Genomic DNA, 230,686 nt, shown 5'->3' on the forward strand with positions numbered 1-230,686 from the left:
TTAAGTTCAAATTTCCGCTCCTTTATATTATAAATTCCTATTTGAACCTCTTCAACATTACATTTATAGAAATACTCTGCTAAAAAAATTTGTAGAATAGGATACTTCAATTCCGTTCTCCAGTTACCTCCTGTTTCAGAGAAATAATACGCAATCGGTTTGTCTTTTATTGAACATAAAAAAGGAGAGTGACCAGTGATTTTTGCTTGAGGTATGATCTGCCAATTCAAGTTCAATTGAAATTTGTCTATTGTTAATCCGAGATCTTTAAATTCCTTAACATAGTCCTTAAAACTGTCACAAAAAAGCTTTCGCCTTGATGTATTAACAGACGTTTCCTTAAAGGATTGCCACAATGTATCGTCCATCTTTTTCAATGAAAAGTCGAATTCGCGATCTTCTTCATGATAATCTCGAACAACTGTCTTCCATTTTGCTGTAAAACCTTGACTACCGCCTGGACCTGTATCGTGAAGCATTCCTTGAACAACCGCTGATAAGTTCACTCGGGCTAGTTCCAATTTACTTAAAGCTAACTTAATCATCACCTACTCTCCTTCCTTACTCCCTTAAAAAGAGCACCATCTTGTTTAACATCCATAAATTTGCCTGTAGAAGCATCTCTTTTTACCCACTGTTCCGTTCTGGGGTTGAACGCTTGAGAGCGGTCCTTGACTGCTCCATGCCGACGATTATCGCCTGGTTTTCCATTTGTTGCCATCTTATATAGCGATTTATTATTGCCATGTCTAAGACATGTGCGCCAGAAACAGCTTGGCGCTAAAGGCACTGGAAAGAGAAGGAGAGAATGTGAGATTTTTGCTTGCGCCGGCAGCAACAATTGCTAACTTTGCGCGTTATAAAAATAGAGTTTCATCTCTTTCGTTCTGCACTTCTACCCTCTGTGCGAATGATATATTTACTAAGGCTCAGGAAGGTGAGAGCTCCTGAGCTTTAACTCATATATCAGACCTGTACTTTTTTGTTTTTATCATCTAACTTTTATTTATTAGAAAAAATATACAATTTTATGTTGATTATTCGAAAGGTTACAAGCACTAACTGCCTAATGATTGTGTATCACGGCATCAATACACGACCGATATTACGCGTTAAAAATAGCTCGGAAACCGCAGATTTCACTAGGTTCTAACCACTTACAAAACAAAGGTGTAAATTAAATTTCAATTCTACATAAATAATTTTCAACAGAGGTGGATTAATCCACTTTTCTTTCCTTTTAACAATTCGGTATGATTTTTCAGCACCAAATTGCCTGGTTAAGACCTATATTAGTCTATCCATAAATGTAAAATCATTTTCCTTTATATTTTTAAGGTTTCCCGTAGTGGATGTGAGCTAGAAGCCAATCAAGTAAACTCAGTTTGGTTATTGAAATAACGGAAAAATTCTTAACTTGCTATTGGCATTCCATAATAAATCGCTTATGAAAACTTCGAATTTAAAAGTACCTGTTTTTATCGCTTCATTCATTTTCGGGCTTTCGCTTATCTACCTGAATTTTGTACCTTTTCCAGTCAACTATTTGATAGCAATCCTTGGGCTATTTACTCTTGCAAGCATAATGGTGTCTTCAATGAAATCATTATGGCCTCGTTTATCCCATATTGAAAGTAAGGTGCAATATCCACTCAAAAAGGCCAATTTCGCACTTGGATTCGTCTTACTTCTAATTCCCGATCTTCTTCTCCTTTCTATATGGCTTGGTATAGCCTTATTATTTCTTAAAACCTCCTTAGCTTCCGAACTATTTAACCTTTTTCATTTCAACCTATATTATCTCTTGTTTATCATTGTCCCAATCTCGAAAAAAACTACTGATATCTTTGGTATTTATATGCATAGACTTCTGTCTGCTGGCTATTATAGCACTTTTGCGGCCGACCCATTTGCAGACCACATTTATGGAAAAAAGTTTGAGAATGTCAGAGAGTTTATTGACACACGAAATGAGGTATTCACAAAAATTTCACCGTACTTCGGCTTTCTTACCATCATACTTAATAATGCTTTGTTTGTAGTCTTAGACAAATTTTTGGCTTGGATAAAAAGTAGAACTAGGAAGTAATTAATCTAGCAATTTTCTTTTCGAAACTGGGCACCTTGATGGATTCTTCACCTATGGGAGGATTTGTTATAATACAAAAGTAGCAGCAAAAATCCGTAATTGACTTCCCTATGGACTGTTATCTAAAGCTAATGAATCCGGACTCCGTTTTTTATTATTCCTATTTTTGTTTAAATGACACATACGTTTCCAATAAGCAACACTGTTCCTGTTCATCGTTTGGCAGCATGTTTTAACAATACATCCGCCACATACAAATTCTATTGGCTTTTAGCTATATTGGATGGAGTTCAGGATGAACAGAAAGAGCTAGACAAGCACCAGCTCTTTGCTAGCATGATTGCAAACATGTGGTATACCGTGAACTACTTCAATGTGTCATTTGGTCAACAAGACTTAATTCAAGATGCGGTAAGGCAAATTAAAGAGATCGAGGGGATTACCATAGACGCACCAAAGCCATTGATTAAAAGCATGCTTGTGGAAACAGACAATCCGCTTACGCATAAACTATTGTTCCATTTTGATAAGCAGGTTCCGCATTGGTTCCTTAGCCCTTGGTATCCTAAAAGCGAGAGGAATGCCATCTATCAATATTCGCAAGAAGGTCTTAACAAACCCATGTACCATCTACACAGAGACCGCATTGTGATACAGGACGAATGGTTTGAATACCTTAGTCAACATCTCCGTATTGCAACGGATTACGTATATTGGAACCTGACACTTTTTCTACAGGCACGTAATCCAAACGTGCCTGATATCCCGGGTAAATTGATTAAGCCTGCTCCTCGCACGAAATATTGATTTTCCAGCTATTTTTTCAACATTGTTCCAATGTTTCCACAATGACCCTATCACAGAGAGAATCTTTTTACTTTTATCCTGAGGAAAAGCGTTTTCTTTTCAAATAAACTAATTTTTTTAGCATATTTGTACTTTTAATATTTTCACCTTTTTGAACGGTTATCATCGAAATACTTATGAAAGTCAATTATTCGGACTTTAGGAAACATCTTAATATCGAAAAGATGAACGGATCTGCGGAAAATGTAGCTATCCTAACCCATTATTTGCAGAACTTCACGTTGGAGGATACAATCGATTATGCGGAACGGGCCATTTCATACTATCAAGAAATCCAACAGGGAAACGAAAAGATCCAAGCTGTACCGTTAAAGAAATTAGTTCCGATAAAATGGGACATACCTTTCCCTGCCCCTGACAAACCGAAATTTACCTTTATAGACCTCTTCGCAGGTATTGGTGGGTTTCGGTTGGCATTTCAAAATCTGGGGGGTAAATGCGTCTTTACTAGCGAGTGGGACGAAAGCGCAAAGAGGACTTATGAATTTAATTTTGGAGAAGTGCCTTTTGGTGATATCACGAAAGAGTCAACCAAAGGCTTCATTCCAAAACGTTTCGATGTTCTTTGTGCGGGGTTCCCTTGTCAGGCATTTTCCATTGCCGGAAAAAGAGGTGGATTTGAAGATACGCGTGGAACACTTTTTTTTGATGTCGCTGAAATTATTAGGCGTCATCAGCCTAAAGCCTTTTTCTTGGAAAATGTAAAGGGACTCAGAAACCATGACAAAGGAAGAACCTTAAATACGATATTAAACGTATTGAGAGACGATCTAAACTATTTTGTGCCAGACCCACAGATTATCAACGCAAAAGATTTCGGAGTGCCTCAGAACAGAGAACGTATTTTCATTATTGGCTATCATAAAGATTTGGGAATTGATCAGTTTGAATATCCTGAACCGTTGGATCAACCGGTCGCTATAGAAGACATCCTTGAAAAGGAGGAGGTCTCAGTAAAATACTACTTATCAACTCAATACCTAAAAACCTTAAAAGAGCATAAAGCGAGACACGAAAGCAAAGGCAATGGATTCGGATTTGAGATAATACCAAATGATAGTATTGCTAATGCCGTTGTATGTGGCGGTATGGGCAGAGAGCGAAATCTGATAATTGATGAACGGCTTAGCAACTTTACCCCTGTTACCAAAATAAAAGGAGAAGTAAACCGTGAAGGAATAAGGAAAATGACTCCCCGTGAGTGGGCCCGTCTGCAAGGTTTTCCAGACACGTACAGGATTTGTGTATCGGACGTCCAAGCCTATAAACAATTCGGAAACTCGGTTGCCGTACCAGCCATTCAAGCTACGGCCGAAAAATTGTTAGCAAAGTTGAATCTGCAACAACCTAATTAAAAGTGTACTTATGCCATTAGTTGGAAATAAAGGAGAATGGAGCGAATTGTATGTATTGATAAAGGTTATTGCTGATGGAAAGCTTTTTCAATCCGATTTTTCCCTTAACAAAGATCCTGACAATGTCTATGAAATAGTCACCGCGTATAAAGACGAACGGAATTATCGCCTCGATTTCCGTAGGGCCGATGACATTACGATTTATAAAGTAATCAATTCAACCGCCGAGCATGTTGCCACTGTATCAATAGACGAGTTTACAACTATTTCGAAAGAGATATTAAAAGGCATAAAAGCTGGAAAAGGGAAAACCTTTCCTATAAATCCAATCGGTGAATCATTGGAAAGAGATCTTCTGATCACCAAACTTAAAGCAGATTCATCCACCAAAGCTGATATAAAATTAAGAATTTATGATCACCGTCTTGCTAAAGAAACTGACCTTGGATTTAGTATAAAATCTCTGCTCGGAAATGACTCCACGTTGTTCAATACAGGATTAGGTAATAATTTCATATATGAGGTTGAAAACAAATCAAATTGCGACCTTACTGATTTTAACAAAAACACCTATAAATCACCAAACAAAACATCTAGGTTGACTTATCGGCTTAATGAGCTCCATAGAATGGGATGTCGTTTAAAATTCAAAGATATTCAGTCCCGTAAACTTTGGAAAAATCTAAAAATAGTTGATGGAGATCTTCCAGAAGTAATGGCTTGGGCCTTGTACTATCGATGGTTTTTTAGGGAACCATCGATAAAAAAGTCACAGAACTCTTAGAGGCCAACGATCCCATGGAATTTTATGGAGGTGAAACCTCAGGCCAAAAATTTTACGAAAGTAAAATAAAACGATTCTTAATCGAATCTGCTATGGGTATGACGGCAGAAACTCCCTGGATAGGCGAATATGATTCATTTGGCGGTGTCATAATTGCAAAAAATGATGGCGACATAGTTTGTTTCCATGTTTACGACTTCAATCTTTTTAGTAATTATCTTCTTAACAACACAATGTTTGAACAGGCCTCTACCGGAGAAGATGAATTAAATCCCGGATTTCCAAAAAGCAATGGAAAGAAATATTACTATGGTTGGCTTTATGAGGAGCAAAATAAACTGTATTATAAGATTAATCTTCAAGTAAGGTTCACTTAAAAGGGGAATCAATTGTAAAAGGTATTCGGTTTCTTTTTGCTTCTTTGCATACAACATTACCTGATTGACCAACTTCGATAAGTTCTTTTTCAACTCCTTCATTCCGTGTAACCCATGGCATGTAGTCGTTCTTTTTTAATATGGTTTAGCTACATATTGTGATCTATCTTGGTTATCCAGAGAACTTTATTGCTTTTTATCGGATGTTTTTTTTCACCCAGTTGTAACCGTGCTAAAACTTACCATCAATGAAAATAGCCAATCTGAATTTTTTGATCACAATATTCAGCTTACCTGGCAATTCACACACCTATTATGTGTTACAGAGAATTGGACCCAAATACCTATATTCCTATTTCCGCCATTCTTAAAATATACCATTTCAGACGGGGCATAGAAGAAAAATCGTCAAACTATATGGGAGGTAAGGACAAACCAAACAACGGAACGCCGTTATGTAATTAAGTGGCCGTTTTATTTTTCTGCCTCTCGCAGCACTTGACATTATGGAAAAATGTTTAGTAATTCATCATTAGTTAAAAGACCATGCAAATTTTACATATACTGATATTAACCCTTTCGTTACCATTAACAACGTTGGCCACTAAACATCGCGTAGATGAGTTTGAAGAAGTATTTACTCGTTATGCGGATAGCACCTTGATCTTCAGCGGATCCGTTCCGTTTTCAGCAGAGCCAAAAAATGTATTTATTGTAAGCAAAAAGGGGGATACGGTAAGCTTTTTCACTTATCATTACGATCACAATGATATTCCTAGATATGAAGCCCTACCTGATTCGCTTGGTGACTTTATTCGTGACAAGCAATTTCCCCGAAACGTCTCTAAATTCGGGCCTTTTTTTTCTGTACATGAAATGCCTCTTAAGGATGGACTAAAGATCTGGAGACAGTTAATGGAGCTGAATCCGTGGAAAATGGCTGATGATAATTCCTATGGCTCTGGCTGCCCACCTATAAAGAAGGTAACAACAGACGAAAAGGGAAATACGGTAACGGAAGAGCGATTAGGCCAGCATGATTTACACACCTATTTCTTCGATCTGTTAACAAAAAATGGCACCAAACGCTTACGGTATTACGCTCCCGAAGTGCTGGAAAAAGCATGCCCCGGAAAAGATGGACGTAAACAAGCCATTAAGGTTAAGGAATTACTCCTAAAGGCTTTTGGAAAAAAATCGGTATTCTGGACAAATACCGATCGTCGCTCCTACCGTGAATATCCCGTGGTTGATTATTTTAAATAGGGTATTAAAAGCTATGGCTAAGTTTTCATATTTTTCGGTAATTGTTATCTACATGTTTAGCACTATTCACAAGGCTATCCTTTTAAGGAATGCGATAGCCTTGTGTTTAATTAAATGGACAGATCAAGTAGTATGGCATTCTTTACAGCAGGTGTAGCAGCCATTAATCCGATATCTATTTGGATATCTATTTTTAGCCTCTTGGACAGCTCCATTACATGAATAGAATTCACCGAGATAGGTATAATCCTGAGTTGGAAAGTAAAGACAACCTTGTCTGTGCACCTCATAATCACCGTTTGCCTGCTGATTGTTATTAATATAGTAACTAGCCATTTTTATTTCTCCTTTCTTTTTAATTTTTAGAAATGTTATTGTTTAGTCTTTATCTATTGATTGTTTTTATACACCAAAACTAAGGAGAGAAATACTGACGGTTTTACGGTTTCCCGTAAGCTTGGGAAAAATTGAGCTTACGACATAATCAAAAACAGTATAAAAGTAAATTTTCGAAAAATGAATATGATTTTTATTTTAGGGAATGGGAAATCTCTTATTAGAACGTATAGCAGCATACTTCGAACAAAAAAAGCTTGTTGAATACCAACGAAAAGAACTTGAAACGAGCAAGGTAAAATTAATTGACGCAAAAAAGAAGGTTAAAGACGAATATCGAAAAGCAAACATTGTCAGTGCAAGCAAAGCGGATAAATACATCAGCGCACTTGAAAAGATTGAAGCACTTAACGAAAGGATACCGACTGCAGTACAAGAATTAGATAAACGACTTGCTAGAGTTGCCGAAATATACAAAGCCTTGGAAATAGAGCACATCAGTGCTTACTATAAAAATAAAAAACACAAAATAACATACGACCGCAAAACGAACACCCTGATTGAAGAGGTACTCTAGCTAATGGTTGCGAGGAGATTCGATATTACTGAAAATCTCCCTTGCATTCTACTCATAGTACCAATGGGCTATAAATTAACCTTTTTCTTTATTTGACTCCTAATCCAGAGAGAATAAACTATTATGGGCACCACATAAGAGGCATGTAACAGGTTGATCGTTCATGACATATAATTCGTCGATATCATTCATAAAACAATATTCGTTCACCTTGATAGATATTCATCAGTTTTTAAGCAAGCTTTCGCAATTATTTAGAAAATCGCTTATGCTCCATTCTACTGTTGGCGGTTCTTGGGTTTCTTCTAAAGCTACAAACTCATGCCAACTATGGTCATACAGATCATTCCAATGAGGAAAATGTAAGTCGGGCACACCTAACGTATGTGCGTAAAAGTACATCTCATCGATTAAACACAATTGTAGCCTTTCCAAGGCCTCTACTAAACTTACGTTATCGGGATTGCTGATAATGACTTCACCGTGGTTTTTGTAGTTAGCTCCATCACGGTACATGTAACTAAATTTAAATTGCATTGGATAATAGGTTTTAGATTGAGTGCAAAGATAAGAATTCTGCAATTTTTAAGATAGCGCATTGTTTGTATCGAAAAAAAACTTGAGAAAGAACGCTAGAAGCCTTATCGTAAAAAAACTCTCCAGATTCATGCTTCCATCCTAAACGCTCAATCTACTCTTTTTTAAATTCTTAACGGAACCACTTTCGCACGTCTCGGTCCTCCAAGTCTTTCTGAGAAGAAACTGATGATAATCAGCAAAGCGCTTATACAGCTGATAGATATAGGTAGTATTTGCCTAAACCTAAGCCAGTAGTTTCTTTTTCTAAAAGGAATCAAAGCTATTAAAACCGTAGGTAGACTTTAACAGCGTACTTCTCTTATATCCTAATCAGTCTGATATTTTGAGCGAACCGGATATCTTTCATATTTCGATTGCTCATCAATCCGAAGTTATTAAAGTCACAGCAGCAGAAATTCCGTTTCGGTTTCTTTTCGGCCATCAAAATATATAGATCAGCGAACTTTATACCTCATTGTTGGCTTTATTAGCTAACCTATCGACTTCACAAACTCCAAATACCTATTTCCAGCGTCAGTAATCTTATACCGCTGATTAGGGTGGGCTTGATTTTCAGGATATTCCAGTTGAAGCCAGCCTATTTTAAGCAGTGGAGTTAGGTAACGGTTTTTATTCTTGGATTGTACACTAAGACCTATTTGAGTAAGCAAATCTCTGCTAGAAATCCACTGCATAGCAGTTCCTAAAATAGGGACAACTTTATCATGTACCGTTCTATTGATTATCTCTTGAACTTGGTTACTAGCTTGGTTACTCGGTAATTTGAAAAAAGCTACAACATCACCTAATTCTTTAAATACCAAACCTTTAACTCCGACACCAGCTTGGTTACTAGCTTGGTCATTTTTTTCTTGACGAGCTGGTAGAATAGTCAGGAAATGGGTGCTCTGGCCGTCGGTTTCAAAAATAGGATCAGGAGAACCATTTTTATTCATAGTGCGGTATATGGTCGGAAAACCCGTACCTCGTCCTTCAGTAAGGTCCAATTCTTTTAAAAAATCACCGATACGGCGATTTCGGTAATCCCGGGCAACTATCCGCCTTTGGTGATTTAGTATTTGAACATCCACGGGTGGAATTGGCCCCGGAAAACTTAATATTTCGATTTTATCTGGCCATACCTGTACTTCGATCGGATTCCCGATTTCGTAGCTTTTGTGATATACGGTAACCGAAATGAATTGATAAAAAACTAAACGACGCTTTTCCACAAATGGAGGGGGGGAATGGGGCCCATAAAAGTAGCATTGATTATATTTGTCTATCGAATCACAAAGAATTATTAAATGAAATCATTTAAACTCGTAGGGCTCCGATTACCAGGAAAGACTAAAAATGAAAACGAACAATCGGGAAAAGATTGCGGCGAGCTATGGCAGAAATTTGAAGTTAAAAAAATTGCAGATCAGATTCCTGGCAAAGTTTCAGATGCTGTTTATGCAGTTTACTTTGACTATGAAAGTGATGAAAAAGGACTGTTTTCCTATTTTATAGGCTGCAAAGTAGCAAATGACACTCAAGTTCCGGAAAATCTGGACGAATTGATCATTCCAGAACAGACCTATCACAAGGAAATGGCCAAAGGCCAAATGACAGGCTGCATTACCGAGGCTTGGAAAAAGATTTGGAATTCAGATACCAACCGGAAATTCGGCTTTGATTTTGAAGTTTACGATGAAAGAAGCCATAACTGGGAAAATGCTGAGATTGATATTTATCTTTCAGTAAAGGAGTAGAATCGGTCATGGAATTAAGGCTGTTTACGCTAAACAGCTGAATGCATGAATAACATATTTCTTCGTTAATTTTCCAGCCACTTTAATGCGGCAATAACTTTTTGATCTGCATGTAAATTTTCAAAATTATCACCATCCATAATAAGCTCGTCGGGCTGAATTGGTTTTGTATATTCTTTTCCATTCCGATCGGCCTCGGTTGAAACAGATAGGTAGTAATAAACATCTGCCGCTAAGGCCATCATTTGATTGGCGGTAATCAAGCCGGAAGTTGGCTCTCCAAACGACTTTACATTCTTCTTTCCGATGAATGAAATAGCGGTTGCTTCACCGGCGCTACTTGTAACGGGTCCTATCAAAACAGCGATCTTCAACTTCCTATTTGGCTTGCAATTGTTATTTATCGTAGTGAAAGCTCTCCGTCCTAAGTAAACGTTACTCCGCTTAATACCCCAGGTACTTAAAATTTTCCCATCACGTATAAAGGATCCTGCATTTCCATCCCCTAATAGGGGGCCCAAGCCGCCTATCATCGGGTACATATTTCCGCCGGTATTAAGACGTAAATCAACAATGATACCCTTTAAACGCGAGAGATCCAAGGAACAAAGCGAATCGCGCAGCTTTTGCCCTAAGATGTGTGCTTTGTCGGGACCATCCTTCGGACCGGCAGGCATACCAGGGACGCTAATATATGCGATACCGTTGGCTAGTTTTGCTATATGCACCGGGCTACCTAGCTGCTTTTTCAGTGCGTTTTTGGTTTGCTGGTTAAGCCGATCCATTGTGTTGCGTCGTCCCGCCCGGCCAATATACTTTCCTTTATAAAGTATAAAGGAATGATTATCATCAAGTTTATCGAGCATTAAACCTACTGCAGCGCGTAACGCAACTAATGTATCCGTTCCGGCCGTATTATAGGCAGCATATATCTGAGGTTTCAGGGTATCCCATAATAGTCGTTTGCGATATACCGAGCCTTCTTGGGTTTGCCGTATAATACGATCTAGCAACGTATGTTGCTGTGCCTGTGAATATAAACCACTCAGCAAACTAACGATAAGGAGTAGATATTTTGCTAACGAAAATACTTGCATAGATAATTGTATTGGCGATTAATTAGTTTCTTTTCTAACAGTGACTTATGATCCGGAAAACAAGGTCAAAGCGAGCCGCCAATTTTCCAATTGTTTTTTTCTTGCATGGAAAGTAGTGTCAACACCGGATTTTGTGCATGATCATTGATTTTGTAAAACGCATTTAAAGAACTAGGAAGGAATCGATACCAACTTGGTTCATTATCCATATATGACTTTATTTGAAATAGTGTTTTAGCGTTTATGGAAGATATAAATCGCCCCTCTGAATCAACAGCATGGATTCCCTGTTCGATAACCGGGAGCAGGTGGGTAGCATTATCTGAAGTGTAATCCGACAAAGAGAATAGGCTTTTCGACGTACTATAATAGACAAACAAAGGACTGTCTGAATGGCTTATCAATCGAAAAACAACCGTTTTTCCCGATTTAAAGAAATCGGCACCTGAATAAATCACTTTACTATTTGTGTTTGTATAGGCCATCCTTTTTCCGCGATAAGCAACGTTCGACATGAAATCTGCCGGAATAGCCTTACTGGGCAGCAGATCGATCCGATAGGTCTTACTAAGTTTGCCAGTTGTATCTATCGAATACACATTGTAATCATATGCTTTTATAAAATTCACTGTACCATCCTGATTGTTATAGAAATTAGTTGAAATGGTATATACATCGGTATAATCCACCAGGGTGCTGTCAAAGGGGAAAAAGGTGTTTGGTTTCTTATCTCCATTGAACACAAATAGATTCATTGCAGGTATCCCAGCCGCACTGAACCCATTTCCATTGTAGCCCAGGAAATACAGCCTTATATTGTGCAGCTGATAATAACTCATGCCGAGGTAGGCAGGCTTTTTTACATGCTTTTTATATGTGCCATCCAGCGTGTAGACATACATATAAGAAGAATGGGCGTCGTTAAAAATCAGTTCATTTCTTTTGGTATTTATCGAAAAATGATCAATCTTTTTGAAAGGGACAGCTAGGTCTGGATCGGTATTCGCTATTTTTTTCAAATAATGTCCTTCTTTATCAAAATACAATATAGTATTATTTGCTTTATCCCAAATGATATAGTACTTAGGTGTGATTTCGAGTTGAGTTATCTCGGAAAACTTTGATTCCGGAGTGGTCTCAAGCATGACAAAGGTAACCGAATCCAGAAAATCGGAAGTGTTACCCACTCCCTTTACCGCATCCGGATCAAAGACGGGGATATGATTTACTTTTGTATTACCTATTGAATCGTTTATAGGATTTATGTTTGAAGGGTTTGCTGATATCCCCTTATTGCCATACAGGGTTAAAAGCACAAATAAAATACTGATCAAAAGCAGTGGTCTTTCCATAATTGATTTAGGTCTTCTTTTATAAAAATATACATTCCGCCATTTTACCCGAAATAAAATAGAGCCTTTAACACTTCATTAACAACACCTTGATTCTTATTTTTGAGTTGATTTTTTGGGAATTTACCAGTCATTTGTTTATTAAAAAACATATTCAAACAGGGAAAATGTTCTGCGCAACAATAGCCTTCATAAGAGTGTTATATCCCGAAAGCCATATTCTGACAGGGCTCCTTGCAGCCTACGCAATGTTGAATCTTTTAAAAATTACTTGGCAAAAGCAGCTCTTGGTTAGCCGCTGCTCCAAAAGTTAATGCCTTTTAGTGAGCGGTCTACAATGCGTCTTTTTATGGAATTTGTTTTCTATATACATCCAACAGGAAACGATTAAGAATATGATACGGATATTACTTTTTTCGATATTTGCTACACTTATATGCCAAACGCATATTGCTAAAGCCAATGACCGGATAAACGAATTGGATAGCATCTTTAGGCTACATGCCGACAGTACAATAATCTTTACCGGTTCGATTCCGTTTAACACTGCACCGGAAAACATATTGATCATCAGCAAGAAGGGCGATACAATAAGCCTATTCTCCTATCGCTACGCCATGCGCGAAATCCCTAGCTACGAGGGTGTGTCAAGGTCATTAGCCGATTATATTTCCAGAACGAAATACAGTCGTCGCGGCAGTGTAGTCGGCCCCTTCTTTGAAGTGCATCCAATAAGTGAAAAGAAAGGTAAAAGGCTATGGAGTGCATTGATGCAACACCACCCGTGGCAATTAAAAGATAATGCAATATTGGGCACGGGATGTCCCATTAAACCAAAAGTAACGAAAGATAAGGATGGCAACACGATTGAAGAGTACAAGGGTCGGAATATGGAATCCCACAGCTATAATGTCAGGCTGGTAACTAAAACGGACAGCAAGAAGCTAAGCTATTTTGCACCGGAAGACCTACAAAAGGAGTGCCCTCCCGAGGAAGACCGCCAACATATTATATCGATAAAACGACTTCTACTGAGGTCTTTCGGAAAAAATTCCATATTTGAATAAACCCATCTTTAAGAAAACAAACGTAGTTCATTGCAATTAAGAATATACCTGCAGTATGAGAAGTTAAAAATCGCCGTATTTTAAACTTTCAACAAATTTAATTATATTGGCATTGGCTGACCACTGGGTGCAATTGCACTCTAAAAATTTATCGATTTTTATAAACCAACTATAGAAGTCATCACGGGATCTATTCTCCAACTGGATGCGCTAAAAAAACGATACATGAAACATTGTCTTTTGATTCTATTAACTTTCGCTGTGTTCGTTAACGTCGGAACTATCAGTGCACAGGATGCCAAACCATTTAAAGTTATCGGCTCGATCGATACAGTTCCACATGCGTCTTATTATGTGAGTTACTATTCCGCCGATGGTCTCCGCTACGACACCATTGAGCTGGATAAAAAAGGACATTTCATTTTAAGCGGCCATATAAGTGAACCAACATCTGTATCGCTTTCTGTAGATAACGTTTATGATAAGGATGTGCTGGGTAATTGGTTGTGCTATTCTTTCTGGGTGGAACCGGATAAAGAAACTTATTTTAAAGGGCTTCGAGGCTTCCGTAAACAAATTGTCCGAAACTCAGAAACGCAACGCTTAGAGGATGAGCTAGATCATGAACAAAAACCGCTCAATAAACAAATAGCTTCCTTGCGAAAAAAAATCAGATCGGATAATTATACTGCAGAAGATAAACGTGCTTTCGATTCATTGACCAGAGAACGTGATGCGCTAAATTTCCAATTTATTGAAGACCATCCCAATACACATTATGCAGCCAGTTTGCTAGCCGGCTATGTACATCATGAACCTTCTTTTTATGCTCGTAGCCAACGGTTATTCGATCAACTAACTCCCGAGATCAGATCGACAAAAAGAGGTAAACGTATACAAGAGCTTCTTAGCAAACAACGATCGGTGCAATTGGGTGAACAGTTAACCGACTTTACTTTGGCGGATACCGCAGGTAACACAATCAGTCTTTCCGACTATAAGGGTAAATATGTACTTGTCGAATTTTGGGCCAGTTGGTGCGTGCCGTGCAGGCGCGAAAACCCTAATTTGGTTAAAAGTTACAATACCTATAAACCGAGCGGATTCGAGATTTTGGCCGTTTCGTTTGATGATAAACGCGACAATTGGGTAAAGGCAATCAACGATGATGGATTGCCATGGACGCATGTTTCGGAACTAACGGGTTTATTTAATAGCCCTCTTGCAAAAAAACTGCTGGTAAGGTCGGTACCTGATAACTTTTTGCTTGATCCTGAAGGAAAAATTATCGGCAGGAATTTACGCGGTGATGAGCTGAACCGAAAACTGAGTACCCTCACGCTATCGGATTAGCAAATAAACGACAATTAGGGCTTTAGGTGTTGATAAACATGATGCACGATTGTTAAAACACAAAAGAATTTACTGATAAATACGCATGCTTTGTATGTCGCAAGTACACCGCTGAATTGACAGATTTACACTTATAAGAACTTCTGGGTACTACTTATTTTTGCAATCAGTAAGCACGATATTTTAAATTCATAACTATGCGAAAAATCATTTTACAGGAGTGGATTTCTCTTGAAGGCTATGTTGCTGATAAGGACGGCCAGCTCACTTTCTTCACGGATATCAATAACGAAGCAAACAAATACTCCGACCTTGACCAGGTGAAATTTATGGACAATATTGACACGATACTGCTTGGTAGGATAACTTATGAAATGTTTGTTGATTTCTGGCCTACCGCTGATTCGGAAAAAGAGCCAATTGCGCAAAGTTTAAATAGGACGCCGAAACTCGTATTTTCTAACACACTTAATGAAGCTAACTGGGGTAAATGGGAAAATGCAAAAGTTGTTAATGGTGATGCTGTTGAGGAAATCGCAAAACTAAAGGCTTTACCGGGAAAAAATATGGTCATTTGGGGCAGTATAACCCTTGCACAGTCTTTAATGAAGTGTGGGCTTATCGATGAGTATCATCTACAACTTTGTCCAGTTGCTTTAGGTGGTGGTAGGCCTTTATTCCCTACCGGTGATGGATACATCAACCTGGAGTTGATCGACCTTAAGAAATATGACACGGGTATTGTTCTACTAAAATATAGACCTAGGTCACTTAGCTAGCGTTTCTATTATCGAGAAAGTAGTGGGCATTTACTATCAACATCCTTAAGTTTGCAAAAGAACTTTGAAAGCATATCAACTGGTTCTTGAAAATATTGTTGATGCATATGGAAAAGTTCATTCTTTTTCATCCTTCTATAAAATGTTATTAATGTTAGTTCATATTCTATCCATTTTGATGTTTACCCTAGTTGCCTGCGGCGGTCTGCAAAAGAAGCTGGATTCGGAACTCGTGGTGGATGTGGGCCTTCTTGACAGTGCCTACGGCAGTCCATATCTTTCTCTTGACTCGGTGGCGATCTTCAGAAACGATTCGCTGTTAACCATATGGCTCCCTCAGAACAATCAGCGTGACACCTTACTGGTGTATCCAAACGCGGCTCAATATAATTTTAAGTTTAAAAATGTACTGGGCAAGTCAGTAGAGAAATCGGTATCGGTGGAAAATTCACAAAGAAAGAACACAACGCTTTTTCTTGACTCGACCGATTACCTGAAACATCTTGAAGAAAGTTGGATCGTTAGACTAAAAGATACTGAAACTATAAAACTTGTCTTCAACCTACAAGGATGTTTTAATGGGGGTAAAGATTCGGTACTGCTACGCCGGAATGGGGGGGTATACTTCTTACAATATGGCAAGGAAGAACGCAAGCTCAACAAGGAAGATATCGAGTACTTAACCAAGTTTGAATGTGAACTTCCGCTGCTTCCTGACCAAGGTTTCTGCACTTCTACGGAAACGTATACCATGACATACGGCTCCTTAAAAAAGGAATATGTAGATAGCGATTGCTGCTGGAACGGGACTCAACGTTTCTTCACATACTTTGGTTTTAAGCGACAAAACTGATAAGCGTGACACGGTAAGATTTGCAACCAATAACCTTGACAAAATAAACCTCCAAAATTTATCCTGGTGTTAGATAAGGTACATATGCTTATATGTTCATTCTTTTAAAATCTCCCAATACCCTCCAAAAGTTGCTCTTCCTCCTCTTTGAATATATCCTTTGCTTTTTAAAACATTTAATATTTTCTGTACGGCGGATTCGTTTATGTTCAAAATTGCACCTAACTCTTTTCGGCCGATTGATCTTTTTGCCTTTATTAAAGTCAAAGCTTCTCTTTGCCTATCAGTTAATACATCAAAATTACCACCAGTTTGACCACCAGTTTGACCACCAGTTTGACCACCAGTTTGACCACCTTGAATCTCTTTTGCAGACAACCAAAATTCCACTTTTGTAAAATTGGTACCTTGTTCAAAAATTGGAGCGGTATCGGTATAATGTTTCCAGCCTTCTTCCATTTTATCAAATCCGTATCCGGCATTCTCAGCTAGATTGACTATTCGAAACAGTTTCGCCAAAATAGGGTTTCTTGGCAATGACATATCTCCACTACGGATCATCTCCAAGTCTTGGGGTAATGCCCCTGCGTTAAGAAATTCTATACGGTTCTTGAAAACCCTAATTCTGGATTTCATCGGACTGAAATAATCGGCGTGCATCAGCATATTAACCAACGCCTCTCTTAAGGCACTTAACTGTGGCTGATCTTCTCTACCAAACCCTTCACTATCCATCTGAAATGGCAGATCAATAGCGTTGTGCAAACGCCGCATAATAACAAAAAAATATTGCCACAAGTTCTCTTGCTCATCTAATCTATAGGAATATCGCACCGATGAATCACTATAACTGGTACCGGGAATTTCCAATTAATCGATCCGAAAATCTGGAACGGCTTTTTGTATAGCATCATTACTCCCTAAAAAGAATAACCCCGAATAGGTAAGATTTCCGTTATCTGTAATTCTCACTTTCTGCAGGAAAATATCATCACTCAATTTATTATATGGATGGGTGGGGTCAATTCTACTTAAGCAGGACCTGAACTCTTTAACCGATGTCATATCTAAATCAGCGAGAGTAAATTCCTTTGCGCTTTCAGATGATCGGGTTCCGAAAGCTTGATCGCGATACATCGCATCTATCTCTTCTTTACTCGCACGTTGATCACCACTTGCTGTCCGTAAAAATGTGTTGGCAGGGTTATTATAATAAATTGGTTTTTTGCTGGAAACGGGAATAAAAAATGCTAAAACCACTTTTTCATCGAACTGATATTTTTTGCAAAGAGGTAATAGCTTGGCATTAAACTTTTCTCCGCGAAGTGTGTTGGTGAAATCCTGTTCTATCTTATCGGGACTGCCAACGCCAACAATCTCATAGGTCTTCCCTTTTTGCTTTACGCCCAAAACAATCCACCCGCCGGCCGTGTTAGAAAACGCACTGACGGTTTCCCATATATTTTTAGGTAATTCACTTTTTGATTCTTTGACTTCAAAGTCTTCCCATTCGATATCACTTAGCTTTTTTATTAGTTCGGTTTTGGTCATTATTGAATTTTGGTGGTTCGTCACAAAGTTAAAGTTTATTGCTTTATGGCGCAGAAAACTTGTCCACTTTTCTTTGTTTTAATTTACAGAGTTTACATTTTTATTTACAATATTGATTCCTGTGGATGAAAGCTGTCAGGGTATTTTCACTAAATCGATTAGGTAGGATATAATATTAAGTAAAATGATGAAACACATACAGCTATATGCACTATTCTTGATGCTTGTTCTTTGCACTTCCTGTACGGGACAAAACCGAACTGAGCAGCCAGCGGGTAATTCCAGATTGGAGGCCAAAAATGTTATCACTTCCCGCGGTCCCAACCAGATCACGCGTAATATCATACAAGATAGAAAGGGAAACATTTGGATTGCTGCATTTGATGGTATTTTTCGATATGACGGAAAATCGTTTACTAATATCACCAGTAAAGTAAGTTCGGCACGTTTCTTTTCTGTTTTAGAAGATAGAAAAGGCAACCTGTGGTTCGGCTCGATTGGATCAGGTGTTTATTGTTATGATGGAAAATCCCTAACTACAGGACAGGTAAGCTTCCGAAATTTTACAACCCGGGACGGACTTCTTAATAATGAAGTTGGAACTATCTACGAAGATAAAAAAGGTAACATCTGGTTTGGTGTTAATGGAGGAGCAAGCCGTTATGACGGAAAATCATTTCGAAATTACAGGATAATCGGAGATGTTATGCGTGAAGACGGAACCGGAAAAAATGTTACGGTTTTTGAACGCCGCCAAAATGAAGTCAGCTCGATTATTGAAGACAAAGCGGGAAGGTTCTGGTTTGCTACGAGAGGCAATACCTTCATTTATGATGGAAAAACGTTTACTGTTTTGACCCACAGGGGCAAACCTTTTAAAAATGTCCGTTCGATTATTGAAAATAAAAAGGGCAGTATTTGGCTAGGTGGAATGGACGGCCTTTGGCGTTATAATGGCCGTACATTTACCAACTTTACAAAGCAGTTTGTTGGCTACGTTTATGAAGATAGAAAAGGCAATATATGGACGAGTTCAGCAAGCGACAAAGCGCAAAGTTCCAAACCCGGCTTACAAAGTATTAACAATCAAAAAGGTTGGACGCTTTCCCGTTATAATGTAGAGTCATTAGCTGACCATACAACCTTACCCGAAATAATAAGAGCAAATGATGGGATGATTTTTGGCATTCTGGAAGCGAACGATGGAAGTATTTGGTTTGGTACATTAAACGGGGTGTATCGTTATGATGGTTAAAACTGTAGATGAGCAGATCGAACTTTTGCAAGATAGGACATCGAATAGTTCTGATTTAATTCACTTGTCGTTTAAAGCTGCAGAACAAAAAATTCTGCTTGGTATTGAATGGCGTAGTATGATCTTCCGTAATGCACTTTAATTTATCAAAACCATTTTCGAGTTCTGCTGTCAAAGTTTGCTCGTCGTACTGCTGTATATCCAGTCCACTACACTTTGTTGGTCCGTTTGTTGAAAACGTACCAATGGTCATATAGCCGCTTACGCGCTGCCTTGCAATATCGAGGTACTTTGCTACCTGTTCTTTGGTTGTCAGAAAATGAAATGTTGCCCTGTCGTGCCAAATATCAAAAGCCGTTTCCGGCTCAAACTCGGTAATGTCGCTGACTATCCAATTTACTTTTTCGGCTTTGTTGCCTAAGCGGGCTTTGGCTCTGTCCAATGCTTTGGCTGAAATATCTAAAACGGTTATATTTTCACAACCGTTGTCCAGCAGGTGATCCACCAATTTGCTGTCGCCACCACCAATATCAATAATGCGAGCCGTTTTATCTACGCCGAACGAATGAATAAAATCCAGTGAAGTTTTCGGTACTTCCTGTGTCCAGCTTACCTGTTCGGGGCTTTTTGTTTCATAAATCGTTTCCCAATGCTGTTTTTTATGTAATTCTTCCATATTGCTCATTATATGTTACCGGAATATCCTGTTTGCCCAACTTTAGTATATTGCCAAATGCCAGTGCGGCTTTGTGTACCTGTACTGTCCAGTCTTCTGCCGCATTGCCGTCTGCTCCGTCCGATATGTATTTGAGGCTGAGGAAAGGGATATTTTCTTTCATTGCCACAAGAGCCAATGCGTAGGCTTCCATATCCACCACATTATAAATAGTAGTGGAATGTGCCATTTCAAAATTATCTCCCGTTCCGCAAACGGCTTCGGGTAGTCCGTCCATCTGCAAACCGTATTCAAGGATTGGAGGCAATCCCGATAAGGGCGTTTCGTACTGCTCATAGCCCAATCCTCTAACGTCCATATCCCGTTGTATGAATTTGGTGCAGCAGACGATGTCGCCTTTTTTGTAATGGTTGCTTCCGGCAGAACCTAAATTGACAATCAATTTCGGTTTTTCCTGCTGTATGGCTTTCATCAGGTTATAGGCTGCATTTACTTTGCCAATTCCGCATATCAGGTGCTTGTAATCCGTAAATACATCGGCTGCTTCAGATGCCAGTGCAAACGTAAACAGTACATCCTCAACAGGAAAAGCATATTTGGGGTTAATGGTAATCATCAATTCTTTTTAATGGATTAATATCCTACAAAGTTAAACTTTTAGTGCTAACTGTTCGGTCAACAATGTTACCAAAGCACCTGCGGGGAAAACACCTGACTGTCAATTCCGTTCTTTAATATTCCAATTTGTGCTCTATCTTTTCTCAACTACTTACGATAGGTCGACTGATCTATTTCAGTATTCCAGTAAGTAAATCTTGGAATTGGCGTAATCCCATACCGTTTTAAATTGCGATAAGAAGCGATACCCTAAATTCATCAGGTTCGGTTCCGTTATTGCCAGCTCTCTTCTGATAACCTGCGTGCCTTTCAGAGAAGAGAGTTCTACACCTTTTAATGTGAATTTATATTTTCCGTCGATGATCACATTCTTTATGGTCAATAATGTATCACCGACACTGTCAGTACCGGAAATTTGAACCGAACGGCGGCCTTTCAATATCTTACCGGATGGTTCATCCAATTGCAACAAGCCGTTCTGGCCTGTGTCAAATGCCCCTAAAACATTGATCCCGTCTATCGATAATCTGACCATCGGGTGATTCGGCAACTTTCTGTTCTCAAAGTTGATAACAGCCAATACTTGTTCGCCCTTCAGAAAATCCTTGCATTGGTTACGTTCAGCAGAGCTTTTATAGAAGGTGACCTTTCTGTGGATATAGTCTAGCTTAAACAGATAGCCGGTAAAGAAATCATGGCCTATGTAGCCCAGGCAATCAGGTGTGATATAATTCTGTAGGAAATCATAGTTTCCGCTGCTGATATTCTCAAGATTTCGATAGATAACACCGTTCGTGAATCTGATTTCCCTAACGGTGTCGTTCGTATTGATCTTGAAATCATGCCCGCTGCCGGTGATGCCGGTGCTCTTCGTTTTTTTGTTGGGAAGATCGATAAGGTTATCATTTAACGATATGGACGTTCTGTAGCCTGTATCGAACATAAACTTGCCACTTACACCGTTTACCGCTCCTGAAATGAACGGATAGCCGTTTATAAGCGTGATGGGAAAAACGACCGAGTCGCCATGCAACACAGGTGTTTTTTCAAAGACCTGCGCGCTCGCCCGTGTCCCGAAATATGTTATCGATAGTATGATCGACAAATAGCTTAGTTGAATGCGTGTCATTACTGTATGTTAATAATTGATCAATGGGCAAGTCCTTTAAAAATCCGGAAAGAACGTTCATAGCTAAAGATGATACAACAGTATCCGGCTTAAGGGGTTGGGTCTGTTTTAGATGCCAGCCGTCTTCTGATGATACTGATAAACTCAGGAGAGACACCTATGTAGGATGCAATGTGATATTGCGGAACTCGCGACGGAACAGTCGGATGCAGGGTAACGAATTCAACATATCGTTCCATCGCTGACTTACCGATTGCACTTACCAGCCTGTTCTGGATCGTACATAGATTTCGCTGAACAAGCATCCGGAAAACATGCTCAAATTTCGGTATCTCATGAAGGAGCCTTTCCTTGCTCCGGCGACTAAGCATCAGAAGCTCTGTCTTTTCAAGCGCTTCGATGAAAAACGTTGACGGCTTTCGCTCATGAAACGAAGCGATGTCACTTATCCACCAATCCTCAACCGCAAAAGAGAGAATGATTTCACAGCCATTAAAATCTACGTGGTAGATTCTTGCACATCCTTTAACGATGTAACCCTCGAATTGACATATATCGCCGGCTCGCAACAGAACGGTCTTGCGCGGAACCATTTTTCGCTCTAATAAGCTGGTGAAAGTTTCTTTTTCATCATCCGTCAATGTGATGTACCTGCTGACATTAAGAAGTATATTTTCGAACATCGCGATCGGATTGAATATGTTAAGTCTTACAATTTTTACCCATTGTTCAGAAATCGGGTATGGCCCTACAAATCTTGTAAACTATTATTTTAATCTGCTTACCATATGGTAAAAAATGAAATTGACCGGCTTTTTTTTCGGGAAACACTGCCGTTGCAGGATAGAGGCAGTTAATATGGCCAGTCGCTCTTCCAGGATAGATAGCTGATCAAGGTCCTTCACGTTTGCCCGTGCAAAAACAAATTCGGTGTTAAATTTAAGTTCCTTCGGAATTCTAATGGTGATGTGCTGGTTTTCCTCTTGAATAACTTATTGAGCGACTGCGGGTGTTTGAACCCTAGCTGGTAAGCGATCTCCGAGACCGTCAGATCCGTGACGGACAGATACTCTTTGGCTCTGTCAATCAGCTTCTCCTGAATATGATACTGTGCGCCTTGACCGGTTATCGACCGGAGCAGATCGCTGAAATAATGCGGCGAAAGGTTAAGGCAGGCAGCTATATACTCGACTGTGGGTATACCGGATTTTAAGGCGAGCTTTTTGTCGAAGTAATTATTCATGATTAGGTCTAACTTAGTGATCACGGCATGATTGACCGTTTTACGTGTGACGAACTGTCGCTCATAAAACCGGTTGCTGTAACTCAGCAGCAATTCTATTTGTGCGATGATGACCTCCTGTGAGTGTTCATCCAGATGCTGATACTCCTCTTCGATCTTTAAAAAAATCTCTGCGATGTACTTCTCTTCCTTTTCCGAAAGGTGAAGCGCTTCACTGGATACGTAGGAGAAGAATCCGTAGTTTTTGATCTTGGTAGCCAACGGGAAGCTATATAGGAAATCCTGGTGAAAAAATAGCGCGTAACCAGCATCTTCACCAACCTCGTAAACCGGCGGACCGTCCAGCGAAAGGATTTTTTTGGGCGCCAGAAAGGTCAGTATCCCTTTATCGTGATCGTATTGCTGCTGACCATACCGCATTTTACTTTTAACATTCCTTTTCAAAGCGATGCAGTAAAAATTCAAGGAAAAACGTTCCAAGACTGAATCGGCCGCCGCACGGACATCCGCTATCCGAACGACGCTGATCAAAGGGTGAAGCGGATCAGGTAAGGACAGCAGGCGATGTTTGTCGGATATGGTACTGATGATTTTCATTTAGGCCCCCCTATCATTTGTCGTCTGATCAGACGTGCATATCAAAAGCAGACCAGGCCCGCGGACCTGGTCTGAAAGGTTTTTGTCGCAGGTTCTACCAGCGAAGTGTTTCCACAAAAAAGGAGCCGTTCTCCATTAAATTATCGAAAAATACCTGCTTGGTCTCTAGGCGGTTCCAGTCTCTTTGCAGTTCACAGCCAAACTGGGTAACGGAAGATAATTGAACGCCCGCCTGCTCCATCCGGCGCAGGGCAACCTCGTGCGCAATAGTCGACGTTCCGCCTATCGCATCGACAATGGTGTACACTTCATAACCTTCTTTAAGAAGATCCAGCGCCGGAAAGCACAGACAAACCTCGGTCCATAATGCGCAAATGACGAGCTTCTTTCTGCCGAGGGATTTTACAGCTTCCTGAAATTCCTTGTCCTCCCAGGAATTGACCGTCGTGCGGTCGATCTCCTGCACGTCGGGTAAGATCTCTTTAAGGTGCTTCACCGTCGGTTTGTTAATGCCGCTTTCCACATTAACTGTGGTCAGGATAATCGGCAGATTGAATCCTTTTGCAAGTTTCGTCACGGTGACGATGTTTTTGACCAATTGTTCATGGTCCATCGACCTTACAGAATTGACCTGAAGGGGTTGGTAGTCGATCAGGATCAATGCTGAATTTTCAGGTGTAATCAGATGATCGTTCTTCGGATCGCGGATGGGTGTAATACTGCTCATGGTATGAATAATTAAATGGTTAATAAATATTTGTTCAGTTCTGTGATCGCTGCGGTTTTTCCGCTGTTTGCATTGTTAAAGAAAGCCGGCCCGGCCAGATCGTTCTTCATATTTTTCATATTTCTTAAAACTTGAATTGTGCCTGATAACTCATAAAAAAACCGTCCCGGTGTGCATCGATGATATCATTGATGAAGGGCGACCATTCCGGTATGACCGGCAAGGCTGCGGGCGCGATGCTCCGGTAGCTTTGAGCGCCATAGACGATCGATCCTCCATATCTTCCGATCGACGCCGGGTCTGACACAAAATTGGCGATCTGAAAATTCCTGTCCATTTAACTACTTCAAGAAATCACCTGGATGAAAGGACTTTTGATGTAAACGATATGGCCTTCGATAAGGTCAAACCTGGTTATCCCAGATTCTGATCTGATCTTCCTTAAAATACAACTGTTGCTTCTCGCCGTGGCGGACGAGATACCGGTTCTCCGTTCTATTGATTAATGTTAGTGTCTGCGATGGCTGTCCAATGCTATTTTATTTCGGACCGCTGTCCAGCAACACGTAAAGTGCCGCGATCTTGCTATCATGGAATTGAACAGTGCCACGATCTTGCCATCATGGAATTGAACAATGTCCATCCCCGTGGCGACGGGCTGCTGCCCCGCCGGGCCCACGCCCCAAACCAGCCTGCCGATCCCGCTATTGATGATAACGGGGCTCTGTTTAGTGAACACGAAATTGGAAGGCAGTACCTTTTGTGTTGTGGAAACGCTTTCATTGATGGCGTCAAAGCCGGTCACCTGGTCCTCTACGTGATGTAGTATCGCTGACTCGCTGTATATCTTTTCAATGGCTTTCAACCTGGCTGCCGGGTCCTTTTGGTTCCAGACCTGATCGAGGTTTTCTTCCATGATCCGGGATAGTTCATAGCGCATGATCAGTAAGTGTTGAAGGTTAAACGAGTTAGAAGCAAGCGGCATGCCGTTCGGTCCGGCATGCCGCTGCACGGCGGCTATTTCTCTGCCGGCACCGGTGTAGCCAGTAACTGCAGCTCCCACGCTAATGCCACTCCGCTGGCACCGCCATTCTCGAACAGCACACTGGCCAGTTGTCCTGCGGTCTCTGTACGTGCCCAGTCACGTTGCCATTCTGAAGCGACCGCCATCCAGTTAATTGGCGTGATGCCATGCTGCACCATACGGCGTATCGCCATATCATGCGCTTCCTTTGAAACAGCGCCGCAGGCATCGGTAACGACGAAAACATCATAGCCTTCGGCCACCGCCTGGATCGCCGGCATCGCCACGCAGACCTCCGTCCAAAGACCTGCGATGATCAGCTGTTTACGGCCGCTTGCGGCAACGATATCGGTAACAGCGGGATCCTGCCAGGTATTGATGAAGGTACGGTTGATCGGTTTCTGATCAGGAAAAAGCTCCTGCAGCTGTTTGATGATCAATCCTCCGCGCTCCTCGATCACGGTGGTCAGGATGGTAGGTACCTTGAACACTTTAGCCGCTTTGGAAAGGCCGGTCACATTGTTGATGATGACCGCAGGGTCGTGGCTGTTCAGGTTGGTGAACTGAAAAGGCTGGTGATCGATCAGTACAAGGATACTGTCTTCCGGCCGTAACAGGGCGTCAAGGCCCTTTTTTTGAATGTTTGACATGATCTGATAGTATATGGTTATTTATCAATAGCTATTCTCATTGATTGCATAGACCTGGGTGTTTCCGGCCTGTAATGGCCAGTCAGTGAACTACGGGCGATGGTCCGCTGCCGGATAGTAAATTTGTTCGTTTTCACGTATGTCGCTTTTCCTGGTCGTTGCCACAAATCTACTTGTTTCGGCTAGCGTGAAAAGATGACATAGGCCTTTAAAAGTCGTAGATTTATGTCGACGTTTCACCGATTCTGTCAGCCGGGCTGCGCTCATCGAACCGTTATGCTCCGTTTTTGGTTCTGCAATGCTGCGGGTCTTTTAGGGTGATGAGCGACTGCGTGACTGCATATCAACACCCGCGGTTTCCCTTCGCCGAGGTCTGTCACGTGGAGACGCACATTTGGCGCCACTTTGATAAATTCTTTTCTGTTTCCCGGTTTTTCCTTAGCAGGCGTGTTTTTCATGATCTTATTTAATTTTGATGTTTAATAATAATGTCTGGTATATTCTGCCCCGTACCACGCAAATTTAAATGCGTCGTATTTGGAACGGAATAACCAGATCGCTGTTTTGTGTATCCCTATTGGGTGTCTGAATGGTTCTGCGAGTGAAGGCCCCGGTTCCTGCAGAATGAACGACGGATTATCCGGCTGGCCGGGCAAGGTAATACTCGCCTGAGCCCCTTAGCGTCGTCATTTTTTTACCATATGGTAAATACTTCCTGTGAAATTATTATGATCTTTAGTACATGAAAGAACTCCTTGATTATTTACAGCAATTCGATACCCTGAATGAACAGCAGGCGGAAATGGTCACCAGCAAAGCCAAACTCGTCGAATTTCCCAAAGAGACCTACTTTTCCGAAGCCGGTAAAGTGCCGAAGCAGATTGGCTACATTTTGGAAGGCGTCCTGCGGTTCTGCTACTACGATAACAAAGGTCAGGAGGTCACCCACTATTTTGTCGGCGAGGGCCAGTTCATTACCGATTTTCCGAGGTTCGAGGCGCAGATCATTTCGGCTGAATATATACAGACCGTCACCGATTGCAAACTGCTCGTGTTCACGAAGGAGGACTGGGATTATCTGCTGGCGACGATCATAACCTGGAGCAACATAGAGACCAAAATGGTCAAAAAATGCTTGAACGAATCGCTGTCGAGACGCAGTCCGATGGTCTCCAACGACGCTACGGAGCGTTATCTGTCATTCCTGGAAAGCTTTCCCGCTCTGGTCACCCGCATACCGCTGGCCTACGTTGCTTCCTATGTCGGCGTCACGCAGCAATCGCTTAGCAGGATCAGAAAAAATCTGCGTTAGCTCATTTTTTACCATATGATAAACAGTTTTGAACGCCAGATCCCAATATTTGTATCGATATCTAAGCGTTAATAAAAATGAGTAAAAAAGTCGTACTGATCACAGGGACCAACAGCGGGTTCGGCTGGCTGACCGCTCAAAGTGTCGCAGCTCTGGGGCATAAGGTCTATGCCACCATGAGAGATACAGCAAGCAAAAATGCAGCACAGGCACAGGCCCTGTCCCAGGTGGAGAACATTACCGTGGTAGACCTGGAGGTAACCGATGAAGCGAGTGTCAAAAAAGCTTTCGACAGCATCATTGCCATAGAAGGAAAGGTTGATGTTCTGGTGAACAATGCAGGTGCAAGCATGTTCGGCGTGGGTGAAACCTCCACAGCTGCCGATCTACAGCGTATGCTGGACATTAACGTTATCGGTCCATGGCGACTGATGAAGCTCGCTCTGCCCGGAATGCGTGAGCGTTCAGAGGGTCTGATCATCAACGTGACTAGCGGTTTTGGCCGGGTCAGCTTCCCGTTCTTCACCATGTACTGCGCCTCGAAGTTCGGTCTGGAAGGGCTGTGCGAGGGTCTTTATTATGAGCTCAGGCCGTTAGGCGTTGATGCGGTCATTCTAGAACCGGGTGGCTTTCCCACTGAAATGGGTTCAAAAGTGCAGACAGGTGCCGATACCGCTGTCGCCGAAGGGTATAGAGCGCTTGAAGAATATCCAGGAAAGATCTTCGCAGCTATCGGCCAGCTTTTTGAGACGCATAAGCCGGATCCGCAGTACATCGCCGACGCCGTAGTTAAACTGATCGGCATGCCGAAAGGTGAACGACCGGTAAGGACAGTGGCCGACCCAACCACAGGACAGTTCATCAGTGCCATCAATGAAGGCACGCAGATCGAATTTAATAAGACCATGGAAGCCTATGGTCTTAGGGAGCTTTTAGCTTAAACGTCTTACCCTCCTCAGGCTTTATGCCGCCCTGATCCCCCGGTGTCCCTCTGATTGAAGGACATCGGTTGATTTCATAATTCTCCAAACCAACTGAATTACTTCAGATCCTTAACCGGATCACTCAACAATAATGCTTTGTGCTTTGAACCGAATCACCAAATAATTGGGTTGTTTCGCAAAATGCATCTCTTTTTTGTAATGCAATTTTACCTTGTCAATAATGACTAGGTCTGCTTGGATACTGCAATTTAACTACGAGGCCAGCCAAGCGAGTAGATCTGAGGCTTTTACCTTGCTTACAACTATCCGTTCAGGAGTTTCGACACTCAACTTGACGATGAGCCTTCGATTAAAGAAGTGCTCGGCCATCTGGACGGCGGCACGGTTGATGATAAATTGCCGATTGGCACGAAAAAACAGAGACGGGTCCAGTATAGACTCCAGCTCGTCAACACTTCTTGGATCAGGTACGTTTCGCCTCTTTGGGTATAGGCATGTACAATGCCTCCAACCGAGTAGACAAATGCGATGTCTTTGGTGGATATGGGAATGATTTTCTCGTTTTTGAAGACCAGTAGACTAGACTTGTAGGCAGGATGCACCAGTTGTTTAAGGAGGGTTTCCAATCCGGGCGGGATAGTCTGCACTCGGCCCCCCATCAACTGCCGCATCTGCTCATATTTGCGTAGGCCCCTGGCTAGTTTATCTTCATCGATGGGCTTTAGCAAATAGTCGATACCATTGGCCTCGAAGGCCTGTATGGCGTATTGATCGTAGGCGGTACAGAAAATAACCGGACAGGGAGGCTGGACGGTGCGGAAGATCTCGAAGCTCAATCCATCGGAAAGTTGGATATCCGAAAGGATGAGTTCCGGTGTGGACTGATTACCCAGCCATTGGATAGCAGCTTTTACGGATGGGACGATGCCTGTGACATGCAAATCGTCACCGAGTCGCTCTATCATTGCTTTCAAGGCCTTGGCCGTTTTAGTTTCGTCTTCGATGATCAGGATGTTCATAGCGGGTCATTTAACAGAGGAACGGATACGGTGAATGCGTGAGCGGTTTTCAACACCTCGATTTCTTGACCAGCTAGCAGGCGGTAGCGCTCGCGGATGTTGTCCAATCCGGTGCCCAGGCTGTCTCCCTGTGTAGGTTTCGGTTGCAGGGAGTTGCTGACGGTAAGCCGGTTGGTATCCGTGGCGTTGATTTGCAGGTGCAGGGGTACTTCGACATCGGCGACATTGTGCTTGACAGCGTTTTCGATGAGCACTTGCAAGGTCATGGGCGGTAGTTTCATGCCGAGGAATTGCTCAGTGATGTCGATATCTACGAACAAAGCGTGCTCAAACCGTTCCTGAAGGATATATAGGTAGGACCGGGCGAAATCAAGCTCTGCACGGAGGTATACAAGATCGGCCATGCGGTTATTCAGCAGGTAGCGGTATACGTCAGCGAGGCGTTGGATAAATTGGCGCGGTGCGCGTTCATTGATCATACTTTGAAGTGTGCCCAACGAGTTGAACAGGAAATGTGGACTCACCTGTTCCTGCAAGAGACTGAGCCGCGCCTGCAGGTTTTCTTTTTTCAGCCGTTCGTTTTCTAACCTAGACCGTTGGGTCACTTCCGCCATTCGTAACAAGTAGACGATATAATACAGGAACCCGCCTAATACCATCCCCCGCATCAGGAGTAAAAAATATACGACGCGCATGCCTCGTGGTAGTGCTGCTACCCGTCCGCGGATTTCACCGATATCCTGAATGCTATAAAAAACAACTAACGAAATACACATGCATGCTGCAATGGCAATAGCGGCTTTCCACCCGTGCCACCGTGGCTTATCTAGCTGTATGACACTTTGTATCACTAGCCAACTCAGGAATACGTTAACAAAAGAACCGGCAAAAGTGAGCAATGAGGAAGCTGTTTCTTCCCGGTAGCTGCGCAGCACGTAGCCTAGGAGTGCAATAAACAGAGAAATAATAGACCCGGTGAGGGGGTATAGTCGCTTCATGGTACAAAGGTACTGTTTTGGCAGACAGGAAGGTTTACCCGTGATAATCAAACGGACAAAAAGGCCGATGAACGGAAAGCTGTGAGGCTAATCCTATGTTCGGTAATGACCTGTTCATCTCGATATGTGGCCGTTTCATACCAAAGTGGTCTACTTCCTCAGGTCCGCAATGTCGAAACAACCATAACAGAAATATGAATATCATGAAGAAACTAATTATCCCCTTGACACTGGTACTGGGTACCATCGTCTCCGAAGTAAATGCACAGGTTGTTGTAGTAAGACGGCCGGTGCGCCGGGTGGTTGTAGCTCCGCTTCCGCCGGCAAGAATGACCGTGGTAAGGCCGTTGCCCCGTGTGATCGTAACCCCAAGGCCGGTAGTGGTAGCGCCGGCTCCGGTGATTATAACGCCAAAGCCGGTAATAGTAGCTCCCTTCCCTGTTCAGCCGCTGTCGTCAACAACGGTCGTCCGAAGGAAGACTGTCATTTACAAACCTTAATCATAGCATGCAAGAGTCATCTTACAGGATAGAAGCGGCCGGTGATTTGCTACGGATACAGTTCCCTCTCATCGGGCAATCTGTCCGTTTCATCATCATTTTATATTAAACATGTTTCGATTCCTTCGAGCTTTGCATCAATAAATAGTAATATCATATGAAAAAGAACGTCTTAAAATGGGTGTTAATATTGGTCGTCAGTGGCCTTACCACCGGTGCATTCGCACAATCGAAGCTCACCAATGAGCAGAAGGAAGAACTGTTGGCGAAGATGGAGCAATACCGGGCCGAATTGAATCTATCGGACCAACAGCAGGAGCAAGTGAAATCAATCAATGCCACATACTTCGAAGGACTGGCCGGGCTCAAGGCATCGAACGGTTCCAAATTGTCGAAGTTCAAAATGTATCGAACGCTTAGCGAAACGCGCGATGAGCAAATGAAGCAGGTGCTCGACGGGAATCAGTACAAACGCTACAAGGCGATGCAGAAAGAGATGAGGAGTGAATTAAAAAGTCGCAAAAAATCATGAACGCGAAGAGATATATCCGTTTAGCGCTACTGATAGTGCTGCCATTTTTTTTGTTTGGTGGATGTGCTGACGAAGCGCCCGATCCAGCTCCCCGTTACCCATGGAGAGATTGGATGGATTGGGAGCGCCTTGTCGACTGGGATACCCTGACAGTGGGCGGCCGTGCACGCACGTTCAATGTGCACCTGCCGCCCCAATATGAAGAAGGCGATACCCTGTTTCCACTGGTCATCGGGCTGCATGGCACGGGAGGCAGTGCAGTACAGTTTGACCGTCACTACCATCTCTCTGAGAAAGCCGACGAAGCGGGATTCGTAGCCGTTTATCCCAACGGCCTCAGGAGCGATGGCCGTCTCGGCATACGTACGTGGAATGCCGGATCGTGCTGCGATTTTGCGATGCGCGAGCATGTGGACGACGTGGAGTTCATCAGCGAGCTCATCGACAGATTGATCGAGACATACCGCATCGATGCCAAACGCATCTATGTGACCGGCATGTCCAACGGCGGAATGCTCGCCTACCGGCTGGCTGCGGAGATTCCTGAAAAGATTGCCGCCATAGCGCCCGTGAGCTGCACGATGGTGTTCGACCCTCCGGCCGAACAATCGCGTCCGCTGCCTATCATCCACCTGCACTCCGTGCTGGATGAGATTGTCCCCTATGAAGGCGGCACAAACTCGCTGGGGTACCATTTCGCACCGGTTGATTCGGTACTGAACGTATGGGCGAAACGGAACGGTTGCCTGCCGAACGCCCAGGTGGTTGTTGATAACGACCGATACACACAGATGCAGTGGGTGGATGAAACCGGCTCGCCGCTTATCATGCACTATGTCACCGCGGACGGCGGCCACTCATGGCCGGGAGGCGAGCAGGTACGGCCCGGTGCTGCACCGCCATCCGCTGCGATAGATGCAAACGATTTGCTATGGAATTTTTTTGAGCGCTTACGCATCCCATAATGTGCGATTTTGGTCTGAATCGCACGGGATACCAGAAGCGGAACAAAACTGCTTAATTTCAAAAGTTTTGATAGTACCTATAACTTCAGAAGCACTACTGGTTTCATAGTAATCGGGTAAAACCAATAGGTTTTTACATACTAGCAAGCAATGTCCCGTTCAACATTTTTATCTATCTTTGATTTGGTGTTGAATGGGCATGCTTTGTTTAATCTCATAGGCTATCGAAGTCATATTAGTTAAGTTACCTGATATTTAAAGAATTATCTAAGAGTGGTTACTGATTACAAAAAATTCGACTTATTCGGGAAGACATTTATCCAAAAAGTGGACTTAAAGCCACCTTTTGAGTTTGCCTTCCCCGTGGCCGAGCAGGCTTGCTTCTTATATATGCTGAAAGGTGAGATGGAATACCAATCAGCAGGCGATCAGTTGAAGATACCTACCCATCACTCCTTGTTGCTTAACTGCATCAACTCGGGCAAACAGATACATGATACCGGTTCGGATAGCGAAGGTGAGATCGTTATTGTCACTTTCCATCCGGATATACTGAAAAAAGTTTACGATAAAGAAATCCCACTAATCTTTAAGCCAGCTAATCGGGTAACTAATCAGTCCAGAAAGGCAATCAACAACGACTTTTTGATTCATAAATATATTGAAGGATTGCTCTTTTATTTTGAAAATCCATCGTTGGTCAATGATGAAATTTTGGTTTTGAAGCTAAAGGAAATCATACTTTTATTATCGCAAACGCAAGATGCGGAAACGATACAAGTCATCCTATCGCAACTTTTCTCGCCGGCAACCTATACCTTCAAGCAGATTATAGAAGCCCATCTATTTGAACAAGTCGGTGTAGAGGATCTGGCGCAAAAAGCCAATTTGAGCGTTTCTTCGTTTAAAAGGGAATTTAAAAAATTATACGACGATTCGCCTGCCAATTATATCCGAACGAAACGATTGGAAAGAGCCGCCGAGTTGCTTTTAGTTTCTAATGAACGGATTACAGACATTGCGTTCGCTTGTGGATTCAATGACTTGGCAAACTTCACGAAAAGTTTTCACGACAGATATAACGTTTCCCCCTCAAATTTCCGCCTAAAAATAAAAGAAGGCTGAGAAAAGGTATAGGTCTTAACATCCCATTTCAGCATTTTTATTATGCGGTTTTCTATCAATGCCTTTGCGCAAAATGCATGGCAAACGAAGCTTACCTCGATTTTTGAACCAAATTGTCAAATAATTGGCCTAATCTACAAATTCATCCGGTTTCGGACGGTTTAATTTTGCACTATTAATAATTGTTAAATTTTAAAATTAAACTCATGGGACTATCACATTTAGGTATTTTTCATACGGTTATAGGTGTAGCAGCTATTATTGCCGCCATTGTATCTTTAATAAGAAGAGGTAAGATAGATCTCAGCCAATTGAGTGGCAAGATCTATTTTTATTTCACCTTAGTTACATCGTTAACAGCTCTAGGGCTATCCAGTGTTAAAGGCGTCAATCCGGGGCATATTCTTGCACTGTTAATTGTTATATTGATTTCGGTGGCGTACTATCTTTACGCAAAAAGATCGGGAAACAATCGATCGCGTTTTATTGAGAATTTTTTTCTTACGTTCAGCTTTTTCCTGTCCCTGATTCCAACGGTTAATGAAACTTTTAACCGTATCCCGATAGGTCATCCGTTGGCCAATGGACCGCAAGACCCATTAATCGGAAAAACCCTGCTCATCCTTTTTGTGCTGTTTGTGATCGGTTCTGTTTTGCAATTCAGGAAGCAAAAGAGCATAAATAAAGTGGTGTAAGCTTGAATTTTTTATTGACAAAAGTTTAAAACAAGTGCTTTATTTAGTAGCACGATTAGATGAATTTATAGTCTATTCTTGTCGACCGAAAATTGAGAAACATCAAGCGAAGGGGAATTTCATCGGTCTTCGCTTGATCGACTCATACAAGTTTGAGTTAACTTTGCAAAGTAAGTATATTTGTCTTCGCCCATTCTCGGATACCAATTGTGGGTATCCTCCATTGATAATTAAATGTCTTTTCCATCGGCCAGGTTACTCCAGGATGCGTGAATACCATACGATATTTATTAAAAACATCATCTGGTCTTTGTTCTAAAGCTGAGGACAGGTGCGCCTTGCTCCAAAGAATACGCTCAAAAGTGGTATTGAAGACGGCTTCTACCTCTTCGGCAATTTGTGTAAAGGTTGCCGTTTCACCCGAAACAAATACAACTTCATTTACAATTTCCGGTTGATGAAATAGTACCTCAATGGTTAGTTTTCCAATATCCTCGCAACAGGTTAGGGTCAATGAATGGTTCCAATCTCCCAGTGCGTGGACGACCTTGTTTTCAAGGCTGATGACCCCGAAATCTTCGCGAAACAAGAAACTAGTGATCATGCCGGTAGATACAATTACCCATTGTGTTCGGTCTTGGGCTCGCAGAAGGTCCCTGACGTCAAGCTGCTCGTCAAAAACCGGCTGTGCGCTTCCTCTCCCGATCTGATCATAATCCGCTCCAAATTGCCAGGGCACGTAACGCCTGACACCGGCTTGTAGCACAGCTTCGGTAATTTTTATCTGCATACCTTTTCCGATTGAAAAACCACTGCAGCAGATTATGGTATCATAACGACCAAAAACCTCTGCCAATTCCGTCACCTCACTCGTAAGGAGGTCTACGGCCTCCAATTTTACATTTCGGAATTGTGTATGTTGTTTGAAATCTTGAATGACCGCTCCAGAGGGCCGTACCAATGCGGCAACGGTCAGATCCAGTTGGTATACATCTTGATAATCATGTAAGGCCTGCAACATGGATAGGCCAACTTCGCCCGTTCCGATTACTAAGAATGAATTTTTCATCTTTGATCTATTTACGTATTGAGAATTATTTCTGACGCAAAGTTATCCCGATAAAAAAGGTATTAAGGTGCAAGAAAACTGTTAATAACTGCAAAAATCCTAGGTCGTTCGATAAACAAGTGGAGTCGTTTTGGTAAGTTTCTTATAAAAGTTCACAAAATGGGGTGTTTCCTGAAAATTTAAACACCAAGCAATCTCTTTTACAGAGTAGTTTGTATGCTTTAAAAGTATATTGGCTTCTTCAATAATACGTTCATGAAGGATGTCACGAGTTGTTTTCCCCGTTATCTTTTTAAGCGTTTGATTCAGGTGATCGACAGTTGTGTTGAGCAAACCAGCAAAATAGGCTGGTGTCTTACCCATTAATGGCTTTTGCAGGCTGATGTCTAAAAAGGTGTTTTCGACCAGTTTGAGGAAGCGTTCGTCAAGCGTATCCTCCATATAAAGAGAAGGAAAATTATTGCTTTTAATTGATTTCTGTATGTAATGGATGATATCAAACACACGGTTGCGGATCAGTTGTTCTTTAAAGAAATAATCTGAATCTTTCTCCTGTTCTATCTCCAACATTATTTGGGACAAAAACAGGTATTGCTCTTTGCTTAATGGTTGGGTGTAAATCTCTCGATCTTTAAAGACAGGCCAATTAGAGAGGTTCAGCTTGGCTGTTCCCCTGAGAAAGCTTCCGCTGCACACACAATAGTCACCAACGAAGTTTTCATCATCGGTCGAAAAGCTAGATCGTGTCATAGGCTCCGTAAAAACGATTGTATAACCAGAGATAGGAACTTCTACATTATTAGAATGGTATTTGGCCGTACCATTGAGCAGGGCAATCTTATAAAACGGCTTGCGCTGCAATCGTTCGCAGGCAGATAAATCTTTTTAAGATCTTCCCAATGAAGAACATCGAAATGCCCTAAAAAGAATTGCTCATCGGGATAAGATCTATGAACATATTGATCATAAAAAATTTCAATCTCTCTATGCATCGTTTAAATATAAGAAATAACCGGTAGGTGCACAATAACTCAATTGCTTCGTACTTCTCCGGTGATAACTGTAACGAAATAGCTATGAGAGCCAATGTTCCTAATAATATAGACAAATGGCTTAAAGAAAAATTGGAATAAGGCCTTATTGATAGCTCTATGAAACGCCTTTCTTAACGGCCTGAATATTTCCAAAACCTTTACCACCAAGGCCTGTATAATTAGTATCCTTTTCCCGGTCTCCTTTGCCATTCACTTGAATAGCACTGCTAATATCCTCATTCCTACCACTCTGACCATATGTGATACTTACAACGGCGTATTTTTCGATAACTTAATCAGCTGTCTCATTTTCATACGTGAATGTAATCTGGTCGTCTGAATTTTTCAAGGCCTTACCTTCAATAGTTTTTCCATTATGTAATCTAATTGTGTCAACTTGGGCCAAAACGCCTAACGGTAAACCAAATAGAAAAAATAGTAAATGTGTTTTTTTTCAAGCTAAACTAAATTATTCCTTCTGCAATTCAAAATCTTAAAATGATCAACATGCAATAAGATAACAGAAAACCTACATCCAAGACCAAACCATCAAATGAAAGCTTAATCATCCCTAAAGAGGTAGTGATGAATCAGATATATTGAAACATGTCAACTAGGCAGAAGCTTACAATACGGCAAGCCGCAGTCTGTTTTAGAGGCAAACTTATGCTAGTTATCACCGTGAATTTGTTCATCTGTATCCAGCCGAACGACCTTTACCAATCTTATACTGATTATTGCATCATTAAAACAAAAAAATGATATGAATGTAAAAACAGTAAAGTATCGATCGCTAAAGGCCTGCACACTTGTAGCCGCGGGACTAGTTATGCTTAGCAGCTACACCGTGAATCCGCAAAAAGGAAGTGTATTCCATGAAATAAGGCCACTTCAAACCGATAGCGTATCCTTAGATGACTTATCCGGTTATTTCCGCTTTCCAAACCGAGTTGCGTATATCCGGTTTTTTGATCAGGACGGCCAATTTATAGCGCAGCAGGCATGGGATGGACGGACTTATCCCTTACAGCGTACGGGATCACTCACCTTCCAGTCGCGTGATGAAGCGTACCAAGTTGCATTTATCGGAGGCACTGACGGAAAAATTGATAAGGCCAAGATTCTTAACCGGGTAATGCTGGAAAAAGTTTTCTTCAACCCTACGCAATATGTTTCGCTTACCGCGGACCAACTTACGCCGCTCTTGGGGCGATATCGACTTCAGACTGACAACAATATGGAAATCAATGTAACAAGGCAGGGCAATAAACTTGCTGTAGAGCAACTATGGGATAACAAAACCATCGTGTTTGAAGCTTTCTCCCCTACGGATTTCCTTAATGAGGAGCTGTCCTTTCCACTGACATTCATCCTCGCAAATGGTACTGTTAAAGAACTTATCTGTTTTGAATCAGATCGTTGGGAAAGGATAGATCATGAATAAGCGGATGTTTAAATCGATGCTCTTGATTTGGCTGCTCATGCCAGTTACCTACCTGTTTGCCCAAAGTGTTGCTGACCCGAATTTTCGGTTTGAAACGGAGCACGCTCGATATAAAAATGGGAAAGGCCCCCTTGTTCGCTATGATGAGGGGCACAATAACCCTTTCACGCTGAAGGGGCAGTATGCTGCATTTGCCAAGGTACTGGAAGCGGATGGTTACCAATTGGAGACCAACCGACAAGCCATTACTGCAGAAACCTTGACGGATGCCCGTGTGTTTGTGACTGTCAATGCATTGCACGACCTGGACAATTGGGGTGCCCAGACAGGTAGCGCTTATACCGACGAAGAAGTGGAAACTTTATACGATTGGGTGCAGCGCGGCGGCTCGCTTTTCCTTATCACCGACCAGATGCCTGCTGCCGGGTCCGCCGGTAAGCTGGCTGCCCGCTTTGGCTTTGCCCTCATCAATGGTTTTGCACAGCGTAAGGATGGCCAGCCTGAAATCTTCTCTCGTAACAGAGGCAATCTCACGGGCAATCCGGTCACCGATGCAGCCGGTTTTGCAATAGACAGCATCCGCTTTTGGGTAGGAACGGGATTTGTTCCGCCACCGGACGCCATTATTGTTTCGTCGTTGGGCGAAGACTACGAAGTATCGCTTGCGTCTGATGGGTCCAAAATATCAGGTAAAGGTTTAGTAAACAGTGCTATTCTACAATGTGGGCGTGGGCGGGTATGTCTAATTGCCGATGCCGGTCCGTTTTACGCAATCTTAAGAGGGATCAAAAGTGAAAAACGAGGTATGAATCACCCTGATGCAATGCAGAACGCTCGGTTTCTTTTAAACATCCTTCATTGGCTGGATACACCATAAAGAGGCGATATCCCTGAAATCTGCTATATGATCTTTGTGCTGATGAAACTATTTTTGTACTTCAAGCGCCATCATTCTTCAAAATCCGGGAGAATAGCAATGGAGATTATTGAAAATAACTATGGGAACTGAAATGTCCTTTTATAAATTTATCATCTTGCTTTCGCTAATGTTTATCAATCTTTCTAGTGCTTATACCCAATCTCTCCGATTAGACACCACCCTTTCAGACGTATATCAGTTCCATATCAGGAAAGAAGATGAAGAGGGCTTTTTAACCACTTATTACGATGCCATAGACACCAAAGACAAGTCTAATCCCTTCGAAATCATCATTACCCAAACGAGTAGTAAATTAATGAACATGAACGGCGTAGCTGATGGCATTGAGAAAAACCTTAAGAATTATAATCCGGATAGCCGATTGATGCTCATCAAACAGGAAGAAAAGGGAGGTAAAAATCGTCGGCTTTATCAGTTCGCTGGCAAGAATACCACGATACTGATGCTGATGCAGGAAAGCAATGACTGGTTCGCTATGATAGAAGCTGAATTTCCGGATAATGAACTTAAAAAGATGTCTATCCAAAAATGGCAGGACATCTTTTGGAAAGCTGAATAGTGAATTTTTGAAGTGTTAATCCTTAAATTTATTTAAATAAAAGAAGTAGGCCTCGAACATCATAAAACAAGAAATTTAGTACTCCAATTATGAAATTTGACTAAAAATTGCATCTTTAAGGAAATACTCCAAAATGACTTATAACCCTAATACTTATGGTTCAAAAAAGACGAATATCGGATCTCATTATCTTATCGATCCGTATTTTACTTGCGCTTATTTTTATTTCATACGGAACGGGAAAATTGTCTGGCGGACAGTTTGGTAATTTGACCGAAAAAGAACTGGCTACACCTATCAAGGATCTGAGCCTGTTTAAAATTGCCTGGTACTTGTTTGATCATCAGCCTTTCAAAATATTTATAGGCGTCTCTCAAATTATTGCCTCTCTGATGTTATTGTATAACAGAACGATGATCATAGGGGCACTGATGCTCGCCCCTATTGTTCTGAACATTTTGATTATTGATCTGACGATTATGCCTTACGGTCTCAAACTTGCATTTGCCTTCAGATTAACTGGCTATTTGTGTTATATCGGCCTTTTATTGTTTTATTATAAAAATCAACTAACGCCGGTCTGGAAAACTGTATCAAACATAAAACCCATGCGTTCTGAGAATCAAAAAGCGATTTCTTATTTACTTGTTATTTTATTTATTCCAGCCTTGGAACTTGCGCCAGGAGTATTGAAAATAATATACTTTGCTGTAACTCATCCTCAATCTTTTTGGAATGGTATTAAAGCACTCTTTTGAAATATACGTTGCACTTTAAATTGGGTAGGCCTCATATTGGTCAATTGCCGAAAATTATTGCTGAATGCGGCTATATTTGAATACCCAACTTCATAAGCAATCTCCGTCATATTCAGGTCGGAGTCTTTGATCAATTCCATAGCTCGAATAATCCGCAACATTTTCACATGCTGAACAAAGGTAGTGCGGAGTTTTGTCTGAAATAATCTTGTCAAACTTCTCACGCTCATCCCCGATAGCTTTGCCGTCTCTTCTAAACTAAGGTTTTCATTTAACCGATTTCTCAAATTATCAATAATTGCATTGAGCCGCTGATCGTCAGTAGTGGGAAGCTGAATCGAAAATTTTTTAAGATTCTCTTTGGACAGCAGCTTCTTTAATGTTGTCATAAATTCAAACTCCCAAGAACCTTGATAATAATCGCCCTGCCATGTTTCGCTGAAAGCAAGCATTTCTGATAGTAGCTTACTCACCGGATAGATGCCCAACTCATCGTAAAAACCACTGGATCTTCCATCAGGAAAATAGATATTGATAATATATAGATCCTGTGTATTAAACATCAGGTTGTGGGGATAATTTTTCGGTATCCAGATGTAATGATTGGACGGAATATAGAAGTCCCTTTCGTTTGTTTGCAAGTAAGCAATTCCCCCATAAACCAATAACAACTGAGCCTTATCATGTTGATGTGAAGGCAAACGCTGCTCGGTTTGCTGTCGCATCACCAGAATAGACTCAGGATTTTGGTCAACAGCATTTATCAGTTGGTTCAGAACCTCCATATGGCCAAATATAACAAATATTAGGCTAATTATATAAAACGATACTTTGCCGGCATGAATAGTTTTGCCTAGTAAATAAAGCAGCATCATTATGAAACAGAAAATCAAAAGTCCTGATCAAAACATTGAGCTTGCGGCACAAGATAAAATCGCTGATAATATAGAATCTCATTCGGCAGAAGAAATGGACGCGCTTTATCGCTACTGGCTGGCTTATTCTTATCCTTTGTGCCTATGATCGATTTAACCATTATCTATGATGAAATAAGAAAAATGGTAAAGCATTGGCTCGTAAAGAAAAGAGAACATAAAAACAGTTACAAAAATAAAATTCATGAAAACATATAGGTCGATCGCGATACTGGGAGTCGTACTAGGGCTGTCGGCATCATCGCTCCGTGCCCAAGATGCAGTAACTACTCAAGTAATGAGTTTGGAAGAAATATGGAAGCTTTCTGAAACAAATAACCGACAACTTAAACTATCAGCCTTAAATCTTCAGCAAAGCAAATTGGAAGAACTTGAGGCCAAAGACCACCTGCTACCGGAGCTTTCGGTAGGGGGAGATGTAAAACTCAATTCCAAATTCCTTATTTATGATGGTGGATTTTTCTCCTCCCCGAGGGATGTGCCTGTAAAAGGCTATGGCTACGGAGTGGGTTATAATTTGAACGTTAACATCTTTAATGGTGGTAAAGACAGAAGAAATATCAAGATAAAGCAAGAAGAAGAGGCGCGTCGGCAATATGAAGTTGACTTGCAAAAGTACAACGTAAAATACAATGTTGCCGTGGCCTATTTCGATCTGTATAAATTGTTACACTTTCGGGATTTTATGGCTGCTGAAATTATTGCGGAGCAAAAACAATTATCACTGATCGAAAGCTTGCACAAAAACGGCATTGTGCTAAAGAGTGATGTGCTGAGAACCTCGGTAAAATTGTCGCAACTTGAATTAAATCTATCGGATATTGAAAAGAAGATCGATATCGCAAAACAACGTCTGAACATTTTTATGGGACGTGATAACGAAGAGGAATTGCAAATCTCCTATCAAAACAATGCTGAAATGGATAGCATCACAGATTTCGGTTTCGGGGCTTATATTGACATTGCACTCAACCAATCGCCGGACTACCGAATTGTCAAAAGCGACATCAACCAGAGCGAGTTAAATATCAAACAGGTAAAAGCTACCCTCTTGCCAAAAGTTTCCTTGTATTCTTATTACAATTATACCTATCCGCAGATTTCTTTTTACCCTTACTCGAATGATCTATGGGGATTTGGCCAAACAGGGATCAAAGTGCAATTTTCCATCGATAATTTATATAAAAGCAAACATTCCGTTGCTCGTGCCGGGATTGTAAATAATCAGGCAAAAGAAAAAGCCAAGATTAAAAAAGATGAAATTTCCCTTCAAGTAAAAGAAGCTTATCTGCAACGGCAACAGGCTTTGGAGAGCGTAGAAACCGCAGCGAAAAACATCATCGAAACAACCGAAACGGTTCGGGTCATACGGAACAGTTATCTCCATCAAGAATCACTCCTGACCGATCTTTTAGAGGCTGAAAACACCTTACTGGAAGCAAAATTTAGTTTAACAACCGCACAAACAAACGTAAAACTTAGCCGCATCCGACTACAGGCAATCGTAGGGATTCTTTAATATAAATATCATGAACAAAAATAAAACCGATAAACTGATCGTCCACCTAACGAAATGGTTTGGCATCGTCTTATTCATCGCGATCGTCATTTGGGGAGCCGTCTATTTCTTTAAGGGATACCGCTACGAACAGACGAATGATGCACAGGTGGATGCGTATCTGTCACCCATTAATGCAAAAGTAGGTGGCTATATCAGCAAGATTTATTATAAAGACAATCAGCAGGTTCAAAAAGGAGATACACTTGTGGTTATTGAACTTGATGAATATGGCCTAAAAAGAGATGCCGCATTGGCCGAACTAATGAGTTCGCATGCCAAATTACCTATTTTGACGGCGAATGAAGAAACACAAATCAAGAGCATTGAGGTTATAAGGGCACAATTGGCAGGAGCAAAAGCGAGGCTGAACCAGCAGCAAAGAGAATTTGACCGTTATAAAAATCTACTGGCGGATGAATCTACCACACAACAAAAATTCGATAATGTCAGCGCCTCTTTGGCGATCACACAAGCTGATTATAAGCAGACAAAGGCGTCCTTGCAGGTAGCCGAATCCAAGTTAGATGATCTCGGCGCGCAGCGTAAAGCGATAGAGGCAGAGATAAAAATCAAGGAAGCGCTACTTGAAAGACAGGAACTGGACATTAGATATACGGTAATCACGGCCCCTTTTGACGGACAAATCGGTAAAAAGACCATTCAGGAAGGGCAACTGATACAACCTGGTCAAACACTGGCATTCTTGGTCAACAGCGCAGAAGAAAAATGGGTGATCGCTAATTTCAAGGAAACGCAAGTGGGCAGCTTCAAGGTGGGACAAACCGTAACGGTAGAAGTGGATGCTTTTCCGAATGATAAGTTCAGTGGTCTTATCGAATCACTTTCGCCTACCACTGGTTCGCGTTATTCATTACTGCCACCGGACAATGCCACCGGCAATTTTGTCAAAATCATTCAACGCATCCCGGTACGTATCAAACTTACCGATACAGCTGAAAAATTAGCAAAACTCTCTGCCGGAATGAATGCCAATGTTTACGTTTTAAAAGATTAAGTATGCAAGCACATAAAATTCCGATTTTCAAACCTTGGGTTTCTGAATGGATGGCAAGATCCGTAATATTTGCCATTTTAATGACCTGCCTGTTCAGTTTCGCCTACTATAGTAGTCCCGTTTCGGCAATGGGTTTTTATGGTGTACAAGCTACAGATGTCCAATATGCCATGGTGCTTCTCTATGGTTCAACCGTAGCCTTTTTGGCGTTGGATTTTCGCATTGTGAAGTATTTTGCGCCGAGGAAATACTTGTTAATAGCGCTTGCTATCAATGCCCTCTGTTCCGTCATCTGTTTTCATTCCAAAGACTGGACACTGTTTGTGATCTGTCAGTTTGTACAAGGTATTACCTGCGCATTGATGTCCGGAATCGTCCTACAGCTCACCTTTCCAAGATTGCAGTCGACACGTGCACGGGTAATTGCCTATAGTCTGCTCTACGGAAGTATACAGATCGCTATCCCGTTTTATTCCATCTATTCCAGTATAGTGCTTCATTTTTATAATTTCAACTGGCTATTTTATGGTCTCATTATCATACTCATCGTACTCACGCTGCTTGTATTGTTGACCATGGATAGCAAAGCGCGGTTTACCAAAAAGATACCACTTTATCAGGTGGATTGGGTCGGTTATCTATTTTATGTTTCGTTTATTTTAATACTTGGCTATATCCTTGTTTACGGTCGGCAATTGGGCTGGTATGATAGCTGCTTAATTGTTCTGCTTAGTCTGGGTAATTTAGCCATTCTTACGCTGTTTATCGTCAGAGAATCAAAGCTTAAACGTCCATTGATCGACCTGCAAATTTTTAAGGCCAAGAATTTTGTAATTGGGTTACTGTTGCTTTTTGCGTTTTATATTTTCAAAGGAAGTACCGGGCTTGCTTATGGTTATCTTGAAGTTATTTTAGGCAATGATCCGCTCAATACGATCCCTATTTGGATAGCCGTCATTTCAGGAACTGTACTGAGTATGTTTATCACCTCCCGGTTTATACTAATGGGGTTTAACCTGATAAGAATCATCATCGTAGGTTTTGGTTTTATGGCCTTGTATTATGCGTATATGCTTCTTTTTGTTTCTGTACAGGGTGAAACAATGGATTTAATGCTGCCTATGTTTATTTATGGTGTAGCCACAGGCGTTTTATTTGTCCCAATTGTTTCATTTACTGCATCTACAGCACCGCCAAAGATTGCGATCAGTGCATCACTTGTAGGAATATTGGCGAGATTCACCGGGTTTACAATGAGCTTGGCGCTCAATAATGAACTTCAATTGTTTGCCAAATCGGCCGTTAGGGAAAAGATTCGGGAAACATTGACTGAAACGAATCCTCAATTACCTGTTACTTTACTGGATATTCAAAACCAATATATGAATGCGGGGAATGACGGGTATATCGCAAAAGGCGTTTCGGGCGGATATTTTAATCAATTTGTAGGACAACAAATATTGGCTCGTGCTACCCGGGATTATTATGATTTGATGCTGCTGGGTGTAGTATGCATTATTGTGATCCTCTTATTGTTTCCACAGATTCAACAGGTAATACTTAGATTAATGAAAGGAAATATACCGTATTAGCATGTTTAGAAAAAGATTGGAAGTTAGATCTTAATCGGAAATTCTGTTTTGATTTCGAGGTCTATGGTGAAAGAAGCCATACTGGTAAAGTGCTGAGATTGATATTTATCTTTCAGTTGAGGAGTAGAATCGGTCATGCATTCAGCGGTTTATTACACTAAACCGCTGAATGCATGAATAACACATTACTTCGGTACCATAAATGTGAATCTTCTGCCGCTGCCCAAAATCCTTCAAAGTTGGCTTCAATTTCATTTGGATTTATCTTGCAGCTATCGATCGCTATAAAAAAGAAAAAATAATCCCAACTGATGGTGAATAGAATCGTTTTGTTTTGCGGATAAAGATAATAGTGTTTAAACCCGATTTGATTGATAAAGGATGTTTCATCCAAAGCAACTATGTCCAGCTCTTTGGTTTCATCATAAAATTCGTCTGTCACCACAATTTGGGAGCAATCATACTTTTTTAAAAGCTTATAAATTTGCTGCTTCGTAAATACATCAAACGCCCCTTCGGTAGGATGAAAGATCCCTTCACCTTCAGTATAGTCTTTCAGTATTTGAAGTGCCTTTGGTGTTTGAAACTCTTGCCTCAAGGCACCAACCGAAGTCATCAATGCTCTATTAAGCTCTTTATAGTCAGCTAGGCTTGTTTTATTCAAGATTTGTTTCCATGTCACGGGCTTGCCTCCATGGCATATTTCTTTGTCGGATGGATAACTTTCGTCATTGGCATAAATGACGCGTGTTTTGCTTGGACGAAGGCGATTTAGAATTGGATTTTGCTGTTGTGCTTCTTCTAAAGAAAGAACCTTTTTAGATGCTTTACTACGGCTGGACACCTCCGCATTATTCAGCTTAAAGAAAGGTATTAAACCGATATAGACCGCATCAAAATAGGAGGAGAAATGCTGCAACAATGGCTTGTTCTCCTCGGGGTATAAAAAATTTTCTGTAAAAATATCCATGATTATCAGTCATCTAATTTATTAATTTTTTAGCCTTTTTCGCGGAGATGAGTTGAACTGCAAGCTCAGTACCACCTTATCGGATTAAAACCGGTTTCTCGCTAATTCCCAGCCGCTTAAACACGGCAATACCTGTGAATATCAACCTTCTTCTTCTTCTGTATTCTTGATTTTCATAAGTAATGTATATGCGTTTTTGAGCACCACCTTAGATGCCGACGTAATCTCATTACTCTCTATTTGCCGGTGTTTATCATTCAGCATTCCTGGCTTTACCTCCACCATCCGGAATTCTCCGGTGTTTTGGGCCACAAATACATAATGTTTGTTCTCCCACCTGACAACCGCATCCTCCGGTACGGTAAGTGCCGGCATATCCTTGATTGAAACTTCGGCATTCATGAACATGCCGGGCACAAGCGAGGTGTCATATTTTTTGAAATGGCAGTGTACCTCTGCCATGCGATTGGCATCAAGTGTTTTATTGATCAGGATGACTTCGGCATCAAATCTTCGATCCGGTTCACTATTGGAATAGGCGGCTACTTGCTCGCCAACAGCCACGCTCGCCAAATCTTTCTCAAATACGTTTAATACCAAATGGATATCACGCGGATCTACCAGCTCAAATAGTACATCGGTTGGAGCAGTATATTTGCCAACCGTTACGTTTACTTTGGACACAAAACCATTGATGGGCGATAATACCGCTACACTTTTAGATATATTGGATGCGTTCAGGTTATTGATATTGATACCGATCAGCTTTAGTTTTTCACCCAACGCATTCATTAAAATTCTTTGGCGCTCCATTTGGGCATTTGCCTGCTGGAAGACTTTATCGCTGCTTGCTTTACTGCTATTAAGTTCACGTTGACGAATAAACTCCTTTTCTGCCAACTCAAAGTCGGTCTTCGCCGTTAGGTAATCTTGCTGTAATTGAATAAACTGCATATCTTCCATGATGGCCAACACTTGTCCCTTGCTCACATGTGTTCCGGGTAACATCGCTGTGGATTTCAGATACCCTCCCATAGGAAAGCTCAGGCTAATAATATTCTGGGGCGGCACCTCTACTGCCTCTTGCAGTGTAAGCTTGCCACTTACGCTGCCCGACTCAGGGTTGCCGACTTCGATGCCGACGCTTTTTAGCTGCTGCGAAGTGAGTCGTACAGTTTCAGTAATAGGACTGATCGTACTGTCTTTTTGGCTAGTCGATTCCGTCTCTTGCTTATTTTGATTGCTGCATGCCGCCAGAAACCAAAGGCAGATGCAACTGTATATAAATGCTTTCATTTTAAATTATTGATCGTTTAATTTTTGTAATTGGATAACGGCCTGGTTATAACTGCCGAGCATATTGATGTATTCGTTTCTGATGGTGATGGCTTGATCTACCAAGATAACCCATTGTAGATAGTCGATTTCTCCACCCTGAAACTGTTGGTCTGCCGTAGCAATGATCAAATCTGCATTGTTAGGTCCTTGATTTTCGTAATATGCGAGACTCTCCTCAAATTTCTGCACCTGAGCGCGGGCGTTCATAATTTCAGCATGTAATTGTAATTGAACTTGATCAGCTTTTTTTATTTGACTCTGCCATTGCAGCTTCGCTGCCGCTACTTTAGACGATTGCGCTTTGAAGAACAATGGAATGCTCACTCCCGCGCTGAAATAACTGAAGCGATCCCTACCGCTGAAAAAAACATCCTGCCCGTTCACATTCTGAACTCCTTGCAGACTCTGGTTGTTGTAACCTATTGTGAGATCTGGAAGAAGGCGGGCACGCTCTACCCGCCACCGGCTGCGGGCAGCTTCTTCCGCATGTCTGGCCAGCGCGGCCGCCGGAAGCTCATCGGTCACAACGGAATCATCTATTAATGATTGAGCAACAGCAACTTTCGACTGCGCGAGATCGGGAACGTACATCATACTATCCTGTAAATACAGATTAAACTGTTTGTTCACAATAGCAAGGTCTTTTTCAAGCATATTCAGCTGATTGGTAATTTGCTGCCTGTGGGATTGCGCTGCCGTTTTTTCCAGGATATTGGCCTCGCCGCTCTCAAAACGCTTCAGTGATTTGGCCTCGAATAATCGGTAGATACTATCTGCATAGAGCAGCAGCTGTTTCCGCTTATTCATTACAGCGTAATCGAAAAATGCAAACCTGACACTGGCTTTAAGCTCCTGCTCGCTCAACCTAGTCTGTGCACGTGAGGCTTCGAAGTTTGCCTGCAGCATCTTTTTCTGATTAGTATATACGGTGGGAAAGTTGAAAGATTGGCTCACGCCGATCCTATTGTCATTGTGTATGCTGTTAAATTTCCCGTAATCGCCGGACAATTGCGTCTTAGGCAGATCGAACCCGCTGTGCTGCAGTTCTTCAACGGCTTGTTGTTCCATGCGTGTACTCTGCAATTGCCTATTATTCCGTATTGCCATCTTCAACGCGCTGTCAAGGCTTATTTTTACCGGCTGCTCCTGTGCGGTAGCCGGATAAGCAAGGAACATAAATACAATGATCGCACTTAAACTTTTATTCATATTGAGCTTAGCGGTTCTGTTAAAGAGCAGGTACAGTGAAGGCAGGACAAATAATGTTAACAGGGTGGCTGTTATAAGCCCTCCGATCACCACCGTGGCCAAAGGCCGCTGTACTTCCGCCCCGGCGCCATTGCTGAGTGCCATGGGTAGGAAACCGAGCGAAGCTACCGCCGCTGTCATCAGTACCGGACGTAACCTGTTACGGGTTCCGGTCATCACGAGCTGCTTCGGATCGCTTATTACGCCTTCTTTTTTTATTCGGTTAAATTCGGAAATCAGCACGATCCCATTCAGCACCGCTACGCCGAAGAGGGCAATAAATCCGACACCGGCAGAAATGCTGAAGGGCATGCCTCTTAAGGTTAGGGCAAATACTCCGCCGATGGCTGACAATGGTATGGCAGTATAGATCAGTGCGCCCTCTTTAAAGGATGAAAACGCAAAATATAGCATTACAAAAATGAGTAAAAGCGCAACCGGGACAGCGATGCTCAACCTGCTCTTAGCCTGTTGCAAATTTTCAAAAGCCCCCCCGTAGGTTATACTATAACCTGCATCTAACTTCATTTTAGCGCCAATCTTCTGCTGGAGTTCTTCAACAATGGTTTGTACGTCACGTCCCCGTACATTGAAGCCCACAATAATCCGCCTGCGCGCATTTTCGCGTTGTATCTGATTTGGCCCTTCGATCTCCTGTATATCGGCCACCTGATAGAGCGGTACCTGAACCCCCATAGGGGTAGATACGGGCAGGTTACGGACATCTTCTATGCTTTTTCTCCCCTCGCTGCTAACTCTTACCACCAGATCAAAGCTTTTTTCACCTTCGTAAACCTTTCCAGCCTCGGCACCGGCAAAGGCTGCGTTGATGGTACGGTTTAGGCTTTCGATATCCATGCCGTATTTAGCGATCTCACTACGGTTGAAATCAATGACGATCTGAGGCATACCGGTCACTTTTTCAACATAAAGATCGGCTGTTCCATCCACCGTTCTTGCAATGGCGCCCAGCTGATCGGCATAGGTCGCTAGTTTCTCGAGGTCCTCACCGAAGATTTTACAAACAACGTCTTGTTTTGCGCCGGTCATGAGCTCATTGAACCGCATCTGAACGGGATACTGGAAGCCGGTGGTTACACCAGGCATAACTTCCTGTGCAGTCGCAGCCATTTTACCGGCAAGCTCCGGAAAAGTTTCCGCGCTGGTCCATTCTGATTTCGGCTTCAGCACAACAATCATGTCTCCCCCCTCAATAGGCATAGGATCGGTCGGGATTTCGGCGCTGCCGATTCTCGACACCACTTTCTCAACTTCGGGGTATTGCGCTTGCAACGTTTCGGCGATACGGTCAATGGCATTAATGGTGGTACTGAGGTTGGTGCCCACCAATAACCTGGTTTCGACGGCAAAATCGCCCTCTTCCAGTTGGGGTATAAACTCGCCGCCCATGCGCATGAACATAAGCACAGACACACCGAACAATATAAACGCGAACATGACCAGCGACTGACGGATCGATAAAGCCTTCTCCAACATTTGCCGGTACCCATTTTCTATCCGTGTCATGATACGGTCGGACAGATTCGGCTTATGCGTTATCTTTTTACTGATGAACAGCGAACTTACCATCGGCACGTAGGTGAGCGAAAGGATAAAGGCTCCCAGAATGGCAAATGCCACGGTCTGAGCCATTGGCTTGAACATTTTTCCCTCTATCCCCGTAAGGGAAAGAATTGGTAAATATACAATCAGGATAATGATCTGACCGAAGACGGCCGCATTCATCATGCGTGATGCGGACTTGGTTACTTCGCGGTTCATCTCCTCCTGCGAAATACTAGTGACATCGTTATATTTTTTAGAAAAATGAAGATGGTGCAGAATTGCCTCAACGATAATGACGGCACCGTCTACAATGAGTCCAAAATCCAAGGCCCCCAAGCTCATCAAATTGCCACTTACACCGAAGGTATTCATCATGGTTATGGCAAAGAGCATGGATAAGGGAATAACAGAAGCTACAATTAATCCCGCCCGTAGATTCCCTAAAAAGAGTACCAGCACGAGCACGACGATCAATGCACCCTCAAGCAAGTTGTGCTCTACGGTGCCGATAGCGTTGTTAACCATCTTGGTGCGGTCAAGGAAAGGTTCGATCGCTAATCCCTCAGGAAGGGTTTTCTGTATCTCAGCGATCCGTTGCTTAACGTTGTTGATAATTTCGGAAGAGTTTCCGCCTTTGAGCATCATCACAATGCCGCCGGTTACTTCCCCCAAACCAGCCATGGTTAATGCTCCATAACGTATAGCTGAACCCAAACGGACTTCGGCTACATGGCTGATGAGTATGGGCTGCCCGCCATTACTCTTTACTACGATTTTATTGATGTCTTCAATTGATTTGGTAAGGCCAATGCTTCGAATATATAGAACGGAGGGGCCCTTTTCAATATAGGCACCCCCGGTATTTTGGTTGTTTCTGCTCAGAGCGGTAAAGATATCGCTTATAGTTAGGTTGAGTGCCTTGAGCCTTGCCGGGTTTACCGAAACTTCATATTGCTTAAGTTCACCTCCGAAGGTAGAGACATCAGCTACGCCGGGTGTACCCAATAGCTGCCTTCTTACGAGCCAATCCTGTGTAGAGCGGAGGTCAGCCAAGGTGAATTTATCTTCATACCCTTTTTTGGGTTTTAACACATACTGATATATTTCGCCCAAACCGGTAGTTACCGGCGCAAGGGACGGAACATTGGCATTTTCGTTGATTTCTACCTGCGAAAGCCTTTCAGTAACCTGCTGGCGCGCCCAGTAAACATCGGTACCTTCGTCAAACACAATCGTGATAAGGGAAAGTCCGAATCGGGACATACTCCTGCTCTCCTGTATGCCCGGAACGTTACTGATTGCTAGTTCTATCGGAAATGTAATTAATCGTTCTACGTCCTCTGCACCAAGGGACGGGGCTGTGGTAATAATCTGGACCTGGTTGTTGGTTATATCCGGAACGGCATCGATGGGTAGTTGGGTGATCTGGTAGCCGCCATAAACTACCCACAGCAACATGAATATACCAATTGCCAGTTTATTTTTAACTGAAAACTGAATGATTTTATTTAACATGGAATTTGAAGTAAATACATGAAAACACATACCGGCCCCCTTACGGCGGACAGCGCTTTTGCAGGGAACATTCCTTGCATGTCATGATTAAATGTATTTACACTCTGGGAGGGCGAAAGAGCGAGTTCTGTTCGGGGCTGAAGTATACAACAAGCCGATCCCGTGCAAAGTCGAGATTAATCGGCCAGTATTCGGGCTTGATAGCAAATGATTTATCGAATGCTACGAAAAGGAAAACGGGAGTATGGATATCGAACTTTTTAAACGGCAGTTGCATATCCTTTTCGTCATCATCGTCGTTAAGGTCTTGCCCCCAATAGTGCATTGAAAGGTACTCGGTAAAACTAACCGTTGGTGAAAGCGTTTTATGTTCTATAAAATGCCTGTATAAACTTGGCAGCTTTGCCAGTTGATAGAGTGAGGTTGCCTCGCTTATCAATAGTATAAGCATTATATAGAGAAAAAACCTTTTCACGCAGCAAAAGTAAAGCTAAGTAATAAACTAAGCAACCCGATCTGAAATTAAAAAGGTAATTTTTTTATTATTGTCATCTATTTAATGGTTATTAATTGATTGCAAACTTTTCAACGGCTTTCGGATCGAAATTGTTAGTGTAACGAATTTTATGGATATTAGCCATACTTAGCCTACAAATCGTTCAATGAAATGGATTACAAGAGAACGGCCCAAGATCGATAGAATAGCCTGCCCTTGGCTGATAAAGCGGTTTATCGACCCCGGTGCGGAGATTGTTTTTGTCCCGGCCGAAGATGTGATCCGGGTGGCGGAACAGATAGGTGCCACACCCTTTGATATACCTGGTGTTGAATATAGCCATTATGAGGATAAATGCACTTTCGATTATTTCATCAAAAAATATGAGCTGAAAAATCCTGCGCTCGACAGGATCGCCAAAATAGTCCGTGGTGCAGATACTGACCGGCATGATTTTGCGCCACAGGCTGCAGGCCTGGAAGCGATTTTTGCCGGATTGGTTTATAATATAAAGGACGACCGTGAACTGTTAGAGCTGGGAATGATTATCTACGATGGTCTTTACAGCTGGGCACAGCATCTTTTCAGGCAACGGCATGGAGGTGATAGTCCGGTGGAACAACTACTTCTGCAAATCTACCAACGGTACCTGAAACAACGACGCAAAGAGCAGATGCCGGAATGGGTGGTTACTCTCAGGGAGCTGATCCAGGATCAGGTGGACACCAACATGAACCTGACCCTTCATCAGCTTTCCGATGAACTTGAACTCAGTCCTACTTACCTCTCCAGAGAGTTTTCAAAATATTTTGATAACGTTAATTTCGGTGAATATATCCGTAAAAAGCGTATCGAGAAAGCAATCGAATTGATGGCCGATCCGTCACTTAATCTTACGGAGATTGCTTACTTGACCGGCTTTTCGGACCAGAGCCATTTTACCCGGATTTTTAATAAACACATGGGCTCCAATCCCTCGGTGTATCGAAAAAAATAATCAAAGGTAAAGGATATACAAAAGGGTAGATAATGTTCTATTTTTCGATGGCCCTGTTCATTATTCTTGCATAAATGTTAGCAAGATCGATGAAGTACCTAAAAGAAAAATCTTATACCCTCTTCTATAAGACCACTGTATCGGTTACACTGCTTCTGGCATATTCAGTCGGCGCAGCATCACAGGAGATTGATGCACCGGTAAAGGTGACTGCCTATGTCGGCGTTGTGCATCCGATTGTCACTTATGCATCGGGCGATTTCACACCAAATTTTAAAGATCGATATGTAGTAGGCATGCCAACCGGCATAAACATCCGCAGGGATGGGCATCTAGGCTTTTCCTTGGAGATGGTGCCTTATATCAGCGTACAGCACGGAAAGAGCAGGATGAGTAATTTCCTGTTTCATCCCGGCGCGCTTTTTCCGCTGGGCAAGGGCTTTACCTTTATCGGAAGGGCCGCCTTTGAGACTTCGGGCAGGTTCGGCTTCACACCGGTTCTGAGCAAGGTCATCACCAAGGGGCATTCGGGAAATCTATTTCTGGCAGTTCCGGTCCCGATCCGTTTCGGCAATGAACATACCGCCTCCGTGACTGCCGCTTTTCAGTTCGGGTTCATCTTTTAAACAGCAACTGCTATATGCCTTCTAGAATTTTTAGAAATAGTAATTTTGATCTTTTTAACTTTATTAAGCTAACTTCTCTTTGTCTATCGGCTAATACATTAATTTGACTACCAGTTTGACCACCTTGAGTTTCTCACCACCGCAACTTTACATCCAATACGAATGAAATGAAATTTCAGTTGCCTTATAGCGTATATTTATTCCATACATTTTATTGCCCTTTACCACACAAGCGGTTATCTGAATTGTTTATTCAGAAAACATCGATTATGAAAACATTCACTTTAACAATACCGGGTTTAGGCGACTTTAATGTTAAGCCGTCCGGCGAAGAGAATACATTCATCTTAACGGAAGACATTGGCGATAGGTCATATGTAATAAACAAAGATACTGACGGTAATTGGTTCATGAAAACTTCAGAAGGCGCGACGACTACAGAAACTATGCTGAATCAAGATACCATTGGAAAGCTAATTGAAGATCGTATAGGCTAAACGGTCAGGTTCAATCACATTACGAGTAAAGCCGGAGTGGAAAATAAAGCAGCGATATCTGTTGCAATTTTTTATTCACCGTTTTCGGGTTCTGTATTCTTTTTTGTCATCTTATACTGGTGCAGCCGTTGCGCAGATTCGATTGAATGGGACTTATGGATATCTTTTTCATTTTCGGCTCTATCGGAAATGATCTGGTAATACTTATGCAATGTATCAAGTTCTTCCTCGCTCAGATCCTCAATATCTACAAGCCGGTTACTTGCTTTGCGACTAGCCGCTACCAGCTCGTTCAGTTTTAATTGAGTAGCTTTTGAATCTTTATTCTGGGTTTTCTGTATAAGAAAAACCATTAAAAAAGTAATGATGGTGGTGCTGGTGTTTATGACTAGCTGCCAGGTATCTGAAAATCCAAAAACAGGACCCGACGCAGCCCACCCAACAATAAATCCTAAAGCGATCCCGAATGCCCAGGAAGATCCCGTCCACTGGGTAATTTTATTTGCCGCCGCTTCAAACTTTTCACTAAACTTACTCATATTCTTCTATGTTGTTCCTATCCCTTGCATTCTTGATGTTCTTGACATCTACTATATCTAGTTGTTTTCTACTGGAACAATCAAATGCATCGTTTAGTTGAAGCTTTTTTTATTTCATAAACCTAATGCCACGCAGTTTATTGATTTTCTCGAAGTTATCTTTGTGTTGGCAACGACAAATTGTTAGCTATTAGCTGTACAATAATTATTGCCCACGGTTTTCCATTTCAATCCCCAATGATGTAAATCCAAAATGATGGCTAAGAGTTCTCTCCCCTTTTCAGTCGTTGTGTAGCGAATCTGTGGCGGTGTGGTATCCGGAATATCGCTAGCAGTGATGAGTGATTCTTCTTTTAATTCTTTAAGCCTTTTGCCTAAGATCTGATCGGAAAGCGTGGGGAAGTTTTTTTTCAACGCGGTGAACTGAGCGATACCTTCATTGATACAATATAATAATTGCATTTTCCATCGCAGTGAAATACTGGCCAATACGTCATTTACGTCGCAGGCTTCTGCTAATGTCTGCCGATTTTCGCTGTTGGTCGATAGTTCTTTCCGGGGGGTTGCCATAGTGTAATCTTGATAATCTTTACTCACTTTGGGATGAGTTATTGTGTTGCCTAACACCTCACCATACTTTTGTAGTCTTCGTTTAATCATACAAATTTATTAAAAATGAAACCTCCGCGATAGTACCGCTAACACAAAAGGTAAAAAAAAGGAGGTTTCATAAGGCAGTTAAGAAACAAAATATTTTAGAATGAAACAGTTTAAAAGCGTAGTATTACTACTATTATTGGTAAGCGTCCAGATCTTTGCGACGGCAAAAGCTCCCAAAAATAATCCGGTATTTGTACTCGTTCATGGCGCTTGGCATGGCGGATGGTGTTGGTCGGACGTAAAGCAAAACCTTATCGACAAGGGCTACAAAGTTTTTACACCAACACTTACCGGACTTGGTGAACGTAAACATTTGGTTAGCGAAAAGGTAAACCTGGATACACATATTGACGATATTGTCCATCTGATAGAAATGGAAGATTTGCACGATGTTTACCTGGTTGGACATAGTTATGCCGGTGCTGTTATTGCGGGTGTTGCCGACCGTATTCCGGAACGATTATCGAAATTGATTTTTCTTGATGCGATGATTGTTGAGAATGGACAAAGCGCTATTTCTCTACAGCCCGACGGTGTGCAGCAACTGCAATTAAAAAACATCAAGAGGAAGGAGAACTTCGAACCTTTTGATGTGGCCTTATTTGGTGTTACCGATGCTGTTGTGGCTACTTCGGTTAAGAAAAGATTGACGCCTCAACCTTTTAATACGTTTGCTCAACCACTGAAACTAAAGCATAAATATGGGAATGGCCTACCGCTAGTCTATATCGCATGTACCCGCCCACAACTGCCTATAATGAAAGAAATGAGCGATAAGGTTCAGGCAGACAAAAACCTGAGTTGGCAACATATTGAACTTCGCACCGGCCATGACGCGATGATTACCGCTCCAAACGAATTGGCCGACGTTTTTGAGGGATTGATCAATTAGCTAACGTTGACGACAAGGGTGTAGGGGTACCAATCCAAAGGACGGCCAGTTGACTGAAAGGCAACAGTGAAAGCTTGACGTTGTATAAGGTTTGATGAAAGATTTTTAGCCGGAGAAGGGAGCTTGTAAATAGGTAAAGTCATCAAGATATCAATATATTTGATCGCAGAAAGAAGCTTACATTTTAATTCGGGAGAATAGCGATGAAACAAGGTAGAATGATCATAATTACCGGTTCGCCGGGGACAGGTAAAAGTACAACGGCATCCATAGTGGCTAAGGAATCTACTTTATCAAAGTCGGTACACCTGCACACCGATGACTTCTATCACTATATCTGCAAGGGGGCAATACCGCCATTTCTACCGGAATCACAGGAACAGAACTTAATTGTTATTGAAGCCTTTTTGGAAGCTGCAAAACGTTTTGCACGTGGTGGATTTGATGTAGTTATTGATGGGATTGTTGGCCCGTGGTTCTTAGGCCCGTGGTTACAAGCGGTACAGGATAATTATGAAGTACATTACATTATTCTAAGAGCGACAAAAGAAGAAACGATGAAACGGGCAATCAATCGTTCCAAATTCGACGAGGAGACGAACACGGAGTTGGTGGAAAAGATGTGGGAGCAATTTAACAACTTAGAGCACTATGAATCAAATGTCATTGATACAACAGATCTATCCATCGAACAAAGTGTTGCGAGAATAAAAGCTGAGATTGAAGAAAAATCTTCTTTACTTATCCACTTGATGTAACCGTCCATGTACGAACAGCGTTTCAAATACGCTTATCGATAGTTTGTTACATTTGGAATCATTGCCGCACGATACATTCTCTTACATATCTTTTCCACAAGGAGAGGTCTTTCAACAAAGAAATTTGTAAACTTGTGCTCACGTAAATTTTATGAAACTACGCTATTCTGATATAAGGAAACATTTGCGTGTTAACAGATTAAATGGCTCCGCAGACAATGTTGCCACCCTAACCCACTATTTGCAAAATCAGGATCTAGAATCGAGCGCGACATATGAGCAATATGCGCACAGTTTTTACGAAGAACTTCAACGGAATGTCCCCGAATTCGGAGATATATCCATGCAGCACCTTAAGTCGATCAAGTGGGATATTCCTTTCCCCTCTCCTGACAGGCCAAAATTCACATTTATAGATCTTTTTGCGGGGATTGGAGGATTTCGATTGGCTTGTCAGAATCTTGGAGGAAAATGCGTGTTCACCAGCGAGTGGAACGAGAGTGCCAAAAGTACCTATGAAGCTAACTTTGCGGAAGTGCCTTTTGGAGATATCACCAAAGAATCAACAAAAGCCTTTATCCCAAAGCAATTTGATGTTTTATGTGCAGGATTTCCTTGCCAGGCTTTCTCCATTGCCGGAAAAAGAGGTGGTTTTGAAGATACGCGTGGAACACTTTTTTTTGATGTTGCGGAGATTATCAAGCGACATCAGCCGAAGGCCTTCTTTTTGGAAAATGTAAAAGGGCTTAGAAATCACGATAAGGGGCGCACTTTAACCACGATATTGAACGTGTTGCGGAATGACCTAAACTATTTTGTTCCGGATCCGGAGATCGTCAATGCCAAAAATTTCGGAGTGCCACAGAACAGGGAACGCATTTTTATTGTGGGTTACCGCAAAGATTTGGGGATAGATCGCTTTGAATATCCTGAACCCTTGGATGAACCGGTAGCCATCGAGGATATTTTTGAAGAAGAGGAAGTCTCCGTGAAATATTACTTGTCAACGCAATACTTAAAGACGTTAAAAGAACATAAAGCCAGGCATGAAAGTAAGGGTAATGGCTTCGGATTTGAAATCATACCAAATGACGGCATTGCCAATGCGGTTGTTTGTGGAGGCATGGGAAGGGAACGAAATTTAATAATCGATAACAGACTAACGAATTTCACACCGGTTACAAAAATAAAAGGAGAAGTGAACCGAGAGGGAATCCGGAAAATGACTCCTCGCGAGTGGGCTCGTTTGCAAGGTTTTCCGGACACGTACAGAATCTGCGTATCCGATGTGCAGGCTTATAGGCAATTCGGAAACTCAGTTGCCGTGCCCGCAATTCAGGCCACAGCTGAGAAATTGCTGGAACAATTAAATTTGCAATAAAATGTGAATTTTAACCTCCTTTCAACTATTAATAATCATCAGAATTAGGAAAGTGCATTGGGTGGAGGGCCTCCTGCGGGTTTACCTTTACTTTCAGGTAGGGGCACATACTCTTCATTATCCATGGGTGGCAAATCGATACGCCCTTGTTTCCAGTCTTCTTTGGCCTGTTCAATCCTTTCTTTTCTACTGGAAACAAAATTCCACCAGATATACCGATCACCTAAGTGTTCACCGCCAAGCATCATCAACGTAGTATGTTCTTTGGCAATAATCACCGGATCAACACCCTTAGTAAATACCATGAGTTTTCCGGCGGTATAGATTACTCCATTTACTTCGACACTGCCCCTAACAATGTAAGCGCCTCTTTCGCTATGCCCGGTAGGCAGGCCAAAACGGACGCCCTGATCCAGTATAACGTGCACATAGAACAAGGGTGAGTGCGTTTTGACATTACTTTTCAATCCGTATGCATCGCCTGCAATCAAACGCATCCAAATACCTGTATCAGTAAATACGGGCAATTGTTCGGGCTTATAGTTGTCAAAGGTAGGATTGCTTTCTTCATCCTTCTCGGGAAGTGCTACCCATGTCTGTATCATTTCCAGTTCGCCTCCGTTCAGCATTGCGGGATCTTCGAAACGTTCGCTATGGGCAATGCCTTTTCCGGCAGTCATCCAATTTACTTCGCCCGGTTTTATCACTTGTTCTACGCCAAGACTATCTCGGTGGGTTACATTGCCGCTGAACAAATAACTTACCGTAGATAGACCAATATGCGGATGCGGCAACACATCCAGTTTATTGACCGTCGCTGCCGGAATATTTACCGGTCCGCCATGATCCATAAAAATAAAGGGCCCAACCATTCTGCGAAGTTGATAGGGAAGAATACGTTTAACGGCAAAACCGGGAGCAATTTCGGCCTGTCTGGATTCTATAATGATATCAAGCATATGACATTACAACTAGTGAGACGTAAAGTTAAGGACATTAACGAAAGCACAAAATAACATAGGATAAGAAAATGCTATTAAAGGAGGTAAAATCCATTAGTAGCCATGTGATGGCTTTTAGGGGTCAGAACTTTCCTCCTGACCCTTAAAGTTATGGGGTTAATCCGCTAGCTTTTTCTTAGTAAATCAAGCAGCTTTTTAGCTGCTTCTTCTGAAGACGCCGGGTTTTGTCCGGTAATTAGATTCCCATCCTGCACAGAGTAGCTCTTCCAGTCCTCCGTTTTACTATAGTTTCCACCAAGTTTTTTTAACTCATCTTCCACCAAATAGGGAACAACATCTGTTAATTGAACCGCTTCTTCTTCAGTGTTGGAAAAACCGGTAACTTTTTTTCCTTTTACCAGGGGATTTCCCTCTGCATCTTTCACAAACCGTAATACGCCAGGCGCATGACAAACGGCAGCAACCGGCTTACCTTCTTTCCAAAACGCTTCGATCAGTTTAATGGAACGCGCATCGTTGGTTAAATCCCAAAGCGGTCCGTGGCCTCCCGGATAGAATACCGCATCGTAATCTTTTTCATTCACATCACTTAACGGAATGCTATGTGCCAATTTTTCCTGCAGAGCCTTGTCTGCATCAAAACGTTTGGTGGCTTCCGTTTGGAAATCAGGAAGTGCACTTTTAGGATCTATCGGAGGTTGTCCGCCTTCGGGTGATGCGATCGTGACCTCTACGCCTGCATCGGCCAAAACGTAATAAGGAGCGGCAAACTCTTCCACCCAAAAACCTGTTTTTTCACCGGTATCTCCCAGTTGATCGTGAGAGGTAAGTACAATTAGTACTTTAAAAATTACTTTATCCATTTCTTTTAATTTTTATTGTCATAAAATGATAGTACAAAGTAGCGGATAAAAAACAGCATCATTAGGTGATATAGATCACATTTTAGAAAGCCGCTATTTTTAGTGAGCTAGGTCACATCATTTACTATGGTAAAGTCTGCTGAGCGTTTCTCTTGAAACTCCCAAATATGCTGCGATCAAATGTTTCGGAACAAGATTGTACAATTCAGGATATTGGTGCATTAGTTCCTCGTACCGACTACGGGCATCGTTATTTAATAGCGATAAAATTCTTTTTTGCAAACTGATATAACCTTTATTGGAACGCCATCTTAGAAAAGTTTCAATTTCGCGAATTTCTTTACAAGCCTTTTCCCTCTCTTCACTGTGGAGACAAAGCGTTTCTGCATCCGCAACGCAGTCAACGTTTACAGTAGCTCTTTCATTATTGTACAAAGCTTTATAGTCGGATGCCCACCAAGTTCGCATGGCAAATTGCAAAATGTGCATTTTTTGTTCGTCATTTACGAAAAACGTCTTCAAGCAGCCACTTAACACGAAATATTCGCAATCAACCTCGTCTCCTACATGAATGAGCTGTTCTCCTTTTTTGAAAGAAACTGGCTGGAAGAAAGAAAAAAAATAATCAAACTGTTCGTCACTCAACTGAATAGTTTTATGGATATGTTGCCGGAGCATTTCGTATGGCGTCATGCAAATGTATTTGTCTTATTAACAGGTAAGTCTTGATGATGCTATTGCCTACAGCACTATGTTACCTAACAACAAGCAATGGTAAGTATAAACAGTTATACAGCAATCTCCGAATTTATTAATTTTTTACAAAAGTTTTGGATATATGCGAATTGTTCGTAGCAATCCTGAGAAGAACTTCTGAAACTCAAACAGCAACCAGGTAAAAAAATCCTTGTTGACTCCGTTAGCCTACTTCCGGAGTTGATAACTGCAGGCTTATTGATGAATTAATTTGGTTGTCCGCCCGGTCATTGTAGGAAGAGGGCGCTCATTGCTAAATGCCGGCAGCCTCCAGGAAAACCTCAATTTAAAGCTGGTTGCTAAAAATTTTTTAAATCCGGATATGTGACACTTCATTATTTGAAAAGTGACACTTAACTTTGGAGGCTGGCCACACAAACCCAGTTAAGTATTATAAACACTGAAACCTGAGGCAAACGACAAAAGAATTCTTATTTTCACCTATTATCAATATATTAGTTAAACCCTTTATGGAAGCTAAAGAAATTTTAAAAGCTCATGTCTCTAAGTTAGCTGCGTTATCAGATGAGCAGTTCGAATATTTCTTCTCGCATTTTAAAAAACTAATCTTTAAAAAAGGACAGGCTATTATTACTCAAGGCGATGTTGTTGACTGTGAATATTTTGTGGTTTCGGGTTGCTTAAAATCGTTCTATGTAAACGATGATCTGAAAATGTTCATTCTTCAGTTTGCCATGCCTACCTGGTGGACTTCGGATTACAATGCACTATATAACCAAACTAGCGCTACCATTAACGTAGATTGCATTACTGATGCAGAAGTGCTTTGTCTTAGCGATGAAGACCGGGAGAAATTATGTGCTGAGCTACATCAAGTAGGACATTTTTTTAGGTGGAGAACGAATAGAGGTTATGTTGCCACCCAGAATAGGCTGCTCTCTTTTATGAATAATAACGTAAAGTATAGGTATGAAGAGCTTTTAAAATTATATCCTGAGCTGTATAATACCGTTCCAAAAAACCTGATTGCAGCTTACTTGGGAGTCTCAAGAGAAACGCTTAGCCGACTATACCATACCTAAAGTGCTGTTGTCTAATTTCTCTATACTTTGTGAAGAATTAGACCATAGCTACCTACCAGCAATCATCAAACAAACCCGCGTACGACTTGTGGGCAATTACTTAACACGCTATCCTCCTAATTGGCGAGCCTGATATTCATTATAGATGTCCACCTCGGACACGAAATACATTCGATAGCAACGATTACTTACGATGGAGGAAGTTCGGAAGTGATCTAGATCACATAAAACTGAGGCTTATTTAAATGTGATGTAGATCACCTCTCCGACTCTAAAATACTAGCGTAATTTGTTCTGTATTTAAAACATAAACAATATGAAAACTCAGAAATTCAAAGTTATAACACCACAAAGCAACATAGACTGGGTGGGGAAAAAAGTAACGGGCGCACATAATGGAACCATTTCTATTAAAGAGGGCGAAATTATATTGAATGAGGGTAAACTTACTGGCGGTAAATTTATCATTGATACCAATTCTATAAAAATTCTGGATGTAACCGACCCTACACTTAACGCCCAATTCTTCGGTCACCTAGCTTCTGATGATTTTTTCTCATCCGAAAAATATCCTGAGGCGATTTTAGACATAACATCGGTTACGGACAGTCATGTTGAGGGAAACCTAACTATTAAAGGTATTACCCATCCCATTAGCTTTAATACGGTTGTTAATGTAAATGGCGATACATTAACCGCAACCGGCTTGATTATAGTGGACCGCACCAAATACGGAATGAAATTTCGTTCGGGAAATTTCTTTCAGAATCTAGGCGATACGCTTATCTACAACGAGTTTGAACTGAATATAAAGGTTACTGCAAAAGTTGCCTAAAGTTAAAATTACAATTATGCCGTACGTAAAAATCGAAGTTACTCGCGAAGGAGTTACAAGAGAACAAAAACAAAAGTTAATTAGTGGAATTACCTCCTTAATAACAGATATATTGAATAAAGATCCGCAATTAACTCATGTTGTGATACAGGAAATTGACCTGGATGACTGGGGATTTGCCGGAGAGCAGGTATCAATTTTAAGAGAAAAAGGTATTACTGCCGATAGAAAATAATAAAATGAAAAAGCAAACAATAATAGTAACTGGTGCTTCTTCAGGCATTGGTAAAGAAGTAGCTCGCCACTTTTTGGAAAAAGGCGATCATGTAGTGATCAATTCATCAACCGCTGAAAAACTCAGGGAAATTTATCACGAATTAGGTGCAGGTGAAAATCTTGCAATGATGGCAGGTAATGTAAGTGATCGAAAAACAGGGAAAAAACTCGCTGCTATAGCCCTCGACAGATTTGGTTCAGTGGATGTATTGATAAACAATGCTGGTATCTTCGAAACTAAACCCTTCCTACAAGTAGACGAGGCGTACTTGGATCGCTTTTTAAACACAAATTTAAAAGGGACTTTCTTTACAACCCAAGCGGTTATTCCGCAAATGCTTAAACAACGCAACGGCGTTGTGATCAACATTGGTACACCATTAGTAAATCATGCACTTGGCGGGCTGCCCATCTCTGCACAAATGGCATCCAAAGGAGCAATACATGCCCTTACAATACAGCTTGCAGCTGAGTTTGGGAAAAACAACATTAGGGTGAATACCATAGCACCCGGTACTATCCGCACACCGATGCACGGAAACAAAGCAGATGAAAGTGCGACCTTACACCTGCTAAATCGTGTAGGCGAGGTAGAAGATGTCGCTGAGATGGTTTATACAGTTGCTAAGAGCAATTTCATTAGCGGTGCTATCATTAATGTAGATGGCGGTATGGCCGCTGGCCATCACTTGAATTAAGTGGAAATATATTTTTATTATCTTTTGGTCTTATTTCTTTCAAGTACCCGAAGTACAAAATCAAAACACAATGGATAACAACAGGGACGAATTAGCGGCAATTACCTATGCGCTAGAAGATTTTTACCTTAAAGGTATTTACAAGGGTGATGTTGACAGGTTGCGTAAGGTATATCATCCTAACGCACTTGTATTAGGCGATGTAAATGGTGTACCTTATGCCAAAACGCTTGAACAATACCTAGATGGTGTCAAAAACCGCCAAAGCGTTAAAAACTCTGGGAAACCTTTTAAAGGAACCCTTATATCAATCGATATAATTAACTCTATTGCTGTCGTCAAGCTACACGTTAAGATGTATGATTTTAATTATGATGAATTTCTGTCCTTTCATCGAGTTAACGGGCAGTGGCTTATCGTGAATAAAATGTTAACCAATGTAATCAAATAATAATTATGGTGTTATGTGGTATAAAACAAAAGTATCTAAAATTATGGGTATACAATACCCAATACTACAAGGGCCGTTTGGCGGCAAGCTGTCATCTGTAGAACTGGTATCAACAGTATCCAATGCAGGAGGCCTCGGCGGTTATGGAGCGTACACGTTAAGTCCACAGGAGATAAACGAATTGATCCGCCAGATAAAGGCGGCTACTAATAAGCCATACAATATCAACCTGTGGGTATCTGATACAGACGCAGTAGATGATACGGTGTCAGATGAGCAATTTAAGCAATCGCAGCAAGTATTCAAACCTTATTTTGATGAGTTAGGGATAGACCTGCCAGAGAAACCAGCGCCCTTCAAAACTCGTTTTGAAAACCAGGTGGAAATAATTTTGCAACAACGTCCGCCTGTATTTAGCTTTATATTCGGTATCCCCTCTGCTACTGTTTTGGAACAATGCCATAAATTAAATATTGTGACAATTGGAACTGCAACCACACTGGATGAAGCTATCGCTTTAGAAACCGCCGGTGTCGATATGATCGTCGCGTCAGGATTCGAAGCTGGAGGGCATCGGCCTTCGTTTCTAGCATCAGCCGAGCAATCCACCGTTGGAACATTTGTATTGCTTCAGCTTATTAAAGAGAAGGTAAAAACACCAGTTATAGCCGCTGGTGGTATAGCTAACGCAAAAGGCGTTGCAGCAGCGTTGACGCTCGGTGCGGATGCGGTGCAAATTGGAACAGCTTTCTTGGCTACAGACGAATCGAATGCTACTACCTTTCACAAACAGATGTTGTTTTCTGATGCAGCCCGATATACCATGCTATCGAAAGCTTTTACCGGAAGATTAGGCCGAGGATTAATTAATCGTATCGCTCAGGACTTAATCCCTCAAGAAATGAATTTTTTGCCCTTTCCGTTGCAAACGCAATTTATGTCGCATATCCGGAAAGCCGCAATTGAACAAGAAAAGTGGGACATGATATTCTTTTGGGGCGGCCAGATAGCTCCTATCTTAAAACACACCAAAGCAAATGAGCTAATGCAAACAATAGTTAAAGAAACAACAGCATATCTTAAACAGCTAAAAGCTTAACATCATTAAAATGCAATCAAAATAATTAATTAAACGCGATTAGTATGCAAAATGAACAAGTTATTGTTGATTCAAGCTTTACAGCTATGATCAACGCACCGATTGAAAAAATTAACATTCCGGAATGGTGCTTTACGCTTCCTGAACATGAATATCAAGCGTGTTCGCCTGCCCACGTTACTTCGGGTGTTACCACGTCGCCAGACGGTAAAAGGATGTCTGTAAATGTTGAAGTTCTTGGAGGAAGCCTAATGGTTCAGCATTATATTGAAAAGGTATCAAAGCCATCGCATCTTATATTGGAATCCGTCTCTGACATATTTACACCTAGCGGACACATTAACATTCTTGTTCATTGGGAGATGAGCGTAAAAAAGATTGACGATAACACCTGCGAATTCACGAACCGAGTTATTTCAAAACCCACTGAGGAATTTATAAAAAGTATTGAAAAACAAGGGATTCCATTTGAATTATTCAAAAGCCAACGGCAGCCGGTATCGATTTATCACAATCAAAGCGAGACTCCTCTGTTCGCAAAAAGTATTGAACGATATGCTTTCAGAAATAATTAATATGGTTTGCAAAATTTGAAAGAAAATGAGAATTCAAACATACGAAGGCGACAATACCGCATTATTGTTTATTGATCCTTACAATGATTTTTTGTCAGAAGGGGGAAAAATTTGGCCGAGGGTTAAAGATGTCGCTGAAGATAACAACCTGTTAAATAATCTTCGTACTATTGTAAAAGCGGTCCGACAAGCTGATATCCCTGTGTTTATCGTGCCCCATAAACGGTGGGAATCCACTGACTATCAATACTGGAGGTACCCTAACCCGACGCAGCTGGCTATTATGGACCGTCATTCATTCGCAAAGGGTACTTGGGGAGGTGACTGGCACCCAGATTTTGCTCCCCAAGATGGAGATATTGTTGTTAAGGAGCATTGGGCGCAAAGTGGTTTTGCCAATACAGACTTAGACATGTTGCTAAAACAGCGAGGTATTAGTCACGTGATAGCTATTGGTTTGCTAGCCAATACCTGTGTCGAAGGCACCTGTCGATTTGCGATGGAATTAGGTTATCATGTAACCTTAGTAAAGGACGCCACCGCTGCCTTTACTAAGGAAATGATGCATGCAGCACATGTACTTAATGGGCCTACGTATGCCCATCTCATATTGACAACCGAAGAACTGGTAAAAGCACTGCCGAGAAAGCAATTATAGGCTGGCTACTTTACAGCCGCTGGCTTCCTTTGAACAACGGACGGGTCTTATTTAAAGGTAATACCAATACAATAATGAAACATGAAATAAGTTGTTGACTAAATTGGATTAAAGCGGATGACGGTTAGTAGGGAGCTGTTAGGACAAAAATTTTACAAAATTCCTTATTAACGTTAGCACCTCATCAAAATGGGTATCCAGCACATCGTGCCCTCCATCTAAAATATGAATTTGCGCGTTGGGCAGATCCTGCTTATAACAAGGCACTTCTTTCACAGAAAAGAAAATTTCATATTTTCCCCAAATGACAAGGGCCGGTGGTTGGTGTTCGCGAAAATAGGCCTGGTAAACAGGAAACATTTCTAGGTGGGTTTTGAAATCACAGTTTAACTCAAACTGCTTTTCAATATTACCCGGCCTCTTCAAAAACTCCCAGTCAAGCATCCAAAATTCCGGACTGACCCTCGATAATGTTTCTTTGGGAAGCCCACCGAAGTATTGGTTTTTTATACCTTCTACGCTTAAAAACTTAATGAGCTTTTTTTTCTTTTCAGCCGTTGGGTTGTACCAGTAGTCGATATACTCGTCCCATTCAGGTCCCATACCTTCTCGGTGCGCATTACCGCTCTGAACAATAATACCTGCAATCTTCTCCGGGTGATTGATGCATAGTTGAAGTCCAATCGGTGCACCATAGTCATGGAGATAAATAAAGTATTTGTTTAAATCTATCGCCTCAGTCAGTTTGTTTATCAAAACAGATAGATTCCCGAACGTATAGTCAAAAGTATCCGGCACGGGAAATTCACTGAAGCCAAATCCGGGATAATCCGGAGCGACAAGATGATACTGATCAGACATGGCAATCATTAAATTTTTGAAAGCTACGGATGACGTCGGGAATCCATGTAATAGCAATAGGGATGGATATTTTCTATCGCCAGCCTCCCGGTAGAAAATATCAATTCCATCGATTTTGATGGTTCTGTTGTAGATTTGCCTCGACATGCCATTGTATTTAACTGAAATATACAGGCTTAACCCAAAGAGTTATACCGCAATCGTTTAGAAATAACATATGCATGTTATATTTGTTCTGAACGATTGGAAAGAAAGTCTGTATTGCATTTCTTAAACCAACTTAAGTTTCATGTGCTTTTCTGTTAGTAATTTTGTACTGTTAATTTAAAAATTTAGCTATGGCCATGAAATTAGTACAATTTCCGCAACTGTTTTTAAGGTTTGCTCTTGCTATGACGATGCTCTCAGCAGTTGCAGACAGACTAGGTTTTTGGGGAGATAATTCAGCCTGGGGAAACTGGCAGCGTTTTGAAGAATATACGGCAACGCTCACATTTTTTCTTCCTCCAACTTTAAGCAGATTTTCCGCTTATGCAGCCACTTTTTTGGAAATTGTGTTATCGCTATTACTGATTTTGGGCTTTAAATTAAAATGGACCGCTATTGCTACGGGAATTCTACTGTTGCTATTTGCGCTTTCAATGTCCGTTTCTTTGGGAATAAAAGCACCGCTCGATTATTCGGTATGGGTGGGTAGTGCAGCTGCTTTTCTATTAGCAGTTCAACAAAAACCCAACAATACCGGTAGCTCGTTATGATATGGATGTGACCACTATTGAATATCGCAATTAGTTTATTTCATCAAATAGGGGTACTTATCAAAGCCTGATATGTTGATTAAATTTCAATTGCTTAATTACCGGTCTGGCTGTTTTCCCGTTGATGTTTCCACAGCTCATCAAATAGCACACTACGTGCCTTCAAATCGACAAAATTACCTTCATCAACTATTCTTCCATTTTGCAGAATGTAAATATAATCGAAATATGGAAGTAAGTATAAGCGATGCAAACTGGAGATAAGTGCTTTTTCTTTAAATTCTTCAAAAAGATGTTGATAGATTTTAACCTCTGTTTTAGGGTCTATGCTGCTGGTGGGCTCGTCTAGCAAGACAATACTGCTTGATCGCGCCGCTAGTATACCTCGCGCAAGGGCCAGTCGTTGTTTTTGTCCTCCGCTAAGATTTACACCCTTTTCTTGAATGTGCGACTCCAAACCTTTGGGAAGGGTTTGTACGACTTCTGCAAAATGAGCAATTCGACAGACTTCCATCACTTCCTCATCAGAAAAGGGAAGCCCTAGGGTGATATTGTGCTTGATCGTGTTTTCAAATATTTCCGGCTCTTGCGGGAAGAGGGTGACAGCATCGGCCAAGCTAGCAGCATCAATTTGCTTACTTCCATCTAATCTAATACGTGTATCGGACTGATAGGTATATAAGCCCCTTAGTATGGCCATAAGCGTGCTTTTACCACTGCCGCTTTCTCCAATCAACGCAATCTTCTGCCCCCTTTGAATGGTAAGATGAATATCATGCAGGCTGTGCGCATTTTGACCGGAAGAATAGGTTTCGGTATGCGAGAAATTCAAACCCTGTACCTCAACCTGCTGCCATTCATTTGGTAGTGCTACCGTAGCCTCGGCCTGATGCTGTTGTTGATAAGCATCGCTAATATGACGGGAGGTTTCCACATCGGTATTAAATTGAACGATCTGCGTATATTGCCAAGCTACGTCATGAAAAACGCTCGTGAACTGGTTGACAAATCCCAGCAGGGCAACTAGATTACCGATTAAAAAGAGTTGACCGGGCTGCCCGTGCTGATAAATATATCCCAATACGGTAACTACATAAATAAGCGCTACAAGCATATCGGCGATGAACCATTTGAATTCATTTACATGTACGGACGTTTTATAAGGAGGATAAACATCAGCTACTTTCCCCATTAAACTCTTTTCCATTCTATTCTGTAGCCGCAAAGTAATCACGGTGATGATATTAGAAAGGCTGTCAAACAGTGTTCCGGATACGATATGATCTTTTTCGTTTGTTTCGTCCAGTGCCTTGATATAGGGCTTATCAAACCTGAAAATGACGTAAACCGTCAGCATGCCGATACCTACACCGATCAGCCCAAACAACGGCGAAAAAGCAATCATAGCAATGAGAGAGAACACAAACTTCATCAATGCATAGGTATACATAAATCCGTTTTCAAAAAAGGATTTCAAGGCTGTATAGGCTTTCCGGATTCTATTGATGGTAATTCCGGAGTGATTATCCTGATGCCACTTCACCGGAAGATGTAAGGTTTGATGATAACGATCTTGCAAAAAATTTCGGCTAAGGGCGAATGCCAACTTCTGTTCAAGTATTCTCGCCGGTCCATGGAAACTCCATTCCACCAACTTGAGAAGCATATACGCCCCTACATAGAGCCAAGCATAATGTAGGTACGCAGCTCCTTCCTGCTGTATACCGTTGATGAACCAGCCATACAGTAGCGGATAAGTGGCAAAGGCTGCACTGGCAAGAATAAACAGCCCATATATGAAAACATAGCGTTTCTTCTCACCTCGGGCATAAGTCCAGGCGGTGCGTAATAGGGAGATGTAAGGGTTAGCCATAATTCAATGTAAAGGTAACTGATTATGTGCAATACCCTTAATTTTTTTACGCTAGACAATTTAAATGAATTGGCGACAACACCCTAACGGCGGTTAAAAATGATGAATTAGCTAATTTATATTTAATTAAAGGAGTTCCGGAACGCTTGCGGTGATAGCTTCGTTTTGATTTTAAAAAGCTTGCTGAATGACTGTGAATGTTCAAAACCTAGTGCATAAGCTACTTCACTCACGGATAAGTTGGTGGTAGAAAGCTTCTCTTTAGCCTTTTCAATTACTTTTGCATGAATATGCTGTTGCGCGTTCTGCCCTGTTAGAGAACGCAACATATCACTCAGATAGCTGGGCGAAAGATGTAGCTTTTCAGCAAGGTAGCTCACAGTTGGCGTGCCCTGGCTTGACGGCATTTCTTGATCAAAATATTGGTTTAACAACTCTTCTAGTCTCTGCAACAGCTCATTGCTAACGACCTTACGCGTAATGAATTGTCTCTTGTAAAAGCGATTGGCATAATTAAGCAACAACTCGATCTGGGAGATCATTACGTCCTGACTGAAGTCGTCAATCCGGTTATTGAGTTCTGTTTCGATATTACGGAAAATGGACATGATGATTGCTTTCTCCTCTTCCGACAAATGGAGTGTTTCGTTGGCGGCATAAGAGAAAAAACCATACTGCCTAATCTTTTTTGTCAAGGGATATCCTAAAAAGAAATCGGGATGAATCAACAGGGTGTATTCTGAACATACAGCGCCCTCATCATCATTACCGCCTATTATCTGACCGGGGGAAGCGAATAACAGGCCTCCCTCATCAAAATCATAGTAACCTTGGCCATACTTCAGCTTTCCGCTCAGCTTTGGCTTGTACGAGATTTTGTAAAATCCCAAAACGTGACGTTGCGGAATTTTAAAAAGTTCGATCTGAGTGTGTGCTCCATTGATAAGGCTAATAAGCGGATGCCGGGGCTGAGGCAAACCAAAAACCCGATGTGCATCTGAAAGCGATTCAAATTTATGCAAGCTTTTTTCTTCCTTTTTCATGCCAACAGCTAATATAGTCATAACCGGCTAGTTATGATAACCGGTTATGGTTGTTTTTTATTTCGGTTCACCTTGAGCGGCGCGGGATACCTCATCCCAAGCCTCCCAAATAGCCAATCGTTGCGCGTAAGCCGCTCGGGTACCTGATAGGTTATGGCTACCCAAGTTGAAACGCAGCGGTGGCTGTTCCGCGTCTATCATTTTAAACAAGGCCTGTGGCGTTGCTGCCGGATCGCCTCTTTCCATGGTTTTTAAACTGTCTACAAATTTAGCTTTGAAATCAGTATATACCTCCATACCCTGCGCAAACTTTAAGGATTCCTGACTACCGAATTCGGTAGCATAGGCCCCCGGTTCAATAATCGTTACCTGAATACCGAAAGGGGCTACCTCCGCCGCTAAGCTTTCATGAATAGCCTCAAATGCCCATTTAGAAGAACAGTAATAGCCTATTACCGGCATGGTAACATGGCCAAGGTTGCTGGAAGTACCGAGGATATGGCCATACCCCTGCTCTCGAAGCAAGGGCAAGGCGGCTTGTATCACGGCAACCGGCCCTAAAATATTGGTCTCGTAAAGTGCTCGGATATCTGCCGGGCTTGCTTCTTCGATAGTTCCTACCAAGGAGTAGCCGGCATTATTGAGCACGATATCCAACCTACCAAAATGCGCATGTGCGGCTGTGACTGCTTCTTTCACCTGATCGGGTTTCGTTACGTCAAGTGCTACCGTCAATACTTGCTCGCCATACTTATCTTTCAGATCGGCAATGCTTTCCAACTTACGTGCCGTTGCTGCTACTTTATCGCCTCGTGCTAAGGCGGCCTCCGCCCATACACGACCAAAACCACGCGATGTGCCGGTAATGAACCAAACTTTATCTTTTTGTTGTGTCATGATTGTTTATCGTTTTTGTTCCCAACAAAAGTAGTTTATGCACATTTTTTACTTGTGTGCTAAGTGCGGATATTTGTAGTCATAATGAGGATAGGTTATCTTATATCTCAAATAGTCGATTAACTTTTCATCAGCAATTTCTTGCTCAACCATTTTCTAAAGGGTTCATCATAAAGCTTTAAGAAGAGATAAGCTACTAATATAGTACCCAAAAAGAGAAGCAACGTTATCGGCCATATTTGGGTGAAGGTAAGATTTTCTTGCCATACCCATGCATAAAACAGGTACATGAAAGGATAATGTACCATATATAGTGGATACGATATATCGCCTAAGAATTTACAGATTTTAATAGAGCTTTTGCCGGTTGTAGTTCCGGAGGCACCCAAATAGACCAATATGGGAAAAATAACAAGTGTACATAGTGCATCATAGATCCCGTTCATCCAAAGAGCTTCTGCTTCCCCAATATGGGGTATGGAAAGTAAAATAATAATCGCCAAACTGCAGATCCAAAATGCGCCTTTTACTTCTACAGGTTTAAACTTGCGCGACATCAATACACCGGCGGAGAATGAAAACAACAAACGTAGAAATCCACCGATCAGGTTATGGCCTGCCATCGTCCATCCTACACCTAAATGGCCATAACCGGAAAAATTAAATATAGCAAAGGAGGCCAATCCGATTCCGGCCAACAGGACGAGTACCGCAAGTGCTTTTGCCGATAACCTACGGATGAACAATGCATACAGGATATTGCCGATATACTCAAAGAATAAGGACCAACTAGGGCCATTGAGCGGATACATCTCTCCATTTCCACGTACTTCGGGGCCCGAGCCAGGGGCAGCAGGGATTAAGAAGAGATTAATGAGTAAAGCTAGCATTAACATGGATAAAGATACCTTCGAACCATCCCATTTCACGCTGCCTTGTATATAGAAAGTAATCGCGCCTAAAATAGCGCCCATAATAACCATGGGATGTAAACGGATTAATCGACGTTTGATAAAATCTTTTACTTTCATTGTTTTCCAACGATCGTCATAAGCATAGCCGATAACGAAGCCGGACAGTATAAAGAAAAAATCAACGGCCAAATATCCGTGATTGAAGTGTTGGTCGACAGGACTTGTTGCAAATGCTTCGAATATGTGGTACCAAATAACCATAAGAGCCGCAACGCCTCTTAAGCCGTCAAGAAGAATGTAGTGGGGTTTAGTGTCTGCAAAAGCAGCAGAAGCGATTTTGTGCATAAAAATGTATAAATTGAATGGTTATTTCAATACCAAATGACCATACGGCGAGGTGTTATCCAAAACTTTCTTTTTCTTGCCGCGCAATTTATGAAATGAGTTCAAAAAAATGGTTACCTAGGGTAAATAAATGCATAGCAATTGACGAAGAATGGACGGCTGATTGCAAAAAAAAGCCATCTCTTGTTTTTATGAGATGGCTAATTAAGTCAACTATTTTTATTTTACATTCGTCAAAGGCCTGATTTTGATGTTTCGGAAATCAACTGGTGTGCCCTCATTCTGAAAAAGGAGATGTCCTTTTTCGGCTTTTCCAAAATTTTGAAGGTCTTTGTATTTACTTGCTTGAATCAGTTGTGCAAATGCAGGTGTACTCCGATCATATGCGACCACTTTTTTGCCATTAAGCCAATGGCTGATATGACGCCCGTTTACAATAATCTTGGCGGTATTCCATTCGCCAAGTGCTTTTACTTCCTTTTTTGGATCGGCAGGAATGAGATCGTAAAGTGAGGCGACAGACCGCAGTTCGCCTCGCTCGGGATATTGGTAATGCAGATCATCCAGAATTTGATATTCCAGCCCTAAATAAGTGCCCTTTTTCCCTGGAAAGGTATTGGTGACTAAATATTTAACACCGCTATTGGTGTTTTTTGCCGCCCTAAATTCAAAGGTCAGTTCAAAATTATCAAAGGAAGCCGTGGTGATAATATCCATTTGTTTTCCATGCGGAATGGGGGTTGCCATCAATAAGCCATCTTTCACCACCCAACCGCCATCAGCTAGTTTTTGTAAACCTGCAAAGCTTTTTCCATCAAAAACGAGCTGCCATCCGTTTGCTTTCTCTTGGGCAGTTAACTCATTTTCCGTTTGTGCCTGTACTTTATACATGAGTAGTACAAAAAGTAAGACCATCATTTTTAGCCTATTCATTTGTGTTGATTTATTAGAAATCCATAGACAACGGTATAGAAGCTGCAGGTCCGTTCATCGATCTAAATCTTAGACTCTCCCGCAGCCCCTTTTTCTTTAAATTTTAGGTTCCCATCCCGGCTCATAGCTCCGGCTCCACAATTTTTCCGCTTCGGCGTCACCTACAATATGCCCGTTTTTAGGATCAATCCTTAAATCACGGCCTACTCGCCAAGATATATTCCCTAACAACATGGCCACTGTACTCTTATAGCCAAGTTCGATATCGCAGTTTGGTTGCCTATTATTTTTAATCGCATCCAGAAAATCGGCAGCATGTAAGCTGTCCATCCCCAAGCTTGGACTTGCTGTATTTCTACCGGCCAAACCTTCGTTTGCCGATGTCGATTTTTCTTCTTTGATGAGCTTACCTTGTAAATCATAGATCTTATAAGCATCTTCACCGGTGTCCAAACTTCCCTTGTCGCCGTAGAAAATAACGCCTCGTTCCAAACCTTCTACTTGGCGTCCGTTGCAGCTTCTGTTTTCCCAAATGAGGGTTGCAGTAGGATATTCCAGGGTTACAACCTGTGTGTCGGGTGTTTCCCAATCGTCCTGAAATTGATAACGCCCTCCGATTGAGCTTACCCGTGTTGGGAAATCTACACCTAAACCCCAACGGGCAACATCTACCTCGTGGGTACCATTGTTCAAAGCTTCACCTGTTCCCCAATGCCAGAACCAATGCCAATCGTAGTGGATTAAGCCGTCCTTATAAGGTACCCGCGGTGCTGGGCCTTGCCACAGATCATAATCGAGCCAGGAAGGAACGGTACCGGGTTTCAGAAAAGTTGCTTTGCGGGTGTTGGTATACCACGTTTTGGCCATATACACCTTGCCAATGATGCCTTGATGCAAGAGCTCAATGCCTTTGGTAAGTGTGGGCGCCGAACGACGCTGTGCTCCCATTTGTACAACACGGTTATATTTTCGGGCAGCTGCTACCGCCATCTCTCCTTCTGCCGGATTATGTGCCATTGGCTTCTCAACATATACATGCTTGCCTGCCTGGCAAGCCATGATGGTTAATGGTGCATGCCAATGGTCGGGTGTCGCCGTATAGATAGCGTCAATACTTTTGTCTTCCAATACTTTCCGTAAGTCTTTCTCAGCGCGGGGTGTATTGCTTTGCCCTGCCTCTGCAACACGTTTCATTGCTTTTGGAATGGCTCGCTCATCTACATCACAAATGCAGGCTACGGTTGCATTTTTTTGCTTGGCAAAAGTACCGCTCATGCTGCTTCCGCGGCTATTTACTCCGATGGTGGCAAGCTGAATACGCTCATTAGCTCCGATAATATTGCGGTAGCTTTTGGCACTAAAGGCCAACGCAGGGTGATGGTCTATTATGTCGGCACCAACTGTTAAAGCGGCTGTGCCTATTCCCAACTTTTTTATAAAATCTCTTCTTGATTTAGCATTCATGATGTCTTTTTTAAATTTTTATAATGCTTTTATTTTCACGTTCTTAAAATAGACGATGTCTCCATGGTCTTGTAGCAAGATGTGCCCTTTACTAACTGAACCGAAAGCGGGTTTCGCCTCTTTAAATTTGCTCAGCTGTCGTGCTTTCTCAAATGCCGCGCTCTTGCGATCATAGCGAAGTACTTCCTGGCCATTGAGATAATGGACTATTTGACTATCTTTTGAAACTACGCGGGCATGATTCCATTCGCCTACCTTAACCGGTACTTTTTTCTCAACGGCCAGCATATCATACAAGGCGCTCAGTTGGCGATTGCCATCGCGGCCGAGCTTGGCGTCCGGATGGTAATCATTATCAATAAGCTGGTATTCCATGCCGAGCCATCCACCCTCGCTATACTGTGTAAAGAAGTACTTAATACCGCTGTTGGCACCTTTTGTTAACTTAAAATCGACACGCAGGTCAAAATCGCTATACTCTTCTGCGCTAATGATATCGAGATGTCGTTGCCCTCCGGTTTCCTTTAAAGAAAGTTGGCCGTTTTCAACTTTCCAACTTGCATCCGGTGAGGTGCCTTTTGTGGAAGTCCAACCGGTTAAATCTTTTCCGTTAAAAAGCAATTGCCAGCCTGCTACCTTCTCTTGTGGTGTTAAGGCATTATCCTGTGCATACGCGCCTTGGTTACTTAACCCGAAGAGCGCAAGGAATATCAGTAAAAAAAAGAGATTTACTTGAATTGTCATGATCTAGCATTTATAATTGTGTATAACCTTTATTCTGGATAATCTGTTGCGGATTGGCTTGCATGACAGTCATCGGAATGGGATAGGCCAGCGCGTCATCACTCCAGGTGAAATTATTAAAACCATCGGCTTTTTGTTCCGCAATCATGACATCCTTCGCTCTACCGGTTCTAACGAGATCGAACCAGCGATGATTCTCAAAAGCAAGCTCTACACGACGCTCCTTTTCGATCGCTAGCAGGAAAGCCTGATCATTGGCAAAGTCTGCTAATTGATAATCGCTTAGCAGATTAGCAGGAGCCGGGACATTTGGATCTCCGGGTGTATTTCTAGCCCGCTCCCGTATTTTATTTAGATAGACCAAGGCGGTCGCTTGATCTGTACCGGTGCGCACCAGCGCTTCAGCATAGAGTAAATAAATATCGGCCAGCCGAAGCTCGATCCAGTTATTTCCGTTATCGGAACCACTGGTCGCTACATCGTAATATTTGCGAATATATTTATCGGTTTCAAAGGCACCGGTTTTGGCGTTTACCCAACCATCGCGCATGGATACATATTTTCGAGGGTCTCCGGTTTCATAAGCATTCGACATATCCTGAGTCGGGGCGTTCTGACCGCTTTTATCTCCCACCAGCACTACTTCTTTATCCGAAAAACGGGGAGCAAAATTATTATTCCACGGACTTCCCGTAACCCCATTCGGTGAACCTTTCATGTATTGAATTTCAAAAAGCGATTCCATACTATTTTTCTTATTTACATCGAATAGATCGGCATAGCTTGCCACTAACGCATACTGTCCGTTATTAATCACTTCTCGGAATTTTTCAATGGCTTTGGTATAAAACTCATTCCCTTTATTCAAAGGATATCCTGCCATGAACATATAAACCTTTCCTAATAGTGCAGTTGCTGCCACTTTAGTGACGCGCCCTTTATCGCTTCCGCCATAACTTTCCGGTAGGTTGGCTTCCGCAAATTGAAGATCGCTAATAATTAATTCATAAATTTCCTCCAAGGGTGACCGACGTAATTGATAGGCCTCACCAGGTGCCAGTTCTTTATCCACTTTAATAACACCTAAGAGTTCACCATTTAGTGCATAACCGCCAAACACCCTATTTAACCAAAAATAAGTAGATGCGCGTATGAAGCTAGCCTCTGCTTTATATTGGTTCCGAAGCTTTTCATCGGTAAAGATAACAGCATCGCTACGTCCCAAGACGAGATTACATCGCAAAATGGTATGATAACTATCATCCCAGCAATCCATCAAAAAATTATTCTCGGGCAGCAACGGGGAGGCAAACTCGTCTATTCCCTTTTCATTTGCCGGATTACCGGCTAACCAAGAGTAAGTGGTATTATCAGAACGAATTTCGCCCAAGCGATAATAGGTCCCATTATAGAGTTCGCGCAGGCTGGCATAAGCAGATAAAGTAGCCTGATTAATATCTTGTTGGGTTTTATAAAAATCACTACTATTTAAATTAGAAGGTGGCGTAAGTTCAATAAAATCTTTACTGCAAGATGACAGTATTAAAGCCGTCATACTTAATAAAAGAATCTTTTTCATAGCTGTTATATATCGCATAAATTAGGAGTTAAAAAGTTAGATTAGCACCGAGAATGAAAGATCTAGCTGTTGGATAGCCTAAATAATCGCCTCCTTTTTGAAGACCACTTTCGCTGCTGGTTTCCGGATCATAGCCTGTATAATCGGTAATAGTAAACAAGTTACTACCGGTTATATATACGCGCAATCCTTTAATTTTTAGCTTATCCAATACGGACTGTCCAAAGTTATAAGAGAAGTTTACGTTACGTAAACGAAGGTAAGAGGCATTTTGTACCCATGCGGAAGAAGGGTCCCGTTGCCAACCGGTAGGGTTGCGGGTAGCACGGAAGTGAATGCCATCGCCCGGTTCTTCCGGCGATCGCCAGCGATCGATCTGTTCAATCATACCATTCCGGTCGCCATGGTAAATGCCTACCATGCGTTTGAAAAAGCTAAATACTTCTGCACCATAAGACCCTGTAAACTGCACGCTCAAGGAGAAGTTCTTATAAGAGAGATTATTAGTGATTCCGCCGGTAAAATCAGGTGTATTATTGCCTAAAACGGTTTTATCGTTTTGGTCTAATTTGCCGTCTCCATTGATATCAGCATAACGACCATCACCTATTTTATCAGCGGCTAAATGAGGGTAGCGGTCCAGTTCTTCCTGCGACATGAAAACACCCTCTTGTTTATAGCCGTAAAAGCTTGCGATAGGATAACCAATGGTCGTGATGAAAGCATTATTGGCATTGGTAGCGCTGCCATATATGGGCCGTTGATCGGGCCCCACTTCTAACACTTTGTTCTTATTGAAGGAAATATTAAAATTAGTACTCCATTGGAAGGCATTGATAAAGTTTCTGGTAGTGACCGAAAACTCCATTCCGCGGTTCTGTACTTTACCGATATTCTGAAACTGAGACGTATAACCGGTAATGGTTGGCACCGGCACATCCAGCAATAAATCAAGCGACTGACTATCATAGAAATCGCCCTCTACCCGAATCCGATCATTGGCCAAGCCAAATTCAAAACCGACATTGTATTGCCGCGTTTTTTCCCAACCCAGATTTGCATTTGCCATCGACTCTGCATCCACATCCACGGTGTTTTGCAAGGTTCCCCCGGTTGGGTAATAACCAGGATTCAATAAACCAATGGATGCATAATCACCTATCCGGTTATTTCCGGAAATGCCGTACCCGGCTCTGATTTTTAAATCACTGATTTGGTCGACATTTTTCATGAATCCCTCCTCCGAAATTCTCCACCCTACCGAAACAGAAGGAAAAGTACCCCATTTCCGGTTCTGACCAAAACGCGACGAACCATCACTACGAAAAGTGGCCGTAAAGAGGTAACGATCATCATATGAATAGTTGACTCTACTTAAATAGGAGATCAGGGAGTAAGCGGATTCGGTACTCGATAGCGCGTACATATTGCCGGCGTTTAACGTCTCAATATCGTCGTTCGCAAAACCTCTCGCTTCACCGTTCATGTAGTTTTCGGTGTGCTTTTGAGTGGTATATCCAATTAAGGCCGAAAAACGATGCTTCTCTGCAAAGGTTTTGGTGTAATTTAATGTATTCTCAATCACCCAATCATAATCTGTGTAGCGCGTATCCACTCCTCTGGCAGGACGCGGCGCTCTGGAAGCATCCAAATCTACCATTGATGGTTCAAAACGCTTCAAATGATCGTCCTCAATCCCGCCGTTGATGCTTAAGCGGTACTGCAGGTCTTCAAGTATCTGCCAATCGCCCGAAATTGTTCCCAACCAACCATATCTTCTCCTATTAATATTGACCATTTCAGCAATTCCTATCGGGTTAGCCACGTCTCCCGCAAGGATTTCAGGATTGCGTACCATTGACCCATAAGTACCATCCGCGTTTCTGAGCGGATAAATGGGTGGCAAGTTTAAGGCGTACATTACCGGGGAATCTTTACCATTTGCCTGTTCTCTACTTCTGGCAGAATAAGCCATTAGATTAGCACCTAAATTGATGGTTTTGCTGATTTTAGAATTAATGCTCGAACGGAAATTGAAACGTTCATAATTGGTGTTGATCACAATCCCGTCTTGTTTCATGTAACTTCCTGAAAAGTTATATTGGGTATTTTCAGAACCGCCATTGACGGAAAGTTCATTTTGCTGCGTTAAGGCGTTCCGATACAATAAATCCTGCCAATTATTGTCGGGCATGGTAGCAACCGATGCGGGATCTAAAAAGTTATAGAGGTAGCCTCCTGTGCCGTCGGGAATCATGTACTGACCGGTTGCTCCGGGATAAAGGCTTCGTCGTGAGTTAGGATCATTGATGCTGTGCGGCGACTGATTGGGATCATTTGGAATAACTGCGGCATCTAACCAAGCTTGATTGCGACCATCGACAAACCAATCGACATATTGATCGCGGTTCATCATTTTGATTTCTGTTACACGTTGTTGGAAACCTACAAATGAATTGACATTGATAACGGGGGGGCCCTTTTTACCTTTTTTTGTCGAGATCACCACTACACCATTTGCCCCTCTCGAACCATAAATAGCGGTTGATGAGGCGTCTTTGAGTACTTGTATGCTTTCAATATCGGAAGGGTTGATAAGACGAAATGCATTTCCTTCCATGGGATACCCGTCTACTACGTATAGCGGATCATTTGATTGGGTGATAGAGCCGGTACCCCTTACCCGAATGGCCAAACCTTCCCCTCCGGGGGCACCATTAGTCTGCTGTACTTGAACGCCTGCCATTTGACCTGCTATGGCCTCCCCAAAGTTTTGAACCGGGCGATTTTGGATATTCTCTGCTGATACGGAAGCGACGGCTGTCGTGACGTCAGCACGTCTTTGGGTTCCGTAGCCAATAACCACAACTTCATCCAGCGCAGAGGATTCTTCGGTTAGGGTTACATTGATCAAGGTGTTCGTACCTACATTGATTTCCTGTAGTGCGTAACCTAAAATGCTAAATACTAAGGTTGCCTCTGCTCCTGGCACTTGCAAGGTATATAAACCTTCTGCATTGCTGGTGGTACCTGCCGAGGTCCCTTTTATTTTGACACTTACACCTGGTATGGGCAAACCCTGCGCGTCAATTATTTTTCCTTTCACTTCGCGCTGTTGCAACGGCGGAAGAGCTTCAGAGGAATCGTTCTTCTTTTTGATCAATACGTTATGTCCGCTAATTTTATAGGTGAAAGGCTGATTTTGAAGAACTTGATCCATAATCTCTTCTATTGTAGAACGCTGCGTGTTTACGCTTACCTTTAAACTGCTGATTTCTTTGCTGTTATAAACGAACACATAATCGCTCTGCTGTTTAATGGACCGAAAAATTTCTTCTAAGGTTGCATTTTGTTTATTAACAAAGATTTTTTGCGCGTATGTTGCTGCGTGTAGCTGCATCAAGGCTATGAGCAAAAAGAAAAATGTAAGATTTAATTGCATTATAATTTTCCTTTTAATATCAGTGGCTTGGTATTGAACTGGACTTGGGTTTCCAAAAAAATTTTTGGATAATGGCCTACCCCAGGCCATTGTCTTAGGTCTAATTTTCATTATTTTTGTAAAGCTTGAGTTAATAAAGGTTTTAACAAATTGGCGTTCCGGATTTATCCGGAAAGAGTTAACTCTAAGTATTCCGTTTCCTAATGGCGTTAGGAAACGGTTTTTTGTTAACGCTATGCTTACTTACGTGATTTTCGTTTTTGATTTTGTCATAATTTATTGATTAAAGTTTATTGGATAACGATGATTTTCTTGGTATTTCCTGTTGCTAAAATTTTATATTTTAAATCGAAATAACTTAAAATTTCCAAAGCTTCTAGCGCATTGGCTTTCCGGTGCACTTCTCCCCAAAGTTGAATATCAGGTACGGCCCCTTCAAATTCAATTGTTATATCATACCATCGCGCCATTTGCCGTAACGCTTCTTGAATACCGGAGCCTTGAAATTGAAAAAGCCCACTCTTCCATGCAATCGCATTTTCAGCATTGATCTGAGCTACCTTTAATTTTCCACTTCGTTTTAAGGCGGCTTGTTCTCCCGGTTTAAGGAGGATGGTTTGTTTAGTTTGAAATGCCGAGACTTTAACACTTCCTTCTAACAAGGTTGTTTTAACATCAGGTTCGTCCTCATAGCTATTGATATTGAAATGGGTTCCTAATACCAACAGTTCTTGCCGATCTGTCACCACTTTAAATGGTTGTTTTTCATTTTTGGCTACCTCGAAGTAGGCCTCGCCATTTAATATAACCTTCCGCTCATTTCCTGTAAATACGGTAGGATAGCGGAGGGACGAAGCAGCATTTAACCAAACCTTCGTGCCATCTGATAAAATGACCTGGTATTGCCCACCTTTTGGTGTACTCAATGTATTTGATTTCGACTCTCGGACACCCGGATTAATTTGGTAGGTAATTAAACCATCTTCATTCTTCGTAATTTTTATTCCTCCTTTGTCAAGTATTTTCTGGTCCGGCGCATTATCCAATGCTATTTGTGATCCGTCTGCTAATGTTAACAAGGCCTTATTGGTACCAGGTGCAAAATCGTTCGGATTGATCTTCGATTTATCAACAATTTGAACAAGTGGTTGGCTTGGGTCTTTTTCTTTGAAAAAATAAAAGCCAATGGAAACGAAAAGTAGAAATATCGCCGCAGCGACGATCCGGGGCCAAAGGGTAAAGCTTTTATTTTTCGATAAAGCAGGTATGCGCTGATAGACCTCTGCTAAATCTGCTTGTATCATTTCATCGGTTAAATCCGAAGAAGGAGGGTTAGCCAGGGCCTCATACAAGGATTCTATCCAAGCTTTTTCAGCGTCAGTGCAAAGACCTTTTTTATATTTATGAAGTAATTCTTTAATTCTTTCTTTCTCCATACGCTCGGATAATAAGGATCATTAAAAGTAAAGTACGACGAGGAGTTGCTTGGGGGTAGAAAAAAAAATTTTAACTCAGAACAGCCAATAAAGAAGGAAAAGGATGGCGTATAAAAAAGCTTCTAATTTGCTTCTTAAGATCCGCAAAGCATTCTTGACTTGTGTTTTAACTGTTGCTTCAGACAGATGCAATTTGGCTGCAATTTCTTTGTGAGAAAGATGTGCTTTTCTACTGAGGTTAAACACCGCTTGCATTTTGGAGGGCAGCTTGCTGACTTCATCTTCCACTAGTTGGTTAAGTTGTTTCTCAAGAAGCGTATGATGGGCGTTATCTGACACTTCTTTGGCCAGTGCCTGAAGCCAGTCGAAGTAAACAGAAGTAATCTTCTTATGGGCTATCAATTTGATTGTTTGATTACGATTGGCAATGTACAGGTAAGCAGCAAGGTTATTAATCTGTAACCCCGTTCTTTTATTCCAAAGGGAGGTAAAAATATCCTGCACGATGTCTTTTGCATCTTCGCGGTTCCTCAATACATGATAAGCTTGCTTATATAAGCGCTCACCATAGCGCAGGTAAATTTCGGAAAAAGCAGCCGTGTCATTCGCTGCTAACAAATGAATTAATTCGTTATCCGTATATAACTTATAGGATGACATACGCTAGGTGACACTAATTGGATTGAGTAGTTTATCGGTTCGCCGTTACGAATCTACTAAATCATTTTAATATAAACGAAAAAAACGTATTTCACCTTGAATGTTAACGAATTGGCACATAGTAATAAGATCATTTTACCTTATTACTACGCACCTATAGCCGCATAAGTCTACGGGCTTCTGCTTGCTTAAAAGCATGTATAAGTTTACGGCGCCCTTATGATTTATCCCTGAGTTGAATCCACTGCTTTATGACTGCTTGCAGTTCTTTACTTTTGGCTTCTACTTCATCAAGGCTTTTGAACTTCGCATAGGCTTTACCTTTAGATGTCGGTTCTAGCACGCTGCCGGGGGTCAACCCTTCCGCTTGATGGAAGACCAGCGTTAGGGTATCCTTCACACGTAGACTAAAAGTGGCGATATCACCTTTGTAATAAAAGCTTGGGCCACCCCATTTAACGTCTTCTGTAATTTCAGGATGCACTTTCATAATTGTGTCACGTAGTGCCATCATTTCTTCCTTTAACGGATGTTCCAATTTTTCCAAAAATTCATCTACCTTTTTTGAGCTCATTTTTCAATTTTTATTAACATTCGCAATGACCGGACATACTAGCAGAAACTAGGGTTGTGTCTGTGTTTCACTGCAACATCAAGTGTTCGTCTAATTGCTACAACTACTTTTATTGCATAAAAATAGGGGTCCTTTTTCACAGCCAAAATGGGTGAATATGACATTGCGAGGGGTATATCGCGTCAAGCGATTTTGAAATAATTCTCATTTTAGCAGTTTTTATTCATCGATCTGATAAGACTGTTCCTTAGCAAACGCCTTTTGGACGGAAGTGCGCAGTACGTGTTTGAAAGTGAGGGTTTATGAGCTTATTATATTTTTATACTTTCCGTTGAAATGATAATTTTGGATAATGTAAACTGAACAGACAGCAAATAGCGGAGCTTGTTGTTATTATTGAGTAAAAATAAAGCCGCCGCCGATTTGTTGTGAAACTAAAAAATCATGCGTAAAATCATCACCATCACAGGAATATGTATTATAGGCTTTGTGACAGGAAAGGCTCAAAGCCACCTTGTGTCTACACAAGACACGATGGCCACTTATAGGAAAAGAATAGATGAATTAGACAAAGAGATTATTCACTTGTTAGGTGACCGAATGCAAGCTGCTAGAATTATTGGCGCCTACAAAATGAAGCATAACTTAGCCGTGGTTCAACCGGACCGATTTAAGAAGGTGTTATAGCAAGCCATTGCAGAAGGTGAAAAGGTAGGACTATCAGCTGATTTCATAAAGCGGCTTTACGAAGATGTGCACGCTGAAAGTGTGCGTCAAGAGAAGGAATTGGAGCAAAAAGACGGCGTACAAACAGCCTATTAAATAGGCTGGAATGTTGAATTTTTATTAGTTCATTTCAATAAACGCAGCGTAATTAGCGTTACTATTAGTCATGGATATCCCAATCTGAAAATAGCAGCGACAATTACTGTCGGCTTATTTCTTGGCTTCAACGGCTTCCAGTAAGGGTCGGGGATCAAAGACCACCTTAAATTTGGAGATACATTCGTTTTCTATGTGGTACCATCCTGCACTGAAGATTTCTTTTCCACCCATGTTAATACAGTAAAATACAGCGACATGATTTCCATTGGTCATCACCTCCTTAATATTGTATTTAAGCTTCATTTTCCTCATGTCGGCGATATAGCTATCGGAGCCATTGCGACTGCCTAATACGCCTTCGAAGGTCATATCTTTAGCCAACAATTCATGAGCGGCATCAAAATCTTCTCTATTGAGGCTTTCAATAAATTTAAGCACAATGTACTTAGCGGTTTTCATAATTGTTTTTTTTGTTAACCATTTATTCCGTCGTTTGTTTAAGGGGGCCGATGCAGTCAATAGCCGGTTGCCTTCCCAACAAACAACTATCTTACACTGAAACAATTAAGTATGATATTGGTTGTATTTTTTACTTCATTAAAATGGAAGGTGTAAAAAATCTACATTTTTCAACCATGGCTTGTGATTATTAGGCTTGTATCTGATATTCGTATTATATGATACGCTTCAATAGACCATCGTTTAAGAAATAGTTAAGGATGAATACACCTAAGAAGACTTTTTACGAACAAGAAGTAGAACGAATAAGCAGAGAGCATGGCCTGCCACAACATTATTATGCATACGTAAGGCAATCTAAAGCCTTCATGGAGCGTCATTATGGCGACAAAATTGAATTAGACAAGATCGCATCCGCCGCGTTTATGTCTCGTTTTCACTATATTAGGGTATTTCAGCAAGTTTATGGATTGACACCCCGACAATACCTCAGAGATTTACGCATCGCAAGAGCTAAAGAGCTACTCAAGAAAGGCCATTCCGTCACCTCAGTTTGTTTCAATGTGGGATATGAAAGTTTACCCACCTTCTCGAAGGTCTTCAAGAGAGGCACGGGCTATTCTCCCAAAGCCTATCAAGACCTGAATATTAGCAATCGGGAATAAATATATTGAACGAAAACTGCTGATCTTTGTACTAACAAACACTTCGGCAATGATTAAAATAAATGATTAAAATATATGTAACAAGCGTACCTGTACAAGATCAGGAAAAAGCATTTCAGTTCTACACAGAAAAGTTAGGGTTTATCAAAAAAACGGATGTGCCTGTCGGTGAATATAGATGGCTGACCTTAGTTTCGCCAAATGAACAGAACGGGGTGGAACTCCTCCTCGAACCTATGGCATTTACGCCAGCAAGAGAATATCAGAAGGCATTAAAAGAGGCGGGTATTCCGTGGACATCCTTTATGGTAGATGATCTAAAGAAAGAATATGAAAGGTTGAAAGCGCTCGGTGTCCAATTTATTATGGAACCTAAAGAAGTTGGACCAACCATGATAGCTGTATTGGATGACACTTGCGGAAACAATATTCAACTGGCCGAAATGCTATAACGAGCATAGGTTCAGATGCGGGCGACCTATCCACCGCTCGTACGTTAGAAAATGTGATAGGTACGGAACTTGGTCTTCGAGATAATTCGTTGTTTATAATGTCCTATCAAATAGGTAACTTGGCATGACAATACACATGATATGTCAATAGAGAACGAAGGACCCGAGTTCTGGGAAAAAAGCTTTATCGAAAAACAGGAAATGTGGGGTTTTGAACCTGCTAATTCTGCAATTTTAACAAAAGATTTCTTTCTGAAAAATTCAATCAGCAACATCCTTATCCCCGGAATCGGATACGGCCGAAATGCGCAACTGTTTGTGGAAAACGGAATGCGGGTAACTGGCATTGAAATATCTAAAACGGCCATAGAAATAGCTAGAAAGCACTATGGAAAAGATATGACCATTTATCATGGCTCGGTTACCGATATGCCTTTTGATAATGCACAATTTGACGGGATATTCTGTTATGCTTTAATCCATTTATTGAGCAGTGATGAACGAGAGAAACTGATTCGCGACTGCTACAACCAGCTCGCGGAGGGTGGCTATATGGTTTTTTCCGCCATTTCAAAAGAAGCACCCACTTACGGACAAGGCAAACGGATTGGTAAAGATCGTTATGAAATGTTTGGTGGTGTTAATCTGTTTTTTTATGACTCCGAATCAATTGAAGCAGAATTTGACAACTTCGGCTTATTCGAGGTTACAAAAGTTACGGAAAACTATCCGTTTTTTCTGATTAAATGTAAAAAGGGTTAAACGGATAGATGTAAATCTCATTTTTGTAATTTTCACTATGGAAAAATCAGAAATACCTCGTTTAGAATTATCGGCATTCGCTCAAAACAGCTATCAGGTGCCTTTTTTAAATGTCCAGCATTATCCTATTGACGGAGATCACTTCGTCATAAAAAATCGAGACGATTATCCGGTAAATGATTATATCTCCCCTAACCGGCGACAATTCTATAAAATTTTTCACATGACGTCGGGCACGGGGATTCTTACAGTGGGATTGCATCAATATCATATGTCGGCCGGCGATATCGGTTTTCTACATCCTGATGAAATCATGTCCTGGCAAACTACTTCCAAAGAGACAGGTGGACATTTTTGTTTGATTAATCCAAAATACTTTGAACTTGATGCCGGCCATGTTCTTCAATTATTTAAACAGTTCCCTTATTTTAAGGCAAACAAAGCGGTGATACAATTAAATGAAAGCCAATCTTCAAAAATAAATCACTATTTCGAGTTAATGCTACAGGAAAATGAAGGGGATAATGAAGATAAAAAGCAAGCGATCCTATTACATTTACAAATGCTATTGTTGGAAGCGCAAAGAGTGGAAAAGGTTCTTCCTAATGTGAATGTTTCTGAAGGATATAATTATCTCTATAGTTTTTTGAATTTATTGGAGTCCTCTTTTCAAGTCCAGAATCCGAATTCGGTTCTTCAAATTAAAACCGCAAGCGAGTTTGCAGACCAGTTGAACGTGCATCCCAATTATTTAAATAGGATAGTTAAAGAGCGGACAGGAAAAACACTCCGTGAGCACATTCAAGAACGCTTAATTTACGAAGCTAAATCTTTACTTTTTCAAACGGATTGGACGATAAGTACCATTGGCTATGCGCTGGGTTTTTCCGGTCCTGCTTCTTTTTCTTCGTTTTTTCAGAAAAAAGAACGTGTTTCTCCTTCTATCTATAGAAAAAGCGGCTTATTGCAACCAAATATTTGAAACTCGTAAATATCGGTATGTTTTGAACAAACCCTAACCGCGTTACTATAACTTACTTTGTACCATAACATTAAAACAAATATTATGGAAACAAAAAAAGTATGGTTAGTAACCGGAGCTTCAAAAGGTTTAGGATTAACATTGGTAAAAAAATTACTGGACGCCGGTTATAAAGTAGCGGCTACTTCAAGAGATATAAATGCGTTACGTTCGGAAGTAAGCCACTCAGGCTCTGAATTCCTTCCACTCCAAATGGACGTGATGGATGAACAAAGTGTCGCCAAATCGATAAACAGGATCGTTGATACGTTCGGAATGATAGATGTCGTAGTAAATAATGCAGGGTACGGTCAGATAGGAACACTCGAAGAATTGAGCGACAAAGAAGCTCGTCAAAACTTTGACATAAATGTATTTGGTTCGCTAAATGTCATCCGCCATGTGATGCCTTACTTCCGTAAACAGCATGCGGGTACGATCTTCAACATTTCTTCTATTGCAGGTTTTCTAGGAACTTTTCCCGGTTGGGGCATTTATAATGCGACAAAATTTGCGGTTGCCGGCTTTACCGAGGCCTTATCGGCGGAGGCCAAATCGTTAGGGGTATCAGCAGTGGTAGTGTATCCCGGTTATTTCAAAACGAATTTCTTGTTAAAAGGTTCTATGCGTCTCGCCCAAAATCCGATTGCGGAATATAAAGAAGCTCGGGATTTAGAGGTTATACACGAAGAACAGGTAATAGGCAATCAGCCAGGCGATCCGGAAAAGGCCGCCGCGGTGTTTATCGAAGTCGCGGAAATGGAAACAAAACCCTTGCATCTATTCTTGGGTAGCGACTCGTATAAAATGGCCAGGGATAAAATGGCAACGATCGAAAACGAAATGACTACATATGAGAGTTTGGGTCTTTCGACCGATTTCGGCAACTAAGTACTTTTTAACAGATTCGCCATTCTGAGAGCACATTTTGTGTTCTCAGAATGGCGAATCTATTTTAATCGGACGTCCAAGTATACGGAGTGACGCCCGTATGTATTATAAAATGGTTTAAAAATTACGTCGTCAATGGTGAACTCTAACTGTTTTGGATCGCCTTTAATAGATTTGCTTATATCTTCAGCATCTAGGCTTACTGTACGCCAGTCTTTCCTTGCTTCAGGTTCTTGGGCCGCTAGTAAAATAGGACCATAAAATAGACTGGCTATATTCTGCTGATCCATAACGGGATCGAGGTGAAACTGAAAGGGCATTTGTAAATCAACAACATCGCCATCTTTCCAATTGCGACTTATTTTTAGATAAGAACCCGGCTTTGCCTCTAGTTTTTGATCTTTACCATTCACCCTTACAAAAAAACCTTTGGTAGCCCAACCCGGCACGCGGACATGCATATCAAACTTTCCGCCTCCTTTAATCGTTAAACGGGTGTGATCTTCATTAGGAAAATCCGTTGTTTGTTGCACGGTTATCTTACGTTCCGCCCATTCCAAGGTAGAAGGTATAAATAGATTGACATAAAGTGCATCGTTGTCCTTACTTTTAAAATAAATAGAGTTTTGTAGTTTGGTACTACTTTCTATAGCGGTGCCGTTGCAACAGGTAAAGCCTGTCATATGCGGATTACCAAATTGCTTAATAGAACCGGGCCTGAGCGGTACATGATAAGTGTTTGCCGGACTGTCTTCGGCTACTGACGCCAAAATATGATTATAGAGGCCGCGTTCGTAATAGTCCATTAGTTCAGGCCTTTGATCGAATAAGAACAAATCGCTGGTCAATTTAAGCATATTGTAGGTGGCACAGGTTTCGTTTTGACCCCCTGCAGAAAAGCCGTTTTCATATAACGTCGCGGGCTGACTGATAAAACATTCTGCATTGGCCGGATTACGTGCTCCGGCAACGCCTCCAATGCTATACATATAATCGTTCACAACTTTGTACCAAAAGTTGTCGGCGATACTGTAATATACCGGATTGTTGGAAACACGGTACATTTCGATGCTACCCACTATTTGAGGTATATGCTGATTGGCATGTAAACCACGGAAAGTATCTACGTTTTTAGCTAAACCATGCGAATGGCTAGCATCACCGTAGAACATTTTGATGTTATCGAACAACTGTGCAGTTTTAAGGTAATTCGGTTTATTCGTGATCCGATACAGGCGGGCCATCACCTCATTCATACCACCGAATTCACCCGCAATATAGGTATTCCACATTTTTATAAGTGTCTCGGTAGGCAATTTGCTCAAACGCGCATACACCCAATCACCCATACCGGTTGCTATTTCAAGCGCTTTTTTATTACCACTCACTTCATATACATCCATTAGCCCTGCTAAGATTTTATGTAGCGTATAATAAGGTGCCCAAACCTGATTCTTCTGTCCGCCATACTTAGCACCACGTTCTAACATGATAAATTGATCCGGTGGATAGGCGCTGATGAAGCCCTCCCCCCAGTTCCAGTAATCGGTACGGATACCCTCATCACTAAAATCTGAGTCATACTCCGTTTTCCCCGGGCCATAAGGCACAGCCGTCGGATCAGATACATGGATACCGCCAGCTTCTTTAGGCTTTCCGGATAATTGCGATAGTTCATAAAGGGTATTAACCATATATTCCATTTTCTCCGCAAATTTGGCCTGAAGTGCTTTATCATATCCGGTGCCGGCATAGGCTTGTGCAATTGCGGTAAGGTAATGACCCGTTGCATGCCCCCGTAATTTCGTTTCCTGGCTGTCCCACACACCTAAAGGTCGCGCTCCTTCCGGCTGCTTCTGACCAAAAGCATGGCGAAACATATAAAGAAAAGAATTAGGATCGGTTGCAGCTAATGTATTGATAAACTTATCCCGATTTTCAATAAATTTAGTTTTGTGGCCACGCGCGTCGGCCTCCAAAGAAACCTGGTCCAAATTAAAGGTTGCGAGTTTTGAACTAGGGGTAGCGCCCGATTTAGCATCTATTACGGTGACGAAAGCCTTGGGTTGTAGATCTGTACCTGGAACGCGCCCGGTAATGGTATAACGTCCCGCTTGAAGAACGGCAGTATTGTCGGTTGGAGCAGGCCAAAGAACCCGCACTTTTGGCCCATTTATCCCTTGCCGATAAGTTCCCTCTATATGACTTGGTAAACGCGGCAAATTTCCTATGCTTGTTTTCACTTCTACATCGGGTACCTTTATTAAGTAGGCATTATAAAGCTTCGACTCGCTTGGAGAAAACTGGTGAAGATTATCTTCTGGCTTCCCGACATTAACCGCAGCTTCCTGACCACCTCTCAGGGCATTGTAGTAAATGCCAGTAACTTGTCTTCTCGTTAGGGGAACGCGATAAATACGAAAATCATGTATCAGGGCATTCAACGAGGGGTTCTCAGGCAATAGCGATTTACCGATATATAGTTGCCTTTTTGCCCCCTGTTCACCGAAGACCGCTGTTAACTCCGACGGTATATCTTTTGTTTCTCCTACTGGTCGGCTATCAACATAGGTTATCATTGCTTTTGAAGGAATATCGATCACGATAGCAAGGTGTACCCATTTATTCAATGGTATAGCTGGAGAAACCGCACCCTTCTGATGATCACCTTTTGTTGTTATCAATGCCTGGCAACCTTCTTGGGTATTTGTCCCTACGGGAGCTACAAAAAAATGCCTGGTGGCATCTTGTCCGAAATCAAAAAAATGTTGACCCCGTTTATCTGAACGCAAGTATATCCATCCCGATATACTGAGCGACTCTAAATCTGTTAAAGCATCTCCTTGGAGCATCACAAAATCATTAGCTGCTCCGGAGAGCGACAAAACCTTCCCGAACCGCTCATCATTAGTAAACTTGATTTCAGGGCCTTGAAATTTCCCGTGCAAATTATTTCTAGACCAGTCTTTGGTATCTCCATCAAATACGTAACGCGCAATCATTCCGGTTTCACCGATACCGTCGAGTATTTGGTCTCCATTTTGTGCTCGAGCGATGTTAACGCCTTCGGCTAAAACAATCAAAAATAGGATAACACGCAAGATTACTTTGTACATTTTCGTTGCCATAAATTGTTTAAAATCTTTTTTGCTCTTACAAAATTCCACTTTCAGAAGTAGCGTTTTTCTAGTACTATATTGGAATGCATCCGTCTAAATCCCTACAAAAAGATTTAAAGACCAATATATTGAAAATAGATAATTTATAGTTTGATAGTTTTTCGTAAAATTATGAAGGTTCGCACTGTTTCGTTACGCCTATTTTAGCAAATGATCACAGGATATTATCAGGTATGCATCCAGAAAACGAAAACAAGGCATTCAATAGTCAAAAAGAAAATGTGCTGGCTTAATACATTAAACCTAGAACCGCTAAACAAGGATTGCTTCTGACTAGCTTTTTTTACGAAAAGGTAAATTTCCTTCACTTACAATTATTATTTTTACCAGACACAAAAATGATGATGATATCTGTTGTGATTATAGAAGACGAACCTGCAGTACGCAGAGAAATTAGCCACCTAATACAGCAGGAGACCGACACTAAACTTGTTGGGTGGAGCGACAACGTGCCTGCTGCCGTCAAAGTAATAGAAAGAGAACGTCCTGACCTGATATTGATGGATATTCAGCTTCGCGATGGAACGGCTTTTGACCTGTTGCAAAAACTAAATCTCATTCCACAAAACATTATTTTTATTACAGCCTATAACCATTTTGCCATCAAAGCGATTAAATACGGGGCATTGGATTATCTATTGAAACCTGTTGATCATACCGAATTGAAAGAAGCTTTGGAGCGCTATCGTCGCCGATGTGAAAACAACCCGCAATGGATGCAACAATTGTCGCTGGCTCAGGCATCAATGACCGAAAATAATTTACCCGAGAGTATTGCACTGAATTCCGTTAATAATATCCGTATCGTGCCTGTTCAGGATATTGTATACTGCAAAGGCGATGGTCCGTATACTTTTTTCTTTCTGAACAATGGAACAAAAGAACTGATATCAAAACCGCTTAAGTTTTACGAAGGATTATTACCCTCTCCGCATTTCTTACGTACGCACCAATCTTATCTGGTCAACCGTAGGTATGTTTCCGATGTAAACCGTTCAGATTATATTGTACTTAAAAACAAGGAAGAAATTCCCATCTCATTGCGCCGGAAAAATGCTATTCTAGATCAACTTTTTCCTACAAAATGAACTTATTTTTACAATACACGGGGTGTTTTATAACGATGTTGCTATGCCTTGGCTGCCGTGAGCAGACATCAATGCTACCCAACAACCAGAACGCACTTACTGAACGGATAACGCAAATTGCTGCTATAAAAGTTAATAACCAAGATAGTGATTCGTTAAAGGGCGTATGGACTAGATTACTTAAAAATCCAATCGTACAGCGAGATACCCTGCTTGCTACGAAGGTTTATTATCAGTTGGCTCGGTTATATGGGATGCAAGGGCAGGATTCTGCCAAAATATATATAGAGCGGGCATTGGAATTAATTGAACCGACCACCGGAAATCTCAAAGAAAAAGCACTTGTTTATAATGGCATCGGCAATATCCGTGGACTGGAATCCAGAACGCATGAAGAGAGTTATTACTACAATAAAGCCGCTGCCATCGTAATCTCCGACAGTACCGTAAATCTTTCACCCGAAGCAAAATCCGCCATACTGCTTTCCGCTGCACAGAGCAACCAGATGGCTTTCCAATTAGATTTGGCGGAGAAAATGAATCGCGCTGCAATACCCCTTTGTGATTCATTACCGAAAGGGCACATCAATCATCAACGGGTATTAGTACAGATGATAAATGTGCTGAACGATCAGAAAGAACCAGCTGATAGTATTGCTTCCTATCTTCAAAAATTGGAGGCGCTTCATCGGTTGTATCCGGACAGGTACAATATTGGTTTTCTCTACGAATCGAAAGTCAATTATTTTGAACAGAGCGCAGAAACAGATTCTTTGTTGCACTATCAGTTAATGAAAAGTGATTTAGATGAATCCGATTATCATGCCGGATTAGCAAATGCAACGGATATCAATAATCTGTTTGTTGATTACTGCAATGTAGCGGCTACTTATATCCTGTTGGAGAAGCCTTCACGCACGAATGAATTTTTGACCAAGGCTAAGCAGTTGAATGAAAAGCATAAGGGAGTAATTTCTACACAGAATGAAGTTCTCTATCAAAAAGATCTAGCAGCTTTATACAAGCTTCAAGGGAAAAAAGATGCGGCCATTGATTTATTACTCAAAACATCGGCATTAGAAAGGAGCATTTATCAAAGAGAAAACATACAGGCTATTGCCGAAATGAATACACTTTACCAATTGCAGGCTAAAGATCGTTCCATCCGTACGTTGAATGAAAGTATGAAGATCAATCAACTGCAATTGCAGCAAAACCGCTTGTGGCTTGCCGTTTCTATTTTGGGTGTTGTATCGCTGAGTGCGACAGTCTTATTCTTATATTACAGTTTTCGCCAACGGCGAACCCGCCAGGAAAAAGAAAAGGTGCTATTGCAGCAACAATTATTGCGTACACAGATGGAGCCTCATTTTATTTTCAACACCTTATCCGCCGTACAGAGTTTTATTCGTTTCGATCAGAAAGATAATGCCATTAAATACCTCAACCGCTTTGGCCGTTTGCTGCGTAGTAGTTTAGCACTAAGCCGAGAGGCTTTAGTTCCATTGAGTGAGGAAATCGAAACGCTGGAGAACTATCTTAGTCTGCAGCAGATGCGCTTTGATCATGCGTTTATATACCATATCGAACAACTACAGGATGAGGATTTAAGTGCTGTCATGCTGCCGCCCATGCTGATCCAACCTTACGTGGAAAACGCCATCCTACATGGCATTGACCTCATCAAGGGAGCGGGAACTATTGCTGTTCGCTTTCAATTGGAAGGGGATGTTTTACAGGTAACGATTACGGACAGCGGCAAAATTGAAGCCTCACCTACTGATGGGACACATCGTTCGCTATCCGGAACCATCAACCGGGAACGCATCCACCTACTCGGCAAAAAAGCAAACATTACCACCACTTCCATCGAAGGAGGGGGCACGCTGATCAGCTTACGTATTCCTGTCGTTTATGGATAATTTCGATGACGAGCTTCTTAATTACCATCTTGTCTTATTTTTCTCGTGGCACTTATAAAAATGACATTATGCGAATTGTAAATATAGACTGCAAATCATAAATGCTTTAGCCCTTTAAGTACACAGGCTTTTATTTTTATGTTTATTATTAAAGCATGCACTTGTTGTATGCAATTGTTTAACAAAAAAATCAAAGCAATGAAAAAATTATTAATGAGTTTGGTTGCTGTAGCGGCCATGTCTACGGCTGCTTTTGCTCATTCAGGTGCAAAGGCAATGGAAAACAACACCGCTAAGCGGACAACAATGCACAAAGCCATTACAGGTGAGGGCTTTATTGAAGTTAGCCGTGAGATCAAAGCAATTAAAAAAGGTTACAAGCGTCTCCAAGCCTGTCATTACACAGTTAACTATTATAACGGTGGAGGTATCCGCTACAATAGTGTTACCTATTCTACCAATGTAGGCGGATCGGGCGATGTATTTGGAAGCTGTGCCGAGTTCTTTCAATTTATAGACAATGGGCATAGAGCGCAAGGTTTTTCCATCACCAAAGGCGCCTTCTAAGATTATTGTTCCCATAGATTACTATTTACATAAAAAGTGAACCGAATGGTTCACTTTTATCGCTTTTATAATGATGAAACAGTTTTTATTATTTTGCCTATTGCTGCGTTGCACATGGGAAGCACAAGCACAGAACTTACACGCTGTGTACGAATATATTCCTTCTGCCGTAGCTACTTTTCATGAGCATGTCTATTTTGAGGGGGGTGTAAAAACCGCGATCCTTGATTCGGTTCCAGTAAACGCTCATACAGAGAAGGGTGGAAATATAGATAATGAAGTGTCTTCCAGCTTTTCAATGGTGCTCAATACAGGTATTAACTATAGACGTATTGTCGTTCAGAAGAATAATGAAAAAGAACTGATTGAAACCCGTTCGCTCAAGGAAACGAATTATTTGGTAACCGATAACTTTCCAGAACTCATATGGAATACCAACTATACCGATACGGATACCTTGGGTAAATATATTTGCCATAAAGCAACGGCGACTTATCGCGGAACTACGTTAATAGCCTACTATACCAACGACATTCCGGTATCTGCAGGTCCATACAAATTTGGGGGACTTCCGGGATTGATTGTACTCCTATATAACGAAAGCGCTAGCCCGAACTATTGGACACTTAAAGAAGTCTCCTATCCTTACAAAGAGCACATCCCGGTGAATGAAAATTATATCTTGTCTTTACCCAAATTATCGCTGGAGGAATATGTTAAGAAAGATGAGGCGTGGGCAGAAGAGCAGATGCGTATTATGGAAAGTAAAATGCCTGCCGTGGGAGGCGTAACAACTGAAAGGCAAAAAGTGCGCGGTACGGTGGAACAGGTTTATGAATGGGAACAAGTCGATAAGTGAGAACAAGAAGCTATGTATGATTAACCACCTTTGCTTAAGTTGGTTTTTGCTTTTTTGTCTCGGGCCAGCTTATTTTTCAGCTTGGGCGCAGGTGTCAATCAGCGGACGAGTAACTTCTGCTGGAGTACCGATCGGCGGTGTACGAGTTGATCTTCGGCAAGGTGAAGCTTCCCGTTTTCTAGTTTATACATTTACGGACGGAGAAGGAAAATATCGATTAACAACGAACCATGCCGGCAAACTGGCCTTACATTTTAAAGCGTTGAGCTATGAGTCGCTTGCCAAAGAAATCGAGCTTGGCCAAAAAGATACGATAGTAGATGTTGGACTTATAGCAGGTGGTTTGGAACAACTGCAGGAAGTAGTGATAAACGCAAAGCGTCCTTATCGCCTTGGGAGAGATACGATCGAACTTAAGGCTCAATCTTTTTTACAGGGAGACGAGCGCACAGTAGAAGACTTATTAAAGAAAATACCGGGCTTGAATGTTGGGACCGACGGAAGTATCAAAATCGGGCAGAAAGAAGTGGAAAAAGTGATGATAGAAGGTGATGACTTTTTTGAAAAGGGTTACCGACTTCTCACCCAAAACATGTCTGTTCAACCGATAGACAGGATACAGGTATTACAGCGTTATTCAAACAATAAGCACCTAAAAGGAATTGAAAACTCGGATAAAGTTGCTTTGAATCTACAATTGAAAGAAGACAGCAAACACCAGTGGTTGGGATCGGTATCTGCTATGGGCACCATGACCGAACCCTTGCTTTACCAAGCAAGTCTGAACTTGATGAGGATTGAAAAAAAAACAAATATTATCTTTTAGGCACGGCTAACAATAATGGTGTTGACGCGGTAAGCAGCATCAACCATCTTCTGTACTCAGCTCAAACTGATGAACCCGGGCAGGTGGGCATAGGCGCAAAAACACCTACTTTAATTGACTTTATGCCAGATTTACCCGATTTTGACTATAGGCGAACGAATTTCAACCGTGACCAATTACTGTCGTTCAATACGATTCTTAATCCGACAAAAAAACTCAAGATTAAGTGGTTGGGTTTTGTGAATCCAACGAAGAAATCATTCTATCGAAATACGGTGCAGGATTACAATATTAAGAGCATCCAATTTACCAATACGGAGGACTACGAACTTAACAAGCGTATCAACACGTACTTTACGAAGGTAGAGTTGCAGTATGATATCAATCGACAATCGAGTCTTACCTATACCGGAAATTTAGGATCGCTCAGCAGACACGATACGGGCGACCTCTTGTTCAACGGAAACAATACAGTGGAGACGACCGAAATGCAGGGTTATCTGACCAATCATAACTTTACCTATAGTTATAAGCTTTCTGACCGGGAAGCCATTGTAAGTTCGGCACGTTTGATTGCGCAGCAGTCGCCATTGGATTACCGCATTGATCAATATTATTATGAAGATTTGTTTCAGGTTGGAAGTATTTCGGATGTATATCAGCGTGCCGAAAATAACCTGCAGTACCTCGGAATTACTTCGCATTACGTGCGAAAACAAAAAAACAGTGACTTTATGGAGCTAGCCTTTTCCAATGAGTACAAAATGCAAGAGCTGGCGACGGATTTAGTATTGCATGGAACTGATGGAACCGATATACGGCCGTCAGGATTCTCTAATCGGCTGGATTTCGGCAGCAATAACGCGCATATTATGACCAAATATACGATCAAACGGAGAAAATGGGAATGGACTCCACAATTACATACCGCTTTTATCCATACGCGGCTGCGCTCGTATGGAAGCGTACAAAGCAGAAACAATCTATTCTTTTCGCCACGTGTGCTGGCAAAATGGACACCACACCGCAAAGGGAAGCTGGAGGCAACGTTGTCGTTTCAACAAAGTAGTGCTGACTTAATGGAGGTAGTTCCTAATTATTATACCACCGGTATTCGGAATTTTATGAAAGGATTGAATGACATAGTGAAATTAAATAATTCGGGTACTGTACTGACATATACACACGGAAATATGTTGGATAAGTTTTTTGCGAATTTATCCATGGGATACAACATACTATTTGATTATATCAGTACTCGGAGTGTGCTGAACACCAATTTCAATCTAAATGAGCAGCTCGTGTTGAAAAATAAAAAAACGACCTTTTATAAGGCACAGTTTAACTATTACGTAAAACCGCTGAATGGGAATTTGCGATTGGATATAGGGGCAAATTTCGCTGCTTATGAGACAAGCATATCCGGAATAGGGAACCGCAAAATACGCTCTGGCTCACACGAATACGGCTTGTCGTACCGAAGTGTCTGGAAATATTGGTTGAACATTCATACAGGAAGCCGCATGCAGCTATCTTCATTCAGTAGCGAAAGCACAAACCGGCTCGTAAATACATACAGCTTCCTGAACGCCTTTTTCAAAGTTTCCGAAAACATCCAAGCTAGTTTAAAAAACGAAGCTTATCGCTTTGGCAGTTTTCTTTCGGAAGTCCCTGGCACCTACTACTTTTCTGATTTTTCCTTTGCTTATGATGCAAAAAAAATCAAAGCCAGATTTAGTATAAACGCCAAGAATCTGCTCAATAACCGGCACTTTCGAAGTGCAACCGTTACGGACACCTATCGTTCTTTAATCGAATACCGCCTGCTACCCCGCTATATTGCACTCGGGTTTGATTATAGTTTTTAAGCTTCAGGGTTCACTACAAATAGATCCGCCCGTATTATTAGTCATGGTATTTCCCCATTGCCCAAAATTGGTAACCAGTTGTGGATGGCGCATACTAATGGCGCAACCTTGGTTGTTAGTAATGATATTATTATATACTTGACAGCCGTCGTCCGGTTGATTTAAGTTATTCTGAAACCGTACTGCGTGTCCATTGGTTTGGTCGATTGTACAGTTGAAAATATTAGCACCGTTAGCTGCATCAATACCGATAGCTCCGACACCCCGTTTATGCGTATTGTTTTTGTAAATCCAAACATTTTCCACAAAACAATTATGAGATCCGCCATCGATCGTGATACCCTCTCCCCCATTTTCGTAAGTTTGACAATTTTTAATACGGTTATCTGAACTGCCCCACTGGGAAATGCCTACTACATAGTTATAGTAAGTTTTCACCCCTTCGATCCAGATTCGATTGGCATTGTGGATCAAAATACCTGAATGCCCGCTGTTGCGGAAGTGACTGTTATAAATTTTCGTGTCATTTCCGAAAACGCGTATGTTAGGCTCGGGAAGCATACCACCATCGACATAAATCCAATCGATAACCGTATTGACAATATTAACATCTACATCAAGTACCGAAACGCCCTGCCCTGACGCCGTAGCCGCCTTACGCATATAATTTGTAGGATCGGTTCCATTATGTTCTCCGCGAATGGTTAACCCGCTCTTATTAATATGCACGGTGCCGCTGAAATAATGGTTTCCCGCACGAATAATAATGATATCTCCGGCGACAGATTGATCGATCAGCGCCTGTAAAGCGCCTGTTTCATCCGGACCATTCTGGGCGGGTAAGTATCGTATCGTTGCAGCTTGGTTTAGCGCCGATTCCTGAGCAGTTATTCCGTTAGCAATAACATTCGGACGCTCTTTTAACATATCTGATTTTCCACAGGAAGCGAATACAAAAATCAGCAATGCCACTTTTGACAAGTAAGACTTCATCATAATATGGTTTTTATGTGGTTATTAAATAATTGGCTCAAATCTACAAGCGTAATTAATTAATATGTTTCTTAATTTGCTTCAAAATTTCATCAATTTATCTCATTTACAGCCACTTTAGATGTGCTGTAAATAATGATTCTAAAGATTTCATTGCTTAAAAAAAAGGCCATTTCTTTCGAAAGAAATGGCCTTTAGCGTACTTTCACCCTTTTGTATTATCGTTTCTCTGCCCCTTGTAGAGACGAATCTACTCTCAATTTATCGGCTAGAAGTTTCATATAAAAACCGCCTACCACACTCCGGGCTTTGAAATTTTCGCGGATACCGGTATTTGTATCATAAAAATCGTTCAATGGAACACGCGATTCGGTCTCGATTGCATGGGTGTAAACGGGTTTTACTAGCGCTTCAAATGCTTCCCGAGTAGGCGCAAAGGTTGCAGTCCATAAAATCCAGTCGTTTTTAGTATAGGCCTTTCTACTGTCTAAGGGTATACCGAATTTGTTTTGCTTGGTGAGGTAATATCTGATTTCAGTATCGTATACTTTCTGCGGAAATAGGTTCAAATCTAACACCTTATCCCAAACCAAGTTATATTTCTGGCTCCACGTAGCTTTATTGTCGAAAGTCAGTGCGTAATGATCGCCGGCATCAGCCATCTCAATCCATTTAGGCACCATAGATTCCGCAATGGCTCGATATTTTTTAGCGGTTGCTGTTTCACCCAATGCTTCTGCTATTTGTGCGTAGCAGGCAATACCCACTATGGCTTTGACCGACAAATTAGCATTACGTGCTAAATGACCGGCAAAATCATCGGTACATAACTGGGTTTTAGGATCGAGGCCTTCTTTTACCAGGTAATCAACCCAGGTCGTAAGGCTTTTCCAATGCTTCTTGGCGTAATTGCCATTGTTTTGCACTTTGGTAATTGCCGCTGTTAAAATAATCATGTTTCCCGACTCTTCTACCGGCATGGGTTCTCCATAAGTTTGGCCGTTGGCCAATGGATAGGTCCCTAAATCATGCGCGGCCCAGGGATGCGGATATTTACCACTTTCGCTGAAATAAAAAATACCACTTAACATTCCTTGTAATAACTCGGGATTATAAATCAAATATAGCGGTGCTGAGGGATAGGTCACATCGACGGTGTTAATGAAACCGCCGCTGTTGTTCTCTTTAGACAGCCATAATAGCTCGCCCTGAGGGCTCTTGACCAGTGTATGTGCGGCAATACTTTGACGGTAGGCAAGCACACAAAGATGCGCATAATCTTTACCTCCCGCCTTCAGCGCGTCGGCATAAACCTGTTGGTCAAATGCCGCACATTTTTTCATCACAGATTGGTAATCGTTCGCCGCATTATTCAACTGCTTTTCGATGCTTTCTTTCCCGCTGTTGTTCCACCATGGCCGAAGGTTATTTTGAAAATACTGAATAGCATAAATCTCATCATAGCCTACTTCTATAAATCGCTGTACTTCCGCTTTACCTACCGTACCAAAAGATATTACTGTATTTAGTGATAGCAATTTCCCTTTTGACGCGGTAGACCCTACAGAACCTTTTTTGAAGGCATCTACGGCAGCTGTCGCAGGCGTTATAAATTGCGCTACGCCTTTCGCTTTCGGCGTCGCAACGTAGAAATATCCCCAATCAATACGCATATCGTCCGCCGCTTTTTGCAGAACGGCTTGCTCAACGGTCCCTGTCTTGAGCACTGATAATTGATCAGCTGTATACTTTTCAGCAACTACTTCCTGCGACGATCGATATACCGCAATATTGGACGATGCACCAAGAAAAAGCCTTACCGCGTGTTTTTTCCCATCGTTGGCGCTTACACCATAAGTGATGTAAGATACAGGGCGCGATAACAAACTCAGGTCATTCATGAGTAGTGGTGAGGTAAAGGTCAGGTTCAGATTTACCTTCCCTGCTTCAAACGTATATATGGTTTGCGTTGCGGTAACTTCCACATCTTTTTGTATGGCCGTTTGAATCTTAGTGGTTTCCTTCCGCTTATCTACTAGTCCGAAATCTAAGAATCGACCGCCTGCAGTATTTGTCAAGTGGATAGCTAGGAGGTTTTCTCCGGTTTTTAGATCGGCTTTACTGATCGGTAAATAGTGGAAGTTATTGGTCCATCCGGTTTTTTCATATACCTTTTTACCGTTCAGATATACCTCAATATTGTCATCGTGGTTCAATTTCAATAAGAGCTCGTCAATAGTTTCGGGCTTGCTTACATTGAACGTACGTCTAACCCAGATATCGCGAGATTTCCATAGGGTTTTTACACTTTTTTCGTCATCACCAATAGGAGCAGCGCCCGAATTCCAGTCGCTTGCAGCATAGTCGGAAGTTGTCCACGCTCCTGTCGGCTCCTTTTCTGTATACTGCACGGTATAGGCTTCTTCGTCAGAGGTATTGAGTACCGTTTTATAATTGGGTTCTTCTTTCCCCATAAAACGATAAATATTGCCGTCCACGTCGATCAATCCTAAAAGCGAATGATCAGCATCTGTCCAATGCTTGGTGGTAGATGCGTTCAACTGATCGGTAGTTGACCAGATACTAAAATTAGGATTGTGCGTAATCAGCGGATAAGCAGGGGCTTTTCTATGTTGTGCCTGGACCTGGCCTATGGTAATTAAACAAGCCAATAAGCTCCAAGCCTTCAATTTTTTTAATTTGTTCATCTCGATTATCGGGTATTGAGCGTTTTAATTGTATGATGCCTGTAAAATTACTACATAATGCTAACCCGATTTAGCAAAGTCGTTTCAAGATTTAGCTGATTTGTCTCATAACTGCTTATTTATTTCAAAACGAGGGATTCGTTACAGCAAGCCGGTAAGGTATTTATGTTAGCGAAAAGTTTAAGGAGTGAGTAAGCACTTGGCACCGAAGGAGGCGCCGCAAATTGCGGTGCCTCCTTCGGTGCCAAGGTTTTTAAAATTTATACATAATTCCTAAACGCATATTTCGTCTCGCTTCCACGATATAAGAGTAATAATCTACACCTCCTTGAGCCTGAGCCTCTGCATTTGCTTTGTTAAAGGACCCTGCTGTTAACAAAGATCTGTTGTCCAATAAATTATTGATGAGGAAAGAGATCATATATCTTTTCTTTTGATAGGATAATCCTCCGTCCGTTCTTACATAATTTTTGAAGTTAGCTTCCTTTGTAGTTCCAATTGCACGGTCAAACATAGTCTGTACACTCCCCATTAAACCAAATCCTTTTAGCACGCCTTTTTGTATACGGTAGCTGAGCCACGCATTTGCTGTATGTTTAGCAGTATTAGGTGTTATATTTCCGATGACGGATTCGTCGGTTGATTTAGTGATCTTTGAATCTGTCAATGCATAATTCACATTAACATTTAAACCGCGGACCACTTCGCCGGAAATATCCATCTCTATTCCTTGTGTTTTTGCTTCTCCTTCTTGTTTTTGGAAGAATTGCGCGCTACCACCGGGCATAGGATGGTCGTAGTCGGTGACAAGTTGGTTTTGTCTTTTAATGGTATATGCACTGAGGGTAGAAATCCATCTACCGCCAAACCATTCTCTTTTTAGCCCTAATTCGATGTTGTTACCACGAATCGGTTTGAAGGCATTACCTTCCCAATCTGTTCCCGAAACGGGAACAAAAGATTGATCAAATAAAGAATAAACGCTTGTTGCTCTATCGATGGAATAACTTAACCCCACCCGTGGACTCAAGACGTTGTCCTTAATATCCGCCGCTCCTGTTCTGCCAACCGTTTCGGCGTTCGTAAATCTTAAGCCTAGCGAAAGACGAAGCTGATCTTCTAAGAAAGCCAATTCGTCATGTGCATAGAAGGACATATACGAAACCGATGAAACATAATTGCTACCACCGGCTCTCACTTTGGTACTTTGTGATCGGTCGATCACCGGAAATGCCGATCCCGAAATGCCATACTGGGGGTTGTACACATTGAGTTCTATGGGTAGCGATTTTAAGATTTCTCTGAAATCACCCCAGAATTTTTTGTTGCCAAAATCACCTCCGACTAATATCCGATGTCTGATGCCTCCCGTTCTTTCTTCCCCATTAAAAGAAAATTGTGCAAATCTGTTTTCTCCCGTTTCATCAGCGATACTCCAGTTACGAGGCATATCTCCATTTTCTTTCATATAAGTTAGCCAAGTGCTGTTAGCAGTCATATTAAAATTGAAATATGCTAATTGTGCATGCAGCTTCCATTTGGAGTTTAAACTATGATCTAAATAGAGATAGGCGCTATGGTCTCTTAATTTGCCTGGTTCAAAGGAAGGGTCGCCATAAAAAAAGTCGTTATCGATGTCAGGGTCTGCAAATTGCTTAGGAGAAAAAGTATAGTTTCCGTTCGTCAGATATTTTGATCCTTGATAAGTATATTCAATGGTGATGGAAGTAGCGGTGTCTACTTTGTAGGTTAAGACAGGGGCTACCACAACTCTATTATTATAATTGTATTTTGTAAAGTAATCTTTTTGTTGAGCGGCTACATTTAACCTATAGAGTAATTTTCCGTTTTGGCTTAACTTGCCATCAAAATCCAAGGCACCGCGATAGGTGCTAAAACTTCCCATGCTAAACGTTGCTGACCCTTTTTGCCGGCCCGAAGGTTTTTTGGTTACCACATTATAAAACCCACCGGGTTCGCCGCTAGCGAGCATAAAACCTGCCGGTCCTTTGACAAACTCTATGCGCTCTATCATGGATGCGTCTTCTGCCGTAGGCCCCCAAGATGCTTCAATGTTCATTCCATTTCGAAAGGCTGGGATCTTTGACCCTCTCATACGTATATTCGCGTATTGATTATCCCAATGTCCCTGACGTGTTGCACCACTAATATTGCGGGTGATGCCATCTACGATATCAAATACCTGCTGATCAGCCATAATATCGGATGAAATAACCTGGATATTTTGTGGTAATTCTAAAATAGAAGTCTTTAATCGTAAAGAACCAGATAGGCTATCTAACTTATAATTTTGATAGTATTTCCCGTATACAGCAACTTCATCAATTGCTATTTCATTAGATTGCAAAATAGTTGGTTGCAAAACCAAATTTTGATGCTCAACTTTAATATCCAATGTGGTTTTTTGTAAACCTAATGCAGAGATCTCTATTCTATAATGTCCGGTTTTAACGGCATTGAATACAAATGTACCCTCGCTATTGGAGGGTGTTTTTCCCTTGACTGTTTTGCCTTCCAAAATAGTAATAGAAGCACCTGGAATAGGGAGATTATCTGGTGAAAATACCGATCCTTCAACAGAAAATGTTTGCTGAGCGCAAAGAGTGGTCGCAGTAATGAACAGGCCGACTAAAACGAATAAAGTTTTCTTCATATCAATTTGGCAAGATAAATCAGTTGAAATAATATATTATTTAGACTGATTAAAAATATGCGCAAATATAGAGCGAATACTTTTAAATGCAAATTTTTATCGGAAAACGAGATTACTTTGTACGGGATAAACAGCTTCTCAGCAATTTTTTCTTTTTTTAAAAGCAAAAAATATAGATCTTTAACCTAAAATGTGATGATACCTTTTAACGAAATTTTATTTTTGCATTAGCCGCGCTCATATTGGTCGTTAGTCCAGGGCCAAACATGATTTACTTAATTTCAAGAACGCTAACACAAGGACGAAAAGCTGGATTAATATCTCTTGTAGGTGTAATTTGCGGTTTTCTGTTTCACATTATAATGGTTTCATATGGGCTGACAGCAATCCTTTTTGCCGTGCCGTTTGCTTATACAATCTTAAAGACATTAGGCGTTATATATCTTTTATATCTAGCGTTTCAAGCGATTAAGCCAAATAGCAAGAATATATTTGAAACAAGTTCGCACCTCCCTTTAGATAAACCCGGGAAATTATTTGCGGTTGGCTTTCTAACGAATGTACTTAATCCTAAAGTGGCAGTATTCTATTTATCGTTTTTTCCACAGTTTATAAAACCTGTATACGGCTCTGTCCTCGCACAAAGCCTGCAGCTAGGATTTACACAGATTATAGTAAGTTTTGGTATTAATTTTATTATTGTTCTATCCGCTGCAAAGGTAGCCGCTTTTTTTTCCGGAAAACCTACTTGGTTGAAAATTCAAAAGTGGTTTATGGCGAGTGTACTTACCGGTTTGGCTATAAAAATGGCTTTTTCAAAAGCAAAATAATATACGTTTAGCGAATTCGCTAAGCATTTATTCGTCTATAGGTCCTTATTACATTCCATACAAGAGGCATAAAGCCGCTCGCAACTTTAACGACTTTGTACTAAAGCAGCGTGTTTTACTAAATGATGATATCCGCAATAATCGTCTCGATATTAAAAGCCGATAGCTTTATGTGCATTCGGAAGCTAACTTGTGTCCAAGCAGCCATCGATCAATTATAGTAATCCATCATTGGCAATCCTTACCCTAACGGCATAAACCGCCCACTAAACTGTCGCATCACCCCCTCTTTAAGATGGAATTTTGTTATGACATTTGTTAAAGGCAAAATTGATCAATTAGTTACGCCAAGGTGGAGCAGCAACCACCTAAAAAACGGGCGATCCGAAAAGCCAAACGAGTAGGAATAACGTAAAAAATAAGGTTATGTCAGAAAATAAGGTATCATTGCACCGAGTTATTAAAGCATCCCCGGAAAAAATTTATCGCGCTTTCACAGAAGCTTTGGCAATCGCTTCTTGGTTACCCCCCTATGGTTTTCTTTGTACCGTACATGATATGGACGTCCGCGTAGGCGGTTCCTTTAAAATGTCGTTTCAAAATTTTAGCACGGGCAATAGTCACTCTTTTGGCGGAGAGTATTTAGAATTGAAAACCAATGAGTTTTTAAAGTATTCTGATAAATTTGACGATCCCAATTTACCGGGCGTCATGACAACCTCCGTGTGGCTTAACAAAACGTCCGTAGGTACGGAATTAAAAGTATTACAAGAAGGAATACCTGCTGTAATACCGGTAGAAATGTGCTATTTGGGCTGGCAGGAATCTTTAGATAAGTTGATTAAGTTAGTTGAACCTGAAATTCCGGATGCATAGTTTGCTCATATAGAATAATAGCCTGCTATTCATTTTTCCACGCTTAAAGAATGAATAGCAGGCTATCATCTAATTACTTATTGGTGGAGTTTTTGGCATATTGCTGCCGCACGCGGCTAAGTGTTTCTCGCGAAACGCCCAGAAAAGACGCGATCATGTGCAAAGGGACTCGACTATAAATCTGCGGGCAAGATTGGATGAAGTTATCGTATTTTTCTTCAGCAGTTTCGCTAATATTGCTAAGGATTCTCTTTTGGTTTACTTCAAAATTTTTGGCATCAAGTGTTTCTCTCAGTTTTTTAAAAGCAGGGATTGTTTCGACGAGCTCTTCAAACTTATCTCTGTGAATCATTAACAATAGACTGTCCTCAAGCGCTTCAATATTATACTTGGAAGGAAGGCCTGAATTATAGCTTTCATAATCGCTTATCCACCAGTTTTCGATAGCGAATCTTAAAATATGCTCGGAGCCGTCCCTCCCTACTTGATAAAGCCTTAGACATCCCTTGGCAATAAAGGAATTATAAAAGCTGATATCTCCCTCTTGTAATAAGTATTGACGCTTGCGAAGTTTTTTCGGGACCACAACGCCCTCAACCCGCTTTATTTCTTCATTATTTAGGCCACCCCTTTCAGCCAGATAGGCAGCTAAAGATTCTAACATTTTTAACAGCTTTTTACAAAGCTATTTAAAATCAGATAAAAAAATCAAGGCCTGAACGATCTTATGAAATGCCTTATTCTTTTTACATTATATATATTGACACAAACGTACGCATATTAAAATCCGGAGAGATTATACGCGCACGTTTGTTGGTTGGTTATTTCATCAAGCTGATATTTGTCATGCCTCCATCCGCCAAAATCTCAGAACCGAGGATGAAGGATGAATCATCAGATGCTAGGAATACCGCAGCTTTTCCGATATCCGAGGGCTGACCAATCCTCCCGGCAGGTATAAGATTTACCCAAAGTCGTTTAACATGATCAACCTCTTCCTGCGATACCAGTTTACTAAATACGGGGGTATCGATTGTTCCCGGAGAAAGTACGTTTACTCTAATTTTTCTGGCTATTAAGTCCAACGATATCCCTTTGGCTAAGGATATAACAGCTGCTTTAGCGGCGCTGTATATCGCCATTCCAGGGGCCGCACGGTGTGCAGCACTTGAGCCGATAAGCACGATTGAAGCCCCATCTTTCATAAAAGGAAGTGCTCTTTGAACGGTAAAGTAGAGACTTTTTAAGTTCAGATCCATATAATGGTCGTAATCCTTTTCTTCAACTTCGGTAATAGCACCCATTTTGGCACCGTCAGCAACGCCTCCTGCATTGACGACAAGCACCTCAATTTTGCCGAAATGATCGAATGTAGTCTTAAATATACGTTCCAAATCATCCAACTTCGTCACATCACCTTGGAGTCCGATAAAACTGTTCCCTAAGTGTTTAACAGATTGGTCGAGCGTTTCTCGGTTCCTCCCGGTGATAACGCCCACAGCACCTTCGTTTTTCAACGCCTCTGCAATTCCGAAACCTATACCGCTGTTACCTCCGGTAACTACAGTTACTTTATCCTTTAATTTCATATTTTACTTTTTATGAATCAAAGGTCAGATACTTTTACAAGTCATGACAAGGACATTTGCCACAAAATTTACGTGATAAATGTCACTTAGACCCTAAATAGACAAGTGTTAAATCGACTAGAATATTTTTGCGTAAGCCGAGTACGGCGGAATTTATAAATCGATTTAGAACTAAGAGGAGCTGCTTTTGTCAAATTTTTCGGTTTCACTTTTTTTTTCGACATTTGAGATTTAGCTATCAGAATCAATTTGACCTATGCCCTCTTTTGTAGTGGATATCAATGCGTTTAATGCTGGAGAACGGAAAACGTTTGACGGAGTTTACCGTTATTACTCGCGGCCGCTACAGCATTTTGCCTTTTCGTATGTGCATAACCACGCATTGGCGGAAGAGATTGCAAGCGATAGCATGCTCAAGCTGTGGAATAACCGCCAGCAGATTCGTACGGAGCAGCAAATTAAAGCTTTTCTCTACATCGCTACACGCAATGCTTGTATTGATAATTTGCGGAGCAGCCGCACGCGCCCTATGCAGTACTTACCGGAAAATATAGATGACCTTGCAATACAAGCTCCCGAAGTTTATAATCGTATCTTATACGCTGAACTATTGCAACAAATTGAGGAAGCGGTGGACAAACTGCCTCCTAGTCAGCAAAACGTCTTCCGAAAGAGTTTCCTTGAAGGCAAGACTACCGATGAAATTGTAAGCGAAACAGGCATGACGGAGTCATCGATATTCACCCAGAAATCAAAGGCAGTAAGTACCCTCCGCAAATTATTGAAGGGAAATCTTTTATTTCTCTTGTGGCTCGCCAAGCTACCATAATCATCATCAACGTTATTATTTGGTTTGGATGATCGCATCTTCCCTATGCATTATCAACGACCTAATAAAAAAATGAATTTTTTTGGTAAGGTTTATCCTCTGCATCCGTATCTATATTATCTGTACCCCTAACCAACAAATAGACAGAAAAAATGGAACGGATCAGTCAATTACTTTACAAGCACCTAAAAGGCATTCTCACGCAGGCTGAGCATGCTGAGCTCATGGCTTGGGCTGCTGCAGATCATGGCAATTGGGAACTCTTAAACAAAGTGATTGACGAGGAAGGCCTCGAAACTCATGTTCGGGATTGGTATGCGATTCCCAGGCGATCGGTAGCAGACGATGCTCGTTTGGAAGCTGCCATTGCGCAGCAGGAGGCGTCCATCAGGAACCTGCATTTCCGTCAGCGAATAAGGCGCATACTTCCCTATGCAGCGGCCATATTGATTATCTCATTTGCTGGCATCTGGTATACCTATAATCAAGAGGTACACCAAGTGCACGAAATCGCAGCTGAAGATATATCAAACGGCGGCAATAATGCATTTCTTACCTTAACAGACGGTCGGAAAATAGATTTGAGCACCGGGCAATCGGGAATTATTATTGAAAATGGCCAAATCACCTATGAAGATGGTTCATCGCTCGCGGTGTTACCCGACGTAGGTAGAACAGTGCAAACGAATTCTACACTGGAACTTTCTACACCAAGAGGCGGAACCTATCGGATGACCTTACCCGACGGTTCTAAAGTCTGGCTCAATGCTGCTTCTACTATTAAGTATCCAAGTAATTTTATTGGCAAAGAGCGTATTGTGGAGATCAGTGGTGAGGCTTATTTTGACATCAAAAATGACCGTCAAAGACCCTTCAAGGTGCTTAGCAAAAACCAAGAGATTGAAGTTTTAGGTACAGAATTTAATATCACTGCCTATCCAGATGAAAATGAAACCAAGACCACCTTGGTGGATGGTAAGATACGCTTGTCTTGGTCCGCAAAATCCGAAGGCACTGCTTCCCTGAATAAAACGATAATATTGATACCCGGTGAACAAGGAAGGCTGGGTAACGGGCGAATCACCAAATCCAAGGTAGATATTGCAGCGTATACTGCTTGGAAGGATGGCTTTTTCTATTTTAATAGAACGCCTACAGCCGTAGCCATTACGCAGTTGGCAAGATGGTACGACTTGGATGTAATTTATGAAGGAACGGGACCAGAGGCCAACCTATTTGCTTATATCGACCGCAACAAACCATTAAGTGCTGTTTTAAAAGCGCTTGAAAAGAGCGAGTTGAAATTTAAGGTCGTCCAAAAAGGGCAAAGAAAACAACTGATTGTTTTCGGAGAACAACGATAAAATTAACCAATTCATTAGATAGAAAACCCAAAAAAGAGGAGTAACCATGATAGAAACATAAAACCAAACTGATCAAATATATCCGCAAAAAAAGCGGATGATGGTAACGACATCACCCGCTCATTCTGTCTGGATTTTGATATTCGGCACATTCTTCCTGAAGCTGCCGAAAAACCAATTTTTAAAAGCCAAACTAAACAAATATATGATTTTTACATCACGTATAAGGGTATTTTATTGCCCCTATAGATACCGATTATTACTTACTATGAAATTAGCGCTTCTCTTAACGGTCGCCTTTACCATACAAGTTATGGCCGAAACCAAGGCACAAACTGTTACGCTAAATGCCCGTAATAAAACGCTTCGCGAGGTATTACTGGAAATTCAAAAACAACATGGGTATTCATTTTTGTTTCGTGGAGATAATATAGCGGATAGACGCATTACCGCTCAATTGAATCAGGTGGATTTTGTTGACGCGATGCGTGTTATATTAGATGAAAATGGGTTTGCCTGGTCATTGGAAGATGGGATTATTACCATCAGGAAAAAACCTCAGGTGACTGCAACACAGATAAGCCCCTTACAGCTGCGGAGTTTTTCCGGACGGGTGACCGATGAACACAACACCCCATTACCGGGGGCAACCGTGAGCATTAAAGGCACAACCGCAGGTACAAAAACCAATGAAAATGGTGTTTTTGAAATCAAAACTTCCCTAGCCAACGGTATCTTCGTTTTCAGCCTAATGGGTTATGCCCCGGTAGAAGTGCCATTTAATAGCAACACAACGATAAATGTTACCTTGAAGGAAACATTGAGTGACCTCGATGAAGTAGTGGTGGTGGGATACGGTACTGCCAGAAAGAGTGACCTAACCGGGGCGATTACACAGCTGAAACCGGATGAAATTGCCGATGAAAATCCGCGTACCGTTCAAGATATTTTAAGGGGTACACCCGGTTTAACGATTGGACTGGATGCATCAGCAAAAAACGGTGGTAGTATCAACATACGTGGCCAGCGTTCAGTATATACGGAAGCGAACCATAACTCTCCTTTGTTGATTTTGGACGGGGTGATTTTCTATGGCGAGCTATCCGAAATTAATCCGGACGATATTGAACAGATCGATGTATTGAAAGATGCCTCGGCAGCGGCTGTCTATGGTGCGCAGTCTGCTAACGGGGTACTCATCATTACCACAAAAAAAGGAAAGCAGGGAAAGCCCAAAATTAATTTTACCTCAAACCTAGGACTTTCAACGATGGGTGCCAACCGACCGGTTTGGGGCCCCGAGGGGTATTTACAATACAGGCAAGACTGGTACATCGCCGGTACGTATGACATCAATCCGACTACAGGTAATTACGAGCCTTACATGTCCGGTAGTACCGACGCTCTACCTGCTAAAGGTAAGCCTGGTTATTATGAAAAACTGACCCCCGAAATGCTGGCTAAATATGGAATAACGGAGGCCGATTGGCGAGCTTATTCCGTTAACGGAGCCGATGCTTCCAATGAAGAAATATTTGCCAGACGGATCGGTCTCGATCATAATGTGTTAACGAATTATCTTGCCGGAAAGACCTTCGATTGGTACGATCATAGTTTCCGTAACGGTTTTAATCAAGATCATAATGTGAGTATTTCCGGTGCCAGCGATAAGATAAATTATTATATGTCCGCCGGATATTTGTCTAATCAGGGTGTTATCGTAGGCGACAATTACCGGGCTGTACGGTCGAACCTCAAAGTAGATGGTAAGGTGACAGACTGGTTAAATATTGGTGCGAATATAAATTTTCAGGATCGTACGGATGGAAACATCGCCACGGATTGGGGTAGAGCTATCACGTTAAATAGCCCTTTTGGGTCTTATCGAGATGAGAACGGGAACCTCGAAGTACACCCGCAGGGTTCCGGTCTTACGGGGCTTATTAGAGGCTATAATTATGATTTTGACAGACAATTCCAAGATCTGGAAAGTGGCTATACCGTGTTAAATTCCATTTTCACAGCTAAAATAAAACTGCCTTTTAACATTACCTATTCATTTAATGGTTCGCCCAGGTATCAGTGGTTCTACAAACGCTATTTTGCTTCATCAACACACCCGGATTGGAACCCGCTTTCTAATAATGCGGGGGTAGATCGCGAAAACAGTAAACGCTTTGACTGGTCGATCAATAACACGATTAACTGGGAGCAAACCTTTGCCGAAAAGCACCGAGTAAATATAACCCTGGTGCAGGAAGCGGAAGAGCGGCGATACTGGTGGGATGTTATCAGGGCCCGGAATATAACACCTACCGATGCGTTGGGCTTTCATGAAACGAGTGGTGGAGACAGGTTGCGAAGTGAATTTGATACCGAAGACAGTCGGCAAACGGCAGACGGTATGTTGGCCCGCCTTTTCTATTCGTATGACGATAAGTATATGTTTACGGGTTCGGTACGCAGGGATGGCTACTCGGCATTTGGTACCTCCAATCCACGGGCTACTTTTTTGTCTGCCGGATTAGCCTGGACGTTTACCAAAGAAAATTTCTTTAATTGGAATGCCATGAGTAATGGGAAACTGCGCCTGTCTTACGGACAAAATGGCAATCGTTCGCTTGCAAACCCTTATATTGCATTGGCCAACTTAGCCAATGGTGTGGGCACGCAGGGCTATATCAACGCAAATGGCGACTATATACAGTATCAGTACCTACGGATAGACCGCTTAGCCAACAAGGATCTGCAGTGGGAGAAAACCGCTTCGTTCAATATCGGTTTGGACTTCGGCTTTCTGGATAATCGTATAGCAACGACCTTGGATTATTTTCAAATGTCCACTACCGACATGATCATGAACCAGTCTTTACCGAATTTTTCGGGTTTTACCAGCATTACTACCAATTTGGGTGAAGTGCAAAACAATGGATTCGAAATAGCCATCAATACACAGAACATCATGAAAAAGGACTTTAGTTGGAGCACTTCTTTTGGTTTTTCAAAATATAAAAACACCATTAAGCACCTGTATTACCAATATCAGGATGTGCTGGATGCGAATGGTAATGTGGTGGCCAGCAAAGAAGTAGACGACATTGGAAATGGATGGTTTATTGGCCAGCCTATCAGCGCTATCTGGAATTATAAAGTAACCGGAATTTGGCAGGTTGATGAAATAGACGAAGCCGCCCGGTACGGACAACGTCCCGGTGATCCTAAAGTAGCCAATAACTACACCGCCGATGATATCCAGAATGCAGACGGGAGCATGCGTCCTGTCTACAACGATAATGATAAAGAGTTTTTGGGGCAAACGCAGGCGCCTATTATGTGGTCGCTACGGAACAATTTCACTTATAAAAATTTTAACTTTTCTTTTAATATCTATTCATACTGGGGGCATAAGAGCACGAACGGGGCTTATCTGAATCAGGATAACGGAACCTCAACGATTAGCCAGGGCTTGGCAAATACTTATGAGAAACCTTATTGGACACCGGAAAACCCAAGTGATTTTTGGCGCGTTTAGAATCGAAAGGACCTGCGGGTCTTAACGCTCCCCAAAGAGTATTCGACCGATCTTTCATCAGGTTGGACAATATAAGTTTGGGCTATGCATTACCTAGTAAATTAATCTCGCGCTACCACATCGAAAATATAAGAGTTTTTGGTTCGGTTCGGAATGCGGCCGTATGGCGTAAAGATAAGAATTGGCGGTATTGGGATATCGAAACTGGGGCGATGGCACCAAGAATATTCACTTTGGGGGTAAACCTAACTTTTTAAAAACATTAATTATGAAAACGAAGACTTATTATATATCGGTTATCAGTATATTATCAGTTACTTTATTGGCCAGCTGCACAAAGGATTATTTAAAGCCAGATCCACTTTCGTTTTACGAACCTGAACTTACCTTTTCAACACGTTCTGGTTTAGACGCGACCGTTGCGATGGCAGACAGGCATTTGCGTACCTATTGGAGCCATTTGGAAACAAGGGATGTATCTGTCCCGATTAGTACCGAATATATGCTGTCGGACGTAGCGGTTTCCGGTAAAACAGACGACGGTAACATTTTTGCTGATGTGGCAACGCGCCTTACGCCGACGGACGGAATGCACGACAATCAAATAAACACGATTTCTTTTTTCTGGGATCAGACCTATATGGGTATCAAATATGCCAATACAATCACGAGTTTCATTGATAATGTGCCGGATTTGGATGAGGCTACCAAGCGCGAATACCTAGGTAGAGCCTACTTTCATCGGTCTTTTCGGTATTTGGCACTTTGTTTCCAATTTGGAGATGTACCACTGGTGACGAAAATATTAACAGCACCCAAACAAAACTATAAAACTTCCAGTCGCGCAGCTATTTTGGAAATGATTACCGCGGATATGGAGAAAGCGGTGGAATGGGTGCCGGAACAATCGCAAATGGCCTATGTTGGCATGATCAATAAGGCCGCTTGCCGTCAGCTTTTAATCAAATGCTACCTAGCCACGGGCCAGTGGGATAAGGCAATTGAACAGGCCAATATACTGATTGATCGTTCGGGATATGCATTGATGACGGAAAACTTTGGTACATTTGATAATCCCTCTCCTATTGCATGGCCTGTTACCCGCAATGTGATATGGGACTTGCATCGCCCTATAAATAAAGCTATCGTAGCAAATAAAGAAGCGATCCTGGTAATGCCTAATCGCGAGGGCACAGATGCTACCATTCGGTATAAATCGATGCGCAACTGGGGTCCTATGTGGAACCAGGCGGCATTGAAATCACCCAGTGGAAAGGTTCTGTTGGCTGCCGCCAAAACCGATTCTAAATATAGAGCTGAATATGACATTAATGGTTCGGTAGGCAGAGGGATCGGATTGATAAGACCTACTCATTTTGCTCAATACGGTCTTTGGTCTGTTAACGGAATTGAAGATACGACTGATTTGCGGCACAACAGCACCGTCGGCAACTGGGCCCGCATGGAGATGCTTAAATATAATGATCCTACAGATGCCTATTATGGACAAAACTTGCGCCTGTACGAAGGTACCACGCTCTTATGCACCGATACAATCCGCAGCTGGTTTAATTGGCCTCACTATAAGATATACATCGATGACCCTGTATTCCTAGCAACGCCTACTTCGAACAGAAATGATGGTGGAGCTGCCGACTGGTACTGCTACCGTTTGGCAGAAACCTATCTACTAAGGGCAGAGGCACAATTTTATAAAGGAAATATTGGAATGGCGACAGCAGATGTCAATACCGTAAGAAAAAGAGCACAGTGTAGCCAGTTCTATGCAAGCGTTACCATTGGTGATATCGTTAATGAGCGCGCTCGTGAACTATATATGGAAGAATGGAGACACATGGAATTAAGCCGCATATCCTATAGTTTGGCATTGAGCAATAAAGCAGATGAATGGGGTAATACGTATCAACTAAATAACTTATCAGACAACAATTATTGGTACCAGCGTATTCAACATTACAACGATTATTATAATAAAAACAAGGTAACTGTTAGGAATAGAAGCTATACCATAGCGCCTCATAATATTTATTGGCCCATTCCTCAGGATGCAATTAATTCTAACCTGTATGCCAAATTACATCAAAATCCCGGTTACAGCGGCTATGACGCAGGAGTTGAAATGTGGACTAACTGGCAGGATGCCGTAGCTGATGAAGATACTACGAATTAAGCATTACATAGGTCTATTGAATTATGTAATGGATTAATAAATCAATAAAAATCAAAAATATGATGTGCAAGAAACGATTTCTTTTCATGTTGGCAATATTTTCTTTTCAATTATTATTTGCCCAGCGGAAGACGGCTAATCAGCCTAATATCGTCCTCATCATTGCCGATGATATTGGTTGGGGCGATATTGGCTGCTATGGCAACAAGGATGTAAGAACGCCTAATATTGACGCCTTAGGTTCTGCCGGGTTAGTATTTAAGAACATGTATCTTACAACCAGCAGTTGTAGCCCCAGTAGAAGCAGCATCATTACCGGCCGGTATCCACATAATACGGGGGCGCCGGAACTACATGATCCGCTCCCGGCAAGGCAAATCATGTTTCCGGAGATACTCAGAAAAGCAGGATATTATACAGCACTTTCGGGCAAAAACCATATGGGCCCCGCTGTAAAAAAAGCATTTGATATGATTTCATCAGGTAAGGGCCCCGGTGCGGAGGAAGACTGGGTGTCTATCCTTCAAAACCGACCTGAGAACAAACCCTTTTTTATGTGGTTTGCTTCGCACGATGCGCACCGCGACTGGCAGTTCGATGAACGGGGTATAACACACGATCCGGAAAAGTTAAAGGTGCCGCCCATGTTATACGACGGCCCTGAAACGCGCAAAGATTTGGCGGCCTATTACCATGAGATTTCCCGTCTCGACTACTATGTTGGAAAGGTGGTGGAAGAACTTAAACATCAAGGCATTCTTGAAAATACCTATATCATTTTTATGAGTGATAACGGGAGCCCTTTTCCGCGCAACAAAGTGAGATTATATGATAGCGGTATAAAAAGCCCTTTTATTATGATCGGCCCTGGCATAAATATCGCAGAGAATAGCTCCTTATTTAGCGCCATTGATATCGCCCCTACCATGCTGGACATAGCAGGAATCGCTACAACAGATAAGCGAATACAGGGAAAAAGCTTTTTCGGGGTGCTACAAGGCCGCGAACAGATGATACGTGATTTTGTTTTTGCTGAACATAACTGGCACGTGTTTCAAGGTTACGAACGCATGGTTCGCTATAAGGATTGGGTATATATCCGAAATGGCTTCCCTGAAAGGCAGAACCTTGCCGGTGAATCAACGAAGATGTTCCCGGCAGGCAAAGAACTTTGGGAAGCTTATGAGAGAGGCTTGACCAATGCAGCACAGGAAGATGTTTTCCTGAAGCCGCGAAAGCCAGAAGAACTCTATAACCTATCCGGAGATACCTTTCAGTTTACCAATGTGGCAGAGGTGGGCAGTAATCAGAAGATACTAGCTTATCTGCGAAAGGTTCTTGATGAATGGATCGTAGAGACCGGTGATTCGAAGCCTCAAAACCCTACACCGGATCGGGACGATGTGGAAGGAAAACGACTTCCGGGAGCGTGGAAGAAAAGAGAGAAGCCAGGTGAACGGAACGAAGCCGATACCATAAACCGATCCGGTCCTATACTTGAAAAGGATCTCAGATAGCAAAACGATTATTTTTAATCATGCTTTCAAAAAAACTTAAATTTTCTCATAATTAAAAAACCATTCAATGAAGTATTTAAAAAAACCATTTTTGTTATTACTAACAGTATGTTCGTTTCAAATCTTATTGGCGCAAAATGTGTTGACCAACTTTCCGAAAGGATCAATGCCGACGGAAGTTGGTAAACGATTGGCTTATCATTTTATAGATGGGAGGCATGAGCTATATGCCGGGCGGTTTATCCATTATGCAGAGGTATGCACCTGGAATGGCGCTTTGGACTATGCTGTAAAAACTAATGACCAAAAGCTTATTAAACTCCTGCAGGAAAAATTTGAACCTTTTTTTACAACAGAAAGGGTATTATTGCCTCCCATGAACCATGTGGATTATAATATGTTTGGAAGTCTCGCACTCAAGCTTTATCAGATAACAAAAGAAGAGCGCTATAAAACTTTAGGACTGGCCTATGCTGATTCGCAATGGAATGTGCCAACAAATGCTAAAGCAGAGGAAAAAGCCTGGGCAGATAAGGGGTACTCCTGGCAGACACGTCTTTGGATTGACGATATGTATATGATTACGGTTGTACAAAGTGAAGCATATAAAGTGACGGGTGATCGTAAATACCTGGATCGAGCGGCAAAGGAAATGGTACTTTATTTAAATGAGTTACAGCGTCCCAATGGCCTTTTCTACCACGCTCCTGACGTCCCCTATTATTGGGCGAGAGGCGCCGGATGGATGGCAGTAGGAATGCCAAATCTGTTAAGGTTATTACCTTTAGACCATCCAGATCGATCACGTATTATGGAAGGTTATTTGACAATGATGAAGAGTTTGAAAAATTATCAGGGGGAAAGTGGTATGTGGAACCAGCTTATTGATGAACCTGATTTCTGGCCGGAAACCTCAGGAACAGGGATGTTCGCTTACGCTTTTATTGTTGGTGTGAAGGAAGGGTGGTTGGATGCGGCATCCTACGCTCCAGCTGCACGCAAAGCGTGGCTGGCGATGGTTCCTTACATTGACCAGCGTAATAATGTAACCGAGGTTTGCATCGGTACCGGCAAAAAGAATGACAAACAGTATTATCACGACCGTCCGCGAAATGCAGGAGATCTTCATGGGCAAGCACCTTACCTTTGGTGTGCAGCTGCGCTACTGGAAAAAGGCACAAAATAGTCGAACTCTCTACTAAGCTCGAAAACTTTTAGAGCACCCACTCAGTGGGTGCTTTGCCGAATTTCTTCTTAAAAGCGTGTGAAAAATGTGAAAGACTTTCAAATCCGAGATCAAGGTAGATGGCAGAGGGCTTCTTGTTCTTTCTTTCTATAAGATGTCGGGCTTCGGCCAGTCTTCTTTCTTGCAGCCAATGGCGAGGTGCCATGCCGAATATCTTATGGAAATCACGCTTGAAACTAGCCAGGCTTCTTCCTGTAAGCCCGGCAAATTTTTCAATAGGAATGTTATAATGAAAATTATTCAACATAAATTTTTCCAAATCGATCTTATAGGGCTCAGAAAAATCGAACAAAAATTCTTTGAGCTGAGGCATGGTATTAAGCAACAGATATACGACCTCTTTTACTTTTAACAAGCCTAACGTATTGATTATTTTTTCCTCAGGATGACGAATATAGGGAATAATGGATTGAAAAAAGGCCGCTAAAAAATCGTTTTCAGGGATGAGAATATTGGAAGGTCCGGCATATTTTTGTCCTATCTCAATTTGCTCTTCAAGCGCAATCTGCCGTAACAAATCTTCTTGCAGGCTTATAACAATCGTCTGATAGTCCTCATTCTCCAAGGGCGTTTTAGTAATCTCTCCCAGCTGATTTTTTCGCATTAATAACATCTGACCGCGACTCATTGAAATTTTTTGATCCGCAGTTTCCAACGTGAAATAGCCTGAAACTAGCAACACCAAGATGTTGTGCCCCAAGAATGCTCCTTTTTCCTTCCTCTTACTTGAAAGATAGGAAAAAAAATTACTCCAGGGACTATTTCGGTTGGACTCGTCATGATGTAAAGATATAAAACAGACAGAATTTATGCGTAGTCCGATTAGCGCTGTAAATAAGTACCACCGAGTATTGCATTGGGTGAAAAATGTGTATTGAGGGCGTTCATCTCCTCTGCCGTGAAGTTTATTTCCATCGCTTGCATATTCTCCGGTAGCCGGGATCTCCTGCTCATGCTTACCAATGGCATTACATGATCACCTTGCTTATTTACCCAAGCAATGGCTAGCTGCGTTGGCGTGCATTCTTTTTCTTTCGCCATTTGCTTTAAAAATTCGACTTTTTCCAGATTCCTAATCAGATTCTCTCCTTGAAAACGCGCGAAGTGATTTTGGTAGCTATCGGCCGGAAGCGGCGCTTTCATTTCACCGGTGAGTAAACCTTCGGCCGTATTGGCAAAGGCTACTACACCTATACCTAGCTCTTTAGCAGTGGGAAGCAGATCATGCTCGATTTGACGGTCAGCCAATGAATAACCTATTTCCAATGCCGACACCGGGTAAACACTATTCGCTTTTCGTAGTTGTTCGGCCGTTATTTCTGAGACACCGAGGTGACGTACCTTTCCTTCTTTAATCAGGTCTGCAATAGTTCCTATAATATCTTCTACCGGAACACTGTTATCCATTCTACAGGGTTGATAAAGATCGATGGTATCTATTCCCAACCTAACTAAAGAATAATTTATGAAATTTTTGATAGCTATGGGGCGTAAGTCGAGCCCAATCCATTGGCCTCCATAAAAGATCGCACCAAACTTGACGCTTATGAAAGCCTCATCGCGTCTATTCTTAATGGCTTTACCTACTAATAATTCGTTGTGACCACTACCATAAAAGTCGCCTGTGTTCAAAAAATTAATACCATTGTCTAAGGCCATTTGAATGGTAGCGATGCTTTCCTTTTCATCGTTCACCTGTCCTCCCCAAACGGGCGACATGCGCATACATCCTAGTCCGAGCTTGGACACAAGTGGTCCATTTTTACCTAAGGTTATCTTTGTTATTGTTGCCATTGCTGCTATTTTATGATTAACGGTATAAAGGTCCGTTTTTTTGCGCCGAGATTGCTTTCTCTTACGGCTCAATTTACTTGTCTGGACGGCTCAAGTATCGAGCTGATACGGTGTTCAACCAGTTTAAGGGGGTAAACAGTCTTTCTTGTCGTGAACCGAATTAGGATTCTGTCTTTTATGGCGTTAATGGCTTAGCCCTCATAGAAAACGGAGATACCAAAAGAGTGCAGTTTCTGCTTTTTCTGTTTGGATACCGCTATACAGGTACTGATCATAGCCTCCGAGGATAAACCCGTACTGCTTGTAGAATTTACAAGCGGCAACATTATTGTTTTGCGTCTCCAAGCGTAGTCCTGCCAACCCTTCTTGTTGTGCCCAATTAGCCGCGGCATTCATCAACAATTTTGCCGCGCCTAAACGACGCAGACTTAGATCAACCGCGAGATCATCGATGGAAGCATAGCCATTCCAAAAGTGGGAAACAGCAATGTAGCCTCTTGGTCTAAAATCGAGATCATCAACAACAAATAAGGCAGCCTCGGCATTACCGATATGCTCTTTTAAAGAGGTTGCATCAAAATCATATATTTTTTCGTACGGAACAGCAAGCGTACTTTCTATGAGATCAGATCCGTCAAAGGGTTCAATAAAAACGGACCGAACCTCAAATGCGTAAAAACCCTCTGCCAATTGAGCGACGTCTCCTTCACGCGCCTCTCTAACTTTAAAGTGCCTTGTCATCCAGAATAAGACTTGTAAAAAAAATGCAATTTAGTTAAGTTTGTGAAAACAACCGATTATGATACTAGAATCCCTAATTGCTGAATTTGAATACGAAGTAAACAGTACTAGAAAACTATTACAAGCTGTACCGGAAAGAGATATTAATTACAAACCTTCTACCATTTCATGGACAATGGGCGAGCTCGCGCAACATATCGCTACCATATATTACTGGTATGTGGGTACACTTACACAAGATGTGTACGACTTAGCGGCAGATCACCTTGAACGCGGAGAGGCGGTTGATATCAAAGCAACTATTGAACTTTTTGAAGAAAATGTGGAAAGGGCACGGGCGGCATTGAAGTCGATAAAGGAAGAAAACTTGCAAGACCCGTGGACCATGAAAGTGGGCGAACGTACGGTACTTGGACCGATGCCGCGAGGTATTGTAGCGCGAAATTTTCTTTTTAATCATATTTATCATCACCGTGGCGAATTGATTGTTTATCTTCGTGCCACCGGCAATAAGGTGCCAGGCCTTTACGGACCAACCTACGAAGAAATGACAGGGCGCTAATAAAGCCCTGTCAAGCAGATGCAACAACATAAGGTATCAAGCTAATAAAATGGATGCTTCTTGAACTAAGGATTCCATTAATCCGGCTGCATTACGATGAATAAAGCTTTGTGCGTGCTGGCCTGCCCAAAAGTTTACTAAATCTGTTTTTCCCTGCTCTAACGCAGCTTTTTTTAACGGTGCCAACAATTTTGTATGTAAGGGAAATGGCAGTACCTCTTGCTCAAAGGGGATTTCGTCAGCGATACGATTTTTGATCATCCTACCCATTCTTCCGGTAAGCGATTTCGAGACAACGGTATATCTACTCTCGTCTGAAAAAAGCTTAGCACGATGCGTCGCGGTTGCGTTACACTCTTCGCAAGCAACGAAGGCTGTGCCCAACTGTACGGCATCAGCTCCCAAATTGAATGCCGCTGCAATCCCCTTCCCATTGGATATCCCCCCCGCTGCAATGATTGGAATTTTAACCTTGGACTTCAGTTGCTGTAGAAGGGCGAACAATCCGGTAAACGACTCCTGAGGCGAGCGAAGAAAAGAAGGTCGATGCCCACCTGCTTCAAAGCCGGCAGCCACGAGGGCATCAACTCCTGCTTCTTCTAACAGAAGTGCTTCATCAAGCGTTGTGGCAGCACCCACTGTTCGAATATTCAGTCGTTTACATTCTCGAAGGATTTCAGATGATGGCGCACCGAATATAAAGCTGAATACTGTCGGCTTAATTTCGAATATAACCTCAACCTGACTTTCGAATTTGGATGGGATATCTGTGGATAAGTCTGGCATGGGAATGCTTAGTTCATCGAAATAGGGCTTGAATTGTTGCTTCACCTGTTCCACCTTTTTCACGGAATAGTCCGTCAGCCGTTCATCAACATCTGATACCCATAAATTAAAGTTATAAGGTTTATCAGTTAACCGGCGAATAGCTTTATCCGCTTCCCTTATCTCTTGAGGCGTTAACGTGTAAGCACCAAAGCTACCTAAACCGCCCGCATTAGAAACAGCTGCCAATAATTCGGGTGTTGAAAACCCTCCTCCCATTGGACCGAGTAAAATCGGGTATTTAATACCAAACAATTCGGTGATTTTTGTTTGATTCCACATTTCTATTCGTTTTTATTATGCCTTGCCCGGAATTATACTTATGCCTCTAATATATTTAAAAGTATCCTGCAATGGAATAATTTGTTAGGTTTTTACTTTTAGGTGTTATCAATTCTATATCCTTTGAATGGATAAGCCAAAATTGTCATTCTGCGTTGACGTAACGAGATTCAAGACGAACTTTACTTCACTAGAGTTCCAAAATCAATCGTGTCATGAAACCAGCCCTTTCAGTTGTATTCCTTAATGGCACTCCTATTACGAGGCCGACAGATACTGCATCGTTTAATGCCAGCTTTAGCTGTGGATGCAGTACACTATGCCATCCGGCCACATTCTTTTCCTGGTTACATTCTATTCCCAAAAAATATCCTCCATCCCATACATAATGGATACTTGTATGTAATTGATATCCTATGTAATTGTCCCCTTTACTGGAAGAAAACATCCACTCGGGTCCGGTGTACAATAAGGAGTGGACATGTTTTCCCCATCGTCTTGCTATGATTAGTATTGGATTCTCTGAGACTCCTTTCATTAATTGGTGTCGATGGCGAATAGAATAAAAAGAGTGAAAACGAAATTCATGTATAAAAGCAAATGCCATGGAAGTTTGCCAATCTTCAGACACCAAAAAGGTATACTGGTTCGCCCACTTAAGCCCTTCTATCCGATTACTCGGAACATTTGCCAACGGATCCGAATGATTTCCTTTATAAAACGAAAAATCAGTTTCCACCTCCATTCCCCATCGATTTGCGACAGCGAATTCGAACTCCGCAAACCCTCCCATTTCCTTGTATCTCCCGTTCATTCCGTAACTCAAACCGATGTTAATCTCTTTTTCTCCTTTGTGAGCGCCGAGATCACGTATTAAATCCATATAAAGTGGTTCGGCATGCTTTAGCTTTAGCGGTAATGTACCTGACTCCACTTGGGCACAGCTGTTTTTGGTAGTCGCAAGCAGCAACATCAATAGTATCCATTTTATCATCCAATGTTCCTTTGTTTAATGGCAAGCTTAGAAAGGGAAACTGGAAAGAAGTTGGAATTGCGTAAATCTCTTTTATTTTATTTAGGTGTGTTACAAGAATAAATCCTCTCAAAAAAAAGAAAGGCGACCTAAGCCGCCTTTCCTATCTATTAGGTTTGATGCTATGCCATCGCAGCAGATATACCGTATCGCTGTGATTGACGAGCTAATGCAGTATTATACTCCTCAAGTAACGAAATATATTTATCTTTCCAATACGATACCTCCTCCACATGTTGGATAGAATCGTGGAACACTTCTTTTTTGCGTTCGAACTCCATTTGAAAATCTTCGGAGTTGAAAAGCTCGGGGAATTCCCGCGAAAAATCGTGGCGTAGTGTTACACCGATCTTGAAAATAATCTCTGATTTAACTCGTGGTTGCCCGAACCAGTTATAAATTGATCTTCTATTCACTTTCATCAAACGACTTAACTCACTAATACTGTAACCGTTGCGCCTAATTACCATTTCGATAATTTCGCCATAATGTTTGTCCATAGGTATGCTTTTATTTCAGTAGCACAAAGGTGAGAAATAAAGTAAAAAGTAACAGAAGGATTAATACCTAAATTAACACAGGAAATTTCCTGTTTTTGAGAAAAAATGCTGAAACTTTCATTTGATTTCGCCTCAATATCACAAATCCGCAAAGCAGGCACATAAAATTTGTGAGCAGATTAAAACAAAAAACCCAATAAAGAAACAGATTCGCTATTTCCTTTATAGTTTTAAGATTTTTTTGTAGAACTAAAAACAATACATCAACTTGACGGTTAATTATTAACAATAAATTTTGTTTTTACTAGTTATAAAGCTCCTCGAAAGAGGGGCTTTTGCGTTATTAACCCTACATCGATCCATGCGGCCGGTAATCGTATTTATTTTGATCTCTAGTACTACATCAAAGGCAACTATTTTCATGGCCGTTAACCTAGTAATTACAAATGGAGAAACGATCCATCGCACCAAAAATGATTATAAGGATTAATATATTTCCATAACTTTGTAAGTCACTTATCGGTTACCTCATGAAAGAACTTAAAGTATCCATGCTCATAAAAAAATACCAACGCCTGATTGAGTTGGAACCCAACGAACTCAAAAGAAATATTTATCAAGCAGTTTTAGAGGATCTGATGAGTTTACTTGAAAATAAAGTAGCTCCCAAATGATAATAACACAAAAAAAGTTCTATCTCGGAGCCCATAGGATCTTCCCTTTACCGAAAGGCAACGGATATTCATGCGGTTGGTACGCTGGGACCTGTCCAAATCAACCTCCAACAATGTCTAATTCACACCCGTTATAATCGACCGTAGGCTAGTAGTTTTGTACATTGACAAACGAATTTTAAAAGAACATTTGTAAAAAAACAAATGAACGACTTAGTCCCTTTAGTCTATGAAAATGAAATCGGCTGAATTTATTGCACTCTCCGCTTGCACGATGATGCTTACCGCCTTGGGAATTGATATTATGCTGCCCGCATTTAGTGAAATTCGGAAACATTTTGGCCTCGCTGCGGAATCAAACGCCACGGCGCAAATAATAGTATTCTTTTTTATGGGGCAGATTGCACAACTCGTTTTCGGTGCACTTTCTGATCGTTTTGGCAGATTAATTATTTTGCGAATTGGATTTCCTCTATATATTATCGGCGGCATTGCTGCAACTTATGCACCCAGCCTAAGCATTATGTTAGTCGCCCGCTTTATAGCCGGAATGGGAGCATCAGCTGTTTTTATGACCGCGATCGCCGGTGTGAGGGACCGGTTTGTTGGCGATAAAATGGCTAGCATCTTATCGCTGATCTTCACCATATTTTTGTTCACACCTGTTTTTGCTCCCTTCTTAGGTCTGGCGATTCTATCTTTTTCGACTTGGCGTGCCGTATTCTTAACACCACCCTTATTTGCGGTTGTAGTATTTGTTTGGTCATTGCGGATGGAAGAGTCGCTGCCGCTTGAGAAACGCAGTAAACTGAACTGGAACACTATCAGTCAATCCATACGATCCATTCTTAGCAATAGCGTATTTCTAAGATATACAGCAGTTACCACGTTTCTTTTCACAGGTTTAAGTTCTTGGGTTTCTAGCTCTGAACATATTTTGGGAGAAATATACGGAAGACCGGAACTATTTGCATGGATCTTTGCAAGCGTTGGTTTTATTGCTGCCTTATCAGCACTTACTAATTCACGGCTTTCATCTAAGTTTGGCGCAAGACGAACCATACGAGGGCTGTTGATTGTTTACAGCCTCGTAGGAGCATTATTGCTTGCCTGCACCTTTGCTTGGGGAGATCCGCCACAGATGACTTTATTTTTTATTGCCATTGCTTTATTGGTTGGCCTTAATTTAGCAGTTGAACCAAACAGTAGTGCATTGGCAATGGAACCAATGGGCGACAGGGCAGGAATGGCATCGGCTATATATGGAACTTCATTCTTTTTCATTGGGGCGGCCTTGGGCTCGTTTATAAGCAATCTGCTGGCCAACACGGTATTCCCATTGATTGCCTCCTTTTTTTTAATTGGAATTGTTACCCTTGCTTTAGTATTCGGAGATAAACGGCCAAGCACGGCCCGGTCTTAATCGTGTTAAGTTGCTGCCAATAAAAACACTTCTCCACTCGCAGGCAAAAGCTGATCAGCTCTGTCTTTGAAATAGGTTTGCTCCATCTCTTTAGTAGAAAATACCCGCGCCTCCTTAAAACCTGCTTCCTTAGCTAAGGCCAACACCTCATGTGGTGCAAAAAAACTCACAAATGGTGTTCCTGCTTCACGGGCGCCCTTTTCCGCTATTTGTTGTAAAGGTTTGTCTTCCTCATCCATTAATGCTAGCGGTAAATAGAAAGTCATAGCAAGTTGCGAGCCCGTGGCGAGTGAAGCGATCTGCTTCAGGGTGGATACAATAGCTTCCCTAGTAAGATATAGGGTTACACCTGTACAAACCACTACGGCAGCTTTATTCGCGTTAAATTTTGATTTTAGCAGTTCTTCCAACCACGAGGTGGCTTCAAAATCGACCGGTACAAAGTGTAAATAATCGGGTATATTATACCCTAAATCAATAAGCCGCTTTTGTTTCCATGCTAGCGTACTTGGTTGGTCTATCTCAAACACTTGAAGCTTGGACGCAATATCCGGCCTGCGTTGTACGAAGGTATCGAGCCCGGCACCAAGAATTACATACTGCTGAATACCGTGCGCACTTTGGTCAATGATTAAGTCCTCAATGAAACGGGCGCGGGCAACAATTGAAGCGCGAAGACGCTTCGTAAATTCCGGATGCATGTGGGGTCGTTCCCGCCAACCGGCATCGGGTGCAACGAGCCTCAATCCTAGGTCATCTTCTATTATAGGCGGTTTTCCGTCCACTTCTAAATGTAAAGCTCTCCATAAAGCGGTTCTTACCGCCGTATTATCCGGTTCCATTATCTTTTGTTCCATATGTTTTTTCCTTTCTGCATGGGAGCTAAGTCCAACCAGTTAATGGTATTTTTCATGCTTTTAAATTTTCAATTCACAGCGTGCAAAAATAACGCCTCTGAACTTTTGAAAATTGTAAAAAACCGACACGACTTGTTTAGGGTCTCCATTCGGGAAAGCCCGGCATACGTTCCGCAGCATCTCTTTTATATATCTTGGGGCTTACTCCCGAAAACCGTTTAAAATCGTGAATAAAATGGGATTGGTCGAAATAGTCAAGCGAATACGCAATATCTGTTAATGAAGCACCGCTGCGCTCTTTCAACAATGTAATTGATCGTTGGAAACGCATTATACGGATGTATAACTTTGGACTAATGCCAATATAGCTTTGAAAAAGGCGTTCCAATGAACGTTCAGATAGGTTAAGCTTGTTCAAAAGATGAGGAATGTTACCCCCTCTCTGCAATATCTCTATGGCATAGGTCAGCATTGTACCCGAATCTTGACGACGACCCGCAAGCCTGTTAAAACAGGTAAAAAGACAATTTGCTTGTTCTTCCAGCGAATCAGCATGGAGCAACTGTTCGGTCAAAGAGGTTTTAATCAGATCATGAATATTTATATGCTCGTCCCTTAGCTCGTTGGCATTCAGATTGAATAAACTTTTAAGGGCCGTCGGTCGAAAATTTATACCGCTTAGCTGAATACGCCCTTTCGCTTGTAAATTTCCATAGTGCGTTGCTTGGCCAAAAATAAACAACTGTGGTAATCGCTCCCCTCCAAAACCAGTAAATACGGCGGGATCTCGCTGAAAAATGAGTCCGGGAAAGCCACTGGACATAACCGTAAATACCCTTTGTGACATATCATCGACGGGTGCTTCCAAAGACCATAGGCAACTAATATATCGTGCTAACGATGGCGGCGGCGCTATTGTCCGATAATTCATATTCTAAACTTTGCTTTGCTAAAATACGGGATCAAAAAAAATAAAAAAAGAGCGGATACCCATAAGGCCGGATTTAACGCTTTAATAAGAGAACGTTGATCTTTAACAAAGACGCATGATCTCCATTAACTGTTGACATCAATGGCCTTTCAAAGAAATCGGTACAATTTATTCACATAATAAGTATCTTTCTTTCGTAATTTCATGTAGGTGTATTTATTATTTTTACCTGCAAATAAGTTTCATCGGCTATAGTAGTAAGTATCACGAATGCCTCAAAAGCCACAAATAACATGAAAAGAAAACCGAAAATAAATCATATAATACCACTTCTTGTCTTGACTTTTTTGCTATCTTATTTTAGAACGCTTGCGCAAGATCGTCCGAATATTATTGTGATCTTGGCAGACGATTTAGGATATGCCGACTTAGGGTGTTATGGAAGTGAAATTCCAACACCAAACCTGGATAATTTAGCTAAACGAGGTATCCGCTTTACCAATTTCTATAATACTGCTCGCTGTTGCCCTTCTCGTGCGACTTTGCTTACAGGCGTTTACGCTCACCAAGCCGGTATTGGGCACATGATGGACGACAAAGGGCCTGAACATCCGGGATATCGCGGACAGCTGAATGATCACACAATCACCATCGCCGAATTATTGAAAAACGCAGGCTATTTTACCGCTATGACCGGCAAATGGCATGTCGGCCAGCCTCATGGCGTAGTTCCCTGGAAGAGAGGCTTCGATCGTTCACTGAATGCACCGGCAGGTGGTTTTTACTACGGTAACGGAAAGAACGCAAAACTTTTTTTAAATGGCCGTGCATTAGACAATAACGCTAAAGAATTACCTAAGAACTGGTACTCAACCGACTTATGGACAGACTATGGATTGCGCTTCATTGATGAAGCTATTTCAGAAAAAAAGCCCTTCTTATTATATCTGGCGCACAATGCTCCCCACTTTCCATTACAGGCTCCGGCTGCTGAAATTGAAAAATTTAAAGGTAAATATATGAAAGGTTGGGATGCATTACGACGGGAACGCTATGAAAAACAAAAGAAACTTGGGCTGATTGATCCGTCTTGGAAATTGCCACCATTCAACCCTAATGTACCTAAATGGGAAACCCTCAGTAAGAAAGAAAAAGAAAAGTATGATCACATCATGGCTATTTACGCCGCTGTAATAACGCATCTTGATAAAAGTATTGGTGATTTGGTATCGGGACTGGAAAAAAGGGGTGTATTGGACAACACACTGATTCTTTTTATATCCGATAATGGAGGAAACGCAGAACCGGGCTATGAAGCTAAGTACGAAGGCCCTGATCCTGGATCCTCACAGTCGACCGTGTTTTTAGGACAAGGGTGGGCGGAAGCTGCCTGTACACCATTTTGGTCATATAAGCATCATACCCATGAGGGAGGGATTTCTTCTCCTGCCATTATTTCCTGGCCAAATGGCATTCCTACCTCGCGAAATGGAGCGTTTGAGCGGCAATCTGCGCATATTGTAGACATACTAGCAACGCTCGCTGAGATCGGCAGGGCCGACTACCCGAACAGCTGGAAAGGAAAGGCAATTTTACCGCCTGAAGGGATTAGTTTAAAACCTATCTTAGCTGGTCAAAGACTTAAAAGATCGCAGCCCATCTTTTGGGAACACGAAGGGAATAAGGCTGTACTAGATGGCAGATGGAAGCTTGTTGCCGAGTGGCCTGAAACATGGCAACTCTATGATCTACAAGCCGACCGCACCGAATTGCACAACTTGATATTGGAAGAACCGGAAGTGGCCGGGCGCTTAAAACAACAATATGAATCGTGGTTTAAGCGTGTAGGCGCCGAAGCATGGGATAAAGGAGTGAAGTGGTTCTATGATTATGAAAAAGCGAAAAGCGAAACAATAAAATAATTTATACTCGCCTACAATTTGTATCTTTCATGTATCAAAAAGTGACTTTATGAACTTCTTAATTTTTTTTACGCTGATTCTTTTTACGGCAACGGGCTACGCCCAGCAACCCGAGCAAACAACATCAAAAAAGATTCATCAATTAAGAATCTATGAGATTTTTGATCATAATAAAGACGCATTTCATAAAAGATTTAACGATCATGCGCTGCGTATCATGAAGTCTTATAACTTTCATATTTTAGGTATGTGGGAAGCTAAAACTGATGATAAAACTAAATTTATCTATTTATTAGAATGGCCTGATACGCAAACGATGGAAAGCTCTTGGAGTAAATTCATGGCAGATGAAGAATGGAAAAACATTAAACAGGAAACGGGAAAAACGCATGGTGTTATGGTCGGCGAAATTGAAGATATAAGAATGAATTCTGTCCCTTATTTCCCTACCTCCGGTTTATCCAACCACTTCACTCGTGGCAACTGATCAATACTAAAGGATATTCCCTGCATTAGGGCCTAGGTGTGCAGTACCGGCTAAAAGATAATTGAGAATTTCTTTTAAAAAAAATTGCGTAGCTAAATAACTACACATATATTTGTAGTCAAATAGCTACATGATGAACTTAAGAAGAGACGTATTCCAAGCCATAGCTGATCCAACCAGAAGGGCTATACTTTTATTGCTTGCTTCGCAATCGATGACTGCAGGCACCATCGCTTCCAACTTTGATACCGCCAGGCCGACCGTTTCCAAACATCTTCAAATACTTACAGCGTGCGAATTGCTTGCTCAAGAGCAAAATGGAAGAGAGATTTACTATCACTTAAACCCTCGAAAGATGAAAGAAATTGCGGATTTTATTGAACAATTCAGGCAATTATGGGAGGATCGATTCGACAAGCTCGAGCATATTATGAAAAACTACAAAATAGATCAATAAGAATTATGAAATATAAGACGCAGGTGCATGCCGTAGATGGTAAGCAGGAATTAATGATTACGAGAGAATTTGATTTACCTCTAGAACTTCTTTTTAAGGCTCATGTAGAGCCTGAAATTGTTAAACAGTGGATGGGAACGAATGTATTAAAGCTTGAAGGTAAAAAGCATGGTAGTTGGCAATTCGAAACGAGAGATGAGCAGGGAAACGTTCTTTTTCGGGCCAACGGAACAATCCACGCGTTTATTCCAAACCAAAAAATCATACGGACATTCGAAATGGAAAATGCACCTTTTGACGTTCAACTTGAGTTTCTGGAATTTGAACAACTTACGGTCGACACAAGCAAACTCACGATACACACAATATTTAGATCGGTAGCTCTTCGCGACGAAATGCTAAAGTTACCTTTTGCCCAAGGCATTAACATGGCACATAACCGTCTACAAAACATGGTAAACAAATTAAAACAAGAAAGATGAATATGCTAAATCGCTCCGCTGGCAAAGCACGAAAAATTACTTATTGGATTGCTACACTTTGGCTTTCATTGGGAATGCTTTCGACCGGAATTGTCCAATTAATAAAAATAAAAGAGGAGGTCGATGTGACATTACATTTAGGCTATCCGATCTATTTATTAACAATAATAGGTATTTGGAAAATTTTAGGTGTTGTAACGGTGCTTATTCCTAAATTTGCTTTATTAAAGGAATGGGCTTATGCAGGTTTTTTCTTTGCTATGTCGGGAGCGATATTTTCTCACATAGCATCCGGCGATCCGGTGAAAGAAATATTTCCGCCGCTACTTCTTTTAGTTTTAACGGTAATATCTTGGTATTTCAGACCGGCGGAGAGAACGCTTGTCACAGCTAACCGATAATCGAATAGACCTAGTATGCTACCGCAGACTATTAAAAAACTAAAAAAAACATGAATCCTAAAGTTGATTTCTTCTTCAATGAGGAACAAAAGTGGCAAAACGCATTTAAAAGACTAAGAACGATTATACTTGACTGTCAGCTAAGCGAAGAACTGAAGTGGGGTAATCCTTGTTACACGTTCCGAAACACTTCTCCTGATAACCAAGAAAGAAACATCGTTTTAATCCACGGATTTAAAGAATATTGCGCCCTTCTGTTTTTCAAAGGAGCTCTCTTGCAGGACATCAACGGCATCTTAATTCAGCAAACAGAAAATGTGCAGGCAGCGCGCCAAATCCGATTCACGCATGTGCAACAGATAATCGAGATGGAAGCCCTCATAAAGGCTTACATCTATGAAGCGATTGAAGTAGAAAAAGCAGGATTGAAAGTAAATTTCAAAAAGACTGCGGATTTTACAATCCCGGACGAATTTCTGCATAAGCTAAATAAAACACCGGTTTTGAAAGCTGCATTTGAAGCATTGACGCCAGGCCGGCAAAGAGCCTATATCTTTCATTTTTCTCAGCCTAAACAGGCGAAGACAAGAGAAGCGAGGATTGAAAAGTGTATACCACTAATACTGGAGGGAAAAGGATTAAACGATTAATATGTTGGTTTGATGCTTTCTGAAGTCGTAAACTAAATCATCTTAATTGAACTGAATAACAAAGCAAAAATAATATGGCAAATAATACAAAGAGGTTGTCTAAAGAGCAATCTGAAGAGCTATTCAAGACATTGAAAATGCGCTTTGAAAAAAATATGCAACGTCATAAGAATCTTGACTGGACAAAAATACAGGCACGATTGGAGGGAAATCCTGAAAAGCTCTGGTCTCTACATGAAATGGAAGTGACTGAAGGTGAACCGGACGTTGTCGGCTTAGATCAAACTACAGATGAATACATCTTTTTTGATTGTTCAGCGGAAAGCCCAAAGGGGCGTCGAAGCATTTGCTATGACCGCGTCGCACTGGATTCAAGAAAAGAACATAAACCGAAAAATAGCGCGATGGATATGGCTGCTGAAATGGGTATTGAAATGTTAACGGAAGAACAGTATCGCTCCTTACAGGAGCTTGGAAAGTTCGACATGAAGACATCCAGCTGGATAATAACACCCGAAAATATTCGAAAACTTGGCGGTGCTCTTTTTTGCGATCGTCGGTATGACCATGTCTTTGTATATCACAATGGTGCCGACTCTTATTATGCTGCTAGGGGTTTTCGTGGTTCGCTTAGGATCTAATTTGATTTAGAGGGCAAATATTAGACCTAAACAAAATAAACCCCAGCTAATGCCGGGGTTCGAAACAAGTACATATAAATATTTAATATATTATTTTAACGTTTATCTTTTTAAATTGGTATCACTAAGATTAAAATCCGCGAGGAATACCATCTGCGTCTTGTAACCGTAAACTCATAAATTGAATTACTCGGATCAAGGTATTTTAATCTCTCTGGCCGTTTCTACATAAAGCATAATCTGATTGACAACCCGTGGTAGATTTCTTTTCACCTCGTCTGACCAAAAACGAAAGACAGTATAGCCCATTTCTCTAAGCTTTTCATGATTGATACGGTCTTTCTGCATGTTACGTTCAATTTTGGGTATCCAGAATGCCTTGTTGCTTTTAATTTGATGTTTGTTCTTTTCCCAGTTATAACCATGCCAAAATTCACCGTCAACAAAAATTGCCAATTTGTATTTTTTTATAACGATATCGGGTTTGCCGGGTAAGGCCTTATCATGTAATCTAAACCGCAGATTTTTGGCCCAAAGCGCACGACGCAGCGTCAACTCCGGTTTAGAGTTTTTGCCTTTCACACGCGACATGTTGTAACTACGCTGCTTCGTAGTATAAAAGCCGGCCGCCTCTTCAAAACGTGGCACCTTAATGGGATCTTCGCCTGCGGGATGAAATACCATAACACAAAGATAACACTCTTTAATGAGGCTTGTTTTAAGGCTGTCTATTACAATGTACATGCGTAAGAATCGCTGGCGCCACTTATTGGAGCGGGGGCTTGGGCCTTCTTGAATTTCCATTACGTATCGTCATGATTTTTCTGTCATATAAAGGACTTAAGAATTACAATTACATTGCTGTTGGATGGCTAGTTCATACTGTTTACGACTTGCTCCATCATTTTTACGGAATCCCATTGTCCCTATATCACCAAGCTCATCAGCAGGGTGTGCCGTATGCGATCCGGTGCTCGCTATCTGGTTCTTTATGGGCGCTCCCTCCGTTTTCGAGCTTTTCAAAAAGAGAACATTTGTAGAACTCCAATAACGTTATCGCATGTATCATTTTATTGTTGGAAGGCATTTATGGCAATTTTAAAAACCGTTTGCTAAGTAGCGCGTTACTTCAGTAGAACATATAAACCGAGCACTAATGGCATCACACAAATTGTTTATCTTCCATCTTTTATCGTTGATTATTTTTTTTCACGCCGCCTGTTCGAACGGCAAGGATCCGGAAAAATATATAGGCTTTTGGCTAGACCCGGGCGATGAGTTGGCGATACCGACAGAAATTAAGCAAAAAAATGGGAAGCTTTATATCGTGATGAATGTTAATGGTGAGCAGACTGAATTACCGGCTATGTTTGATCGGGAGGGAAAATCTATCCTTGCCAAACTACCGATGCCTACCGGTAATTTGGTCGATGTGAAAGCACTTTATCTAAGTGAAAGCAAGCGCCTGCAAATAGATATCGCCGGTATGTCAAACGAACTTTCCAAAATATCTGAAGCGGTGGCAACTGAGCGCAAAAAAAAGATAAACGAATTTTATGATCCAAGCTTCTTCGTAGGTAAGTGGATTGACATAAAAACAACCAATCCGGATTCCATTGAAATTTCGAAGCAAGACGACCAGTACTTTCTTAAAACAAAACTCGATAGCACTGAAATACGCTATAATAAGCGTTTTTTTGAATGGTTTTACATGGGTAATCCCAATACGATACGTCGATTGAAAAACGGAAATATCGAATGGTCTATCGGTGCTTTACGTACGGAATATAGAAGACTGTGATTAACTACTCCAAATTTAAATTATGATCATTTTCGAACGCCAGTGTTCATAATCGAACAGTGATAGAGAATTAAAATCGTTAGCAAACACAAAAAAAAGCGCTTTTAAAGGTGGCAAGCTTCTTGGTAGGTATCGGTTACACCCCTACTTTTAATGCGATGGTGTTGAACCAGTAGGCAGATTTATTTGTAAAATGATCAATAATACCCTGAAAATTGCCCTGCGCCATTTATGGCGCAATCGCCTTTTTACTACTTTAAATGTTTTCGGCCTGTGTATCAGCATCTCCGCTTGCTGGATTATATATCGTATTATTGGTTACGAATTCAGCTATGATGCACAACTCCCTAACAAGGAACATATCTACAAAGTTATTTCCTCTTTCGTTTCTGAAGATAAAACTTCAAAAATGGGGGGCGTGGCGGCACCCTTATACCAAGGAATCCAGGAAGAAATTACCGGATTGGAGCACGTAGTTCCCGTATTCTTTCAGGGAATTAACCGCGCGGAAACGCAGCGGAATGGAGAAAAGTTTACATTAGAGGACCCACAGCATGTCGCAGCAACGAATAACCAATACTTTCAAATGTTGCCCTATAATTGGTTAGTAGGCGACAAAGTAACGGCCTTAACAGATCCAAAAAGTGTTGTCCTTACCGAGCGTCGTGCAAAGGAATATTTTCCAAATGCAAAACCGGAAGATATGTTACATCAAACGATTACTTATTATGGGCGGGATACTGTACAACGAACGGTAACCGGCATCGTATCCGATTTTAATAAACCTTCCGAATTTATCGCGGAGGAAATGATTGCCCTGCCTGGAAAAGTTTATGAAAGCTACATGTGGACAAACACAAATGGAGGTGATCGTCTTTATCTACAATTCAAAAAAGATGCAAATGCAATCGCCAAGCTCAAGCAGATTAACGAGCTTGATAAAAGACATTGGAAAGCTTTTGCAGATGAACGGGGAAGTGAATTAAAGAAAACCAAATCGTATGAATTATTACCTATACAAGAGGTGCATTTTGCAACTGATGTAAGCGATTATGGTATTAGTAAAACCAGTAAACCGGTCATGTTTGGACTAGTAGGCATCGGTGTTTTTTTATTGATACTTGCCTGCATCAACTATATCAATACAAGCGTTGCCCAAATGCCGCAACGGGGAAAGGAAATAGGCGTGCGAAAGACCTTGGGAAGCAGTAAATGGCATTTGATGAACCAATTTTTAGTGGAAACGCTGTTGACTACATTTATAGCGTCGATATTGGCGTTTGCTTTCGGCAAAATCGGATTTTCAATATTAAAGGAGCTTATTCCTACAGGAGTTACCTTTAGCGGCGAACCTCATGTATTCCCGCTATTCGTATGCATCATTATAATACTAATAACATGTTTAGCGGGCCTTTATCCAAGCTGGCTTATCACGAGGGTAAAAACAGTGGAAGTGTTTAAAAATTCCTTCACTGTGATCCGCTCGGGCTCGCGATTCAGCTTACAACAGGCATTAATTATATTTCAGTTTGCCATTGCCATGGTGTTTATTATCTGTACCATTATTGTCGGCGCACAATTGCGCCATACGTTGAAAGCAGACATGGGATTTAATAAAGAAGCCATCGTGCTGATTGATATACCCTGGAAATATCTTGGTGATGCTCGTTATAGCAATAAGCAATTTACGTTGTTCTCTGAACTACGCAAACAACCAGGCATCAAATCTGTAGCCTTAGGTATCCCGCCCCTTTCCTCCGGGTATTCGTCCAGTCCTTTCCAGACTGCAGTGGATGGCAAAGACTTAAACATGATAAAAATGTTTAAAAAGAACATAGATACAGCGTACCTCCGACTTTATCAAATGCAACTCGTTGCAGGAAGAAATATACTTCCTTCTGATACGATCAGCGAATTTGTGATTAACGAGGCCGCTGTTAAGGCTTTTGGCTTTCCTTCTCCCAAAGAGGCTCTCGGTAAAATGATCAATCAGTTAGGCAACACCAAACATGCTATTGTAGGTGTCGTGAAAGACTTTCATACACAAGATTTTTATACTTCAATAGAGCCTTTGGTCATGATGTCAGACAAGTCAAGCCTGTCTACATTGAATATTAAATTAGATACAGAGAATACGGATCAATGGCAAGCAACGCTTAAAGCAATTGAACATCAGTGGCGTAACTTCTATCCACCTGAAGGTTTTCGATACACCTTTTATGATGAAACAATCGAGGCCATGTACAAACAAGAAAGGCAAATTGCTAAACTTATTAACCTAGCGATGGCGATAACACTCTTCATCAGTTGTCTTGGCTTATTTGGCTTGGTTACGTTGACTGCTTTCCAGCGCACAAAGGAAATTGGCATACGAAAAGTGTTAGGTGCAACGGCCATGGGCATAGTAACCATGTTATCGAAGGATTTTATAAAGCTTGTAGTAATTGCCCTAATTGTGGCGTCGCCCGTTGCCTGGTGGGCGATGAATAAATGGTTAGAAAACTTTGTCTATAAAATTAATATTGAATGGTGGATGTTTGTGGTAGCAGCCGCTTCGGCAATCATCATCGCTTTGCTGACGGTTAGTTGGCAGGCCACCCGTGCAGCCCTTGTCAATCCGGTAGATAGTTTAAGGAATGAATGACTATATTTAATTGCCTCGCCTAAATCTATGTAATCACCTCGGGTAACACCTCTCCTTACCCGACGGGGCCTATCTTTGAGCTGTCAGTGGATATTGTCAGCTTGTTTTAGCAATTTTATGTAAATTGGCATCGATGCCAATGGAAATTTGCATTTCAATAAACATCGGACACCTAAAATGATTTTTGCAACAGATTTTTTGCGGAAGAGAAAAGTGGTACTTTGGCATATCGTAGGCTGGTTTATCCTGATCGCTTATGAGGTAAGTTTTGTGATAGCCTTCGGAGCAAAAGTAACGCCTTTTGTCGTTGTTTTCGCGTATATTCTCGCTATTGCGCTATTTTATTTTCATGCTCACTGGGCGTTAACCAGAAAAAATCGACAATGGTTACTTTTACTTATACCCCTCGAAGTTCTAATTTATTATGAAACCATAATGTTTTTAGATTATTTGAAGTTATTTGATTATGAAAATCGCCCCTCCTTCTCCGAAAAATCGTTGATTATAAAACATAGTTATCGCGCCCTTTTCTTTATAATGCTGAGCACAGTATATTGGATTTTTATTAATGCGCTGCAGAAGCACCGACAAGTAGCGAAATTAGAACAAGAACGTGCTGAAAATGAGCAAAAACAGGCAGAACTGAAAATGAAATTAATAAAATCACAAAATGCTAAACTGCGTACGCAAATTGAACCGCATTTCATTTTCAACACCATGAACTTCATCTATGATGCAGTAGAAGGCGTATCAGAAAAAGCAGGCGAGGCAGTTTTGCTCTTGTCGGAGATCATGCGCTATACCTTGCAGAAAACAGATGATGACCATGAGGTACCGCTTCAGATGGAACTGGAGAACATCCGAAATCTCATTAGAATAAACCACATAAGAACCAATGGCAAGTTAAATATCACCCTAGAAATCAATTTGGTAGACTATGACCTGAATGAATTAAAAATTCTTCCTCTTTTGTTTACTACCTTTGTGGAGAACATGTATAAACATGGCGATTTAACGGACCACCAGGCTCCCGGTATTGTTTACGTAATTGCCGAACATGGTGAACTTGTATTTAAAACCTGGAATAAAAAACGTACACATATGCCTGTTCAGGGGACTTTCGTCGGCATTTCAAATGCGCGCGAAAGACTGCAAAGCTTTTACAATGACCGTTTTAGCCTATCCATTGAAAACAGAGTTCATGACTTCTTGATTGAGCTCAAAATTAGATATGCGCATGATACGTTGTTATGTAGTTGATGATGAAGCAGCTTCTGTAAGCCTGCTAAGCAAATTCATAAACAAAACGCCCACCCTTGAATTATTGGGATCCTCATTAAATCCCTTGGAAGCTTTAAAAAAATTTCAACAAAATGAAATCAGGGCCGACATCACCTTTCTTGACATTAACATGCCTGAAATATCAGGTTTGGAATTAGCCAATTTAATTAAAGACTATACGCATATTGTCTTTACTACAGCTCACACGCAATACGGTTTAGAAGCATTTGATCGTGACGTCATCGACTACATTGCTAAACCTTTTGGATACGAACGATTTTTAAAAGCGGTATCGCGTTATCAAAAACTTAAGCAGAGTACCCAACAGCCAAGCAAAAAAGAAAATTACTTCTTTATTAAAAGCGATATAAGGGTAAGTTGATCCGTGTTTTAATAGACAAAATTCTGTACATCGAGTCGACGACCAATTATATCACCATTTATACACCTACTGAAAGCTATATGACTTATATAACCTTAACTGAAGCAGAGGAATACTTAAAGCCATATGATTTTGTCAGGGTGCATAAGTCTATTATCGTCAATCCAAAAAATATTAAGTCGATTGAAGGCAATAAGATTTTACTTGGCAATAAATTGACAATTTTAGCAAGTCCCGGCTATCGAAAAATATTATCTGAAAAAGTCAACCAAAGTTTATTGATTTCTAAGCGACGCAACTAGCACTCCCATTAGTTTAAATATCAATACCCCACTCCTGCTCATAGAGTGGGGTAAAGAATGGATTATTTAGCGGAGAGTAGTTCAAAAATGCGCTTCCCGATATCGCTGTTTTGCATAAAACCAGTAAACCTAGCGGCTCCGGGGCCATAACTGTATACAGGAATAGGGGCACCGGTATGGTCATTGGTAACGAACTCACCGAGTACAAAGCCCTTCTCATAGTCACCATCCACCAATACCAATCCGCCTGTTTCATGATCAGAGGTCACCACTACCAGTGTTCCCTCATTTTTATCGGCATATTGCAAGGCCTTTCCCAATATCCTATCAAAGCTTAGATATTCCTCAATACATTGTGCAATCTTATTGCTGTGTCCACCCCCGTCAATTTTAGCGCCTTCAACCATCATAAAAAAACGATCATGCCGCTTTTCCATTAGAGCCAAGGCATCGTCAAATGCATCTTCCAACATATGATAGCCCCTGGAAGGATCATCTTGGGCCAGACAAATAAGCTGCTCGCCGGAAACGGTATTTAGCTCACGTAGGTCGGTACAAATAACGGTACCTTTTGTCATTAATTGCTGTTTCAGTTTAGCGCTGTCTGCGACTAAGCTTGGGTGGCTGCCACCTACAAATAGCTTTACAGGGCTTTTAAGGATATCATAAGCGATGGCTGTCGAATAGTCGCGCTCGCTTTGATGTGCAAAGAAAGAGGCGGGTGTTGCGCCGGTAAGTCGATCGTTTGTGAGAATAGCACTTGGTATCTGTATGTTATTCAACTTCTCCGGTAAATTGGGTAAAGCTTTGCCGGTACTATCGTTACCGATGTAGCGATTTTTTGTTTTTTCACCCGTAGCAAAAGCTGTCGCACCTGCTGCGGAATCAGTGTTGTAATCATCCGCCGGTGCAGTGTTCTGAAAACCAATATGCTTAAACTGTGTCATATTCAATTGGCCACCATTGATGGTCGCTGCTGCCCATTGCTGGTTGAAACCTGCTCCGTCGCTGATAAGCAAAATGACCCGCTTCACCTTTCCTTTCGTACCATCCTGCTTATAGCTTGGCCGATATATTTCATGCTTATTTTTACGGGTATAACTATTCACCTCGTATCTATTTAAAAAGCTAGCCAGAATATTCGGTGAATCGGTATTTAGGTAATCTACTCCCAATTTTATAAAGGCCTGCCAGGCCGTTTTGGTGTCGGGACAGCCCCAGAAGCGTACGGGTTTACCAACTGCATGCACCGAATCGATAAAATGCTTTACTTTGTTCCGCTCCGGCTCAGTTATTCTTCCCAAACCGTTCCAAACACTGAAAGACTGAAAAGGTGCACTATAGAATGCGACTCGTTTAAGCTGTTCATCGCTATAGCGAAGCTGTGTACGGCCATCAAAGTAAAATATTGGATCAAAGGCCCCGAAACGCTCCGGCTTAGGCATATCACCACTAATTACTAAACGCACGGCATCCGGATTTCGGTTTACATCAAAATAAGCCCGAATGGGGGCAAGTTGGCGCTCCAATGCTTTCAAAGTAGGCTCTCCATCTGTTTTTAAGTCGATCAAAAATTGTAGTTGCCCACCTTCAGGGTATACCTTACCATTATGCAAAGATATCTGTTGCAATAAGGGCTTTAGATAGAGATTCTGAATGGTGTGTCCGGGTTTAATCTCCTTCTCTTCGTGTGCTACATAAAGTGAATCATTTTTCAAAAACACGTCTATTTCGATGGAAGCAAAACGATTCGCATAAGCTGTATAAAAAGGCTGTGCTTGTAAATAATCGTTGTGCGAATGCGCGTTTTTGTTAACCGTGTACTGCTGTGCGTGCGCAAACAGCCCGCTACTTGCCAAGCTGCACGCACATATCCATTTTCTTATATTCATCTAATACTTTTATGGTTGAAACCAAACTTTTGTATTATGAGTAGGCATGTTACCTCCCATTGTGTCATTTACCCATTGAATCAGATTGGGGTTATTTTGTTCATTATCCGAATACACATATCGAACAGGAATAGGTGCCAATACCGATGGTCCGGGCTTTAACTGTGGATAACCGGTACGTCTCCAAGAAGCCCAAGCCTCATAGCCATTTAAAAAAGCATCTATCCATTGCTGCTCGGCGATCTGTTGCAAAGCTGTTTCTTCCCGAAGTGCTATATCGGTACGCCTTAAGAAACCCGTTGTCTCCGCTTGACTGATATAAGGCGTTTCCTCGTTGGATGCCTGACCTACTTGTGGCCATTTAGCCAATGAAGCGGCTATCCCCTCTAAATAAACAGCCGCCGCATCTCCCTGCACCCCCATATTTCTCACGATTGCCTCTGCTTTTAAAAACAGAAGTTCACTATAAGTGAAGAGGAAGGCCCTATTTTCTTTTCTTATTCGTTTACCCAATACGGAATAATCATCTTTATTGAGGCCTGTTTGCTGGTACAAAGCGTTCTGCTCCAATGAACTCAACCCAACCCGCTGTCCACGATAAACATAAGGAACAGTAGAGTTACTACGATGGGCGTTATAGGAATTTTTTGTCGGGGCTACATAAATTTTCATCCGAGGGTCGGCCACTTTCTGCAACATATCTACCATCGTTTCGCTTACACGATCGTTCCCATCGAAGTTTACACCACTACCATCTCCCGGCGGATTAAGAATAAACCACCGGTATAAATCGGCATTATTATTATAAACTAATGTAGCTTGATCTTCCACTTTTTCGAATATTGGATATTCCGAAGGATTATTAAAAATGGCGCTTACCGCAGCTGCGACATCTGCTTTTTGCGATTGGCGCATCAATATACGGATTTTTAAAGAGTTGGCGAATTTACGCCAAGCACCGGTGTTTCCATTATATAGGATATCGCGATTGATAGTCAATGAGGGATCTATGCCTTTTAGTAATTGATTGGCTTGCTCCAGATCGTTAAGCATTAGTCCATATACCTCCTGCTGCGATTGATAATGTGGAAATTCCAATCCTGCCACATCCCCTTTTCCAGCTTCGTCATAAGGTATATCCCCATAGGCGTCGCTCATGATCGATAAAATATAAACCTTGCAAATCAAGGCAACCGCTTCATAATGCGGCAATTGATTCTCCTGTGCAAGTAAACGTAGCTGATTCACATCTTTAATCAGACGCATCGCGCCGTTCCATTCCTCACGAAAAGAGGCTCCCGTCAGATTGTACCGGCCATCCTCCTCACTTGTTCCGCCCAAATAGGCAATATGCTGAACAAATTGTCCGGCCCTACTGCCTCCACTGGCAGTCATGGTGCTAACAGCACCACTGAGTATGGGGGGTAATAGCATTTCAGGAGGTACAATATCCGGATTATTAGGATTAATGTTAATTGCTTCAAAGTCTTTACACGATCCAAAAATGAGTAAAAGGATCGACAGTGAAAAATAGATCAACTTCTTCATGGTGCTTTCTCTAAAAGTTAATATTTAACGCAGCGCCAAAGCTACGTAGTGAAGGAAGTGAAAAGGCTTCTAAACCCTGAAATTGGCCATCGTAACCGGATACTTCAGGATCAATGTTGGGCACGTCCGACCATAGGACAAGGTTACGTCCCACTAGCGAAAAGCTTGCCTGTCTTATCGGTGTACGCTTCAATAATTTTTCGGGCAGTCGGTATGTAATTTTCACCTCCCTCAGTTTTATATAAGAAGCATCAAAAGTGGCAATACGGTCATTGTTATAGTAAGCTCGCCAATAGTTACGCACCGTAACTTCTGTATCGTTCGGTTCGCCCGTATCAATATCAACCCCTTCACCAATCATTGTACCACCACCATTTGCATCCCGATTTACTAAGGATTCCTTCAAAGAGCCACTATTGATTCCCTCAATATAAGTACGTGAATGTACAACACCTCCTTTCTGAAATCCGAAGAGGAAGCTGAGGTCAAAATTGCGATAGGAAAATTGGTTAGTAATCCCTCCGGTATAATCAGGATTTACATTACCCAAGTATCCCCAGTCGCCATTTTCTTCTTGGGGTAAACCGTTACGATGCGTCAGTGTACCGTTCTGATAAATCAGGTAGTCACCGTACAGAGAGCCAAAAGAACCATCACCTTTTGTATTTTCGGTACGCATTTCCAAAGATGCCCAACGCTCAAGCTGACGGATACGCGAAATGCCTAAATCTTCCGCCAAGTAGAGCACTCGGTTTCTATTTAGCCCAAAGTTCACATTTACGTTCCAACTAAATTGATTCGTTCTTATGGGGGTTACATCTATCATTAGTTCAACACCATTATTCTTCATTTTACCTACATTCATTAACTTCGTATCGTATCCTGCCGAAGGGTTTAGCGTAACGGGAATAATCAGATCGGTGGTAGTGCTTCTATAATAAGTAAAGTCGATCCCCAAGCGGTTATTGAAAAATCTCGAATCAAAACCAAATTCATATGAGCTAACTTTCTCGGGCCGAATGTCCGGATTGGGATAATTATTATTGTGTACAGCAACCGTCTCACCATTCCATCCCTGTGTAACCTGGAAATTTGGCATCGTCTGGTAGGGCTCGAGATCTCGCCTTACCGAAGAAAGGCTACTGCGAAGTTTTAAATAGCTTAAGGCGTCGCTACGCCAACCGAAAAGTTCAGTTGCCACCAAACTGAGGGATGCCGATGGATAGAAATAAGATCTATTTTGTTTTGGTAATGCACTTGACCAGTCGTTTCTCCCGGTGAGATCTAAAAAAAGAGCGTCTTTATAGCCAACCTGAGCAGTTCCATAAACTGAATTTATTTTTTTTTGTTGACGAATATTACCTGCCACAATGGGAGAAGCGTTATTCGTCAGGTTGTACACATTGGGAATTGATAGACGATCTACAATAGCGCCGAGCCGTTTTGATTCCTGATTCATCAAATTCCCTCCCAAGGATGCATTTACGCTAAAATCGTCGTTGATCTTGGTATGATAAGAAAGTAAGGCATCATGATTCGTTTCAAGAAAATAAACATCATCTTCCTGATAATATCCATTAACATATTGTGCCGATGACACTGCATGACGCATCGTACGCTTATCATTATAGAAATCACGACCGGTACGCAGCATGAGGCTTAAGTTCGGCAAGAAGTTATAGGTAAACTTTACATTACCGTAAACCCGATCACGGTTGTTACCGTTTAGATTTTCGTAAGCAACAAAATAAGGATTGTTTAATCGACTGCTGTTTAAACCCCAAATGGGCGAAAGTTGCCTCGTTCGCAATGAACCATCTGCCCAATAATTACGCAAGCTATTTATGTTCACATTTCGAGGCATATATAGGAAGATTTTCATGATGGCATCCTCATTCTTGGCACCATAACTTGCGCGGTTATCACTTCCTGAATTAACATAGTTCATATTCACATCTATTTTTAACTTAGGAGTAATAGCATAACCTGCATTTAACCCAACAGCATTACGACTTAAATCGGTATTCGGTACAATTCCGCGCTGAGAGGTATTTGTATAAGAAAATCGGAAATTTAACTTTTCATTACTTCCCGCTATAGCTAAATTATTAGTGAAAGTTTGTCCTGTTTGAAAAAAGTCTTTCAATTGATTTGGATAGGCAATAAAGGGGGTAGGTATACGCTGCCCTGTAGCTGGATCGATTGGTGAGTCAAATTGCGGAATTAGCTGGCCATTCAGGCGTGGCCCCCAGTTTTCCATCACATTATCGTTTAAGCCGCCTCCCATGCCGTCTACATAGCTATATTCGCCATCGCGGCCCTGGCCATATTCGTACTGATAATCCGGTAATTTAAGTGGAGTCTCTGCGCTCGCTTGCGAATTGAAACTAACGCCAACACCCTTTGTTCCCTTACCCGACTTGGTAGTAATTAATACAACGCCGTTTGCTGCACGCGAACCATAAAGCGCCGCAGCATTTGGTCCTTTTAAAACGGTTATGCTCTCAATATCATTGGGGTCAAGTTCTCCCGCCGCATTTCCATAATCTACTTCTCCTTCTCCGGCAGTGAAATTCGGATTATTAAAATCTTGCCTTCCAGTATAAGCCCTGGTCGACTGCTCATTATTGTTACTGATCGGAACGCCGTCTACAACAAATAAGGGCGAGTTATTATAATTGTAACCACTCACAAAATTTTGTCCACGAATTTGTATGTTGGCGGAGGAGCCAATTCCGCCACTCGAATTGGTGATGCGCACACCTGCCACTCTTCCATTCAAGGTATTAAGCAAATTTGTTTCGTGAGATTCTTGAATAGTTTGGCCTTCTACTTTCTGCTGAGAAAAACCAATCGATTTTGCTTCCCTCGATATTCCTAAGGCAGTAACAACCACCTCGTTCAAAGGGTTGTTATCTTCTTGCAAAGTCACGTCGATTCGGGCCTGCCCATTGACAGTTACTTCATGTGACCGATAACCAATATAACTAAAAACAAGTACGCTTTGTGAAGTTGGAACTTGCAATTGATAATGACCATTATGATCGGTAGTCGCTCGCTGAGATGTGCCCTTCACCTGTATATTTGCGCCGATGACAGGACTACCGCTAGTAGCATCACGCACTTGCCCGTTAACGGCTAATCCCTGTTGAACACGGCGAAGTGAGATAGTGCCGGCTTGTTCTTCAAAAACAATCTTTTCTGCTTTAAATAGATCAGACAGTATTTCGGATAGTTTACTATTTTGATAATGTATGTGACTGAAAACCAACTTTTCCAGTTGGACGTCTTCTGTAAATGCAAAATCGACAGATGCCTTTCGTTCGATTTCCTTCAGCAGTGTATAAGCATTTACTTTATTAAAAGAGAGATGGATTCGCTTCTCAAGTCCTTGTTCGGGTTTATTTGCCGAAGCCATTGTAATTACCGCGCACATATTAACTAGCAATGCGAGCGATTGTAGTATTGGCAATTTAAAGCGCCAGCGTATTAATTTCATTTGAGTTAAGGGTTGAATTTTTAAAGATTGATTGATATTACTTCCTTTACGGAAGCTATCCTTAATGTATTAGAAGATATTCAAGGATCCATTCGCCTCCTTTCTGTATTGTTTGTTCAACATATGGCAGATAATCTCCAATGTTTGTGAAGCACTCCGTTCATACTTCAGTTTGAGCGTGTACCGATGATTTAGCACAGTTGCGTCGGTACTGATCAAGGATATCCCATAGACATCGCGAAAACACAGCGCCAGCTCTGAAAAAGACACCTGCGCTAAGGATATTGACCCGCCGCGCCAAGCCAGCGTAGCGGGAACAGCTTTCTTTCTGAATTGCTTATTTGCCCGATCATATATATATCCGTCACCTCTATGCAATAGCAATGATTGCCCCTTATTTTCACTGCTTACCTGTACACGACCGGTGCTAACTGTTATTTCTGCTTTAGGCCTGTAATCATACGCTTTTACGTTAAAAGATGTACCTAAAACCTGTATAAACAACTCATCCGTTTGTACCCAGAAAGGGCGATCAGCAAGTGGCCGGATTTCAAAAAATGCCTCCCCTCGCAACTGAACAAAACGTTGTTTTTCTCCATAACCATCTTTCAACACCAATGACGAATTAGCATTTAACGTCACGACAGAGCCGTCCGAAAGTTTTACTGTTTTATATTCTCCCGAGTTGGTAGAAAAGTGCATTACAATCGGCTCTTTGGTACGGTATTTACGGGACGGTAGACCAAAATCAGTAGGCTTGAACCAAGTGATTCCGAGGATCAGCATGATAACTGCCGCCGCGACTCTCAACCACGGTGCAAGACGTTTTTGCTTATTACGTTTAAGCTTTGGCTCTTCCTGCTTATTCGCGTCAATATGTTTTCTCAAACGTTCTTTTACACGTAACTTTTCTTCTTCGCCGGGGCGAACTTCCGCCACCGCTCTCTCCTCTTCAAATGAATCGTACCATATGTCTACAAGCTGCCGCTCCACTTTGGTGCTCTCACCTGCATGATATCTTTTCAATAAATCTTTATATACACTAAATTTCACACCTGCTGATTTTATACTATAGTGTATAAAGTGCACGATCTATACTTCAAGAAAAGATGGTTAAATTGTTAAGTTTTTGTAAACAGGATTGTCAGTAAAGAATAAATAGGCAAATGGGGATGCGACTCAATGAGTTTGGTTTTCAACCGTCGCAGTGCTTCCGTGTGGTTGTTTCGAATGGTTTGGTCGGCTAGTTGCAATGCTTCGGCTATCTCACCTATCGTATAGTCTTGCATACGCAGCAGAAAAACTCTCCGCATGTTCTCCGGAAAGGCTCGCACTGCCTCATTTATGGTTTGTTGTAGGGATGCAACTTCTAGAAGACTAATAACGCCGTCTTCGATCTCTTCCATTCGCTGAAATAAGTGCGCATGCAATTCCTCCTCGCGTTCTTGTTGGCTTGCCCAACGAATAATTTTATATTTAAGCATAGCGCCGAGATAGCCTCCGAGATCGCTTTGAATCTGTAAATTGTGCCGTTGAATCCAAAAATCAGCAAAAACATCTTGTACAAGGTCTTCGGCCAGTTCCCGTCTTCGGAGCCTATAATAAGCTCGCTGATAAAGATGCTCCCAATATCGTTCGAAGAGCTGCTCAAAAGCAGCGGCGTCATCGTTCCGCATGCTTTCGATTAAGGCCTTTTCGCATGTTTCCAGGACAGGTTGCATTCAATTAACTCTTATAGCAAAGATAAGGGGTCTATATTATGGCAACGTTAAATCTTAAGCTAAGAATCTCGTTCTTCTCTGCATTGTTTGTGCGCCACTCCCCATTGTTCGAGTTGTTGCCAAATGGGGATAAGCGCTTGCGCGCTTGCTGTGAGTCGATAGTCGACCCGAGGCGGGACCTCTGCGTAAACTGTACGTTCGACCAATCCATCTCTTTCCAGTTCCTGTAAATGCAAAGTCAACATACGATCGGTAATGCCGGGAATAATTTTTTTTAGCTCACTAAAACGTAGTGTCTTTTTTTCAAGTTTATATAGAATGATCAGCTTCCATCGTCCTCCCAACATATCAACCGCATACATCATCCCGCAAAAGTCTATCAACTTTTCTCGGTTAATGCTATTGGTGGATGTAGGCTTTCTCTTACTCATTATGCAAACTCATTACTTACAATTTTGTGTGCCTCATACAAAGGGCTGCATACTGGCAAATATAAGGATCAGCCAATAATTTTGTCGACGCTTTATTAAAACATAAATATTATTTGTATGAAAATTCTCATTGTATATGCACATCCGGAACCTCAAAGCATGAACGGAGCCTTGTTTAAAATGGCCATCGATACCCTTACCAAAGCTGGGCATGAAGTAAAGGTATCTGATTTATACGAAATGCGTTTTAACGCTATCTCAGATCGAAGCAATTTTGTCAGCGTTCACAATCCGGAATTTTATAAACAGCAATTAGAGGAAGTCCATGCCACGAAAACAAACGGCTTTGCTGACGACATTGAGGCAGAACAACAAAAGGTTGAATGGTGTGACTTGATGATCTGGCAATTTCCGCTTTGGTGGTTTAGTGTACCTGCTATTTTAAAGGGATGGGTGGACCGTGTATTTGCTATGGGACGCTTCTATGGGAACGGTCGCATTTATGAAAAGGGCGTCTTTAGTAATAAAAAGGCTTTACTATCGCTTACTACAGGCGGCGGTAAGAGCGATTATCTAAAAGGTGGTTTTAACGGGGATCTTGCAGGAATCCTGCGTCCGCTTCATCGGGGGATTTTTGAATTTACCGGTTTCGAGGTACTGTCTCCTCACGTCGTCTACGGCCCTGCAAGGTTATCGCCAGCGGATCGTGAGCGTGAACTTGAAATCTGGAGTGAACGACTAATTCAAATTTTCGAAGAGCAAGCTATCTCGGTTGGAGAATACTAAGACACGTCCAAGCCTTCACGCGATCTTTTTACTCAATCAGGCTAGATCAAGGTTATTTTTCCGGCATGACACTTTGGCTTAGAAAGAATGTACTTTTATAGTCATTACAAAAATTATATATTTGCATCATAAACCATACAAGGCATTAAATGTAGGATTTAATTTCTTTCAATAACAAATGAACATGCGTTGCCAATAACAGCAACCAGGTCTATGCTTGTACCCTTTAAGAAAGAAATTCATGCTTATCCTACGAAATGTTTCCTATATACATCCGGACAAAGAATTGCTGTTTGATAACATTAATCTGACCGTAAACAATCACGATAAAATCGCCTTGATCGGTAATAACGGTTCCGGAAAATCTACGTTACTTAAAATTATCAGCGGCGAACTGAAAGCTACCGGAGAGGTGATGACGGTCACAAGTCCTTATTACGTTCCTCAGATCTTTGGACAATTCAATCACCTGACTATTGCCCAGGCTTTGCGTGTCGAAGAAAAACTACATGCCTTAAGAGAGATACTAGAAGGGCGAGCTACGGAAGAACTGATGGATTTGTTAGCTGACGACTGGACCATCGATGAACGTTGTAGAGAGGCTTTGGATCGCTGGCAGCTCAAAGACTTAAACTTGGAACAAGGGATGGATACTTTAAGTGGCGGACAGCGAACAAAAGTTTTCCTAGCAGGAATCTCCATTCACCAACCAGATTTCATACTGCTCGACGAACCCAGCAATCATTTAGATGCTGTAAGTCGAAAATTACTTTATGAGTTTATCGAATCCACTTCGAGCACGCTGCTTATAGTAAGCCATGACAGAACACTATTGAACTTGTTGAATACGGTTTGCGAATTGAATAAACAAGGTATCGCTGTATACGGAGGGAATTACGATTTTTATATCGATCAGAAGAATACAGAAACGATAGCGTTAAATCAGGATATCAAAAGTAAGGAGAAAGCGCTACGTAAAGCTAAAGAGCGCGAACGGGAAACTATAGAAAGACAACAGAAATTGGATGCGCGTGGAAAGAAGAAACAGGAAAAAGCAGGTATTGCGCGCATTATGATGAATACATTAAGAAACAATGCGGAGAAGAGCAGTTCCAAAATTAAAAGCGTACACACAGAGAAAATCGACGGTATTTCGCAAGAGTTACACACCTTACGTTCGGCTGTAGCCGATCTAGATAAAATAAAGCTTGGTTTCGAAGATTCTGTGCTGCATAAAGGGAAATTACTATTTACGGCCGTCGATATCAACTTCGCTTACAAGGAGCATCAACTTTGGAGAAAAAATTTAAGCTTTCAGATCGCCAGCGGAGAGCGCATTAACCTAGCGGGTTCGAATGGTTCAGGAAAAACGACTTTAATCAATATTATTTTGGGACAATTAAGTCCTTCTTTGGGTAACACTTGGCGAGCGATCAACAAGGCAATTTACATAGATCAAGATTACTCACTAATCCGGAATGAGCTCACGGTATATGAACAAGCACAAAGATATAACGAAGCTGCCCTCGAGGAGCACGAAGTTAAGGTTCGCCTCAATCGTTTTTTATTTACAAAAGATGATTGGAACAAGCCTTGTAGCACCTTAAGTGGTGGCGAAAGGATGCGATTGATACTGTGTTGCCTTAATCTAGGCAACAATTCTCCGGATGTAATTATACTTGATGAGCCAACCAATAACCTGGACATCCAAAATATTGAGATATTAACCATAGCGATCAAGGAGTATAGGGGCACGCTGATTGTAGTATCACACGATACCTACTTTTTGGAGCAGATCGGCATTGAGCGAACGATTTATTTATAGGCGGCGGTCCACAGGTGGCTGGTTTTATCTTTTAAGCCTAACCGAATAAATTATTCGTTCATTTATTAAATCTATTTAGCACGAATCCGCCTGTATCAATACCGAAGCCAATAAAGCTAAGATATCGCTTCAACATTTCAAGTCGGGCACCGCCATGATGTTGCTTTATCTTTTATCGTGAAGCGATAAATTCACTTTTTTTGATAAACTCGTACATAATCGACTACAAAACGATTAGGGAATTGGGTATTTCCTAAATCTCCTCCATTGATCCCGCCCATCGCCAGATTCAGCAGGATATAATGAGGCTGCTTAAATGGGTTAAAGCCCGAGCCATCTCGATTCACCAATTCGTCCAATGGAACCTTATTCAATAGGATATCGTCTACGTATAAAGCAATTGCTTCTTCATCCCAATCCATTCGCCACACGTGGAATTCTGATGCCCACTTTTTGCCCCCTAATTCTTTTACCGCTTTTGTTTTACTATACCATTTCGCCTGGTAGGGCTGATCGGTGCCGCAAGCAATATTGGCAAGGATATTACCTTTGTAGTATTCCATGATATCAATCTCACCATTAGATGGCCATTGCTTTGAAATGCCTAAAGTCCAAAAAGCCGGCCAAAGTCCGGCACTGATATTAATTCGTCCTCTCATTTCAAAACGGCCATATTGCCAGCTATGCAAACCGCGGGTATTGATTGAGGAAGAAGTATGCGTTATTTTTGATCTGCTTTCGCTCCATTGCTTGCTATCCGCATTATAATTCGGATTGGCTTTGTCTTCTTTACGTGCTTCAATAATCAATAACCCGCCATCGCACCAAGCGTTGTCTTTTTGATACCACTGTTTCTCTTTGTTCCTGACAAAGCCTTCCTCGAATTTCCAGTTAGCCGTATCGGGTACTCCGGTCTGGTCAAACTCGTCCGACCAAACTAAATGGTATCCCTCCTTTTCATATTTTCCTACATGATCATTTACGACACGTTGCGCAAAAACAGAGGAAAAACTAATTGTAAATATGATGGCTAAAAGTTCTATATAATTATTCATTCTATGTCAGTTTTGTATCTTGGTTTATCGTTACCAGTTTATTATTAGTACTAAATTTAAAAATCTATTTGGCGGAGTTCTTATTTTAATAGCCAATAGGCCCCGCGCCAGCTGTAACGGGCCATCCCGGATTTTGATAAATAGGTGAGGTCTCCGTTGACTGACCATCGGACGAAGAAATCAGAAAATGCTCGGTAGCGATAGGACTTAAATAATGTGCTTCTGTGAAAAAATACCCATTATAGAACTGATTGTTAGGCGATATTTGATGTACCCTGAGATAACGGCTCAGCGACGGATCAGAAACCGTATTGGTAGTCGTTCCTCCATATTTTAATCTACTGCCATATATATCCTTCATTGGTCCCCAAACCTTGATTCCCTCTATCTTAAACCCGTTTAGCTGATCCATTGCCCGCCAACGTATCAAATCCATATAACGTAGCCCCTCTACCATGAGTTCAGCTCTTCTTTCACGGCGTATATTATAAAGTGTAGGGTTTATTAAGTTACCATGCGAATATGCACCCCAGTCGTTCAATCCTTCTTTACTCATATCCGTTGCCGCGACAGTTACATTGAAATCGGGATTTACTCCAGCTCGATTTCTTATAGCTTGCCAATAACTAACAGCGCTACCATCAAGCCCACCATTCTTCTCAAAGCAAGCTTCAATGTAATTAAGATAAGCCTCCGCAGCTCTAAAACATACGATGGCAGTCACATCACGCCCAACGATAGATTGCATATTATTGTCATAAGACAAACCTTTTTTGATAGAATAACCTGTACCCTCCAAAAACCTGCTAGCAAGGTCTATATTAGGAACCGTTGGCTCCACTTCCGGTGAGGATCCCGTGGGTAGGTTTATAAACGCTTTGGTTTCCCCCGGAGCACGCATAAATAACTTAAGCCTCCAGTCTCTATTTACTTTTACATTACCCACAAAATCGTCACCCTCATACCCGGAAGCGGCAGCATATATAGGCAAACCATTTCCCATCAAAAAATTATCAACAAACTGACGGGTATATCCGTAACCATTACCATAGTATATATAGTGATTCCAATATTGTACAACACCTAATGTCAAATCAAAATCTCTCCACAGCAGCACTTCATCATACGCAGCGAGATTTTCAGAGTTAAACATCTCAAAATAAGGATTACTAGGATCGGAAACACCTTGTTTAATATGCATCGAATTAACCGTCAAGGCATGAGCATCTGCTACAATCTTTGCTGCCGCCATTGCTTCTCCCAAGAAAAAATCAATCTCATTGGTTATACTTCCTGTAGGAAATTGATAGCCTCTATTATAGTCCTTAGTCGCTCCAGGCCAATTCGGACCGTTAGGTACTAAAGCAGTTCCCTGATGATATTTTAACCATGTTGCTTCAAATAATGCCACTCTAGACTTGACTAAGTAAGCCAGATCTTTTGATATCCGGGTTCGCCCACCAACTGGAGGAACGGTTAACAATAGTTCGGCAGCCTTATCAAGATCACTGAGAATAAAACGCGCGACCTCATTACGTGGCCTTCGTTTGCTTGCTTCTACCAACGCAGCTTGTTGATCGGGTAGCACCTTCGTAATAATGGGAAAATCTCCCATTTCCATTAACCTTCCGAAATAGACAAATGCTCGCATTAAATATGCTTCGCCTATATAATGATTGATGTTATTAACATTGCCCATAACCGCTCCTGCCTCTACTTTTGCCAAGGCGGTCTGTAAAAAATAATTCAATTGAAAAATTGTCCCAAAAGACCAGCCACCACCTGTAGCACCTACGCGCCATTGCCCTGGCAAAAACCGGTTATTGCTGCCTCGATTCGTCATATTGTCGGTAGTCGCATCATCTAAATAGAGCCCGGCACCACCTGATCCATCAGTAGTTCTGAAAACATCTTGATAACGCGCTATTGTATAAGCACTAAGATGGCTTTCTTCATTAAAATAGTTCTCCGGCGATACTGCTGCCTGCGGCGCAATATCCAAATGCTTATTACATCCTACGATTAGGATAGTCAAAAAACAGAGAAGTGTTATTTTTATATCAAATTTATTTGTTTTCATGCTTGTTTAACTTAAAAATTTGCGTTAATCCCAAAGGCGAACACCTTTTGTAAAGGATATACTGTTCCTCCTTGACGTCCTATCCCTATTGATTCCGGATCAAGTGTATCATTGAGCTTAGTAAATGTCAATAGGTTTTCGCCTGAAGCAAATAAGCGAACATTAGACATTTTTATGTTTCTGGTTAAAGTATTAGGCAAGGTGTAGCCAAGTTGGAAGTTTTTGAGCCTAATGTAGGAAGCATCTAGTAGATACCCGGTTTGTGCCTGTTGGTTTTTCCCGCTAAATAATGGTCTCGGATAATAGGAGTCGATATTTTGGCCAAGTGGGTGATTTGGGTCGGCACGGAAATAATCTAAATGGTCCTTCAAGGCCGTTGACCAAAAATCGCCGGCACCGGTGGTACCCCAAAATACCATGCCCGATGGCGCCCAATCTCTTTTTAGAATACCTTGCCAGAACATACTTACATCAAACCCCTTCCAACTAGCATTGAAATTCACTCCGATTGCATAGCGGGGAGTAGAATTTCCGATAATGGTTCTATCACCCGGATTTGCCAAAGAGTTAGCGCCTCCATCCACTTTTCCATCGCCATTAAGATCGGCATACATAATATCTCCAGCTTCCCAAGCCCCGCCCGAAATGGCATTTTGACCTCCATTTGGAAGGGAAGCTAAATGGGCATCCATTTCTTCTTTGGTTCTGGCAATACCAATGGTATGATATCCCCATATATTATTAATGTATTGTCCGGCAATATATGATCCAATGTCATTGGTTAGATTATAGAAGTTGAGAACCTTCGTTCTTGAATCGGAAAGATTTAATCTTGCTCCATAGGAAACCTCTCCAATCTTATCATCCCACGCCAACGTAAATTCAAAACCTTTTGTAACGATATCGATATTGTTAACTAGTGGAACACTTGTTCCCAGCGTAGCTGGTAAGGTTTGACCCCGACCGAGACCATCATCTGTATAACGCATATAATAATCGAACGAGCCACTTAATCGACCGTTCAAGAGCTGCCAATCCAAACCAAAGTTCCAATTCCGAATCTTCTCCCATGTTAAGGAGGTACTGATTAAGCCCGGCGCACCCGACGTATTTGGCCTAGCACCGTCTACTAACCAATTACCATTTGCTGTACCTGTTGGAATAGTTTGATAAGTAGGATAATATGCTGGATTCCAATTATCTAATGTATTTTGATTACCCAACTTACCATAAGAAGCACGAAGCTTCAGCATTTGCACGGTATTAGTAACGGAACGAAAGAAATCTTCCTGCGCGATATTCCATCCTGCTGAAACAGAAGGAAACCAATTCCATCGTGCATCTCTTCTGAAACGTGAAGATCCATCGTATCGCAGATTACCTTCTAGTAAGTATCTGCCTTTATAATCGTAGTTAATACGCCCAAAAAAGCCCGCCGTTGACCATTTATCCAAGCCACCTCCCACAGTAGGAACAGGATTACCGGTTAATCCCAATACCGGCAATTCTGTAGTGATCAAGTCCATTCTTTGGGCGTTAAAATTCTTTGTTCTTGTCCATTCAGATTGAAAACCCATCATCAATTTAACGTTATGGTCATTTATACTTTTTGTATAATTTGCATATAGATTGGGATTGAAGAAATACAGTTTTCGGGCATATTCATAAACATAATCATTCGCGGGACTAAGTAAAGAAACATATTGACCTACTCCGTCAGCATTACGTGAATACACTTTAAATGCGTCTTCATGAACAAATTGCGTTTCTGTCCTATAATTCAGTTCGCCTATAATATTTAAATCTTTTATAGGCGTATAGGTCATTTTCAGCTGTTGTGTTATATAATCTTGCTCATCCGTACGCCTACCACCATTTTGCAAGGCATCTACATAATTGATATCCGACATATAAAATCCATTTGGATCATAAAGCGCCCGATTAGGTCTAGCTCTGCGCATAACGTTATCATAGAACCCATCGGTCATGCTGGTGGGCCGCCCATAATTCGTTCGAATTAATCGACTCATGTACTCGACATTAAGATTATCGCGTAATTGTCCACTTATCTTCGCAGTAACTCCATAGCGATTAAACTTATCTGTTCCATAGCGCATAAAACCGCCTTGGTTAAGGTAATTACCCGACAAATAATAAGTCCATTTATCAGAGCCTCCGCTGATACTCAGATTATGTTCATTCGCAGGCGCCCAGTCGCGATAATATTCCCTCATCCAGTCTACATTTCCGTAAGTATTATCATAATCCCATTTACCGTCGGGTCTGGCTACAGCTACGTCGCTTGGATCCAAAAGCCCATCTATATAGTCCTTCATCTTTTGAACCACCGTTGGGCTAAATTTCTGGCCACTTCCTCCACCATTATAATCAGCGTCATTCCAATAAGTAGCAAACTCATACGAATTCATCATTTTTAACAGCAATACAGGCGTGCTCCAGCGGAAACTATTGTTATAATTTACCCTAGCTTTTCCGGAAGCTCCTTTTTTTGTCGTTACCAAAATAACTCCAAAGGGTGCCCTTGAGCCGTATACTGCAGAAGAGGCGGCATCTTTTAATACCGATATACTCTCTATATCTTGCGGATTCAAGGCATCTAAAGACCCTTCCGACCCATCAATCAGCACTAGGGGGCTTCCAGACGAAAAACCGCTAATTGTACCCGTCCCTCTTACATTAACGCTTCTACCTGCATTCAAGGTTCCACCTAATCCTTGTGTAGAGATATTTAACCCAGGTAGAACTCCTTGAAGTGCCTGTGTAACATTCTGTACAGGCCGCGCTTCCAAATCTTTAGCGCTGACAATTCCCACGGCGCCTGTGAGGTTCACTTTCTTCTGCGTTCCGAAACCAACTACAACCACTTCATCCAAATCATTAGCATCGTCGGGCAATAACTCCACGTTTACATTGTAGTTCCCCTGGCGGTTTGGTGCCAATGTACTAAGGCCTATTTCTTTCGATTTATAGCCGATACATGAAAAAATCAAAACCGCGCCCTCCGTGGCCTCAATTTTAAAGGTTCCCTGATCTCCTGTTTGCCCCAAAGCCTTTCCGTTACGCTGCTCTCTTATAGATACCCCAGCAACAGGCCCCCGGCTATCTTTTACAAGGCCTGTAACTTGAACATTTTGAGCTGCTACCAGCTGTACATTCGCCAGCAGGAGAGAAATGAATAATAAACTTCCATATTGGAAACAATAGGTCCTAGATTTGCTCATAATTTAAAAAAATACGTTCCATAATGTTGTTGGTTGATTTCAATAGCTGATGGCCACATGGTTTAGTCGTTGACATCATCTATCGTATGCAATTATGAAAGATTTTTACGGATGGCAGGGGTGGCAAAATATGATAGTTTAGGGGGTAAAATAGTATTAACTTTGCTTTAATATTTTAATATAAAGACAAAGCGTTCATAAATGTGTTTATTGGATAAACATGAAAATCCTTATTGTTGAAGATCAGAAAGACCTTGCGCTCGAAGTGGCTGAATTTCTGTTTACAGAAGAGGGATGCGTAATCGACCATGCATGGAAAAAAAGCTCTGCATTGGAAAAAATAACAGAAAGCACCTATGATTTCATTTTATTGGATATTACACTACCGGATGGCAACGGTTTGGACATAATAAACGAGCTAAAAAAATTCAAAGACAGAAGGGATGCAGTGATTGTTCTTTCGGCCAGAGGGGCTATTGACGATCGCATAGCAGGCTTAGAGCTGGGAGCAGATGACTATTTGCCTAAACCATTCTCATTGCCGGAATTGCGCGCTAGGATTCATGCAATTATACGCAGGAAACATCAGGTGAACGATAATAACATTCCCGTACGTGACTTTTCGTTAAATATACAGCAAAGGACCTTCTGTTACGGGAATGTGGTATTAAATCTCACCAAAAAAGAATATGATATACTTGCTTATTTAGTGTTGAACAAAAACAAAGTAGTGGCGAGGATGAGTCTCACAGAACATATATGGGGTGATCTCTACGATGCTTATGTTGACTCCAATTTTGTAGATGTTCATATAAAGAACTTACGTAAAAAACTACAACAACATGCCGAGGTCGATTGGCTCGAAACCGTTCGCGGGGTTGGCTACCGAGTTAAATTGTAACCTATTTGGCGTCGCTTATGAAACTCTCCAATAAAATAGCGCTATATAATTCACTTACCAAAGTAATCATCATCTTGGTGTTCAGTTTTGTTATTTACCTTTTTACGGATAGCATTTCGAATCATCATTTGCAGCAGCGCCTCGTAGACAAGCGCAAGAAATTCATGCATGGACTTACGCAGGAACAGATCGACCACCTTATTCAAAGCCAAGCCAACTTTACCGACTATAACATTTTAAAGGAAGAGTTTATTATTTTAACTCCCATTAAGCAACTCGTTAAAAACAACCATGGTAATTTCATCAAACAAACGCGAGAAATAGAGGGGGAAACACAACCTTACCTCATTTATACTTACTATTTTAGATTTCATCAAAACAATTATCGCCTGGAAATAGGCGAAACTACGGTTGTGTTAAGTAAATTGGAGAAAAATATCTGGTTATTTACCTGCTTAGCACTTCTTATCTCCATCATTATAACCTTAATCATTGATATATCTTTTACTAATAAATTGCTACAACCATTTTACAATATTGTCGAAAAGAAGCTGAATAAAATTAACGATCCCTTACAGTTTAGCTATATTCCCGAGAAAACAAGTACAGAAGATTTCCTACTGTTAGATAGAAGCCTGATGCAACTAATGGAAAAAGTAAGTCGACAGTTGGATGTCGAAAAGCAATTCACTTCAAATGTTTCACATGAACTACTTACTCCGATCAGTACCTTAAGTAGCCGATTTGAAAATATGCTTAACGATGAAAGTCTATCCACTTCAGCCGTTCAGAAAATAAGTGATTCGTTAATGACGCTCGCATTTTTAAAAAGAACCATAAAAGATCTACTTTTGATTGCGAAGATTGACAATGGACAATACGAAAAATTCGAGAAAATCGATCTCACAAACTTGATTGAAGAGATTCGAGTTGAGATGGACGATTTACTGGCTAATAAAGAGGTCCAATTACACAACCAATTATCGCCGAAGCTCAATATCATCGGAAATTCAACACTGATTCACATTCTTTTTGCCAACCTCATCAAAAATGCCATAAAATATAACCAACAGCATGGCACAATTCGTGTCTACAACGAGATAAAAAACGACCATCTCGTTCTTTTCTTTGAGGATTCTGGAATTGGCATGACAGCGGAAACATTACAACACATATTTAATCGCTATGAACGTTTCAGTACTTCACAGGAAGAAGGGCATGGCTTAGGGCTGGCGATTGCCAAAAGTATCGCTGCTTTCCACACGATGGATATCCAGGCTTCCAGTATTCTTCACGAAGGGACCACTATTGCATTGCATATACCTATTACACGTCATTGAATTCCATCTTCATCAAATCTTCATGTTAACTTCTCAACTTTGGTATAACAAAACAACGGAAGCAAAGACATAAATTGAAAGAGCCGTCAAAAGCTTCCGATGTATTAAAAAGATAAATACCATGAAAAAAACAATTTTAGCGCTTGCATTAGTTGCATCAACTTTCGGCGCATTCGCACAACAAAATGTTAAAAAAGAAACAGTATCAGCTAAAACTGAAGTTCAAAAAAAAGGTGAAGGTGTAAAAAAGCATCGTAAAAGCCATGCGTTAAAAGGAGAAAGTAAAACCTCAGCCGTCGTGCAAACAGCTACCGCAAAAAAAGAGGTCAAATAATTTGGTAAATAAACAGATAATGCTTGTTCATAAGAGCCAACGGTGTAAATGCCGTTGGCTTTTTTGCTTGACTTCCGGTAGTAAAATTCCGAAATATTAAATCAATTCGTATTTTTGCATTACCTTCTATACAACCCGTGATCATTTCTTTCTCTTAAAAAAAACAATCCAATAATCCACATGAACTCCACGTCAAGTCCACCTTTAGTCCACATCAGGTCCACGTATCCTTCACTACTCCTTTACTATCTCTTCGCTTTTCTTTCATTTTCTATATAGCGGGTACTGTTAGTATATAACCAAAATATCCGCTGAAGGTAAACACAAGAGGAACCGGTTCTTCTCCGGACTGGAGAAGTCGATTTGATTTTAATATAGACAGCGATCAACTAATTTGATACTTCTTTTGAAATAATCCTTTATACTTTCTTACATATTCAGAAGGCGTCATGCTAAATTCCTTTTGAAACTGCTCGCGAAAGTACTTTACATCATTGAACCCCGCGATTATTGACACTTCATTGATATTTACGTCCTCTTTTAACAGTGTTTGCGCTGCTTTTCTTAGTTTAATCAGACGCATAAACTCATTGGCGGTACGTCCTGACAGACTCTTAATCTTTTTATAAAGTGCCGAATGACTCATCCCTATTTCGGCCGCAAGGCTCTTAATAGTAAATTCATGATGCAAGTGTTTGAGAACAATGTCCTCGCAGCGTTGTAAAAAAGCTACCTCTTCTTCAGAAATGCCGATGCGGGTTGACAAAGTTACCTGTTCATAAAATGTTTCTTCAATTACCTTTTTTTGTTTTAACAGGGCCTGTATTCTTGCCTGCAAATGAACTTCATTAAAGGGTTTGCTAACATAATCGTCAGCCCCTAACTCTATACCTTTAAGTTTATTTTCTTCTGAAGTACTTGCAGTCAATAAAATCACAGGAATTTTATGCCAAAGTTTGTTTTTTTTCAGCTCCTCTACAAACTGAAGTCCATCCATATCCGGCATCATCACATCACAAAGAACAATGTCAGCTATTTTACTCGGCAAAGCTGCCAATGCATCCTTAGCGTTATGAAAAACCATCAAAGAAAAGCTTGGTTCAAAGCACCTATATAGATAATCAACGATTTCTTGGTTATCGTCGATTATCATCATCAACGGCTTTTTATTGATTAAAGTTGTAGGCACCATTGTCTTGCCTTTAGCGTACGAATCTATTATATGCGGTCTACTGATCGGCTCTTCCAAAAGTTCTTCCAAGAACATCGATTTCTGACCGATGTCTTCGTAAATTAAGCGATCTTGCAAATGCTGTCGCCCACGCGGTAAAGAAAGGATAAAGGTACTACCCCCATCAGGCCGATTGAAATAATCCAGCGTTCCCACATGTTGTTCGGCAAATTTTTTGGAGAGGTATAAGCCTATTCCGAAGCCACTTTGTTGTCCATGTGCATGTCGCGCAAATTTCTCAAACAGTTCGTTCTGATATTCACGCGGTATTCCACAACCATTGTCTTCTACCAGGAACTGAACTTTATCCTCGTGAAAACGTAGTTTCAATGTCACCGTGCCTCTTGTTGCAGTAAACTTAAAGGCATTGGTGAGCAGATTAAACAAAATAACTTCTATTTTTTCCCGGTCAGCATAGATAGGCTCGGTTGTTTCGGGCAATTCCAAAAAAAAGTCAATCGATGCTAACTTAGCCTGCTGCTCATAACATTGATAAATTTCCTGACACAGCTCGTCGGCATTAAGCTGAACGATCTTTAGGTTATCCAAATCACTTTCTGCCTTTTTAAATAAAAGCAATTGATCTACCATACTTAAAAGCCGTTTACTATTCCGGTATACGCTTTGCAAAATCTCTAGATCCTGTGCCTTTTCTTTCATCAGCAAGGTTCTAATTGGATTAATAATGAGCGTTAAGGGTGTACGAAGTTCATGCGAAACGTGTGTGAAAAACGCGATTTTCTTTTCATTCAATTCGTGTTCCTTTTCTTTCTCCACTTTTGCCCTTTCCACTTCATATTTTAGTTGCAAACTGCTTTTTCTATAGCGATTATAACCTGTCACAGTAAATAGAAAGATAATACCATACAAACCATAAGCCCACCAAGTAGCCCACCAGGGCGGTGATACCTGTATGTAAAGTAAGCGTTCATTTGGCATCCACTGCCCATCGGCATCGGAGGCTTTAATATGTAAAACGTATTTTCCCGGAGGCAATTTCCCATAATTTGCACTCCGAGTATGGCCGACATAATTCCAATTGTCTTCCCAGCCCGCTAAGTAGAATGCATAATTGATTTTATCTTGAAAACTATAATTTAAAGCTGCAAAATCTACCGAAAGTACCGCACGATCATAAGGAAGTTTAAGTGTATTAATCTCACTAAGTCCGCTCTCGCCGGTATTTAAATCCGAATTTTCTATTGGCTTATTATTTATTCGGATGCCCGTAATCCGCAACGGTGCTTTACTTTCTAACGATGTTATCGTCTCTGGAAGAAAGATATTGAATCCATTTATACCGCCGAACAACAATTCGCCGGTAGATAGTTTCAACGCTGCATTATAGTTAAACTGATTGCTCTGTAACCCGTCGGCAGCAAAGAAATTACGAAAGGTATTGTCGCGAGGAGAAAATTCTGATAAACCGTTGAAGGTACTCAACCACAAATGGTTGCTGTTGTCTTCTAAGATATTCAATACGGCATTTTCGGGCAACCCATCGGATTCTGAATAGGTTTTAAATGATCTTTTCACCTTATCAAAAAGCATTAAACCCTTACCTTCGGTGGCTAACCAGAATTTTCCCTTTCCACTCGGCTTAATGGCACGTATCGCACTACCCAAAGGAAACCGGACATGCTGTTTGGCTTGGAGATCTATTTTTATCAAACTGTTGAACGTTCCTCCCCATAACTGTCCGTCTTCATCTTCCGTAATAGTAAGCAGGTTGGTAATCGAATGGTCCGCAAGCTCAAAGTAGTCTCCTTTCTTATTAAGCCGATAAAGCCCTCCGTCCGACAAGGTTCCTGCCCATATACCTCCTTTGCTATCTTTATAAAGTGCCCATACGTTCGCTTCTTCATATCGGTACACGGTATTAACGCAACGATATCGCTTAAATTGACGGGTTCGAAGGTTAAACTTGTTAATTCCGCCGCCATAAGTTGCAATCCACAGATTTTCTTCATCGTCTTTTATAATATTCACCACATAATTATTACTGATGCTATTGCTATTGTGAGGATCGTGCTTAAAGTTTTTAAATGTATTGGTAGATCGGTTCCACAAGCTTATTCCCGAACCGTCGGTACCTATCCAAACATGATCACGATCTTGTTCACAAAAAGAAATAATAAAGTTACTGCTTAAGGCATTCGGATGATTACCATTACGTTGCACCAATTTAAACCGATTAGCCGTTTTATCCAGTATATTTAAACCGCCTCTTAAGGTGCCGATCCATTTCCGATCGGCATTATCTATATATATTGCGTATACGGCAGCGCTTGATAGATTATCGGCCGCGTCGCCTGCAAAAAAGCCTTGATGTTCTTCCGTTTGAGGATTAATCTGAAATACACCTCCTCCATCTGATCCAACCCATATTTGCCCTTGTTTATCGAGACTTAGGCTCATGACAGGTTGACTACCTATGGATGCATAATGCTGATAGATGAATCTATTATGCTGCGATTTTCGAAGTCGATGAAGACCCTTATTATTACCTATCCATATACTTCCCTGCTTATCTGACACCAAGCAGTTAGCCTGCCAAACCTTGTGGTCGACCAATTCCAGGAATCCCTTCGTAGCATCATAATACATGAGCCCTACGTTCTGCACGAAGACCCAAACCGTTTGTTTACTACTCATTACAGCAGCCTGTGCGTGAAATTGATAGGTTAACTGTTTATCACATTTTAACGGAATTTGCTTTGCTCTATTTGTATTTGGGTCATGAAGCAGCAAACCCTGTCCAGCCGTACAAATCAGCAGGTTGCCGTTTTCCATTTTTAGTAAGGCATTTATAGGAGTGGTAACCTTTATATCGGGGTTGATTGGTTTGTTTTCCTCCCTATAAAAAAGAGGGAAGAAACTCCATTTAGATTTATCGAGACGATAAACGCCCATTTTGGTTCCTACCCAAAGATTAGCGGCGCCATCTTCTTCGATGGCTGATACTCTATTGTTTGGTAAGGATAAAGAATCATCAAGGCTGTTTTTGAAAGTCCTAAACTGATAGCCATCATATTGGTTTAAACCATCAAAAGTACCCACCCACATAAATCCATATCGATCTTGGAAAATCGTGGTAACGGAATTATTGGATAAACCCTCCTTTAAACCGATACGCTTAAACTGCGCATTAACTGTCAAAGAAACAATTATCAATAAAATTAAAATGACCGGCTTCTTTCCGCTTGAAGGGTAAAAATAAAACATATCTTTAGGCTTGATATTAGTTTTACCCAAACATAGGAATTAACTCGCTAAAATCAAATAGCTTTATCCGGTGATCAGGTTAGCCAACAAAGAGCTTTCGCTTCCCGTTTTCTCTTGCAGAGGTTTCACCCCCTTCTTTAAACTTTTCGCTTATTACGGTATGAGCTTGTTGTTGCTTTCTCTCCCTTCTTAGCTTCAACCAGCCACTGTAAAGCAAATTTTCATTGATTGACGGTTTTGGAAAGAATAGGCTGCTAATATAGCCTACTACGACCACCAGAATATGGCTATATACACCAAGCATAAGCTTGTGATGGGTAAAATTAAAGGTGCCTAAATCCAGCAGTTTGTACTTATTATCTCCTATACCGACTTCCGTTGACGTTAAAAGTGCATAAGCTGTGAAAAATATACATGTTACAATAGCAATATTAACGCCTTTTTCATTGGCCCTACTTGAAAACAGCCCTAACAGAAAGATTCCGACAATGCCACCTGAAAATATAGCATATAATGTAAAAATAACCCCTAAAATCCCTTCACTTCCCAAATAAGCATATACGAAGCCTATTATGATGGTAATGATGCCCGATAATACTACAATCCATCTACTACTAGCTAAATAGATACGATCTGTTTTTCCCGGTTTTATCTTTTTATAGTAATCTTCTACCCCTACTGCTGCCAAGGAGTTAAGATCGGCACTTAAACTACAAATTGCAGCAGAGATCATGGCCGCTAACACAAACCCCACAACACCTGTTGGCAGTTCGGTCATAATAAAATAGGGGAACACACTATTGGCATTTACATTTGCTGGTAGCGGTTGCTGAGTATAGTATGCAAATAAGGCAGTTCCAATGAACATGAACAGCGCCCAAACGGGTACGGTAAGTAAGATACCTAATAGCGAAGCTCCAATAGCTCCCTTGTCTGTCTTAGCAGTTAAGTATCGCTGAACAACCGTTTGGTCAGTGCCGTATTTTTGTATTCCATAAAATAAGCCATTAATGGCAACGACGATGAAGGTCAGATTTTTAAAATCGAAGTCATAAGGTCCGAAGCCGGTTCGATGATTCATTTGGGCAATATGCCATACTTGTTTAGCACCGCCATCAACGGCAAAGAATATCAATAGCAGACAGATGATTCCGCTTAAAAACAGCATAAATCCCTGAAAAACATCTAACCAGATAACGGCCTCCAAACCACCAAGCAAATTAATAGTAATGATAATAGCCCCGGTACCGGCGATTACCCAAAAAGTATTGGCTCCTGTCATACTACTTAAAGCAACTGCCAATAGGTATAACACGGTCCCCATTCCGGAGAATTGGCGGAGAACAAAGGCAATGGAACTGTAATAACGGGCGAATGATCCGAAGCGCTTTTCAAAATATTCATAGGTGCTTAATCCGATTACCTTTCTGTACATAGGTACGATAAACCATATACTAAGCAGCAATACAATTGGCACCATTAACCCTTGGACCAATAAAATCCAGTTGGATGTGAATCCTTCGCTTGGGTAGCCGAGAAAAGTGACACTGCTTATCAGCGTGGCCAAGAGCGAAATACCGATAGCCCACGACGGAACCCTACCCCTTGCCGAAAAAAATGAGTGCGTAGACGTTTGATTTTTTGCATAGCGCATCCCCATATACAGGGTAATCATAATAACGATAACTATGATACCATAATCCACCGCCCCTAATGCAGTTTTTGTCATAATGTTGGTTGTTTTAGTGTTAGTATTTGTGCTATAGCGTATACCAGTTGTAACTACCCGGTTTTAAAGTTATCCATATTTTTGGCTCTTTATATATGCTACAGCGAATTACCCCTGGAGCTAATTCTTCCACTGGTTTTAATTGTCCGATCTGCCGATGTGCTAATATCGTTCCGGCCGTGGCTCCCCCTTCTATTATCAGTTCTTGGATGGTGACTTCATTCAAGAGGCGATCGACCATTTTTGCCATGCTTATCCTTAAGAAGCTTGGAGTTAATGGCATACTGGATACTAGCTCATTATCAAAGGCGATTATTGCTTTTTGATGATGCATTAGCGCAGCCTTCACCCGTTCCATCCAACGGTAGAGCTCTTCTTCATCCATATTTTCCCCCGGTTTACTGATCGGAAGGTAGCAAACAGGTTCATTCACCATACGCCAAGCCTTAATTCTTTGTATACTTTTCTCATAATTGCTTCCACAGATGTATAATGAAGGTCTCCTGAATCCTGTAAATGACTTATTTCCCTCCAATGGTTCGCACCTTAATGCCTTTGCTTTATGCTCAAGAAAAGCAATAAATGCGGAAGACCCGCCTGCAAGCAGGGTATCCTCCGGTGCAATTTGTACCCATTTACTAATGTCCTGTTCTGTCGCTATTTCGCCTACAACAAGGCCATGTGCAGGTAACGTGTCACTCCATGATTTTATCTGCACGTCTCCTTGCGCTCCAAGCATTTCCAAGACATTGGCATTTTTAACAGGAAATTCGGGATCGCACGAAAAAGCCGTCTCATGAATTGGTTTATCTTGCACATAGTATTTTCCCTTTCGGATTGTCCGGCCTAACCGTGGATTAGCAGGGAGCAATAATGCCCGTTTGGCACCAATAGCAAGCATTTGCGCTGTAAGCTCAGCAACTATATGTCCTCTTAATACAGAATCTACCTTTTTAAATATATGTGTAAAGGAAAGCGTCTTTATCCATCTCAGTACGTTGTCCAACCGCTCCATCGCCTGCTCTATAGCCATTGACCGCGTGTCTGTATTGATTACCAACAGATCGGTTCCCGAAGTTATAGAAACGTCTATTTGATTCGTAATTTCTACCTGAAGGTTATAACGTAGGGCGACCCCTCCTAATTCAGTGGCTCCGGTTAAATCATCTGCGATTACAATAATCATGTGCTAGACACTTTGTTTAATGCTAATTGTGTTGCTGCTTCGATCGCCAAGAGCATCGCGTCCTCACTGGCAATACCCTTGCCTGCGATTTCAAAGGCCGTACCGTGATCCACGGACGTGCGAATAATGGGCAATCCCATGGTGATATTAACTCCCTTCACGCTATCCATCTGCTTCTTTTCAGGATTCCATTTGAATCCGGTTAATTTAAAGGGAATATGGCCTTGATCATGATACATGGCTACAATTCCTCCGTAATAGCCGGTAGCGGCCTTGGAAAACAGGGTATCTGCAGGTACAGGCCCCTCCACATCATATCCAAGCTGCCCTGCCTCCGCTACAGCAGGGGCAATCTCTTCGTCGTCTTCCGTTCCGAACAGTCCTGAATCGCCTGCATGTGGATTAAGGCCGGCCACACCGATCTTTAAATTTCTTAAGCCTAAACTGATCAGCCCGTTTTGAAGCAATTCAATCACCTCTAAAATACGATCCTTCTTTACCAGATCACAGGCTTGACGGAGGGAAACGTGTGTTGATACGTGAATAACGCGCATTTGCTCTTCTACCAATAGCATCGCATATTTTTTGGTATTGGTATAATGTGCATAGATTTCGGTATGTCCGGGATATTGATGCCCAGCTTCACTAATCGATTTTTTATTAATGGGGCCTGTCACCGTGGCATCAATCTGACCGTCCATCGCCAATTCAATCACCTTTTTTACCGATCGAAAGGCAGCATCTCCCGCCGCAGCCGACACTTGTCCAAAATGAATCGCATTTAAATCAACAGGTCCCAAATCATATACATCCAGTTGGCCATAAATAAACTTTGCGTCTTCTATATGTTGTATTGAATGGATTGAAACCTGAATATCCAATGCATTTATGATATGTTGAAATACGTTGGCATTTCCTATCAGTAGCGGTCGGCATGCATCATAGACTTTTTTTGATAGTAGCGCCTTAACGGCAATTTCAGGCCCGATACTAGCCGGATCGCCCATAGTAATTCCAATAATTGGCTTCTCAGACATGATTATAAATATTCAGTTTTATTCCTTCTTCCTTAATAAGTTGCTGAAACGACTCCTTTAAAAGATTGATTTCTTCTGTGGATGACCCTTGAAGCGGCGGCATCACATGGGGTTCACATAAACCAACTGATTGCATCAGGATTTTTAGCGCCCATAGAGATTCGCCTAAGGTTCTTCCTTTTTGATAAAGATCGCCCAATAGGTCCGATTGTCGTTGATAATAGTATGCTTTCTCTTCGGAGCCTTCAGCAATGGCCTTGTACATTTCGTCGTAAATGGAAGGCGCTAAATTCCCCGTACTAGGTACCAAACCGTCGCTACCATGTAGAAGTGCATACGCGGACTTCGCAGCCCAACCGAGCAGATGACTAAAATCAGGCCTATCGGCCCAACGAGACAATGATTCCTGAAGACGTTCTTCTGATCGTTCGGAATCTTTGGTAGCTACGATATTGTCGTGCAGACTTAACTCGTCTAATAGATTTAGCGGTATAGACATATGGGTGGTAGCGGGTATATTATAAATAACCATTGGACCGTCCACATGATCGGCTAATTGCAGAAAATACTTCTTTATTTGACGTTCTGATAGCTTGTAATAAAATGGAAGCGTAGCAACCACCGCATCCGCGCCAAACTCGAAACAACGTTTCGAAAAATCAATGGTTTCCTTCATTGAATTGGATGATATTCCAACATATAGCTTATGTTCAGTTGATCGAATACCGGCAACTGTTTCAAGATACTCTAGTTTCAATTGGTTAGTCAGCAATGCGGACTCGCCGGTTGTACCCAAAATAAAGGGAGACGCATTGAACTGTTTTAAATTCTCCAAAATTCGGGCGACCGCTTCTTTATCAAGTTGATATTTTGTATTTATGGGTGTTACTAAGGGAACAATGGTACCATGGTATTTCTTTTTTGTCTTCATCTGTCAGTCTTTTGTTTTGTTTACATCTATCTATTTTGGCATTCAGGCGTCAGTCGTTTAATAAGCCTCGCGATAAATAGATATTGCATCATCTATGGTAATTTCCCTTGGATTGTTTACTAATAATCTTGTTATTTTCATGGCATCTTCGGCCAACTGAGGTATCGAAGTTTCCGGAATATTTAAATCTCTTAATCTAGCCGGAAGATTACATGCTCGAATAATTTGCTTTATTTTTTCAACACCCGCCATAGCAGTCCCTCGGTCATCGGCTAACTTTTCACATCCCAATGCGAGCGCAACCGCTGCGTAACGATCGGGTGCTGCGGGAATGTTAAAAGTCATCACATGGGGTAGAAGTAACGCATTGGATAAGCCATGCGCTATTTGGAAACGCGTCCCTAAAGGATAAGCCAGGGCGTGCACGGCCGCCGTATTGACCGGTCCAAGGCAAATCCCACCGAATAAGCTTCCCATCGCTACTTGCGCGCGAGCAAACTCATGGCTACCGTCCTCAACAGCCTTTACTAAATTGGCTGCTATTAACTTTATTCCTTCTAAAGCGTATATATCGATAAAAGGATGAGCAAATTTATTCGTATATGCTTCCAAGCAGTGTGTAAGCGCATCAAGCCCGGTAGCGGCGGTTACCCCGGCAGGTACGCTATGCGTCAATAAAGGATCCACACAAACTAGATCGGGTACCAAAAAAGGGCTGATTATTCCTTTTTTTGATGGTCGACCGGATCGATAAAAATCGCATTAGGCGAAGCTTCACTTCCCGTACCCGCAGTGGTTGGTACACAGATTAGCTTAATCCGTCTCTCTCGAATTAAATTTTTACCGACAATCGCTCCCAGCTTTTGATCACTTTTTAACTGCACGGCTGCAAGTTTTGCTATATCCAGTACGCTGCCACCGCCAATACCTATTACACCATCGATATCTTCCGCTACATAGCTATTTATCAGCTGATTAAAATCATCGAAAGAAGGTTCTTGTTCTATTCCTGTATGAAGAAAAACTTGTATCCCGATGTTATCTAATTGCTTGATCAAGCTTTGTATAGTGGGCAATAAAGGTGCTATACTGACGATCAGTACCTTCTTTAGGCCTAAAGGCGCAATATCAGATGCTATTTGATTCAAACATCCGCTTCCAAAAAGTATCTTGTTTGGAAAATTAACACTTATATCTCGTAGAACTGTCATCATCAAAAACGCAATTGTCAGCTTCTATATGAATTTCAATGGGTCTTCCCCAGAAGTCCCAAAAGTTTATAATGGCCGCTATCTTTCCTTATTATTAGAGACTTACACCGGCTATAAATGAAATTCAAATATAGGGCTCGGTAAAACCACTTTGTTGTACAATTTTCCCCTCATCCTATACAATATTTGCATAGAAACTATAAACATCTTACATTTGAGGAAATCATGCTATAACAAGCATAACAAGCTAACCAAACTTGTTTACATACCTTTAAGGATCGAGTTATCATATGACATAAAGTGGTGATAGATTGGTCGGATATTATAAGATACTCGTTAAAAAAGTACGCAATGAAACCTCGTTTAAAAAAAGTTCCTGTAAAATCAGAGAGTTCCTTTAGCATCAATCATGATATCATGCCGAACTTTGGTAATGTTTGGCATTACCATCCCGAATTGGAGTTGCACTACAATATTAAAGGGGAGGGTGTACGGTTTATTGGTGATCACATAGACAATTTTTCTTCGGGTGAAATTATTTTATTAGGCGAAAACCTACCTCATGCCTGGCGCTGTCGAGAAGAGTATTTTCAACAAGATCCGAATTTTAATATTGAAGCCATCGTTATGCAGTTTTTGCCGGATTGTCTGGGCAAGGATTGGATTAATATACCGGAAGCCTACCTTATTCCAAAATTGTACGAAAAAGCCAAGAGCGGAATGATATTTTACGGAGAAACGCAGAAAAAAGTTGCACAGCTAATGCATGATTGTGCTACTGCTGAAAATTTGGAACGTATTATTCTATTGTTATCTATTTTAAAAACATTAGCGGAAAGCGATGAGTATAGGCTTATAACGAATAAATACCATGCCTTCACTTCGCCCAATGAAGCCGACACCATTCGGTTGAATAAAGTCTATACCTACACCTTTAGTAATTATAAATCGGAGATAACATTGAAAGAAATCGCGGCGATCAGCAACCTTAGCGTAACTTCTTTTTGTCGCTACTTCAAAATGATGACCAGAAAAAGCTATTACGATTTTCTAATTGAGATTCGGATTAGCCACGCTTGCCGTTTATTGATCGAGAATATTTTACCAACGGAAGTCATTTGCTTCGAATGTGGATTTAACAATGTATCTAATTTCTATCGGCATTTCAAAAAACAAAAAGGCGTTACTCCACTGGAATATAAGCGCATCCACCTTTCAAGATAAGTTGTAGGTTTTAAGCTCAAACCCATAGAACTTAAAATTTATAACCCATAGCAGTTAGCGCACACTATTTTAATTGGTAAACCGTTAATAAAGCGTATGAAGATAATTAGAAAATGGATAGCGGCCCCAATTTTATTGGCCCTAATATGCGTGCTGAGCTCGTCATATATCGTAGATAAAGAAGCTGAACGGATTCAAAAAGCAGCAAGTGTCTTTGAAGACTTCACAAACATGAAAGAAAGTATACCCGCATCCATGCTGGAAGACTCAAAGGGAATCGTCATTATCCCAAAAATGATCAACGCAGGATTTGGTATAGGTGGAAAACGAGGAAAGGGTGTTGCAATGGTAAAACTTGCTTCCGGAGAATGGAGTGATCCGGTATTTGTAACGATTACCGGTGGTAGTATTGGATTTCAAGCAGGGGTGCAAGCAGTAGATTTAGTGCTTTTATTTAAGCATAAAGAAGCTTTAACAAATGCTAAGAACGGAGACTTTACCATTGGTGGCGATCTTTCGGCTGCGGCAGGTCCTGTAGGCCGAAGTACGAGCGCCAATACAGATTATAAACTGGACGCAGAAGTTTATTCCTATTCGAGAAGTAAGGGGCTTTTTGCCGGCATCAGTATTAATGGTTCTAATATAGCTTTTGATAAAACAGCCAATAGTAATTATTACGGGGCTAATTCGGACACGCAGAAACTGTTTTCGGGAGCAAAACATACGAGTGCAGAAGTAACTGCACTGAGAAATGCGTTAGGGGGCAAATAAAATTTAAAAAGCCTATTGCATTTTAATAAAAAACGTAGTTTAACAAAATCATTAACTTAATTTTATAAACCCATAAAAATTTATAAGTATTATGGAAAAATTCTCTAAACTGAAAGAACTTATTGCTCAAGCTGAAAAAGACGCTCTTGCATTCTACGAAAAAGGAAATAAGGCCGCTGGCACAAGATTAAGAGGCGCATTACAACAAACTAAAGCGTTAGCTCAAGACATCCGTAATGAAGTAACGGAAAAGAAAAATGCGAAATAATTGCTTACAAGGATCAAAAAAAGCCTGTGCTTAGTAAGGCAGGCTTCTTTTGATCATTTGATTATTAAGTTCTATTCAGATATTTGCTGACGGGGCCAGTGAGTTTACGGCTAATTAAGCAAAACGTTCGGGTGAAAATAGCGATATATCAGATGAACTTGGCAGCTCATTTGCCAATTCGCAGACGACCTTTCCATAGGCAGGCCCTAAGCTAAGTCCCATCATTCCACCCCCTCCGGCTATAATCAAGTTCTTTAACTGTTTAGTGTACCCGAGGTATGGTAAGCCATCGGGCGAACAAGGTCGGAAACCGAACCAAACGTCTTTTCGCTCCGGCATAGCCACTTTTAATTCGGGATAGTAGCGGGGAATAGCTTCAACGATGCCCTGTACGCGGTTCATGTTAATATCTTCGTTCAAAGCGGCCAATTCCATGGTTCCTCCGAAGCGAATATGACCATGCATGGGAGTTACGGCCACCCTCGCTTCGAGTAACAATGATGGATGCGATAACGTATGCTCCTGAGGTTTATACATAAACGAGTAACCCTTTCCCGGCATTAACGGAATCCGAAGTCCCGCCTTTTTTGCAATTGCCGGCAACCAAGCGCCTCCGGTCATCACAAATTTATCGGCACTGAACTTCTTGTTTCCGGCAATAACGGCCTGCAATTTTCCCATACCGGATTCAAAACCCGTTACCGTAGTGTGCTCATGTATCACTGCACCCTTTTGTCTCACAAAAGCAATAAGCTGCGCCATTAGCGCTTGTGGATATAAATGACCATCGCAACGATAGTGTACCGCGCCCAATACATCAAGCTTATTATTTGGTTCCAACAATTGTACTTGCTCTTTCGACAAAGCCTCTACGTCCAAACCCAGTGCTTTCGCCGTTTCAGCCAAATGGATTTCTTCCTCTGCCATTTTCTCTGTTTTATATAGCATGAGAATTCCTTTATGTGCTAATTCAAAGGAGAATTCATCCGTTTTCACCATTTCGTCGTATAAGTTACTGCTCAGGAGATTTAGGTCGCGAATACTTGGTGCAGAACGGTTAACATGGGTAGCATTCGCGTGTTTAATGAACTTTAACCCCCAAGAGATAAGATTAGCACTCAAACTCGGTTTTACATAAAATGGGCTCTTGCTGTTAAACATCCACTTGATTCCCTGCGCCACAATACCTGGAGCCGCGAGTGGTGTAAAGTGACTGGGAACCAGCATTCCGGCGTTACCATAAGAACAGTTGTCTTTTAAATCACCGCTGTCTAGAAGCGTAACTTTCCAACCATCTTTTAACAGATAATAGGCTGAACATAATCCAGCAATACCTCCTCCAATAATCAGAACACTCCCCTTATTTTCTTTATCCATGTGTTAGCATACTAGTTGTCAGCTTTCTTTGTCCGTTCTCGGCTTTTTGAATTTACCAAGAACCAAACTGAAACGCATAACAGACTTTTTTACTTTTGAATTTTTACTGTTTACTTTTGAATTTAAATCACCTGAAAACCGAAAGCATAAGGGTCCTCATCATCAATGATGATATGATTATATCCTGTAATTAAAGCCCAGCCCTCTACACCGGGTATAATAGCCGGTTTTCCATTTATCGTAGCCTCTTCCTCGATCGTACCAAGAAATTTTGACCCGATATAACTTTCGTGAATAAACCGATCTCCTTTTTTCAGCTTGCCCTTGGCGTACCATTGAGCCATTCGTGCAGAAGTGCCGGTGCCACATGGAGACCTATCTAATGCATTCTCTCCTACAAGTACTGCATTTCGCCCAGTTGACGAAGGATCCAAAACACTCCCTGTCCATTGTATATGGCTTAGACCCGAAATATTACTGTTCTCCGGATGAATAAACTGATACTTTTCATTTAATAGCTTTCGAATTACTTTACCGTAGTAAATGAGTTGGCTGGCAGAAAACCGGTTGATGTCCTCGAAATTTTCCTGTGGATCAATGATACCATAGAAATTACCTCCAAAGGAAACATCAACACGTATCATCCCTAAATCAGGGCAAACTACTTCAAGTCCTTCCGCGTATAAGAACGATTTAACATTCGTCAATTTAACGGACTTAACCCGTTTACCTTCTTGTTTGTAATCAATTAAGACCAGACCTGCCGGTGTTTCGAGACGTAATTTACCGGGTGTCTTGGGTTCAACCAAGCCCTCTTCAATAGCAATAGTAACCGTCCCGATTGTGCCATGTCCACACATGGGCAAACAGCCACTGGTTTCTATATATAGTACGCCGATATCATTCGCCGGATCGCAAGGTGGATACAATATACTTCCACTCATCATATCATGGCCCCGTGGCTCAAACATCAGCCCCTTCCGAATCCAATCGTATTCTTTCATGAAGTGCAAACGTCGCTCCATCATGGAATTCCCCTCCAACAGTGGGCCGCCGCCTGCAACGAGCCGTACCGGGCAGCCACAGGTATGGGCGTCTATACAGAAAAAAGTTTTTTTCATTGTTGTAGCAATTAGCCTTTAGCTATTAGCTGCTGTTAAATTAAATATTTTAGCTATTAATTTTATTCGCTTGAAAAGCCCCACTACCTTCCTTAAAATTTATAACTTACAACGCAGAAGCGTCCTTCGTCAATACGCTATTTACAGTACGATAAATACCTAGGGGATTTTCATTTTTCAAGGCATCAGGCAATAGTGCGTTCGGCCAATTTTGAAAAGAGATGGGACGTAGAAAACGCTGCACAGCATCTGATCCAACGGAGGTGAACCGTGCATCTGTCGTTGCCGGAAAAGGCCCTCCATGCTGCATAGCTATACATACCTCTACGCCGGTAGGCATACCGTTAAACAACAATCGCCCACACTTATCCTGTAAAAGACTTATTAATTTACTATGTCTGACGGCATCCGCCTCGGTGGCAGCCACAGTAATTGTTAGCTGTCCTTTTATATGATCGGCAATATTCAGCATTTCCTCTTCGCTCTCGCACGCCACGATTAATCCGAAAGGACCAAACACCTCTTCAAGTAAAGCGTCATTTTCTACAACGCTTTTCGCATCGGTTTCAACAAGCAGCGCAGCTCCTTGGCCTTCTGCAGCGATTTGTTCTGCTTTGCCTATTACGCGAATGGTGGATTCCGTTAACATGCGTTCGCTATTGGCATGGTAAGCTTTAGCAATGCCTGCATGAAGCATGTTCGCTGGAGGGCAACTTAAAACTTCTTGGCGGAGAACTTCTTTAAATGTCTCAAGATCTTTCCCCTTGACAGCGATGAGTACACCTGGATTGGTACAAAATTGACCCACACCGAGCGTTAGCGAACTTAAATACTGGTTCGCTAAACCTCGCGGATCAGTCGCCATTTTTTCCGGCAGCGCAAAGACTGGGTTTACACTACCCATCTCAGCGAATACCGGTATGGGCTCCTTTCGTTGATTAGCCAAATCAAATAACGCTTTCCCTCCTCCATAAGAGCCCGTAAACGCAACCGATTTGACTATAGGATGTTGAACAAGATAAGCCCCCGACTCGTTTGAATTACCGTATATGTGGGAAAAAATTCCATCATGCCATCCCTCTTCTTTTATCGCGCCGAAAATAGCCTCCGCCATTAATGCTGAAGTCTTGGGATGTCCCGGATGTGCTTTAAGAATTACCGGGCAACCCGCTGCGATAGCGCTCGCCGTGTCTCCACCGGCGGTCGAAAAAGCAAAGGGGAAATTACTTGCACCAAAAACAACTACCGGACCAACCCCAACCTTGATTTTACGCAAATCCGGCTTCGGTGGTGTTCTGTCTGGAATCGCTGTATCAATTCTTGCTTCAAAACATAGGCCATCTTTTATATGATCGGCATAGCTTCTCCATTGAAAGACAGTCCGGGCTTTCTCTCCGATCAGACGAGCCTCGGGAAGGTGGCTCTCTTCCATTGCTGTTGCGATCAATTCAGTCCCCAATCCCTCTATTTTGGCTGCAATCGCATACATTAAACCTGCTCTATCGATTGCGCTTCTTCCTTTTAGGTATTGAAATGCTTCTTCTGCCTTGTGCAGTAATTCCTTGACTTGTTCCTGTGGTGTTTCTGTGTACATTCTATTTCCTTTCAATAATTAAACTAGGCTACCGGAACCCTTTGTTTCCAAGTTTGGCCTATTCACCTTACTATCGGCAATAACTTTCAATATACGTTCGCGTTCTTCACCTACTAACGGTAGGCGAGGTGCACGCACGGTTTCATTACTAATACCCTCACTCGTTGCCGCTAATTTGATGTATTGAACTAGTTTGGCATGGATATCTAACTCTAGTAAAGGCAAAAACCAACGGAATATAGCTAATGCTTTTTCTATTTTACCCGCTTTTACATAATCATAGATCGCAACCGTTTCTTTTGGATAAGCGTCCACTAAGCCGGCCACAATCCCATCCGCTCCCATTAGTAAAGCTTCTGTAGTAATGGTATCAACTCCACCTAAAATCTTAAAACGGCCGCCAAATCGATTGATCATACGGGTGATATTGGTCAAATCGCGCGTAGACTCCTTAACGGCCTGGATATTGGGTACAGTAGCCAGTTGTTCAAACATATCCAACGTTACCAGATTACCATAGTCAACAGGGTTGTTGTAAACCATGATAGGAAGACTTGTACTGTTCGCTATCGTTGTGAAAAAAATTACTGTTTCTCTATCATCTGCCTTATAGCGCATAGGTGGCAATACCATCAATCCATCTGCACCTAATTCCTCTGCTTTCCGGGCGATTTTGATCGCTTCAGCGGTAGCTTGTTCCGCAATACCCAAAATAACAGGAACGTCTTTACCCGTTACAAAGTTAACGGTATATGTCAATAAATCGTATTTTTCCTGTGTAGTTAACGTACTGGCTTCACCTAATGAGCCCGCTAAAATCAAACCATGTACGCCCCCTTCAAGTTGGGCAGTCAGATTCTTACCGAACATATCAAAATCGATCTCTCCACTTTCTTTAAATGGAGTTAATAATGCAGGATAAATTCCTTTCCAAAGTTCTTTACTCATTATAGTTCTTATTTTTTTTCAAAAGTAAAACGAACATTTAAAGGTATCCATCCATGTATTAATCAATCATGCGCATATTTTAACTTTTTTAGCAAGGCACTTTGCCTCGCGTAAATAGCCAAATCAAAGAATGTATCTCTACTGTACGTTTCGCTGAAAATTCACCATGTATTCTTTTGGCGAATTACCAATTACACTTTTAAACACCCTATTAAAGTTCGTAATACTATTGAATCCACAGTTATAGGCAACGCCGGATATACTTTCACATTTATGGTGTGTTAATTTTTTACAAGCCTCGTGTACACGCATTTCGTTTAAAAATGCGACAAAAGTATTTCCTGTGTGCTTTTTAAAATATCGGCAAAAAGCTTGAGGAGTTAAATTTGCCTGATCGGCAACTTCCTCCAAGGTGATTGGCTTCGTGAAGTTTTGGGCTATGTAATTGTAAATAGAACCAATACGGATACCTTCATTTTCAGAAATCGAGGAGTTTTTACCGCCCGATAACGCATTTACTTGCTTTGATACATGGCATAACGTACGCAACAAATAAAAGAAGTGCATAAGCTGATCCATTTGACTGGCTTCCTTTAAGCGCAATACGCGCCTTGACACTTCTTTAAAATACTCATTCGGCACTTTAAAGCCTCTTTCGTAATCCTTCACAAAGCTTTGAAGCATATAAAGCTCCGGCAAGTTAAACAAGGAAGCCAACTTTCCGTTTGGATCGAAGAACACGGAAATCGAGCGGACCTGCTTCGGATGAGCCTCGTCAAAGTACTCCGCATTACTTTTAAAAACATGCGATTGATTGGCGCCGAGCAAGAAAATGTCGTTCTCTTGAAAGGGATGCATGCTATTGTCAGCAATCAACGTACCTTTTCCTTCTAGGATCCACATGAGTTGGGCTTCATGATGCCGATGTAAATGAGGATAGAAGTGCGGCATACAATCTTCCTGAACAATAACAGTCCGATCATGCGCTACTGGAATGGTGAATTGTAGTGTCTTCATCGTTGGTTTGGTGTATTAGGTAACGTGAATTTACCAATTTTTAACCCATAAATCCAAGAGTTATCACAAAATAGGTTAAAATACGGTTATTATTCGTTAATTGACGCGTATTCGAACTAGCTCCGGATTATTTGCCTAGAAGCAACAACGGATCTTGTTAGCTAACGGCATGACTGACAGCCGGAATCTAAACAACTAGTTAAAATATGAATAATATAAGAGAAAAAAGGGAGAGCCATCCCCAAAATAAATTGCGATTTTTACCGGCGTATAATCAACAGCTGATGGGTAATACGCTTTAAATTTGACGTTATATGGGGCGATCTTTGTCAAAAAAGCGCATCATTACTTTTTATTATCAAAAAAGATAAGACCTTTGTTAAAACCATCAGCTATTACATACAGATATGTTCGAAAAATCGATTTATATTCAGCGAAGAAATCAACTTAAAAATCAATTTTCAGAAGGACTGCTTCTATTCCTAGGAAATGATGAACAGCCTATGAATTACGCGGATAACGCTTTTCCTTTCAGACAAGATAGTTCGTTTTTGTATTACTATGGTATTCAGGAGCCCAAGCTCGCAGCTGTCATCGATTTAGATGAAAATAAAGAAATATTGTTTGGAGACGAGCTCACGATCGACGAAATTATATGGATGGGACGACAAGAAACCTTGCGGGAAAAATGTGAAAAAAGCGGTTTAAGTATTGTCCTTCCCACCAAGGATTTACAAGATTATTTACAGCATGCATTAAAAAAAAACCGCAACATCCGTTATCTTCCCCCCTATCAGCCTACCAATAAAATTAAGCTCTTACATTTATTAGGCATCCCCCCTCTTGAACAGGAAAAAAAAGCTTCCGTGTCCTTTATCAAAGCGGTAGTCGCTCAAAGATCGATCAAAAGTAAAGAAGAAATTACCCAGATCGAATCAGCTGTGAATACTTCGGTGGATATGCACATTCATGCAATGAAGATGGCCAAAGAAGGAATGAAAGAGTTGCAGATTGCCAATGCCATCCAGGAAATCGCACAAAATGGTGGCGGCAGATTAGCTTATCCAACTATTCTATCTGTTCATGGCGAAATACTACATAACCATAAGCAGCATAACAGCCTAAAAAAAGGGCAATTAGTCTTGAACGATTCCGGAGCGGAGACTGCTATGGGTTATGCGGGTGATTTAACACGAACTTTCCCCGTGGATCTGCAATTCAGTGCGAAGCAGAAAGAAATTTACAATATTGTATTGAAAGCCTTTAACCAGGCTTCTGCGATGGTGGCCCCTCAAGTGCGTTTCCTTGACGTGCATCTGGAGGCTTGCACCGTACTATTTAATGGATTAAAAGAAATTGGGTTGGTTAAGGGTGATACAGCCGAGGCGGTGTCAGCAGGCGCTCATACACTGTTCTTCCAATGTGGTACGGGTCATATGATGGGACTTGATGTGCATGATATGGAAGATTTAGGAGAACAATACGTTGGCTATACCGATACATTAAAAAAAGACACCTCTACTTTTGGTTTAAAATCGTTACGTTTAGGCAAAGCACTGGAAGCAGGCTATGTATTGACCGTTGAACCCGGTATTTATTTCATACCTGAGTTATTTGCCCGTTGGAAAGCAACTAATAAGCTAGCAGACTTTATTAATTACCAAGCAGTAGAGCACTACCTTGATTTTGGTGGAGTCCGTATTGAGGACAACTATTTGGTAACCTCATCAGGTAACCAACGCTTAGGAAATTATTTAGCCAAAACCGTTGATGAGATAGAGGAACTAAGAGGCAGTTAGTAAAGCGAACCCACGCCTTAATTTTAAACACGGAAAAGACAACTCGGTTATTTAAAAAAACAATTGCTATATAACACATGAGACATGTAAACCACCTACTATGGATCTGCTTCATTGTAAGCAACTTATTTTCCATTAATTTTTTATTTGCACAACCTGGCGTAAAAACACAATGGACGCCGGATGGTAACGGATATTATGAAATTTCGGACGGGCAGGTTTTGGAGGTTAAGTTATTAGATCCCAATCATCCGGTCGTTTTTTTAGATGGCTCCGCGCTAACGCCACAAGACAGTAGCGCACCATTGAAAGTTAAACAGTTTAGTATTTCTGCCGATCGCCGGAAAGTCTTGTTGTTTACCAATACAAAACGGGTCTGGCGTTATCATACCCGCGGCGATTATTGGGTTTATGATATTAACAAGAAAGAACTTAAACAATTGGGCAAGGGGCTTCCTGCTTCTTCCTTAATGTTTGCGAAGTTATCCCCTGATGGTACGAGCGTTGCTTATGTTAGCAAGCACAACGTGTATATAGAGGATTTGGCTTCAAATCATATTAGCCAACTTACAGAAGATGGGACCGACCGCATCATTAACGGAACTTTTGACTGGGCCTATGAAGAAGAATTCGGCTGTCGGGATGGATTCCGGTGGTCAAGCGACGGCAAACATATCGCCTATTGGAAAATTGACGCCAGAAGTATTCGCAATTACCTGATGTTGAACACAACAGACTCCACTTATTCATTTACTATCCCGGTAGAATATCCCAAAGCGGGACAAAATCCGAGTGCTTGCTTCATTTATGTGGTCGATGTAAAAACCAAAGAAAACAAAAAAATGGACATTCCCGGCGATCCCGTACAGCATTACATCCCTCGCATGGAATGGACCCCGGATGGCCAATCACTTATTCTCCAACAGTTAGACCGTAAACAACAGGAAAGCCATATCATGCTTTGCTCAATTGAAGATGGCAAAACTAAAACTATCTATACGGAGCAGGATCAAGCTTGGATAGACATTAAATCGCGTTGGAATGATGACGACCCCACAGGCTGGGAGTGGATCGATGATGGCAAGGCTTTTTTATGGGTAAGTGAAAAAGATGGTTGGCGACATATTTATAAAATAGATATGACCGGTAAGGAAGCCTTACTTACCAAAGGAGATTACGATGTTATTGGGATAAATTTAATTGATCAACGTAATGAAAAAATCTACTTCAGTGCCTCACCGGCAAATGCCACACAAAAATATCTGTATCAAATAAGTATAAAGGGCGGTAAAGCGACTCAACTATCTCCAACAGATCAAGCGGGCACCCATAGTTACCGTATTTCACCAAATGGAAAACTGGCTGAACATGAATTTAGCAGCAGCACGACATATTTTACAGGAGAAATTGTCAGTTTGCCAAATCATCAAGAAAGATTGGCCGCAACGGTTCGTCGGAGTCTACCTCAAGGCACGCCTAAGCCCGAATTTTTCAAAGTTACGACAATAGACGGCATAGAGATGGATGGTTGGATGGTTAAGCCAAGCCAGTTCGATTCAACAAAAAGGTATCCTGTTGTTTTTTACGTATATGGCGAACCAGCCGGACAAACCGTTACCGACACCTACGGCGCGGGATTCAACCGTTTATATGAAGGCAGCATGGCAGATGATGGTTACATCTATATTTCCGTAGAAAATCGTGGGGCTCCCGCACCTAAAGGTAGAGATTGGAGAAAAGCAATTTATCGCAACATCGGTGCGATCAACATTCGAGACCAAGCTATGGCGGCTAAAGAAATCTTAAAATGGAATTTTGTAGATTCATCTCGCGTGGCCGTATGGGGATGGAGCGGCGGAGGTTCCTCTACGTTGAATTTATTGTTTCAATATCCTGAAATTTATAAAACAGGCATCGCAGTAGCCGCTGTGGGGAACCAACTCATGTACGACAATATTTATCAAGAACGCTACATGGGCGTTCCGCCTGAAAGCCAGGCAGATTATGTAAAAGGCTCACCGATTACGCATGCTAAAAACTTGCGAGGTAACTTATTATATATTCACGGCACAGGCGATGATAACGTACATTATCAGAATGCTGAAATGCTCATCAATGAGTTGGTCAAACACAATAAACAGTTTCAATTGATGTCATATCCGAACCGCAGCCATTCGATATCGGAAGGTGAGGGCACGTCTGCACACTTGTCGCGTTTGTACACGAATTATTTAAAACAATACTGCCCTCCGGGAGGGAGATAGTGGGCTGTACGTTCTAGGTTATAAGTTTTAATTGTAGGCTACCGTTGGCCTTACAAATAAAAACTACTTTTATCATGATTAAAACACTATATAAAAAATTAGGATACGTCCTTGGATTAGGATTATTGCCTATCGTAACTTCCGCCCAATTACTGGTAAAAGATCAACCGGTCTTTACAAAGGCAGATTCGCTAAGAGGGACATTAACTCCTTTACGTACTTGTTATGACATCAAGTATTATCACTTAGACGTAAAGGTTGATATCGATAACAAATTCATCAGCGGAAGCAACCTTTTTAAATTTGAAGCCACTATGGACTTCGACAGGCTACAGTTTGATCTGTTTGCCAATTTAAAAGTAGAAAAGGTCATTTATCATGGTCAGGAGATGCCTTTTACGCGTAATTACAATGCCGTATTTGTAAACTTCCCGGCTAATATTAAACGCGGCTCGGTCGATTCAATGCAAGTGTTTTATTCAGGCAATCCGCAGGTTGCTAAACGAGCTCCATGGGACGGTGGCTTTGTTTTCTCTCAGGATAGCAATGGTAAACCTTGGGTGGCGACTGCCTGCCAGGGACTAGGGGCCAGCGTTTGGTGGCCTAATAAAGATCATCAAGCGGATGAAGTAGACAGCATGCTAATCAGTGTGAGCGTTCCAAAAGGGTTGACGGATGTTTCCAACGGCCGCCTCATCAAGAAAACAAACCGTAAAGACGGCTACACCCAATTCGATTGGTTTGTACGCAACCCGATCAACAATTACAGTGTTTCAGTTAACATTGGCGACTATGTCAACTTTAAAGATACTTATCAGGGAGAAAAGGGCCCTCTGGATTTAAACTATTGGGTTTTGAGAGAAAACGAAGCGAAAGCTAAAAAGTTCTTCCCGCTTAATGTAATTCCTATGTTGAAGGCTTTTGAACACTGGTTCGGTCCATATCCTTTTTACGAGGACAGTTATAAGCTCGTGGATGTACCTTACACCGGCATGGAGCATCAAAGCGCTGTTACTTATGGTAATGGCTACGCCAATGGTTATCGCGGCCGCGATGCATCAGATACCGGTTGGGGCATGAAATGGGATTTCATTATTGTTCATGAAAGTGGGCATGAATGGTTTGGAAACAACATCACTTCGAAGGACCTCGCGGACATGTGGATACATGAAAGTTTTACCAATTATTCAGAGGCGCTATTTGTCGACTATAACTATGGAAAAGAGGCGGGACAAGCTTATGTGCATGGAATCCGGAGTGGTATCCGAAACGATAGTCCGGTGCAGGGTCCCTATGGAGTAAATCAAGAAGGTTCAGGTGATATGTATCCAAAAGGCGGTGTATTGCTGAATATGATTCGTACCATTATAAATGACGACGAGAAATGGCGGCAGATATTAAGAGGATTGAACAAAACATTTTATCATCAAACCGTTAATTACGAAGATGTAGTCAATTATATCAGTCAACATGCCGGTCGCGACCTAAGCACTGTCTTTGAACAATACGTTAAACACACGAACATTCCTACCCTGGAGTTTCGCTTCAAAGAAGGTAAGACCTACGCACGTTGGATTTCCGATGTGGCAGATTTCACCATGCCGGTGAAGATACGTAAAAAGGACAGTGATTATCAATTTATAGAAGTAGACAGAAGTTGGAAAGAAGTCACTTTACCCGGAGCCAACAAAGACAATATCGAAGTGGATACTTATAACTATTATATCGGTATATTGATTGAATAAATTTAGCTGTTCGCAACCTAAAAAGGCCGTTTTACAAGATAAAACGGCCTTTTTACGTCTAATTTAGTGCTGGTAGAATTTCCATACCGTTTTGCTTTCCCTTGTTAAAGGCTTTTCAAGCAAGATAGCTCGAATCATCTCCACCGGCATCGCATTCAATTTGAGCACGGTATCGTGAAATTCCTTTAAGGTATACTTGTGTGATTTCAAGACTTCCCGCTGGAGCGCATAGAACTGTAATCCGCCGATATAATAAGATACCTGGTAAAGCGGAAAGGCCTGACTATCCCTTGATAAAGGCCAATTTAGCTCGCTCTCCACGTTGGCCCGTTCATGTCCAACTTCGTCTACTAGAAAATCAGCGCATTGTTCTGCCGACCATTTGCCCAAGTGAAAGTTAAGCTGAAAGATGATCCGAGCACATCGATACTTACGCCAAAATAACATACCGATTCGTTCTTCCGGTGTCCGCGCAAAACCTTTATCCCACAGCAGCATTTCCCAATATAAAGCCCATCCTTCCATCCAAAAGGGTGTATCAAAATTCCGATAGGTTCGGTAACGGGCATTCATAAAAAATTCTAAATTATGCCCTGCTATTAATTCGTGGTGTACCGTTGCCCGGGAAAAATAAGGATTGTTGCCAAGCATGCGCATTCTTGCCAAGCCAAAATCCATTGTATTGGTTGGGTAAGTTATACTAATTTCCCACCCACCCGTGAAAAAGGCATTTGACTTTTGACGTTCGGGCGACATCATAATCATTCCCCAGGTTTCCTCGGCAAGTTCAGGAATCGTAATTAAGTCATTTTTTTTAAGGAAATCTACCGATTCATCATACAACTTACGGATTACGGCAGGTTGTTGTCCAACGGGTACAGCACTTGCTTTCACTTTTTCCAAAGCAGCTTTCCAATCATTACCAAAGCCTAATGCTGCAGATGCCTTTAGCATTTCCTCCTGGCACCAAGCCATCTCCCGATGAGCAATTGCCAAAAGTTCGTCAGGACTATAGTTAATAAACTCGTGCTGAAGCAGTCGCATCAGCTCCTCTCTACCAATAGGGGTGCGTGTATAAATACCCATCTTGTTTGGTTGTTGCTTCTTTTGAAAAACACCGGCATAACGTACAAGCATGCTATCAGCACGATGATATGCCTCGGGCACCCACCACGAAAATGCCGGATCAAAACCATCATAGAACTGGAAAATACTTGCTGCCGTCCTCCGCAACAAATCCGCTTCTTCTCCTGCTGCTCTAATTTGTTCGGGTTCTAAATGCATATCACTCAAGTTCTTCATAAGCAGAGGAATCGCTTTCGCTATATGCGAAAAAGTGGAAGCAACCCGGGCCGCATCGAGTGAATTTCCGCGCCTACGTGAACGCTCTAATGTAAAAATGCTATCTGCGAAGGGAAATAGACCTTTCAGCTGTTCCATCTGCTGTGTAAGCTTTTCCAATTGATTTTGCTTCTCTTTTAAGTCTCTTGTAAATAATAAATAATCGACTTTACACTCCTGCGGTAATCGATCGAAATTTACATTCTTCAGTTGATTAAGGTATTGCTCATTCAACACCCTTAATCGTGCTTGCCGATCAGGCGATCCCAAGCCCTTTGCCATTCGGTAACGGGGGGCATTTTCTGAGGGAGAATAAAAGCGATAAATGGCTGCTTCATCCGCTTCAAACTGTTTCATCAAATAAGGAATCTCCTGACAGGGTACATACCCTTCTGTGGAAATTTGCGCTTTAACGGATGACGCATTAACAAACAGTAATATAAGCCCAATTGATAAAAATGATTTTCTTTCCATTTGGTTCAAATAAAAAGCGCCAAATCAAAGATTTGACGCTAAAAAATGACAACTTATTGAGCATCCCACCAAACACGCTTCGTGAGCGCATCGCCATTATGCTGTGGTTGCGGATTATTGGTTAACTCATTTAATGGGTATAGCATTTTCCGTGGAATATCAGAAACTGCGTTTTGCACTTTATTTATTGCCGGATAACCCGTTCTACGCCAATCGTTGAAAATTTCCGGCGACAGAAAATTGACAATGGCTTTCTCTTCCATAATGTATGACAAAGCATTGTCAGCATTGATATTTCCTCTGCTTGCTAAATAGGCTGCGATTGCGGTGCTAGACGAAACACCAATATGAGCCATATCTGCTTCAATAGCCTGCTGATATATGGGTGCTGCTGCCTCTGCTCCTGATAGGATTAAAGTAGCTTCCGCTTTCAACAGTAATGCTTCCCGATAATTAATGAGGTTTAACGGCGAATTAGCACTTGCGTAAAATGAGCCGCCTAAAGAATAAGATTCCAGCGAACCAATACCAGATGAGCCAATAACACGACCTAAATAGGTATTATTCTGCTTTGAGCGGGTAATCAGTTGTGTTATTCTCGGATCATTTCGACTTACCAATGAATCAACGGTTTTTGACGATAAAATAATAGTCTCAACGGGCAGAAAATTTCTGTACCACCTATTCTCTTTGCCCGCTGTACCATCGTACACTAAACGCAAATCGTCTGCATTACTTTGCATACCATTTTCTAAGGCGCTCAACGCTAATTGAGCCTGCGCAGTTGCGGTATGATTTGGCGCTTTTGTAAGGTGCATATAATAACGGGCCTTTAGGGTATAAGCTGCCTTAATCCATTGCGTGGTATTTCCTTGGTAGAAAAAATCCCTGTTGCTTGGTAGTGTTCCACCAGCTGTCTGTAAACTGGCAATACCCTCATCCAACAAGCTCTGAATCGTATTGTAGATCATTTCTTGACTATCATATGCGGGTGTAAAAGTTTCCGTAGCATTTAATGCTTGCGAATAGGGGACATCCCCCCACATATCGGTAGCATACGCAAGGGTATATGCAGTTAAAACACTGGCTATTCCGCTATAAATGGTATTACCTTTCTCGTCCGCCTGTTCTTTCATCAATTTAAGATTCTCCAAACAATCCGTATAGGTATAACGCCAGGTATCATTCAAATCCGCCGGATTTAACAAATAAGTGCCTACATTGGGTGGTGCCTGATTCAAAGCAATCAGCTGCATAAAATGAGCCGCATCAATAGATGCCCAGCCAGCAACCACATTGTGCACCAAATTATATTCGATAGCAGGCAATAACAATGATTCCTGTACCGATGAAGGTTCATTCGGATTTTCATTGACATCCAAAAATTTCTCACAGCTGGAAAACAAGCATGATGCAACGAGTATGATATAAGGAATTGACTTTTTCATCTTTCTAATCAATTAAAAGGTAAGGGATAGCGTGAAATTATACGATCTGGAAGTTGGGGCAGAATTTCCGTACAAACCCAAAGCATCGTTCCCGGATCCATAACTATTTACCTCGGGATCAGAACCCGTAAAATGTGGGGCATATATCCACAAATTCCGTCCGGTTGCTGTTAATGAAGCCCGTTGGAAAGGTGTTTTCTTGATCCATTTTTCAGGAAAATTGTAGGTTAAGTTTACATTACGCAGTTTTACATAGGTACCATCCTGCACAGCCGCTTCATAGATCGCATTCAGTCGCTGATAGTAATCCTGAGCCGACACAGTAACCGTATTTGGTTGGCCTGTATTTATGTTCACTCCTTCCACTATGCGGTCTTCACGATTCTCGGTTGCCTTCGGTGTGCCATAAAAGAACCCATAACGATCATCCGAGTTCATAATATCCCCTCCCTTTCGCATATCGAAGAAAAAGCTCAAATTCAAATTTTTATAGGTAAAGCTGTTGTTTAAGCCTGCCAACCAATCGGGTTGAATATTCCCTATTTTTTGGGACGGTCCAATAACAGGTAAGCCGGTATCATCTATTAATTTTTGCCCAGCCTCGTTGTAACTATAGCCCGGAGCGTAGAACGTGCCATAAGGGTCACCGGTAAATGCAAAAGTCTGTCCAATCTGCACTTGATCGGCACCGCCATAAAGTTCCGTTACCCTGTTTTTTATTTTGGTGAAGTTGAAGGTGAAGTCCCAGGAAAAATCTTCACTTTTAACCGGTGTTACATTTAACAAAGCCTCAATTCCCCTGTTATACATACTCCCGGCATTGATATAGGAATTGCGATAGCCGGTAGAATTCGCTAAGGTAATATACGATAGGAGGTCTGTATGGTCTCGATCAAAATAATTAAACTCCAAGCCGATGCGATTTTTTAGAAACTGGGTTTCCAGACCGATTTCAAGCTCGGTGGTTGTTTCATTCTTCAGGTTCGTGTTACCTAAGTCGCCACTGATTAAAAATCCCGGCACACCGTTAAAGGGAAAATTAGTTGCCGTGTTGTATACTGTCGAAGTGGCGTATGCACGTACATTATCATTACCCACCTTTGAGTAAGAAGCACGCAACTTACCAAAGCTTAGCCAGGGAGTTTGTTCTTTTAAAAGTTCGGAAAACACAAAACCTCCCGACACCGATCCATAATAATAGGTTCGGTTTGCTTTATCAAACACGGAACTTTGTTCCATCCGTCCCGTAAGCGAAAGCGTTAACATTTTTTTGTAATCAACCGTGGGTTGTGCGTAAAAAGATACGCGACGGAAGCGTCTATAATTTTCCGTACTTATCTGATTTTCGGTATTACTGATATTGTCAAAATCATCAACAGTAAATCCTCCTGTTCCTTCCAATTGATAGAGCTGATCATATGTGGCGAACACATTATTGCCCAGCAACATACTTACCTCTAGATCTTCTCCTATCTGTTTACGCGCCTCGGCGATCAAATCGTGGTTGAATTGCCGATAGTTATTATTGCGGTCGCGTAAGACGCCGGTAGTTCCCACCGGTATACTAGGAGCTTCATGGTATTTGGATTGCTCGGAGTATATATCTGCCCCTAAGCGTTCTGTAATGGTTAACCAGTCTGTAGGCGTATAATTAAAAGTAGCGATTGGGATAAAACGATTTCCACGCACATCATTATATACATTTTCTAAAGACCAGTAAGGGTTATTGCGGGAGTAGCGGAAAACACGTTGTGTACCATCGTCATTGGTAGCAGGCAAAGGGTCCCAGGAAAAAGGAGCCGTATACACGGTCCATAAGGGTGCTTCTAAACCGTAACCCTCCGGGGTTCTATGCGCCGTTGTAGCGACATAATTGAACTGGAAAGTGGCTGTAAAATTATCATAGATCTTATTGCTGAATTTAGCAAAGGCCGCATGTCTTTTATAGTTCGTAGTTGGTATTGTACCTTCCTGATCCAGGTAGGAATAAGACATAAAATAATTAGATTTATCTGTTCCCCCTTGTACGCTTAATGTATTTGTATAGGTCTTGCCTGTTTGGAAAAACGCATCCATTGGATTCACATTACGTACCGGTTTACCGTCTACCATCAACGTATCCAAGCGGGGGCCCCAAACCAAGCTTGTTTTCTGATCGTTATCCACTCCATTCCAATACACTCCGCGATCGCCTTGTGCGTAAACCGATTGTACTTGTGGATAAATTGCCTTATCAAGCGAAAATTGTGTGCTAAAATTAAAACTTGGCTTCTGCTCTTTATTACCATTTTTGGTAGTAACGATAACTACACCACGTGCGGCACTTGATCCATATAGGGCCGAAGCGGCCGATCCTTTCAGCACATTAATGCTTTCAATGATGGCCGGATCGATATCTGAGAAACGACTGATACCACTTCCATTACCATTTGTAGCCGTTTGATCATTATTTATAGGAACCCCATCGACCACGATCAAGGCCTCGTTATTTCCGGTTAATGAACTCGTACCACGAATGACAATACGCGAGGAGCTTCCCGGTTGCCCGGAAGAAGAAGTAATCTGTACACCCGAAACTCTTCCTGTTAATGCATTAAGTGGGTTCGGTTCTTTTGTTTTGGCAATATCTGCCCCTGAAACCTCCTGCGTGCTATAGGTTAACTGCCTTTTCTCTCTTTTTATTCCTAAAGCTGTTACAACTACTTCATTCAAGGTTTGATTATCCTCTTCAAGTGTAATGTTTAAAACCGATTGCGCAGTAAGGGTGATCTCTTGCGGCCGATAGCCTAGCGCTGTAATTTTCAAAACAGCTCCCGGCCGGTAATCGATGGTAAAGACCCCATTTACATCGGTGGAAGTGCCTTGCGCAGTTCCGGATAATTTAATAGACACCCCTGGGATAGGGGTCTTGGATTGGTCTACTACCGCTCCTTTTAATGTCTTGGTTTGCGCCTGCACATCTAAAAAAGCCCATAAGCTTACGATGAAGGCAATTAAATAGTTGATTTTCATGATTAATTCGTGTTGGTTTTGTTGCTATTACCTATTTTTTTCTGGACTTTAACAAAACTATTACATAAACCCCTCGAATTATTATCAAAAATTAACTACAACAAACCGAATATTAACATAAAATCAAAAAAAAAGCTATTTTATTAGTTATTTTACACCAACAACCAACTACCATCCACAATAAAACAGATGAAAAAGTGTATTATTAGCAACAACTAGTGAAATTCATACAAATTAAAATCAGACAGACGTCCATAACCATATTTTTCTGAATAACTAGCTTGATATGGACCTACTTGCAGCACTTTATCAAGCCATTTTGGCTTAACATACGGGCTTCCTGGAAAATCAACCCATATTTTACCATCTTTACTTCCCCGAACAAAGATTAACCTACCTTCTCGCTGAATTTGCAGATAAGGATAGAAGTCGAAACCGGTATTATTATGCTGTTGTTTTCTCCTATGGTCTAGGTCCGTTACAATATTGCCTATTCCCCAACCAAGCATCACCCCATTTTGCAATAACTGTTCATTTTCTTCATTCACATAACGAACCATCAAACCCACTTCATTTGGACCCAATGGCTTGCGTTGCTGTAGACCGGACAAATCGTTCACTTTTAGTTGCATCAAAAAGTTACCGGATATATTTTATATAAAAGGGCCCTCGATTACTACTACCGTCCCAAGCTGTTTTTGCCGAAGCCAGTTCAACAACGCCTTGGCCTTGCCGCATCGTTAAACTATCGGCCGAACCTCCTTCCATACCATCCCAATTATACTGACCGGCAAAATCCTTTTCGAGGTCTAAGCCCTCTCGCATACTAGTAAATCGGTTTTTTTCGACATCCTTTAGCGAAATTTGTTGTGAACTCCATACAAAGCCGTAACGGTTTTTTACAAAAAACCGAAAAGCTCGCTTTTCTGTTTTATTCAAATCTTGTGCAAGGTAGTGGGTGGTTGATTGCCAGGCTGTACTTGTACTGTCGTTATTTATATTTTGAAAACTAAATTGATAACCCCGATTCGCCAGCGAAGTGTCTACCTCCATAAAAGCCAGTTCCTCCGATACCCATTTTGGATGAATCGTATATGTTGGATTAATCTGCTTGTCCGGCTTTAGATTCAGCACGGAATCTGCCCAGCGCTTTAACTCGTTTTCATCTTTAGCCTCATTCAATAAATGAAGCGATTTTAGATAAATGCCTTTTGAGGGAATCATTTTCATGAGTTCCGCATTCAGCTCATTTCGTTTTTCCCATTTATCCGAATGGTAATAATAAAGCCCATCGCGCTGTTTCACGAGGGCCGTTAATGCCCAGGTATCCTTCGTCTTCCGTTTACCATCTGCGTATACCAAAACAAGGCTATAATAAGCCAAACTATCAAGCGTAGATTTTAAATAAGGAAGCAACGCGTCCCTCCCGTTCTTTATGTATACCGCCATTTGCCCTTTGTAAGCGAGTAGTTCAGCGTCCTGATTTTGAAGCTCTATTCCTGATTTACCATAGCCTTTATTTATCCAAGTCTTCACTTTTCCAAACACTAAATCTTTCGCTTCAAACGATCCAACATACGCGCTCTTTTTAGCGCTAATCCGTAATTTTTCAATCTCTTGCGTCGTTAAAGCATAGTCGTACATTTTTAGCGAAGCAATGGCGCCACTGAAGAAGTGCTGTAAACGTCTGTCTGTTCCAATTAATATATCGGCAGATCTTTCCAGAAAAAGCATGCGGTTACCGCGATTCTCTAACTTGCCATTGACATATAATCGCTCTTCCGTACCATCAAAAACAAGCACCACGTGATGCCATTTGTTAGGACTTGGGATATCCTTGAAAGCCAAATTAGCCCACCCCCCATGTACTACTCCCCCGACGGCCGGATCGGATCCATAGCCCAATGATGCATTTGTCAAGTCCCTCCCGCCAGATGCCCATTGAATAATTGGTTCTTCTTTCGCGATGTTTGGATTATTTATCCATGCGCTGATGGTGAAACTACTGTTTCCTCCTACGGTTGGAGGGAGCGCCATTTCAGATTGCCAATAACTTTGTCCGTCAAAAACAAAAGCTTTTCTTCCCTGCACCAAATCAATCGTGTAGCTTCCGTTTTTTACCCGAAAAAGGCCGCCTAACACACCTTTGTTAGCCACCTTTTTATCTGCAGTATGTAGGGCATATTTTTCTGCCTCTAGGTCGACCAGCAGACCCAGACTTTCTTGCTTTCCAACCGGAGCTTGCGGTGTCGACAGTTTTCCTTCTTCATAAGCAATACGAGGTTCGCTAAATATCTTTACGTTCCAGATAGCCCTATTAAGTCCAGATAACTGAGTGTTTTTTATGGTGATTCGAAAATAACGGGCTTTTACATCGCCGTAATCTTTCATCGGGCTACCCCATTGCGTATTTTGGGTGCGGTCTGCAAAAACTTTCCAACGCTGCCCATCGTTAGAATATTCCATCAGGTATTGATAGTACCACGTAGCGTATTCAAACTGAGTTAAGACGCTCCGTATACATTCTTCTTTTCCTAAATCCACTTGCCACCATGCTTCATGCATATTATCGGCGGCTTTCCAGAGCGTCCCATTATTATCGTCGGCCGCATAGTCAGCTCTAAAATCATCGCTATACACAGAAGAAGCACTTATCTGTTTACCAAATGCTAAATTTATGGCTTGAATGGTATTTTTTGCCAACGCGCCGATACCTTGATGTGTAGGCACAACTTTTTTTATACTTCCCTCTTCGTCGAACTCAAGCTTATCTACGGCTATTTGTCGGTGAAAACCACCTCCACTGTGTGGATTGTTATGTCGGTGGTAAACGATGTAAAAATTATCGCCTTCCTGCAATACACTGTTATGCCCGGGACCATGTACGGTACCGTCTTCATTAGTAACTAATACCGGACTGTTTTTGCCATATACAAAAGGGCCCATGGGTCCCTCTTTGCTCGTTACATAATGGACCTTATAACTTGCATCTTCACAATGTTCAGCGCTGTACATTAAATAATAAATTCCATTTCGCTTAAACATAAAAGGTGCTTCAAAAAAGTCTTTTGCAATGGTATTTGGAATGATCCCCGTTTTCGCAAAAGATTTCATATCGGCATTCAACAACCCCATGCCACAACCACTATTCGGATAAATTCCCCAGGTACCCCAAAACATATACATTTTACCATCATCATCCCGAAAGGTTTGGCCGTCTAAAGTAATCACATTGGGTACAAGATAATTCGGGATCACTGCCTCGGTTCCCGGTAATAGCGGAGTCCATGGGCCCGTTGGCGAATTCGATGAGGCTCCATATAGTTCGCAAGGTTGGCTATAATACATATAATAATTGCCATCACTTGCTTTATTCACATCCGGCGCCCAATAAATCGGTGTATTCGGCCAATTCATCGGCTCCATATACCAGTTCACAAAATCTTTGGATTTCCATACTTGAGATGGCCCCAATCCGAAGCCGTTCCCATCCGTCGTGGCATAAATATAATAAGTATCACCCCATTTCTTTATAGTTGGATCAGCGAAATAACCCGGTATGATGGGATTTCCAGTCCTTGGCGAGTTCTGCCTTAGCGCTTGCGTAAATCCACTAAGCGAACAAAGAAGTAGAAAGAAAACAAAAATCTCTTTTTTATCCATTATATTCTAAAAATAAGGAAGAGCCATCTCTTGCCCATAGAGATGGCTTTCCACATCAATTAAACAAACATAAACCAACTATTTAGGCCTTTTTACACTGTAAAAACCAAAGTTAAGGTCTTAGCGAATGGACAACCATCCAGATATTAACAGACTATTGTCTTTTTTTAACAATAAATGTCTTTAAAACAGTTATTTTATTTTTCTACCAACGTTCGATAGAAACGAAAATAGATAGCTGGCAAATAAATGGTTACTATTGGTTAAAATACTTTTAGTTTTAACTGCCAGCAAGTCATTAATTTCGTACAACGCAAATAAATGTCAACAAAACATTTATAAACTGAGCTCATACCCAATTATAAATTAAGTTCAAACTAAGGCAAGCACTACAGAATCCGAAACAGTAGTGATTATTATTATGTAACACTAAATTAATGAGCAATGCACAACAGTTCATGACCCCTTTTTATCCTTCTTCCTTCACAAGCTACAAGGATGGAAGAATCAACATTGGCCAAAGTATTAAAATCAAAGTTTAACGTAAGTTTTATTATTATTTATGAAAAAAATCAACATTTCAGAGAAGGTGGGGCACTTTCGATTAGCTATGCTAGTTCCATTTTTCATTTGCCTTCTTATGCTCGCCACTGTTCTTTCATGTAAGAAAAATCCTTTTCATCCGGTTCCCGGAGAGGAGGTCGATAGTTTAGCAATTTATATTCCGCAAGAATTCCAACATATGGACTTCAATGATACGACGAGCACCTGGTGTTATCCTCGTAGCAGGCAATCAGAACACTTCATTGTCTTTTGGGGAGCAAAATATGGAGATAACGATCCAAATTCAACCGATATTCCCTCTAAATATCGGGTCAATATCGATGATTTGCTAACTAAAGCTGAATCTTTTTATGATTTAAATATCAATGTATTAAAATTTGCTGAGCGTGGTAAGGGTAAATCGAATCTCGACAAATATAAGATGATGATTTTCCTTTATTACCAAGACGAATGGTTAGCAACAGGTTCCGGTTACGATGACGTAATCGGCGCGCTCTGGATAAGTCCGGGCACCTCACAACCCGTTGGTTCCACCATCGCTCATGAAATAGGGCATAGTTTTCAGTATCAGGTTCATTGCGATTTAGGCGGTGGTTCGGGTTTCCGATATGGTTTTGGTGGCAATGGAGGAAACGGTTTTTGGGAACAGACCGCGCAATGGCAAGCCTATCAAAGCTATCCGTTGGAAGCGTTCTCTTCACACAATTTCACCGTTTACACGCAAAACTATCATCGGCATATTCATCATGAATGGCAACGTTATGCAAGTTATTTCATCCATTACTATTGGGCAAATAAGCATGGCATTGACATCATTGGGAGAATCTGGCGTGAAGCACAACAGCCGGAAGACCCGATACAAGCTTATATGCGGATAACCGGTATTTCCAATGCGCAATTAAACGATGAATTATATGACGCAGCAGCAAAATTTGCCACATGGGACTTAGATGCTTTGCGGGAAAACGGAAAAAATTACATTGGAGCTCATAGCTTCAATTTTAATGAACTTGCCGATGGCAGTTTTCAAGTTGCTTATGACCATTGCCCAGGCACATCCGGTTATAATATCATACCACTGAAGGTACCCGCTGCCGGAACACAAATATCAACGGCGTTCATGGGTCTACCTAATGCGACAGGGTATAATACGGTGGACGCTTCGCGCGCAGGTTGGCGGTACGGTTACGTAGCTTTATTAGCTAATGGAGCCCGCGTATATGGGAACATGGAGCAGGGTATTAATAAGACAGTGAATTTTACCATTCCCGAAAACTGTGCAAAGCTATGGTTTGTTGTAACAGGAGCACCTAGTACCTATGCAGTACATCCTTGGGATGAAGACGAAAACAATGATGAACAGTGGCCGTATAAAGTTAAGTTTACAAACACTACACTCATCAATCATATCGATCTAGAAGAGGATGCCACACCAAAGGACACTACATTTACCTATAATGTAAGCTTTCCGAGAGATACTGTGAATTACTCGGGTAAGACCGTCTCGATAGACGTAACTCCTCTTGCCCAAGCTTTTGTACTACAACCTGGCAAGATCACACAATTAATGGGAAGTAGCGTTAAATTCTATGCAGTGGAGAGCAATGGAAATTTAAATGCGACGACGACCGCCAATGGCTATGGACACTGGTTCGATGCAAACGGCAATGTTATTAATTGGGGAAATGACGCAAAAGTTTTCTCGGAGTTTAATGCCACAAATTTTACTTTTTCAATAGGACAATATCCCGGTCATTCGACTCCAGGCAACCAATATACGGTGAAACAGGCCTTAGTTTACGAATATGAACCAGGAAAAACGGCGCAAGCTACATTTGTATTCAAAATTAACATCGAATAAACTGTAAAGAGGAGTGTTCTCGGACACTCCTCTTTATGCTAATAACTCACCGCTAAGCCAATACTAAAAGATTTTCCTCTTCCTATGGAGTGTAAACTTCATCGAATAGAACATGTTTATTTAGAATAATTTAAAATAGATTGTTTAGACTTATTTTAAATAATATATTTGCTCCCAAAAATCTAAACACCCATGCTACAAAGGTTTACTTTCTTTATTTTTATCTTTTTATGGACTTACGGCTCGGCCCTCGCCCAAGTCACCAGTATAAACGGTACCATCCGTACTTCGGACGGAAAACCTGCCGAATTGGTGAGTATCACCGTAAATGGTACTAACCTCGGAGCGGTAACGGACAAATTCGGCAGTTATTCTATAAAGGGCGTTACTCCTGGGTCCTATGTGCTTAAAGTAACTTCTGTAGGACTAGAAAAACAGGAAAAAACGATCGAGGTAAAACCAGGCAGTCCCTTAACAATAAATTTTTCGTTGGCGGAAAACGCCGCTACCTTGCAAGAAGTGCTTGTGTCCACTAAAAATCTAAATAAAAAGGACAATTACGTTGCACGAATGCCGCTTAAGAAATTGGAGAACCCGCAAGTATATAGCATCGTATCATCAGAGACGATGAAAGAACAAGGGCTTACCAACTTTGACGATGCTTTACGCAATGTACCGGGCATTACGCGTACTTGGGAATCAACAGGGCGGGCGGGTGATGGAGCCTCTTACTTTGCATTAAGGGGGTTTGACTCTCAACCCATTATGTACAATGGTTTACCAGGCTTAACGAGTGGAAACCTCGACCCCATCAATATCGAAGAAATACAAGTGATCAAAGGACCTTCAGCCACCTTATTCGGCGGCAGCTTCTACAGTTATGGAGGGATGATCAATACGATCACCAAGAAACCATATTATGAATTCGGTGGTGAGATCACTTATCAAATGGGAAGTTACGGACTAAACAGGGTAACAGCAGATATTAATACCCCTTTAAGTAAAACAGAAAAAATAGCGCTGCGCATCAATACAGCCTATCACGATGAAAACAGCTTCCAAGATGCGGGTTTCAAGAAGTCCTTTTTCATAGCTCCATCGTTGGTTTATGAGGTAAACGATCGACTGTCTTTCCATTTGATGGCAGAAATTCTTGAAGAAGAGCGTGCCGTTCCACCTGTATTTTTTCATTCAGACCGTACCGGACCGCTACCATTTAAATCGCTCGAAGAACTTAACTTGAATAATGATCTATCATTTACCAATAATGACATGACCATTAAAAATCCACGATTTAATCTACAGGGTCAAATGCTCTACAAAATATCAGAACAATGGACTTCGCAAACGGCTATTTCAAGAGGGACTGTGAAGTCTGATGGTTATTACACCTATATCTGGGACGACGGAATCAGCGATTCGTATTTTGACCAATTTTTTCATAAAGAAAGACAAACAACCAGTGTAACCAATATTCAGCAAAACTTTAACGGCGACTTCAACATTGTTGGACTTCGGAATCGCTTATTGGTAGGATTAAACTACTTTAGCCGAAATGTTATTGATAATGGCTCAGGCACAGCGGCCGTAAGAAAAGTTACCCCACAACAAGCAGAAGTGGAATATATCAAACCGGGTACCACTGACACGATTGCACCTGTTTACCTCTCGCGCGCTTTCGTTGACCAGATTCTAGCAGGCACGGGGGGTGCCAACAGTAATGTGAGTAACAGTTCGTATAGTGCGTATGTCTCCGATGTATTGAACATTACACCCGCACTATCGGCAATGGCAAGCTTACGGGTTGATCATTTCGTTTCAAAAGGGGAAAAAAGCGACCTGGAAGATGATTTTAACCAGACAGCATTATCTCCAAAGTTTGGCCTAGTTTATCAACCTATTTTGGATAAGGTGTCCCTTTTTGCCAATTATATGAACGCTTTTATCAATGTAGCCCCTCGTTCAGTTGCTGATCCCGATGGAAGTAATCCGCGCATAAAATCGTTTAAACCTGAGCAGGCTAATCAATTCGAGTATGGTATAAAAACCGATTTGTTCAATGAACGTTTAAATACCACCGTATCTGTATATAATATTAAGGTGTCAGATAGGGTATCGCCGGATCCCGCTAATGTAAACAACTCATTACAGGGAGGTAAAGTTCAGAGTAAGGGCTTTGAGGTTGAAGTGAATGCCAACCCCATGCAGGGGCTCAATCTAATTGCTGGATATAGTTACAATAAAACCGAGGTTATAGCAGGTGATGAAGCGGATTTTTATAGTGAACCCGGCCGCGCGATTGGAGGTCAAGGTCCACAAAACCTTGCGAATTTATGGGCAAGTTATCGGTTCACAAGCGGGAAATTACAGCATTTCGGTGTTGGCGTCGGAGGTAATTATGCTGGTAAATATCGGGTAATTGATAGTAGTATAACGGGCGAATTTGATTTACCAAGTTATGTATTACTCAATGCAGGGCTGTTTTATAACCAAACACATTATCGCATATCCTTTAACCTAAATAACATCACCAATAAGGAATATTATATAGGTTATTGGTCGGTTAACCCACAGAGGCTCCGCAACTTCGCTGCCAGCTTTAGTTATAAGTTTTAGATCGATTACATGACTGATTAACCTCCGGATTTAGCGCGCATCATACGCTTCATGATGGGGTTAATCAGTATCAAGCCAATACCTATCCATACGGCATATAAGGCTAATTGCTTATAACCTTCCGTATAGGCCAATAACTTATCATATAAAGAGGCCTTTTCATCGGTAATGGACATATCCGCGCCCAATAAACCGGCAACATATTGCCCGTAAGCGCTCCCTAGGAACCAAAGTCCCATCATCATACCCGTCAGCTTTTGGGGAGACAATCTAGTGATGACAGACATTCCGATTGGACCTATGCATAGCTCACTCAAAGTGATAAAAAACCAAGCAAGTGTAAAAATATTCAAAGAAGTTTTACCCTGTTCATTTGCATAAAACCGAGTTGCGAAAAACAAATAGAATCCGATAGCCAGTAAAAAGAATCCGATGCCAAACTTAATTAAGGTATTGGGCTCGATCTTCTTCTTCGCCATCCAAATCCATAACATTCCCAAGGGCGAGCTACAAAGTACAATAAAGAGCGCTCCCGATGAATTATTGATCATGTTGGGATCGATTTGGAAGAAAAGGAGCTCATGTTTTAAATTATTAGCCGCGAACAAACTCAAAGAACCACCCATTTGCTCAAAGAATGCGATATAGAAAATATAAGCGATAATGAAGATCAGTGCCGCTAACAGAGGGTACCGAAACCGCTTATCCGACAGTTTGAACCATTCATAAAAGAAATATATTAGCGCTATCGGACCGATTGTATACATAAAAAGGTCGGTATACTGCGTGTTTTGAATCATGATCAAGATGCAGGGGATCGCCAGTAAGGCTAGAAAATAAACGAGTATTTCATTGCGTCTACGTTTTCCTTTTGGTTGATGTAACAGCGGCGATAAACCAATGGGGCCCAATTGTTTTTTTGAGAAATGAAAAGTAATGAGTCCGATCAACATTACCCCACCTGCCGCAGCAAAGGCGGAACTCCAATTCACGTATTTTCCAAGATAAACGCACAGGATACCGCCCAAAAACGATCCAATATTAATACCCGCGTAAAACATACTAAAACCAGCGTCTCTCCGTGTGTCGGTGGGTTTGTATAGCTGACCAACCATCGAAGAAATATTGGGTTTAAAAAAGCCTGTACCAATAATAGATAAGGAAATTCCAATATAAAAGAAATGATTTGGTGAAATAGCAATTAAAGTACTACCTGCAATCATTACCAAAGCGCCAAAAATCAGGGATTTATTAAAACCTAAGACTTTATCCGCTACGATGCCCCCCATAAAAGTGAAGGCGTACACAAAAGCCTGGATAGCACCATATTTGAGGTTCGCTTCCCGATCATTTAAAGCCAATTGATCCACCATAAACAGGGCCAATATCCCTCGCATACCATAAAAGCAAAAGCGTTCCCACATTTCTACGGTAAAGAGATACCAGAGTTGTTTTGGATATTTTCCTTCAAAATTTTGGATTTCCTCTAAAGTTGTTGGAGGCATAACATGTATTTGGATTTGACGATAAAATTAGGACGAATGTAAATAATTATCCCGTTAACAAATAAAAATCTATCAGTTGTTTTTATGTTACAACTGATAGATATACGCTCAAAATATACTTTTTCAAACTACGGAACAAACACCGGGACTTGGCTTGGGTTTGGATTCTGCTCCAATGATCTGTTGTTAATCACTTCTTTTTCAGGTATCATGAGAATCAGTTTATTGGAGTTTTTTGGAACGCTGACATTTTGATAATGCCCTTGTGCACTTGTCCGTTCCACCGATAATTGCAAGCGCAGAATATCGAACCATTCAAGACCTTCCCCCCACATTTCCTTTCGCCGTTCCAGTAAAATGGCATCGATTAACGCTTCTTGACTCGAGGTGCTCGTTACCGCTGCGCCTCGTTCTTGCTGTAGGGTATTTAACACTTGTAAAGCAGTTTGTAAATCATTTTGTCTTGCTGCTGCTTCTGCTTCTACCAAATACATTTCTGCTGCCCGAAAATCGTAAAGGTGGCCATATGGAGGCTCGTCCCGCAATTCCCGGAATTTCGTGGCAGCATATTTCCCGGGGTACAACGGATTTTCAATAAAAAGGGCTCGTGGATCATCTTTCATTATTACCTCAACAAAATAATTGGATGGTAAAATTTGTTCGGCCTGCCAAGGCGCATTATTTTGTCCAAAATCAAACCAACAGGCAGGCGAATCATACCACCAGTAATCTTGCGAACCTTGTTCATAACCCAAAACCCACTCTTTATTAGGTGAAGAAAAGCCTGCTTTATATTCACCCGTCGTCATCAATTCATAGTTTGTACGGATTCTATTGGCATATTTTTGTGCATTAACCCAGTCTTCGATGGTAAGATACACTTCTGCCAAAAGAAAATTGACAACGTCAACATTGTAATAATTAATACTAGGGCGATTAAAGTCTATTAATAAAGTTTCAGCGTTAGTTAGATCAGCAATGATTTGATTGTAGACTTCTTCTACGGTTGCTCTCGCTTTTGGATTTAAATCGGAAGTTAATTGTAGAGGGACACCTGGCTTATCCTTAGCAATGATGTATGTGTGTTGATACATACGAACCAAATTAAAATAACAACGGGCTCGTAAAGCCAAGGCCTGTCCCTTAATTGCGTTCTTCTCTGACTGCCCTCCTATTGCTTGGTCCACATTCTCTAAGATAATATTGGTATTATTGATAACCCTATACATGGTAGTCCACATCGTAGATGTGACACCGCTAGTCGCATCGTAACGTTGGTTACTATAAGTATAGAAGTACCAATTATTACCTACCTGCTCTTGATTGACCATCATATCCAAACCTGAAACGGTTGATAACAATTTAATTCCTAAAGGACTAGATGTCGCTGGATTATCACTGCTTCCATTGTTTCCATCTCGCATCATGCGATAAGTACCTTGTAACAGTAAATTCAAACCGGTAACATCTTGCAGAACCGTTGTATTGGTCAAATCAGAAGTTGGCTCTTCTGTCAAGAATTTCTCGCAACCAGTGCTTAGCAATAGCATCGTTGTCAATAGACCTATTAAAGTTTTATTTATAAATTTCATTTTGTTATATTTTTACGCCTCATTTAAAAAGACACGTTTAAACCTAAAGAATAACTCCTTAATGCAGGAACACCTGAACTAGCATCCACTACACCAACTAAACCATTACCATAGTTCTCGGGATCCGTACCACGGCCTTTTGCACTGCCAAAGGTGAGTAGATTATCTCCTCGGAAATAGATCCTTAATGCAGAGAGGCCCCACTTCGACACTAACGACTGCGGTAAATTATACCCCAGCATCACATTTTTCAAGCGTACGAAATTATTAGTGAATATATATTGATCGCTGTAACGCGCATTGGCAAAAGCATCAAATGTACGGTACGTATAGATCTTCGCGATATCGGTTACATCTCCCGGTTTCTGCCAACGGCGATCCAAATTATCGTAGGCGGCAAAATTCTCCCGCAATACATTACTTTCTGAGTAGTTGTAATCATATAGCTTACCACCGAAGCTATAATAAAGCATAAAGGAAAGATCTAAGCTTTTGTATCGAAAATTATTAGTGAATGCGCCAAAAACATCAGGCAATACAGAACCCTGATTGATGCGTTGTTCGTTCACATTCACTTCATTGTAGTTTTCTGTCTTTTCCTGACCAATAATATTTCCGTTTCCGTCAAATTCATATTTCCACCATTGGTTATGTCCATTATCGGGGTTGACACCGGCGAAACTGGGGGCATAAATATCATAACGCGACCCGCCTTCTTTCCATTTAAAAATGGCAACACCCTGACTATATTGCTCCTCTTTGCTTGGTAGACTTGTTATTATATTCTTATAGCTAGTGGCATTTAACGAAACATTCCAATCAAAATCCTTTGTTCGGACGGCTGAATAATTCAGATCTACCTCCCATCCTTTGTTCTGCACATCTCCAATATTGGTTAAAATTGCATCCATTCCTAAAGAAGGGGCCAATGGCCTATTTAACAAAAGATCTTGTGACTTACGTGTGAAATATTCTACACTTCCGGAAAGTTTGTTAAAAACTGAAAATTCAAGCCCAATATTCGTTTGAATATTCGTTTCCCATTTTATATTTTCATTCTCCAACTGATTTAATCGTACACCGACAGTTCCAACATAGCTTGTTGGCCCATATAAAGCTTGATAAGCATAGTAATTTCCTACGCGATCATTCCCCACTTCACCGTAACTGGCTTTCAGTTTTAGGTTCTGTAACCAGTCTTGTGTATTCTCCATAAAGGACTCTTCAGAGATACGCCAAGAAGCACCTAAAGAATAAAATTGTCCCCATCGATGATCAGGATGAAAACGGGAAGAACCGTCAGTACGAATGCTACTCGATATATAAAAGCGATTATCAAAATCATATTCCGCTTTACCAAAGAAACTGGCGAGACCATAACGTCCAAAGGTTGACCACGCAGTTGGATCATTAGATGCAAGTGAGATTTCTTTAAAGTAAGGAAGCGCAAGTCCTGAGCGGGTTACTCCAGAACCAGAAGTAGTATAAGAATAAATTTCCTGCCCAGCGAGTACGTTGATATGGTGCAAGTTATTGAAGGTCTTATCATAAGTTAACACATTATTAACTGTGTGCGAATAAGATCGGTAGTTGTCGCGCTGCACATAACCTTCTGATGGAAGCAGCTGATTTTCACGTTCAGGACTTTTCCACATACTATAGAAGTTGTCAATCAGTTGGAACGAATAAGTCGTTTTCAGGCTTAACCCGTCTAACAATCGGAACGTAAGAGCAGATACAGTTTGTAAATTATCGGTTTGGCTATTTTTTGCTTCTGTTAGCGCTCCATAGGCACTCCATCGAGGCCACCAGGCACGACCGTTAGCTACACCCTCATCTAGTTGCGGTTTTCCGGTAAAAGGACTTATCGCATATGAATTGGTTTCATAGTCCCATAAATAGGCTGAATATTCCGTTGGCATCACACGAAACACCCGTGCATCAAAGCCACCGTTTACATCCGCACTGTTCATAAACATAATGGAGTTACTCATACTGAACCAATCGTTGATCTTTGAATTCAAGGCCACTCTTCCGGTGTAACGTTTAAAACCGTCGCTGATATGAACGCCCTTATCATTCAGGTAGGAAAAGGAGGCATAATAGGTATTATTTTCGCCCATTGCCCCGCTAAAATCCACTCCGTAATCTTGCTTTAAACGATAGTTGAACGCTTCATCAAACAGATCAAAATCCCATAAGCGTTGCGCTTCCGGCTTTATTTTCCCGTCCAAACCCACGGGGTAATCCATGTTCCAACCCGAACGATAATTCCTGATCAGGTTACCGTTCGCATCATAGAGGGGCGTCGTATTCCAAAATACAGAAGGTACCCGGTTACTCGCGTACTCTCGCGCTTCTTCATCGGATTTTCCATCAAAATCTCGCGCATCGTTGTACAAGCCTTCCCACGCCAATTCCCATTGTTTGGCGGGAGATACTCGTTCAGGAAACTTCACGGCAAAATCACTAGTTGTCCAAGCGGCCCGTGCATTCACCCTCGCTTTGCCGCTCGCGCCGCGTTTCGTGGTAATCATAATCACGCCATTTGCCGCTCTTGAACCATAAAGCGAAGTAGCAGCCGCATCTTTCATCACGGTGATAGACTCGATGTCCGACGGAGAATAAGCATTTAAATTCACGTCGGAAGGAACTCCATCGACGACGTATAGGGGCGCCATTTCTGCCGTTAATGATCCGATACCTCGTATGTTAATAGTTGGGTTCGCTCCAGGTCGTCCTGAAGTATTTGTGACCTGCACACCTGCGGAAAGACCTTGCAAGCCTTGCGCAACGTTGGAAGTGTTTACGTTTTCAAGCTGCTTCGCATCAATGACGGTAGCCGACCCGGTAAAGGACGATTTTTTGCTCGTTCCGTAGGCCGTAACCATAACCTCATCTAACCCGGCGATATCATCTTCCATCACTACTTCAAGATTATTTGAGTTGGTCACAACCAGCTCGTAATTCTTATACCCTATAGATCGGAAGATTAACTTAACACCAAGCTTCGGTAACTTGAGTAAAAATTTTCCTGATTCATCAGTTTTCGTACCGATACCCTCTCCGTCTTGCACAATACTCACGTCTGGTAATGGAAGTCCTCTCGAATCTTTTACATGTCCTGTTATCTGTTCCTGCGCTTGTACTCGCATTACGGAAAATAGCAACAGCATTAAAAACGTCCAACTGAGACGCCTTTTACTGGTTTGGTAGTTTGTCTGCATACAAATTTAAATTATAGTTAATACATCGTGTGGATACACAAAAGTTAGATCTCGCAGTGATTTCCTCGGTTCTGATAAACAAATAATTGGATAGCGTTAGTATATAAATGTCATTTAAACATTTATATTTCAAATGTAGAATGAAATGAGAAGCCTTACTTGCCGGATTTTAACAGGAACATTTCAATTTTTAACCAGTTTGTTACATGCTTTTCATATCTGCGAAGTTTCAGGAAATAAATAGTAATCTGAAAGGATGGATATCCTCTATTTTACTCTCCTGGCGACCCGTAAAGGTAGAAGCCCTCATGAATAAATAAAGACTGCACTATGTAGCCGTCGCTCCTAGTGCAGTCAAAGAGTCTGTATGGATTTGTTACTATGCTGTCCATCTCACGCTAAAGCTAAAAAGACCATCCGCCTCACGGCGGATAGTCAAACACACATGAAACAAAATCTTTAGTTTTCGGGTTTATCCCCGGATATTTTTCTCGGAAAAAAATGGAATACGTTACAATTGATTAGCCACTAGCCATCCGCTTAGCTTTCCACACAAATCTACATAAGACATTTATCCGAAATTAACCAGATTTTAACAATGTATCATCGAATATGAACAAAAAGGGAACCGCCTCTTTCGAAGCGGCCCCTACCATAGATTATCTTAGTATGTTTTTCTTAGTTATTATTGTTATCAGTCAATGTTAATATCGTTTCTTCGCTATACAATGGAATCAGATAAGCGCCCCTTTCGATATCCAGCTTTTTATCCAAAGAATAGCTCGCTACTTTACTATCTTGGCTCAATCGCAAAAAGGCCTGTGGGGTAAAAGCATTTTTAGCAGCAAGCTTAATACGTATAGCTTTTGTATTTACATTGTACGCAACTTCACTGAATTGGCCCGCATCGAGGCTTAGCCAGAGCTTGGCCGATGCGATAAATATTTTCGATTTTGCAGCGGTAGTCGGCTTTAGCACAACCCAATCCTTTTCTTCTTTAATGTTACCACCAAAGCTTAACCATCCAAAATCTTCATGACGCACTAGATAGCTCGACGTATTGATTGCATAGCCAAAGAAACCACTACCGTAATCTCCTGATAAGGCATCATTTGCTAAGGTAGACGGGTAAGAGTGAAAAGCGGAAGGACCGAAGCCATCCTCCGTAATATTAGCTATCGCGCCCATTAGGCCTCCATAGCCCACACGCAATAAATGGAGATTTTCTGGCTGATCACGATAGGCTTTCAGTACAGGGATCGCATTCAATGCCGAACCATAGTGATGAATCTGCCGCTCGACGCGCGCTATTTTACCTCCATAAAGAAAGTCCCAATAACGGCGCGCATTACCATTATAGGCCCAATGTGGCATAGTAGGCATATACGCCATAATCGCACTTAGTGTTACAGCCGCCTTATCTTGATAGCCAAAATAATCGGACCACATGTATACCTCCTCTTGTCCGGTAGAATCCCACGGCATCTCACTCCCAAACGGATAATTTAATGTACGCCAATGGTCAGCTCGTGCTTTCATAGCTGTCTCCAGCTCTTGTGCCTCCACCAACATATGCTCTGCCTTTAAATCCTGTAGTATAAGCAGGAATATTGTTCCTTCCATCTGGCCAAATTGTGCGTAATAAGGGGCCTGTTTCACCATGGCCATGCTCGTGTTAAAAGCCTTATCTAAATACCATTGCCAACTTTCGCGATCTACCAGCCCCTGATGATACCGAGCCAGTCGGTACAGCACCCAGTGTGCAGCCGCTACATGCGGGTAATTATAGGATCGGCCAACATCATCTGCCCCTTTTTTATTCCAGGCCGACCAAACTTTATAATTAATATTCGGATCGTAAGTACCTGCTGGCATGGAGTCCGGCTCATAGTAAAACACACTTTTTTTAACGCCATACTTCTGAGGTCCTTCGCTGTGCTGAATATTTCCCCACAATGTTTCGTGCGCAAAGGCTTGTAACTTTTGCAGTTCTTCCTTGTTAGGCTGCACTAATTGCTTCATAATGGCTTCCAACCAACTTCCGGCACCACCTTCATCGCTTAACCCGGCAACCCAAGCGCGGCGATCTTGTGTTACTTGCTTTTGCTCTTCATAATCGTATGAAATAACTGATGGGTTCCGCCCAAAAGGGTCATTCGCTCGATCAAACCACTGTTTGGTGGTCAAAAAGTGGCCGATAGAATCCATCACCTGTGTTTCAGGTCGAAGAACTTTATAATGGATCGTTTGCACATTGCCATCTGCATAATGAATTTTTATAGTTGCCCTGCCCCATTTGTTTCCTTTAATGCGATAAGATTGTAAGTTTCCTTTTTGTCCCTTTTCTCTGTTTAAGGATAGCGCTCCTTCTGGAAATACTTTAACCGATTGGATTTTCTCTTCATAATCGAGGAATAATTTTCCGTCTACATCTTGTGGTAATACATAACCGGGTATTCCTACGGCAAGAGGTCGGTGATTCGTTTTTAAGGCTTTCTCGATCTGTGTAATATCTGCTGCTAACACAAATTGCAATCCATAACTTAATTTTTGCTTCGGCTTTAAGATCACTGAAGTAGGTTCATTCCACTGGCTAACACCCTTCCATTCCTTTTCCGCATAAGCTTTACTATGCACCGTCCATTCGTGAAAACCTTCAAAAGTAATGCCCCTCGGGGTTGGATCATCTAGCAGTGGTCTGTAGGCTTCAAACGGTGTTTTGCCGTAGGGAAGCACCAACAGTGCTTCTCCCTTCCCGCTCAAACGCGCCACTTGTAGATACCCTGCATCCATGCCTATATAAGGATCAAAAAAACGTTTTTGCGTGTGCTTCATCCAAACTTCGCTCGTGCAAGATATTATTAAAGATCATGGGAATTCCGAGGGCTCCTATTTCGACACCTTGTTCCGTGTTGTTAGTAAGTTCAAAACGAAGAATCAGCTTTCCATCTACCTGTTCCCAACAACGCTTAATCTTTATCGGAACGTCATTCCCTAAAGTAGAACTTAAATCAGCCGCCGCTAATACTTTCCCCGCTTGCGGCAAAGCCTGTACCTTACTCCGATGTTTTGCGGACGAGTAATCTTTCCATTCCACTGATCCGACCTGCCTTAAACGCAAATTAATGTCACCTAACTGATAAAGTCCATCCGCCTTACGCAAATCCAGTCGATCACCTGGCGTGAAGTCAAATGCTAAGTCGTTCAATGGTTGCAAGGCCGCAACCGTCTGTGATTCCTTAATGAGCACGAGATTAAATGATTGGGTACGATAGCTCTCCTTCCCACCGGCGAGCCCTAAAGTTTCCGGCCGCTGAGCAAGAGCTTTCCATGGATCTTGCGCATAACAAATGAAAGTCAATAATATACAAAATGGTATAAATAGAAGACTCCGTGTAAGCCCTTTGTCAATGCCAGTCGTTGGTATATGCATCTCTCTGTTCATGTATATCTTAGCTTATGAAAAAATTGCTTCAATACACAAATGTAAACAAGACACTTATTCAATTGAAACCGAATATTGACCTAAAGTAAGCTTATTTTAACGTTTCTCGATAGTTCAACCAGGGATTTCGCCTTTAAAAAAGGAACATTTTTATTAATCAACTTTTTTGTCGCTTTGGCTTGATCCAAACCGACACAAAGATCAAGGCAGTGTAGGCTACCTTGCACCTGATGACAAAGCATCACTGGCGCGTATTGGAGCCGTTTCACTTCCTCAATCCGCTTGGATACTGCAATATGAACAGACGTGCAAATGCTTTACTGCTCGTTGCTTCGGTATCCTCCAAGGCCGTTTATCCGACACTCGGGGCCCTATGGCTGCCCGCAAAAGCTCTTCGTTCAGCTGAATATCGCCTAGGAAGTTTGCGGCTTGCAGGTTGAAGCACTACCATCGTAGCAAAGTTCCAAGCGATGAGTCTTTGGTTACTTTCTGCGGAAGAAAGTGACAAAAAAATGTTCCTTTAATATAAACACCTTCATCTATATACTAAAACGAAACCGACCAACGGAGTTCACCGAAGGTAATCCCTGCCCTACTTTTAGACTGTTTGGACATCAATTACTGGACTATTCAGTTTCTAAAAATTGGACTACATAAACAAAACCACTAATATATACCTTCGTATAAAAAGTAACATCATGTTTTCAATACAAACTCCCTTAGAAAATGAACGCGCATTGTTAGTTCCTTTAGTAGAAGCCGATTTTGATGATTTATATACCATCGCTTCGGATAAAAAGGTATGGGAACAACATCCCAATAAAGATAGGTGGCAAGAAACTATTTTCCGTACATTTTTTGAAGGCGCTATGCAAAGTAAGGGAGCCTTTAAAATTATAGATAAGGAAACAGACCTCGTAGCAGGCAGTACTCGTTTTTATTCCTATAACGAAGAAGATAATAGCATTCAGATCGGTTACACTTTCCTCGCTACCCAATTTTGGGGTACAGGCTTAAATCCCGCGGTGAAAAAATTGATGCTCGCTTATGCTTTTCAATTTGTGAACCGGGTGTACTTTCAAGTTGGCGCAGGTAATCTTCGTTCACAGATAGCCGTCAGCAGGCTCGGCGCTACGAAAATCGCCGAGCAAGAAGTAGCTTATTTTGGAGAGCAACCGAAGCTAAACTTCGTATATGAATTGAAAAAGCAGTGAGACGCTTCGTCACTCATCATCGTTACTAAATTGTCTTACCACGCCGGTGGTTCTACCCCAAGCAAATGCTTTACAAAATAATCTCTTCTTTTATGTTCTCCAAAATCGCCACCGGAGGAATGTCCCATTCCCGGCACCATTAAAAAGTCAAAGTTCTTGTTAGCTTTAATTAAGGCGTTTACTACCTGAAGAGTAGAAGAGGGATCAACATTATCATCCAATTCGCCCACAATCAGCATTAACTTTCCCTGAAGGCGATAGGCATTTTCGACATTGGATGATTCGGCATAGTGCGGACCAATGGGATATCCCATCCATTGCTCATTCCACCACATTTTATCCATTCGGTTGTCGTGACAGCCACAGGAGGATACCGCGACCTTATAGAATTCAGGATGAAAAAGCAAGGCTCCTGCGGAACTTTGTCCACCTGCGGAGGTACCATAAACCCCCACTCGGCTTAAATCTAAGTATGGATATTTTTTAGCGGCTGCCCGCATCCAAGCAATACGATCCGGAAACCCCGCGTCCTTCAAATTCTTCCAACAAACGTCATGAAAGGCCTTTGACCGATTAGACGTTCCCATGCCATCTATTTGTACGACAATAAAGCCCAATTCCGCAAGCTCTTGCGCACCGTAGGGAACAAGGGTCTGAAAACTTTTTGGTACAAAGGAACTGTGGGGACCGGCATAAATATATTCTATTACCGGATACCGTTTATCAGGGTCAAAATTAGTTGGACGAACAATGATGCCCCATATATCTGTTTCGCCATCGCGCCCTTTTGATGTAAAAACCTCCGGCATTTTCCATCCGGTAGCTATTAATGGGCGGATATCAGCTCTTTCCAAATCCATCAGTACTTTTCCGGTAACCGCATCTCTTATACAAGTAACAGGAGCTAAATCAACCCGCGAATACTGGTCAACAAGCAGCTTATGATCCGGTGAAAAACTTGCATCATGATTAGCATTTTCATTCGTTAACGCCTTTAATTCTGTTCCATCAAAATTGATGCGATAATACTGAATAAGATAAGGATCTTGTCCTTTTTCCCGACCACTAGCGGCAAAAATGATTTGTCGCGTTTTTTCATCGACATGAACGACTTTCCGAACCACCCATTCACCTTTTGTAATTTGATTTTTGATCTTCCCGGATAAACCATCATAGAGGTACAGATGATTCCAACCATCGCGTTCAGAAGTCCAAATAATTTCCTTTCCATCCGCCACATCATAACGATATTTCTTTCCGCTATAATCAATAAAAGTTTTACTCTGTTCATTCACCAACACCCTTGCTACGCCGGTCTGAGCATCCATTTCAATTATTTGATAACGCTGATGGCCGCGTTGGTTGTATTCAACAGTAAACGAACGGCTATCCTTACGCCATGCAGGAAAAGATAAATCGTATTGGTTTTCAACCAAACTTGCGGGCATTGCCATTACTTTTTTTTCCTCGACGATGAACAACGTTGGCGTACGCTGTGGTAATGCATCGCCAGGTTTTAGGTAATCGCGCGTTTGTAACTTAGGTTGTAGCTGCTCGTCAGGAGACGACTCAATTAAATAAAGCGTATGATCTTCGTTCTTCCTGACCTTCATGGCTGCCAACTTTTTGCTGTCGGGCGACCAAGCCATCCAAGCATCGTAGTATTCCCCGGCAGAACCATCGAAGCTCAACTGAACTTCCTTATCGTTGCCTTTCCTTCTTTGAATATACACATTATAGTTTTTTATATAGGCTACCCATTGGCTGTCCGGTGAAAAGGTCTTACGATCCTGTGCACCTTTAAATCGCTTTCCCCAATATCCTCTCCCGTTCTGTAAGCGTGCTGTAAATTCTTTATTTTCTTCCACTTTTCCCGAAGATAAATCTAAATCCCAGCCCTTTTCATAAGCGGCAAAAGTTAATCGCTTCCGCTCTATCGAATAACTAAACTGCGTCAAGGGCAAATTTTCCGCATCGACCTGTACGCCGCTTGAAGCTGATAGCTGTTGCGCTAGTCGCTGATGATCGAATGCAGGTCTCTTTTTCTGCTGACTGCAATCAGCTATCACAAACTGCTTACCTTTTTCTGTTGTTACACAATAGAAAGCTTGGTGTGTTGAATCTATCCATATTGGATTGGAAGTTAAGCCAGGTGTTTTACCTTTTATTAATTCTCGTAAATTATTGGCTCGATTGTAATCTTCTTTCGTACCCTGGGCTAACACATTCGATCCGCTAAGCGCGACTGTTAAAAATACGATCAAGCTTAGTATACTTCTGTTCATATGAATCCTTTCTTTATTCTAGAATGAGGCCTATTTTACAATTTGTTTCTTTGCTATCAGGTAGTAAACCGGAATTCCTGCTAAAGTGATGATCAAGCCGGGCCAAGTATATTGTGGTTTATAAATAATCAATAAAATACAAAAACTTAAGCCCATTAAAACATAGATAATCGGCAAAACCGGATAACCGAAAGCTTTATAAGGTCGTGGTTGTTCGGGCCGTTTCTTTCGTAAAATGAATATTCCGATTATGGTTAACATATAGAATAGTACCACAACAAAGGATATCATATCCAGGAGATCACCATAGCGACCGCTTAAACACCATAACGACGCAATGATAGCCTGCAGCCATAATGCTACCTCGGGAACCGCCTGCTTATTTAGGGTACCTACGTTCTTAAAAAACGCGCCTTCTTTGGCCATCGAATAATAGACACGGGCACCCGCCATAATCAGTCCGTTGTTACAACCGAAAGTAGACACCATGATCGTCAACGCAATGATCATGGTTCCTGCATTCCCAAAGATTATATGAGAAGCGGTGACCGCAACGCGGTCCTTTTCGGAAGCGGCCATCTCCGGAAGGGTCAAAACTCCCGTATACATTAAATTGGTGAGCATATATAACAAGGTAACCAGTATGGTTCCCAGCGCTAAACTAAGGCCCACATTTCGTTGCGGATTTTTAACTTCGCCGGCAATGAAGGCCACACTATGCCAAGAATCACTACTGAAAATAGATCCGACCATGGCAGCAGCTATAGCACCGAAGGCAGCTATGCTTGTGTATGTTTCTATCGAGCCATCTATATTTAATCGCTGCAAGTTCCACGTTGAACCGCTTAACCAATTTGTTTGCCATACGTCTGACTTAAGGGCTAATAAGCCAAAAATAATTAAAAGCGCCAGTGACAGTATTTTAGCAAGCGTTATAATCGTTTGTACCCATTTAGCATTGCTTACACCGCGCGTATTAATATAAGTCAACAAGAAAATAATCACAATACTGAGAAGTTGAGCCGGCGAAATTTGGAGGATGCCAAAATTCGCGATCACCAAATCTTCACTGAATTGAGGTAGAAGATAAGCGGTAAACTTTGCGAATGCCACTCCTACGGCCGCAATGGTAGCCGTTTGGATAACTGTAAAAAAACTCCATCCATATAAAAAACTAATCAGTGGATTATAAGCTTCCTTCAAGTATATATATTGGCCCCCCGCCTTGGGAAACATAGCACTCAGTTCTCCATAGCTCAAAGCTGCGGTAAGGGTCATAAAACCTGTGATAAACCAAACAAACATCAACCAACCGGCGCTACCGGTCTGACGGGTAATATCGGCACTGACAATAAAGATACCGGAACCAATCATGCTGCCTGCAACAAGCATCGTGGCATCAATGAGCCGTAAAGAAGGTTTAAAGCCCGTTTGATGCATTTCTTTTTCTGTTGTCATGCAGGGGGCGACAGTCAGTTTATCTTTACTTGAAATCATAGAATTTCCATTTTGTTTTGAAATCTTTAGACAATTTTTGATTGGTAAGAATTGCCCGCATCATCTCAATAGGCATCTGATTTTCCTGCATAAACGCATCATGAAATGCCTTCATCGTCATCTTTCCACTGTCAACAAGTTCATGCTTTAAACCCATAATTTGGATTCCTCCAAGTAAATAGGCCGCCTGATAAAGAGGAGGATAACCACCTTGAAACGAACGCCTTACTTCTCCTTCTGCGTTTGCACGTTCAAAGCCAACACGATTAACCAGAAAATCAATGCATTCCTGAGGGGACCACTTCCCGAGATGATAATTCAAAGAGAAAATAATACGGGCACAACGGTGCATGCGCCAAAACAACATACCTATACGCTCCTCGGGAGTTTTAGCGAAGCCATTTTCATACAACAACAACTCCCAATATAAGGCCCACCCTTCTGTATAAAAAGGTGTTCTAAATTCTCTTCTATAAGGCTTATATCGACTATTCATAAAGTACTGCAAATGATGCCCCGGAATAAGTTCGTGCTGTACGGTACCTCGAGAGAAATAAGGATTATTGCCACGCATACTCATCATCTTATCTTCGTATGACATCCCAGACGTTGGATATGAGATACTAATTTCTCTTCCTCCTGTGAAAAAGGGATTCACTAACTGTCTTTGCGGTGTCATCATGATCATCCCCCAAGTTTCGTCAGCCAGCTCCGGCCAAGTAATCCAATCCCGTTCCGTTATAAATGACTTGGCATCATTGTACAATTTTATAATCAGCTCCGGTTGTTGCCCTACCGGAACGTAACTATTCTTAACCTGTTCTTGTGCTTTTTTCCAATCGCTTCCAAAACCCATTTCCGCCGAAGCTTTCAATAGTTCTTTATCACACCAAGCAAACTCTTGATTTGCAATTTCAATAAGCTCTTGTGGACTGTAAGGTATATATTCGCGGCGTAGTAATTTATTCAACGCTGCCTCACCAACCGGATTCCCCTTGATACCACTTTGATCGGGTTTCTGCGTGGTCCTTAGTTCACCCAATGCAGCCAATCCTTCTGCGTATTTTCCTAATAATGAATCAAGCTGTTCGTAAGTCTGCGGCACCCACCAAGTAAACATGGGATCATAATCATTATAAAACTTGAAAACATTCTGTAATCTTGCCTGTAAAGCAGATACGGCTCCACGTGCAAATTCAGCCTCTCTCTTGTCAATTTTAGTTTGTTTCGATAATTCCTCTAAGCGCGTTTCCAAGTATTTGGATAGCGCATGCAGTTCTCCGGCAATCTTTTCACCGTCCACTGAGCCACCCCTCAGCCTTACACGCTCTAAGTTATAAATGGAATCTGCGAAAGGAATAAAGGGTTTGATCGATTGATATTGAGCATCTTCCTCCTTTAGCTCCTCTTGATAACCCTCTATCTGATTTTTTAATAAGAGGTAATCTACCTGTCCATTAACTTGTAGCTTATCAAACTGAAATTTAGTCAGTTCATTTAAATACAGAATATTAATTTCATTCAGTCTTTTTCTTTGTTGGGGCGAGTTCAAAACCGGTTGATAGGAAAATCCGTTTGCAGCCCGCGGTGAATAAAAATCGAGGATCGTATGCACATCTTGATCATATCGGATAATTATTGGAGCTATTTCGCTCGTCTGCTTATAGAAGTCGCTTGGTTGCGCATCCATTTTTTCCACCTGTACTAAGAATAAAAAAACAAACATCATTTTTGAGAGCACCGTAATGGCCTTCGAGTTCGTATTGATCATTTCCTTTTGCTATTTATAAATTAATTTAGTGTACCCTCCTCAAGCCACTTAAATCGCTGATCAAGTATCACAAGTTATCGCCCTAAGCAAAATGGAGGTTTATATTGTCAATTGTTAGCAAGAGCAAATATAATTTGATATGCATGTAATAGGCGATCAAATATTAACCATTTATTACCTTATTTTAAAAGGAAATGTAATATAATAGTTAGCTTTCACATTCTTAGCCTTCATTCCACCAAGGATTTTACTTTTAAAAAGGAACGTTTTTTGTCACTTTTTTCCGCAAAAAGTAACCAAAAACTCATCGCTTGGAACTTTGCTACAAACGGTAGTGCATCAACGTGCAAACCGCAAATTTCCTAGGCGATATTTTAATAGAACGGAGGGTTTTTGCGGGCAGCCAACAAGGCCTCGGGTGTGGGGTAAAACGGCCTTGAAGGATACCGATGCAACGAGCAGCAAAGCATTTGCACCTCTGTTTATGTTGCACTACCCAAGCGGATTGAGGAAGTGAAACGGCTCCAATACGCGCCAGTGATGCTTTGCCATCAGATGCAAGGTAGCCTACACAGCCTTGATTTTGCTCAACTTTTATCAAGAAAAGTTGAATAAAGAAAACGTTCTTATAATATAAACACCTTCAGCTATATATTAAAAGCGAAACCAACCAACGGGAGTTTGCCGAAGGTAATCTCTGTTCATTCCATGTAAAAAATTTGTAGCTGAAACTCTTTTTTTCGAAAAAGGGTTTCATATAAAAAATTAAAACTCTATTTTCAACGATGCGAGCATCCGGCTTGCATGAGAAGACAATTTTAACCTGCAGATCAAAGATGGAATATACATTTGATGCTATTGTCATTGGTTCCGGTATTAGCGGCGGCTGGGCAGCCAAAGAATTATGTGAAAGAGGGCTGAAAACATTGGTTATCGAGCGGGGCCGAATGGTAAAACATGTCCGGGATTACCCCACTGCGATGCTTGATCCTTGGGATTTTCAACATGGCAATACAAAAACATGCACCATGATTGAAGAGAACCCGACCATCAGTAAACACTATGCATTTGATGAATCAACGAAACACTTCTATATACAGGATGCGCTGCATCCTTATATCCAAGAGAAACCTTTTGATTGGATTCGAGGTTACCAAGTGGGCGGTAAATCACTCTTGTGGGCAAGGCAAACCCAACGCTGGAGCGATTATGAGTTCGAAGCCCCAAAACGCGACGGATTTGCTGTTGATTGGCCTATTCGTTATAACGACTTGGCTCCCTGGTATAGCCACGTAGAAAAATTTGTCGGTATTTCCGGTAATCGAGACGGGCTTCCCAACCTTCCTGACAGTGAAGTTCTACCCGCATTTGAAATGAATGCAGTTGAAAAATACATTAAAAGTAAAATCAATCGCCATTTTCCCGATAGACCGGTCATTATGGGAAGGTGCGCACACGTGACGGCTCCGCAAACAGTACACACGGAGCAAGGCAGAACAAAATGTATGGCTCGCTCACTATGCCAACGAGGTTGTCCTTTTGGTGCCTATTTCAGCTCAAACGCTTCCACCTTACCTTGGGCGGAGAAAACCGGGAACCTCACCATCAAAACAGATACCGTCGTACATTCCATCTTGTATGATGAGAAAGCAGGAAAGGCCGTTGGTGTAAAAGCGATTGAAAGTGACACGAAACGGGAACATCTATACAAAGCCCGTATTATATTTGTAAATGGCGCAACTTTAAATAGCAATTTGATTTTATTGAACTCAAAATCGAGTAAATTTCCGAATGGTCTTGGCAATCTGAATGGCTTAATGGGAACGCACATTGCCTTTCATAACTATCGTGGAAGGATAACGGCCTCTATAGACGGTTTTGAAGATCAATATTATTTTGGTCGCAGGCCCACCCAAGTATTTATGCCCTCTTTTAGAAATGTGTATAAACAGGAAACAGACTTTTTGCGCGGTTATATGGTGGCCTTCAGTGCAAGTAGAGAAGGGTGGTCTAAGCGGGCAGATGGTATCGGCTCCACTTTCAAAGAGGCGCTTACGGAGGCTGGAAAATGGGTAGTTTCCATGATGATGCAAGGAGAAACGGTACCTATCAAAGAAAACCATGTACGATTAAGCAACGATAAATCGGATCAATGGGGAGTACCTTTATTAATAACATCTATCGCCTACACGGAAAACGATGATAAACAGCTTCTAGATTTCTTTCAAGAGGGAGTAAAAATGCTTGAAACAGCTGGCTGTCAAGACATTGTTACAGTTGATCAACATGCTATTGGTTATAGAAATCCAGGGCTTGAAGTTCACGACATGGGAGGTGTGCGCATGGGAAACGACCCGGATACATCCCTTTTAAATAAATGGAACCAACTGCATCATTGCAAAAATGTATTTGTTACAGATGGGGCCTGTATGACTTCAACCGGTAACCAGAATCCATCACTCACTTTTATGGCCTTGACAGCGAGAGCTGCTAATTACGCCGTGGATGAAATAAAAAGAGGCAACTTGTAAATTAAGTTGCCTCGCTTGCGATTCCATTTAATATCTAAAACTTCATAACGAAGCCTCCATTTCCTTTCATCGATATCGGAAGCTTGTTTGTCGCCGTAATAGTTTGATGTGTTATAAGCTCCGAACCATTCCCATCTGTAAATAACGCTCCTTGCTTTCCATCAATAAAAGACAAGTTAAGCGCCAATTGTTTCTCTTGCGTTTCTCCATTAATTCCAGCTATATACCAATTATCGCCTGATTTACGGGCAATAATTACATATTTACCGGGATACCCATCAATGAACTTCACATCATCCCAGCTGTTTGGCAACGCACGTAAAAAATCCTGAACATCTTCCGATACATGTTTCATTCCTTCCGGTGACTCTGCGTAATGTTGGATACCTGAAAGAAAAAGTACACTTGTTGCCAATTCAAACGCACTACTTGTTTTGCGTTGCACACTGCTTTGAATTTTATAAAGATTCATCGGTGTGAAATCCATCGGATCGAATGCATTGCGTGTAAAAGGAAGCATGGTAGCGTGCGTTGCTTCTTTATCAGCGTCGGCTTGACCAAAAGTGACCATTTCAAAACCACGAACAGCTTCTGTAGTCATTAAGTGAGGGTAGGTTCTTGCCCAACCTCTTGGCAAAGTAGCGCCATGAAAGTTTACTAATAATTGGTAGCTGGCTGCGTCTTCCAAGATTTCTTGATAATAACGAATAACTGATTGACCATCTCCTCCGAAGAAATCGACCTTGATTCCTTTAATGCCCATTTCCTTTAAACGCTTAAACTCCTGTTGCCTATCGGTATGGGTTAACAATTTATCTTTTGGCGTGTATTTTACCGTGTTCCAGTCTCCCGCAGAATTATACCACAAAATTAGCCCAACACCTTTCCGGCTGGCATACGCCGATAATTCAGCGATTTTTTCGTAGCCAATCTTTGTATCCCAGTTCACATCAATCAGGCAATATTGCCATTTCATATTTGCCGCAAAATCAATATACCGCTTTTGTTCATCATAGGTAATAAAATCGTCCTTGGAATTAATCCAGCTCCACGAGGCCTTACCGGGTTTAATAAAAGAGGAATCGGTATCCATCGCCGGCGGAGCAAGGTCGGTCCCTAAGGTAGATTCAATTATGGTTGCCAAATTACCAACGGTAACAATCCTCCATGGAGAATAGAACGCTTTATCTGAACGAGGCAAAATACCATCGTTTACTATTTCTTCCCTGGAATCAGGAAAAGCCACTTGATAAACTCCATTGGGCGATTGCCCAGCTAAATGGGTTGCACAATATTGGCTATCCAAAGCCGATTCTGTAATAAGTAACCAGTTATTGCCGCTTTTAAACAGCGAAGGATATATCCAGCCCGCACCTGTTTTTTCCGCCGTCCCTACCGGTATTTCCTGCTCATAATGTTCCTCATAAGAAGGATTCGTATGCTCCCACCCGGTTTTAGCAACGGCCATAGGTTGTAACCAAGCCTTCGACCCTGTTGGTAAGTGATAAGTTGTTAATTCTTTTTCAACCTTGGTGAGTGCTTTTATGTTAGGAAAATAATAACGGAAAGCTAAGCCATCATTTGCTAATTGAAATATGATGCGGCAATGTTGACCTTCTTTATTTTGTAACCCCAAAACCAGACCATTTGCTGCATAATGATTTTGCTTTCTCTTTGCATTGTACATTACATAGTTATCGCTAATTCCGTGATAGGCGGAATCAAATGTTACTTGTAATTTGTCGTCAAACTTAGTTTGGCTAAGTAGGACACCCAACCGTGACGAGTCTAACACCAGGGTATCATTTTTACGGAGCTGATACCATAGTCTTCCTTTCGCATCCAATTTATAAGTCAGGACGATTTTCCCGTCAGGGCTCTTCAACACCGACTGCGAGCTCGATTGGCAGGCCATAAAAGCCAGACAATATAGAAATGATGTACTATACTTGATCCACTGGCATATTTGCTTAAATCGTATCATCTTATTTAATTGAAAATTTATAGATTGTTTTGGTCTTGTAAGGCTCGCCCGGTCTTAACTCAGTGGAAGGAAAAGCTGGTTGGTTGGGTGAATCAGGAAAATGTTGTGTTTCCAGACAAAAGGCCGAGCGATATCCGTAATCTTTCCCGTCTTTGCCTATCTTTTGTCCTCCCTCCATAAAATTGCCGCTATAAAATTGTATGCCCGGCTCTTCAGTCAACACTTCCATCTCAATCCCTGTTTTTTTGCTATATACCAAAGCAGCTGTTTGTAAGCCTTCTTTTTTGTTCAACACAAAATTATGGTCATATCCCTTCCCTCTTTTTATCTGCTCATCATCCGCATTGATACGCGCACCGATTGGAGTCGCTTTTCTAAAATCGAAAGGCGTACCGGTAACGTCCATAAATTTACCGGTAGGAATCAGGGTTTCGTTTACAGGTGTAATCTGGTCTGCATATAGGGTTAAATCATGATCTAAAATGGTTGAATCTCCTTCACCATTTAAATTGAAGTAAGCATGGTTCGTTAAATTTAAAACAGTTGGTTTATCGGTCGTAGCGGTATAATCGATTTCCAAGCTATTGTTTTCTTTTAGGGAGTAAAGCACCGTCATATCAACGTTACCAGGATACCCCGCTTCCCCATCGGTCGAGTGATAAGTCAATTTAAGTGTTTTTTCATCTATCTGTTCGGCATCCCATACCCTATCATATACACCATTAGTCCCTCCGTGCAGTGAATTTTCTCCGTCATTTTTTTCCAGTTGATACGTTTTTCCATTGAGGGTAAATTGACCTTTTGCGATGCGATTTCCATACCGGCCTACAATAGCACCGTAAAAAGTTGCTTTATTTGCTTTGTAAGTTTCGGCCTTATCATAGCCTAATACGACGTCTGTTTGTGTATTTTCTTTATTCGGGACTAACAAACTTACCAAACGGGCTCCGTAATTGGTAATGATCGCTTTTGCCTTACCATTTATCAATGTATACAGTTTTACCTCTTTTCCGTCAATTTCAGCATTAAAACCGGAAGTTGTATCAACTTTCACCGTATCCGCCGTTTCAGCAGATTGTTGGGTACGCTGGTTGCATGCTCCGTTTAACAGACCCGCGGCTATTGCAGCAATGTAAATTATTTTGCTCATGATTATACTATCTATTGGTTTGATAATTCATTATTAATCAACAAAGGCCAACCTTTGTTGTCCCATTTTAATTTCTCAATTCTTAATTTAGGTTTACCCTGATCCCGAGCGTCATAGCCATGAAAAACGAGATAATCGTCTTCTTCAAGCTTTATTACGGCATTATGCCCGACGCCATGCCATCGGCTATCGCCCGCCAAAAGGAGTTTACCACCGGCAGAAGCCAAGTCTTTCCCCTGATCGTCCAAATAAGGTCCTGTCACCTTTTTCGCTCTTCCCACAATCATTTTATAAGTGCTTGCCGCTCCTTTGCAACAATAATCGATGGAGGCAAAAAGATAATAATAGCCTCCCCGTTTAAAGATAAAAGGAGCTTCAATGGCATTGCCCCCTGCATCAACTGGATTGTTGTCTATGGCTGGGGGATTAGGTGCCCGGCGATTTATCTTTCTACTGGCAAGTGTTGGTATAGTAAGCAAATCGTCCTCCGTTCGCATACCGTCTCTACTTAGTCTCACCAATTTGATACCGTCCCAAAAGGAACCAAATGCAAGAAATGGATGCCCACTTTCGTCGAACACTAGATTGGGATCTATGGCGTTCCAATTTGTCTTCCCAGGTATCGACTGGATCACTTTTCCACGGTCCGTCCACTTAAACCCCGAATCTTGCGGATTTAAAGTTGGATTAGTCGCTAGTCCAATACAGGAGGTGTTTTTTCCAAAAGCAGATATACTATAATAAAGATAGTACAAGCCGTTAAAATAATGGATATCAGGTGCCCAAATATGCCCTTTAAATGTTGGCACTTCCCGCTTTGCCCAGGCCGGTGATTCCGGAAAAACAGGTGCCTGTTTAGACCAGTTTTCCAAATCGGTTGAAGACCATACATCAATACCATCTCCGGTAGCAAAGAGATAATATTTATCGTCTGCCGAAATCAACACCGGATCGTGTACGATTACCTGTCCCGGCTGCTGTCGATGCATGTGTAGCATTTGCGCCAAATCGCTATAATCCATCTCTCCCCGCTCATCGGTTCGGATGACAATACTTCGCAAATTAAGGAGCTGAATATTTTTTTGAACGCTATAATGGGTCGCTTCCGAATAATAAACGATTCCGTTTGGATAAAGCTCGCGCGCCACATACAACCCATATAAATTCCCTTCAGAACCGCCATTTGTTACATAGCCCCACCAGTTGTCGGCGGGTGCTCTGAACAGATCAGCAAAGAAAGCTAACACTTCCTGTTCCAACGAACGTGAATTAAGATCATAGGTAGATTCTACCAATGGATCGCCTATATTATTTAAAGGAAGTTTCAGTAAGGGATATAAGTCTGAATAATCAAAATCGCGGGCAATGGGATATCCCAGAAAATATGCTGCGCGCTCTTCTGCCCTTTGCATATAATTTGTCAGTCTTTCTTGATCGATAGCTTGCAAACCCATGTCGTTTTAATATTTTGCAAAACTATCACTATAAAAAATTATAATCTAACTTTATTTTCATATCAGAAAATAAAACGGAAAATAAATCGATCATCAGAATTAAATACTTTTTATCTAACTTTGCGGCATTGAAATCAGTAAAAAGCTATGACTGATAGAATAGATAAGATGGATGCTCGTATTTTGAACATTTTACAACGGGATGCATCTTTAGGTGTCAAAGAAATTGCGGCGGAGATCGGTTTAAGTGTTTCTCCCACTTTTGAGCGCATAAAGCGCTTGCGAAAAGACGGTTACATTGAGCGTTATGTGGTGCTTGTCAATCGAGAAAAATTAGGGAAACATCTTTTAGTCATCTGTACGGTGACCCTTAAACAGCAATCGCTGGAAACCCTTAAGAATTTCGAAGAGGCGGTTAATCAATTCAGCGAGGTTTTGGAAATCATGTGCATTGCCGGCAATCACGATTATTTGCTAAAAATTGCCGTAAAAGATGTAAAGGACTACCATTTATTCGTAATGAAACATCTATCCGGCATTCCAAACGTCGCAAATGTAAATAGCAGCTTCGTACTAAAGGAAATAAAAAAAGAGACCGCCCTCGAAGTAAAAATTTGATACGACCTTTTTAGCAGTTCGCTTTTTTTCACATCTCCTTAGTCTTCAATTGGCGAGATATAAGGCCAGAGCTTCAAAAATAATTTTTCGGACTCTCTATCATGAAAATGATCCTCGAGGCAAAAGACCTCCCCTTCATTTCTTGCGTCAGGACCTACGGTTGCCGGAACCTCGCCATGTACTTTCTCCAACACCTCTACCAGGCATTCACTTAAAAAGGTGGTAGGATGTCCATTCTTCTTTAAATCAGCAAAGTCTTTATAAGGAGACAGCTGTACATTGGTAATTGACATCAAAACTTTTGCTACGTTATCCAATTTGGGGCCCATAATCTGCTCAAAATCCACCTCTCCCGACTCCAGGCATCGGCAGTCAATGGAAGAAATTAGAATGGTGAGTTCCAAAAATGCTTCCGGATTCTTTTCCCATTCGGGGTGATAGGACATCAATATGCGAATTAAATCGATTTCTCTTAACATAGCGTTTTCGGTATAATTGGTTCAACAATCGTTTTCTTTGCTTTTTGGAAATAGCATATAACGGATAACCAAACTTACTAATCTATGTTGAAGATTCCAAACGAACTTATTCACATTGAAGTATTTACAAAAATAGCGCTATACTTTAAATTTGTTAAGCAGTATGGGAACCTTATAAAACAAAAGCCACATTCGCATTGCAGAATGTGGCTTCAGCTAAAAATTAAATAATTTATTCGCTATAAGGGACACTGAACATATTACCTACTCTGCCAGTAGGTGTTACAATTATATAGTTCAAGTTAACCGGTTTTTCCTTTTTACCGGTCTTAGGCAAATCGATAGGTCCGCTATAGATATTTCCGGTTTGATCGGCTTTATGGTTATCAAACGTGTAATAAATAGTGCTATTTGCAATAAAAGGAATAATCTCCGCTGTTTTCCTTCCTGTTGCCGAATTCGTACCAAAGCTAATCTTGGCTTCCGGAATACGGAAAAAAACCTTTAATTTCTCTAATTCCTGTAAACGAATCGGTAATCTGTTAGTAGAAAAATCGTCAAAGTTTTGCTTTTCCTTCGCTGTCCATGCAATTTCAGCTAGCGCTAACGCACGCGGAAAGAGCATATATTCCAGCTTATTATTGGTACCAATATACTCTGTCCAAAGATTAGCTTGTACGCCTAAAATATGCTTTTGCTCTTGGGCGTTCAAGGATTCAGGGCGAGGATGGTAGCTATACACGCGTTCCAAGGGCAAAAAACCTCCGATAGCTAAAGGCTCTGTGCTAATGTCCTTCGCCTGATAATGGTCTATATAGAGATGGCTATTCGGCGTCATAATGACATCATGGTTCATTTTAGCGGCGGCAATTCCACCCTCTTCACCTCGCCAGCTCATAACCGTTGCATTCGGCGCTAGTCCTCCCTCTAATATCTCATCCCAGCCTACTAAACGTCTATTGTGTTGATTCAAAAATTTCTCGATCCGGGTAATAAAGTAACTTTGTAAGCCGTGTTCATCTTTCAACTTATTTTTCTTGATTAGCTTTTGTGCAAAGGCAGATTGCTCCCAATGTTCTTTTGGCACTTCATCGCCTCCAACATGGATGTATTGACTAGGGAAAATATCCATTACTTCAGTGAACACATCTTCCAAAAATTTGAATGTTTCTTCTTTTGGGCAGAAAATATTAGGATGTACTCCCCAAAAGCCTGGCACTTGATAAGTCGTATCCTTGCAACCAAATTCAGGGTAAGCCGCCAGGACGGCCGTACTGTGCCCTGGCAGCTCTATTTCCGGAATCACCGTGATTTTACGATCAGCAGCGTACTCAACCAAATTCCGTGCCTCTTCCTGCGTGTAATATCCGCCATGTTTTATACCATCATAAATAAAGGGCTTGAAATCACCATACTGACCAATGATGCTGGAATCGCGCCACGCTGAAATTTGGGTCAGCTTCGGATATTTTTTGATCTCTAAACGCCACCCCTGATCGTCCGTCAAATGCCAGTGTAATCTATTAAATTTAAAATAAGCCATTAAATCGACGATTTTCTTCATTTCGTCCAATGAGAAGAAATGTCGGGCGACATCAATCATTACCCCTCTATAACCAAATTCAGGCTTATCTGAAATCGTTACCGCCGGAATCTGTAAACCACCATTATGTTGTTCAATTAACTGTAAAATGGTTTGAAGCCCATAAAACATACCGCTGTTATCGCCTTTGATCTTTATTGAATTTTCAGTAACATTCAACTGATAAGCTTCCGCTTCCGTCTGACTGTTCTCTATCAAAATATATTTGCCACTAGGCTCTGAAACGACTGGCAGACGTAGATGGTAGCGGTTCGATAGCATTTCGTTGAACAGGTTAAAGGTTTTCCGAGTCGCTTCATCCTTTGCTACTAATGTCGTTTGGTTATCCAGTTTAAAGACACCCACTCCAGATTGAATAGACTGAGGCTTTGGGATAAGCGCGTAATTTCGCTCCTGAGAAAAGACACTGCTCAAACAAAAAAAAGTGATTAGCAGTGTAATAAATTGTTTTAGCATATTTATTTGTTGTTGGTTATTAGTTATTAGTTTTTTGTTGTTAGTCGTCTGGTTTTTTACCATCCCGAGAGATGTCACGCATCCTCTAGAGAGGCAAATTTTTAATTTATTTATGTGACTGCCTCGCTCAAGACTCAGCCCTAGCTTCAGCTCGCAGAGACGCTCTTATGTAAGTCCTTACTGGTCTGACCGGAAAAGCGCTGAAATAAAAAGGAACCCTTTGGTCTTACAGTTAAAGACTTTTCTCGTTTTTGACTATTTACCATTCCTACGGAAGGCGGGCCATCGCTAAGGGAGGCAGGGTTTTATTATTTTGACTTTTAACTTTTGAATTATTGATATCTTGTTTGTCTTTCTAAGGCATCAATGAGCCCTCCGGGGTTTTTACTTTTTATTTTTGAATTTTTACTTTTTACTTTTTACTTTCCCTACCATACACCTCCAGCTCCGCAATACTGAATGCCGGTTTATCATTGTCGAATACCGACTGTTTAGCAAGCAATTTGACATATCGGCCAGTCACTTTTTCCACCAAAGCGGTATATTGTAAAATGGGGTTTGCTTTGACATTAGAAAACTCACCGGTCACAGCCAATCTCCAATCTTTTCCATTATCACTAACATAGTATTCATATTTTTCAACTGTACCGATGGATTTCCCATCTTGCCGTGGCAGGTAACCAAATGCAGATATATTCTGTTTGGAGCCTAAGTCGATTACGATTGCATTCTTATCCGTCAGGAAAAAAGTTTGATCATCATTGTCAAAGGCTTTTTCAGCTGCACTCGATTCGCTTGCCCAGTTGGCCTTTTCCAAGCCCTTACGTTCACCATGCTCTGGTCCTTTAAGCGCTCTTGGTTCGGCGAAGAGTCCGACATCACTCAAAGCAATACTAACGGGAGCATATACTTTTAGTCGCAATTTACTTGTTGAAATCGATTCGGGCATGCGAATAATACGATTAGCTCCTATGCTTGTTGCGTTAGCCGCACGCACCCAAGCGCCATCTTTCCATTTATCTACCAAAACGCTATCAATTCGTTGGCCTAATTTTATGTTTTCGCGTAATCGAATGATATTAAATGTTTGCGGTTTTAGCAGTTCGATTTCGAGATCAGCTTGGTGAACGTCATCATCCGTAGCCCAATAGCTATATCGATCTTCATCCGTTAGGCGCTGCGGCCCATAGTGTTGATCATTCGCATTCCGTACATTAGAAGCCTTCAAGCGAGCCCCTTTGATTAAATTTTTATCAAAAACTTTCTTTAATAATGCACCAAATTCTTTTAATACCTTCACATCGTTTTCATGCAAGAGACCATCCGTGTTCGGCGAAAGCCCCAAGTCAAAAGCGCCACCTCTTCCAACACTTTTACAGTATAAGTCGAACAACATGGCAGGAGTCTTCACCTGATCGTCTTGTGAAGCGTGATAAAACCAGCCCGGTCGCAAAGGCACATCGCACTCCGTAGGTATCCAGCTTTCACCATTTCTTGTTCCCGTTCCCAAATTGCTGTCATCCATGTAACCTGGCATCGGTGCCTTACCTTCTTTACCTACAAGCGTTATGGTCGACCAGCTAGTTTCCGAAGCAACTCCCTTTTCATTCCCTACCCAGCGTACATCCAGACCGATATCGCTAAAAATATTTGCGTTGGGTTGCATTGCTCGCGTTATTTTCCACGTGTTCATCCAATCGTAGTAAGTCGATTGGTCAACTTTTCGCTTTTCTTTTTTGCCGCCGTAATAACCATCTCCCCCATTGGCGCCATCATGCCAACTCATAAAAAGTTCACCATAATTGCTATAGAGCTCTTTCAGCTGGTTTCGATAAATACTAACATATTCGGGCGTGCCATAAGCAGGGTTGTTTCGATCCCAGGGCGAACAATAAACACCAAACTTCATCCCCAGTTTTTGAGCTGCTAGTTGAAACTCTTTCACCATATCACCTTTACCCGCTCGCCAAGGGCTCTCGCTAATATTATATGCCGCTGTTTTCGTGGGCCATAAGGCAAAGCCATCGTGGTGCTTAGCGACAGAGATGATGCCCTTAAATCCACCTGCCTTTGCGGCCGCAACAATTTGCTCAGCACTAAATTTTTTTGGATTAAAAATAGCCGGATCAGCATCTCCGTAACCCCACTCTTTATCTTGAAAGGTGGTTGGCGTAAAATGGATGAGACAATACATCTCCGTTTCATGCCATGCGAGCTGGCGTTTAGTGGGTAATGCACCATAGGGTTTCGGCGCATCATCGAAATCCTGAGCGATGCTGTTTACTCCAAACAGACATGTTGCAATAATGGTTAAAAGGCTTTTTCTGCTGTACATACTTACAAACATAAATGCTATCCAAAGTTAAACATTCAGGATTATTAGCATTATGTTCTGCTATATTAGCTATCGTGGATATTGGTTATCGGTTATTCGTTATTGGTTATTGGTTATTGGTTGTTCGTTGTTCGTTATTGGTTATTGGTTGTTCGTTATTGGTTTCTGGTTATGGGGTACTTTTGTGAGAACAAGTTAGTATCAAGTATTAGGACACCTGCCTGTCGGCAGGCAGGTAAGTAAGTAT

194 protein-coding genes and 3 pseudogenes are annotated in these 230,686 nt (G+C 41.5%); 95 read left to right on the plus strand and 102 right to left on the minus strand.

The window, feature by feature from the left end; genetic code table 11:
• Positions 1 to 545: hypothetical protein (locus QT327_RS26015; protein WP_289554276.1), on the minus strand; the 545-nt coding region annotated here is incomplete at its 3' end.
• Positions 545 to 721 (minus strand): hypothetical protein, encoded by a 177-nt coding sequence (locus tag QT327_RS26020; RefSeq protein WP_289554277.1) that lies wholly within the window; start codon positions 719 to 721, stop codon positions 545 to 547. The genes QT327_RS26015 and QT327_RS26020, both read right to left, overlap by 1 nt.
• 1,542 nt (positions 722 to 2,263) lie before the next feature.
• Between QT327_RS26020 and QT327_RS26025 the strand changes: the two genes are divergently transcribed.
• The 5 genes from QT327_RS26025 (at position 2,264) to QT327_RS26040 (ending at position 6,738) form a co-directional block, all read left to right on the plus strand.
• On the plus strand, positions 2,264 to 2,896 hold the full coding sequence (locus tag QT327_RS26025; RefSeq protein ID WP_289554278.1) for a hypothetical protein: 633 nt from the start codon (positions 2,264 to 2,266) through the stop codon (positions 2,894 to 2,896).
• A gap of 176 nt (positions 2,897 to 3,072) precedes the next feature.
• Positions 3,073 to 4,311 carry a DNA cytosine methyltransferase gene (locus QT327_RS26030; protein WP_289554279.1) on the plus strand — a complete coding sequence of 413 codons (1,239 nt, stop codon included), beginning with the start codon at positions 3,073 to 3,075 and terminating at the stop codon, positions 4,309 to 4,311.
• Between the two features lie 10 nt (positions 4,312 to 4,321).
• Entirely contained in the window at positions 4,322 to 5,095 is a 774-nt protein-coding gene (locus QT327_RS26035) for an HpaII family restriction endonuclease (RefSeq protein ID WP_502910542.1), read from the plus strand.
• Positions 5,096 to 5,109: 14 nt separating this feature from the next.
• On the plus strand, positions 5,110 to 5,472 hold the full coding sequence (locus QT327_RS28560) for an HpaII family restriction endonuclease (RefSeq protein ID WP_502910543.1): 363 nt from the start codon (positions 5,110 to 5,112) through the stop codon (positions 5,470 to 5,472).
• Between the two features lie 546 nt (positions 5,473 to 6,018).
• Positions 6,019 to 6,738 (plus strand): hypothetical protein, encoded by a 720-nt coding sequence (locus tag QT327_RS26040; RefSeq protein ID WP_289554280.1) that lies wholly within the window; start codon positions 6,019 to 6,021, stop codon positions 6,736 to 6,738.
• 110 nt (positions 6,739 to 6,848) lie between these two features.
• Here the strand turns inward: QT327_RS26040 and QT327_RS26045 are convergent, their stop codons facing one another.
• The gene (locus QT327_RS26045; RefSeq protein ID WP_289554281.1) at positions 6,849 to 7,028 is read right to left on the minus strand and encodes a hypothetical protein; all 180 of its coding nucleotides are present in this window, start codon (positions 7,026 to 7,028) and stop codon (positions 6,849 to 6,851) included.
• A 251-nt stretch (positions 7,029 to 7,279) separates the two neighbouring features.
• On the opposite strand from QT327_RS26045, the gene QT327_RS26050 reads away from it, so the two are divergent.
• The gene (locus QT327_RS26050; RefSeq protein WP_289554282.1) at positions 7,280 to 7,651 is read left to right on the plus strand and encodes a hypothetical protein; all 372 of its coding nucleotides are present in this window, start codon (positions 7,280 to 7,282) and stop codon (positions 7,649 to 7,651) included.
• A 225-nt stretch (positions 7,652 to 7,876) separates the two neighbouring features.
• On the opposite strand, the gene QT327_RS26055 is transcribed toward QT327_RS26050, so the two are convergent.
• Both QT327_RS26055 and QT327_RS26060 read right to left on the minus strand, forming a co-directional pair.
• Positions 7,877 to 8,188, minus strand: coding sequence for a hypothetical protein (locus tag QT327_RS26055; protein WP_289554283.1), 312 nt, complete (start codon positions 8,186 to 8,188; stop codon positions 7,877 to 7,879).
• A 533-nt stretch (positions 8,189 to 8,721) separates the two neighbouring features.
• Positions 8,722 to 9,462, minus strand: coding sequence for an ATP-binding protein (locus QT327_RS26060; protein WP_289554284.1), 741 nt, complete (start codon positions 9,460 to 9,462; stop codon positions 8,722 to 8,724).
• 75 nt (positions 9,463 to 9,537) lie between these two features.
• Between QT327_RS26060 and QT327_RS26065 the strand changes: the two genes are divergently transcribed.
• Complete coding sequence (locus QT327_RS26065; RefSeq protein WP_289554285.1) at positions 9,538 to 9,987, plus strand: GyrI-like domain-containing protein; 450 nt, start codon at positions 9,538 to 9,540, stop codon at positions 9,985 to 9,987.
• A gap of 65 nt (positions 9,988 to 10,052) precedes the next feature.
• Here the strand turns inward: QT327_RS26065 and QT327_RS26070 are convergent, their stop codons facing one another.
• Together QT327_RS26070 and QT327_RS26075 are read right to left on the minus strand one after the other, a co-directional pair.
• A complete protein-coding gene (locus QT327_RS26070; RefSeq protein WP_289554286.1) occupies positions 10,053 to 11,084 on the minus strand; it encodes a S41 family peptidase in 1,032 nt (343 codons plus the stop codon).
• 65 nt (positions 11,085 to 11,149) lie between these two features.
• The gene (locus tag QT327_RS26075) at positions 11,150 to 12,436 is read right to left on the minus strand and encodes a DUF4934 domain-containing protein (RefSeq protein WP_289554287.1); all 1,287 of its coding nucleotides are present in this window, start codon (positions 12,434 to 12,436) and stop codon (positions 11,150 to 11,152) included.
• A 395-nt stretch (positions 12,437 to 12,831) separates the two neighbouring features.
• Here QT327_RS26075 and QT327_RS26080 point away from each other — a divergent pair, with 395 nt between their 5' ends.
• The 4 genes from QT327_RS26080 (at position 12,832) to QT327_RS26095 (ending at position 16,488) form a co-directional block, all read left to right on the plus strand.
• A complete protein-coding gene (locus QT327_RS26080) occupies positions 12,832 to 13,503 on the plus strand; it encodes a hypothetical protein (protein ID WP_289554288.1) in 672 nt (223 codons plus the stop codon).
• Between the two features lie 225 nt (positions 13,504 to 13,728).
• A complete protein-coding gene (locus tag QT327_RS26085) occupies positions 13,729 to 14,856 on the plus strand; it encodes a TlpA family protein disulfide reductase (RefSeq protein WP_289554289.1) in 1,128 nt (375 codons plus the stop codon).
• 197 nt (positions 14,857 to 15,053) lie between these two features.
• Positions 15,054 to 15,635, plus strand: a complete 582-nt coding sequence (locus tag QT327_RS26090) for a dihydrofolate reductase family protein (RefSeq protein ID WP_289554290.1) — start codon at positions 15,054 to 15,056, stop codon at positions 15,633 to 15,635.
• A 151-nt stretch (positions 15,636 to 15,786) separates the two neighbouring features.
• Positions 15,787 to 16,488 (plus strand): hypothetical protein, encoded by a 702-nt coding sequence (locus tag QT327_RS26095; protein ID WP_289554291.1) that lies wholly within the window; start codon positions 15,787 to 15,789, stop codon positions 16,486 to 16,488.
• A gap of 96 nt (positions 16,489 to 16,584) precedes the next feature.
• On the opposite strand, the gene QT327_RS26100 is transcribed toward QT327_RS26095, so the two are convergent.
• Positions 16,585 to 17,322 carry an ATP-binding protein gene (locus QT327_RS26100; RefSeq protein WP_289554292.1) on the minus strand — a complete coding sequence of 246 codons (738 nt, stop codon included), beginning with the start codon at positions 17,320 to 17,322 and terminating at the stop codon, positions 16,585 to 16,587.
• A 36-nt stretch (positions 17,323 to 17,358) separates the two neighbouring features.
• Entirely contained in the window at positions 17,359 to 18,039 is a 681-nt protein-coding gene (locus QT327_RS26105) for an AlbA family DNA-binding domain-containing protein (protein ID WP_289554293.1), read from the minus strand.
• A gap of 184 nt (positions 18,040 to 18,223) precedes the next feature.
• Here QT327_RS26105 and QT327_RS26110 point away from each other — a divergent pair, with 184 nt between their 5' ends.
• Positions 18,224 to 19,294: a ligand-binding sensor domain-containing protein gene (locus tag QT327_RS26110; RefSeq protein ID WP_289554294.1), complete on the plus strand. Its 1,071-nt coding sequence runs from the start codon at positions 18,224 to 18,226 to the stop codon at positions 19,292 to 19,294.
• Between the two features lie 55 nt (positions 19,295 to 19,349).
• On the opposite strand, the gene QT327_RS26115 is transcribed toward QT327_RS26110, so the two are convergent.
• The 10 genes from QT327_RS26115 to QT327_RS26160 all read right to left on the minus strand — a co-directional run bounded on the left by QT327_RS26115 (position 19,350) and on the right by QT327_RS26160 (position 26,416).
• Positions 19,350 to 19,970, minus strand: a complete 621-nt coding sequence (locus QT327_RS26115) for a class I SAM-dependent methyltransferase (protein ID WP_289554295.1) — start codon at positions 19,968 to 19,970, stop codon at positions 19,350 to 19,352.
• Positions 19,954 to 20,586: a 5'-methylthioadenosine/S-adenosylhomocysteine nucleosidase family protein gene (locus QT327_RS26120; RefSeq protein WP_289554296.1), complete on the minus strand. Its 633-nt coding sequence runs from the start codon at positions 20,584 to 20,586 to the stop codon at positions 19,954 to 19,956. The genes QT327_RS26115 and QT327_RS26120 overlap by 17 nt, the downstream gene beginning before the upstream one ends.
• A 177-nt stretch (positions 20,587 to 20,763) precedes the next feature.
• On the minus strand, positions 20,764 to 21,717 hold the full coding sequence (locus QT327_RS26125; RefSeq protein WP_289554297.1) for a hypothetical protein: 954 nt from the start codon (positions 21,715 to 21,717) through the stop codon (positions 20,764 to 20,766).
• A gap of 89 nt (positions 21,718 to 21,806) precedes the next feature.
• A complete protein-coding gene (locus QT327_RS26130; RefSeq protein ID WP_130854939.1) occupies positions 21,807 to 22,400 on the minus strand; it encodes a Crp/Fnr family transcriptional regulator in 594 nt (197 codons plus the stop codon).
• Between the two features lie 218 nt (positions 22,401 to 22,618).
• Positions 22,619 to 23,557, minus strand: coding sequence for a helix-turn-helix domain-containing protein (locus tag QT327_RS26135; RefSeq protein WP_289554298.1), 939 nt, complete (start codon positions 23,555 to 23,557; stop codon positions 22,619 to 22,621).
• Between the two features lie 94 nt (positions 23,558 to 23,651).
• Positions 23,652 to 24,284 carry a hydrolase gene (locus QT327_RS26140; RefSeq protein ID WP_289554299.1) on the minus strand — a complete coding sequence of 211 codons (633 nt, stop codon included), beginning with the start codon at positions 24,282 to 24,284 and terminating at the stop codon, positions 23,652 to 23,654.
• Positions 24,285 to 24,408: 124 nt separating this feature from the next.
• A complete protein-coding gene (locus tag QT327_RS26145) occupies positions 24,409 to 24,591 on the minus strand; it encodes a hypothetical protein (RefSeq protein ID WP_149105047.1) in 183 nt (60 codons plus the stop codon).
• Positions 24,592 to 24,792: 201 nt separating this feature from the next.
• A complete protein-coding gene (locus QT327_RS26150) occupies positions 24,793 to 25,347 on the minus strand; it encodes a nuclear transport factor 2 family protein (RefSeq protein ID WP_289554466.1) in 555 nt (184 codons plus the stop codon).
• The gene (locus QT327_RS26155) at positions 25,302 to 25,958 is read right to left on the minus strand and encodes a hydrolase (RefSeq protein WP_130854935.1); all 657 of its coding nucleotides are present in this window, start codon (positions 25,956 to 25,958) and stop codon (positions 25,302 to 25,304) included. Before QT327_RS26155 ends, QT327_RS26150 begins: the two co-directional genes overlap by 46 nt.
• A gap of 263 nt (positions 25,959 to 26,221) precedes the next feature.
• Complete coding sequence (locus QT327_RS26160; protein ID WP_130854934.1) at positions 26,222 to 26,416, minus strand: hypothetical protein; 195 nt, start codon at positions 26,414 to 26,416, stop codon at positions 26,222 to 26,224.
• 284 nt (positions 26,417 to 26,700) lie between these two features.
• On the opposite strand from QT327_RS26160, the gene QT327_RS26165 reads away from it, so the two are divergent.
• Both QT327_RS26165 and QT327_RS26170 read left to right on the plus strand, forming a co-directional pair.
• Positions 26,701 to 27,270, plus strand: a complete 570-nt coding sequence (locus QT327_RS26165) for a Crp/Fnr family transcriptional regulator (protein ID WP_130854933.1) — start codon at positions 26,701 to 26,703, stop codon at positions 27,268 to 27,270.
• Between the two features lie 77 nt (positions 27,271 to 27,347).
• A complete protein-coding gene (locus QT327_RS26170) occupies positions 27,348 to 28,211 on the plus strand; it encodes an SDR family oxidoreductase (protein ID WP_289554300.1) in 864 nt (287 codons plus the stop codon).
• 255 nt (positions 28,212 to 28,466) lie between these two features.
• Here the strand turns inward: QT327_RS26170 and QT327_RS28420 are convergent, their stop codons facing one another.
• The 3 genes and pseudogenes from QT327_RS28420 to QT327_RS26185 form a co-directional block, all read right to left on the minus strand.
• Positions 28,467 to 28,757, minus strand: coding sequence for a LytTR family transcriptional regulator DNA-binding domain-containing protein (locus QT327_RS28420; protein WP_354004836.1), 291 nt, complete (start codon positions 28,755 to 28,757; stop codon positions 28,467 to 28,469).
• Positions 28,758 to 28,969: 212 nt separating this feature from the next.
• Positions 28,970 to 29,233, minus strand: a pseudogene (locus QT327_RS26180) (LytR/AlgR family response regulator transcription factor); the annotation flags it as partial.
• Positions 29,230 to 30,231, minus strand: coding sequence for a sensor histidine kinase (locus QT327_RS26185; protein WP_013664176.1), 1,002 nt, complete (start codon positions 30,229 to 30,231; stop codon positions 29,230 to 29,232). The pseudogene QT327_RS26180 and the gene QT327_RS26185, both read right to left, overlap by 4 nt.
• A 95-nt stretch (positions 30,232 to 30,326) precedes the next feature.
• On the opposite strand from QT327_RS26185, the gene QT327_RS26190 reads away from it, so the two are divergent.
• From QT327_RS26190 to QT327_RS26210, 5 genes are all read left to right on the plus strand, one after another.
• Positions 30,327 to 30,731, plus strand: coding sequence for a hypothetical protein (locus tag QT327_RS26190; RefSeq protein WP_013664177.1), 405 nt, complete (start codon positions 30,327 to 30,329; stop codon positions 30,729 to 30,731).
• Positions 30,732 to 30,888: 157 nt separating this feature from the next.
• Positions 30,889 to 31,263, plus strand: a complete 375-nt coding sequence (locus QT327_RS26195) for a hypothetical protein (protein ID WP_130854929.1) — start codon at positions 30,889 to 30,891, stop codon at positions 31,261 to 31,263.
• Complete coding sequence (locus QT327_RS26200; RefSeq protein ID WP_289554301.1) at positions 31,260 to 32,228, plus strand: CE1 family esterase; 969 nt, start codon at positions 31,260 to 31,262, stop codon at positions 32,226 to 32,228. Before QT327_RS26195 ends, QT327_RS26200 begins: the two co-directional genes overlap by 4 nt.
• Positions 32,229 to 32,501: 273 nt before the next feature.
• The gene (locus tag QT327_RS26205; RefSeq protein ID WP_289554302.1) at positions 32,502 to 33,353 is read left to right on the plus strand and encodes a helix-turn-helix domain-containing protein; all 852 of its coding nucleotides are present in this window, start codon (positions 32,502 to 32,504) and stop codon (positions 33,351 to 33,353) included.
• A gap of 206 nt (positions 33,354 to 33,559) precedes the next feature.
• Positions 33,560 to 34,048, plus strand: coding sequence for a hypothetical protein (locus QT327_RS26210; RefSeq protein WP_130854927.1), 489 nt, complete (start codon positions 33,560 to 33,562; stop codon positions 34,046 to 34,048).
• Between the two features lie 157 nt (positions 34,049 to 34,205).
• Here the strand turns inward: QT327_RS26210 and QT327_RS26215 are convergent, their stop codons facing one another.
• Entirely contained in the window at positions 34,206 to 35,117 is a 912-nt protein-coding gene (locus QT327_RS26215; RefSeq protein WP_289554303.1) for an aromatic alcohol reductase, read from the minus strand.
• Between the two features lie 99 nt (positions 35,118 to 35,216).
• Positions 35,217 to 35,867, minus strand: coding sequence for a helix-turn-helix domain-containing protein (locus QT327_RS26220; RefSeq protein ID WP_289554304.1), 651 nt, complete (start codon positions 35,865 to 35,867; stop codon positions 35,217 to 35,219).
• A gap of 1,047 nt (positions 35,868 to 36,914) precedes the next feature.
• Between QT327_RS26220 and QT327_RS26225 the strand changes: the two genes are divergently transcribed.
• From QT327_RS26225 to QT327_RS26240, 4 genes are all read left to right on the plus strand, one after another.
• Positions 36,915 to 37,595, plus strand: a complete 681-nt coding sequence (locus QT327_RS26225; protein ID WP_149105053.1) for a hypothetical protein — start codon at positions 36,915 to 36,917, stop codon at positions 37,593 to 37,595.
• Positions 37,588 to 38,472 (plus strand): DUF4350 domain-containing protein, encoded by an 885-nt coding sequence (locus tag QT327_RS26230; protein WP_149105054.1) that lies wholly within the window; start codon positions 37,588 to 37,590, stop codon positions 38,470 to 38,472. Before QT327_RS26225 ends, QT327_RS26230 begins: the two co-directional genes overlap by 8 nt.
• A gap of 121 nt (positions 38,473 to 38,593) precedes the next feature.
• Positions 38,594 to 39,094, plus strand: a complete 501-nt coding sequence (locus tag QT327_RS26235; RefSeq protein WP_149105055.1) for a hypothetical protein — start codon at positions 38,594 to 38,596, stop codon at positions 39,092 to 39,094.
• Positions 39,095 to 39,249: 155 nt separating this feature from the next.
• The gene (locus QT327_RS26240; protein WP_289554305.1) at positions 39,250 to 39,852 is read left to right on the plus strand and encodes a DoxX family membrane protein; all 603 of its coding nucleotides are present in this window, start codon (positions 39,250 to 39,252) and stop codon (positions 39,850 to 39,852) included.
• Here QT327_RS26240 and QT327_RS26245 read toward each other — a convergent pair.
• Positions 39,816 to 40,637: an AraC family transcriptional regulator gene (locus tag QT327_RS26245; protein WP_289554306.1), complete on the minus strand. Its 822-nt coding sequence runs from the start codon at positions 40,635 to 40,637 to the stop codon at positions 39,816 to 39,818. The genes QT327_RS26240 and QT327_RS26245 overlap by 37 nt on opposite strands.
• 91 nt (positions 40,638 to 40,728) lie before the next feature.
• Between QT327_RS26245 and QT327_RS26250 the strand changes: the two genes are divergently transcribed.
• The 4 genes from QT327_RS26250 to QT327_RS26265 all read left to right on the plus strand — a co-directional run bounded on the left by QT327_RS26250 (position 40,729) and on the right by QT327_RS26265 (position 44,955).
• On the plus strand, positions 40,729 to 40,875 hold the full coding sequence (locus QT327_RS26250) for a hypothetical protein (RefSeq protein WP_289554307.1): 147 nt from the start codon (positions 40,729 to 40,731) through the stop codon (positions 40,873 to 40,875).
• A gap of 96 nt (positions 40,876 to 40,971) precedes the next feature.
• Positions 40,972 to 42,306 (plus strand): TolC family protein, encoded by a 1,335-nt coding sequence (locus QT327_RS26255; RefSeq protein ID WP_289554308.1) that lies wholly within the window; start codon positions 40,972 to 40,974, stop codon positions 42,304 to 42,306.
• 10 nt (positions 42,307 to 42,316) lie between these two features.
• Positions 42,317 to 43,363 (plus strand): HlyD family secretion protein, encoded by a 1,047-nt coding sequence (locus QT327_RS26260; RefSeq protein WP_149105059.1) that lies wholly within the window; start codon positions 42,317 to 42,319, stop codon positions 43,361 to 43,363.
• Between the two features lie 2 nt (positions 43,364 to 43,365).
• Positions 43,366 to 44,955: an MFS transporter gene (locus tag QT327_RS26265; RefSeq protein ID WP_289554309.1), complete on the plus strand. Its 1,590-nt coding sequence runs from the start codon at positions 43,366 to 43,368 to the stop codon at positions 44,953 to 44,955.
• A 157-nt stretch (positions 44,956 to 45,112) separates the two neighbouring features.
• Here QT327_RS26265 and QT327_RS26270 read toward each other — a convergent pair whose 3' ends face one another.
• The 4 genes from QT327_RS26270 to QT327_RS26285 form a co-directional block, all read right to left on the minus strand.
• Entirely contained in the window at positions 45,113 to 45,925 is an 813-nt protein-coding gene (locus tag QT327_RS26270; RefSeq protein WP_289554310.1) for a DUF2711 family protein, read from the minus strand.
• A 141-nt stretch (positions 45,926 to 46,066) separates the two neighbouring features.
• Complete coding sequence (locus tag QT327_RS26275) at positions 46,067 to 47,221, minus strand: efflux RND transporter periplasmic adaptor subunit (protein WP_289554311.1); 1,155 nt, start codon at positions 47,219 to 47,221, stop codon at positions 46,067 to 46,069.
• A gap of 6 nt (positions 47,222 to 47,227) precedes the next feature.
• Complete coding sequence (locus QT327_RS26280; RefSeq protein WP_289554312.1) at positions 47,228 to 51,592, minus strand: CusA/CzcA family heavy metal efflux RND transporter; 4,365 nt, start codon at positions 51,590 to 51,592, stop codon at positions 47,228 to 47,230.
• Positions 51,593 to 51,689: 97 nt separating this feature from the next.
• A complete protein-coding gene (locus QT327_RS26285; RefSeq protein WP_013664197.1) occupies positions 51,690 to 52,043 on the minus strand; it encodes a hypothetical protein in 354 nt (117 codons plus the stop codon).
• A gap of 211 nt (positions 52,044 to 52,254) precedes the next feature.
• Here QT327_RS26285 and QT327_RS26290 point away from each other — a divergent pair, with 211 nt between their 5' ends.
• From QT327_RS26290 to QT327_RS26300, 3 genes are all read left to right on the plus strand, one after another.
• A complete protein-coding gene (locus QT327_RS26290; RefSeq protein ID WP_289554313.1) occupies positions 52,255 to 53,085 on the plus strand; it encodes a chromate resistance protein ChrB domain-containing protein in 831 nt (276 codons plus the stop codon).
• A gap of 89 nt (positions 53,086 to 53,174) precedes the next feature.
• Positions 53,175 to 53,711, plus strand: coding sequence for a hypothetical protein (locus QT327_RS26295; protein ID WP_149105065.1), 537 nt, complete (start codon positions 53,175 to 53,177; stop codon positions 53,709 to 53,711).
• Between the two features lie 269 nt (positions 53,712 to 53,980).
• Positions 53,981 to 54,208: a hypothetical protein gene (locus QT327_RS26300; RefSeq protein ID WP_013664198.1), complete on the plus strand. Its 228-nt coding sequence runs from the start codon at positions 53,981 to 53,983 to the stop codon at positions 54,206 to 54,208.
• Between the two features lie 71 nt (positions 54,209 to 54,279).
• Here the strand turns inward: QT327_RS26300 and QT327_RS26305 are convergent, their stop codons facing one another.
• Positions 54,280 to 54,747, minus strand: coding sequence for a low affinity iron permease family protein (locus QT327_RS26305; RefSeq protein WP_013664199.1), 468 nt, complete (start codon positions 54,745 to 54,747; stop codon positions 54,280 to 54,282).
• A gap of 183 nt (positions 54,748 to 54,930) precedes the next feature.
• Positions 54,931 to 55,407: a winged helix-turn-helix transcriptional regulator gene (locus tag QT327_RS26310; RefSeq protein ID WP_013664200.1), complete on the minus strand. Its 477-nt coding sequence runs from the start codon at positions 55,405 to 55,407 to the stop codon at positions 54,931 to 54,933.
• Between the two features lie 100 nt (positions 55,408 to 55,507).
• Between QT327_RS26310 and QT327_RS26315 the strand changes: the two genes are divergently transcribed.
• The 3 genes from QT327_RS26315 (at position 55,508) to QT327_RS26325 (ending at position 58,438) form a co-directional block, all read left to right on the plus strand.
• The gene (locus QT327_RS26315; RefSeq protein WP_289554314.1) at positions 55,508 to 56,299 is read left to right on the plus strand and encodes an alpha/beta hydrolase; all 792 of its coding nucleotides are present in this window, start codon (positions 55,508 to 55,510) and stop codon (positions 56,297 to 56,299) included.
• A 218-nt stretch (positions 56,300 to 56,517) separates the two neighbouring features.
• Positions 56,518 to 57,057, plus strand: coding sequence for an AAA family ATPase (locus tag QT327_RS26320; RefSeq protein ID WP_437393919.1), 540 nt, complete (start codon positions 56,518 to 56,520; stop codon positions 57,055 to 57,057).
• Positions 57,058 to 57,208: 151 nt separating this feature from the next.
• Complete coding sequence (locus tag QT327_RS26325; protein WP_149105069.1) at positions 57,209 to 58,438, plus strand: DNA cytosine methyltransferase; 1,230 nt, start codon at positions 57,209 to 57,211, stop codon at positions 58,436 to 58,438.
• 44 nt (positions 58,439 to 58,482) lie between these two features.
• Here the strand turns inward: QT327_RS26325 and QT327_RS26330 are convergent, their stop codons facing one another.
• The 3 genes from QT327_RS26330 to QT327_RS26340 form a co-directional block, all read right to left on the minus strand.
• Positions 58,483 to 59,397: a pirin family protein gene (locus QT327_RS26330; protein WP_013664204.1), complete on the minus strand. Its 915-nt coding sequence runs from the start codon at positions 59,395 to 59,397 to the stop codon at positions 58,483 to 58,485.
• A gap of 167 nt (positions 59,398 to 59,564) precedes the next feature.
• Positions 59,565 to 60,263, minus strand: a complete 699-nt coding sequence (locus QT327_RS26335) for a type 1 glutamine amidotransferase domain-containing protein (RefSeq protein WP_013664205.1) — start codon at positions 60,261 to 60,263, stop codon at positions 59,565 to 59,567.
• Between the two features lie 117 nt (positions 60,264 to 60,380).
• Positions 60,381 to 60,956, minus strand: a complete 576-nt coding sequence (locus QT327_RS26340) for a Crp/Fnr family transcriptional regulator (protein ID WP_130854915.1) — start codon at positions 60,954 to 60,956, stop codon at positions 60,381 to 60,383.
• 533 nt (positions 60,957 to 61,489) lie between these two features.
• Here QT327_RS26340 and QT327_RS26345 point away from each other — a divergent pair.
• The 8 genes from QT327_RS26345 (at position 61,490) to QT327_RS26380 (ending at position 66,654) form a co-directional block, all read left to right on the plus strand.
• Positions 61,490 to 62,062 (plus strand): Crp/Fnr family transcriptional regulator, encoded by a 573-nt coding sequence (locus QT327_RS26345; RefSeq protein ID WP_130854914.1) that lies wholly within the window; start codon positions 61,490 to 61,492, stop codon positions 62,060 to 62,062.
• Positions 62,063 to 62,378: 316 nt separating this feature from the next.
• Complete coding sequence (locus QT327_RS26350; protein ID WP_130854913.1) at positions 62,379 to 62,897, plus strand: YceI family protein; 519 nt, start codon at positions 62,379 to 62,381, stop codon at positions 62,895 to 62,897.
• Positions 62,898 to 62,913: 16 nt separating this feature from the next.
• Complete coding sequence (locus QT327_RS26355) at positions 62,914 to 63,132, plus strand: tautomerase family protein (protein WP_130854912.1); 219 nt, start codon at positions 62,914 to 62,916, stop codon at positions 63,130 to 63,132.
• A gap of 4 nt (positions 63,133 to 63,136) precedes the next feature.
• Complete coding sequence (locus tag QT327_RS26360; protein WP_130854911.1) at positions 63,137 to 63,871, plus strand: SDR family NAD(P)-dependent oxidoreductase; 735 nt, start codon at positions 63,137 to 63,139, stop codon at positions 63,869 to 63,871.
• Positions 63,872 to 63,941: 70 nt separating this feature from the next.
• On the plus strand, positions 63,942 to 64,322 hold the full coding sequence (locus QT327_RS26365) for a nuclear transport factor 2 family protein (protein WP_130854910.1): 381 nt from the start codon (positions 63,942 to 63,944) through the stop codon (positions 64,320 to 64,322).
• Positions 64,323 to 64,335: 13 nt separating this feature from the next.
• Positions 64,336 to 65,421: an NAD(P)H-dependent flavin oxidoreductase gene (locus QT327_RS26370; RefSeq protein ID WP_130854909.1), complete on the plus strand. Its 1,086-nt coding sequence runs from the start codon at positions 64,336 to 64,338 to the stop codon at positions 65,419 to 65,421.
• A gap of 44 nt (positions 65,422 to 65,465) precedes the next feature.
• On the plus strand, positions 65,466 to 65,996 hold the full coding sequence (locus QT327_RS26375) for a hypothetical protein (RefSeq protein WP_130854908.1): 531 nt from the start codon (positions 65,466 to 65,468) through the stop codon (positions 65,994 to 65,996).
• Between the two features lie 25 nt (positions 65,997 to 66,021).
• On the plus strand, positions 66,022 to 66,654 hold the full coding sequence (locus QT327_RS26380) for a cysteine hydrolase family protein (protein WP_130854907.1): 633 nt from the start codon (positions 66,022 to 66,024) through the stop codon (positions 66,652 to 66,654).
• A gap of 138 nt (positions 66,655 to 66,792) precedes the next feature.
• Here QT327_RS26380 and QT327_RS26385 read toward each other — a convergent pair whose 3' ends face one another.
• Entirely contained in the window at positions 66,793 to 67,662 is an 870-nt protein-coding gene (locus QT327_RS26385; RefSeq protein WP_130854906.1) for an alpha/beta fold hydrolase, read from the minus strand.
• Between the two features lie 191 nt (positions 67,663 to 67,853).
• On the opposite strand from QT327_RS26385, the gene QT327_RS26390 reads away from it, so the two are divergent.
• Positions 67,854 to 68,273, plus strand: coding sequence for a DoxX family membrane protein (locus QT327_RS26390; RefSeq protein WP_130854905.1), 420 nt, complete (start codon positions 67,854 to 67,856; stop codon positions 68,271 to 68,273).
• Positions 68,274 to 68,367: 94 nt separating this feature from the next.
• Here the strand turns inward: QT327_RS26390 and QT327_RS26395 are convergent, their stop codons facing one another.
• The 12 genes from QT327_RS26395 to QT327_RS26450 all read right to left on the minus strand — a co-directional run bounded on the left by QT327_RS26395 (position 68,368) and on the right by QT327_RS26450 (position 84,177).
• A complete protein-coding gene (locus QT327_RS26395; RefSeq protein WP_130854904.1) occupies positions 68,368 to 70,146 on the minus strand; it encodes an ABC transporter ATP-binding protein in 1,779 nt (592 codons plus the stop codon).
• Positions 70,147 to 70,268: 122 nt separating this feature from the next.
• Positions 70,269 to 71,210, minus strand: a complete 942-nt coding sequence (locus QT327_RS26400) for a helix-turn-helix domain-containing protein (RefSeq protein ID WP_013664212.1) — start codon at positions 71,208 to 71,210, stop codon at positions 70,269 to 70,271.
• A 36-nt stretch (positions 71,211 to 71,246) separates the two neighbouring features.
• Complete coding sequence (locus QT327_RS26405; protein ID WP_013664213.1) at positions 71,247 to 72,086, minus strand: SDR family NAD(P)-dependent oxidoreductase; 840 nt, start codon at positions 72,084 to 72,086, stop codon at positions 71,247 to 71,249.
• 119 nt (positions 72,087 to 72,205) lie between these two features.
• Positions 72,206 to 73,345, minus strand: a complete 1,140-nt coding sequence (locus QT327_RS26410) for an acyltransferase family protein (protein WP_130854903.1) — start codon at positions 73,343 to 73,345, stop codon at positions 72,206 to 72,208.
• Between the two features lie 219 nt (positions 73,346 to 73,564).
• On the minus strand, positions 73,565 to 74,278 hold the full coding sequence (locus tag QT327_RS26415; protein ID WP_130854902.1) for a 3-keto-disaccharide hydrolase: 714 nt from the start codon (positions 74,276 to 74,278) through the stop codon (positions 73,565 to 73,567).
• Positions 74,279 to 74,374: 96 nt separating this feature from the next.
• Positions 74,375 to 75,742, minus strand: coding sequence for a Gfo/Idh/MocA family protein (locus QT327_RS26420; RefSeq protein WP_130854901.1), 1,368 nt, complete (start codon positions 75,740 to 75,742; stop codon positions 74,375 to 74,377).
• A gap of 18 nt (positions 75,743 to 75,760) precedes the next feature.
• Positions 75,761 to 76,486: a 3-keto-disaccharide hydrolase gene (locus QT327_RS26425; protein WP_130854900.1), complete on the minus strand. Its 726-nt coding sequence runs from the start codon at positions 76,484 to 76,486 to the stop codon at positions 75,761 to 75,763.
• Between the two features lie 10 nt (positions 76,487 to 76,496).
• A complete protein-coding gene (locus QT327_RS26430; protein WP_130854899.1) occupies positions 76,497 to 78,065 on the minus strand; it encodes a RagB/SusD family nutrient uptake outer membrane protein in 1,569 nt (522 codons plus the stop codon).
• Positions 78,066 to 78,093: 28 nt separating this feature from the next.
• On the minus strand, positions 78,094 to 81,507 hold the full coding sequence (locus tag QT327_RS26435) for a TonB-dependent receptor (protein ID WP_289554315.1): 3,414 nt from the start codon (positions 81,505 to 81,507) through the stop codon (positions 78,094 to 78,096).
• A gap of 290 nt (positions 81,508 to 81,797) precedes the next feature.
• Positions 81,798 to 82,943 (minus strand): FecR family protein, encoded by a 1,146-nt coding sequence (locus QT327_RS26440; RefSeq protein WP_130854897.1) that lies wholly within the window; start codon positions 82,941 to 82,943, stop codon positions 81,798 to 81,800.
• A gap of 75 nt (positions 82,944 to 83,018) precedes the next feature.
• Entirely contained in the window at positions 83,019 to 83,603 is a 585-nt protein-coding gene (locus QT327_RS26445) for an RNA polymerase sigma factor (protein WP_130854896.1), read from the minus strand.
• Between the two features lie 217 nt (positions 83,604 to 83,820).
• Entirely contained in the window at positions 83,821 to 84,177 is a 357-nt protein-coding gene (locus QT327_RS26450; RefSeq protein ID WP_149105080.1) for a DUF1801 domain-containing protein, read from the minus strand.
• 444 nt (positions 84,178 to 84,621) lie between these two features.
• On the opposite strand from QT327_RS26450, the gene QT327_RS26455 reads away from it, so the two are divergent.
• Positions 84,622 to 84,864: a chorismate mutase gene (locus QT327_RS26455; RefSeq protein ID WP_289554316.1), complete on the plus strand. Its 243-nt coding sequence runs from the start codon at positions 84,622 to 84,624 to the stop codon at positions 84,862 to 84,864.
• Positions 84,865 to 85,113: 249 nt separating this feature from the next.
• Here the strand turns inward: QT327_RS26455 and QT327_RS26460 are convergent, their stop codons facing one another.
• On the minus strand, positions 85,114 to 85,461 hold the full coding sequence (locus tag QT327_RS26460) for a nuclear transport factor 2 family protein (protein WP_013664217.1): 348 nt from the start codon (positions 85,459 to 85,461) through the stop codon (positions 85,114 to 85,116).
• Positions 85,462 to 85,721: 260 nt separating this feature from the next.
• Here QT327_RS26460 and QT327_RS26465 point away from each other — a divergent pair, with 260 nt between their 5' ends.
• From QT327_RS26465 to QT327_RS26485, 5 genes are all read left to right on the plus strand, one after another.
• Positions 85,722 to 86,126, plus strand: coding sequence for a helix-turn-helix domain-containing protein (locus QT327_RS26465; RefSeq protein WP_013664218.1), 405 nt, complete (start codon positions 85,722 to 85,724; stop codon positions 86,124 to 86,126).
• Positions 86,127 to 86,188: 62 nt separating this feature from the next.
• Positions 86,189 to 86,578: a VOC family protein gene (locus tag QT327_RS26470; RefSeq protein WP_013664219.1), complete on the plus strand. Its 390-nt coding sequence runs from the start codon at positions 86,189 to 86,191 to the stop codon at positions 86,576 to 86,578.
• A gap of 141 nt (positions 86,579 to 86,719) precedes the next feature.
• Positions 86,720 to 87,340 (plus strand): class I SAM-dependent methyltransferase, encoded by a 621-nt coding sequence (locus QT327_RS26475; protein WP_149105082.1) that lies wholly within the window; start codon positions 86,720 to 86,722, stop codon positions 87,338 to 87,340.
• A 37-nt stretch (positions 87,341 to 87,377) separates the two neighbouring features.
• Positions 87,378 to 88,322, plus strand: coding sequence for an AraC family transcriptional regulator (locus QT327_RS26480; protein WP_013664221.1), 945 nt, complete (start codon positions 87,378 to 87,380; stop codon positions 88,320 to 88,322).
• An 84-nt stretch (positions 88,323 to 88,406) separates the two neighbouring features.
• The gene (locus tag QT327_RS26485) at positions 88,407 to 89,252 is read left to right on the plus strand and encodes an SDR family oxidoreductase (protein WP_289554317.1); all 846 of its coding nucleotides are present in this window, start codon (positions 88,407 to 88,409) and stop codon (positions 89,250 to 89,252) included.
• Positions 89,253 to 89,311: 59 nt separating this feature from the next.
• Here the strand turns inward: QT327_RS26485 and QT327_RS26490 are convergent, their stop codons facing one another.
• On the minus strand, positions 89,312 to 92,380 hold the full coding sequence (locus QT327_RS26490) for a beta-L-arabinofuranosidase domain-containing protein (RefSeq protein ID WP_149105084.1): 3,069 nt from the start codon (positions 92,378 to 92,380) through the stop codon (positions 89,312 to 89,314).
• 389 nt (positions 92,381 to 92,769) lie between these two features.
• Here QT327_RS26490 and QT327_RS26495 point away from each other — a divergent pair, with 389 nt between their 5' ends.
• From QT327_RS26495 to QT327_RS26520, 6 genes are all read left to right on the plus strand, one after another.
• Positions 92,770 to 93,519, plus strand: coding sequence for a LytR/AlgR family response regulator transcription factor (locus QT327_RS26495; protein ID WP_289554318.1), 750 nt, complete (start codon positions 92,770 to 92,772; stop codon positions 93,517 to 93,519).
• A complete protein-coding gene (locus QT327_RS26500) occupies positions 93,516 to 95,441 on the plus strand; it encodes a sensor histidine kinase (RefSeq protein WP_289554319.1) in 1,926 nt (641 codons plus the stop codon). The genes QT327_RS26495 and QT327_RS26500 overlap by 4 nt, the downstream gene beginning before the upstream one ends.
• A gap of 198 nt (positions 95,442 to 95,639) precedes the next feature.
• Positions 95,640 to 96,008, plus strand: coding sequence for a hypothetical protein (locus tag QT327_RS26505; protein WP_289554320.1), 369 nt, complete (start codon positions 95,640 to 95,642; stop codon positions 96,006 to 96,008).
• Between the two features lie 70 nt (positions 96,009 to 96,078).
• Positions 96,079 to 96,867 carry a GLPGLI family protein gene (locus tag QT327_RS26510; protein WP_289554321.1) on the plus strand — a complete coding sequence of 263 codons (789 nt, stop codon included), beginning with the start codon at positions 96,079 to 96,081 and terminating at the stop codon, positions 96,865 to 96,867.
• A 16-nt stretch (positions 96,868 to 96,883) separates the two neighbouring features.
• Positions 96,884 to 97,693: a carboxypeptidase regulatory-like domain-containing protein gene (locus QT327_RS26515; protein WP_289554322.1), complete on the plus strand. Its 810-nt coding sequence runs from the start codon at positions 96,884 to 96,886 to the stop codon at positions 97,691 to 97,693.
• Between the two features lie 122 nt (positions 97,694 to 97,815).
• Complete coding sequence (locus tag QT327_RS26520) at positions 97,816 to 99,561, plus strand: hypothetical protein (RefSeq protein WP_289554323.1); 1,746 nt, start codon at positions 97,816 to 97,818, stop codon at positions 99,559 to 99,561.
• A gap of 3 nt (positions 99,562 to 99,564) precedes the next feature.
• On the opposite strand, the gene QT327_RS26525 is transcribed toward QT327_RS26520, so the two are convergent.
• The 3 genes from QT327_RS26525 to QT327_RS26535 all read right to left on the minus strand — a co-directional run bounded on the left by QT327_RS26525 (position 99,565) and on the right by QT327_RS26535 (position 105,936).
• A complete protein-coding gene (locus QT327_RS26525) occupies positions 99,565 to 100,557 on the minus strand; it encodes a right-handed parallel beta-helix repeat-containing protein (RefSeq protein ID WP_289554324.1) in 993 nt (330 codons plus the stop codon).
• A 215-nt stretch (positions 100,558 to 100,772) separates the two neighbouring features.
• Positions 100,773 to 103,262, minus strand: coding sequence for a glutaminase family protein (locus tag QT327_RS26530; RefSeq protein WP_289554325.1), 2,490 nt, complete (start codon positions 103,260 to 103,262; stop codon positions 100,773 to 100,775).
• Between the two features lie 253 nt (positions 103,263 to 103,515).
• Complete coding sequence (locus tag QT327_RS26535) at positions 103,516 to 105,936, minus strand: TonB-dependent receptor (protein WP_013664226.1); 2,421 nt, start codon at positions 105,934 to 105,936, stop codon at positions 103,516 to 103,518.
• A gap of 266 nt (positions 105,937 to 106,202) precedes the next feature.
• Between QT327_RS26535 and QT327_RS26540 the strand changes: the two genes are divergently transcribed.
• Both QT327_RS26540 and QT327_RS26545 read left to right on the plus strand, forming a co-directional pair.
• Positions 106,203 to 106,766 (plus strand): LysE family translocator, encoded by a 564-nt coding sequence (locus tag QT327_RS26540; protein WP_289554326.1) that lies wholly within the window; start codon positions 106,203 to 106,205, stop codon positions 106,764 to 106,766.
• A gap of 426 nt (positions 106,767 to 107,192) precedes the next feature.
• On the plus strand, positions 107,193 to 107,642 hold the full coding sequence (locus QT327_RS26545) for an SRPBCC family protein (RefSeq protein WP_149105087.1): 450 nt from the start codon (positions 107,193 to 107,195) through the stop codon (positions 107,640 to 107,642).
• 73 nt (positions 107,643 to 107,715) lie between these two features.
• Here QT327_RS26545 and QT327_RS26550 read toward each other — a convergent pair whose 3' ends face one another.
• A complete protein-coding gene (locus tag QT327_RS26550; protein ID WP_130854886.1) occupies positions 107,716 to 108,306 on the minus strand; it encodes a Crp/Fnr family transcriptional regulator in 591 nt (196 codons plus the stop codon).
• A 157-nt stretch (positions 108,307 to 108,463) separates the two neighbouring features.
• Positions 108,464 to 109,231, minus strand: a complete 768-nt coding sequence (locus tag QT327_RS26555) for an SDR family NAD(P)-dependent oxidoreductase (RefSeq protein ID WP_149105088.1) — start codon at positions 109,229 to 109,231, stop codon at positions 108,464 to 108,466.
• A 256-nt stretch (positions 109,232 to 109,487) separates the two neighbouring features.
• Here QT327_RS26555 and QT327_RS26560 point away from each other — a divergent pair, with 256 nt between their 5' ends.
• The 6 genes from QT327_RS26560 to QT327_RS26585 all read left to right on the plus strand — a co-directional run bounded on the left by QT327_RS26560 (position 109,488) and on the right by QT327_RS26585 (position 119,850).
• The gene (locus QT327_RS26560; RefSeq protein ID WP_013664239.1) at positions 109,488 to 110,060 is read left to right on the plus strand and encodes an RNA polymerase sigma factor; all 573 of its coding nucleotides are present in this window, start codon (positions 109,488 to 109,490) and stop codon (positions 110,058 to 110,060) included.
• Between the two features lie 152 nt (positions 110,061 to 110,212).
• Complete coding sequence (locus QT327_RS26565; RefSeq protein WP_149105089.1) at positions 110,213 to 111,424, plus strand: FecR family protein; 1,212 nt, start codon at positions 110,213 to 110,215, stop codon at positions 111,422 to 111,424.
• Between the two features lie 268 nt (positions 111,425 to 111,692).
• Positions 111,693 to 114,956 (plus strand): SusC/RagA family TonB-linked outer membrane protein, encoded by a 3,264-nt coding sequence (locus QT327_RS26570; RefSeq protein ID WP_289554327.1) that lies wholly within the window; start codon positions 111,693 to 111,695, stop codon positions 114,954 to 114,956.
• Between the two features lie 268 nt (positions 114,957 to 115,224).
• Entirely contained in the window at positions 115,225 to 117,147 is a 1,923-nt protein-coding gene (locus QT327_RS26575; protein WP_149105091.1) for a RagB/SusD family nutrient uptake outer membrane protein, read from the plus strand.
• A 59-nt stretch (positions 117,148 to 117,206) separates the two neighbouring features.
• Complete coding sequence (locus QT327_RS26580; RefSeq protein WP_149105092.1) at positions 117,207 to 118,664, plus strand: sulfatase family protein; 1,458 nt, start codon at positions 117,207 to 117,209, stop codon at positions 118,662 to 118,664.
• A gap of 67 nt (positions 118,665 to 118,731) precedes the next feature.
• The gene (locus QT327_RS26585) at positions 118,732 to 119,850 is read left to right on the plus strand and encodes a glycoside hydrolase family 88/105 protein (protein ID WP_130854880.1); all 1,119 of its coding nucleotides are present in this window, start codon (positions 118,732 to 118,734) and stop codon (positions 119,848 to 119,850) included.
• A gap of 28 nt (positions 119,851 to 119,878) precedes the next feature.
• Here the strand turns inward: QT327_RS26585 and QT327_RS26590 are convergent, their stop codons facing one another.
• The 3 genes from QT327_RS26590 to QT327_RS26600 form a co-directional block, all read right to left on the minus strand.
• Positions 119,879 to 120,592: a helix-turn-helix domain-containing protein gene (locus QT327_RS26590; protein WP_502910554.1), complete on the minus strand. Its 714-nt coding sequence runs from the start codon at positions 120,590 to 120,592 to the stop codon at positions 119,879 to 119,881.
• 140 nt (positions 120,593 to 120,732) lie between these two features.
• On the minus strand, positions 120,733 to 121,704 hold the full coding sequence (locus tag QT327_RS26595; RefSeq protein ID WP_130854878.1) for an aldo/keto reductase: 972 nt from the start codon (positions 121,702 to 121,704) through the stop codon (positions 120,733 to 120,735).
• A gap of 198 nt (positions 121,705 to 121,902) precedes the next feature.
• On the minus strand, positions 121,903 to 122,445 hold the full coding sequence (locus QT327_RS26600) for a GNAT family N-acetyltransferase (protein WP_130854877.1): 543 nt from the start codon (positions 122,443 to 122,445) through the stop codon (positions 121,903 to 121,905).
• Between the two features lie 58 nt (positions 122,446 to 122,503).
• On the opposite strand from QT327_RS26600, the gene QT327_RS26605 reads away from it, so the two are divergent.
• On the plus strand, positions 122,504 to 123,007 hold the full coding sequence (locus tag QT327_RS26605; protein ID WP_130854876.1) for a DinB family protein: 504 nt from the start codon (positions 122,504 to 122,506) through the stop codon (positions 123,005 to 123,007).
• 36 nt (positions 123,008 to 123,043) lie between these two features.
• Here the strand turns inward: QT327_RS26605 and QT327_RS26610 are convergent, their stop codons facing one another.
• The 3 genes from QT327_RS26610 to QT327_RS26620 form a co-directional block, all read right to left on the minus strand.
• Positions 123,044 to 124,114 (minus strand): NAD(P)H-dependent flavin oxidoreductase, encoded by a 1,071-nt coding sequence (locus QT327_RS26610; RefSeq protein ID WP_130854875.1) that lies wholly within the window; start codon positions 124,112 to 124,114, stop codon positions 123,044 to 123,046.
• Between the two features lie 190 nt (positions 124,115 to 124,304).
• Positions 124,305 to 125,108 (minus strand): HAEPLYID family protein, encoded by an 804-nt coding sequence (locus QT327_RS26615; protein ID WP_130854874.1) that lies wholly within the window; start codon positions 125,106 to 125,108, stop codon positions 124,305 to 124,307.
• A 161-nt stretch (positions 125,109 to 125,269) separates the two neighbouring features.
• Positions 125,270 to 125,647 (minus strand): hypothetical protein, encoded by a 378-nt coding sequence (locus QT327_RS26620; protein WP_013664252.1) that lies wholly within the window; start codon positions 125,645 to 125,647, stop codon positions 125,270 to 125,272.
• Between the two features lie 530 nt (positions 125,648 to 126,177).
• Between QT327_RS26620 and QT327_RS26625 the strand changes: the two genes are divergently transcribed.
• Complete coding sequence (locus tag QT327_RS26625; protein ID WP_157622183.1) at positions 126,178 to 126,321, plus strand: hypothetical protein; 144 nt, start codon at positions 126,178 to 126,180, stop codon at positions 126,319 to 126,321.
• Between the two features lie 229 nt (positions 126,322 to 126,550).
• Entirely contained in the window at positions 126,551 to 127,744 is a 1,194-nt protein-coding gene (locus QT327_RS26630) for an MFS transporter (RefSeq protein WP_149105093.1), read from the plus strand.
• A gap of 5 nt (positions 127,745 to 127,749) precedes the next feature.
• Here the strand turns inward: QT327_RS26630 and QT327_RS26635 are convergent, their stop codons facing one another.
• Together QT327_RS26635 and QT327_RS26640 are read right to left on the minus strand one after the other, a co-directional pair.
• On the minus strand, positions 127,750 to 128,601 hold the full coding sequence (locus QT327_RS26635; protein WP_149105094.1) for a class I SAM-dependent methyltransferase: 852 nt from the start codon (positions 128,599 to 128,601) through the stop codon (positions 127,750 to 127,752).
• 136 nt (positions 128,602 to 128,737) lie between these two features.
• The gene (locus QT327_RS26640; RefSeq protein ID WP_149105095.1) at positions 128,738 to 129,532 is read right to left on the minus strand and encodes an AraC family transcriptional regulator; all 795 of its coding nucleotides are present in this window, start codon (positions 129,530 to 129,532) and stop codon (positions 128,738 to 128,740) included.
• A gap of 293 nt (positions 129,533 to 129,825) precedes the next feature.
• On the opposite strand from QT327_RS26640, the gene QT327_RS26645 reads away from it, so the two are divergent.
• From QT327_RS26645 to QT327_RS26675, 7 genes are all read left to right on the plus strand, one after another.
• Entirely contained in the window at positions 129,826 to 131,454 is a 1,629-nt protein-coding gene (locus tag QT327_RS26645; RefSeq protein WP_246860239.1) for an arylsulfatase, read from the plus strand.
• 49 nt (positions 131,455 to 131,503) lie between these two features.
• A complete protein-coding gene (locus QT327_RS26650) occupies positions 131,504 to 131,941 on the plus strand; it encodes an NIPSNAP family protein (protein ID WP_013664258.1) in 438 nt (145 codons plus the stop codon).
• A 133-nt stretch (positions 131,942 to 132,074) separates the two neighbouring features.
• Positions 132,075 to 132,398 carry an ArsR/SmtB family transcription factor gene (locus QT327_RS26655; protein ID WP_041387956.1) on the plus strand — a complete coding sequence of 108 codons (324 nt, stop codon included), beginning with the start codon at positions 132,075 to 132,077 and terminating at the stop codon, positions 132,396 to 132,398.
• A gap of 5 nt (positions 132,399 to 132,403) precedes the next feature.
• A complete protein-coding gene (locus tag QT327_RS26660; RefSeq protein WP_041387097.1) occupies positions 132,404 to 132,880 on the plus strand; it encodes an SRPBCC domain-containing protein in 477 nt (158 codons plus the stop codon).
• Positions 132,877 to 133,281, plus strand: a complete 405-nt coding sequence (locus QT327_RS26665; RefSeq protein ID WP_149105096.1) for a DoxX family protein — start codon at positions 132,877 to 132,879, stop codon at positions 133,279 to 133,281. Before QT327_RS26660 ends, QT327_RS26665 begins: the two co-directional genes overlap by 4 nt.
• 50 nt (positions 133,282 to 133,331) lie before the next feature.
• Positions 133,332 to 133,931, plus strand: coding sequence for a YdeI/OmpD-associated family protein (locus tag QT327_RS26670; RefSeq protein WP_013664262.1), 600 nt, complete (start codon positions 133,332 to 133,334; stop codon positions 133,929 to 133,931).
• Between the two features lie 74 nt (positions 133,932 to 134,005).
• A complete protein-coding gene (locus QT327_RS26675) occupies positions 134,006 to 134,572 on the plus strand; it encodes a DUF4256 domain-containing protein (RefSeq protein ID WP_130854868.1) in 567 nt (188 codons plus the stop codon).
• A 195-nt stretch (positions 134,573 to 134,767) separates the two neighbouring features.
• Here QT327_RS26675 and QT327_RS26680 read toward each other — a convergent pair whose 3' ends face one another.
• Positions 134,768 to 135,376, minus strand: a complete 609-nt coding sequence (locus QT327_RS26680; protein WP_246860240.1) for a very short patch repair endonuclease — start codon at positions 135,374 to 135,376, stop codon at positions 134,768 to 134,770.
• On the opposite strand from QT327_RS26680, the pseudogene QT327_RS28425 reads away from it, so the two are divergent.
• The 6 genes and pseudogenes from QT327_RS28425 to QT327_RS26710 all read left to right on the plus strand — a co-directional run bounded on the left by QT327_RS28425 (position 135,355) and on the right by QT327_RS26710 (position 140,982).
• Positions 135,355 to 135,623: pseudogene (locus QT327_RS28425) on the plus strand (DUF6010 family protein). The gene QT327_RS26680 and the pseudogene QT327_RS28425 sit on opposite strands and share 22 nt — an antisense overlap.
• Positions 135,624 to 135,728: 105 nt before the next feature.
• Positions 135,729 to 136,373 carry a hypothetical protein gene (locus tag QT327_RS26690; RefSeq protein WP_149105098.1) on the plus strand — a complete coding sequence of 215 codons (645 nt, stop codon included), beginning with the start codon at positions 135,729 to 135,731 and terminating at the stop codon, positions 136,371 to 136,373.
• A gap of 193 nt (positions 136,374 to 136,566) precedes the next feature.
• The gene (locus tag QT327_RS26695) at positions 136,567 to 139,017 is read left to right on the plus strand and encodes an FtsX-like permease family protein (RefSeq protein WP_149105099.1); all 2,451 of its coding nucleotides are present in this window, start codon (positions 136,567 to 136,569) and stop codon (positions 139,015 to 139,017) included.
• 177 nt (positions 139,018 to 139,194) lie between these two features.
• Entirely contained in the window at positions 139,195 to 140,277 is a 1,083-nt protein-coding gene (locus QT327_RS26700; protein ID WP_149105100.1) for a sensor histidine kinase, read from the plus strand.
• Positions 140,255 to 140,680 (plus strand): LytR/AlgR family response regulator transcription factor, encoded by a 426-nt coding sequence (locus tag QT327_RS26705; protein ID WP_289554329.1) that lies wholly within the window; start codon positions 140,255 to 140,257, stop codon positions 140,678 to 140,680. The genes QT327_RS26700 and QT327_RS26705 overlap by 23 nt, the downstream gene beginning before the upstream one ends.
• Positions 140,677 to 140,982, plus strand: a complete 306-nt coding sequence (locus QT327_RS26710) for a LytR/AlgR family response regulator transcription factor (protein WP_289554330.1) — start codon at positions 140,677 to 140,679, stop codon at positions 140,980 to 140,982. The genes QT327_RS26705 and QT327_RS26710 overlap by 4 nt, the downstream gene beginning before the upstream one ends.
• Before the next feature lie 62 nt (positions 140,983 to 141,044).
• Here QT327_RS26710 and QT327_RS26715 read toward each other — a convergent pair whose 3' ends face one another.
• From QT327_RS26715 to QT327_RS26740, 6 genes are all read right to left on the minus strand, one after another.
• Complete coding sequence (locus QT327_RS26715; RefSeq protein WP_149105102.1) at positions 141,045 to 142,874, minus strand: alkaline phosphatase; 1,830 nt, start codon at positions 142,872 to 142,874, stop codon at positions 141,045 to 141,047.
• A 9-nt stretch (positions 142,875 to 142,883) separates the two neighbouring features.
• Positions 142,884 to 144,422 carry a SusD/RagB family nutrient-binding outer membrane lipoprotein gene (locus QT327_RS26720; RefSeq protein WP_149105103.1) on the minus strand — a complete coding sequence of 513 codons (1,539 nt, stop codon included), beginning with the start codon at positions 144,420 to 144,422 and terminating at the stop codon, positions 142,884 to 142,886.
• 10 nt (positions 144,423 to 144,432) lie between these two features.
• The gene (locus QT327_RS26725) at positions 144,433 to 147,921 is read right to left on the minus strand and encodes a SusC/RagA family TonB-linked outer membrane protein (protein WP_149105104.1); all 3,489 of its coding nucleotides are present in this window, start codon (positions 147,919 to 147,921) and stop codon (positions 144,433 to 144,435) included.
• A 69-nt stretch (positions 147,922 to 147,990) separates the two neighbouring features.
• Entirely contained in the window at positions 147,991 to 148,974 is a 984-nt protein-coding gene (locus QT327_RS26730; protein ID WP_130854860.1) for a FecR family protein, read from the minus strand.
• A gap of 68 nt (positions 148,975 to 149,042) precedes the next feature.
• Positions 149,043 to 149,642, minus strand: a complete 600-nt coding sequence (locus QT327_RS26735; RefSeq protein WP_149105105.1) for an RNA polymerase sigma factor — start codon at positions 149,640 to 149,642, stop codon at positions 149,043 to 149,045.
• A 59-nt stretch (positions 149,643 to 149,701) separates the two neighbouring features.
• Positions 149,702 to 150,073, minus strand: a complete 372-nt coding sequence (locus tag QT327_RS26740) for a winged helix-turn-helix transcriptional regulator (protein ID WP_013664274.1) — start codon at positions 150,071 to 150,073, stop codon at positions 149,702 to 149,704.
• Between the two features lie 117 nt (positions 150,074 to 150,190).
• On the opposite strand from QT327_RS26740, the gene QT327_RS26745 reads away from it, so the two are divergent.
• Both QT327_RS26745 and QT327_RS26750 read left to right on the plus strand, forming a co-directional pair.
• Positions 150,191 to 150,859 (plus strand): NAD(P)H-dependent oxidoreductase, encoded by a 669-nt coding sequence (locus QT327_RS26745; RefSeq protein WP_013664275.1) that lies wholly within the window; start codon positions 150,191 to 150,193, stop codon positions 150,857 to 150,859.
• Positions 150,860 to 151,100: 241 nt separating this feature from the next.
• A complete protein-coding gene (locus QT327_RS26750) occupies positions 151,101 to 152,684 on the plus strand; it encodes an ABC-F family ATP-binding cassette domain-containing protein (protein ID WP_013664276.1) in 1,584 nt (527 codons plus the stop codon).
• Between the two features lie 191 nt (positions 152,685 to 152,875).
• On the opposite strand, the gene QT327_RS26755 is transcribed toward QT327_RS26750, so the two are convergent.
• From QT327_RS26755 to QT327_RS26765, 3 genes are all read right to left on the minus strand, one after another.
• A complete protein-coding gene (locus QT327_RS26755) occupies positions 152,876 to 153,739 on the minus strand; it encodes a glycoside hydrolase family 16 protein (protein ID WP_013664277.1) in 864 nt (287 codons plus the stop codon).
• Positions 153,740 to 153,824: 85 nt separating this feature from the next.
• Positions 153,825 to 155,819 carry a RagB/SusD family nutrient uptake outer membrane protein gene (locus QT327_RS26760; RefSeq protein ID WP_149105106.1) on the minus strand — a complete coding sequence of 665 codons (1,995 nt, stop codon included), beginning with the start codon at positions 155,817 to 155,819 and terminating at the stop codon, positions 153,825 to 153,827.
• An 11-nt stretch (positions 155,820 to 155,830) separates the two neighbouring features.
• Positions 155,831 to 159,061: a SusC/RagA family TonB-linked outer membrane protein gene (locus tag QT327_RS26765; protein ID WP_149105107.1), complete on the minus strand. Its 3,231-nt coding sequence runs from the start codon at positions 159,059 to 159,061 to the stop codon at positions 155,831 to 155,833.
• Between the two features lie 220 nt (positions 159,062 to 159,281).
• On the opposite strand from QT327_RS26765, the gene QT327_RS26770 reads away from it, so the two are divergent.
• The 3 genes from QT327_RS26770 to QT327_RS26780 all read left to right on the plus strand — a co-directional run bounded on the left by QT327_RS26770 (position 159,282) and on the right by QT327_RS26780 (position 161,636).
• Complete coding sequence (locus QT327_RS26770; RefSeq protein ID WP_130854854.1) at positions 159,282 to 159,962, plus strand: response regulator transcription factor; 681 nt, start codon at positions 159,282 to 159,284, stop codon at positions 159,960 to 159,962.
• A gap of 17 nt (positions 159,963 to 159,979) precedes the next feature.
• A complete protein-coding gene (locus tag QT327_RS26775; protein ID WP_130854853.1) occupies positions 159,980 to 161,302 on the plus strand; it encodes a sensor histidine kinase in 1,323 nt (440 codons plus the stop codon).
• 121 nt (positions 161,303 to 161,423) lie between these two features.
• Positions 161,424 to 161,636, plus strand: a complete 213-nt coding sequence (locus QT327_RS26780; RefSeq protein ID WP_130854852.1) for a hypothetical protein — start codon at positions 161,424 to 161,426, stop codon at positions 161,634 to 161,636.
• 385 nt (positions 161,637 to 162,021) lie between these two features.
• On the opposite strand, the gene QT327_RS26785 is transcribed toward QT327_RS26780, so the two are convergent.
• The 7 genes from QT327_RS26785 to QT327_RS28570 form a co-directional block, all read right to left on the minus strand.
• Positions 162,022 to 166,092, minus strand: coding sequence for a hybrid sensor histidine kinase/response regulator transcription factor (locus QT327_RS26785; protein WP_149105108.1), 4,071 nt, complete (start codon positions 166,090 to 166,092; stop codon positions 162,022 to 162,024).
• A gap of 79 nt (positions 166,093 to 166,171) precedes the next feature.
• The gene (locus QT327_RS26790; protein ID WP_149105109.1) at positions 166,172 to 167,821 is read right to left on the minus strand and encodes a sodium:solute symporter family protein; all 1,650 of its coding nucleotides are present in this window, start codon (positions 167,819 to 167,821) and stop codon (positions 166,172 to 166,174) included.
• A 31-nt stretch (positions 167,822 to 167,852) separates the two neighbouring features.
• On the minus strand, positions 167,853 to 169,007 hold the full coding sequence (locus tag QT327_RS26795) for a four-carbon acid sugar kinase family protein (RefSeq protein WP_130854849.1): 1,155 nt from the start codon (positions 169,005 to 169,007) through the stop codon (positions 167,853 to 167,855).
• Positions 169,004 to 170,044 (minus strand): 4-hydroxythreonine-4-phosphate dehydrogenase PdxA, encoded by a 1,041-nt coding sequence (gene pdxA / locus QT327_RS26800; RefSeq protein WP_130854848.1) that lies wholly within the window; start codon positions 170,042 to 170,044, stop codon positions 169,004 to 169,006. The genes QT327_RS26795 and pdxA overlap by 4 nt, the downstream gene beginning before the upstream one ends.
• The gene (locus QT327_RS26805) at positions 170,037 to 170,975 is read right to left on the minus strand and encodes a dihydrodipicolinate synthase family protein (RefSeq protein ID WP_013664282.1); all 939 of its coding nucleotides are present in this window, start codon (positions 170,973 to 170,975) and stop codon (positions 170,037 to 170,039) included. Before QT327_RS26805 ends, pdxA begins: the two co-directional genes overlap by 8 nt.
• A gap of 57 nt (positions 170,976 to 171,032) precedes the next feature.
• Positions 171,033 to 171,683 (minus strand): iron-containing alcohol dehydrogenase, encoded by a 651-nt coding sequence (locus QT327_RS28565; protein WP_289554331.1) that lies wholly within the window; start codon positions 171,681 to 171,683, stop codon positions 171,033 to 171,035.
• 11 nt (positions 171,684 to 171,694) lie between these two features.
• Positions 171,695 to 172,189 (minus strand): iron-containing alcohol dehydrogenase, encoded by a 495-nt coding sequence (locus QT327_RS28570; protein WP_289554332.1) that lies wholly within the window; start codon positions 172,187 to 172,189, stop codon positions 171,695 to 171,697.
• Positions 172,190 to 172,537: 348 nt separating this feature from the next.
• On the opposite strand from QT327_RS28570, the gene QT327_RS26820 reads away from it, so the two are divergent.
• The 3 genes from QT327_RS26820 to QT327_RS26830 all read left to right on the plus strand — a co-directional run bounded on the left by QT327_RS26820 (position 172,538) and on the right by QT327_RS26830 (position 174,449).
• Positions 172,538 to 173,410 carry an AraC family transcriptional regulator gene (locus tag QT327_RS26820; RefSeq protein WP_013664284.1) on the plus strand — a complete coding sequence of 291 codons (873 nt, stop codon included), beginning with the start codon at positions 172,538 to 172,540 and terminating at the stop codon, positions 173,408 to 173,410.
• 96 nt (positions 173,411 to 173,506) lie between these two features.
• Positions 173,507 to 174,181: a lipid-binding SYLF domain-containing protein gene (locus QT327_RS26825; protein ID WP_130854846.1), complete on the plus strand. Its 675-nt coding sequence runs from the start codon at positions 173,507 to 173,509 to the stop codon at positions 174,179 to 174,181.
• 91 nt (positions 174,182 to 174,272) lie between these two features.
• Positions 174,273 to 174,449, plus strand: coding sequence for a BF3379 family histone-like protein (locus tag QT327_RS26830; protein WP_013664286.1), 177 nt, complete (start codon positions 174,273 to 174,275; stop codon positions 174,447 to 174,449).
• A 114-nt stretch (positions 174,450 to 174,563) separates the two neighbouring features.
• On the opposite strand, the gene QT327_RS26835 is transcribed toward QT327_RS26830, so the two are convergent.
• From QT327_RS26835 to QT327_RS26855, 5 genes are all read right to left on the minus strand, one after another.
• Positions 174,564 to 175,826 (minus strand): NAD(P)/FAD-dependent oxidoreductase, encoded by a 1,263-nt coding sequence (locus QT327_RS26835; RefSeq protein WP_130854845.1) that lies wholly within the window; start codon positions 175,824 to 175,826, stop codon positions 174,564 to 174,566.
• 122 nt (positions 175,827 to 175,948) lie between these two features.
• Positions 175,949 to 176,947: a 4-hydroxyproline epimerase gene (locus tag QT327_RS26840; protein ID WP_149105110.1), complete on the minus strand. Its 999-nt coding sequence runs from the start codon at positions 176,945 to 176,947 to the stop codon at positions 175,949 to 175,951.
• 106 nt (positions 176,948 to 177,053) lie between these two features.
• Entirely contained in the window at positions 177,054 to 178,541 is a 1,488-nt protein-coding gene (locus QT327_RS26845) for an aldehyde dehydrogenase (NADP(+)) (RefSeq protein WP_130854843.1), read from the minus strand.
• Between the two features lie 18 nt (positions 178,542 to 178,559).
• Positions 178,560 to 179,489, minus strand: coding sequence for a dihydrodipicolinate synthase family protein (locus QT327_RS26850; protein WP_130854842.1), 930 nt, complete (start codon positions 179,487 to 179,489; stop codon positions 178,560 to 178,562).
• Between the two features lie 138 nt (positions 179,490 to 179,627).
• Positions 179,628 to 180,506, minus strand: coding sequence for an AraC family transcriptional regulator (locus QT327_RS26855; RefSeq protein WP_013664291.1), 879 nt, complete (start codon positions 180,504 to 180,506; stop codon positions 179,628 to 179,630).
• A gap of 407 nt (positions 180,507 to 180,913) precedes the next feature.
• Here QT327_RS26855 and QT327_RS26860 point away from each other — a divergent pair, with 407 nt between their 5' ends.
• From QT327_RS26860 to QT327_RS26870, 3 genes are all read left to right on the plus strand, one after another.
• Positions 180,914 to 182,305 carry an aminopeptidase P family protein gene (locus QT327_RS26860; protein ID WP_149105111.1) on the plus strand — a complete coding sequence of 464 codons (1,392 nt, stop codon included), beginning with the start codon at positions 180,914 to 180,916 and terminating at the stop codon, positions 182,303 to 182,305.
• 77 nt (positions 182,306 to 182,382) lie between these two features.
• A complete protein-coding gene (locus QT327_RS26865) occupies positions 182,383 to 184,569 on the plus strand; it encodes a S9 family peptidase (RefSeq protein ID WP_149105112.1) in 2,187 nt (728 codons plus the stop codon).
• A gap of 74 nt (positions 184,570 to 184,643) precedes the next feature.
• Complete coding sequence (locus QT327_RS26870; RefSeq protein ID WP_130854839.1) at positions 184,644 to 186,314, plus strand: M1 family metallopeptidase; 1,671 nt, start codon at positions 184,644 to 184,646, stop codon at positions 186,312 to 186,314.
• A 63-nt stretch (positions 186,315 to 186,377) separates the two neighbouring features.
• On the opposite strand, the gene QT327_RS26875 is transcribed toward QT327_RS26870, so the two are convergent.
• The 5 genes from QT327_RS26875 to QT327_RS26895 all read right to left on the minus strand — a co-directional run bounded on the left by QT327_RS26875 (position 186,378) and on the right by QT327_RS26895 (position 196,252).
• The gene (locus tag QT327_RS26875) at positions 186,378 to 188,129 is read right to left on the minus strand and encodes a DUF885 family protein (protein WP_149105113.1); all 1,752 of its coding nucleotides are present in this window, start codon (positions 188,127 to 188,129) and stop codon (positions 186,378 to 186,380) included.
• Positions 188,130 to 188,182: 53 nt separating this feature from the next.
• Positions 188,183 to 189,577, minus strand: coding sequence for a SusD/RagB family nutrient-binding outer membrane lipoprotein (locus tag QT327_RS26880; protein ID WP_289554333.1), 1,395 nt, complete (start codon positions 189,575 to 189,577; stop codon positions 188,183 to 188,185).
• Between the two features lie 12 nt (positions 189,578 to 189,589).
• The gene (locus QT327_RS26885; protein ID WP_289554334.1) at positions 189,590 to 192,589 is read right to left on the minus strand and encodes a SusC/RagA family TonB-linked outer membrane protein; all 3,000 of its coding nucleotides are present in this window, start codon (positions 192,587 to 192,589) and stop codon (positions 189,590 to 189,592) included.
• 215 nt (positions 192,590 to 192,804) lie between these two features.
• Positions 192,805 to 193,224, minus strand: a complete 420-nt coding sequence (locus tag QT327_RS26890) for a hypothetical protein (RefSeq protein ID WP_289554335.1) — start codon at positions 193,222 to 193,224, stop codon at positions 192,805 to 192,807.
• Between the two features lie 4 nt (positions 193,225 to 193,228).
• Complete coding sequence (locus tag QT327_RS26895) at positions 193,229 to 196,252, minus strand: family 43 glycosylhydrolase (protein ID WP_289554336.1); 3,024 nt, start codon at positions 196,250 to 196,252, stop codon at positions 193,229 to 193,231.
• A gap of 562 nt (positions 196,253 to 196,814) precedes the next feature.
• On the opposite strand from QT327_RS26895, the gene QT327_RS26900 reads away from it, so the two are divergent.
• Positions 196,815 to 198,677 (plus strand): DUF4859 domain-containing protein, encoded by a 1,863-nt coding sequence (locus QT327_RS26900; RefSeq protein WP_130854834.1) that lies wholly within the window; start codon positions 196,815 to 196,817, stop codon positions 198,675 to 198,677.
• A gap of 192 nt (positions 198,678 to 198,869) precedes the next feature.
• The gene (locus QT327_RS26905) at positions 198,870 to 201,293 is read left to right on the plus strand and encodes a TonB-dependent receptor (protein ID WP_149105115.1); all 2,424 of its coding nucleotides are present in this window, start codon (positions 198,870 to 198,872) and stop codon (positions 201,291 to 201,293) included.
• A gap of 17 nt (positions 201,294 to 201,310) precedes the next feature.
• Here QT327_RS26905 and QT327_RS26910 read toward each other — a convergent pair whose 3' ends face one another.
• From QT327_RS26910 to QT327_RS26925, 4 genes and pseudogenes are all read right to left on the minus strand, one after another.
• The gene (locus QT327_RS26910) at positions 201,311 to 202,798 is read right to left on the minus strand and encodes a peptide MFS transporter (RefSeq protein WP_130854831.1); all 1,488 of its coding nucleotides are present in this window, start codon (positions 202,796 to 202,798) and stop codon (positions 201,311 to 201,313) included.
• A 128-nt stretch (positions 202,799 to 202,926) separates the two neighbouring features.
• Positions 202,927 to 204,390: a RagB/SusD family nutrient uptake outer membrane protein gene (locus QT327_RS26915; RefSeq protein ID WP_130854830.1), complete on the minus strand. Its 1,464-nt coding sequence runs from the start codon at positions 204,388 to 204,390 to the stop codon at positions 202,927 to 202,929.
• A 23-nt stretch (positions 204,391 to 204,413) separates the two neighbouring features.
• Positions 204,414 to 207,617, minus strand: a complete 3,204-nt coding sequence (locus QT327_RS26920) for a SusC/RagA family TonB-linked outer membrane protein (RefSeq protein ID WP_289554337.1) — start codon at positions 207,615 to 207,617, stop codon at positions 204,414 to 204,416.
• Positions 207,618 to 208,295: 678 nt separating this feature from the next.
• Positions 208,296 to 211,062: pseudogene (locus QT327_RS26925) on the minus strand (DUF5695 domain-containing protein).
• Between the two features lie 230 nt (positions 211,063 to 211,292).
• Between QT327_RS26925 and QT327_RS26935 the strand changes: the two are divergent.
• Positions 211,293 to 211,502, plus strand: a complete 210-nt coding sequence (locus QT327_RS26935) for a hypothetical protein (RefSeq protein WP_130854827.1) — start codon at positions 211,293 to 211,295, stop codon at positions 211,500 to 211,502.
• Between the two features lie 258 nt (positions 211,503 to 211,760).
• The gene (locus tag QT327_RS26940) at positions 211,761 to 212,276 is read left to right on the plus strand and encodes a GNAT family N-acetyltransferase (RefSeq protein WP_130854826.1); all 516 of its coding nucleotides are present in this window, start codon (positions 211,761 to 211,763) and stop codon (positions 212,274 to 212,276) included.
• Between the two features lie 35 nt (positions 212,277 to 212,311).
• Here QT327_RS26940 and QT327_RS26945 read toward each other — a convergent pair whose 3' ends face one another.
• The 3 genes from QT327_RS26945 to QT327_RS26955 are packed head-to-tail and all read right to left on the minus strand — an operon-like array spanning position 212,312 to position 217,829.
• On the minus strand, positions 212,312 to 214,561 hold the full coding sequence (locus tag QT327_RS26945; protein ID WP_289554340.1) for a S9 family peptidase: 2,250 nt from the start codon (positions 214,559 to 214,561) through the stop codon (positions 212,312 to 212,314).
• Between the two features lie 30 nt (positions 214,562 to 214,591).
• On the minus strand, positions 214,592 to 216,058 hold the full coding sequence (locus QT327_RS26950) for an APC family permease (protein ID WP_289554341.1): 1,467 nt from the start codon (positions 216,056 to 216,058) through the stop codon (positions 214,592 to 214,594).
• Positions 216,045 to 217,829: a DUF885 family protein gene (locus QT327_RS26955; RefSeq protein WP_289554342.1), complete on the minus strand. Its 1,785-nt coding sequence runs from the start codon at positions 217,827 to 217,829 to the stop codon at positions 216,045 to 216,047. The genes QT327_RS26950 and QT327_RS26955 overlap by 14 nt, the downstream gene beginning before the upstream one ends.
• Positions 217,830 to 218,665: 836 nt before the next feature.
• On the opposite strand from QT327_RS26955, the gene QT327_RS26960 reads away from it, so the two are divergent.
• Positions 218,666 to 220,360 carry a GMC oxidoreductase gene (locus tag QT327_RS26960; RefSeq protein WP_289554343.1) on the plus strand — a complete coding sequence of 565 codons (1,695 nt, stop codon included), beginning with the start codon at positions 218,666 to 218,668 and terminating at the stop codon, positions 220,358 to 220,360.
• 34 nt (positions 220,361 to 220,394) lie between these two features.
• Here QT327_RS26960 and QT327_RS26965 read toward each other — a convergent pair whose 3' ends face one another.
• From QT327_RS26965 to QT327_RS26975, 3 genes are read right to left on the minus strand one after another with little or no spacing between them, the layout of a single operon-like run.
• Positions 220,395 to 222,344, minus strand: a complete 1,950-nt coding sequence (locus QT327_RS26965; protein WP_289554344.1) for a glycoside hydrolase family 97 protein — start codon at positions 222,342 to 222,344, stop codon at positions 220,395 to 220,397.
• A 1-nt stretch (position 222,345) separates the two neighbouring features.
• The gene (locus QT327_RS26970; protein ID WP_289554345.1) at positions 222,346 to 223,494 is read right to left on the minus strand and encodes an aldose epimerase family protein; all 1,149 of its coding nucleotides are present in this window, start codon (positions 223,492 to 223,494) and stop codon (positions 222,346 to 222,348) included.
• A gap of 11 nt (positions 223,495 to 223,505) precedes the next feature.
• Positions 223,506 to 224,948, minus strand: a complete 1,443-nt coding sequence (locus tag QT327_RS26975; protein WP_289554346.1) for a family 43 glycosylhydrolase — start codon at positions 224,946 to 224,948, stop codon at positions 223,506 to 223,508.
• A gap of 147 nt (positions 224,949 to 225,095) precedes the next feature.
• Here QT327_RS26975 and QT327_RS26980 point away from each other — a divergent pair, with 147 nt between their 5' ends.
• On the plus strand, positions 225,096 to 225,566 hold the full coding sequence (locus QT327_RS26980) for an Lrp/AsnC family transcriptional regulator (RefSeq protein WP_130858106.1): 471 nt from the start codon (positions 225,096 to 225,098) through the stop codon (positions 225,564 to 225,566).
• A 38-nt stretch (positions 225,567 to 225,604) separates the two neighbouring features.
• Here the strand turns inward: QT327_RS26980 and QT327_RS26985 are convergent, their stop codons facing one another.
• The 3 genes from QT327_RS26985 to QT327_RS26995 all read right to left on the minus strand — a co-directional run bounded on the left by QT327_RS26985 (position 225,605) and on the right by QT327_RS26995 (position 230,439).
• The gene (locus QT327_RS26985; protein ID WP_013663958.1) at positions 225,605 to 226,045 is read right to left on the minus strand and encodes a hypothetical protein; all 441 of its coding nucleotides are present in this window, start codon (positions 226,043 to 226,045) and stop codon (positions 225,605 to 225,607) included.
• A 232-nt stretch (positions 226,046 to 226,277) separates the two neighbouring features.
• Positions 226,278 to 228,104: a beta-N-acetylhexosaminidase gene (locus QT327_RS26990; protein ID WP_289554347.1), complete on the minus strand. Its 1,827-nt coding sequence runs from the start codon at positions 228,102 to 228,104 to the stop codon at positions 226,278 to 226,280.
• Positions 228,105 to 228,516: 412 nt separating this feature from the next.
• Positions 228,517 to 230,439, minus strand: a complete 1,923-nt coding sequence (locus QT327_RS26995; protein WP_242627385.1) for an alpha-L-fucosidase — start codon at positions 230,437 to 230,439, stop codon at positions 228,517 to 228,519.
• Between the last annotated feature and the right edge of the window lie 247 nt (positions 230,440 to 230,686).

Origin of the sequence: Olivibacter sp. 47, from assembly GCF_030372825.1 — a bacterium.
Classification (GTDB): Bacteria; Bacteroidota; Bacteroidia; order Sphingobacteriales; family Sphingobacteriaceae; genus Olivibacter; species Olivibacter oleidegradans.

What these genes read in the sequence shown, in the direction of transcription:
- QT327_RS26020 (WP_289554277.1), bottom strand. Translation starts at nt 721, where the DNA reads ATGGCAACAAATGGAAAACCAGGCGATAATCGTCGGCATGGAGCAGTC.
- QT327_RS26025 (WP_289554278.1), top strand. Translation starts at nt 2,264, where the DNA reads ATGACACATACGTTTCCAATAAGCAACACTGTTCCTGTTCATCGTTTG.
- QT327_RS26030 (WP_289554279.1), top strand. Translation starts at nt 3,073, where the DNA reads ATGAAAGTCAATTATTCGGACTTTAGGAAACATCTTAATATCGAAAAG.
- QT327_RS26035 (WP_502910542.1), top strand. Translation starts at nt 4,322, where the DNA reads ATGCCATTAGTTGGAAATAAAGGAGAATGGAGCGAATTGTATGTATTG.
- QT327_RS28560 (WP_502910543.1), top strand. Translation starts at nt 5,110, where the DNA reads ATGGAATTTTATGGAGGTGAAACCTCAGGCCAAAAATTTTACGAAAGT.
- QT327_RS26040 (WP_289554280.1), top strand. Translation starts at nt 6,019, where the DNA reads ATGCAAATTTTACATATACTGATATTAACCCTTTCGTTACCATTAACA.
- QT327_RS26045 (WP_289554281.1), bottom strand. Translation starts at nt 7,028, where the DNA reads ATGAGGTGCACAGACAAGGTTGTCTTTACTTTCCAACTCAGGATTATA.
- QT327_RS26050 (WP_289554282.1), top strand. Translation starts at nt 7,280, where the DNA reads ATGGGAAATCTCTTATTAGAACGTATAGCAGCATACTTCGAACAAAAA.
- QT327_RS26055 (WP_289554283.1), bottom strand. Translation starts at nt 8,188, where the DNA reads ATGCAATTTAAATTTAGTTACATGTACCGTGATGGAGCTAACTACAAA.
- QT327_RS26065 (WP_289554285.1), top strand. Translation starts at nt 9,538, where the DNA reads ATGAAATCATTTAAACTCGTAGGGCTCCGATTACCAGGAAAGACTAAA.
- QT327_RS26070 (WP_289554286.1), bottom strand. Translation starts at nt 11,084, where the DNA reads ATGCAAGTATTTTCGTTAGCAAAATATCTACTCCTTATCGTTAGTTTG.
- QT327_RS26075 (WP_289554287.1), bottom strand. Translation starts at nt 12,436, where the DNA reads ATGGAAAGACCACTGCTTTTGATCAGTATTTTATTTGTGCTTTTAACC.
- QT327_RS26080 (WP_289554288.1), top strand. Translation starts at nt 12,832, where the DNA reads ATGATACGGATATTACTTTTTTCGATATTTGCTACACTTATATGCCAA.
- QT327_RS26085 (WP_289554289.1), top strand. Translation starts at nt 13,729, where the DNA reads ATGAAACATTGTCTTTTGATTCTATTAACTTTCGCTGTGTTCGTTAAC.
- QT327_RS26090 (WP_289554290.1), top strand. Translation starts at nt 15,054, where the DNA reads ATGCGAAAAATCATTTTACAGGAGTGGATTTCTCTTGAAGGCTATGTT.
- QT327_RS26095 (WP_289554291.1), top strand. Translation starts at nt 15,787, where the DNA reads ATGTTAGTTCATATTCTATCCATTTTGATGTTTACCCTAGTTGCCTGC.
- QT327_RS26105 (WP_289554293.1), bottom strand. Translation starts at nt 18,039, where the DNA reads ATGACCAAAACCGAACTAATAAAAAAGCTAAGTGATATCGAATGGGAA.
- QT327_RS26110 (WP_289554294.1), top strand. Translation starts at nt 18,224, where the DNA reads ATGATGAAACACATACAGCTATATGCACTATTCTTGATGCTTGTTCTT.
- QT327_RS26115 (WP_289554295.1), bottom strand. Translation starts at nt 19,970, where the DNA reads ATGGAAGAATTACATAAAAAACAGCATTGGGAAACGATTTATGAAACA.
- QT327_RS26120 (WP_289554296.1), bottom strand. Translation starts at nt 20,586, where the DNA reads ATGATTACCATTAACCCCAAATATGCTTTTCCTGTTGAGGATGTACTG.
- QT327_RS26125 (WP_289554297.1), bottom strand. Translation starts at nt 21,717, where the DNA reads ATGACACGCATTCAACTAAGCTATTTGTCGATCATACTATCGATAACA.
- QT327_RS26130 (WP_130854939.1), bottom strand. Translation starts at nt 22,400, where the DNA reads ATGTTCGAAAATATACTTCTTAATGTCAGCAGGTACATCACATTGACG.
- QT327_RS26135 (WP_289554298.1), bottom strand. Translation starts at nt 23,557, where the DNA reads ATGAAAATCATCAGTACCATATCCGACAAACATCGCCTGCTGTCCTTA.
- QT327_RS26140 (WP_289554299.1), bottom strand. Translation starts at nt 24,284, where the DNA reads ATGAGCAGTATTACACCCATCCGCGATCCGAAGAACGATCATCTGATT.
- QT327_RS26155 (WP_130854935.1), bottom strand. Translation starts at nt 25,958, where the DNA reads ATGTCAAACATTCAAAAAAAGGGCCTTGACGCCCTGTTACGGCCGGAA.
- QT327_RS26160 (WP_130854934.1), bottom strand. Translation starts at nt 26,416, where the DNA reads ATGAAAAACACGCCTGCTAAGGAAAAACCGGGAAACAGAAAAGAATTT.
- QT327_RS26165 (WP_130854933.1), top strand. Translation starts at nt 26,701, where the DNA reads ATGAAAGAACTCCTTGATTATTTACAGCAATTCGATACCCTGAATGAA.
- QT327_RS26170 (WP_289554300.1), top strand. Translation starts at nt 27,348, where the DNA reads ATGAGTAAAAAAGTCGTACTGATCACAGGGACCAACAGCGGGTTCGGC.
- QT327_RS26185 (WP_013664176.1), bottom strand. Translation starts at nt 30,231, where the DNA reads ATGAAGCGACTATACCCCCTCACCGGGTCTATTATTTCTCTGTTTATT.
- QT327_RS26190 (WP_013664177.1), top strand. Translation starts at nt 30,327, where the DNA reads ATGTTCGGTAATGACCTGTTCATCTCGATATGTGGCCGTTTCATACCA.
- QT327_RS26195 (WP_130854929.1), top strand. Translation starts at nt 30,889, where the DNA reads ATGAAAAAGAACGTCTTAAAATGGGTGTTAATATTGGTCGTCAGTGGC.
- QT327_RS26200 (WP_289554301.1), top strand. Translation starts at nt 31,260, where the DNA reads ATGAACGCGAAGAGATATATCCGTTTAGCGCTACTGATAGTGCTGCCA.
- QT327_RS26210 (WP_130854927.1), top strand. Translation starts at nt 33,560, where the DNA reads ATGGGACTATCACATTTAGGTATTTTTCATACGGTTATAGGTGTAGCA.
- QT327_RS26215 (WP_289554303.1), bottom strand. Translation starts at nt 35,117, where the DNA reads ATGAAAAATTCATTCTTAGTAATCGGAACGGGCGAAGTTGGCCTATCC.
- QT327_RS26220 (WP_289554304.1), bottom strand. Translation starts at nt 35,867, where the DNA reads ATGACACGATCTAGCTTTTCGACCGATGATGAAAACTTCGTTGGTGAC.
- QT327_RS26225 (WP_149105053.1), top strand. Translation starts at nt 36,915, where the DNA reads ATGAATGTAAAAACAGTAAAGTATCGATCGCTAAAGGCCTGCACACTT.
- QT327_RS26230 (WP_149105054.1), top strand. Translation starts at nt 37,588, where the DNA reads ATGAATAAGCGGATGTTTAAATCGATGCTCTTGATTTGGCTGCTCATG.
- QT327_RS26235 (WP_149105055.1), top strand. Translation starts at nt 38,594, where the DNA reads ATGGGAACTGAAATGTCCTTTTATAAATTTATCATCTTGCTTTCGCTA.
- QT327_RS26240 (WP_289554305.1), top strand. Translation starts at nt 39,250, where the DNA reads ATGGTTCAAAAAAGACGAATATCGGATCTCATTATCTTATCGATCCGT.
- QT327_RS26245 (WP_289554306.1), bottom strand. Translation starts at nt 40,637, where the DNA reads ATGGAGGTTCTGAACCAACTGATAAATGCTGTTGACCAAAATCCTGAG.
- QT327_RS26250 (WP_289554307.1), top strand. Translation starts at nt 40,729, where the DNA reads ATGAAACAGAAAATCAAAAGTCCTGATCAAAACATTGAGCTTGCGGCA.
- QT327_RS26255 (WP_289554308.1), top strand. Translation starts at nt 40,972, where the DNA reads ATGAAAACATATAGGTCGATCGCGATACTGGGAGTCGTACTAGGGCTG.
- QT327_RS26260 (WP_149105059.1), top strand. Translation starts at nt 42,317, where the DNA reads ATGAACAAAAATAAAACCGATAAACTGATCGTCCACCTAACGAAATGG.
- QT327_RS26265 (WP_289554309.1), top strand. Translation starts at nt 43,366, where the DNA reads ATGCAAGCACATAAAATTCCGATTTTCAAACCTTGGGTTTCTGAATGG.
- QT327_RS26270 (WP_289554310.1), bottom strand. Translation starts at nt 45,925, where the DNA reads ATGGATATTTTTACAGAAAATTTTTTATACCCCGAGGAGAACAAGCCA.
- QT327_RS26275 (WP_289554311.1), bottom strand. Translation starts at nt 47,221, where the DNA reads ATGAAAGCATTTATATACAGTTGCATCTGCCTTTGGTTTCTGGCGGCA.
- QT327_RS26280 (WP_289554312.1), bottom strand. Translation starts at nt 51,592, where the DNA reads ATGTTAAATAAAATCATTCAGTTTTCAGTTAAAAATAAACTGGCAATT.
- QT327_RS26285 (WP_013664197.1), bottom strand. Translation starts at nt 52,043, where the DNA reads ATGCTTATACTATTGATAAGCGAGGCAACCTCACTCTATCAACTGGCA.
- QT327_RS26290 (WP_289554313.1), top strand. Translation starts at nt 52,255, where the DNA reads ATGAAATGGATTACAAGAGAACGGCCCAAGATCGATAGAATAGCCTGC.
- QT327_RS26295 (WP_149105065.1), top strand. Translation starts at nt 53,175, where the DNA reads ATGAAGTACCTAAAAGAAAAATCTTATACCCTCTTCTATAAGACCACT.
- QT327_RS26300 (WP_013664198.1), top strand. Translation starts at nt 53,981, where the DNA reads ATGAAAACATTCACTTTAACAATACCGGGTTTAGGCGACTTTAATGTT.
- QT327_RS26305 (WP_013664199.1), bottom strand. Translation starts at nt 54,747, where the DNA reads ATGAGTAAGTTTAGTGAAAAGTTTGAAGCGGCGGCAAATAAAATTACC.
- QT327_RS26310 (WP_013664200.1), bottom strand. Translation starts at nt 55,407, where the DNA reads ATGATTAAACGAAGACTACAAAAGTATGGTGAGGTGTTAGGCAACACA.
- QT327_RS26315 (WP_289554314.1), top strand. Translation starts at nt 55,508, where the DNA reads ATGAAACAGTTTAAAAGCGTAGTATTACTACTATTATTGGTAAGCGTC.
- QT327_RS26320 (WP_437393919.1), top strand. Translation starts at nt 56,518, where the DNA reads ATGATCATAATTACCGGTTCGCCGGGGACAGGTAAAAGTACAACGGCA.
- QT327_RS26325 (WP_149105069.1), top strand. Translation starts at nt 57,209, where the DNA reads ATGAAACTACGCTATTCTGATATAAGGAAACATTTGCGTGTTAACAGA.
- QT327_RS26330 (WP_013664204.1), bottom strand. Translation starts at nt 59,397, where the DNA reads ATGCTTGATATCATTATAGAATCCAGACAGGCCGAAATTGCTCCCGGT.
- QT327_RS26335 (WP_013664205.1), bottom strand. Translation starts at nt 60,263, where the DNA reads ATGGATAAAGTAATTTTTAAAGTACTAATTGTACTTACCTCTCACGAT.
- QT327_RS26340 (WP_130854915.1), bottom strand. Translation starts at nt 60,956, where the DNA reads ATGACGCCATACGAAATGCTCCGGCAACATATCCATAAAACTATTCAG.
- QT327_RS26345 (WP_130854914.1), top strand. Translation starts at nt 61,490, where the DNA reads ATGGAAGCTAAAGAAATTTTAAAAGCTCATGTCTCTAAGTTAGCTGCG.
- QT327_RS26350 (WP_130854913.1), top strand. Translation starts at nt 62,379, where the DNA reads ATGAAAACTCAGAAATTCAAAGTTATAACACCACAAAGCAACATAGAC.
- QT327_RS26355 (WP_130854912.1), top strand. Translation starts at nt 62,914, where the DNA reads ATGCCGTACGTAAAAATCGAAGTTACTCGCGAAGGAGTTACAAGAGAA.
- QT327_RS26360 (WP_130854911.1), top strand. Translation starts at nt 63,137, where the DNA reads ATGAAAAAGCAAACAATAATAGTAACTGGTGCTTCTTCAGGCATTGGT.
- QT327_RS26365 (WP_130854910.1), top strand. Translation starts at nt 63,942, where the DNA reads ATGGATAACAACAGGGACGAATTAGCGGCAATTACCTATGCGCTAGAA.
- QT327_RS26370 (WP_130854909.1), top strand. Translation starts at nt 64,336, where the DNA reads ATGTGGTATAAAACAAAAGTATCTAAAATTATGGGTATACAATACCCA.
- QT327_RS26375 (WP_130854908.1), top strand. Translation starts at nt 65,466, where the DNA reads ATGCAAAATGAACAAGTTATTGTTGATTCAAGCTTTACAGCTATGATC.
- QT327_RS26380 (WP_130854907.1), top strand. Translation starts at nt 66,022, where the DNA reads ATGAGAATTCAAACATACGAAGGCGACAATACCGCATTATTGTTTATT.
- QT327_RS26385 (WP_130854906.1), bottom strand. Translation starts at nt 67,662, where the DNA reads ATGTCGAGGCAAATCTACAACAGAACCATCAAAATCGATGGAATTGAT.
- QT327_RS26390 (WP_130854905.1), top strand. Translation starts at nt 67,854, where the DNA reads ATGGCCATGAAATTAGTACAATTTCCGCAACTGTTTTTAAGGTTTGCT.
- QT327_RS26395 (WP_130854904.1), bottom strand. Translation starts at nt 70,146, where the DNA reads ATGGCTAACCCTTACATCTCCCTATTACGCACCGCCTGGACTTATGCC.
- QT327_RS26400 (WP_013664212.1), bottom strand. Translation starts at nt 71,210, where the DNA reads ATGACTATATTAGCTGTTGGCATGAAAAAGGAAGAAAAAAGCTTGCAT.
- QT327_RS26405 (WP_013664213.1), bottom strand. Translation starts at nt 72,086, where the DNA reads ATGACACAACAAAAAGATAAAGTTTGGTTCATTACCGGCACATCGCGT.
- QT327_RS26410 (WP_130854903.1), bottom strand. Translation starts at nt 73,345, where the DNA reads ATGCACAAAATCGCTTCTGCTGCTTTTGCAGACACTAAACCCCACTAC.
- QT327_RS26415 (WP_130854902.1), bottom strand. Translation starts at nt 74,278, where the DNA reads ATGAATAGGCTAAAAATGATGGTCTTACTTTTTGTACTACTCATGTAT.
- QT327_RS26420 (WP_130854901.1), bottom strand. Translation starts at nt 75,742, where the DNA reads ATGAATGCTAAATCAAGAAGAGATTTTATAAAAAAGTTGGGAATAGGC.
- QT327_RS26425 (WP_130854900.1), bottom strand. Translation starts at nt 76,486, where the DNA reads ATGACAATTCAAGTAAATCTCTTTTTTTTACTGATATTCCTTGCGCTC.
- QT327_RS26430 (WP_130854899.1), bottom strand. Translation starts at nt 78,065, where the DNA reads ATGAAAAAGATTCTTTTATTAAGTATGACGGCTTTAATACTGTCATCT.
- QT327_RS26435 (WP_289554315.1), bottom strand. Translation starts at nt 81,507, where the DNA reads ATGCAATTAAATCTTACATTTTTCTTTTTGCTCATAGCCTTGATGCAG.
- QT327_RS26440 (WP_130854897.1), bottom strand. Translation starts at nt 82,943, where the DNA reads ATGGAGAAAGAAAGAATTAAAGAATTACTTCATAAATATAAAAAAGGT.
- QT327_RS26445 (WP_130854896.1), bottom strand. Translation starts at nt 83,603, where the DNA reads ATGTCATCCTATAAGTTATATACGGATAACGAATTAATTCATTTGTTA.
- QT327_RS26450 (WP_149105080.1), bottom strand. Translation starts at nt 84,177, where the DNA reads ATGAGCTCAAAAAAGGTAGATGAATTTTTGGAAAAATTGGAACATCCG.
- QT327_RS26455 (WP_289554316.1), top strand. Translation starts at nt 84,622, where the DNA reads ATGCGTAAAATCATCACCATCACAGGAATATGTATTATAGGCTTTGTG.
- QT327_RS26460 (WP_013664217.1), bottom strand. Translation starts at nt 85,461, where the DNA reads ATGAAAACCGCTAAGTACATTGTGCTTAAATTTATTGAAAGCCTCAAT.
- QT327_RS26465 (WP_013664218.1), top strand. Translation starts at nt 85,722, where the DNA reads ATGAATACACCTAAGAAGACTTTTTACGAACAAGAAGTAGAACGAATA.
- QT327_RS26470 (WP_013664219.1), top strand. Translation starts at nt 86,189, where the DNA reads ATGATTAAAATATATGTAACAAGCGTACCTGTACAAGATCAGGAAAAA.
- QT327_RS26475 (WP_149105082.1), top strand. Translation starts at nt 86,720, where the DNA reads ATGTCAATAGAGAACGAAGGACCCGAGTTCTGGGAAAAAAGCTTTATC.
- QT327_RS26480 (WP_013664221.1), top strand. Translation starts at nt 87,378, where the DNA reads ATGGAAAAATCAGAAATACCTCGTTTAGAATTATCGGCATTCGCTCAA.
- QT327_RS26485 (WP_289554317.1), top strand. Translation starts at nt 88,407, where the DNA reads ATGGAAACAAAAAAAGTATGGTTAGTAACCGGAGCTTCAAAAGGTTTA.
- QT327_RS26490 (WP_149105084.1), bottom strand. Translation starts at nt 92,380, where the DNA reads ATGGCAACGAAAATGTACAAAGTAATCTTGCGTGTTATCCTATTTTTG.
- QT327_RS26495 (WP_289554318.1), top strand. Translation starts at nt 92,770, where the DNA reads ATGATGATGATATCTGTTGTGATTATAGAAGACGAACCTGCAGTACGC.
- QT327_RS26500 (WP_289554319.1), top strand. Translation starts at nt 93,516, where the DNA reads ATGAACTTATTTTTACAATACACGGGGTGTTTTATAACGATGTTGCTA.
- QT327_RS26505 (WP_289554320.1), top strand. Translation starts at nt 95,640, where the DNA reads ATGAAAAAATTATTAATGAGTTTGGTTGCTGTAGCGGCCATGTCTACG.
- QT327_RS26510 (WP_289554321.1), top strand. Translation starts at nt 96,079, where the DNA reads ATGATGAAACAGTTTTTATTATTTTGCCTATTGCTGCGTTGCACATGG.
- QT327_RS26515 (WP_289554322.1), top strand. Translation starts at nt 96,884, where the DNA reads ATGATTAACCACCTTTGCTTAAGTTGGTTTTTGCTTTTTTGTCTCGGG.
- QT327_RS26520 (WP_289554323.1), top strand. Translation starts at nt 97,816, where the DNA reads ATGCCAGATTTACCCGATTTTGACTATAGGCGAACGAATTTCAACCGT.
- QT327_RS26525 (WP_289554324.1), bottom strand. Translation starts at nt 100,557, where the DNA reads ATGATGAAGTCTTACTTGTCAAAAGTGGCATTGCTGATTTTTGTATTC.
- QT327_RS26530 (WP_289554325.1), bottom strand. Translation starts at nt 103,262, where the DNA reads ATGAACAAATTAAAAAAATTGAAGGCTTGGAGCTTATTGGCTTGTTTA.
- QT327_RS26535 (WP_013664226.1), bottom strand. Translation starts at nt 105,936, where the DNA reads ATGAAGAAAACTTTATTCGTTTTAGTCGGCCTGTTCATTACTGCGACC.
- QT327_RS26540 (WP_289554326.1), top strand. Translation starts at nt 106,203, where the DNA reads ATGATTTACTTAATTTCAAGAACGCTAACACAAGGACGAAAAGCTGGA.
- QT327_RS26545 (WP_149105087.1), top strand. Translation starts at nt 107,193, where the DNA reads ATGTCAGAAAATAAGGTATCATTGCACCGAGTTATTAAAGCATCCCCG.
- QT327_RS26550 (WP_130854886.1), bottom strand. Translation starts at nt 108,306, where the DNA reads ATGTTAGAATCTTTAGCTGCCTATCTGGCTGAAAGGGGTGGCCTAAAT.
- QT327_RS26555 (WP_149105088.1), bottom strand. Translation starts at nt 109,231, where the DNA reads ATGAAATTAAAGGATAAAGTAACTGTAGTTACCGGAGGTAACAGCGGT.
- QT327_RS26560 (WP_013664239.1), top strand. Translation starts at nt 109,488, where the DNA reads ATGCCCTCTTTTGTAGTGGATATCAATGCGTTTAATGCTGGAGAACGG.
- QT327_RS26565 (WP_149105089.1), top strand. Translation starts at nt 110,213, where the DNA reads ATGGAACGGATCAGTCAATTACTTTACAAGCACCTAAAAGGCATTCTC.
- QT327_RS26570 (WP_289554327.1), top strand. Translation starts at nt 111,693, where the DNA reads ATGAAATTAGCGCTTCTCTTAACGGTCGCCTTTACCATACAAGTTATG.
- QT327_RS26575 (WP_149105091.1), top strand. Translation starts at nt 115,225, where the DNA reads ATGAAAACGAAGACTTATTATATATCGGTTATCAGTATATTATCAGTT.
- QT327_RS26580 (WP_149105092.1), top strand. Translation starts at nt 117,207, where the DNA reads ATGATGTGCAAGAAACGATTTCTTTTCATGTTGGCAATATTTTCTTTT.
- QT327_RS26585 (WP_130854880.1), top strand. Translation starts at nt 118,732, where the DNA reads ATGAAGTATTTAAAAAAACCATTTTTGTTATTACTAACAGTATGTTCG.
- QT327_RS26595 (WP_130854878.1), bottom strand. Translation starts at nt 121,704, where the DNA reads ATGGCAACAATAACAAAGATAACCTTAGGTAAAAATGGACCACTTGTG.
- QT327_RS26600 (WP_130854877.1), bottom strand. Translation starts at nt 122,445, where the DNA reads ATGACAAGGCACTTTAAAGTTAGAGAGGCGCGTGAAGGAGACGTCGCT.
- QT327_RS26605 (WP_130854876.1), top strand. Translation starts at nt 122,504, where the DNA reads ATGATACTAGAATCCCTAATTGCTGAATTTGAATACGAAGTAAACAGT.
- QT327_RS26610 (WP_130854875.1), bottom strand. Translation starts at nt 124,114, where the DNA reads ATGTGGAATCAAACAAAAATCACCGAATTGTTTGGTATTAAATACCCG.
- QT327_RS26615 (WP_130854874.1), bottom strand. Translation starts at nt 125,108, where the DNA reads ATGATAAAATGGATACTATTGATGTTGCTGCTTGCGACTACCAAAAAC.
- QT327_RS26620 (WP_013664252.1), bottom strand. Translation starts at nt 125,647, where the DNA reads ATGGACAAACATTATGGCGAAATTATCGAAATGGTAATTAGGCGCAAC.
- QT327_RS26625 (WP_157622183.1), top strand. Translation starts at nt 126,178, where the DNA reads ATGAAAGAACTTAAAGTATCCATGCTCATAAAAAAATACCAACGCCTG.
- QT327_RS26630 (WP_149105093.1), top strand. Translation starts at nt 126,551, where the DNA reads ATGAAAATGAAATCGGCTGAATTTATTGCACTCTCCGCTTGCACGATG.
- QT327_RS26635 (WP_149105094.1), bottom strand. Translation starts at nt 128,601, where the DNA reads ATGGAACAAAAGATAATGGAACCGGATAATACGGCGGTAAGAACCGCT.
- QT327_RS26640 (WP_149105095.1), bottom strand. Translation starts at nt 129,532, where the DNA reads ATGAATTATCGGACAATAGCGCCGCCGCCATCGTTAGCACGATATATT.
- QT327_RS26645 (WP_246860239.1), top strand. Translation starts at nt 129,826, where the DNA reads ATGAAAAGAAAACCGAAAATAAATCATATAATACCACTTCTTGTCTTG.
- QT327_RS26650 (WP_013664258.1), top strand. Translation starts at nt 131,504, where the DNA reads ATGAACTTCTTAATTTTTTTTACGCTGATTCTTTTTACGGCAACGGGC.
- QT327_RS26655 (WP_041387956.1), top strand. Translation starts at nt 132,075, where the DNA reads ATGAACTTAAGAAGAGACGTATTCCAAGCCATAGCTGATCCAACCAGA.
- QT327_RS26660 (WP_041387097.1), top strand. Translation starts at nt 132,404, where the DNA reads ATGAAATATAAGACGCAGGTGCATGCCGTAGATGGTAAGCAGGAATTA.
- QT327_RS26665 (WP_149105096.1), top strand. Translation starts at nt 132,877, where the DNA reads ATGAATATGCTAAATCGCTCCGCTGGCAAAGCACGAAAAATTACTTAT.
- QT327_RS26670 (WP_013664262.1), top strand. Translation starts at nt 133,332, where the DNA reads ATGAATCCTAAAGTTGATTTCTTCTTCAATGAGGAACAAAAGTGGCAA.
- QT327_RS26675 (WP_130854868.1), top strand. Translation starts at nt 134,006, where the DNA reads ATGGCAAATAATACAAAGAGGTTGTCTAAAGAGCAATCTGAAGAGCTA.
- QT327_RS26680 (WP_246860240.1), bottom strand. Translation starts at nt 135,376, where the DNA reads ATGGAAATTCAAGAAGGCCCAAGCCCCCGCTCCAATAAGTGGCGCCAG.
- QT327_RS26690 (WP_149105098.1), top strand. Translation starts at nt 135,729, where the DNA reads ATGGCATCACACAAATTGTTTATCTTCCATCTTTTATCGTTGATTATT.
- QT327_RS26695 (WP_149105099.1), top strand. Translation starts at nt 136,567, where the DNA reads ATGATCAATAATACCCTGAAAATTGCCCTGCGCCATTTATGGCGCAAT.
- QT327_RS26700 (WP_149105100.1), top strand. Translation starts at nt 139,195, where the DNA reads ATGATTTTTGCAACAGATTTTTTGCGGAAGAGAAAAGTGGTACTTTGG.
- QT327_RS26705 (WP_289554329.1), top strand. Translation starts at nt 140,255, where the DNA reads ATGATACGTTGTTATGTAGTTGATGATGAAGCAGCTTCTGTAAGCCTG.
- QT327_RS26715 (WP_149105102.1), bottom strand. Translation starts at nt 142,874, where the DNA reads ATGAATATAAGAAAATGGATATGTGCGTGCAGCTTGGCAAGTAGCGGG.
- QT327_RS26720 (WP_149105103.1), bottom strand. Translation starts at nt 144,422, where the DNA reads ATGAAGAAGTTGATCTATTTTTCACTGTCGATCCTTTTACTCATTTTT.
- QT327_RS26725 (WP_149105104.1), bottom strand. Translation starts at nt 147,921, where the DNA reads ATGAAATTAATACGCTGGCGCTTTAAATTGCCAATACTACAATCGCTC.
- QT327_RS26735 (WP_149105105.1), bottom strand. Translation starts at nt 149,642, where the DNA reads ATGCAACCTGTCCTGGAAACATGCGAAAAGGCCTTAATCGAAAGCATG.
- QT327_RS26740 (WP_013664274.1), bottom strand. Translation starts at nt 150,073, where the DNA reads ATGAGTAAGAGAAAGCCTACATCCACCAATAGCATTAACCGAGAAAAG.
- QT327_RS26745 (WP_013664275.1), top strand. Translation starts at nt 150,191, where the DNA reads ATGAAAATTCTCATTGTATATGCACATCCGGAACCTCAAAGCATGAAC.
- QT327_RS26750 (WP_013664276.1), top strand. Translation starts at nt 151,101, where the DNA reads ATGCTTATCCTACGAAATGTTTCCTATATACATCCGGACAAAGAATTG.
- QT327_RS26755 (WP_013664277.1), bottom strand. Translation starts at nt 153,739, where the DNA reads ATGAATAATTATATAGAACTTTTAGCCATCATATTTACAATTAGTTTT.
- QT327_RS26760 (WP_149105106.1), bottom strand. Translation starts at nt 155,819, where the DNA reads ATGAAAACAAATAAATTTGATATAAAAATAACACTTCTCTGTTTTTTG.
- QT327_RS26765 (WP_149105107.1), bottom strand. Translation starts at nt 159,061, where the DNA reads ATGAGCAAATCTAGGACCTATTGTTTCCAATATGGAAGTTTATTATTC.
- QT327_RS26770 (WP_130854854.1), top strand. Translation starts at nt 159,282, where the DNA reads ATGAAAATCCTTATTGTTGAAGATCAGAAAGACCTTGCGCTCGAAGTG.
- QT327_RS26775 (WP_130854853.1), top strand. Translation starts at nt 159,980, where the DNA reads ATGAAACTCTCCAATAAAATAGCGCTATATAATTCACTTACCAAAGTA.
- QT327_RS26780 (WP_130854852.1), top strand. Translation starts at nt 161,424, where the DNA reads ATGAAAAAAACAATTTTAGCGCTTGCATTAGTTGCATCAACTTTCGGC.
- QT327_RS26785 (WP_149105108.1), bottom strand. Translation starts at nt 166,092, where the DNA reads ATGTTTTATTTTTACCCTTCAAGCGGAAAGAAGCCGGTCATTTTAATT.
- QT327_RS26790 (WP_149105109.1), bottom strand. Translation starts at nt 167,821, where the DNA reads ATGACAAAAACTGCATTAGGGGCGGTGGATTATGGTATCATAGTTATC.
- QT327_RS26795 (WP_130854849.1), bottom strand. Translation starts at nt 169,007, where the DNA reads ATGATTATTGTAATCGCAGATGATTTAACCGGAGCCACTGAATTAGGA.
- pdxA (WP_130854848.1), bottom strand. Translation starts at nt 170,044, where the DNA reads ATGTCTGAGAAGCCAATTATTGGAATTACTATGGGCGATCCGGCTAGT.
- QT327_RS26805 (WP_013664282.1), bottom strand. Translation starts at nt 170,975, where the DNA reads ATGAAGACAAAAAAGAAATACCATGGTACCATTGTTCCCTTAGTAACA.
- QT327_RS28570 (WP_289554332.1), bottom strand. Translation starts at nt 172,189, where the DNA reads ATGATGACAGTTCTACGAGATATAAGTGTTAATTTTCCAAACAAGATA.
- QT327_RS26820 (WP_013664284.1), top strand. Translation starts at nt 172,538, where the DNA reads ATGAAACCTCGTTTAAAAAAAGTTCCTGTAAAATCAGAGAGTTCCTTT.
- QT327_RS26825 (WP_130854846.1), top strand. Translation starts at nt 173,507, where the DNA reads ATGAAGATAATTAGAAAATGGATAGCGGCCCCAATTTTATTGGCCCTA.
- QT327_RS26830 (WP_013664286.1), top strand. Translation starts at nt 174,273, where the DNA reads ATGGAAAAATTCTCTAAACTGAAAGAACTTATTGCTCAAGCTGAAAAA.
- QT327_RS26835 (WP_130854845.1), bottom strand. Translation starts at nt 175,826, where the DNA reads ATGGATAAAGAAAATAAGGGGAGTGTTCTGATTATTGGAGGAGGTATT.
- QT327_RS26840 (WP_149105110.1), bottom strand. Translation starts at nt 176,947, where the DNA reads ATGAAAAAAACTTTTTTCTGTATAGACGCCCATACCTGTGGCTGCCCG.
- QT327_RS26845 (WP_130854843.1), bottom strand. Translation starts at nt 178,541, where the DNA reads ATGTACACAGAAACACCACAGGAACAAGTCAAGGAATTACTGCACAAG.
- QT327_RS26850 (WP_130854842.1), bottom strand. Translation starts at nt 179,489, where the DNA reads ATGAGTAAAGAACTTTGGAAAGGAATTTATCCTGCATTATTAACTCCA.
- QT327_RS26855 (WP_013664291.1), bottom strand. Translation starts at nt 180,506, where the DNA reads ATGAAGACACTACAATTCACCATTCCAGTAGCGCATGATCGGACTGTT.
- QT327_RS26860 (WP_149105111.1), top strand. Translation starts at nt 180,914, where the DNA reads ATGTTCGAAAAATCGATTTATATTCAGCGAAGAAATCAACTTAAAAAT.
- QT327_RS26865 (WP_149105112.1), top strand. Translation starts at nt 182,383, where the DNA reads ATGAGACATGTAAACCACCTACTATGGATCTGCTTCATTGTAAGCAAC.
- QT327_RS26870 (WP_130854839.1), top strand. Translation starts at nt 184,644, where the DNA reads ATGATTAAAACACTATATAAAAAATTAGGATACGTCCTTGGATTAGGA.
- QT327_RS26875 (WP_149105113.1), bottom strand. Translation starts at nt 188,129, where the DNA reads ATGGAAAGAAAATCATTTTTATCAATTGGGCTTATATTACTGTTTGTT.
- QT327_RS26880 (WP_289554333.1), bottom strand. Translation starts at nt 189,577, where the DNA reads ATGAAAAAGTCAATTCCTTATATCATACTCGTTGCATCATGCTTGTTT.
- QT327_RS26885 (WP_289554334.1), bottom strand. Translation starts at nt 192,589, where the DNA reads ATGAAAATCAACTATTTAATTGCCTTCATCGTAAGCTTATGGGCTTTT.
- QT327_RS26895 (WP_289554336.1), bottom strand. Translation starts at nt 196,252, where the DNA reads ATGGATAAAAAAGAGATTTTTGTTTTCTTTCTACTTCTTTGTTCGCTT.
- QT327_RS26900 (WP_130854834.1), top strand. Translation starts at nt 196,815, where the DNA reads ATGAAAAAAATCAACATTTCAGAGAAGGTGGGGCACTTTCGATTAGCT.
- QT327_RS26905 (WP_149105115.1), top strand. Translation starts at nt 198,870, where the DNA reads ATGCTACAAAGGTTTACTTTCTTTATTTTTATCTTTTTATGGACTTAC.
- QT327_RS26910 (WP_130854831.1), bottom strand. Translation starts at nt 202,798, where the DNA reads ATGCCTCCAACAACTTTAGAGGAAATCCAAAATTTTGAAGGAAAATAT.
- QT327_RS26915 (WP_130854830.1), bottom strand. Translation starts at nt 204,390, where the DNA reads ATGAAATTTATAAATAAAACTTTAATAGGTCTATTGACAACGATGCTA.
- QT327_RS26920 (WP_289554337.1), bottom strand. Translation starts at nt 207,617, where the DNA reads ATGCAGACAAACTACCAAACCAGTAAAAGGCGTCTCAGTTGGACGTTT.
- QT327_RS26935 (WP_130854827.1), top strand. Translation starts at nt 211,293, where the DNA reads ATGACAAAGCATCACTGGCGCGTATTGGAGCCGTTTCACTTCCTCAAT.
- QT327_RS26940 (WP_130854826.1), top strand. Translation starts at nt 211,761, where the DNA reads ATGTTTTCAATACAAACTCCCTTAGAAAATGAACGCGCATTGTTAGTT.
- QT327_RS26945 (WP_289554340.1), bottom strand. Translation starts at nt 214,561, where the DNA reads ATGAACAGAAGTATACTAAGCTTGATCGTATTTTTAACAGTCGCGCTT.
- QT327_RS26950 (WP_289554341.1), bottom strand. Translation starts at nt 216,058, where the DNA reads ATGATTTCAAGTAAAGATAAACTGACTGTCGCCCCCTGCATGACAACA.
- QT327_RS26955 (WP_289554342.1), bottom strand. Translation starts at nt 217,829, where the DNA reads ATGATCAATACGAACTCGAAGGCCATTACGGTGCTCTCAAAAATGATG.
- QT327_RS26960 (WP_289554343.1), top strand. Translation starts at nt 218,666, where the DNA reads ATGGAATATACATTTGATGCTATTGTCATTGGTTCCGGTATTAGCGGC.
- QT327_RS26965 (WP_289554344.1), bottom strand. Translation starts at nt 222,344, where the DNA reads ATGATACGATTTAAGCAAATATGCCAGTGGATCAAGTATAGTACATCA.
- QT327_RS26970 (WP_289554345.1), bottom strand. Translation starts at nt 223,494, where the DNA reads ATGAGCAAAATAATTTACATTGCTGCAATAGCCGCGGGTCTGTTAAAC.
- QT327_RS26975 (WP_289554346.1), bottom strand. Translation starts at nt 224,948, where the DNA reads ATGGGTTTGCAAGCTATCGATCAAGAAAGACTGACAAATTATATGCAA.
- QT327_RS26980 (WP_130858106.1), top strand. Translation starts at nt 225,096, where the DNA reads ATGACTGATAGAATAGATAAGATGGATGCTCGTATTTTGAACATTTTA.
- QT327_RS26985 (WP_013663958.1), bottom strand. Translation starts at nt 226,045, where the DNA reads ATGTTAAGAGAAATCGATTTAATTCGCATATTGATGTCCTATCACCCC.
- QT327_RS26990 (WP_289554347.1), bottom strand. Translation starts at nt 228,104, where the DNA reads ATGCTAAAACAATTTATTACACTGCTAATCACTTTTTTTTGTTTGAGC.
- QT327_RS26995 (WP_242627385.1), bottom strand. Translation starts at nt 230,439, where the DNA reads ATGTACAGCAGAAAAAGCCTTTTAACCATTATTGCAACATGTCTGTTT.